The following is a 230,686-nucleotide window of genomic DNA, read 5'->3' as shown; positions in this document are numbered from 1 at the left end:
CGCCGTGCCCACCGCTCGTGCCGCCCTCCTGGTCGCGCTGTGCGCGCCGGTCGTCGGCGTGCTGTCGGCGCTGTACGGCATCCCGCCGTGGGCGCTGTGCGGCGTCCTGATCGCGCTCGTCGCGGCGGCCGTGCTGGCTGACTGGGCGCTGGCCGCCGACCCGCGCCGGATCACCGTCCGGCGCGAGGCGACCGGTGCCGTGGTGCGGCTCGGCGAGGACGTCGATGTCGCGCTGACCGTGGCGAACCGTGCCGGCGCCGACGCCCGGCTGCTGGTGCGCGACGCCTGGGTGCCCTCGGCCGGGGCGCGGCCGTACGCCCACCCGGTGGCCCTGGCCGCGGGCGACGCGGCGACCCTGACCACCACGCTGACCCCCACCCGGCGCGGCGACCGGGCCGCCGAGCAGGTCACCGTACGCAGCCACGGCCCGCTCGGGCTGGCCGTGCGCCAGGCAGATCACCGGCCGCCGTGGACGCTGCGGGTGCTCCCCCGGTTCACGTCCCGCCGGCACCTGCCGGAGAAGCTGGCAAAGCTGCGCACCGTCGAGGGCGCGACCGCGATCCGGGGCCGGGGCCAGGGGACCGAGTTCGACGTGCTCCGCGAGTACGTGCCCGGCGACGACGTGCGCTCGATCGACTGGCGGGCCACCGCCCGGCGGCGTGACGTCATGGTGCGCACCTGGCGGCCCGAGCGCTCGCGGCGCATCGTGTGCGTGCTGGACACCGGCCGCACCAGCGCGGTGCGGGTCGGCGACGAGCCCCGCCTCGACGCCGCCATGGACGCCGCGCTGCTGCTGGCCGCGGTCGCGCAGGAGGCCGGCGATCAGGTCGACCTGATCGCGGCCGACCACCGGGTGCGCGCGGTCGTGGCCGGCTCACACGGCCGCAGCACCCTGCCCCGCCTGATCAACGCGGTGGCCCCGCTGCAGCCCGCGATGGTGGAGACCGACTTCGAGCTGATCACCAGCGAGGTGCTGCGCCGGGAGCGCAAGCGCTCGCTGGTGGTCGTCTTCACCGCGCTGGAGCCGGGCGCGCTCGGCGAGGGCCTGCTGCCGGTGCTGCCGCGGCTGGCCGCCCGGCACCGGGTGCTCATCGCCGCCGTGCACGATCCGGCCCTGGCGGCGCTGGCGGCGACCCCCCTGCACGGCGCGAACGAGGTCTACGCCGCGGCGGCGGGCACCCGCGCGCTGGCCGAACGGGAGAAGCTGAGCGGCGCGCTGGCCCGGTACGGCGTCGAGGTGCTGGACTTCCCGGCCGACACGTTCGCGAGCCAGGTCACCGACGCCTACCTCGCCTTGAAGGCCACCGGCCGGCTCTGACCGCCGACCGCGTCCTGCCCGCCCGCCACCGCGGGTTCCTCCGCGCGCTCGGCCCGGCGGCCCAGCACGAAGACGTACGCCAGGAAGGCGGTCCACACCAGCACGCCGATCGCGTCCCGTACCAGCAACGGCAGGAACGACGGCGTCACGAACGCCTCCAGCAGCCCGGCCACGGCGAGCACGCCGACCAGCCCGACCGCGCCGACCATGCCCTGCCGCGCGGCCACGGCCAGCGACTGCCCGCGGGTCAGCAGCGGCGCCGGCACGACCCACGACCAGCCGACCCGCAGGCCGATGCCGGCCGCCACGAAGATGGCGGTCAGCTCCAGCAGACCGTGCGGGGCGATCAGGCCGAAGAAGACGTCGGCCCGGCCGTGGCCGATCATCAGGCCGCCGGTCAGCCCGATGCTCAGCGCGTTCTCCCACAGGATCAGCGCCACCGGGAGCAGCAGCACCCCGGCGGCCAGGCTCTGCGCCGCGATCCAGGCGTTGTTGGTCCACACCAGCAGGCCGAAGTTGGGCGCGAAATGCTCGCTGTAGTAGTCCTCGAAGTCGTGCTGGACGAGGCTGTCGATCTCCGCGGAGGTCATCCCGAAGGCCCGCGGCAGGGTGGGGTCCTGGATGACCCAGACCGCGATCGCCCCGGCCACCAGCAGGAAGCAGACCGCGGCGCTGATCCACCAGCGGCGTGCCTGGTAGATGGCGAGCGGCAGGTCGTGGACGAGGAAGCGCGGCACCCGGCGCCAGTCCACCGGCTGTGCCCCGGTGATCGCCGCGCGGGCCGACAGCACCAGCCGGGACAGCTCGGCCACCAGCGCCGGATCCGGGGTGCGGCTGCGCACCACGGACAGGTGGGTGGCGACCCGCTGGTAGAGCAGCACCATCTCGTCGGCCTCGGCCGCGGTGGGCTTGCGCCGCCGGCTCAGCGCCTCCAGGCGCCGCCACTCGCCGCGATGCTCGGCCACGTACGCGTCCAGGTCCACCCGTTCGTCCTCTCCCCGGTTGTCCGCCGACCGGCAGCCTAGCGGGGACAGTCGCGGGGCGCGGGCCTGTGATTCACTGTGCCGATGCGGCACGGGCGGGATACGGCGGAGAGCACGGCGGGGCTGGTCAGCGGCGAGGCCGTGCACCTGGAGGTCCGGCTGGCCCGGGCCGGCTCGCGGGTGCCCGCCCTGCTGATCGACATCGTCGCGCAGGTCATGCTGTTCTTCGTGCTGGTGCTGCTCCTGGTGGCGTTCTTCGGCATCACCCGGCTCGGCGACGCGGCCAGCACCCAGGCCTCGTACATCATCGCCCTGGTGCTGACGACCGTGGGCTACCCGACCCTGCTGCTGGTGCTGACCCGGGGCCGGTCGCTGGGCAAGCTCGCGATGGGCCTGCGCGTGGTACGCGACGACGGCGGCCCGATCACCCTGCGCCAGTCGTTCACCCGCGCGCTGGTCGGGGCGACCCTGGAGTGGCCGGGCCTGCTGCTGATCGTCAACTGGGCGGTGAGCCTGATCGTGCTGACCGGCTCGCCACGCGGCAAACGCCTGGCCGACGTGGTCTCGGGCACCATCGTCATCCACGACCGCTCTCCGGAGGGCTGGGGCTGGGTCCCGACGACCCCGCCGCCGCTGGCGCGCTGGGCGTCGACCCTCGACCTGACCGGCCTCGACGACGAGCTGGCGCTGGCGGCACGGCACTTCCTGGCCCGCAGCCGCGGGCTCAGCGAGCCTTACCGCACCCGGCTCGGGCACGCCCTGGCCACCGAGATCGCCGCTTGCGTCACCCCGGCTGCTCCGCCCGACACCCCCGGCTGGGCGTACCTGGCGGGCGTGATCGGCGAGCGGCACCGCCGCGCCTCCCAGCGCCTGGCCCGGGACCGGGCCAGCCACGCCGTGCTCTGGCCGGAGCTCTTCGCGCCCGTGCCCGCCCCGACGCTCGCCGGGCCCGCTGCCGGCCACGCGCCCCCAGCGGCGTTCATTCCCGGCCAGCCCACCGGCCCGGCCGTCGACCCGCGCTCGCTGCGGCCGGCCGCCCCGGCCTGACCGCGCCTTCACCAGGCTCGAAACAGGAAGAAGGGCGCCCGCTCGGGCGCCCTTCTTCCGTTCCGCCGATCCGGTTCAGTACCGGTAGTGGTCCGCCTTGTACGGCCCCTCGACAGCCACGCCGAGGTAGTCGGCCTGCGGCTTGGTGAGCTCGGTCAGCCGGACGCCCAGCGCGTCCAGGTGCAGCCGGGCCACCTTCTCGTCGAGCTGCTTGGACAGCGTGTAGACACCCAGCGGGTACTGGTCGAGCTTGGTGAACAGCTCGATCTGCGCGATGACCTGGTTGGTGAAGCTGTTGCTCATCACGAACGACGGGTGCCCGGTGGCGTTGCCCAGGTTCAGCAGCCGGCCCTCGGACAGCACGATGATCGAGTGGCCGTCGGCGAAGCGCCACTCGTCCACCTGCGGCTTGATGTTGATCCGCTCGACGCCCGGGGTCTTCGCCAGCCCGGCCATGTCGATCTCGTTGTCGAAGTGGCCGATGTTGCCGACGATGGCCTGGTGCTTCATCCGGCTCATCTGCTCGCCGGTGATGACGTCCTTGCAGCCGGTGGCGGTGATGAAGATGTCCGCCGTGGCGACCACGTCCTCCAGGGTGGCGACCTGGTAGCCGTCCATCGCGGCCTGCAGCGCGCAGATCGGGTCGATCTCGGTGACGATCACCCGGGCGCCCTGCCCCCGCAGCGACTCGGCGCAGCCCTTGCCCACGTCGCCGTAGCCGGCCACGACCGCGACCTTGCCGCCGATCAGCACGTCGGTGGCGCGGTTGATGCCGTCGATCAGCGAGTGGCGGCAGCCGTACTTGTTGTCGAACTTGCTCTTGGTGACCGAGTCGTTGACGTTGATCGCCGGGAAGAGCAGCGAGCCGGACTGCTGCATCTCGTAGAGGCGGTGCACGCCGGTGGTGGTCTCCTCGGTCACGCCCTTGATGCCGGCCGCGATGGTGGTCCAGCGCTTGGCGTCCTCCACCAGCGAGCGCTGCAGCACACCGAGGATGATCGCGTACTCCTCGGAGTCGGCGGTCTCGGGCGACGGCACCGCACCGGCCGCTTCGAACTCCACGCCCTTGTGCACGAGCAGGGTGGCGTCACCGCCGTCGTCGAGGATCATGTTCGGGCCCTCGCCGCCGGGCCACTGCAGGATCTGCTCGGTGCACCACCAGTACTCCTCGAGCGTCTCGCCCTTCCAGGCGAAGACCGGCACGCCCGCGGGAGCGTCGGCGGTGCCCTCGCGGCCGACCGCGATCGCGGCGGCGGCGTGGTCCTGCGTGGAGAAGATGTTGCAGCTGGCCCAGCGCACGTCGGCGCCCAGGTCGACCAGCGTCTCGATCAGCACCGCGGTCTGCACGGTCATGTGCAGCGAACCGGCGATGCGCGCCCCCGCCAGCGGCTGGGCGGCGGCGAACTCACGGCGTACCGCCATCAGGCCGGGCATCTCGTGCTCGGCGAGCTGAATCTCCTTGCGGCCGAACGCCGCGAGAGATAGATCGGCGACCTTGAAGTCGCCGGGGGCAAGGGTGCGGGCCATAGATGAACTCCCAATCGGTCGGCTGACCAGTGCGAGGTACAGCCTACTTCTCCGCCCCCAGGGGGCCGGGAACCGCCTCCTCCGGAGGGTCGAGCCCGGGTCATACGTGTGGCCCGGTCCCCGGACGGACCCTCCGCCTCAGGAACCGGGCCACACTCCCCCCGGTTTGGTTCCCCCGCGCGTGGCTCGGACTGAATGATCCCGATAACGCTGCGTGAGTAAAAGGCTACACTCCGCTTTTCCGGTGTCAAGCAGAACCCTCAAGTCGTGCGCCTCGCCGTGTCGCACCGGCCCTCGGATACGCGAAAAGGCCTGTCCGGCTGAGAAATGGGGTTCATTTTCAACCGGGCACGCCCTGCGTCCGTTGTAGAGAAGCGCCGCTCACAGCGACGCCAGATACACCTCTCCGGCACCCGAGAAGATCATCTTGCCGCCGCCGGAGGCACCGAACGCGGCCTCGCCGCCGGACAGCCCCGTCGTCCCCGAGGCGTCGCCGACCGTCACCGACCCCGCCAGGCACAGCGCGGTACGCGGCCCCGCCGGGTCCAGCGCCGCCTCGCCGCCGTCCAGCCGGATGCGGTGCAGCCGGAAGTCGTCCACCGGCACGGACCAGGTGTCCACGCCCGGCGCCACCGGCTCCGGGTCGCGCACCGGATCGCGCAGCGGCTCGAAGCGCAGCACCCGCAGCAGCTCCGGGACGTTCACGTGCTTGGGGGTCAGCCCGCCGCGCAGCACGTTGTCGCTGGCCGCCATGATCTCGACGCCGGCCCCGCGCAGGTAGCCGTGCAGGTTGCCCGCGGGCATCCAGATGCCCTGCCCCGGGGCCAGCACCACGTGGTTGAGCAGCAGCGCGACCAGCACTCCGACGTCGCCCGGGTAGTCGTGCGCCAGCAGCCGCACCAGGCCGCGCGGACCGCCGCCGGCCGGACCGTCCGGCAGGTTCCCGGACGCCGCCACCGCCTGCTCGACCAAATCCACGCGAGTGGCCGCCGGCCAGCTGAGCAGCGCGCGTACGGCCTCCCGCAGGTCGCCCACGGCCAGCGCGCCGACCACCGGCTTGAGCGCCATGATGCCGAGCGCGTCGACCAGTTCGGCCGACTCGGCCACCGGCCGGAACCCGCAGAGCGCCTCGAACTCGGTGTACGCCACCAGCAGCTCGGGTTTGTGGTTGCCGTCGACGTAGCTGCGGTGCGCGGCCCCGCGCGGCACGCCCGCCGCGTCCTCGGCCGCGTAGCCGTCAGCAGCCTGCCGCGCGTCGGGATGCGCCTGCAGCGACAGCGAGCGCTCCGCCGCCAGCAGCTTGAGCAGGTACGGCAGCCGCACGCCGAAGCGGTCGAGCGCGTCGGCGCCGAGCAGGTCGCCCGGCGCCGACGCGATCACGTCGGCCAGTGGAACGTCGCCCACCAGGGAGGAGCAGTCGGGATGTGCGCCGACCCACAGCTCGGCCTCGGGGCCCTCGCTGGGCACGGGCCGACCCTGCACCCGCGCGATCACGTCGCGCGAGCCCCACGCGTAGGGCCGGATGCGGTTGTGGAGGCGGCGCACTCGCTCAGCCCTTCTGGTAGTAGATGTCCGGCTCGAGGTAGATGACCTTGGCGATCGGCACGGCCTCGCGGATCCGTGCCTCGGCGGCGTCGATGCCCCTGGCCACCTCGTCCGCGGTCTCGTCGTGCCGGACTGCGATCTTGGCGGCCACCAGCAGCTCCTCCGGACCGAGGTGCAGGGTGCGCATGTGGATCACGCGCTCCACCTCGGGCCCGTTCGTGATGGCGGCAGCGATCGCCTTGACGTGCTCGTCGGTAGCCGACTCGCCCAGCAGCAGGCTCTTCGTCTCCAGCGCCAGCACCACCGCGATGACCACCAGCAACAAGCCGATCATCATAGTGCCCGCGGCGTCCCAGTAGCCGCTGCCGGTGATCAGCGTCATGCTGACGCCGATCAACGCGAAGACCAGGCCCACCAGCGCACCCAGGTCCTCCAGCAGGATCACCGGAAGCTCCGGCGCCTTGGCCCGCCGGACGAATTCCTTCCAGCTCGCCTTGCCGCGCACCGCGTTCGACTCGATGATCGCGGTGCGGAACGAGAAGGACTCCAGGACGATCGCGACCAGCAGCACCGTTACCGGCAGCCACTCCCACTCCGTAATGCCCGTCGGGTGCTGGAACTTGTGGTACGCCTCATAAAGCGCGAACAGGCCACCCACGCTGAACAGGACGATCGACACGATGAACGCGTAGATGTACCGCTCCCGGCCGAAGCCGAACGGGTGCAGCGGCGTCGCCTCCCGCTGGGCCCGGCGGCCGCCGAACAGCAGCAGCACCTGGTTGCCCGAGTCGGCAACCGAGTGGATCGCCTCCGCCAGCATGGACGACGACCCGGACAGGGCCCACGCGATGAACTTGGTGATCGCAATGCCGACGTTCGCCAGCAGCGCCGCGACGATCGCCTTGGTGCCGCCCGACGCGCTCACGCCGACGCCCCGGTGCACCGGCCGACGGCGAACGCCCCGCCGGGACGCCCGCTCATTCCGCACATGTAGTTGTTGAGCCCGCTTCGCTCGCTCACTTGCGCAACTGCTCCTTCAGCTCCGTGACGGCCGGCACCGCCATCGGATCCAGGCCATGCCCGAGGCCGAGGTAGACCGAGGCGAAGTCAGTCGCCGCGACCAGTGAGGCGAACCGCTCCAGCGCCGATCCGCCTTCGGCGGTGAGCACGTCCACCTCGATCCCGCGCCTCGCCGCGATGTCCTGCACCACCTCGGCTCGCCGGTCCGTCGTCTGCGCCGCACTGTTCTCGTCGGCGAGCCCACCGTCGCACAGCAGCACCACGCGCAGACGAGGGGGGTCGGCCGTCACGTCGTCAAGCTCGGGATCAGCGAAGATGTCCCGCTCCAGCGCGGCGAGCGCGCCGAAGACACCGTCGAGCAGGCCCACCCGGCCACGCCCGGCCTCGCCGAGCGCGTCGGTGACGACCGGGTAGCGGGCGTTCGCGGAGAGCATGTCGCCGTAGCGCACCGCGGCCACCGCGGCCAGCGGCGAGTCGCCCCAGATGACCGGGACCGAGCCGGCCATGTTCAGGGCCAGCGTCTTCGCGCGGTTGACGAACGTCTCCGCGGTGGGCCGACAGCGGTCGGCGTCCTGGTCCAGGCGCACCGCCGTCTCGGCCAGGTCAGCCTCGTTGACCTTGACCAGGCCCAGCGCGCGGGCCGCCATCAGCACCGGCACCGTCAGACCCCAGAGGTTCGCCCGTGCCGCGCCGCGGCGCGGCACCGGGATGAACGGGGCGCGGTAGCGCTCGGCCACCGACTGCAGCGGCGAACCCGGCGCACCGATGCCCACCAGCCGCGCACCCCGCCGGCCCGCCGCCTCGGCCACGGCCAGCGCCTCCGGCGACCGGCCCGACGCCGACACCGCGATCACCACGTCGGCCGCGCCGATCCAGCCCGGCACCTCCACGCTGCGGTGGGTCAGCACCGGCACGAGGCAGCGCGGCCCCGCGATGGTGGCCAGGATGTCACCGGTACGCGCGGCCGTGCCCGCACCGACCACCACGACCGCCCGCGGCCGGCCCTCGTCGGCGAGGTGGCTCAGGTCGGTCTCGGCGGCCAGCGTGGTGGCCTCCCGCACCTGCGCGCCCGCCGACGCGATGGCCCGGAGCATGCCCCCAGGGTCCCGTGCGGCCAGCGCCGGCGCGTTGTCCAGCAGCGCCTCGTCGAAGAACCGGTTGCCGCGCACACCCGCGGCACCCTCGATCGGGCCGGCCATCACTCACCCGCCGGGGCGGTGAGCACCTCGTCGAGCAGCAGCACCGGCAGCCCGTCCCGCACCGGGTAGACCCGGCTGCAGGAGGTGCAGGTCAGCGTCTGCGCCTCGGGGTCGTAGGTCAGCGGCGCATGGTCCTCGGCCGGGCAGGCGAGGACTTCGAGCAGTTGCGGGGCGAGCGACACGTCGGGCTCCTTCAGAAATCGCTGGCTGAGCTCTGAACATGGCTCGTGCCGGCGCGCCGCCGTCGCGGCGCGCCGAGCGACTCCCCACGTTCCGCCAGCAGCCTACCCACGGACCAGCTTCAGCACCTCGTCGCGCAGCTCCGACATCCGCTCCGGCGTCGGTGCCTCGACGTTGAGCCGCAGGAGCGGCTCGGTGTTGGAGGCACGCAGGTTCACCCAGCTGCCGTCGCCGAAGGCCACGGTCAGCCCGTCCAGCTCGTCCTGCTCCTCGCCCGAGAAGTGCGCACGCACCTGCGACAGCTTCGCGCTCTGGTCCGCCACCACCGAGTTGATCTCACCCGAGGAGGTGTACCGCTCGAACTGCGCGCCCAGCACCGACAGCGGGCCGTCCTGCTCGCCCAGCGCCGCCAGCACGTGCATCGCGGCCAGCATGCCGGTGTCGGCGCCCCAGAAGTCGCGGAAGTAGTAGTGCGCCGAGTGCTCGCCGCCGAAGACCGCACCGGTGGTCGCCATCTCCGCCTTGATGAAGGAGTGCCCCACCCGCGTACGGACCGGGACGCCGCCGTGTTCGCGCACGATCTCCGGCACCGCCGCCGAGGTGATCAGGTTGTGGATGATCACGGCCCCGGGGTGCTTGGCCAGCTCCCGCGTCGCGACCAGCGCGGTCACCGCCGACGGGGACACCGGTGCGCCCTCGGCGTCGACCACGAAGCAGCGGTCGGCGTCGCCGTCGAAGGCCAGGCCCAGGTCGGCCCCGTGCTCGCGCACCGCCGCCTGCAGGTCCACCAGGTTCGCCGGCTCCAGCGGGTTGGCCTCGTGGTTCGGGAACGAGCCGTCCAGCTCGAAGTACAGCGGCACGATGTCCAGCGGCAGCGCCGGCAGCACCGCGTCGCCGAGCACCGCGGGCACGGTGTACCCGCCCATGCCGTTGCCCGCGTCGACGACCACCTTCAGCGGCCGGATCCCGCTCAGGTCCACCAGCGTGCGCAGGTGCGCCGCGTAGTCGGCCAGCATCTCGCGGGTCTCGAAGTCACCCGCGGGCGCGGGCATCTCGGCGCGCGTGTCCAGCAGCTCCTGCGCCCGCTCGCGGATCGCGGACAGCCCGCTGGCCTGGCCGACCGGCTTGGCCCCGGCGAAGCAGAGTTTGATGCCGTTGTACTGGGCCGGGTTGTGGCTCGCGGTGAACATCGCGCCGGGCAGGCCGAGGATGCCGGACGCGTAGTACAGCAGGTCGGTCGAGCCGAGACCCGCGTTGATCACGTTGATGCCCTCGGCGCGTACGCCGTCGGTGAAGGCCTTGACCAGCGACGGCCCGGAGTCGCGCATGTCGTGCGCGACCACGATGGTTCCGCGGTCCTCCCCCAGCGCCCGCAGCGTCTGCGCGAACGCCCGGCCCAGCGCACCGGCCACCGGCTCGTTCAGCTGGTCCGGCACGGTGCCGCGAACGTCGTAAGCCTTGACGATCTGGGACAGGTCAGACACAACATCTCCTTAAGCCTCAGCAATCTGCTTCACCCTAACCACCGCAAGTTACGTACCCCGCTCGGGCGGACACCGACCCTTTGGATCTTGTGCAGTTCGTGTCGTCCTGGCAACACGAACTGCACAAGATTCACTCAGCCCACCCGGCGGCGCGGAGCGCGGCCCGTAATTGAGTAACGACGCGAGCGGGATCGGAGCGCAGCAACCAGGCCGGAAACCGCAGCACCCGATCCCCCTGCAGCCAGACCTCGTTCTGCCGCAGCATGTCCGCCGCCCAGTGCCGCTCGTCCATGTGGTGGGCGCCGTCGACCTCGACGTGCAGCCGGAACCGGCGCCAGTACGCGTCCAGGTAGCGGTTGCGCCCCGCCGCGTCCTTGCGGCGCTCCTGCAGATCCGGCACCGGCAGTCCGTGCCGCGCGCACAACTTGACCAGGTCGATCTCGCTCAGCGCCGTCGCCCCACCCGCCGCGAGCCGCGCCGTCTCCAGCACCAGTGCCCGGCGCCGGAAGCGCGGCAGCCGCAGCGCCACCTCGGTGATCTCGTCCGGCAGCACCCGCCGCTGCTGGCAGGCGGCCGCCACCAGTGACCGCGCCTCATCGTCGTCCAGCGCCCACCCGGCCGCATCCACCACCGACCGCGCCATCGAGGTACGCTGCGGCCGACCGGCCTGAACGTCCTGCTCCGGCAGCAGCGTGGTGCGATGCACACGCACCGCGGGCATGTCGATCGGAGCGCCGCGCGACGACGGCGCGGCCGCGCGGCGCTGAGCGGGCACCAGTACATCGGTCACCGCACGCCGGAACCTGCCGCGAAGCCCGCCGCACCGCGCGGAGGCCAACCCCGCCAGCACCGCGCCAGGACCGGCGGCCAGCACCGCCGCCCAGTTGGCCTGTTCTTCGGTTATCCCGGCCGTTCCGGCGACCAGCACCCCACGGCTGATCCGCCGCCACCGGCCCGTGCTCAGCAGATGCCGTACCTTGCCCGGGCTGAGCAGCGCCCGCGCCTGCGCGGTGCTGATCACTCCGCGCTGCTCGAACAGGAGCCACTCGATCTCGCCGGCATCAGGCACCGGAACGGATGCCTGCCGCTCCCACCCACCGGCATCGGACCGCAGAGAAGACATCCGCCGACCCCACCACGGATCTTGTGCGGTTGGTGTCGCTGGAGCGACACCAACCGCACAAGATTCACGACTAAAGCTGGAGGCCGGTCAGGACGAGGACGCGGGGGTCGGTGTAGTCGTCCATGGCGCTGCGCAGGCCCTCGCGGCCGGTGCCGGAGCCCTTCACGCCGCCGTACGGCATCTGGTCGGCGCGGAACGACGGCACGTCACCGACGATCACACCACCGACCTGCAGTGTCGCGTGCGCCGTGAACGCCGTCTGCAGGTTGCTGGTGAACACGCCCGCCTGCAGGCCGAACGCCGAGTCGTTGACCGCTGCGAACGCGGCGGTGTCGGAGTCCACCGTGGAGACGACGAGCACCGGACCGAACACCTCGTCACAGGCGACCTTGGCGTCGGCGGGCACGTCGGCCAGCACGGTCGGGGCGTACGTCGCACCGTCACGCGTACCCCCGACCAGCACTTTCGCGCCGGCCGCGACGGCCTCGTCCACCCAGGCCTGCACCCGCTCCGCGGCCGCCTCGCTGATCATCGGCCCGACCTGCGTGTCGGCCGCGGCCGGGTCGCCGGTCTTGAGACCCCGCACCGCCTCGACGAGCTGGGGAACGAATGCCGGAACCTGGTCGCGGTGCACGATCACCCGCTGCACCGCGATGCAGCTCTGCCCGGCCTGGTAGTTGCCGAACAGGGCGATGCGCTGGGCCGCCCAGGCCAGGTCGGCGTAGTCGCCGCAGACCACCGCGGCGGCGTTGCCGCCCAGTTCCAGGGTCACGTGCTTGTGCGGCACCGCGGCCTGGATCGACGCGCCTACCGGGCCGGACCCGGTGAACGAAACGACCGGCAGCCGCGGGTCGGCGACCAGCGCCGCGGCGCGCTCGTTGGGCACCGGCACCACGGAGAACATGCCCGCGGGCAGCTCGGTCTCGGCCAGCAGCTCGCCGAGCAGCAGCGCGGACAGCGGGGTGGCCGGGGCGGGCTTGACGACGATCGGCGCGCCGACCGCGATCGCCGGGGCGACCTTGTGCGCGACCAGGTTCAGCGGGAAGTTGAACGGGCTGATGCCCAGCACCGGGCCCTTGGGGAAGCGCCGCACCACGGCCATCCGCCCGGCCGCGGCCGGGTCGGTGTCCAGGCGCATCAGCTCGCCGGAGAAACGGCGCGCCTCCTCGGCGGCCCAGCGGAACGTCGACACGGCGCGACCCAGCTCGGCCTTGGCCCACATGAGCGGTTTGCCGTTTTCGGCGCTGATGAGCGCGGCGACCTCGTCGCCCCGCTCGGCGAGCCGCCGGCTCACGTGGTCGAGGGCGGCGGCGCGCGCCGCGGCGGGCAGCCGGGCGGCTTCACCGGCCACCTTCGCGGCGGCTGCTACCGCGTTTTCGACCTGCTCAGGCGTAGCGTTGGCGGTCTGACCGACCACGCGCCCGTCGTAGGGACTGCGAACAACAACGAGATCATCACTGGTCTCCGGGGAACCGGCGATCCAGTACGGGGTCCGATCGGCCATATGCCCACCCTAACGCACGGAAACAGTTGCTCAAGACCCTTGCTCGACACGGATTTCGTCGCGAAGATAGCCGTATGCCACCGATGACAGAGAAATTGGCCAACTTTATCAACGGGAAGTACGTAGCTCCGGTGGACGGCGGCTACGCGGATCTCATCGACCCGTGCACCGGGCAGATTCTCGCCGAGACCCCGGTCTCCGGGAAGCAGGACGTCGAGGACGCCATGGCCGCGGCGGCCGCCGCGTTCGAGGTCTGGCGGGACACCACGCCCAGCGAGCGGCAGAAGGCCCTGCTGAAGATCGCGGACGCGGTCGAGGCCCGCGCCGACGAACTGGTCGCCTTGGAGAGCCGCAACACCGGCAAGCCGCTGCACCTGACCGCGAGTGAGGAGCTGCCGCCCGCGATCGACCAGCTCCGCTTCTTCGCCGGCGCCGCCCGGCTGCTGGAGGGCCGCTCGGCCGGCGAGTACATGGCGAACATGACCAGTTACGTGCGCCGCGAGCCGATCGGCGTCTGCGCGCAGGTCACACCCTGGAACTACCCGCTGATGATGGCCGTGTGGAAGTTCGCGCCGGCGATCGCCGCGGGCAACACCGTGGTGCTCAAGCCGTCGGACACCACGCCGATGTCGACCCTGCTGCTGGCCGAGATCGCCGCGGAGTTCCTGCCGCCGGGCGTGCTCAACGTGGTCTGCGGTGACCGCGACACCGGCCGCGCCCTGGTCGCGCACCCGACGCCCGCGCTGGTCTCCATCACCGGTTCCACCCGGGCCGGTTCCGAGGTCGCCGCGTCGGCCGCGCCCGCACTCAAGCGCACCCACCTGGAGCTGGGCGGCAAGGCCCCGGTGATGGTGTTCGACGACGCCGACATCGACGCGGCCGCCGAAGGCATCGCGATCGCCGGGTTCTTCAACGCCGGGCAGGACTGCACCGCGGCGACCCGGGTGCTGGTCACCGAGGGGGCGTACGACGCGTTCGTGGCGGCCCTCACCGAGCAGGCCCGCAACCTCAAGACCGGCGCGCCCGACGACGAGGACGTGCTCTACGGCCCGCTCAACAACGCCAACCAGCTCGCCAAGGTCACCGGCTTCATCGAGCGGCTGCCCGCGCACGCCCGGGTCACCGCCGGCGGCGAGCGCGTCGGCGATCGGGGCTGGTTCTTCGCGCCGACCGTCGTCGCCGACCTGGTCCAGGGCGACGAGATCGTCACCGACGAGGTGTTCGGCCCGGTCATCACCGTGCAGAAGGTCGCCGACGAGGCCGAGGCGCTGCGCTACGCCAACGACTGCCGCTACGGGCTGGCCTCCAGCGTCTGGACCGCCGACCACGGGCGGGCGATGCGGCTGAGCAAGCGGCTGGACTTCGGCTGCGTGTGGGTGAACACCCACATCCCGCTGGTCGCGGAGATGCCGCACGGCGGTTTCAAGCAGTCCGGGTACGGCAAGGACCTGTCCGCGTACGGCCTGGAGGACTACACCCGGGTCAAGCACGTCATGCACAACATCGGAGAATGATCTTGAGTGCCTCCTCTGAGATCCACGCCCGCCGCGTGGACGCGGTGGCCCGCGGCGTCGGCTCGGTGCTGTCCTCCTACGTGGACCGCGCCGGCGGTGGCACGCTGACCGACGTCGACGGGCGGGAGTGGATCGACTTCGCGGCCGGCATCGCCGTCACCAACGTCGGCAACAGCGCCCCCGCGGTCGTCGCGGCGGTACGCGAGCAGGTCGAGCGCTTCACGCACACCTGCTTCATGGTCACCCCGTACGAGTCGTACGTGTCGGTGTGCGAGCAGCTCAACCAGCTGACGCCGGGCGACTTCGCGAAGCGCTCGGCGCTGTTCAACTCCGGCGCGGAGGCGGTGGAGAACGCGGTGAAGATCGCCCGGTACGCCACCGGGCGGTCCGCGGTGATCGTGTTCGAGCACGGCTACCACGGCAGGACGAACCTGACCATGGCGCTGACCGCGAAGAACATGCCGTACAAGCACGGCTTCGGGCCGTTCGCGCCGGAGGTGTACCGGGCGCCCATGTCCTACCCGCTGCGCGACGGCCTGACCGGCGAGCAGGCCGCGGCCCGCGCCATCGACGTGATCACCACGCAGGTCGGCGCGCAGAACGTGGCCGCGATCGTGATCGAGCCGATCCAGGGCGAGGGCGGCTTCGTGGTGCCCTCGCCCGGCTTCCTCCCCGCACTGGCGTCCTGGGCGTCGGCGAACGGGGCGCTGTTCGTCGCCGACGAGATCCAGACCGGCTTCTGCCGTACCGGCGACTGGTTCGCGTCCGAACACGAGCAGGTGGTGCCCGATCTGATCACGACGGCGAAGGGCATCGCGGGTGGCCTGCCGCTGGCCGCCGTGACGGGCCGGGCTGACGTGATGGACGCGGTGCACGTCGGCGGGCTCGGCGGCACGTACGGCGGCAACCCCCTCGCCTGCGCCGCCGCGCTCGCCTCCATCCAGACCATGCGCGATCTGGACCTGAACGCCGCAGCCCGGCGCATCGGCGCGACACTCACCGACCGGCTCACCACGCTCGCCGACAAGTATCCGCAGATCGCGGAGATCCGCGGCCGCGGCGCGATGATCGCCATCGAGCTCAACAAGCCCGGCACCCCGGACCCGGACCCGATCCTCACCGGAGCCGTGAACAAGGCCTGCCACGCCGCCGGCCTGCTGACCCTGACCTGCGGCACCTGGGGCAACGTCTTCCGCTTCCTCCCACCCCTGGTCATCTCCGACACCGACCTCGACCGCGGCCTCACCATCCTCGACCAAGCCTTCGCCACCACCACCTGACCCAAACAAAGGAAGGGCACCTTCTTAACGCTATGCGTTATAGAAGGTGCCCTTATTAACACTGCCCGCGGCTTGACCAGGGCGAAAGCACCGCACGCGGCCCGCCCTTCACCGTGCCACCCGGCACCGGCCGCGCCTGAGTCAGCCCCGGATGTCCGCCCCCAAAGCCCCAGCTCAGCCCCTATGCCGCGTTAAGAAGGGCACCTTCCTCTACCTATAGCGATGTGAAGGTGCCCTTCCTTCTAAAACGGCCAGGTGGTGGACTCGCCGGATTCGATGAGCGGGATCATCGAGAAGGCGGCGTCGGTGAGACCGCCGAAGGTGTAGCGCTTGCCCGCGACGGGCGTGTGGCCGAGGCGGTAGCCGGCCAGGTTCCAGGTGTAGACCGGGACCCGGGCGGGCACCGCCGCTGCCACGTCGGCGCTGCCGTGCCAGTGCGCCTGCTCGTCGGTGAGGATGACGACCCGGTCGTGGCCCGCGTGGTGCTTGCGGACCGCGTGCTCGGTCGACGTCCCGCCGCCGAAGAACCAGCCGCCGTCCTTGAACCGCTGCACGGCCTTGAGCACCGACTCGCCCGGACGCAGGTCGAAGACCTTCGTGTCGTGGGAGAACGACACGACTGTCGCGTCGGCCGCCCGTGCCGCCAGCGCCAGGCCGAACATCGTCGCGGCATCCCAGCAGCGCAGCGAGCCGTCCCGGCTGAAGGTGCTGTTCATCGACCCCGAGGTGTCGACGAGGATCAGCGTGCGCCCGCCCAGCCGGGGCACGTTGCCCAGCGCGAACTGCAGCGCCTTCTCCAGCGGGTACGCCCAGCGCAGGCTCGGCGCCGCGTTGTACGCCGACAGGAAGCGCATCGGCAGCACCCGCGACCGGTCCACCTCGTCCGGGTCGCACAGCTTCGCCGCCACCGCGGCCGCGACCTCGTCGCTCACCCCGGCCTGGTCGAAGTTGCGCAGGTTGCGCAGCAGCGCCAGGTAACCCATGGACGGGATCACCGCGGACCACGCCGCCGCGTCCAGCGGGCCCTGCCGCCAGCCCGCGAGCGCCTCCCACGTCATGCCCGCCGCGGCCAGCGTCTGCGGGTCGAGCACGGCGGCACGCTGCTCGACCGGCAGCGCCATCAACGCGGCACGGGCACGCAGCACGGACAGCGCCTCCGGAATCGGGTTGTCCCGCTGGTGGCGGCGGTCCAGCGCGTGCCGGAACAGCTCCCCCTGGGCCGCGTCGCGCGGGCTCGGGTGGGTCAGCTCCAGCACGTCCGCGAAACGCAGCGCATGGCTGTCCGAGTCGTACTTGAGCAGGCTGCGCTCGTGGTAGAGGCGCACCGCCGCGTCGGCGACACCGCGCTTGACCGGCTTGGGCAGCGCCCGGCCATACGCGGACAGCCAGTACGCGAGGGCCTCGCCGGGCTCGTCGGCCCGCTGCAGCGCCGCGTCCACGATCGCCCGCGAACCGGGGATACCCGCCGCGACCTGGGCCTTCGCACCCTCCAACGCGGCCACCACCGAGGCGCTGCGCAGGTTGGCCCCGAGCCGCAGCCACGGCACGAAGCGCGCGAACCACGCCGGGTCGACGACGGCGACCTTCGCCACCAGCTCACGGAACCGGTTGTCGCGGGCGTCGGCGCGCTCGTAGAAGGTCTGCTCGCCGACCATGTTGGACACGGACAGCAGGAACAGCTCCAGCTTCGGCTCCCGGGCATATCCGGGCGCGCCCTCGGCGGTCACCCCGGCCGAGCGCTTGATCAGCGTCGACAGGTTGAACTTGGCCATGATGTCCCCTCCCCCGGGGGTTTTCGGGCGCGCGAAACCCATCCGGGAGTACGGGAGGGGAGACGCGCCTCCCGAGATCGGACCGGCGGCGGTCTTGCCGGTTTCGAACCGGCTTCACCCAGAGAAGTAACCGCTGCCAACGCACCGGGAGGTGCGGAGATCAATGTAGGCGCGTGACGCCTTGGCGGGCAACGGGTTTGCCGACGGGCCCGCTCGTGCCATCGTGGTCGCCATGTCGGGCATCCGGATCTGGCTCGCCGCCACGGCGAACATCGCCGACCTGGCCCGTCACGCCGTGGGCGAAGTGCTCGACGCCGACCCTCAGGTGATCGGGATCGGCCGCGAGCCCGCCGGCCGACCGTTCGTGGTCGGCATGCCCGGCCTGCACCTGGCGGTCAGCCACACCCCGAACCTGGCGGCCGTTGCCGTCACCGCACTCGGCCCGGTGGGCGTCGACGTCGAGCCGATCCGCCCGCTCCCCGCTTCCGAGCTGGCCCGGCGCTGGTTCTCCGGGTCGGAGGCCGACTGGGTCGCCCGGCACCCTGCGGACTTCCTGCTGCTGTGGACCCTGAAGGAGGCCGTCGGCAAGGCCCTCGGGGTCGGGCTGCGCGGCGACGGCCTGCGCCGCCCGATGCCGCTGCCCCCGGCCGCAACGTTGACCGCGACGGTGTCGGGGCTGCCGTCGATGGTGGTGGCCGCGCGAATCCACGACGGGTTGGCGCTCGGCCTCGCCTGCGACTCGCGGGCGGCACTCGGCGCCCCGGTCGCGATCTCGGTCGTCGCGCCTTTCAGCCCGTCCTGACCCCTTCGCAGTTCGGCCGCGCACCCGCTCCCGTCGCGGCGCTCACCTCGACCGGAGCAACGACGCCCTGGCTGTGCCGCACTTTCCCCGAAACTGCACGATGAAGCCCGGGCTTTCCCGTACTTTCCCCGAAACTGCAGTTCAGGCAGCGGCGGCAAGCGCGGCGGGAGTCAGCGGAACGCGGCACGCCCGAGATCAAGTCGGTGACGGCGTGGTGGTCCCGTCGCCGGGACCTGGTGCTCTGCCCCTGAGCTACCGCCGTCCTGACGGACGGCGAGCGGGATTCGAACCCGCGACCTCCCCGTTATAAGCGGAGTAGCCGTAACCTGCGCACCGGGCGTGCCGTGTTCGTCTTCCGAGATCTATGTCGGCTGCGGAAATGGCCATTGCTCTGCCATCTGAGCTACCGGACCCGAAGGTCCAGGCGGGGCTCGAACCCGCGCCCTATGGATTAAGAAGTATCCGCTGCCTGCGCACCGGGAGACGCAGGTCCAACCTAGATCCGCCCGCCCGCCGCGGCAACGGAATTCCCGCCGGGTACATATACCGCCGCCGACGCCGCGCGGCCCGAGATCGAGGGGGCGACGGAGTCCCGTCTCCGGGAGCACTTCACAGGCCGCACCAGCGGCCTCCATGGTGTATCCGTCACCGGCGCACCGGGCGCGCCGCGTGGACGCCTCCCGAGATCAGAAGTCGGCGGCGGCACAACCTGCTGCTCTGCCAATTGAGCTACCGGACCCGAAGATCCGCGCGGGACTCGAACCCGCAACCTGCAGGGCCAGAAGTATCCGCTGCCTGCGCACCGGGAGGCGCGATGATCACTCTAGGCCCGCGGCGCGGGTGGAGCAACGAACTTCCGGGGCAGCCGCGTGCTCCCTCGGGCACATCCCGCCTGAGCGCGGACATGCCCGAGGGAGCACCGAACGGCTGTCAGGCGGCGATCTCCTCGCGGGCCGCCTGGGTCACCGCCCGAAAGGGCTGCTGGTCACGCATGCCCCAGGGGGAGCCGTACGCCGTCAGCAGGTCCAGGAACGGCACCGGGTCGAGCGCCTCGGGGCCGAGCACCCCGACACCCTTCCACTCGCCCGCGGCCAGCAGCTCCAGCGCGACGACGGGGTTCACCGCGGTCTGCCACACCACCGCCTGGTGGCCGTACTCGCGCATGGACCACTCGTTGTCGACGACGTGGTAGAGGTACATCTCCCTGGGCCGGCCGTCGAGGCCCCTGCCCTTGACCCAGGTGCCGGCGCAGGTCTTGCCCTTCATCCGGGAGCCCAGCGTGGCGGGGTCGGGCAGCTGCGCGGCGAGCACGTCGCGCGGCGAGACCATGACCGCCGACTTGCCGCCGCCGATGGCGATCGGCCTGGTGGAGTCGAGACCGAGCTTGTGCACGGTCTTCAGGATCTCGATGAACTCGGTGCCGAGGCCGTACTTGAAGGTCACCCGCCTGGCGTCGACCCAGCGCGGGATGAGCAGCACCTCCTCGTGCTCCACGTTGACGCACTCGACCGGGCCGATGCCCTCGGGGAAGTCGAACACCTCGGGCTCGCTGAACGGGGCGGTGGTGAACCAGCCGCGCTCGCGTTCCCAGATGATCGGCGGGTTGAGGCACTCCTCGATGGTGGTCCAGATGGAGAACGACGGGGCGAAGTCGAAGCCCTCGACGGTGATGTTGGACCCGTCCCGTACCCCGATCTCGTCGATCTCGGAGAACAGGTGGTCGGCGGCGTACCGGGCGAAGATGTCGGACAGGCCGGGTTCGACGCCGATGCCGACGAGCGCGAGCCGGTCGGCGGCCTCCCAGGCGACGGCCTTGCCGAACTGCTGCTCGCCGAGCACCACACCGGTCTGGGTGTACGGGTCGGTCGGGTGCGGCCGGGACAGCGACATGGCCATGTCGAGATAGTCCGCACCGGCTAGATAGGCCCCGTCGAAGATCGGCATGACGAAGCGGGGGTCGACCGCGTTGAGCACGTGCGTGATGCCGTGCTCGCGGCACAACCGGGCGACGTCTTCGGCCAGCGAGGCATCGAGCCTCGCCGCGACGAACCGGTCGCCGAGCCCGGAGACGGCCCGTTGGGCGCGCTCCAGGGAGTAGTCGGCCACCACCATGAGCTGGAAGAAGTCACGGCGAGCGGCGATGGCGGCTGCTGCACTGCCGACGCCCCCGGCGCCGACCAGCAGGATACGCATAAAAGTCCCTTCAACACGTGGCAACGGATGCCACGAAACGACTTGATTCAGGTGTGTTGCCGGATCCCCGCAGGCCGGGGACGGCGGAACGGAAGCGTCAGGAGTCGAAACCGAGACCGGCATGGTCGAGCGTGCGCAGCCACAGGTTGCGGCGTCCCTGGTGCTCGTCGGCGCGGGCCAGTGACCAGCGGGTCAGCTGGATGCCGAGCGAGCGCAGCGGTTCCGGCGGCAGCGGCCAGGGCTTGGACCGTACGAAGTCCAGCCTGGTGCGTTCCGTGGACTGCCCCGCCAGGTGGTCGAGCATCACCTGCGCGCCGAAGCGGGTCGCGCCCACGCCCAGTCCGGTGTAGCCGGCCGCATAGGCCAGCCGGCCGCCGAAGGCGGTGCCGAAGAAGGCGCAGAAGCGGGTGCAGGTGTCGATCACCCCGCCCCAGCTGTGCGTGAACCGCAGCCCTTCCAGCTGCGGGAACGTGGTGAAGAAGTGCTCGGCCAGCCGGGTGAAGGTGTCCTGGCGCTGTTCGAGGGTCGGCGCGATCCGGTTGCCGAAGTGGTAGATCGCGTCGTACCCGCCGAACAGGATCCGGTTGTCCGCGGTGAGCCGGTAGTAGTGGAACTGGTTCGCCGAATCGCCCAGCCCCTGTCGGTTGCGCCAGCCCAGGTCACCGAGCTGCGCAGCGGTGAGCGGCTCGGTCATCAGGGCGTAGTCGTACACCGGGATCAGGTAGCGCTTGAGCTTGCGCACCAGCGGTCCGAAAGCACTGGTCGCCAGCGCGGCCCGAGCCGCCCGCACCTCGCCGTGCGGCGTGCGCAGCAGCAGGCCGTCGCGGCCGCTGCTCAGCCCGAGCACCGGGCTGCCCTCGTAGATGCGCACACCCAGGGTCAGGCAGGCCTGTCGCAGGCCCCAGGCCAGCTTCGCCGGGTCGACCATGGCCACCCGGTCGCGGTCCCACCAGCCACCCAGGTAGGTGGGTGAGTCGACCTCGGCCCGCACCTGGTCGCGGTCGAACACCTCGGCGCGGTAACCCATGGCACGGGTCAGCTCCGCCGACTCCTGCAGCCAGTCCAGCTGGTACGCGGAGGTGGCCACCTCCAGCTCACCGGTGCGCTCGAAGTCGCAGTCGATGCCGTACCGGCCCAGCGTGTCCTCGATCTGGTCGAGGTTCTCCCGGCCGAGCCGTTCCAGCTCGGTGATCTCGTCCGGGAAGCGGTCGACTCCGTTGGCGAGCCCGTGTGTGAGGCTCGCGGAGCAGAATCCGCCGTTGCGTCCGGAGGCGGCGTGGCCGCACACCCCCGACTCGAGCAGGACCACGTCGGCCGACGGGTCGCGCTCCTTGGCCAGCAGCGCCGTCCACAGGCCGCTGTAGCCGCCCCCGATGACTGCCAGCTGCGCGGTGGTCGCGCTGGTCAGCGGGGGCACGGGTGCCGGCCGGGAGGGCCGGTCCGTCCAGTACGGCGTCGGCGACGTTTCTGACAGCGCCGACGCCCACAGTTTTGATCCTTTGGCCCGCATGAGCCGATCTCCTCCTTCTACTACCGGGAAGCCTGATTTCAGCTTCTTTTTCCCTGTAAATCCCCAGACAAACGAAATGTCTGGGAATACCAAACGGCCGCCGAGCCGGCTCCCCACGAATCAGGCGTGGGGCCGGTCGGCGGCCGTCAGGAGTTCTAGGACGTCGCGGCGCGGCGGGCGGAGCGGCGACGGGTGCGCAGCTGGCCCGCGATGACGAACGCGAACGAGATCAGGAACATCGCGGTGGCGATGGCGTTGACCTGCGGCGGGATGCCGCGCAGGTTCGAGCCCCAGATGAACATGGGGAACGTGGTGTAGTCGCTGGTGCCGGTGACGAAGTTGGTGATGATGAAGTCGTCGAAGCTCAGCGAGAACGCCAGCAGGGCGGCGGCCACGATGCCGGGCAGCACGAGCGGCAGGATGACCAGACGGAACGCCTGCCACGGCGTCGCGTACAGGTCCATCGCCGCCTCCTGCAGCCTCGGGTCGAGCCCGGCCAGCCGTGCCTTCACGGTGACCACTACAAACGATATGCAGAACATGACATGCGCGATCAGGATCGTCAAGAAGCCCATCGGGATCTGCAGCCCTATGAACAGGGTCAACAGCGAGGTGCCCATGACGATTTCCGGGGTGGCCATCGGCAGGAAGATCAGCGTGTTGGTGCTGCCCCGGCCGATGAAGCGGTAGCGAACCAGGGCAAACGAGATCAAAGTGCCCAGGATGGTGGCGATCACCGTCGCGGACAGGCCCACGTAGATGCTGCGCATCAGCGAGTCGCAGATGCCCGCCGCCCCGCACATGTCGGTCCAGTTGTTCCAGGTGAACTGGAACGTGGCGAAGTCCAGCACGTAGGTCGTGTTGCGGCTGGCCGGCTGGTTGAACGACAGCAGCATGACCACGGCGATCGGCACGAACAGGTAGGCCAGCAGCACGAAGCCGAGCAGCAGCACCCACTTCTCGGCGAGCCAGCGCCAGAACCCGTGCATCAGACCACCTCCTCCGTGCCCGCGGTGCTGACGTAGACCGTCACCAGCACCAGGATCGTCACCATCAGCATCACCGACAGCGCGGACGCGATCGGGTAGTCGTTGACCACCAGGAAGCGCGACTGGATCACGCTGCCGATCATCTGCGTGTTCGGCCCGCCCAGCAGCTGCGCGTTGACGTAGTCGCCGGCCGCCGGGATGAACGTGAGCAGTGTGCCCGCGATGAGACCCGGCATGGACAGCGGCAGCGTCACGCGGAAGAAGCTGCGCACCGGCCCGTGGTAGAGGTCGCGGGCCGCCTCCAGCAGCCGCACGTCCAGCTTGTCGAGGCTGGCGTAGAGCGGCAGCACCATGAACGGCAGGAAGTTGTAGACCAGGCCCGCGATCACCGCGAACTCGGTCGCCAGCAGCCGGCCGTCCGGCGCCAGGAGGTGCGCCCACTTCAGGAAGTCGACCACCGGCCCGCTGTCGGACAGGATCGCCTTCCAGGAGTAGGTGCGCACCAGGTAGCTGGTGAAGAACGGTGCGATCACGCCGACCAGCATCAGGTTCTTCCAGCGCCCGCCCTTGATCGCGATGGCGTAGGCGAGCGGGTAGCCCAGCGCCACGCAGACCACCGTGGTGATCAGCGCGTACCACAGCGAGCGCAGGAACTGGACGTGGAACATCTCCCACGCGTCGGCGTAGTTGGAGAACGCCCAGGCGAACGTGTAGCCGGTCTCGACCGAGCCGCTCGGGTCCCACAGGCTCGCCATGACGAGCTGGAACACCGGATACACGAAGAAGACCGCCAGCCACAGCAGGCCGGGGGCGAGCAGGGCGTACGGGATCCACCGCCGCCGCCGCATCCCGGCCGGCGGTTCGACCGGGATCTCGGTGGCGGCGGCGGGCGTGCCCGACGCCGTGGGCAGCAGGGCGGCCACGTCAGCTCCCCACGAGGAACGAGTGCGCGGGCGACCAGTGCACCGCCACCTCGGCCCCGGGCAGCGCCGGGTGCGCGATGCCGGAGTTGGGCACGAACACCGTCAGCTCGCTGCCCCAGGGGGCGCGCACCAGGTACTGCGTGGAGACGCCGGTGAAGGAGGCGTCGGTGACGACGCCCTGCACCGCCGCGTGGCCCGAGGGCACCGCGGCCAGGCCGTCGGCCAGGTGCAGCTTCTCCGGGCGTACGCCGAGCAGGGCCGTGCCGGAGGTGACCCGGCACCGGGCCGACGGCACCGCCAGCCGGTTGCCGTGCGCGTCGACCGTGACGTGGCCGTCGGCCTGCCCGGTCACCTCCGCTTTGATCAGGTTGGACTGGCCGAGGAAGTTGGCCACGAACGCCGAGGCGGGGAACTCGTACATCTCCGCCGGCGCACCCAGCTGCTCGATCCGCCCCGCCTGCATCACCGCGACCGTGTCGGCCATGGTCATGGCCTCCTCCTGGTCGTGCGTGACGTGCACGAAGGTGATGCCGACCTCGGTCTGGATGCGCTTGAGCTCGATCTGCATCTGGCGCCGCAGCTTCAGGTCGAGCGCGCCGAGCGGCTCGTCGAGCAGCAGCACCTCGGGCTGATTGACCAGGGCCCGGGCCAGCGCCACCCGCTGCTGCTGCCCGCCGGACAGCTGCGCCGGGCGGCGCGTGCCGTACTGCCCCAACTGGACCAGGTCGAGCATCTCGGCGACCTTGCGGCGGGTGTCCGCCCTGTTCTCGCCCTTGCGGCGCAGGCCGAACGCCACGTTGTCCGCGACGTTCATGTGCGGGAACAGCGCGTAGCTCTGGAACACCGTGTTGACCGGCCGCTTGTAAGGGCGCATCCGGGTGATGTCCAGCCCGCCGAGCGTGATCCGCCCGGCGGTCGGCTCCTCCAGACCGGCCACCATGCGCAGCGTGGTGGTCTTGCCGCAGCCCGACGCGCCGAGCAGCGCGAAGAACGAGCCGTCCGGAATGGTCAGGGTGAGATCGTCGACGGCGGTGAAGCCGCCGAACGTCTTGGTGACGTTCTCGATGCAGAGGTCCTGGTCGGTCAACCTGTCACGCCCCGATCGCTGCCTGGAACTTGCCCGCGTACTCCTTCTCCTCCGCCTCGGTCAGCGGCTTGAAGATCTTGATCTTCGCCTGCATCGCGGCGTCGGGGAAGATGAGCGGGTTCTGCGCGAGGTCGGGGTCGATCTTGACCATCTCCTCCTGCGCGCCCGCCACCGGGCAGACGTAGTTCACGAACGCGGCCACCTCGGCGGCCACCTTCGGATCGTAGTAGTAGTCGATCAACGCCATCGCGTTCGCCGCGTGCGGCGAGGTGATCGGGATCATCGCGTTGTCCGACCAGAGCATCATGCCCTCGTCCGGGCTGACCAGCTTGATCTTGTCGTTGTCGAAGCCGAGCTGGATCACGTCACCGGACCACGCGATGCAGGCGGCGATGTCGCCCTTGGCCAGATCCTGCACGTAGTCGTTGCCGGTGAAGCGGCGGATCTGCCCCGAGGCCACGGCGGCCTTCAGCTTCTCCAGCGCCACGTCGAAGTCGGCGGTGGTGAAGTTGCCCGGGTCCTTGCCGTCGGACATCAGCATGAAGCCCATGGTGTCGCGCATCTCGGTGAGGCAGGTGACCTTGCCCTTCAGGTCGGGGCGGGTCAGCAGCTCGTCGACGGTGCGCACCTCCTTGGCCACCGCGGTGTTCACGCCGATGCCGGTGAGGCCCGACTGCCACGGCGCGGCGTACTCCATGTTCGGGTCGAACTGGCGGCTGCGCAGCGCCGGGGACAGGTTCTTCAGGAACGTCGCGACCTTGTCGGGGTTGAACTTGGCCGCGAAGCCGTTGCGGATGAACGTGGCCGCCATCCAGTCGGTGAAGACCACGAGATCCCGGTCGATCGGCTGGCAAGCCGCGAGCTGCGTCCGGATCTTGCCGTAGAACTCGCTGTTGTCGTTGATGTCGGCGGTGTAGGACACGTCGAGGCCGGTCTTGGCTTTGAACGCGACCAGCGTCGGGTGGACCTCGGCGTTCTTCTCGTCCTCGTCCATGTAGCCGAGCCAGTTCGAGAATGCGACCTTGCGCTCGGTCGCCGACACGTCGGCCACGGTGCAGAGCGGGCCGGCGGACGGGCCGGCGGTGTTGCCGTTGGTGCCCTTGGTGCCGCAGGCGGCGAGCGCACCGCCGGCCGCCGCGAACGCCCCACCGGCGAGGGCCCCGCGCAGCACGGTCCGGCGCGACGGCATGGCCGCCAGCACTGCCTGGGCCTGCGGGGAGAGTGGTATACGACGAGCCATCGAACGTTCCTTCACTGCCGGAGGGGTGTACAGGCGCAGATATCACTTACTGACTGAAGACGGTGCGGTGCCACGGCTTCGCGGCGACCGCGGTGGTGTCGTACATGACGTGCTTGATCTGGGTGTACTCGTCGAACGAGTACGTGGACATGTCCTTTCCGAAGCCGGAGCGACGGTAACCCCCGTGTGGCATCTCGCTGATGATCGGGATGTGGTCGTTGACCCACACACATCCGGCGCGCAGCTCGCGCGTGCCCCGCAGCGACCGGTGGACGTCCCGTGTCCACACGCTCGCGGCCAGGCCGTACGGCGTGTCGTTGGCCAGTGCCACACCCTCATCATCGGCGTCGAACGGCAGCACGACCAGCACCGGGCCGAAGACCTCGTGCTGGACGATCTCGCTGTCCTGGGCGGCGTCGACGACCAGCGTGGGCGCGTAGTAGGCGCCGTGCGCCAGGCCCTCGGGCACCCGCCCGCCCGCCACGACCTTGGCGCCCGCCGCGCGGGCCCGGTCGACGAAGCCCGCCACCCGGTCGCGCTGGGCGAGGCTGATCAGCGGGCCGATGTCGGTCGCCGGGTCGCGCGGGTCGCCGGGGCGTACGCCCTCGAACAGCTCGGCGACCCGGGCCACGAACCGGTCGTAGAGCGGCCGCTGCACGTAGGCGCGGGTGGCCGCGGTGCAGTCCTGACCGGAGTTGATCAGTGATCCGGCCACCGCGCCCTGCGCCGCGGCCTCCACGTCCGCGTCGTCGAAGACCAGGAACGGGGCCTTGCCGCCCAGCTCCAGGTGCACGCGCTTGACCGCGCCCGCGGCGGTCGCGCCGATCCCCCGGCCGACTGCGGTGGAGCCGGTGAAGCTGACCATGTCCACGTCGGGGTGCGCGACCAGCGCCGCCCCGGCCGTCGGGCCGCGCCCGGTGACCACGTTGACGACACCCGCCGGGATGCCCGCGTCCAGGCAGGCCTGCGCGAACATCACGCTGGTCAGCGGGGTCAGCTCGGCGGGCTTGAGCACGATGGTGTTGCCCGCCGCGATCGCGGGCAGGATCTTCCAGGCCGCCATCTGCAGCGGGTAGTTCCACGGCGAGATCGAACCGACCACGCCGATCGCCTCGCGGCGCACGTAGCTGGTGTGATCGGAGGAGTACTCCCCTGCCGCCTTGCCCTGCAGGTCACGTGCGGCACCCGCGAAGAAGGCGGTGTTGTCGATCGTGCCCGGCACGTCGAACTCGGTCGCCAGGCGCACCGGCTTGCCGGTCTGCGCCACCTCGGCGGCCACGAAGTCCGCGGCCCGCTCGGACAGCAGCGCGGCCAGCCGGTGCAGCGCCCCGGAGCGCTCGCCCGGCGTCGCGCCGGACCAGCCGGGAAAAGCCGCCCGCGCGGCTGCCACGGCCGCTTCCACATCTTCCTGACCAGCGAGTCCGTACTCCGCCACGGTGCTACCGTCGGCGGGGTCGACCACGGCGAAGCGCTCACCCGACGTACCGTCGGCGACCCGGTCACCGATCACGTTCGGCGAAAAGCCGGCCATATCGCCTCCCACTGTCAGATGTTCAACAACCCGTGGCGCGACGATCCTGACATGACGTGCGCCACATGACAAGGGATTCCGTGGCGAATCTGGAGTGGGACTACGGATTCCGGCACCCAATATCGCGACTTGATGACGTTTCCGTTACAAGGGTGGCCGCCAAGTGCCGGAATCGTCTGCCTCGTAGCGATACGATGCGCGGGCCGGATCATCACCCTGCGATCCCCCTCTGCGTACGCCCCAGGAGGCCTCATTGCCGACGCCCGCCGACTCCGCCGCGCCGCGCGGTGTCATCCGCCGCCGCCACCCTCAACTCAACCACGCCAACCACGCGCTACTCGACGACATCGCGAAGCAGATCATCGAGCAGCTGCAGGAGGACGGCCGCAGACCGTACGCGACCATCGGCCGCGCGGTCGGCTTGAGCGAGGCGGCGGTGCGACAGCGCGTGCAGCGGCTCATCGACGCGGGCGTCATGCAGATCGTGGCCGTCACCGACCCCCTCCAGCTGGGGCTGGGCCGCCAGGCGATGATCGGCGTCAAGACCACGGGCAACCTCGAGGGCATCGCCGACCGGATCTCCGAGATCGAGGAGGTCGACTACGTGGTGATCACCGCAGGCTCGTACGACCTCCTGCTGGAGGCGGTCTGCCGCAACGACGACCACCTGCTGGAGATCCTGCACGAGGTGCGCGCCGTGGACGGCGTGATCGGCGCCGAGGTCTTCGTCTACCTCAAACTCCGCAAGCAGACCTACTCCTGGGGCACCGGCTCCGCCTGACCCGCCCATCGGCCACCGCGCTCGCGCCTCGCAGCCCCGTTTTACATAGACGCTGGCCTATTACGTCGAGTTTGATCTACAAATACTCGATGTAATAGGCCAGCGTCTATGTACGGGTGGGTCGGGCGGGTCGGGTCGGCGGGGTCAGACGCCCATGACGGCGGAGAACTTGGCCTGGTACTCCTTCTCCTCGGCTTCGCCGAGCGGGGCGAACGCCTTCACGCCGGCCAGCATGGCGGCGTCGGGGAAGATCAGCTTGTTCTCGGCCAGCTCTGGGTCGATCTTGACCATCTCGTCCTGCGCGCCTGCCACGGGGCAGACGTAGTTGACCCAGGCGGCCAGCTCGGCGGCGACCTTGGGGTCGTAGTAGTGGTCGAGCAGCGTCATCGCGTTGCCCGCGTGGGTCGCGGTCACCGGGATCACCGCCGCGTCCGACCAGATGAGCAGGCCCTCGTCGGGCGATACAAACTTGATCTTGTCGTCGTTGAGACCCAGCTGGAGTGCGTCGCCCGACCACGCGATCGCCGCGGCCACGTCGCCCTTGGCCAGGTCCTGGACGTACTCGTTGCCGGTGAAGCGGCGGATCTGCCCGGACTCGACGGCCTTGCGCAGCTTCTCCAGCGCGGTGTCGAAGTCCTCGGGCGTGAAGGCGGCCGGGTTCTTGCCGATCGACGCGATGAGCAGGCCCATCGTGTCCGGCATCTCCATCGGCACGCTGACCTTGCCCTTGAGGTCGGGCCGGGTGAGCAGCTCGTCGACGGTGCGCACCTCCTTGGCCACCCGGGTGTTGACCGCGAAACCGGTCAGCCCCGACTGCCACGGCACCGCGTAGCGCAGCTCCTGGTCGTACGGGCGGGCCTTCAGCGAGGGCAGCAGGTTGCGGCGGTAGTTGGGGGTCTTGCCCGGGTCGAGTTCCTGCGCGAAGCCGTTGCGGATGAACTTGTTGACCATCCAGTCGGAGAACACCACGATGTCGCGGTCGATCGGCTGGCAGGCCCCGAGCTGCGCACGGATCTTGCCGTAGTACTCGTTGTTGTCGTTGATGTCCTCGGTGTAGGACACCTCGATGCCGGTCCGCGCCTTGAAGGCGGCCAGCGTGGGGTGGCGCTTCTCGTCGTTCTCGTCCACGTCCAGGTACTGCACCCAGTTGCCGAAGGACACCTTGCGCTCACTGGCGGACAGGTCGGTGGCCGTGCAGGCGGGCCGGGTGGACGCGCCGGCCTGGGGCGACATGCCCTTCGGGCTGCAGGCGGTCAGGGCGGCGCCGGTGGCGGCGAGCGCACCGCCGGCCAGGGCGCCGCGCAGCAGACGCCGCCGCGAGGGGGTCGCCGTGGTGGCCGCGAGCAGGGCGCGGGCCGGGGCCGACAGAGGACGAGCGCGCAATCGAGGCACCTTCCGCTGGGCAGGCTGAGAGCCTGGAGGAGTACAGGGTGACCCGCAATTCTGCCCAAATCACCCCGCTGTCCGCCCGCTGAGGTGCGGCAGCTCACAAACCACCCGGGGCGCGCGTTACCACCCCAACGGTGTCGGCCAGGTTGCCGACGCACTACGAAATCCGTAGCCGTCGTGCGAAAATACCACTGAGAGGGTTGCTGTATCTCGACGACGTATGCGATAACCGTAGGCAACGCCGCAACGTACCGATGAGTGAGGCCTCACGATGGGCAAGGAAACCGACCACCTCTGGATGCACTTCACCCGCATGGGCGCCTACCGCGAGGGCAGCGTGCCGACGATCGTCCGCGGCGAGGGCACCTACGTCTGGGACAGCAACGGCAAGCGGTATCTCGACGGCCTTGCCGGCCTGTTCACCGTCAACGCGGGCCACGGCCGCGCCGAGCTGGCCGACGCGGCCGCCAAGCAGGCGCACGAGCTGGCCTACTTCCCCCTGTGGTCGTACGCCCACCCGAAGGCGATCGAGCTCGCGGACCGCATCGCCGAGCTGACCCCCGGCGACCTCAACCGCGTCTTCTTCACCACCGGCGGCTCCGAGGCCGTGGAGAGCGCGTGGAAGCTCGCCCGCTCCTACTTCAAGAAGGTCGGCCAGCCGCTGCGCCACAAGGTCGTCAGCCGCTACCTCGCCTACCACGGCACCTCGATGGGCGCGCTGTCCATCACCGGCGTCCCGGCGTTCCGCGCCGAGTTCGAGCCGCTGGTGCCCGGCGGCATCAAGGTGCCGAACACGAACTTCTACCGCGCCCCCGAGCACGGCGACGACTACGAGGCGTTCGGCGTGTGGGCGGCCGAGGAGATCGCCCGGGCCATCGAGCGCGAAGGACCCGAGACGGTCGCCGCGGTGTTCCTGGAGCCGGTGCAGAACGCGGGCGGCTGCTTCCCCGCCCCGCCCGGCTACTTCCAGCGGGTACGCGAGATCTGCGACCGCTACGGCGTGCTGCTCGTGTCCGACGAGGTCATCTGCTCCTGGGGGCGGCTCGGCGAGTACTTCGGCGCCCAGTACTACGGCTACCAGCCCGACATCATCACCACCGCCAAGGGCATGACCTCGGGATACTCCCCGCTCGGCGCGATGATCGCCAGCGACCGGCTGATCGAGCCGTTCCTGGCCGACGGGCAGATGTTCGCCCACGGCATCACGTTCGGCGGCCACCCGGTCAGCTGCGCGGTCGGTCTGGCCAACCTGGACCTGTTCGAGCGCGAGGGCCTGATCGGCCACGTGCGTGAGAACGCGCCCGCGTTCCGGGCCACCCTGGAGAAGCTGTACGACCTGCCGATCGTCGGCGACGTACGCGGCGAGGGCTACTTCTACGGCATCGAGCTGGTCAAGGACAGGACCACCCGGGAGACGTTCAACGCCGAGGAGTCCGAGCGGCTGATCCGCGGCTTCCTGTCCGGGGCCCTGTTCGAGGCCGGGCTGTACTGCCGCGCCGACGACCGGGGCGACCCGGTCATCCAGCTCTCCCCCGCGCTGACCGCGACCCAGCAGCAGTTCGACGAGATCGAGCAGATCCTGCGCGACGTGCTGACCCGGGCGTCGTCACTGCTGTGACCTCCCTGTGGTTCGACACCGCGGGCGGAGCCGTCGCGCCCCGCCCGCGCCTGCCTGGCGACCTCGACGTCGACGTGGCGATCGTCGGCGCGGGCTACACCGGCCTGTGGACGGCGTACTACCTGCGCCAGGCCGACCCCAGGCTGCGGATCGCGATCGTCGAGGCCGAGCAGACCGGGTTCGGCGCGTCCGGCCGCAACGGCGGCTGGTGCTCCGGGCTGCTGCCCACCCCGCTGCCGAAGCTGGAGAAGCTGCACGGGCGCGCCGCTGCGGTCGCCTTCCAGCAGGCGATGATCGACACGGTCGACGAGGTCGGCCGGGTCGCCGCCGCCGAGGGCATCGACTGCCACTGGGACAAGGGCGGCACGCTGGGCCTGGCCCGTTCCGAGGCGCAGTGGCGCGGGGCGCGCGCGGAGGCGGAGCGGGCCGCGTCGTACGGGTTCGAACTGCGGCTGCTCGACCGCGCCGCGGCACGGGAGCGCTGCGGCGCGACCGAGGTGCGCGGGGCCACCTGGTCCCCGCACTGCGCGGCGCTGCACCCGCTGCGACTGGTACGCGGGCTGGCCGAGGCCGTCGAGCGGCGCGGCGCCACGATCTACGAGCAGACCCGGGTGCTGGAACTCTCGCCCGGCCACGTGCGCACCGGCCACGGCACCGTACGCGCCGCCGTAGTCGTCCGGGCCACCGAGGGCTACACGCCCGGCCTGCCCGGCCACCGGCGCGCCGTGGTGCCGATCTACTCCCTGATGGTCGCGACCGAGCCGCTGCCGCAGTCCTTCTGGGACACGGCGGGACTGGCCCGGCGGGAGACCTTCACCGACCACCGCCGACTGGTCATCTACGGCCAGCGGACCGCCGACGACCGGTTCGCGTTCGGCGGGCGGGGCGCGCCGTACCACTTCGGCTCGGCGGTGCGCCCGTCCTTCGACAGCGAACCCTCGGTGCACCTGGCCCTCCGGAACACGCTGGTCGAACTCTTCCCCACGCTGGACGACGCGAAGGTCACGCACGCCTGGGGCGGCCCGCTCGGCATCGCCCGGGACTGGCATCCGTCGGTCGGCCTCGACCGGTCCACCGGCCTGGCCTGGGCGGGCGGCTACGTGGGCGACGGCGTCGCCGCTGCCAACCTCGCCGGCCGTACCCTCGCCGATCTCATCACCGGCACCGAGTCCACGCTGACGGTCCTGCCCTGGGTCAACCACCGCTCCCCCCGCTGGGAACCCGAACCCCTGCGCTGGCTCGGCATCAACACCGCCCTCCACGCCGTCGCCACCCTCGACCGCTTGCAAGGAAGGGCACCTTCTTAACGCTCCGCGTTATAGAAGGTGCCCTTATTAACGCTTCCCGGCAGCTGACCTGGGCATACGTCCGCTGCCGGCACCTGACGTGCGCATCCGCCGACAGTAGGCGTCACCCCACGTACGCATCCGCCGACTGTAGGCGTCACCTGACGTGCGCATCCGCCGACGGCTTCGCGCCTCCGCACCGACGGCGCCCGCCAGGTCGCGCAGCCTCTTGCCGACTGCGTTGAGGTCGGCGTCGCTGTCACCAACCAACCGGGCGGAGTTGACGTCGTCCCGGCCGCGTGCCGTGGCCTGGCGTGATGCAGTTTCGGGGAAACTGCGCGAAAGCCACCCCGGATTCCCGCAGTTCCCCGAAACTGCAGAGCGACCACGCGGACGTCCGCCCTGCTGGACGGCCTCGAGATGTTAAGAAGGTGCCCTTCCTCTACGCATAGCGATGGGAAGGTGCCCTTCCTTGCCTCAAGACGGGGGGATGACGCGGAGGTGGCCGCGGCGGCCGGGGGTCGGCGGGCCGGGCGGTTCGGGGGCGGGCTGGCGGGGGGCGGGGCGGGCTGCTTCGCGGACCGCCTCGGCCAGGGCGACCAGGTCGTCGGTGGTGGGGGGCGGGGGTTCGAACTCGCCGTCGTGGCGGACCAGGTCCCAGCCGCGCGGGGCGGTGAGGCTCAGGGCGTGCGGCTCGCACAGGTCGTACGTGTGCGGCTCCTGGTACGCGGCGAGCGGGCCGACCACGGCCGTGGACTCTGCATAGACATAGGTCAGCGTTGCGACCGCCTGCCGGGGGCAGCCGTTACGAGAGCAACGCCGTGGAGACCTCACGGCGTGTGACGTTAGCGCCCCGCCGCGCACCGGCACGCCGGTTGCGCCGCGACACGCCGAGGGAAGGATCACGGCCCCGTACCGCGTCCCGGTGCTGGCGCGCGGGGATACATTTGCCGGGTGACCAGTCCCGCCCGACGCCGCCCCACCGCCGCCCGCCGCCGCCGCGACCGCCACGGGCGGGGTATGCGGGGTCGGCTGGTGCCGGCCAGCGTGCCCCTGGCCAGGACGAAGGCGGAGGTCTTCGACGAGCTGGTGCTGGACACCGTGGAGTCGCTCGAGGCGCGGTTCGCGACCGAGCTGGCCGGGGTGGAGTTCGCGGTCGAGGACGTGCCGCCCGACCTCAACGTCTACGACTCGGACGTGTTGGAGGACGGGCGGGTGCCGCTGGCGCGGCTGCTGCCGGGACGGCCGGGACGGCACGGGGTGCCGCCGCGGATCGTGGTCTACCGGCGTCCGCTGGAGTTCCGGGCCTCGGATCGGGACGACCTGGGCGAGCTGGTGCGTGACGTGATCGTGGAGCAGGTCGCCAACCTGCTGGGCCTCAACCCCGACGACCTCGCGTAGCACAGCTCTCACATGAACGAAGGTGTTGCCGGAACGCTGCCGGACCCGCCCCCACGGGCCCGGCAGCGGCCGAAAGTCTCAGATCGCGCGGCGCTTGAGCTTGCGCCGCTCGCGCTCGGACAGCCCGCCCCAGATGCCGAAGCGCTCGTCATGCGACAGCGCGTACTCCAGGCACTCGGACTTGACCTCGCAGCGCGAGCAGATGCGCTTGGCCTCGCGGGTTGAACCACCCTTCTCAGGGAAGAACGCCTCCGGGTCAGTCTGGGAGCACAGCGCGTGCTCCTGCCACTCGGGCGCGTTGCCCAGCAGATCCGCCACGACGGGGCGACCGTCCATCTCCGCTGCCTCCTTATTGCGCGCCGGCTCACGACCGGCGCAACCCCCCACCTGGAGAGCGTTTGTCCACATAGGCGGTTTTGTGGATGCCGCTACCTCCAGCCCCACGCAAAATTACACGCGTGTCCTACGTGCACCGTCAAGGTAACTCTGGTACACGCTCGGCAGGGCCGTTCGGTTCGGTTTCTCACCGTCCCGCCACTGCCCTATCGATTCAGACCCGAAACCGGTGACGGCATGCCGGGCGTGTCGTGGCGAAATTCTGCTGGCGTGTCGAACTTGACGGCAGGGTGCTGACTACCTTCGGACAGGAGTGAGCTGCTAACGCACGTAACTTGTCGTGCGCTGGCGGGCGGGCCGGCCGGCGGCCTCGGCGATGGCGTGCAGCTGTTCCACCGTACGGGCCGAACCGTGCGCCGATCCGGCCATTCGGGAAATCGTCTCCTCCATGAGAGTGCCCCCGAGGTCGTTGCATCCGCCGTTCAGCATCGCCACGGTGCCCTCATCGCCCAATTTCACCCAGGAGCACTGGATGTTGGGGATGCGCCCGTGCAGCAGCAGCCGGGCCATCGCGTGCACCACGCGGTTCTCGCGCCAGGTCGCCCCCGCGCGCGAGATGCCGGCCAGGTAGATCGGGGCGTTGGTGTGCACGAACGGCAGCGCCACGAACTCGGTGAAGCCGCCGGTGCGGTCCTGCAGCCCGGCCAGCACCCGGAAGTGGCCCAGCCAGTGGCGGGGGTGGTCGACGTGGCCGTACATCATCGTCGAGCTGGACCGGATGCCCAGCCGGTGCGCCGCCTCGACGGTCTCCACCCAGGCCGACGTGGGCAGTTTGCCCTTGGTCAGCACCCAGCGCACCTCGTCGTCGAGGATCTCCGCGGCGGTGCCCGGAATGGTGTCCAGGCCCGCGTCACGCAGCCGGATCAGCCAGTCCTCGACGGACACCCCGGCCTTCGCCGCGGCGGTGACGATCTCCATTGGAGAGAAGGCGTGCACGTGCATGCCCGGCACCCGCGCCTTCACCGCACGGACCAGGTCCGGGTACACCGAGACGGGCAGCTGCGGGTCGATGCCGCCCTGCACGCAGATCTCGGTGGCACCGTCGCGCCAGGCCTCCTCGGCCCGGTCGGCGACCTGCTCCACACTCAGCCGGTATGCGTCGGCGTCGCGCTCACGCTGCGCGAACGCACAGAACCGGCAGCCCACGTAACACACGTTCGAGAAGTTGATGTTCCGATTGACCACATAGGTGACGTCGTCGCCGACGGTGTCCCGGCGTACGTCGTCGGCGATGCGGCACAGCTCGTCCAGCCCCGCGCCGTCGGCGTGCAGCAGCGCGAGGGCCGCCTCCTCGTGCACCGGCTCCAGCAGCGCCGCCGGGTTCTCGCGGGCGATCCGCAGCCCGGCCGCGAACGCCCCCACGCTGACCGCCGGACCCGCACCGCCGACCGCTGCCCCGACGGCCGACCAGTCGCCGTACACCGTGTCGAAGTCCCCACGCCGGTCCTCGGCCCGGCCGTCGGTGTCGATCTCGCGGTGCAGGTCGACTCGTCCGGTGCCGCCCTCGACCTCGGGCTCCTGCCACGGACGGCCCACCACGGGCGCGTCCGCGACGGCCATGCCGGTCTCGTCGGCCAGCGCCCGCACGTGCGGCTGCAGCCGCGGGTCGAGCCAGCGGTCGCCGCCGCGCACGTAGTTCGGATACACCGTGAGCCGCTCACGCAGCTCGAACCCGGCCGCCTTGGTCAACTCCGCCAGCTCGTCCAGGTGCGGCCAGGGCCGCTCCGGGTTCACGTGGTCCGGGGTGAGCGGCGAGACGCCGCCCCAGTCGTCGATCCCGGCCTTGACCAGCAGCTCGAACGACGCGTCGATCAGGTTCGGCGGGGCCTGGATGCGCATGCCCGGCCCCATCAGCAGCCGCGTCACCGCGACCGTGGCGGCCAGGTCGCGCACCGAGGCGTCAGGAGTGGAACGCATCGCCGTGTCCGGCTTGGCCCGGAAGTTCTGGACGATGATCTCCTGGAGGTGGCCGTACTCGCGGGCACTGCGGCGCATCTCGAAGATCGCGTCGATGCGCTCGGCGTGCGTCTCACCGATACCGATCAGGATGCCCGTGGTGAACGGCACACCCACCCGGCCCGCGTCGGCGAGCACCCGCAGCCGCACCGCGGGCTCCTTGTCCGGCGAGCCGTAGTGCGGGCCGCCCGGCTCCGACCACAGCCGCGTCGCGGTCGTCTCCAGCATCATGCCCATGCTCGGCGCCACCGGCCGCAGCCGCTGCAGATCCGCCCAGCTCAGCACGCCCGGGTTCAGGTGCGGCAGCAGGCCGGTCTCCTCCAGCACCGCGATCGCCACCGCGCGCAGGTAGTCGATCGTGGAGCCGTACCCCCGCTCGGTCAGCCACTGCTGCGCCGCCGGCCACCGCTCCTCCGGCCGGTCGCCCAGCGTGAACAGCGCCTCCTTGCAGCCCAGCGCCGCGCCCTGCCGGGCGATCGCCAGCACCTCGTCGCGGTCCAGGTACGCCGCCGGCAGGCGATGCGGCACCGTCGCGAACGTGCAGTAGTGGCATCGGTCACGGCACAGCCGGGTCAGCGGGATGAACACCTTCTTCGAGAACGTGATCACGCCGGGCCGCCCGGCGTCGCGCAAGCCCGCGTCGCGCACCCCGGAAGCCAGCGCAAGCAACTCGTCGAACGCCTCCCCCGAGGCGCTGAGCAGGGCAGTCGCCTCCGCGACGTCGAGCGCCCGTCCGGCCGCGGCACGCTTGAGCGCACGGCCGATCTCCGCGGAACCGACCACCGGCTGGGCAACGACCTCGCTGGACATGCTCGCCAGCCTACGACCCTGGCCTCGGCGTCCGGCCGCGGTGCGGGAGGATGTCGAGATGCGGATCGTGGTGCTGGCAGGTGGCATCGGCGGCGCGCGTTTCCTGGCCGGAGTGCGGGCACACGCCCGCGCCACCGGCGACGAGGTGACCGCCGTCGTCAACGTGGGCGACGACGTGTGGATGCACGGGCTGCGCATCACCCCCGACCTCGACTCGGTCATGTACACCCTGGGCGGCGGCATCGACCCCGAACGCGGCTGGGGCCGCGCCGGCGAGACCTGGACCGTCAAGGAGGAGCTCGCCAAGTACGGCGCCGAGCCCACCTGGTTCGGCCTCGGCGACCGCGACATCGCCACCCACCTGGTGCGCACCCGCATGCTCAACGCCGGCTACCCGCTGTCCGCCGTCGTCGCCGCGCTCTGCGACCGCTGGCAGCCCGGCATCACGATGCTGCCCGCCACCGACGACCGCCTGGAAACCCACGTCGTGGTCGCGACCGAGGACGGCAGCGGCGACCAGGCCATCCACTTCCAGGAATGGTGGGTACGCCACCGCGCCGCGCTGCCCGCCAAACAGTTCCGCTTCGTCGGCGCCGACACCGCCAAACCCGCCGCAGGCGTGCTCGACGCGCTCCAGGCCGCCGACATCGTGCTGCTCGCCCCCAGCAACCCCGTCGTCTCCATCGCGCCCGTACTGGCCGTCAGCGCCCTGCGCGACGCCCTCGTCAGCGGCTCCGCCCCCGTCGTCGGCGTCTCCCCCATCATCGGCGGCAGCCCCGTCCGCGGCATGGCCGACAAATGCCTGTCCGCCGTCGACGTCGAATGCTCCGCCCAGGGCGTCGGCCGCCTCTACGGCAGCCGCGCCGACGGCGGTGTGCTCGACGGCTGGCTCGTCGACGAGACCGCCGACGCCGCCACCGAAGTCCCCGGCGTACGAGTCGCCGCTGTTCCCCTGTGGATGACCGACGACGACGCCACGGCCGCCATGGTCCGCGCCGCCCTGGAACTCGGAGGACGAGCATGATCGACGGTTTCAGCGTGCACGCGGTCCGGGGCATCCCGGACGTGCAGCCCGGCGACGACCTCGCCAAGTTGATCGTCGGCGCGGCCCCGTGGCTCGCCGACGGCGACATCCTCGTCGTCACCAGCAAGATCGTGTCGAAGTCCGAGGGTGCGCTGGCCTCGGTGCCCGTCGGCGGTCCCGAACGGGAAGCCGCCCGGGAGCAGGTGCTCCGCTCGCAGACCGCCCGGCCCGTGGCCACCCGCGGGCACACCCGGATCGTGCAGACCCACCACGGCTTCGTGATGGCCTCCGCGGGTATCGACAACTCCAACGTCGACCGGTCGCAGCTCGTGCTGCTGCCCGTCGACCCCGACGCGTCCGCCCGCGCGCTGCGTGAGGCCCTGCGGGAGCGGTACGGGCTCGACGTCGCCGTCATCGTCAGCGACACCATGGGGCGGCCGTGGCGCAACGGGCTCACCGACGTCGCCCTCGGGTGCGCGGGGATCGAGCCGCTGCGCGACCACCGCGGGGAGACCGACCCGTACGGCAACGAGCTGCAGATCACCCAGATGGCGATCGTGGACGAACTGGCGGCGGCTGCGGAGCTGGTGAAGGGCAAAGTGGATCGGGTGCCGGTCGCGGTCGTACGCGGGCTGCTCACGTCCACGCGGGACAGCAGCGGGGTCGTGCCGATGCTGGTCCGGGACGCGGAGCACGATCTGTTCTCGCTCGGCACCGCGGAAGCGCGGGAGCAGGGGCGGGCGGAGGCCCTCGGCCAGGCGTAATCCACAGGGTGCCGCCGGGTTATCCACAGGCGGCCCGGTAAGGGCTGTGCTCAACGTGGTCGATCCGTTACCCTGCCCGCAGACGTGAACCCGGCGGGTGTGGATCGACTGATGCCGGAACGTCTCCACAGCGCGCTTCTTTGGGGAGGGAAGCATGCCTGAACGACGCACACCGGAACGGCTCACCGTCGACCTGGCCGGGCTACGCGAGGTCCGTGCTGACCTGCGGCACGACACGGAAGCGGGCCTGCGGCCGGGACTGACCGCCGCACAGTACCGACTGGGTTGGGGAGCGCGTTTCTGTCTCGCCCTGCAGTCCGCTGAAGGGCTGGCGGCTCGGGCCTCTGTCAACGACGTCCTTGTGCAGCATCGCCGGAACAGCGAATACCAGTTGCGGATCGCCGAAGGTCTGGTGCTCGCGCTCGAGCGCATCGTGGAGAACTACGCAGACGCCGATTCTCGTGCGGCCGCGCGAATCAGTGAGGTCGAGACCGAACTGAACAGGGCGATCACACAGCTAGAGAAGGCTGCGATGGCTGAGAAGTATCCGCCGACTCCACCGCGTGGGATGCTGCCGTGAGTACCAAGCCGGGCATACTCCGAGATGAGGGCGGCTACGTCGCCAGGGCGCAGGACGCACTCAAGATGTGGCCCACGCAGGGACAGACGAATTGGGTCTCCGTCGACCCGCCGCGCGTGTGGGACATGCTTCGCAACGAGGACGACGCGCGAGGGTGGGAACAGGTCAAGGCACTCCGAGCAATGGCCAGCCTGTTGATGGCACAAGCGGAGAAGTTGGCCAGGCACCGTGAGGCGCTCGCTCACATGTGGCCTGCGGACCACAGCCCAGCGGCTTCCGTGGCACTCAAACGAATCGACAGCCTGATCGCCTGGATGCGCGAGGACGGTGAGGCCGCCATTCAGAATGCACTCGCCATTGACGGCATCATGGCAGCCACAGCCAAGGCTAAACATGAGGTGCACAATGTCGTCGAGGACTGGGAGCTGACCACGGAAGACGGTGGCCCTGAGTGGTGGGATCGCGAAGCCGCCCGGCTCAGCTACCTCACTGAACAGACCATGAATGCAACTGAACGCGCCATTCGCGACCATCGGTCCACGATCGTCATGCCTGCAGTACTGCTATTTCGCGAGCCGATGACCATGCTCGGAGGACCGGAGCCTGGAGACAATCCGCCACCGCCACCGCCACCGCCGGGTGGCGGTCGTCCGCGACCTGCCCGAGTCGTCGCCGGAGACATGGGTGCTCCGGTGGTGCCACCAACGTTGCCGGGATATCCCCCACTGATAACCGACCCATCGGGTGCCCCGTCTCCCGATCTGCAGGGGTCCTTGCCTCCAGTGCTGGCAACACCCGGGCAGCCTGTATCGATGCTTCCCATCGCGCCGGGCAATCCGTATGCCCCCTATGGCGGCGCGTACGTCCTGCCAGGTCCAGGAGTCGGGCCGAACGGTTACGTTGTCGCGCTTCCCCAGCCCGGCTCGGGCGGCGCAGCGACGATCTCGACACCGGCTCGCGGGGCAAACTCTGGTGCGCCTGGGCTGATGCCCATGCCCATGGCGGGACCTGGCGGACAACTCGATCGCGGAGGTGCTGGTTCGGCTGGCCGCCGCAACGGCGATACGCGCTGGGAGGTGGCTGGCGGTGTGCCGCCGATCATCCAACCGGCGAACCCGACCGTGCCCGCAGGATCGTCACCGGAACAGGTCGAGGAAGACTTCAGACAATGGTTTACGCAGACGGCGATGCCCTGGAGGACTGAACCGGAGTCAAGTGCGCAGGCGCCCGTCGTAACAATCCGTCGAGGGACCCCAGCACCATGACGATGACTCTTCGCATCGGCCGGGTGGTCGCAACTCTCCTCCTGATCGCGGGAGTGGCAGGAACCCCCGTCGCTTCATACGGGGCCGACGAGATCTCGGATGGCCAGTGGTTCCATGCATACCTGCACTCCAAGGAAGCACACAAGACCTCCCGTGGAGCCGGTGTCACTGTCGCGGTTCTGGATTCGGGTGTGGATGCGACGCACCCCGACTTGAGTGGTTCCGTGCTCCCCGGCAAGGATCTCGTCAGTACTGACGGTGACGGGCGGGATGATTCTGCCGGGCATGGCACAGCCATGGCTGGCCTAATTGTGGCGCATGGCCGAGTTGCCGGCATCGCACCGGATGCGAAGGTGCTCCCCGTCCGCTTCACTGAGTTCGAGCCAGGCGAATCGACACAGTTGACCAAGGCGATCCGTTGGGCCACAGCACAGCACGTCGATGTCATCTCGGTCTCCATCGGCATGAGCCGAGATGATGCGGAGATGCGAAAAGCCGTGCAGGAAGCCGTCGACGAGGGCATCGTGATCGTCGCTTCAGCTGGCAATACGCCCCTGGCTACGGCGATCGAGTATCCGGCCGCCTACCCCGGGGTCCTCGCCGTCGGATGCGTCGATCGGAAGGGCAATCATGCTCCGATATCCGTTAGAAGTTCTCGGATCGACGTCGCCGCTCCGTGCGTTGATGTCACCAGCACCAACATCAACCATCTCTGGTCTGTAGGAACTGGGACGTCGGGCTCCACTGCGATCGTGGCTGGTGCGGTGGCGCTTGTGCGAGCGGCCCACCCCGACCTATCCGGCCCGGAGATCACTCATCGTGTGACCGCCACCGCGATCGACAAGGGTCCCGATGGACGGGATCCCCAATATGGCTACGGCGTGCTCGATCTTGTAGCTGCCCTTACGGCAAACGTGCCTCCACCCGCTACGCAATCAGCCACCGCCGACCCGGCCGAGCAGCCATCGTCGGATGACTCCAACTGGTGGCCCTGGGCGCTCGTCACGGTCGTGGCGGTCCTTGCCGTACTCGCGCTGATCTTTGCCAGGTCACGACGGCGTGGGTGAGCGGCCCGCGAGCATCGCGTGGCCGAGCGGGGTGAGGGTGTGCAGGACGGTGTTGCGGTCGCGGAGGCTGTGCACCAGACCGGCCTCGCGCAGCACCGCCACGTGCTGGCTGGCGGCGGCCGGGGACACCTCGAGCCGCCGCGCGAGTTCCGTCGTCGTGCTGCCGTCGGACAGCAGCTCGACCACCGCCGCCCGGGTACGCCCGAGCAGCGCCGCGAGCGCCTCCTGGCTGCGTACGACCGCGGCTCGTGCCTCGTGGTGGACCGAGTAGACCAGCACCGGCGGCAGTTCCGGGTCGAACAGGCAGACCGGCTTGCTGGGGGTCTTGAAGTAGGACGGGACGAGCTGCAGCCCGCGTCCTTCGAGGTGCACGTCCCGGTCCGACGGGTATTCGGAGATCTCCAGCACGCTGCCGTCGAAACGTACGGTGGGGTGGAGCGTGTTGAGCAGGCCCTCGGTGCCGGAGTCGAGCATGGTGCGGGCGCGCAGGCCGCGGTCGGCGTCGACGGCGGTGCGTACGCGGTCCCACATGGGTGCGATGGCCGTCTCGTGGTAGCGGCTGATGGCGGTGCCGAGTTCGCCCAAGGCCCGGGTGGCTCCGCCGCCGACGTCGTCGACGTTGGCCGAGAGGGAGCCTTGCGCATCGCCCAGGGCGTTGATCTCTTTGCGGAGCCGGTCCTTGGGGGTGGACAGCACGGCTTCGAGTCCTGGCGCGAGACCGGCGGCGGCTTCGGGCGGGGTGAGGAAGTCGGGGAAGTAGCCGACCGGCGGGTTGAGCGCGAGCAGCAGACCAACCTGGTCGCGAAGGGCACCACCCGGCTTCAGGTCGGTGATCATGCGGTTCTTCCAGCCGCCCAGCAGCGGATCGGTGCCGCGGTATCGCAGCAGGTGGATGCTGAGCGCGAGTTCCCACATCGGGTCCGGCGTCGACGAGATCCGGGTACGGACCAGGTCGGCACTGGTGAAGTGGATGCGCAGCATGGGCTCTCCGGGCTAGGGGTCGGCGCTGACTCTACCGGCCGAGGTGACCTGGGTCTTTAAGTCACAACCGAAAGACGTAGACCCTTCACCGTTCGGTGGATGATCCTTGGCCCAGCCTGGGGAACCGAGGCGGCGCCTCCATGGAGGCGCGAACTCGGCCGTACGGGGGCGTACGGGGCGATGCGGTAGCGGCTGGTCGACTTGCCGGGGGGCAGGCTGACCGGCCGCTCCGTACGTGGGACGAGGCTTGGGAACCCCAGTTCAAAGCCATAATGCGATGCGGTGGTCTTCGTCGGCCACATACACGGGGGCTCCGTCGCGTTCGGAGACGCCTTCGACATGGTGCAGTGGGGCCAGGTCGGCGATCAGCGTCGGGGCGACCAGCGCCGGGCCGGTGCCGGTGGGCAGCTCGAAGCGCAGGTGCCGGCAGGTGGCGTCGCGGGCGTCGGGGTGCTGCTCCAGCAGGATGGAGCCCTTGTCGAGGGCGTCGATCGAGCCGACGACGACGTCGAAGGCTCCGTCCTCGCGGGCCGCGAGCGCTCGTACGCCGAGCGGCCCCTGGCCGATGCCGGTGAGTGCGTAGACCCCGGCGACGCCGAGGGTTTCGGCGCCGTTGAACAGGCCGGGCAGGCCGGTGAGCTCGACCAGGATCGGCTCGCCGGCCGCGGTGACCGGCCAGCGGAGCCCGGCCAGGAGCGTGCCGCGGGCGGTGAACGCGGCGCCCTCGATGTTGACCGGGTGGTCGCCGGGCGCGAGCTGGCTGGTCCAGTGTTTGCCTTTGGCGGTGCCGCGGCGTACGGCCTCGGCGACGAAACCCGCGTGTACGACGTCGCGGACGGGTTCGGGGGCGGCCGGGTGGCCGGTGACCGCCAGCGCGGCCAGGGCGTCGTTGACGGCCCGGTGCAGGGCGAACCGGTGCCTGATGATCTGCAGTTGCGGCGCGGTTGACTCGCGGAAGCGGGCGACGAAGGCCCGTTTGGGCTGCAGCGGGCCGGCTTTGGAGCCGAAGTGGGAGCCCAGCACGTAGACCCAGCCGTCGAGCCGGGCCAGCGCCTCCGCGTCCTCGGTGCGCCCCTCGTGGTCGCCCGCCGTCGCTTTGACGTGCTCGGCCCGCCAGCCGCCGTCGTGCTGCTCGACGAGCAGCGCCAGGCACTGCTCGACCGGCCCTTCGTCGAGGACGGTCCAGTAGGCCCGGCGGGCACCCAGCTCGGCAAGAAGATCTTCGTCGTGTACGGGCAGCAGATCGCTCGCCTCGTTGCCCGCCGCGGACAGCTCCACCAGTCGCATGGAGATCAGCCTAGGCAGTCGAGGCGAACCACGGCCCGGTCAGATCCGGCTGTCGCCGCGCTCCTTGAGCTCGTCGACGAGCTTCTTGACGTCCTGGGCCCGGTCGCGCGGGCAGACCAGCACCGCGTCCGGGGTGTCGACGATGATCACGTCGTGCATGCCGAGCGCGGCGACGAGCCGGCCCGACTGGGGCACCACCACGGTGCCGGTGGAGTCGTGCAGCAGCACCTCGGGCTTGCCTCCGTCGAGCGTGGCGCTGTCGCCCACGATCACGTTGCCGGCGTCGTCGCCGGGCAGCACCTCGCCGAGGGTGTGGAAGTCGCCGACGTCGTTCCAGCCGAAGTCGCCGGGCACGGTCGCGACGAGCCCGGCCGCGGCCGCGCCCTCCATCACCGCGTAGTCGACGGAGATCTTGGGCAGGGTCGGCCAGATCTCGCCGAGCACCCGGTCGCGGTCGTCGGTGTCCCAGGCCGCGGCGATGCGGATCAGCCCGTCGTGCAGCTCGGGCTGCTGGCGGTGCAGCTCTTTGAGGAAGACGTCGACCCGCCACACGAACATGCTGGCGTTCCACAGGTAGCGGCCGGACCGCACGTACTCGGTCGCGACGTCCAGGGAGGGCTTCTCCTTGAACTCGTCGACGGTGCGGACCGGGCCGTCGACGGTCGCGCCGCACTGCAGGTAGCCGTACCCGGTCTCGGGGTGGGTCGGGGTGATGCCGACGGTCATCAGCAGGCCGCGGCGGGCGCCGGCCTCGGCGTCGCGCAGCACCTCGACGAAGCGGGCGCCGTCGCGGACCAGGTGGTCGGCGGCGAACGAGCCCATCACGGCCTCGGGGTCGCGCTGGGCGATGACCGCGGCGGCCAGGCCGATGGCGGCGCAGGAGTCACGTGGGCTGGGCTCGATGAGGATGTTGGAATCGGGCAGATCAGGCAGCTGCCGCGCGATCCCGGGCGCGTGGGCCACGCCGGTCACCACGTACGTGTCCCCGAGAGCCGCCACCGGGGCGAGCCGGGCCACGGTCGCCTGGATGAGGGTCTCAGCGGTGCCGGTCAGCGGGTGCAGGAACTTCGGGTTCGTGGCGCGCGACAGCGGCCAGAGACGGGTTCCACTTCCACCTGCGGGAATTACGGCGTGCAGCATCCGCCCATTCTGCCTGACAGATGCGAACGAACGGCGCACCCCGCCCGTGACGCAAGCCGCATTCGCCTGCTAGTGAGCGGGGTGCGGGCTGCTCAACGCTGATGCCGCAGCGAGCGCTGCCAGGCGGTCACGTGCGCGTCGGCGCTGGAACTCCAGCTGAACTCCTTCGCCCGGGCCAGGCCGGCCGCGCCGAGCGCGGACCGGCGGTCCTCGTCGTCGAGCAGGATGGCAAGGTCCTTGGCGATGTGGTCGGCGTCCTGGCCGGTGTAGGCGACCGCGTCGCCGCCGACCTCGGGCAGCGACAGCCGCGGCGTGGTCAGCACGGGCGCGCCGCAGGCCATCGCCTCCAGGATCGGCAGGCCGAAGCCCTCTCCGTGGCTCGGGTACGCGCACAGCACCGCCCCGCCGAGGAAGCCGGGCAGGTCGGCATACCGCAGATAACCGGGACGCAGCAGCCGCAGGTGCGCGGGCACCTCGGCGGCCACCCGGTCGATCTCGTCGTCGTGGCCCTGACCCCCGGCCAGCACCAGCGCGGGCGGGTCGACCCGGTCGCGCACCGCCGCCATCCAGCCCCGGACCAGGTTCGGCACGTTCTTGCGGGGCTCCTTCGCGCCCAGGAAGGCGATGTACGACTGCTCGCCGAGCCCGAGCCGGGACCGTACCCGTGCCTTCTCCTCGGTGCCGGGCACGTGGAACGCGGTGTGGTCGACCCCGTGGTATGCCACGTCGATGCGGGTCGGGTCGGCGTCGAGCAGCCGGATCAGCTCGTCGCGGGTGGCCTTGCTGGGCACGATGACCCGTTCGGCCCGGCGCATCGAGGTCTTGATCGCGGACCGGAAGAAGGTGCCGCGCGACTTCTCGTAGTGCTCCGGCTCGGTGAAGAACGTGGCGTCGTGCACGGTCACCGTCACCGGGCAGCTGGCCCGCAGCGGGCAGGTGTAGAACGGCGAGTGCAGCACCTGCGCACCTACCTGCTGGGCGAGCAGCGGCAGGCCGGTCTGCTCCCAGGCCAGCCGGGCCGGGCGGTGGGCCACCGCGGCGGGCGCGGCGACGACCTGCGCGTGCGGCAGGGTGCGGGCGTAACGCTCCTGGTCGGTCCGTTGGGAGACCACGACCAGGTCGATCTCGGAATGGTCGGCCAGTGCACCGAGCAGGCCGTCGAGATACCTACCCACGCCGCCGCGGTCAGCGGGAACGCTGGTGGCGTCGACAAGCACCCGGGGAGAGCGAGCGATCGTCACGGTGAACACTCCTTGTGGGGGTGTGCAGCGCAGCCCAGCCGACCGCCGCTCTGCGGTTGTGAGACTGTGCGCTGTTTCACAGCAGTCACGCTTCAGACTACGCCCGACATGCCCCATGGCAAGGTCCACGACGCGGCAGTGTCGGTAGCCTGACCACGTGTCCACTATCGGTCAGCTCTTCGCCGCGACGGTCGCCACCGATCCGGCAAAACCCCTTCTCACCTGGTACGACGACGCGACGGGTGAGCGTACCGAGCTCTCCGGCGCGACTCTGGCCAACTGGGTGTCCAAGACGGCGAACCTGCTCGTCGACGGGTGCGGGCTCGGCCCCGGCAGCGTCGCCTCGATCTCGCTGCCCCCGCACTGGCAGACCGCCTCGATCATGCTGGCCGCCTGGACGGCAGGTCTGGCCGTGTCGCACAGCGCGGACGTGCCCGCCGATGTCGCCTTCATCGAGCCCGAGGGCACCGCGGCCGCGCCCGACACGTACGCCGTGAGCCTGCACCCGTTCGCGCTGCCGCTGCGCGGCCTGCCGCCGGGCGTGTCGGACTGGGTCAGCTCGGCCCGCGCCCACGGCGACTTCTACGGCGGCCCGGCCGCCGACCCCGGCGCGCCCTCGCTGGTCGGGTTGCCCGGCGGCGGTGGTTCGATCACGCACGCCGAACTGGCGGAGCGATCCCTGGCCCGCGCCAAGGAGCTGGAGATCGACAAGGGCGACCGGGTACTGATCGACATCGGCGCGCACCCGCGCCCGCTCGACTGGCTGACCGCCCCGATCGCCGCCGGCGCGTCACTGGTCCTCTCGTACCGCACCGCCCCCGGCATCCTCGACACCCGCGCCGCCACGGAACGAGCCCGCCTCATCCCCTGATCAACCCCAACCCCCGCCGCGGCGATGGCGGGGGCGGCGCACCCCCACTTCAATAGACGTTGGCCTATCTCATCGAAAAAACGTAGATCACTCTCGATGAGATAGGCCAACGTCTATGAAAAACGGGGCGTGGGAGCGGTCAGCGTTGCTTGGCGAGGTGTTCGAAGGCGAGGAGGGAGTCGGGGTTGGCGAGGGCGCCCTTGGCGGCGGCGGACTCGACCGGGGTGCCGGTGAGGATGCGCTTGACGGGGACCTCGAGCTTCTTCCCGGACAGGGTGCGCGGGACGGCCGCGACCTGGTGGATCACGTCGGGGATGTGCCGGGGGGACAGCGCGGTACGCAGCTCGCGGGCGATCTTCGACTTGAGGGCGTCGTCCAGGTCGAGGCCGGGCTGGAGGACCACGAACAGGAGCAGTTCGCCCGCGCCTCCCTCGTCGTCCTCCAGGTGCACCACCACCGAGTCGGCGACCTCGGCCATGCCCTCGACGACCGAGTAGAACTCGGCGGTGCCGAGGCGTACGCCGCCGCGGTTGAGGGTGGCGTCGGAGCGGCCGGTGATGACGCAGGTGCCGCGGTCGGTGACGGTGATCCAGTCGCCGTGCCGCCAGACGCCGGGGAACACGTCGAAGTACGCCTCGCGGTAACGCGAGCCGTCGGTGTCGCCCCAGAACGCGACCGGCATGCTCGGCATCGGCGCGCTGATCACCAGCTCGCCGAGCGCGTTGTCGACGGGGTGGCCGGTCGGGTCGTACGCCTCCACCTTCGCGCCGAGGCAGCGGGCCGCGATCTCACCGGGGTAGACCGGGTTGAGCGGGGTGCCGCCGACGAAGCCCGTGCACACGTCGGTGCCGCCGGACAGCGAGATCAGCAGCAGGTCGGGCTTGACGTTCTCGTACACCCACACGTAGCCCTCGGGCGGCAGCGGCGCCCCGGTCGAACCCAGCCCGCGCAGCTTGGACAGGTCCGCGATCCCCCGCGGCACGATGCCCTCCTTGCGGCAGGCCAGCAGGTACGGCGCGGAGGTGCCGAAGTAGGTCATGCCCGCCTCCTCGGCCAGCCGCCACAGCGCGCCCAGGTCGGGGGCGGCCGGGTTGCCGTCGAACAGCACGATCGCCGCGCCCACGGCCGGGCCGGAGACCAGGTAGTTCCACATCATCCAGCCGGTGGTGGAGAACCAGAAGTAGCGGTCGCCCGGCCCCAGGTCGTGGTGCAGGGCGAGCATCTTCAGGTGCTCCAGCAGGATGCCGCCGTGGCCGTGCACGATCGGCTTGGGCAGGCCGGTGGTGCCGGAGGAGTAGAGGACGTACAGCGGCTGGGCGAACGGGACCGGGGTGAACTCCATCGGCTCGTCGGTGTCGGCGGCCAGCTCCCCGAGGCCGATCCGGCCCTGGGTGTACGGCAGCAGCACGGTGTGCGCCAGCGACGGCAGCGCCGCCTGGATGGCCGCCACCTCGCCCTGCCGGTCGATGAGCTTCTCGCCGTACCGGTAGCCGTCGACGGCGACCAGGACCTTCGGGGAGATCTGCTGCCAGCGGTCGGTGACGCTGCGGGTGCCGAACTCGGGCGCGCAGGACGAGAAGATCGCACCGAGGCTGGCCGTGGCCAGCATCAGCACCACGGTCTCCGGGATGTTCGGCAGGTATGCCGCCACCCGGTCGCCCTCGCCGACCCCGAGGCGGCGCAGCCCGGCCCGCGCCCGGCGGACCTGCTCGCGCAGCTGCGCGGCGGTGAGGATGACCGGTTCGCGGGTCTGCGAGTAGCCCAGCACCACGGGCTCGTCGTCGCCGATGCCCGGCATACGCAGCACGTGCTCGGCGTAGTTCAGCGTCGCGCCGGGAAACCACTCCGCCCCCGGCATGGTGGCGTCGGCCAACACATCCGTGGGCTGGTCATGGGCGATCACCTCGAAGTAGTCCCAGATCGAGGACCAGAAGCCGGCGAGGTCCGTGGTGCTCCAGCGCCACAGCTCGTCGTAGGAGCCGAAGGCCAGCCCGCGCTCGCGCGCCAGCCAGCCCAGGTAATCGCCGATGCGGGAGTGCTGTCTGATGTCGGCCGGTGGGGTCCACAGCGCTTCAGTCATCATGATCCTCTCCCGCGAAACATCGTCGTACTCGCTGTTCGCATCCTGCCGCATGGCGCGAAGGATCATTCTCCGACCTGGCCCGCGGTCCCCGCGCTGGGTCCGGGCACACCGCATCCGGCCCGCCCATGGGCCGCGCCGCCATCAGCGTCCGATCGTCAGGCTCAGCCGGCGCGGTGGCGGTCGATGGCCTGGCGGCGGGCGAGCCGGTGCTCGCGGCGGATCTCGGCCTCGTGGGAGCGGCGTACGTCGTCGGGGCTCTCCGGGAGCACCGGCGGCACCGCACGCGGGTTGCCCTCGGCGTCGACCCCGACGAACACCAGGTATGCCGTGGCCACGTTGACGGGCTCGCGGTCGGCCTCGTTCCAGCGCTCGGCGAGCACCGTCACACCGATCTCCAGCGAGGTCTTACCGGTCCAGTTGACCTGCGCCTTGGCGTGCACCAGGTCGCCGACCTTGACCGGCACCATGAGCGTGATCTCGTCGATGGCGACCGTCACCGCGTTGAACCCGCAGTGCCGGGCCGCGGCGGCGCCCGCCGCGTCGTCCACGAACTTCATGATCACGCCACCGTGCACGGTCCCGTACAGGTTGACGTCCTGGTTCGTCATGATGCGGCTCAACGTGACCCGCGAGAACGCGGTCGGATGGCCGTGCGGCGGAGTGTCGATCACGCCGTTCACCGTACGCCCTCGGCCGAACGGTTGACGCACGGCGGGATTTCAGTAAGGTAGCGCCACATGCGCCATGTATGGAGCCTTCTCGCCGGAATTGTGATCACGCCCCTGGCCTGGTTCGCCGTCGCCTACGGACAGGCCGTCATGTTCGACGCCGCGCAGATCGGCGGTCACCGTCCGCTATGGCTGGGGCTGGTGCTGTTCGCCGCCGTCGGCCTGCTGCTCGGCCTGGTCGGAAGCCTGCGGGTGTCCCCCGTGGGACCGCTGTTCGTGGCGTCGAGCTACGTCGGCGCGACCGCCTTCCTCATCGTCCGGCCCGAAGCGGCCAAGCAGATGCTTCCTGACCTGTTGGAGGTCTCCGGCACCCTCATCGTCCCCCTGAGCCCGGTGTCCAGCGGCGTGCTGGGGTTGATCGGGACGATGCTGCTGATCGCCGTGCTGAGCCTGCAGCGCTGGCGCAGCTGGCCGCGCCCGGCCGCGGCGACCGAGCCGACCTGGCCGGAGATGCTCGCCCCGTCCGCCGCCGACCGCCACGAGAACACGCTGGCAGACCGCGACTCGTTCAACGGCTTCGCGGACTTGCGGACCCCGGCAGAGGCGAGCGGCGTCGATACGCCATCCTGGAGCGCGCCAACCAAGGTCTGACCCCGGAGGCATGGATGCGCCACATTGGATCGTTTCTGCTCGCGCTCGTCTTCGCTCCAGCGATCTTCTTGCTGACCGGCACCGGACTCAGCGCCTTCCAGACCATGTGGGTGTCCGGCGGTGCGCCGTCCGCGGTCCTCGACGCCGCCGTGGCCGCGGGCGCGCTGCTGCTGGCGAGCATCCTCTACGCGATCCTCATCATGGTCCGGCTGTCCCCGGTCGGCCCGTTCCTGGCCGGGCTGGGCATGCTCGGCATGAGCGGGTGGGCCGCGGGCTGGTCGCAGTCCTATGCCGACACGTTCGCGATGCTCGACGTGCACATGGGCGGCGCGGTCGGCCAGTCCGGCCTCGGCCTGGTGCTGGCGGTGCCGCTGCTGGCCACGGTGGTCAGCCCGCGCCGCTGGCGCAAGCACGAGCGGCTGGCCGACGAGACCGTCGCGCTGGCGGCATACCCGCAGCAGGGACGCCCGGCCGTGCCCGCGGACCAGACCCGGGCGTTCACCAGCGTGCCCGGCGAGACCGGGTACACCGGTCTGCCCGATGTGCCGCCGCCGTCGCTGCACTACCCGCGTGCCACGCCGCAGAGCATCCCGACGGTGAACGTGCCCCCGGCACCGGTCGCGCCACCGCAGGCCGCACCGCCGAAGGCGGCCCCGCCGAAAGCCGCGCCCGTCGTGGCTGCTCCGCCCGGCGAGGCCCCGCCGCTGCCGCGCCGCACCCCGGCGACCGAGTCGGCCGTCGCCGCCGCGGCGGCCCAGCCCGCCGCCCAGCCCACGGTCGCCGCACAAGCTGCGACCCAGCCGACTCCTCCGGCGCCGACCGCTGCCCCGGTCGCGCAGTCCCCGGCCACGCCGCCTGCTCCGAGCGCGCCGCCGGCTCCGCAGAGCCCGGTGCCGCCGCCGCTGCCTGAGGAGTCGACGGTCATGCTCACCCCGCCCGCCGACCAGCAGACCATCAAGCTGGAGAGAGACTGACCCACGCGGCCCACGACTTTTGTGATGTGGCCACATCACAAAAGTCGTGGGCCGCTACGTCGTATGTCCGCCGGGCGCGGTCCCTCGACGTCAGGCGGGCACGGTCGCCAGGGCGCGGTAGATGCGCTTGTCGGAGACCGGATACGGCGTGCCGAGCGACTGGGCGAAGTAGCTGACCCGCAACTCCTCGATCATCCAGCGGACCTCGGCCAGGGTGTCCCAGCCGGGTGCGCCGGGCCGGACCGAGGCACGAGCGTCGGCGTACTCCTGCTGGACGTCCTCGATCAGCAGCAGCCGTTCCCGGTCGCGCTGGGGCGCCCCGGGCAGCTTGGCCAGCCGCTGCTCGATCGCGCGCAGGTAACGCACCAGGTCGGGCAGTCTGCGAAGCCCGGTGGCGGCCACGAACCCGGGGTACACCAGCCCGGTGAGCTGAGCCCGGATGTCGGCCACCGACCGCACCAGCAGCACATTGGTGATCGACTTGAGCTGCCGGTCGATGTCGTAGGCGAGCGACAGGATCGGCTCCAGCTGCTGCAGGATCTCGTACATCGTGTCGGGCATGTCGGCCCGCGCCTTGGTGACCAGGGCCGCGAACGCGTCGTTGTCCCAGGCCGGACCGCCCGACTCGATGATCACCTTGTCGACGGCGGTGGTGACCACGTCCTCGAGCAGTTTCGCGACGCTGCCGTGCGGGTTGCGGCTCAGCGACAGCTTCGCCTGGTTGGACAGCCGCCCCTGGAGCGACTTCAGCGGCGGCGGCGCGCCCAGCAGCACCAGCCGCCGGGTGCCGCGCCACATCGCGGTCCACTGCTCGCCGGGGCTGTCGAAGACGCCGACACCGACGCTGTCGCCCTCGTCGACGAGGGCCGGGTAGCCCTTGACGGCGTAGCCGCCTCGTTGCCGCTCCACGATCTTCGCGAGCGGGCCGATGGTCCACGCGCGCAGCCCGTGCTGCTCCATGTCGTCGGCCGCCGCGGCGACCGCGGCCTGCGCTTTGTCCCGCAGCTTTCGCTTGAGTTCGGCCAGATCCTTGCCCTCGGCGAGGGTCCTGCCCTGCTCGTCCTCGACCCGGAAGGTCATCCGCAGGTGGTCGGGCACCTTGTCGGGCTCCCAGGCCTCGCGGGCCACCACCACGCCGGTCATCGCGCGCAGCTGCCGCTCCAGTAGCGCCAGCAGCGGCTGCCCGTCGGGCTTCTGCCCGGCGAGCGCCTCCTTGACGTAGTCGGGCACGGGCACGAAGTTGCGCCGGATCGCCTTGGGCAGCGAGCGCACCAGCGCGACGGACAGCTCCTCGCGTACGCCCGGGATCTGCCAGTCGAATCCGGCCGGGGTGATCTGGTTGAGCAGCGGCAGCGGGATGTGCACGGTGACGCCGTCGGCGTTGGCGCCCGGCTCGAACTGGTAGGTCAGCGGCAGCTCGAACTCGCCCTGCTGCCAGGCGTCCGGGTAGTCGTCCTCGTCGACGCCGCCCGCGGCCTCGTTGACCAGCATCGACTTCTCGAAGCTGAGCAGGTCCGGCGTCTCGTGGCGGGCCTTCTTCCACCAGCTGTCGAAGTGGCGGCCGGAGACGATGTCGGCGGGCAGGCGCTCGTCGTAGAAGTCGAACAGGGTGCCGTCGTCGACCAGGATGTCGCGGCGGCGTACCCGGTGCTCCAGCTCCTCCACCTCGGCCAGCAGGTCGCGGTTGGCGTGGAAGAACTCGTGGTGGGTCTCCCAGTCGCCGTCGACCAGGGCGTGGCGGATGAACAGCTCCCGGGACAGCGCCGGGTCGATGCGGCCGAAGTTGACCTTCCGCTTGGCGACGATGGGGATGCCGTAGAGGGTCACCTTCTCGTACGCCAGCACCGCGGCCTGCTTCTTCTCCCAGTGCGGCTCGCTGTACTGCCGCTTCACCAGGTGCTCGGCCAGGCTCTCGGCCCACTCGGGCTCGATCTTCGCGGCGATGCGGCCCCAGAGGCGCGAGGTCTCGACCAGCTCGGCCGCCATGACCCACTTGGGCGACTTCTTGAACAGCGACGAGCCCGGGAACAGCGAGAACCGCGCGTTGCGGGCGCCGATGAAGTCGCGCTTCTCCGGGTCGTACATGCCGATGTGCGACAGCAGTCCGGCCAGCAGCGCCTGATGCATCCGCTGCGGGTCGGCCGGCACCGTGTTCAGTGTGAAGCCCATGCCCTTGACGACCTGGCGGAGCTGCGACTCCAGGTCCTGCCACTCCCGGATGCGCAGGTAGTGCAGGAAGTCGGTCTTGCACGTGCGCCGGAACTGGTTGGAGGACAGTTCCTGCTGCTGCTCCTTGATCCAGTTCCACAGGTTGAGGAACGCGACGAAGTCGGAGTCCTTGTCGGCGAAGCGGGCGTGCTTCTCACCCGCGGCCTGCTGCTTGTCCGCCAGGCGCTCGCGCGGGTCCTGGATGGACAGCGCCGCCGTGATGATCAGCACCTCGCGCAGGCAGCCGTTGCGGTCGGCCTCCAGGACCATGCGGCCCAGGCGCGGATCGACGGGCAACTGGGCCAGCTTGCGGCCGAGCGGGGTGAGCTTGCCGGGCTCGCCGCGCACCGGGGCCTCCAGCGCACCCAGCTCGTGCAGCAGGTCGAGGCCGTCGGCGATGTTGCGGCGGTCCGGCGGGTCGATGAACGGGAACGCGGCGATGTCGCCGAGCCCCAGCGAGATCATCTGCAGGATGACCGAGGCCAGGTTGGTACGCAGGATCTCCGGCTCGGTGAACTCCGGCCGCCCGATGAAGTCCGCCTCGTCGTACAGGCGGATCGCGATGCCGTCCGACAGGCGCCCGCAGCGGCCCTTGCGCTGGTTGGCCGAGGCCTGCGAGACCGCCTCGATCGGCAGCCGCTGCACCTTGAGCCGGTTGCTGTAGCGGGAGATGCGGGCCGTGCCCGGGTCGACCACGTACTTGATGCCCGGCACGGTCAGCGACGTCTCGGCGACGTTGGTCGCGAGCACGATGCGCCGCCCGGTGTGCTGCTGGAAGACCTTGTGCTGCTCGGCGGTGGACAGCCGGGCGTACAGCGGCAGGATCTCGGTGTGCCGCAGGTTGCGTTTGCGCAGCGCCTCCGCGGTGTCGCGGATCTCCCGCTCACCGCTGAGGAAGACCAGCACGTCCCCTGGCGCTTCCATGGCCAGCTCGTCGACGGCGTCGGAGATGGCCTGGATCTGGTCGCGCTCCTCGTCGCCGTCCTCCTCGTCGCCCTCGACGACGAGCGGCCGGTAGCGGACCTCGACCGGGTACGTCCGGCCGGACACCTCGACGATCGGGGCGGGCTCCGGCTCGCCGCCGACGACGGCCGTCGAGAAGTGCGCGGCGAAGCGCTCCGGGTCGATGGTCGCCGAGGTGATGATCACCTTGAGGTCGGGCCGCTTCGGGAGCAGCTGCCTGAGGTAGCCGAGGATGAAGTCGATGTTGAGGCTGCGCTCGTGCGCCTCGTCGATGATCAGCGTGTCGTACATCGAGAGCATCCGGTCGTGCTGGATCTCTGCCAGCAGGATGCCGTCGGTCATCAGCTTGATCATCGTCTGGTCGCCGACGTGGTCGGTGAACCGCACCTTCCAGCCGACCACGCCGCCGAGCGGGGTCGCCAGCTCCTCGGCGATGCGCTCGGCGACCGTACGCGCGGCCAACCGGCGCGGCTGGGTATGGCCGATCAGCCCGCGCACGCCGCGGCCCAGCTCCAGGCAGATCTTCGGGATCTGGGTGGTCTTGCCGGAGCCCGTCTCGCCCGCGACGATCACGACCTGGTGGCCGCGGATCGCGTCGGCGATGTCGTCGCGCTTCTGGCTGACCGGCAGCTCGGCCGGATAGGTGACCGCGGGCACCCCGGCGACCCGCAGTGCGAGCTTCTCCTCGGCGGTCACCACGGCCGCAGTGATCTGCGCCACGGTGGCGTCCAGCGCCGGTCCGGGCTTGGCCCGGCGTACGCCGTCGAGGCGCCGGCCGAGCCTGCGGCGATCCTGCGCCATCAGCTCGTCGACGCGTTTACGCAGCTCGGTGAGCTGGCTGGGGTTGCGGGGCGGCCTGTTGCGGAGCGGCGCGGACTCGGACTGCGATGTCATGACGGGCCCCAGGATATGTCGCCGACCTCCCCTGCCGACCAGCGGTTTTCACCTGGCGCCCGGTCACAGCCCGGCGAGCAGCGCCACCACCTCGTCGGCACACCCCCAGGACAGCGTCACCCCGCACCCGGAGTGCCCGTAGTTGTGGATCACCGTACGGTCCCCGGAGCGGTCCACCTCGACCCGCACCCCGGAGACGCGGTTGGGGCGCAGACCCACCCGGCCGCCCCGCACGGTGGCCCCCGCCAGCCGGGGCTCGATGGCGGCGCAGCGCTCGATGATCGCCCGTTCCACGTCCGGCTCGCGCCGGAGTTCGACGCGATCGTCCGGGTGGCCGACGGCGATGCCGCCCAGCACCACATGATCACCGTGGGGCAGGAAGTAGGTCAGGTCGCCGTGGTCGGCGGAGTCCTGGAAGAACCAGTCGATCCCGGGGTTGTCGACGACCACCAGCTGGCCCCGGGTGGCCTGCAGGTCGGGATCCTTGGTCAGGTCCCGGGCGCCCAGCCCGGTGCAGTTGATCAGGACGCCGGGCGCCTGCACCTCGGCGAAGCCGAGCAGCGGCCGGGCGAGTTCGGTCACGGTGACCCCGAGCGCCTCCAGCCGGGCGCTGAGGTATCTCAGATAGACCGGCATGTCGATGAGGGGGATGGTGTGCCACCAGCCCACCACGAAGCCCGCGGGCAACTCTGATCTGTCGCAAAGTTGATAGTCACTAAGAGCAGTCGCCCAGTCCGGCGGGTCCACGGGATCGGGCGACGCCTCCATGCCCCGCACGAACCGCACACCGCATCCGCCCTGCGGCGCGATGCGCTCGAACTCACGCAGCGTGGCGCTGCTCCAATCCACCACCCGGTCGTCCTCGACCATGTACGGACCCCAGCTCGCACCGGCGAGAGCCGAGGTGGTCTGCGCCGGCCGCTTCGCTGCGACCACCCGAACCCGCACACCCGCCTCCGCCAGGCGGACGGCCGTGGTGAGACCGGATACGCCCGCCCCGATGACGACCGCTTCTTGCCGTGAAGGAGCCACCATTTGATTAGATTAACTTACATCAAGCAATGTAAGGACTGCCTTTCGTGCAATGAGTGACGCTCCGTGATTGAGATCAGACGCTCGGTCTATTGTGTCCTTCAGGCGTCTTGCCACGCCCAACGAGCATGGAGTGAAATCAGTCGATCACTTTTGTCACGGGGCGGGAGTGCGCATTGGCCACCACCAGGGAGGCGACCACGGTCGTCATCGGCGAGGTACACACCGCACTGCTGCAGCACTCCACCGCGGTCACCCCCGGCACCGGCGCCGAACTGCTCGCCCTGACTGTCGGGGAACGAGTGCGCCGGTCGGAGCGGCCGATCGGATACGCCGTGTCCCCTCCGCAGCTGACCGGGGTCGACTGCGACCTGCCCGCGGTGTCCGGCACCGGCCGGCACTCCGGCGTGACGCGGGTGCGCGCGGTCGGCACGATCACGTCCAGTGCCGTGCTCACCGGCGGGCACGTGTTGCAGGGCTCGGCGTACGCCACGGTCGTGCCGGGCCACGGCCACCGACGCCGGCCGTGGTCGCACTACCTCTCCCGCCCCGGCGTCCTGGAACTGCTCGGCAAGTCCGAGCACCTCGACATCGCCGGCGGCCACCTGCACGGCGGCGGCCGGCACACCGACCTGCTCGACCTGGGGGCGATCGGCAGCCGGGTCATCGACCAGGTCCAGGCGTCGCCGCGGATCGATCGGGCGGCGCCGTTCCGGTCCGCGCGCACCGGCCTGCGCTGGGCCGTCGCCGACGGCGGGGCCGTCGAGTTCCGCCTCGTCGACGGCACCACCCGCACCGCACGGCTGCCCCGCATCGGCACGGACGCGCCGGCCGCCGCCGTCCTGTGTGAAGACATCGCCCTGCACGACTGGCTGCTCACGACACTGTTGTCGCTGGTCGGCCGAACCCCCGCCGGCACGGCGGGGCGGCAGCAGGTGATCGAGCGGCTCGCGCCGGCTCTGGACTACCTGCTGCACCTGTGGATGCCCGCGGCCCGTGTCGACGTCGTGTGGGAGCCGATCTGGCACGGCCTCGAGCAGCGTCCAGGCATGACCCGACAGTGGCAGACGAACGTCGACCGGGTGCGCGACCAGCTGGCGCTGGCCGTGATCGAGGCATCCGCCCGGCGTGCGTGACAGGGGGACCCATGGCCGACCGCAACCCACCCGGCAACCGCACACCGACCAAGATCCTGATCAGCCTCGCCTTCTTCTGCATCACCTTCGTCGCGACCTGGTTGTTCGAGGTGCTCGGCACGCAGCCGATGGTCCTGGTCGGCTTCGGCGCCTCACTCTTCGTCGCCGGCGTGGCCTTCGTGGTGCAGTTCCTCTACGACGTCGAGAAGCGGCTCGACACGATGGAGGAGGAGCTGGAACGGCACTCGAGGGTGAACGAGGCGCGCATCGACGAGGGCTTCCAGAAGATCAACGCGGCGACGAAGCTGTTCGGCCTGGTCGAGGCCTCGGCGCTGAAGACCGACGCCATCACCCAGCTCGTCGGCAACTCGGTGCGCATCAAGCCCAACCCGCAGCTCGTGTTCGACCTCGCGCAGACCGAGATCCAGCGACTGTCGGAGATGCTCAAGACGCTGGGCGACTCGGGCGACCTCACCTACGACGGCGAGGATCGCGACTGGCTGCTCGGCCTCACCAAACACGTCAACCACTCACTCGACGCGATCAGCACGACGCTCGACGTCGGCGGACAGGACTACTTCGACGGGAGCCTGTGGCAGAGCGATCTCGGCCAGCGTTACCTCGAGGCGCAGCGCGACGCCGTACGGCGCAACGTCCGCGTGCGTCGCATCTTCATCCTGGACCGCCCCGAGTTGCGCGAGGACATCAACTTCCGGCGGGTGGTGGGCATGCACGACGACATCAAGATCGAGGTACGCGCGCTCGACCCGACCCTGTTCCCCCGCCAGTTCATCCCGCCGATCTTCGACTTCATCATCTTCGACGGTTCCGTCAGCTACCAGACGTCGCCGTCGGCGCCCGTCACCGAGCCGAGCCGAGCCACGATCGCGAGCACCCAGCTCATCACCAACCAGTCGAAGGTGCAGCGCAACATCGACCGCTTCAACGACCTCTGGAAGATCGCCACACCGATCATCTGAGGGGCGCGGACGCGCCGTTGACGAAGGCGTAGTCGATCCGGTCGAGGATGTCCGCGGACAGCGCCCGGCCCTCGTCCGCCGCGCGTGCGATCGCCAGGCCGTTGACCGCCGGGTCGACCGAGACCTGGTCGAGGATGGCCCGGACCGCTCCCTCGATCGGAAGGAAACGGGTGCTGAGCGCGGAGAAGGTGCGGTAGGCGAAGAACGGGCGTGCGTCCGGCCGCAGCCTGAGCACCGGCGGCAGCTCCTGCCACGTGGCCCCGAGCGGGTCCGAGGGATGCTGCGGCACCGCCACCGCCTGCCCCTCGTGCCGTAGCAGGCCGAGCCGCAGCAGTTGCCACACGGCCGCCAGCATCGGGCACGACCAGCGGCGCTCGCCCCGCGGCGCGTCCCACAACTCCACGTCCATGAAGATCGAATGGTTGTTCGGCAGGTTCTGGCGAGGCGGCCGCCAGGGCTCGACGGCCTCCATCGCCTCGGCGACGAGCGCGTGCGGTGACCGCTCGCCGTTGCTCAGCCAGCCGGTCTCGGTGACGGGCGGGCGGCTGCCGTTCGCCTGCCGCGGCGGTTCGGCCACCAGGCGGCCCTCGACCAGCCGGGCCGGCTCGACGTCACCCGCGCTCGCGCAGGCCGACTCCCGCGCCAGGTAGTCGATGACCAGATTCGACTCCGCCGCCGCCCGCTGGAGCAGCGGCACCAGCTCGGCCGGCGAACCGAACGGTGAGAAGTAGTCGTCCACCAGGAAGCAGGTGCTGATCCGCGCCTTGGGACCCCACTGCGCACGGCACACCTCCTCGGCAGCCTGTGCCCATGGCCTGACCCTGGCGAACAGCTCCACCAGGCGGCGGTATCCCGCCTTGAAGTCCTCCATGTAGAGGTGCCCGAGCTCGATGGAAAGATGCGACAGCGGCACCTCGTCGAGCTTCGGGGTGGCCGCACTCTCCTGGAACACGATCTCCAGGTCGGTCACGCGCCCTCCCAGACAGCGTCGTCGGTGAGCAGCTTCGCAATGCTGTCGAAGGCCTCCACCGTCGCCGTGTTGGCGATCTGCTTGGTCACCGTGTCCGCGTCGGAGATCAGCTGCTCCCGCAACTGGAGCACCGGCTCGAGCGGCACCGAGCCGAGCGTCACCGCGTGGCCCATCCGCTCGGTGCCCGCCAGGCGCTGCAGCTCGCTGTTGTACGCCTCGAACCACTCCATCTGCGCCGGACGCAGCCCGGAGAGCTGCTCCGAACTGGGGTCGACCACCGCGGTGCGGACGAACCTGACGGCTCGGCGCAACCGCTCCGGGTCGTGCCCGCGGGCCGCCCCCATCTCGACGATCCCCCGGTCGCCGTAGACGAGCCCGGACGCGGCGATGATGTGCTGGCGCGTCCACCGGTGGAACACCAGCCAGCGGGTCACCACCCCGCGCAGCTGCGGTGCGGCCAGCGCGGCCAGCACGATGTCGGTGGCGTACGACCGCCCGGAGCTCAGGTCCACCAGGGTGATGTCGAACTCCTCCTCCATCCGCAGCATCAGCCGTACACACCGCTCGACGATCGCCGGGTCGGCGGCGAACTCGGCCCCGCCGCTGTCCCCCGGGATCAGGCAGAGCTGCCCGGCACCGTCCGGCCGGCCGCGCAGGCTCAGCCGGTCCGACTCGCCCCAGACGTCGACCCGCAGCGGCCAGGACACCTTGTTGCGCAGGTAGGAGTGGAGCCCGTTGGCACGGGTGCCGCGCGCCAGATCGGCGATCGCGAAGATCGCTCCGGCGGTCGGCGAGCCGAAGTCGAAGTCCAGGTAGCAGACGTCGCTGCCCTGCAGCGACCGGCGGTAGATGAGGTTGCTGCTGGTCACCGACCTCCCGGTGCCGCCCTTGTCCGAGGTCGCGAAGACGAGCATGGTCAGGACGCTCCCGTCACGTCGCGCCGTGCCTCCGTCAGACTGTCCAGCTCCCGCAAGACGTCGAGCACCAGAGCGACCGTGGTGCCCGGCCGCTCGACCGTGATCTCACGGGCATGCCGCAGCCGGGTGCGCAGCGCCTGCATCGCGTTGCGCATGTTGAGCCCGGTCTCGGCCGAACCGACGAGTTGCTGTTTGTCGAACAGGTGCTCGGCCTCGGCCAGCAGCTCCCCGGCGAAGCCCAGCAGCTCGTCGCTGCGCAGCGGATCGGTGCGGGCGAGATCTGCCGCGAACACCAGGCTCTCCACCACCCGCACCGTGTGGTGCCAGCTCAGTCGGCTGGTATCGACGTCGGAGAGCTCGAGGACGCCCGCTGCTGTCGGGGCGAACGCCCCGGCCGGCTGGTCCCAGAGGCCCCGGCTGCGCCCATGCGGGATGCGACGTTTGAGCAGGTGCTCCCAGATCTCGTCGGCCAGCGTCAGCAGCTGCCCCCGCAGTTGGACGTCGCTGAGGTTCCGCGCGATGCGGATGGTCCGCTTGAGCAGCAGCGGCGCGAAGTCGGCGGCGACCCAGTTCAGCAGCGGCCCCTCCGTCGGCCCGTCCAGCCCGATGGCCACACCGGGATGGTGCAGCGCAAGCGCCGTGTCGGCGGCGATGGGGCGGCGGGTGATCCGGGCCCGGTTGGCGAGTTCGGAGAGGATGCGTCCGAGGCGGCCCAGGTCGGCGTCGCTGTCCCGATCCTCCAGCAGGCCCCGGGTGGCGATCGAGGTCACCAGGAGGCTGAAGTAGTCCGACTCGTCACCGTCGGTGGTGCGCCAGGGCAGGTCCTCCAGTGGCCAGCGGCCGGCGCCGAAACTCGCGATGACCGACCAGTAGTTCTGCGTCAGCTCCCAGCGCAGCTGCAGTGCCGCCGCCAGTCGCAGCTGCTCGTCGTCGAGCAGGCGCAGCAGGCGGGTGCGGGCGGAGAACAGGTCGGCGATGCCGTCGAGCGCCTGCACGGTGAAGTAGAGGTAAGGCGCGTCATAGGCGTATCCCGCCCGCTGGGTGCCGGAGCTGTCGACGAAGTCGACCTGCGGTGCGCCGCGGATGATGCCCCACGACCAACCGCACTCGAACAGCTGGTCGGGCGACTCCAGGTTGTTGAGCTGCTCGATGCCCACGGTCAGGTCGCGCAGACCGGCGATGGTCGGGCGCAGCGCCTCGCGCAGGTCGGTGACCAGCCGATTGTCCGAGAGGTTGGACTGGTTGATCGTCCGGATCAGGTGCTGGCCATGGGTGCCCGCGGCTTCGTAGGTGAACACGGTGAAGCTGCGCAGCAGGCCCACCATCGCCTCGGTGAGGCGCTTGCCCGCCAGGCTCACCAGCTCGTCCAGCTCGTCCTGCTGATGCTGCTGGTAGCTGCCGGGTGCCAGCGAGTTGCGGTAGACGCCGACGAAGCCCAGCGTCGCCAGGGTGAGGGTGATCGACAGGGCGAAGGACTCGACGACGTCCAGCGAGACCTGGTCCTCCGCCAGCTCTTCGGCGGGATCCCGGGCGGCCAGATACGAGCCGCCGGGGAAGATCGGCCGGCCGTCACCGTCGGAATATTTGCGGTGATATTCGATGAGGGCCTTGACCAGCACCTGCGGAATGCGCAGCTTGTTGCCGAACGCCTCCATCGCCTTGGCGACGTCGTCCTCGGTCTGGTCCGGCTGGTCCAGCCGGAAACGCGGGATCTCCGTCGCGGGCAGCATGACGCACAGCAACTGCTCGGCGTCCTTGATCGAATCCCACCGGTTGTCGCCGCCCCACACCCACTCGCCGTCGACGTAGGAGTTGCGGGCCGCGGCCCGCCAGATCTCCAGCAGCTGTTGACGTGGTTGGATCTTCATGGCCGCCCGTCCGCCGTTCCGTCAGCTGAGTGCGACTCCCGTCGCGAGGATCATGCCGCCGTAACCACGGCGCAGCGGTTTCTTCGTCTCCACCAGGTCGATGTCGATGACATCGCACACCACCGATAGACAGTCTTTCACGTCGGTAATGTCCACGGCAACGGCCGGGAACTGAGTCTTGTCCACTTTGTAGCCCTTGGAATCGGCCATGAAAGCGGCCGCGAAAGGAGCACCCGGCTTGAGCGCCCGGCCGAAGCATTCGACGGCCCGCCAGAACTCCCTCGGGTCATAGGTGAGCGACTCCGCGACGAAGAACATGGTGCCCATGTCCCATTCGCGTTCCGGCAATCCGAAGATGCTCATCCGCTCGACCTTCGCGGCCTTGCGCATCGCCTCTCGCGGATTGGTGACGTTCTGGTAGGCGGGCAACGCCCGATAGACGTCCCAGAACTCGTCCCAATAGGTGTCGTACCGGTCGATCTGAGTGTTGAGCCAGCGCACGTTCGAGCGCGAGAACTCCCGGAGGTCGACACCCTCGCAGAACGGCAGCATCGACATCGCGGGATAGAGGTTCGCACCGCTGCCGACGTCCAGGCCGCGCCGCTGTGCGGTGGACGGCTTCAGATGCTGCTGGAAGAACTCGCCGACCCTCGTCATGATCGCGGTGTCGTCGTCACGCAGGCTCAGATAGTTGTGCGCGCAGTACCAGTCGGAGTTGAACCCATCCCAGTCGAAGTCGGCGTTGTAGCGCCGCTTGACGTCGAACGCGGGAGCGGATGTGCGGGTCGCCTTCACGGCCGCCGCCGATTTGTTCATCGTGCCCTTCGCTCCGTGGCCACAGGCGGAAGCGCGGGATGGCCACAGTTCCCGCCCGGCGAAACCCACATGTCAACGAACGTCGAGGCTGACGGTAACGCCCCGGCTCCACACACCCGCCTGAGCAGACAGCACCGAGTGGGCCGTGTCAATGGGTCGTAGGCACGAAATGCATGAATCCGCATCACAACGAACAGAGGGTTCAACGAGATGGGACGCAGGTGGTATCGAATTTCACCCGACCCGGTGGCACACAAGAACCGATCGTGAGCCCTGCTGAGCTGTCGGGACTAGCCCACGGGAACGGCGGGGCGGTGGGGCCGGTGACCCGGACCCGCCGCCCCGCCGCGACCTAGTTCAGGACCGGGCCCAGCGCGCCGATGAGCGCGTTGTCGTCGGAGTCCTGGCTGAGCTCCCACGCCATCGCGCCGCGCAGGCCGAGCAACTTGATGAGCGCAGTGCGCTCGGCCAGCGACTTCGGATCGGTGTAGACGATCGTGGTCGGTGCGGTGACGGTGCCGGTGGCCAGCACGTGCTCCGCCGCCGGGTTCCACAGGTAGGGCTCACCCGCGAGGAGGTTCCACTTGCGGGTCCACCCGTTGGCGCCGGCCCCCGCGGGGGTCAGGATGCCCGACACGTCGACCAGGTCGTGGTACGACGGCTGCGGCTTGGAGTCCCAGATCAGCGAATCGGGGTTCATGCCGGTGTTGTCGAACGCCTTGTAGAGGCCGTCGGGGTTGCGGATGTACTGCACGCCGTAGAACGGCACGCCGACGACGATCTTGCTGGCGGGCACCCCCTGGGCGAGGTAGTAGCCCACCGTGCCGACGGTGTTCCAGGTCCAGTCGTCGGCCTCGGGGTCGCGCGGGTCGCGGGTGAACAGCGTGCTCGGCCCGGCCACGGAACCGCCGGGCACGTTGAAGTCGTAGGTCATGATGTTGACCCAGTCCATCGACTTCGAGAACTCGCGCAGCTCGTAGTACTTGGTCGAGCTCTTCGCCGCGGGCAGCGCCGCGGTCAGCAGGTAGTGCTTGCCGTCGGCGCGGCCCTGTACGTCGAGCTGGCGGCGGAACTCCTGGGCCAGCAGCGTGGCGTTGTGCCGGTCCTCCGGGCCGTAGTCGACGTTGTTGTCGGCCTTGGCCGTCGGGTACTCCCAGTCCAGGTCGATGCCGTCGAAGATGCCCTTCGCGACCCCGATGCCGCCCGCGTCCTCGGGCCAGCCACCGGTCGGCAGGTTGCCCTTGATGAAGGTGTCGATGCAGGCCGCCACGAACGCCTGGCGGCGCTCCGGGGTCTTCGCAACGCTGGAGAACCAGGTCGACTTCGTCCAGCCGCCGAGCGAGATCTCGATCTTCAGGTGCGGGTTGGCCGCCTTGAGCTTGCGCAGCTGGTTGAAGTTGCCGTAGACGTTCTGGCCGGGATACGTGTCGGCGACACCGTCCACGGTGTTCTCCGGACCCCAGTAGACCTGCTGGTAGTCGGCCCAAGGGTCGAGCACGTCGCAACCGACCGCGCCGGTGGCCTGGTTGAACGTCGGCACGCCGAAGGCGTACTGGATGACGTTCAGCTTGTCGGCGGGGATGTCCTTGACGAAGTAACCCCGCCCGTAGACGGACCAGTTGGTGAAGTAGGCGGAGATCACCTTCTTCGGCGCGTCCGGCTTGGGGGCGCTGCCGGCCGCGGTGGCCGGAGCTGCCAGGAAGCCGGCGCCCAGGGCCAGGGCGACCGCCCCGGCGATGCCCGGGCGGAGCAGTGTTCTGAGCATATGCACTCCCATCGTTCGTCCATGCGAACCTTCACGCGGGAGCGGCACTTCAGTCAAGAGACCTAACAGTTAGATTTCCTAAGTGTCCCAAGGCAATCCGGCTCCTGATCGAAAGTGGGCGGACGGATCAGCCTGGTCGGCGCAGTTGCGCGTCGCCGGCGGCCGCCGCCCGGCGGGGGCGCACCGGCTCGTCGCGGAAATCGGGCTCCGGCCTGCCGTCGACCCGCCGGTCGGCCTCGGCGAGCGAGTCCTCGCCCACGAAATACCCCGGCCGGGCCTGGATGCCACGGTAGATCCGGCCCACGTACTCCCCCAGCAGGCCCAGACAGATGAGCTGGCAGGCGCCGAGGAACAACACCACCAGCGAGAGCGAGGTCCAACCCGGCACGACGGCACCCTGGAAGTAGGCCACGAGCACCTTCACCGCGGCGATGACGCAGGCCACGGCCCCGAGCACGCCCAGCCAGATGCCCAGCCGCAGCGGAGCCGCGGTGAAGCTGATGACGCTGTCGACCGTCAGGTTGATCATCTTGGCGAGCGGGTACTTGCTGGTCCCCGCGGCCCGCTTCTCCCGGGTGTAGACGACCTGCCCGCTGGGGAAGCCCAGCCACGGCACCAGCAGGCGGTAGACGGGCGCCTGCTCGGGCAGGCTGCACAACGCGTCCACCATGGCCCGGCTGAGCAGCCGGAAGTCACCGGCGCCCGAGGGCATCCGGTTGCCGACGATGCGGCGCATCAGCCGGTAGTACAGGTCGGCCGTGCCGCGTTTGAAGGCGGTGTCGCTGGCCCGGTCGCCGCGTACGCCGTAGACGATGTCCAGGCTCTGCGCCTCGGCGAGGCCCAGCATCTCGGCGATGACCTCGGGCGGATCCTGCAGGTCGGCGTCGAGGGTGACCACGTGGTCGCCGCGCGAGCGGTGCAGGCCGGCGGTGAGCGCAGCCTGGTGCCCGCTGTTGCGGCGCAGCCGGACCAGCCGCAGCTCGGGCCACTTCGCCCGCATCAGCGTCACCATGGCGGCGGTGGCGTCGCGGCTGCCGTCGTCGACGGCGACCACCTCGTAGGTCCGGCCCAGCCCGTCGAGCACCGGGCGCAGCCGGCTCACGAGCAGGGGCAGGACCGCCTCCTCGTTGTACATCGGGATGACGACGGACAGTCTCGGCACGGCCATGACGAAACGATAACCACCGAAGTGCCGAACGGCTGAGTCCCCGCGGGGCTGTCTCAGATGGAGAAGTCGGGATTGTTCTTGATGATCGAGAAGGTCGCCCCCTGCGGGTCCTTCAGAATGGCGAACCGTCCGGCGAGCGAATCCTCGGGTGGCATGACCTTGGTCGCGCCCAGTTCCAGGGCCTTGGCGTACGCCGCGTCGCAGTCGTCCACCGCGAAGTACACCGACCAGTGCGACGGCATCGGGCCCCAGGCGGCGTCGATCGGCAGCGCGCCCGCCACCGCCCGCCCCTCGGCCTCCAGCAGGGTGTAGGTCATGCCCTCCGCCATCGACACGTCGCGCATGCTCACCCCGAAGACCTCCTGGTAGAACACCTTGGCCGCGTCGATGTCGGAGGTCATCAGCTCGTTCCAGGTGACGCTGCCCGGCTCGTTCGCCAGCTCGAACCCGGAGAACGCCAGCGGCTGCCACGCCGAGAAGAAGGCGCCCTCGGGGTCCTGGAAGACCGCCATCCGACCCTGGCCCATCACGTCCATCGGCGGCACGATCACGGTGCCGCCGTGCTCGGCGACCTTCGCCATGATGTCGTCGGCGTCCATCGCGGCGAAGTACGTGGTCCACGAGCTGCCCCGGCCGGCGTCGGTAGCGGGCCCCAGTCCGGCGACCTGCCGGCCGTCCTTGCGGAACATCCGGTAGCCGCCCGCGTCCGGGCCGAGGTCCTCGTCGGTCCAGCCGAACAGCCGCTCGTAGAAGGCCACCGAGCCGTCGAGGTCCGTAGTGCCCAGATCGACCCAGCTCGGAGTGCCCTGCTCATACTTTGCCGCCATGCCGACATCCTTACTCCGCGCGCGCGGGAAGACCTCGGCATCGCCGAAATTCCGCTCAAAGAGCAAATCAGCCGCGAAAGCGTTCGATCTTCATGTTCCGGCTCCCGGCACGGTGGTACAGCTCGAAGGCAGCGGCGGCGGAGTTCCGCAACCGGCAGCCCGCCCAAGGCCGCTCCTGAAAGACTGGCCACAGTGTGCCGCGTACCCATCGGGGCGGCATTTCTGCTGGTGGTGAGCCTGCGTTCGGCCCTGCCGGCGCGGCCGGAACGAGAGGAACATCGATGCCCACCAAGTCGCCCGCCAAGTCCGCCGCGACCCGCGGCAGCCAGCCCATGCTGCACCAGAACGGGGTGCAGATCCAGGAATTCGGCACCGTACGCCAGCTCCCGGTGGGCCTGTCCCATGACGCCCGGATGTACTCGTGCGAGCGGCTCAACCAGTGCCTCGCCGACTCCCAGATCCTCTACAGCCTTTACAAGAAGCACCACTGGCTGATGCGCGGCCCGACGTTCTACCAACTGCACCTGCTGCTGGACAAGCACGCGGGCGAGCAGCTGGAACTCATCGACACCATCGCCGAGCGGGTGCAGACCCTCGGCGGCGTGGCCATCGGCGACCCGCGCCACGTCGCGGAGATCACCGTCATCAAGCGCCCGCCGGACGGCGTCGAGGAGGTGCCCGCAATGATCTCCCGCCTGCTGGAGGCGCACGAGGCCATCCTGATCGCCGCGCACGACGCCGCCAAGCGCGCGGACGAGATGGGCGACGACGGCACGAACGACCTGCTCGTCTCCGACGTGATCCGCACCGGCGAGCTGCAGACCTGGTTCCTCGCCGAGCACCTGGTGGACACCCCGCTGGTCGAGTCCTGACCCGCACCTTCGGCTCGGTAAGCCGTCGCCCGGCGATCGCCGCGGACCGGCCTCGGCCCGCGGCAGGTCCGCGTCGGCCGAGGCCGGTCCTGGCTGCCCGTTGCTTGCTCGGCGGATCGGGCGGTTCCGGTCAGGCAGCGATGTACGTCGCCGTCGGCCCCAGGTCGGGCTGCTCGCGTAGCTCGACCACCGGCTGGACCGGCTCCCCGTCGAGGTCGAGCACGACGATCTCGTTGTCGCCCTCGCACAGCAGCGGCCACGGCACGTAGAGGGTGACCTGCGGACCCTTCTCCCAGTAACGGCCCAGGTTGAAGCCGTTGACCCAGACGTAGCCCTTGTGCCAGCCGGGCAGCGCGAGGAACGCGTCGCGTACCTCGTCGACGCGCAGCACGCCGCGGTGGAACACCGGCCCGGCCGCGCCGGTCGCCCGCCCCCACGGCAGCACCGAGACGTCGTCCAGCGGCACCGGGTCGATCTCGTACCCGTGCAGGAACTGCTGGCCGTGGAAGACCCCGCCCACGATGCCCTTGCGCTCCCCCACCAGCGGGCCGTAGTTGACCCGGCCCATCGCCTCCACGACGAGTGTCACGTCGGCACCGTCGCCGTCGACCGGCACCGGCAGCCCGACCGGGCCGTTGCGGTCGAGCACCCCGGCGGGCGATCCGTCCACCAGCACCAGCGCCCGGTCGTGCAGCCCTTTGACGCGCAGCTGGTGGCCGGTCCGCGGCCCGGGAATCCGGGTGCGGTAGACGGCCAGCCCGTACGCCTGGCCCAGCTCCTCCAGGGTCTTCGGGACGGCGCTGTGCACGGTGCCGGTGGACAGCACGTCCAGGCAGTCCAGCAGCGACAGGCGCTGGGGCAGCTCGACCCGGCCTGCGGGCAGCGTCGCGGCCTGCTCCGACGGCGGATCGGGCAGTTCCACGCCCCGCCCGAGCACCTCCCGGAACGCCCAGTACTTCGGCGTCAGCGCCCCGTGCTCGCTCAGCGGCGCGTCGTAGTCGTAGGACGTCACGTCGGGCAGGTACACGTCGTCGAGAAACTCGCCGACCGCGTTGGCCCCGGCCAGGAAGCCGAAGTTGGTGCCGCCGTGCGCCATGTAGAGGTTGACCGACGCCCCCGCGTCCACCATCTCGGCCAGCGTCGCCGCCGCCTCCGCCGCGGGCCGCACGTGGTGGTCCTTGCCGTGGTGGTCGAACCAGCCGTTCCAGTACTCCATGCAGAACGACGGCCAGCGCCGCAGCGCGGACATCTCGGCGAAGCGCTCGGCCGGGCGGCTGCCGAAGTTGGCCGTGGCGTAGACGTCGTCGAGCGTGCCCCCGGTGACCATCAGATCGGTCGGGCCGTCGGAGGTGAACAGCGGCACCTCGATGCCCCGGGCGCGCAGACCGTCGGCGAGATGGCGCAGATAGCGGCGGTCCGAGCCGTACGAGCCGTACTCGTTCTCGACCTGGACCATCAGCACGTTGCCGCCCCGCGTCACCTGGTGCTCCACCAGGTGCGGGACGAGCCGGTCGAAGAACCGGTCGACCGGTTCGAGGAACCGGGGGTCGTGGCAGCGCAGCGGGATCTCCTCGGTGGCCCGCAGCCAGGCGGGCAGCCCCCCGTTGTCCCACTCCGCACAGATGTACGGGCCCGGCCGCACGATCGCGTACAGCCCCGCCTCCGCCGCCTCGGCCAGGAAGCGCCCCAGGTCGATCCGGCCGCCGAAGTCGAACTCGCCCGGCCGCGGCTCGTGCAGGTTCCACGGCACGTAGGTCTCGATCGTGTTCAGGCCCATCGCCCGCAGCTTGCGCAGCCGGTCGCCCCACTGCTCGGGCAGCACCCGGAAGTAGTGGATCGCCCCGGAGAGCACCTGGAACGGTTTGCCGTCGAGCTCTAGGGCGTCCGGCGTGACACTGAAGACGGGCATGGTCGCGGAGTCTAGACCAACGGAAAGCGCTTTCACCAGTCCCGACCAGATATCAGTGGAGCTGCTTGTCAGCGATCCAGTAATCGATTACTCCATCAGGGACAAAGCCGGACGGCTCCCGTCCGCACTGCGGCGATCGGGAGCCGTCCGGTCCAGGATGCGCTCGGTCAGGCGCGGCCGGCGATGCCGCCCTCGTCGAGCAGGCGGATCGCCTCGTCTGCGGCCGCGGCGTCGACCAGGATCTGGTAGCGGTCGGCCTGCATCGCCGACACCGAGGAGAAGTCGCGGCGGCCGCCGGTGAGCGCGTGCCCGGCCAGGCCGAACAACCCGCCCGCGACCGCGCCGAACCCGGCGCCGTAGAGGATGAGCAGCAGCAGCGAGATCAGCGGCGTGACCCAGTTGAAGAAGCCGAACAGCCAGGCGAACAGCGCACCGAGCAGGGCTCCGCTCACCGCGCCGTGCGCGGCGGCACGCCACGTCGTCATCCGACCGGTGACCTGCTCGACCAGGCTGAGCCCGCGACCGGCGATCGCGGTGCGCTCGACCGGGAACCCGTTGTCGGACAGGTGGTCGACGGCCCGCTCCGCCTCGGCGTAGGTGTCGTAGGTCGCGACGACGACCTGTCCGGCGGCGCGGCTGTCCGCGACCCATTCGGTCTGTGTCATGGGAGCCTTTCCTCAGTACGGCTGACGTTGCCAGGCGGATACCCGCCGCACGTCCTCGCCAACCGCCTTCGTCCGCACCGGACTTTCGCCGTCAGCGGACAGCGGGCCGGGTGCCGGGGGCGAAGCGGAACTGGATCGTTTCCATCAGCGAGCGGCGGCGGGTGTTGTGGAAGGCGGCGACCCGCCAGCCGTCGGGTTCGCGTACCAGCGTGTAGGTCTGGATCTTCGAGAGCGCGGGGCGGCGTCGTCCTTTGTAGGTGTCGCCGCGGCCGACGACCACCGCGGTGTCCGGGCCGAGGAACGTGGTGGCGATCGTCTCTCCGGCCAGCCGGGTGCCCTTGGTGAACGCCTGGAACAGCGCGCGGTGGCTTTCGGTGATGTCCTCGCGCCCCCGATACACGGTGCCGACGAAGGTCACGTAGCTGGCGTCGGCGGTGAAGGCGCGGCCGAAGGCATCGGCGTCGGCGGCCTCCCAGGCGTGCGCGAGCGACGCCAGTAGCCGCTCGATCGCCACCAGGTCGGCGGTGCGGTCGGGGTGGTTCACATGTTCCTCCCTGGTCGGCCGGGCCTAGCATGGGCTCCGGACACGCAGAAACTGCAGGCGTGCAATATCTGCACTCATGCAGAGATTAGCGCAGAGGGAGCCGCCACGCCATGGCCGACGCCACGCCGCCCGCCGGGATGCCGCAGGGAGCACACGAGACGTTCCGGCGCTACCTCGACGCGATGACCGCGCACGCCCAGGCCGCCGCCGACGCGGCCGGCATGCACCCCACCGACTGGGCCGCGCTGAGCACGCTGAACCTCGCCGGGCGGCTTACCTCCGGCGAGCTGGCCGAGCGCACCGGGCTGACCACAGGCGCGACCACCCGGCTCATCGACCGGCTGGAACGCGCCGGGCACGTACGCCGCATCGCCGACCCCGCCGACCGCCGCCGGGTGCTGGTCGAGCCCGTGCCGAAGCTGGACGTGGACACCATCGTCGGCCCGGCAAGGCAGCGGCTCGGCGAGGTGTTCCAGGGCTACCGGCCCGAGGAACTGGCGGTGCTGTTCGACTACTTCTCGCGTGCCGCAGATGCGCTGCTCACCGCCACCCGCGAGGTCCGCGCCGACACCGCCCGCCGCACGGACCGCCGCTGACCAGCCGACCTCGACCGAAATATCTGGATGTGACAATGCACTGACAGGTGTGACGCCGGAACACTCGGGACACAGGGTGGGACATGAACGTGCGTCGGGTACGGGTCGGTTGCGAGTTCGTCTATCAGTCCGCCGTGGACACCCCGGCCGTGCTGCAGATCGAGCCCAGGGGAACCGGGCCGGTCTCGGTCATCGCCCGCGCCTGGTCGCTGGAGCCACAGCTCAACGTGCGCAGCTACGTCGACCTGTACGACAATCCCTGCACCCGGCTGGTGCTGCCCGCCGGCCGGTGCACGGTGCGCTACGAGGCGACGGCGCTGGTGCCCGACGCCACCGAGGACACCGCAGGCAACGCACCGCAACGCCTGCCCGACGAGCTGCCCGACGACGTGCTGATCTTCACCCTGCCCAGCCGCTTCTGCCTGCCCGACATGCTCGGCGACGAGGCCTGGTCGCGGTTCGGCGCCCTCCCGGCCGACCACATGCGGGTGCAGGCGATCTGCGACTACGTCAACGGACACCTGACGTTCGGGTACGGCACCAGCGACGCGCGTTCGACCGCTGCCGACGTCAACGCCTCGGGTTTCGGGGTGTGCCGCGACTTCACCCACCTGGCCATCTCGTTCTGCCGGGCGCTGAACATCCCGGCCCGCTACGTGTTCGGCTACCTGCCCGACCTCGACGTGCCCCCAGACCCGGCACCGATGGACTTCGCGGCCTGGATGGAAGTGTGGCTCGGCGACCGGTGGTGGACGTTCGATCCGCGCAACAACCGTCCACGCAAGGGCCGGATCCTGATCGGGCGCGGCCGCGACGCCTCCGACGTGGCGATGGTGACCACCTTCGGCGCGCCCATGCTCGAGTCGATGACGGTCACGGCCGCCGAGGACCCGAACGGGTGACGCCCTGGGCCAAGCCCGTGAGCGATCCATCCACGCCGCCAACCTAGGCTTCTTCCGCATCCGCAGCCAGTATTTTCCGCGTTTGCAGCTTTTGAATTCCGCGTTCCAGCAGTGCTGTGTCCGTGTCTGCCGCCGTCGCCCTCGCCGGACTAGATGACGCCCTTGAGCAGTTGGCGGGCCATGACGATGCGCTGGACCTGGTTGGTGCCCTCGTAGATCTGGGTGATCTTGGCGTCGCGCATCATGCGCTCCAGCGGGAAGTCCTTGGTGTAGCCGTAGCCGCCGAGCAGCTGGACCGCGTCGGTGGTGACGGCCATGGCCACGTCGGAGGCGAAGCACTTGGCGGCCGCACCGAAGTAGGTGAGGTCGGCGTCGCCGCGCTCGGAGCGGGCCGCGGCGGCGTAGGTGAGCTCGCGGGCGGCGGTGAGCTTCATGCCCATGTCGGCGAGCATGAACTGCACGCCCTGGAAGTCCGCGATGGGCTTGCCGAACTGGCGGCGCTCCTTGACGTAGTCCAGGGCCGCGTCCAGCGCGCCCTGCGCGATGCCGAGCGCCTGCGCGGCGATGGTGACCCGGGTGTGGTCCAGGGTGCGCATGGCGGTGGCGAAGCCGGTGCCGGGCTCGCCGATCATCCGGTCGGCGGGGATGCGCACGTTGTCGAGGTACACCTCGCGGGTGGGCGAGCCCTTGATGCCGAGCTTCTTCTCGGGCGCGCCGAAGCTGACGCCCGGGTCGGACTTCTCGACCACGAAGGCGGAGATGCCCTTGGCGCCGATGCCGGGCTCGGTGACGGCGAAGACGGTGTAGTACTCGCTGACGCCGGCGTTGGTGATCCAGCGCTTCACGCCGTTGAGAATATAGTGATCTTCGTCACGAACTGCCCGGGTTGTCATGGCCGCCGCGTCGCTGCCGGCCTCGGGCTCGGAGAGGCAGTACGAGAACATGCCCTCACCGGAGGCGACCTTCGGCAGGTAGCGCTGCTTGAGCTCGGCCGAGCCGGCCAGCAGCAGCGGCATGGTGCCCAGCTTGTTCACGGCCGGGATCAGCGAGGACGAGGCGCAGGCGCGGGCGACCTCCTCGATGACGATCGCGGTGGCGAGCGCGTCCGCGCCCGCGCCGCCGTACTCCTCGGGGATGTGCGGGGCGTGGAAGTCCGAGGCTCGCAGCGCATCGAAGCTGGCCTGCGGGAACTCGCTCGTTTCGTCCGCTTCGGCGGCGTTCGGGGCGACCTTGGCGTCGCAGACCTCACGCACCGCGTCGCGGATCGCCACGTGCTCCTCGGAGAGCTGATACAGCGCGAACACCCGAGACCTCCTCTGAACCGGCTTTCATATGGGGCGTACCGGTCGGTAGCTTAACGCTCGATCAGCCGAGCTCGTCCAGCGCCTGCCGGTAAACTTTCTTTGGGGTGGTCTAGGGCGTAGGCTCTTCAACTGCTCAAACCTGATACCCCCACCCCTTGCGGATCAAGGAGACGAGAAGCGTGACGCTCCCGTACGCGAGCCAGCCTGCCCCGGTCACCCCGCCGTCAGGCGCCGCCCGGCCCCGACTGACCTTCATCGGCACCGGTTACCTGGGAGCCACCTACGCCATCTGCTACGCCGAACTCGGTTACGAGGTCATCGGGTTCGACGTGGACGTCGACAAGATCGAGAAGCTGGGCAAGGGCGAGGTGCCCTTCCACGAGCCCGGGCTCGACGAGATGCTGCGCCGCAACCTGGCCGCCGGGCGGCTGCGCTTCACCACGTCGTACCAGGAGACGGCCGACTTCGGTGACGTGCACTTCATCTGCGTGGGCACCCCGCAGCGCGCCAGCGGCCTGGGCGCCGACCTGACCTACGTCGAGGCGTCGGTCAGCAACCTGGCCCAGCACCTCAGCCGCAAGGCCCTGATCGTCGGCAAGTCCACCGTGCCGGTGGGCACCGCCGAGTGGGTCGAGCAGCTGGTCGCCAAGCACGCCCGCCCGGAGCTGGCGGTCGAGGTCGCCTGGAGCCCCGAGTTCCTGCAGGAGGGCTTCGCCGTCGACGACGTCATGCGGCCCAACCGCATCGTCGTGGCCACCAAGACCGAGTGGTCGAACTCACTGCTGCACGCCGCCCACAAGGGCGTCTTCGACCTGGCCGCCACCGAGGACCGCGAGGTGCCGGTGGTCTCCACCGACTTCGCCACCGCCGAGCTGGTCAAGGTCGCCGCGAACTCCTTCCTGGCCACCAAGATCTCCTTCATCAACGCGATGGCCGAGGTCTGCGAGGTCGCCGGCGGTGACATCACCCAGCTGGCCCGCGCACTCGGCTACGACCCGCGCATCGGCAACCGCTTCCTGCAGTCGGGCGTCGGCTTCGGCGGCGGCTGCCTGCCCAAGGACATCCGCGCCTTCCAGGCCCGCGCCCAGGAGCTGGGCGCCGGCGAGGCGCTGCGCTTCCTGCACGAGGTCGACCTGATCAACCTGCGCCGCCGTCAGCGGGTGCTCAACCTCGCCGCCGGCCTGCTCGGCCGCAAGTTCGGCCCGGCCGGCCCGGACCTGTCCGGCGCACGGATCGCCGTGCTCGGCGCGACCTTCAAGCCCAACTCCGACGACGTACGCGACGCGCCGGCGCTCGCCGTGGCGGGCATGCTGTCCCGCGCCGGTGCCGCGGTGCACGTGTACGACCCGCAGGGCATGGAGAACGCGAAGCGGGCGCTGCCCGAGGTCGAGTACGCCAAGTCGATGGTGGACGCCGTCACCGACGCCGACCTGGTCTGCGTGCTCACCGAGTGGGCCGAGTTCCGCAACGCCGACCCGGTGGCGCTGGGCGAGGTCGCCGCCACCAAGCTGGTCGTCGACGGGCGCAACTGCCTCGACGCGACCGCCTGGAAGTCCGCGGGCTGGACGCTGCGCGCGCTGGGCCGCCCGACGGTCTGACCGCACCACGTGAGAAGGGCCCATCCGCATATCGCGGGTGGGCCCTTTCGCATGCGTGACGCGCCGCGCGTCCCGTCGAGCCACTAGCTGACTGAAATGGGGCTTTTCAAAGGTCACTCCTATTAGGCATGCTGCTGCTGAGTGGATCCATACGCCGCGTCGTCTCCGCTAGTGGCTCGTCCCTGCGGTCCGCCTGGACGGCGGACCACCGAGGACTCCCCACCAGCGGCCGGTGACGTGCCGGGAGTCGGAGGTAGCCATGGCTGCGGCCACCAGCACGTGCTCGATGTGTGGCCGGGAACGTGACCCCTCCGTGCGCTGCCCGCACTGCGGCAACACCCCTGAGCAGCTCGCGGCCGAGGTGAACCGGCTCAACAAGGCCATCGCCGACATGAACGCCGAGGACCTGCGCCTGTCCGGCGAGCGCAAGAAGCTGAGCAGCAAGCTCCAGGCGGCGCTGTACCAGCGCGACATCCTCGCCCACGCCGAGGCGCAGCGGCAGAAGAAGGCCGCGCCCAAGCAGCGCCGCTGGCTCCCCCGCCCACCCGGCGCGCAGGCTCCCGGCACACAGAGCTCCCCGCGCCCTCCTGGCGCGCAGGACCCGGGCACACCGACTTCCGGCACCGCCGCTGGCGATCCCGGCGTGCCGCGGCAGGCGCCCACGGTGCCCCGCGACCGCACGACACGACCGGACGGCACCGTGCGGCGGGACGGCGGCCCCCGGGTCGCGCCGCTGCCCGAGCCGCCGCCGGAGGCGTCCGCGCGCTCGGTGCAGAACATCATGCTCGCGCTGGGTTCGCTGCTGCTCGGCATCGCCGCGGTGGTGTTCGCCGCCGTCGCGCTGAGCAACGTCGCCCCCGGCATCCGCCTCACCGTGCTGGCGCTGGCCACCGCCCTGCTGCTCGGCATCGCGCCGAGCCTGGTCCGGGGCGGCCTGTCGGCGACCGCCGAGGCGCTGGCCGCGGTCGGTCTGGCCCTGCTGCCGGTCGACGGATACCTGCTGGCGCAGCTGAGCCTGATCGACACGTCGCTGGCGGTCGTCGCCGGGCTGGTCTTCGCCGCCACCGCCGCGATCGCGTACCTCTACCACCGGGCCACCGGCCTGACCATCCCGCGGTACGGGGTGGTGATCGCCATCCAGCCGGTGTTGCCGCTGCTGGTGTACGACCTGATCAACGGTCCGGCCGGCTGGGCCGTGGTGCTGACCGTGGTCGCCGCGCAGAACGCCGTGCTCGCCCGCGCCGTCGAGCTGGCCAACGCCCCCGCCCGCTCCGGCCCGCCCCCGCGCCTGGCCACCCCGGCTTCCGCGGGCGCGGGCGCGCAGACCACGACGTCAGGTGCACCGACCGCGGCGGCCGATCCCGACGCCTCGGGCGACGGCGCGCCGACCGTGGCCCGGCCCGCGACCGCCCGGACCGCCGGGCTGCCGGAGGGCATCGCCACCTTCATGCGACGGCCCGAGACCGCCGCCACGGCGACCCGGCGCTCCGCGTTCTGGCTGCGCGAACTGGCCTGGGTGCTGCACGGGCTGGCCATCGCCGCCGCCACCGTGTACGCCGTGGCCGCCCTGCTCACCGCCGACACCGTGCCGTCGGTGCTGCGCGCCTCGGCGACGCTGCTGCTGGCGGTCGGGGTGGCGCTGGTCGGTGCGCTGATGCTGCGCCGGGCACCGCTGAACGAACTCGCCGCCGGGGCCATGGTGCTGGCCGTCATCGGCTCCGCGGCCCGGGTCGCCGTGGTCGCCCTGCCCGACCGGGCGCTGCTGGTCATCGCCGCCGCCGTGGCGATCACCGGCCTGGGCGTACGGGCCATCCCGGAGGCGACCCGGCGCGGCCCGCAATTGGCGTCCACCCTCGCGCTGATCGTGATCAGCCTGTTCACCGCGGGCAGCGCGCTGCGCGCGGCGCTCGCTCCGGTCGCCGCGGCGTGGCCGTTCGGCAGCGCCGACGTGACCGGGTTCGCCGCCGAGATCGCGCAGCGGGCCGGGCACCCCGGCTGGCCGCTGGTCGCCACGATCGCCCTGCTCACCATCGCGGCCGCGCTGGCGCTGCCGGTCGCCTGGCGGCACGAGACCGTCGTGGCGGGCGCGGCGCTCACCGCGCTGGCCGCACCGGCCTCACTGGGGCTGGACTGGGTGGCCACCCAGTGGCTGCTGGCCGCCGCCGCGATCGCGATGCTGGCCGCCGGGATCGGCGTCGCTGGGATCGGCTCCGCCGAGGGCGCGCCCTGGGCCGCCGGCACCCCGCGCGCGGCCCGCGCCCACCTGGTCGCCTCGTTCCTGGTCGGCGCCACCGCGGTCGGTGTCGCGCTGGCGCACACCTGGTCCACCGCCGGGCTGATGGTGGCGTACACCCTGGCGGGTGTGCTGCTCGCGGCGGCGCAGCGGGTGCTGCCCGCGCCCCCGGCCACCGGGCTGCTCGGCGACGCCGCGGCCGGGGCTGCCGCGTTCGCCGCGCCGGTCGCGGTCGGCACCGGGGTGCTCACCGTCTTCCCGGCGGCCGGGGAGCAGGTCGCGCTCGCCGCCTCGTTCCTCGCCTGTGCCGCGACCCTGGCCCTGGTCGCGGCCCGCCTGGTCGCGCACCGCCGCATCGGCACCCCGCTCTCGCTCGGCGCCGGCCTGGGCGCGCTGGCCGTGGCCGGGGCGGCGTTCGGCACCGCCGGGGCGGGCGTGCTCGATGCCGGGCTGGGCGCACTGTTGCTGGTCTCAGCGATCCTGCTGGCCCTGGCTCCGTCCATCGACTCAGGCCGCCGGGCCGACCGCGCCCTCGACGGCGCGGACTTCGCCGCCGCGGCGGTCACCACCGCGCTGATCGCCGCCCTGGCCCGGGTGGCGCACCTGGTCGCCCCGTCGTACTGGCTGGTGCTGTCGGCGCTGCTGGTGCTCGCGGTGGGCGTCGCCGTCCGGCTGCTCCCGCAGGAGCTGCGCCGCGGACCCGTCGCCGGCAGCGCGATGGCCGGCGGCATCCTCGTGCTCATCGCGGGCTACCCGGCGCTGGCCGGCGGGATCAAGGCACTCGCCCTGCCCGGCGAGCTGTGGGCCGCCAACCTGGCCCCCGTCGGCGGCGGGGTGGAGTTCGGCTGGCAGGCCCCTGCGGCGCTGGTGGTGCTCGCCGTGGCCGCGGCTGTGGTGCTGCCTCCGCCGCGCAGCCACCAGGCGGCCGCGGTCGCCGCGATCCTCGCCACCGTCGGGGCCCCGGCCGCGCTGGGTTGGCCCTGGTGGGCGCCGATCGTGCTGGGACTGACCATCGCCACCGGGTACGCCCTGGCGGCGGCCGTGGCCGAGGACGCCCGCGCCGGATACACCCGCCTCGCCGTGGCCACCGCGGTCGCGCTGCACGCGCTCGGCGCGAGCCTGGTGCGCCCGTGGACCACCGCTGCGGCGCTCGGCATGATCGCCCTCGTCGGGGCCGCGCTCGTGCTGATGGCCGTGCTGATGACCCAGCAGGCCGAGCAGGCCGGTGCGCGGCCGCCCGCGCACCTGGACGTGCTCGGCGGGGCGGGCGTGCTCGCCGTGCTGCTGGCCGGCCCGGCAGCGCTGGCCGCGTTCGCCGCGAGCGCCGGCAAGGAGCCCGACGTACTGCTCACCGCCGCCCTCGGCGGCACCAGCATCGGGCTGGCGGCGCTGGCCGCGGCGCGCCGGCCCGCCGCGCCCTACCTCGGCTGGGGCACCGTCGGCGTGGCCGTCTCCGGCACGCTGATCGCTCTGCTCGCGCTCGCGAACGGACATCCCGCCGGGGTGTACGCCGCCGCGGCGGTGCTGCTCGTGGTGCTCGCCGAACTACTCCGCACCACCACCCGCGACCAGCTCGGCCTCACCCCCGAACGGGTTGCCGTGCCGATCCCGCGCCGGGTGCCGAAGGAGGGCCCGCAGCGCTGGCGCGTCGGGTTCGACTCCCGCCAGGAGCTGATCGAGCGCAGCCGGCGCTTCCCGTCGTACCCCGGCGCGATGGCGGCCGCCGCAGCCGCCGCACCGGCCTTCATCGCCCTCGCCTCGCTGGCCCCCGCGCTGCATACCGCGCTGGTCCGCCCGTACGACAGCCTGAACGCGATCTGGCAGGGCCCGCCCGCGGCCACCACGGTCGCCGCGGACGTCGCCGCGGTACTGACCGCGGTGCTGCTCACCGTCGCCGCGGGCATCGCCGCGGTCGGCTTCGGCGGCGGCCCCACCCGGGCCGTCTCCGTCGTGGTGCCCGGCGCGGCGGTGACGCTGCTGATCGCCCCAGCCGGCCTCGGGCTGGCCTGGCCGGCGAGCGTACTGGCGGGGCTGGGCGTGTTCACGGTCTGCATGCTCAGCGTCGCGCTCACCGAGCCGCCGTCCGGCGAGGACGTCGACCGCCCGGTCCGCGCCGCCCGCGTCGCGGTGCTGCTGCTGGGCCTCATCGCGGGCGGCGCGGGCCTGGCCGGAGCGCTGGCCACCCCGGGGCTGACCATCTTCACGTTCGGCGGCGCGGTCGCCGTCGGGGCCGTGGCCGCGCTCGGCGGCAAGAGCCAGCGCGCCCGCATCCTGGGCTGGCTCGGCGCGGCGCTGGCCGCGCAGCTGTTCGTGCTGACCGTCAGCCTGCGTATCGGCGCCAAGCCGGAATGGGCGGCGTTCGGCGTGCTGGGCGTCGGCGCGATCCTGATCGTCGGCGCGGCGCTGCACCCGCGATTCACCCGCCCCGAGGCGTTGCGTGAGGCCAGCGCGGTCGAGTGGGCCGGCTACACCGCCGGAGTGATCGCCCTGGCCCTGGCCGTACGTGCTCCATCGCAGGTCGCGGCGCTACTCGTCGGCTGGGGCGCGGTGCTCGGCATCGCGGCGACCCGGGCAGGCCGACCCACCGGGCAGCGCCGGGTGCTGTTCTGGGCCGCCGCGGGCAGCGAGATCGCCGCCTGGTGGCTCATCATGCGCAGCGCCGACATCGCGCTGCCGGAGGCGTACACGCTGCCGTTCGCCCTGCTCGCGCTCGCGGTCGGGCTGCTCGAACTGCGGCAGCGCCCACAGCTGGGCAGCTGGGCCGCGTACGGGCCGGCGCTGATCGCGGGCTTCGGGCCGACCGTGGTGGTCGTGCTGGTCACCGACACCAACCCGATCCGCGAGGTCGGCCTGCTGGTCGCGGCCATCCTCACCCTGGTGATCGGCTCCCGGTACGGCCAGCAGGCCCCCGTGGCGATCGGCGCGACCGTGACCGTCATCGCCGCCCTGCACGCCCTGACCCTGGTCGGCACCACCTGGCTCGGCGTCCTCGTCGGCGGCATCGTCCTGATCGTCCTCGGCGCCAACTCCGAACGCCGCCGCCGCGCCGCCGACCGCTACAAACAATTCCGCTGACCTGGCCCTGCGCTCCACTGCGGCCGCGCGGTCCGGGCTCGCCGTCCGGGCTCGCGGTCCGGGCTCGCCGTCCGGGCTCGCGGTCCGGGCTCGCCGTCCGGGCTCGCGGTCCGGGCGGGCGGGCGGTCCGGGCGCGCGGTGCACCATGATCATCGGACTTGCCAGGCACTTGTGCGTATCAGCGGTCAAGATACGCACAGGTGCCTGGCAAGTTCAGCGATCAACGGCCGCGAGCGGTCCGGCGATCTTGATCGCGCCGGCTTCGGAGGCACCGCCCGGCGAAATGCGCCGATGGCCCCAATCGTCACGCCGGTGCGAGCGGCAGCCGCCGACCCGTCAGGTCATGATCTGTTTTTGTGGACGCTGGGTGCTGTCATAGCGGCGTCCAGCGTCCACAAAAACAGATCATGGGACGGGTGAGCGGTGAACCGCGAGCGATATGGGCGGTTTGCGAAAGGGACCGGTCAGAGGGTGGCCTGGAGGGCGGCGTCCTTCTGGGCGACGAGTTCGGTGAGGCTGTGGGCGTAGTCGGTGAGCTTGGCGCGCAGGGTGGCGTCGTGCGCGCCGAGGATGCGGGCCGCGAGCAGGCCCGCGTTGCGGCCGCCCGCGATCGACACGGTGGCGACCGGGATGCCCGCGGGCATCTGCACGATGGACATCAGCGAGTCCATGCCGTCGAGGTACTTCAGCGGCACCGGCACGCCGATCACCGGCAGCGGTGTCACGCTGGCGACCATGCCGGGCAGGTGAGCCGCGCCGCCCGCGCCCGCGATGATGACCTTGATGCCGCGGTCCGCGGCGGTCTGCCCATAGTCGATCATGAGCTGCGGCGTACGGTGCGCGGACACGACCCGGACCTCATAAGACACGCCGAACTCGGCCAACGCCTCGGCGGCAGGCTTCATCACGGGCCAGTCCGAGTCGGAACCCATGATGATCCCGACCAGTGGCGCGGGAGTCTGCTCGCTCATGCCGAAACTCCGCTTCGCTGTGTCCCGGCGTGGAAGCCGGGCCCCATGATTCGCTCGCTGCGCTCGCTCATGCTTCAAGAGCCTTTCCGTAGGTCAGCCAGTGGCCGGCGCGGGCCGCGCGGGCGCGGCAGTCGGCCAGGTCGTCGCCGAGCGCGGTGACGTGCCCGATCTTGCGGCCGGGCCGGGTCTGCTTGCCGTACAGGTGCACCTTCACGCCCGGCTCGGCGGCCATCAGGTGGTGCAGCCGCTCGTCGATCGACATGCCGCCCTCGGGGCCGCCGAGCACGTTGGCCATGACGACGGCGGGCGCGGCGAGCGACGTGTCGCCCATCGGGTAGTCCAGAACCGCCCGCAGGTGCTGCTCGAACTGGGAGGTGCGCGCGCCCTCGATGGTCCAGTGCCCGGAGTTGTGCGGCCGCATGGCCAGCTCGTTGACGACGAGCCGCGGCGCGTCGCCCGGGACGCGCGGGGCGACCTCGAACAGCTCGACGGCCAGCAGGCCGACCACGCCCAGCTCGTTGGCGATGCGGATGGCCAGCTCCTGAGCCCCGAGCGCGACGTCCTCGGGCAGGTCCGGGGCGGGGGCGAGCACCTCGACGCAGATGCCGTCCTGCTGCACCGTCTCGACCACCGGGTACACCGCGACCTGCCCGTACGGCGAGCGGGCGACCTGCACGGCGAGCTCGCGGCGCAGCTCGACCTTCTCCTCGACGATCAGTTCGGCCCCGCTGGCCAGCAGGTCGATGATCTCCTCGACGTCGTTGACGACGAAAACGCCGCGGCCGTCGTATCCCCCGCGGGCCGTCTTCACGACCGCGGGCAGCCCGAACTCGACCAGTTCCGCGGCCGAGGCGATCGGCGCCCAGCGCGGCACCGGTGCGCCCAGCTCCGACAGCCGGCGGCGCATCAGGTGCTTGTCCTGGGCGAACTGCAGCGCGTCGGCCCCCGGGAAGACCTTGTGGCCCGCCGCGACCAGGGCGCGGATGTGCTCGCCGGGCACATGCTCGTGGTCGAAGGTGACCACGTCGCACGACTTGGCGAAGGTGCGCAGCGCGTCCAGGTCGGTGTGGCTGCCCAGTTGGACGTCGGCCGCGACCAGGGCCGCGGACTCGTCGACGTCGTTGGCCAGCACCCGCAGGGACTGGCCGAGGGCGATCGCCGCCTGGTGGGTCATACGGGCGAGCTGGCCGCCGCCGATCATGCCGACGACGGGGAGGCCGGTGCGAGTGTCCATCGGCAAGGAGTCTAATCAGCGCCGACGTGCCGAAGCCTTCGCGCCCTTACGCCCAGTGGACTGCGCCACGCGGCGCGGCGCGGCGAGCGCCAGCACCAGCGGAGTGCGCTCGTCGCCCTGGCCGAAGGGGTTGCGCTCGCACAGCCGCTCCAGCAGCCCGGCGGGCGGCTCACCGGGCTGTGACCAGCCCAGCAGACGCATGCCGCCGTCTCCCGCGCCGACGACGGCGCAGCCGGCCAGCATGGCGTACACGTCGTCGGGCAGCGTCTTGCGCAGCGCCGCGACGATCTGCTCGGCGACCCGGTCGGCGTCGCGGGGCGGCGGCACCACGGCCAGGTGCGCGGGCGGGCAGGCCTGCTCGCGGGGCGGGCAGACGGAGCGGACCAGCGGCCCGGCGAAACGCTCGGCCCAGGCGCGGCGGCCCAGCCGGGCGCTCAGCACCGCCAGCCCGAGCCGGACCGGGCCGCCGTGGTCGAGCGCCACCTGCATGCTCCACGGGTCGGCCAGCCCGACGGCGGGCCCGGCGAGCCGGACCAGCGCGCGGGCGTACGAGCCGGGCTCGATCTCCCAGATTGCCCGGGACAGGCCCTGGGCCACGGCGACCGGCTTCGCGGCGACGAGCAGGTGCCAGGGGCGGCGCAGCGCCTGTCGGGCGGACTTGTCGGCGCCGTGCGCGAACTCGGCGACGTACCAGGCGAACTTGTCGGCGATGCGGTCACCGGCCGTGATGGGCTCGGTGACCACGGCGTGGGTGGTCCAGTCCTGCCCCGCCGCGGCGATCACGACCGGTCCGGGCGCGGGGCGGGCCACGGGCACGTCGGGGGTGCGTTCGTACGGCGCGAGGACCGTGGTCAGCCAGCGCTCGAGCAGGTAACGACGCCACAACCGGGCCACGTCGGCCTCGTGCGCGGTCGGCAGGTGCTGCATGACGGCGAGCCCGTCGTGGTCGGTCGCGCCGTGGCGCGGATACAGCAGCGCGCTGATCATCTCGGCGCGCAGCCTCAGCAGGATCTCCCGCAGCGGCGGCTCCAGCGACGCGGCGGCGGGGGCGGCCCCGGCGGCCCGCAACGACACCGGCGGCAGGGTGCGCTCGGCGAGCCCGCGCAGCTCGGCCCGCAGCGCCTCGTCGGTGGTCTCCAGGTCCCGGTACGGGAACCGCAGCGCGACGCCGTAGCGGCTGGCGACCCGGTCGGCCAGGCGCGGCAGGTGGCCGACCGGTCCGCTCCAGCCGCCCGCGCCCAGCAGCGCGTCGATCTCGCCCCCGGTCGCCCGCGCCACCGCCCAGGCGAGGTACGAGGACAGGTCGGGCATGGGCTCGCCGACGTCGGCGAGGAACCCGTCGACGTCGATCTCGTCGGCGAAGAACGGCAGCGCCCGGTGCCGCACGCTGGCGTCGGGCAGCGGGCCGAGCAGCGCCGAGGCGTACGCGGACGAGTCCGCCGGCAGCCCCGGGAAGTTCACCGAGTACACGGGCAGCCCGCGGGGCTCGGCGCGCTCGGACAGCGCCGCGCCGAGCACCGCCGCGCCGGGCAGGCCGGGGCCGAGCAGCACGCCGAGCCGCCCTTCGCCGACCGCGCCGAGCAGCGCCATCCGACCGGTGATCGGGTGGCCCCGGTGCCGGACCGGCGGGTGCGCGCGGACCACCCAGCCGTCGGTGTGCCCGGCGGAGATCTCGACGACCTGGTGCGGCAGCACCCGGCGGATGCCGTCGAAGAAGGTGGCCGCGCCCTCGTCGCAGCTGCCGACGGCCAGGAACCGGGCGACGGTCTCCGGGTCGGGCCGGGCGGGCACCCCCGCGGCCAGCAGTGCGGCGGGCTCGCTGGCGACCAGCACCGCGCCGCGGCAGCGGGCGTAGTAGAGCGGCGGGCCGTCGCCGTTGCGGGCCAGCACGAGACCATCCGGATCGGCCATGATCAGCGTGTACGGGTCGGCCCCGCCGACCAGGCCCAGCGGCCCCCGCTCGGCGTACCGGTGGGCCAGGGTGCTCAGCTCGACGATGCCGTCGACGATCAGAGTGGTGACGTCCAGCCGGTGCACGATCGGCATCGCGGCGCGGACCAGGAGTTTCGCGGAGCCGCAGACGCCGCGGGCCTCCTCGGAGCCGCGCGGTGCGAGCGCGCGGGACAGTGCGGTGAGCGTGTCGGTGGATTTGCGATCGGAGCCGAAGCTCAGCAGAGCGGCGAGACCGGCCACGCGACCATCTCCTCAGGGAAGGCTGAGCGACGGTGGCGTCGCACTGCGGAGCAGCGGGCACGCCACGGTCGTCGGGGGAAGCCTCAGCCTAGCCAGGATTGTCCGTTTGGCCGCTCATATCGTGCTATCAGCCGAGAATTGTCGCCAGTTCGACAGTTGTCGTCACCGGACGGTCGCAGACGAACCCCCGGCAGACGTACGCCGTGGGCTGGTCACCGACCATCGTCCGGCCCGCCAGCAGCGGCACTCCCGGCGCGTCCGGGTGACCCGCCACGATCACCGCTCCGGGTGGTGCGTGTTCGATCGCGGTCAGCAGCAGCGGGTCGGTCTCCGGGTCGGTGGTCGCGATCGCGATCTCGTACGGCCCCGACAGCAGCGCCTCCGCCCCCGCGGCGGCGTACCCGGCGAACCGGGGGTGCCGGGCCAGCAGCGGCACGACCGTGGACAGCGCCCGCTCGGCCATCTCCCGCCAGCGCGGCTCGCCGCTCAGCGCCGCGTAGCTCAGCAGCGCGTTGACCAGCGACGACAGCCCCGACGGGGTGGCGTTGTCGGTCGGGTCCGCGGGCCGGATCACCAGCTGCTCCGCGTCGTCGGCGGTGTCGTGGAAGCCGCCCTGCCCGTCCCGGAAGCGCTCGGCCGCCGTGTCGAGCAGCGCACCGGCCGCCTCCAGCCAGCGGCCGTCGCCGGTGACCTGGTGCAGCGCGCAGAACGCCTCGGCCACGCAGCCGTAGTCCTCCAGCACGCCCGCCGGCTGCCCGACCGCCCCATCCCGCGACACCCGCCGCAGCCGCCCTCCGCTGGTGGCCCGTCCCTGCGGCCCGCCTGGACGGCGGACCGCCGAGGACTCCCCACCAGCGTCCACGACGTGCGTGGACAGCAGCAGCTCGCCCGCCTCCAGCGCGATCGCGCGGAAGTCCACGTTCTCCACGTCGGCCAGGTCGCCGACCTCGGTGTAGTTGCGCCAGAACTCGCACAGCGCGGTGACCGCCAGTCCGTTCCAGGCTGCGACCACCTTGTCGTCGCGCATCGGCTGCGGCCGCTCCCGGCGCGCCGCCATCATCAGCCCGCGCACCCGCTCCCAGCGCTGCTGCACGTCCGGCGCGACGTCGTCGATGTCGCGCTTGAGCACCAGCACCGACGTGCCGTGCTCGAACGTGCCGGCCCCGGTCACCCCGAACAGGTCCGCCGCGAACGCGGCGTCGTCGGCGCCCAGCACCTCGGTCAGCTGCGCCGGGGTCCACGAATACGTGGTGCCCTCCACGCCGTCGGTGTCGGCGTCCAGCGCCGAGGCGAACCCGCCCTCGGCCGTCTGCAGGTCGTTGACCAGGAACATCGCCGTCTCGGTCGCGATGCGCTGGGCCAGCGGGTCGGCGGTCAGCCGCCAGATCTCGTTGTAGACGCGCAGCAGCAGCGCGTTGTCGTACAGCATCTTCTCGAAGTGCGGCACGGTCCACGTCGCGTCCACCGCGTACCGGTGGAAACCGCCGCCGAGCTGGTCGTAGATGCCGCCGCGGGCCATCGCCTCGCCGGTGTGCCGCACCAGCTCCAGCGCGTCGGCGTCCTTGGCCCGCTGGTGGTGGCGCAGCAGGAACAGCATCAGCATGTGCGGCGGGAACTTCGGCGCCCCACCGAAGCCGCCCCGCACGCTGTCGTAGTCGGCGCGCAGCCGCTCCACCGCGTGGTCCAGCAGCTCCTTGGTGATCTCGCCGCCGCCCTCGATCGGGTTGCGCGCGATCGCCTCGACCACCGCCTCGCCCTGCTCCAGCACCTGCGTGCGCTGGTCGCGCCAGGCCTCGGTGACCGCCTCGAGCAGCCGCGTGAACTGCACCTTCGGGTAGTAGGTGCCGCACAGGAAGGGCTTGCCGTCGGGTGCGGCGAACACCGTCATCGGCCAGCCGCCCTGCCCGGTCATCGCCTGCGTCGCCGACATGTAGACCGCGTCCACGTCGGGGCGCTCCTCGCGGTCCACCTTGATCGCCACGAAGTTCTCGTTGATGACGTCGCCGACGACCGCGTCCTCGAACGATTCGTGCGCCATCACGTGGCACCAGTGGCACGCGGCGTATCCGACGGAGATCAGCACCGGCACGTCCCGGCGCTTGGCCTCCTCGAACGCCTCGTCACACCACGGCCACCAGTGCACCGGGTTGTCGGCGTGCTGCAGCAGGTATGGCGAGGTCGCGTCCCCGAGTCGGTTCACACGTCCCACCCTCTCACAACGCCCTGCACCGTGCCCCGGTGCCCCTTTTGTCGCCACTGACCACCGCGTCGCGAATCCCGTGCGCCAGTTTCAGGGAAAGTGCACGATCGCCGCCCGCGATAGGCACAGATTCCCCGAAACTGCACCTCACCGACCTTGGTCCGCACCCCGAAGTCCCGGTCGACGGGGGGTCTCGGTGAGGCGGGCGGCGCGCTCGTATACCGCGTTACCGCCGGTGGCGACCGTGTGATGAGGTCGCAGGCATGACTGGGGCGACCTTCCAGGACACGCAGACAGCACTGACCGCCGCGCAGCTGGCTGCGCTCGCGTACCTGACCGATGTCGCGGCACGGCATCGGCACCGCGCCCTGGAACGACTCGGCGAGGTGCCGGACCTGGCCGAACTCCTGGCGGCCGTGGCCGCGCACGGACGGGTCACCCTGAACTTCCATCCCGACCGGCTGCTGGCCGACGGGCGCACGGTCGCCGCGTCGATGGCCGCCGACGGCCGCTACCGGAGCCAGTTCGAGACCGGCGTCTCCAACGGCAGCCGTACCGCCTTCCTGACCGGCGACCGCGACCGCTGGGAGGAGTCGCTGTTCGGCGGGGCGTACCAGGGCCCCAGCGTGCCGCCCGCGGAGCGCCCGCTCTACGGCGGCCTGAACCTGCTCGGCCACCCGGACGGCGCATGCCCCCGCTTCGGCTCCTGCCACGTGCGGCTGCGCCCGTCGGTGAACGCGCGCTGCACGGTCACCGTGGGCGACAGCCACCTCGGCCCCGCCGACGTCGGCACGCTCGCCGCCTTCGAACCCGTGCTGGCCGGGCTCGTCGAGCAGGCCTGCGAGACCGGCGTTACACTCGGCCGCCCCGATGTCGACCCGCTCACCGTGCTGCGCGGACTCACCGAAGCGGCCGCAGCGGATGACCATGGCCGCGCCCTGGACGACTATCTCGAAGTGCAGGTCCACGGCCCGGTGGACCTCGCCGTGGACGCCGAAGCGCTCGTGCTCGACCCCAGCTTCCGCGGCACGCCGTCCGGCGATCTGCTCACCGGTCTCGCCGCCCGGCTCGGCATCGACCTGGAGTGGCACGCCGGGTTCGAGCTGACGGCCGCCGAGGTGGGACCGGACTTCCGCGGCCCGGCGATCCCGCCGCTGGCCGCGGAGGTCTGCGCGCGGTACGCGGGCCCGCGCGGCACGTTCGACGCCGAGCTCGTCGGCCGCGCCGCCGCCGACATGCTCTGCCGCCCGGAGTCCTGGTCCACCTGGGGCACGCCCGACGAGCTTCTGCAGTACGTCAAGCAGCTCTGGCACACCCTCGTCCACGCCGGCCGCCCGTTCACTGGTCGCTGACACCGCACCGCTGACAGCGGTGGGGAGCGTTCGGACACGGACCTCCGGTGGCCGCGATCCTCCCGAGATCGCGACCACCGGAGGGCGGCGACGTGACGTCAGCGGCCGGACTTCATGGCGGCCAGGCGGGACTCGATCTCCTGGTCACGCGACGAGGCGGACAGCTCCTCGAACTGGGCGTCCAGGCTGGAGGCCTGCAACTCCTCGTGCCCCTTGAGCCGGGCCTCCTCGCGGCGCACCATCTCCTCGAAGCGGCTGATCTCGGTGGTCGGATCGAGCGTGTTGATGCTGTTGACCGAGGCCTGCACCCGGCCCCGCGCCTCGGTGACCTTGGCCCGGCCGACCAGCTCGTCGCGCTTGCGGCGCAGCTCGTCGAGCTTGCCCCGCATCTGCGTGACACCCTGCTTGAGCTGGTCGGTGACCTGCGTCTGCTCGGCGATCATCGGGCCGAAGCTCTTCACGTCGTTCTCGTACGCGATCTGCTTGCCGATCGCGATCCGGGCCAGGTTGTCGAACTTGTCCGCGTCGGCGGGATTGGCCGCGCGCACCTTGTCTGCCTTCGCACTGGCCGCCTGCGCCTTGGTCTGCCACTCGGCGGCGTTCTTCGTCGCCTCCGCCGAATCGGCCTCCAGCAGGCGCAGGTTGGCGATGGTCTGCGCCACGGCGTTCTCCGCCTCGCTGATGTTCGCCGTGTAGTCGCGCACCATCTGGTCGAGCATCTGCTGCGGATCCTCCACGTCGTCGAGGATGGCGTGGATGTTGGCGCGGGCCATCTGGGTGATGCGCCCGAGGATCGACTGTGCCGCCATGGTCAATTTCCCCCTGTCATTGCTTCTCTGGTCTCATCCACGTGCTGGGGCCGCCGAACCGGCCCTGGACCGGCGGCGCCCCGGGGGTCGTCGCGCCGCCGTCGGACTGGCCGCCCTCGCTGGTGAGGCCGATGCGGAAGCCGCCCATGCCGCCCCCGCCGAGCACGCTGTCGAGCAGGATGCCGCCGAGGACGGCCCCGCCCATCCCTCCCGCCGCCGCCGTGCCGAAGCCGCCCGGACCGCCGATGATCACGCGGCCGCCGGCGGGCTGACCGCCGTAGCCGGACGGGAACGACCAGCGTTCGATGTCGTCGCGGGCCGAGTCCATGGCCTGCGCGGCGAGGTCGTGCGCGCGCTCCGCGGCGGCCAGCGCGGCGACCGGGTCGCCGCCGCTCTCGGCGCGGTCCAGCAACGCGTGTGCTTCGGACAGCCGGGCGCGGGCGGTCGTGCCGACCGCGCCGCGGCGCGTGGTGAGGTAACCGGTCGCGGAGTCCACCGCCGCGCGGGCCGCGTGCAGCGCCTGGTCGAGCTGGCGGCGGGCCTGCTCGGTGCGGTTGGCCGCGTCGCGTACGCCGCCCATGGCCTCGGCCAGTCCGGACGCGGCGCCCTCCAGCCGGCGCATCATGCCCAGCGGGTCGGTCCGCGGGTTGGCCAGTTGCGTGCGGACGTCCCCGGCGACCTGGTCCGCGCGGGCCACCGCGGCCGCCAGGTTCATCTGGTCCGCGCCGCCCGCCCCGCCCGCGGCCTGCATGGCGGCCTTGCCCGCGGCGACCTCGCCCTGCATCTCGTCCAGCAGCCGGGTCACGTTCTGCCCGGCCGTGTCCAGGTCGGCAGCGGACTTGCCGAGCGCGTCCAGCAGGCTGCCCGCCTGGCCGACCGCCTGCTCGGCGCCGCGCAGCGCGAGCGCCGCCTTGCCCCGGTCGCCCGCGGCGAGCCCGGTGGCGGACTGTCGCAGTTGCTCGTCAGCAAAGTCGAGCCGGGCGACGGCCTCGCTAACGTTGCCGGCCACCGGGATGAGCGCGCCGTCGGTGTAGCGGTCGGTGAGCCGGGTGAGCGTGGCCTGCGCCCCGGGGAGCCGGTCGCGCAGTTCGCCGGCGCGGGCCAGCAGCGACTGGCCGAGCTCCTCGGCGTTGGCACCCATCGCGCGCAGCTTCTCGAACGCGTCCGCCTCGGCGTCCAGCCGCCGGTCCACCGCGCCGCAGCGGTCGACGATCTCTCGCAGCAGTTGCCGCCGGGTCGTGTCGTCCTCCGGGATCTCGTCGTCGAGCTGGTGCCGGATGCGGAACGCCGCAGACAGATCCTCCTTTGCGGAGGCGACCGCGGTGGCGAACGTCGTCACGGCCGCGGCACCGTACTGGGCGGTGGCGAAGCCGAGTTCCTGCTCACTGGTGCGCACCGCGTTGTCCACGGCCACCAGCTGTCCGTTGGCGTACGTGGACAGCTGGGTGGTGCTGTACGCGGCGAACGGATCGACCGGGCCCGCCTGGTGCGGGGCGGCCTTCGCCGTCCCCTGGTCACGCTTCCTCCGCCGCCCGATCATCGTCAGCGCCAGAACCACGCCCAGCACGATGATCGCGAGGCAGCACAGGACCGAGAAGAGATCGACCTCAGTGGTCTGCACCGGCACGTGATCACGATATCGCCCGCAATCCCCCCGAACCCGACGAATAGCCCGCCCTCGATCCTCCGGTCAGGCGGTGTGCGGGCGGGCGCGGAGCGGACGGATGGGGCGGGCGGCCTGGGTGAGGGTGTGCAGGGCTTCGGTGATCTCGTCGGCGGGCAATGGGTGGGAGAAGTGGAAGCCCTGGCCGGCGTCGCAGCCGAGGCGGCGCAGCGCGATCCGCTGGTCGGCCGTCTCCACGCCCTCGGCGACCACCCGCAGGCCGAGCTGGCGACCCAGGTCGACGACCGCCTGCACGATGGCGGCGGCCTGTCGCGAGTCCGCCATCCGGGCGACGAAGGTGCGGTCCACCTTCAGCTCGTCGACCGCGATCCGGGTGAGGAAGGTCAGCGACGAGAAGCCGGTGCCGAAGTCGTCCACGGCGAAACGCACCCCGAGCGCGCGCAGCTCCCGCAGCACCTGGTCGGTGATGGGCAGTGGGCTGAGCACCACCGTCTCGGTGATCTCCAGGACCAGCCGGGAGGCCGGCATGCCGTGCCGGCGCAGCAGTTCGTCCACGTCCGCGGGCAGCTGCGGGTCCAGCAGGCTGCGTGGGGACAGGTTCACGGCGACGGGCACGTCGAGGCCCTGGCGGGTCCACTCGGCTGCCAGCGTCAGAGCCTGGTCGAGCACGTGCCGGGTGAACCTCCCGAGCAGGTCGCTGGCCTCGACGGCGCGGACGAAGTGCTTGGGCAGCAGCAGACCGCGGCGCGGGTGGTGCCAGCGGATGAGCGCCTCCACCCCGGACGGCGCACCCGTGTCCAGGTCGACCGCGGGCTGCATGACCAGGTGGAGCTGGTCGTCGGTGGCGAGCGCGGCGCGGAGCTCGGCGACCAGCGCGAGCCGGTCGGTGCTGGTCCGGTCGCGGTGCGGGTCGTACGCGGCGACCCGCGAACCCGACTCCTTCGCCTGGTAGAGCGCGACGTCGGCGCGGCGCAGCAGCTCGGTGAGGTCGAACTCGCCCGCGGTCGCCACGGCCACGCCGACCGAGACCTCGGCCGACAGGGTCACCCCGGCGACCTCGGTCGGGCTGGCCAGCGCCGCGGTCAGCATGCGTGCGCGGCGCTGGGCGACCAGGTTCGCGGCGCTGAGCCGGTCGACCTCGTCGTGCTCGGCGGACAATCCGGGCAGGTCGGTCACCAGCAGTGCGAACTCGTCGCCGCCGAGGCGGGCCAGCAGCTCGCCGTGGTCGACGTCGGCGGACAGCCGCGAGGCGGCGGTCTGCAGCAGCTCGTCCCCGGCGAGGTGGCCCAGGGTGTCGTTGACCTCTTTGAAGTGGTCCATGTCGAGCAACAGCAGGGCGACCGGGATGCGGGCGTCGAGGCCGCGCAGCACCGCGTCGCCGCGGTCCATCAGCGCGTCGCGGTTGAGCAGCCGGGTCAGCGGGTCGTGATGGGACTCGTACATGGCGCGTTCACGCAGCTCGCGCAGGGCGTTGTGGGTCGCGGCGTCGTGCAGGGCGGCGGCCAGGGCGTCTCCGAACACGGCCAGCCGGTGCTGGTCGTTGGGCCCCCAGGCGCGCTGGCGCAGCAGCCGCAGGGTGAGCACGCCCACCCGACCGCCGGCCACCTCCAGCACCCGGGTCACCGCGGGTGCCCAGCCGGCGTCGGCCGGCGGCACGTCCGACACCGGCTCGACCTGGACCTCGTCGCCGGTACGCAGGCTGCTGCGGTATCTGGTCTGCGAGCCGAGCACGGTGAGCTCCACCGCCCGCACCGGGAACAGCGAACGGGCCGCCTGCAGGCCCTCCTGCGCCACAGCCAGCTCGTCCAAGCGGTGCAGGGAACGGCTCGCCAGCGCGAACGCCCGCCAGGTGCGGCGTTCCTCGTCCTCGTGCACCCGGTGCACGTAGAGCTGGTGCAGCAGCCACAGCAGCGGCGGCAGCACCCACAACCAGCTGCTGCCCCACAGCCGGACCGCGACCAGGCCGAGCGCGACGTTGCCGACGATCATCACGGGGGTGCCGCGCAGCGCCTGCCAGACCACCCCGATCATGTTCTGCCCGTCGCGCACCGCCAGGTGCACGGCGAGCAGGACGGCGCTGCTGAGCAGGTAGATCAGGGCGGCGAGCACGACCACGGCGGCGGCCTGCGCCGACATCGGCACCACCGGCACGCCGCCGGCCCAGACCACCAGGGCGGCGACGGCCGCGGACAGGGTCAACGACGCGGCGGCGCGGACCGTCTCGATCGGACTGGTGCGATTGCCGGAGACCAGCGACACCACCGGCTTGGCCAGCAGCACGCCGATGCCGGCCGCGGCGGGAATCCAGGAGACCGGCACCAGGATGAAGCCGACGATCAGCGCGGCCTCGCCCCAGTCGACGTCGATGGTGGTGGAACCGACCCGCATCCGCAGGCCGAACAGGTGGGCCAGCGTGATCAGTCCGATGAGCAGCCCGAACTGGCCGAGGTCACCATCGCGCACGCCGAGGATCGCGCCGATGCCCGCGACCAGGACCGCGGTGACGACGAGACACGTTATGACAATACGGACACGCGACGTCAGCGAGGAGGCACCGGACCAGCGGTAGAGTCCGTCCGCCGCCCGCGTGAGCCACCTGCCCATCCGTGCCCCCTGTCCGAGCGCACCTGAAGCGGAGGCCCACCGTCTCCGTCTGAAGACGACGTGCTCTCCGCCTGACGCGACAGGCCGTGTCCGACTCCCTCGGTCCGCCTCAGCGAGGGTCCGGCGTGACGGGCGAGTCCGTCCGCGCACCGTCACTCATGCTCGCCGAATCGAACGTCTCGGGCAACCGCTTCAGCCGCTGATTCATGTTGCGAATCAGGAAAACCGTTGCAGCGGCCAGGAGCAGGATCAACAGCAGCGCCATCGGTCCGGCGAGACCGTCGCCGGACCGGGTGTCGCCGAAGTTGTTGTCGGCCAGGAACTCCAGCATGTGCCTCACCTATCCGCTCCCGCCGGCGTGCGTACGCCGGCGAACAGGTCGTCCTCGGGAATCGCGGTCGCCACGGTCGACCTGACCAGCTGATAGTCCTCGGTCGGCCAGGCCGCGCGCTGCACGGTCAGCGGCGCGCGGAACCAGGGCCCGTCCGGGTCGATCTGGGTCGCGTGCGCGCGCAGCGCGTCGTCACGCAGCTCGAAGAACTCGCCGCAGGGCACCCGGGTGGTGATCCGCGGCGACTTGTCGCCCACCCAGTCGTCGTTGAGCCGCTCGCCGTATGGCGATTCCAGCCCCGCCGCCTCCATCGCCTCGTGCAGCGCCGAGAACTTCAGCTTGGTGAAGCTGATGTGGTAGTAGACCTTCGGCACGTCGAACGCCGGGCCGAAGTCCGGGTAACGCTCCGGGTCGGCGGCCGCCTCGACGGCGGCCATGCTGACCAGGTGCGTCTGGATGTGGTCGGGGTGCGGGTAGCCGCCCTCTTCGTCGTAGGTCAGCAGGACCTGCGGCCGGAACTCGCGGATCAGCTTGACCAGCGGCGCCGCCGCCTCCTCGACCGGCACCCGGGCGAAGCAGCCCTCGGGCAGGCCGGACGGGTCGTCGTGGGTGTAGCCCTCGACCCAGCCCGAATCGACGAAGCCGAGCCAGGCCTGGTCCACGCCGAGGATGTCGCGGGCCGCGGCCATCTCCGCGCGGCGGATCTCGGCGATGTTCTCCCAGACGTCCGGGCGGTCCAGTTTCGGGTTGAGCACGTCCCCACGCTCGCCACCGGTACACGTGACGACCAGCACCTCCGCACCCTCGCGGACATACCGCGCCATCGTCGCGGCACCCTTGGACGACTCGTCGTCCGGATGCGCGTGCACCGCCATCAGTCGCAGCCGCTGCGTCACCGTGCTCTCCCCACGTGCGAGAATCGACCCTGACAGTGTTCCTCACGCGTCTGACGCGCCACACGAAGGACCCCCACCGGTGACCGAGACCTCCACCGACACCGCCGCCGGCCCGGTGGCCGAGCACGCGCCGTGGCCGGCCGGGCGTTACGGCCGCCGCCGTGAGCAGCGCCGCGCCTCCCGTTCGACCGTGGCCGTGCTCGCCGTGCTGACCTTCCTGGCCATGACGTTCATCGGGGCCCGCCTCTACCGGGCGTACGGTGACGGAGACTACACAGCGTCGGTGACAGCGTTCGACGAGGTGACCGACGCGCAGGTCGCGGTGACGTTCCTGATCCGGCTGCCGGCCGACGGGACCGCGGTCTGCCTGATTCGCGCCCGGGACAAGACCGGCACCGAGGTCGGCCTGGAAGAGATCACCGTACGGCCGGGTCCCGACCCGGAGCGCACCATGGTGACGCATCGCCTGGTGACGACGGGACGCCCGGTGACCGGCGAGGTTAAGGGCTGCCACCCGGCGTGAGTCGCTGGTAGGTTGGTAACTTCGCCCATCGCGCTCAATGAGGTAGGTAACACTGCCACGCGGGATCGGCGAGGCACCGCCGGAACGATTCCCAGAACCCGCAAGACCTGAGGAGAACGCCCGTGTCCACGACTGATGCCACCTGGCTGTCCCAGGACGCGTACGACAGGCTCCAGTCCGAGCTGAACGAACTCATCGCCGCCCGGCCCGCGATGGCCGCCGAGATCAACGCCCGCCGCGAGGAGGGCGATCTCAAGGAGAACGGCGGTTACCACGCCGCCCGCGAGGAGCAGGGCAAGGCAGAGGGTCGCATCCGCCAGCTCCAGGAGCTGCTGCGGCTCGCCCACGTCGGTGAGGCCCCCCGCGGCGACAGTGTCTCCGTCGGCAACGTCGTCGTCATCTACTTCGACGACGACACCGAGGACACCGAGACCTTCCTGCTGGGCTCGCGCGAGATCGCGGCGACCACGGACCTGACCGTGTACTCCCCGGAGTCGGCCCTCGGCCAGGCCATCCTCGGCGCCCGCAAGGGCCAGACCGTCACCTACACCGCCCCCAGCGGCGTGGACATCAAGGTGACCGTCGTCTCCTTCGAAGCCTTCGGCGGCTGACCCCGCCCCCGAAACCCACCCAGGACCGGCACCCGCCCACGCGGTGCCGGTCCTGACCTTTCCGCCCACCCCGAGATCGCGACGATCTTGCGTGGGCGGTGAGGATGACACACCCGAATCGGGCGTATCCCCAACAGTTCGCGCAAGACCGTCGCGATCTCGGAGGTCAGCCGAAGGCGTTGTCGACGTCTACCGCGTAGCCGGCGGCGCGTAGGGCGCTGACCAGTTGGTCGGAGTGTTCGGCGCCGCGGGTTTCGACGGAGAGTTCGACTTCGACCTCGCCCAGGTGTAGGCGGGGGTCGTGGCGCTGGTGGGCCACGTCGAGCACGTTGGCGCGCTGCTCGGCGATCAGTGTGAGGAGTGCGGCCAGCTGGCCGGGGCGGTCCGCGCAGCGGACGTTGACGTGCAGGTAGCGTCCGGCGGCGCTGAGGCCGTGCTCGATCACCCGGAGCATCAGCAGCGGGTCGATGTTGCCGCCCGACACCACCGCGACGACCGGGGTGCGCACCTGCACACGGCCCGCGAGCAGCGCGGCGACGCCGACCGAGCCGGCCGGCTCGGCGACCATCTTGCCGCGCTCCAGCAGCATCAGCAGGGCCCGGGAGATCTCCTCGTCGGTGACCGTGACGACCTCGTCGACGAGCTTGCTGATGTGCGCGAAGGTCAGGTCGCCGCAGCGGCCGACGGCGATGCCGTCGGCGATCGTGGCGATGCTGGGCAGGCGCACCGGCCGCCCGGCCCGCAGCGCGGGCGGCACCGCGGCCGCGCCGGCCGCCTGCACACCGATGATCGTGATGTCCGGGCGCAGCGCCTTCGCGGCGACGGCGAGCCCGGAGATCAGGCCGCCCCCGCCGATGCCCGTGATGATCGTCTGCACGTCCGGGCGCTGCTCCAGGATCTCCAGCGCGACCGTGCCCTGTCCGGCGATCACGTCCGGGTGGTCGAACGGGTGGATGAAGACCGCGCCGGTACGCTCGGCGAACTCCTGTGCCGCGACCAGCGCCTCGTCGACGGTGTTGCCGGCGAACTCGACGCGCGCGCCGTACCCCTTGGTCGCCGCGACCTTCGGCAGCGGCGCACCCATCGGCATGAACACGGTGGCCTTGGTCCGGCACAGCCCGGCCGCGAGGGCGACGCCCTGCGCATGGTTGCCCGCGCTCGCCGCGACCACACCCCGCGCCCGCTCCTCCTCGCTGAGCCGCGAGATCCGCACGTAGGCGCCGCGCACCTTGTAGGAGCCCGCGCGCTGCAGGTTCTCGCACTTCAGCCAGGTCGGCCCGCCCAGTTTCGCCGACAGCGGCCGGCACGGCTCGATCGGCGTGGTGCGTACGACGGACCGCAGGCGCTCGCGCGCCGCCTCGATGTCGGCCAGGCTGACCAGCTCAGGTGTCACAGGACGATCGTGCCACTCGGCACGGGTGCCACGGAAACGGGGACGTTCGCGGCCCGGCCGCGCCCGATCCGCGCAGCCTGCGCCCTGCTGATCGACAGGATCAGCTTGACCAGGAAGAAGCCCGCGACCACGGTGCCCACGGCCTCGACCATGCCGAAGGTGAACATGTCCTCGAAGTAGGCGACGTGTGCGTCGATCGAGTAGCCGTCGGGCTCCATCCGGCCGGCGATCTGCGCGGTGCCGACGCTCACCACGTACCCGGCCCACCACACTCCGGTGAACAGGCCGATCCGGCGGTGCCGGAGGCTGGCGGCGGCGACCTGGTGCATCACCTGGCACGGGATGACGAAGTTCGCCAACGGGACGAACCACCCGCCGATCGCCCAGCCCGGGGCCAGCCTGGGCACGGCCTCGGGGAACGCGTCGATGTTCACCCGCGCGCGGTACAGCCAGATGATCACCAGCACGGCCGCGACCAGCCAGCCGAGCACGTCGACCCCGGTGATCGCCAGCTCGACCAGGTACGCGTTCTGCAGCAGGTCGGTGTCCCGGTCGGCGCGGGCCTGCTCCGCCATCGCCCCGGGCACCAGTGCGAGCACCGCGCCCAGCACGGTGAGCACGGCGGAGACCCCGACCGCGACGGCCGCGGCCAGGCCGATGCCGCGCACTGCGTACACCTTCGCCTGCGGCCAGATCAGCGGCGCGTTGCGGTCCAGGCCGCAGCTACGGCAGTAGCTGCCGGTCGCCGGGTTGTCGGCGGAGCAATGGGGGCAGGGCACGGCGTTCTCCAGGGTCGAGGGCCCACGGAGGGTAACCGAACGCCGCGCACCTTCGGCAGTCAGGCCTGGTCAGGGTGGGTTAACCGTGGTGACGTCCGTCACGATCCGTGATCACACCGGGCATCCGCCCGCGGCCGGTTCAGTTCGGGCGCGGGAAGCCCGGAGCGTGCCGCCGCCAGGGCGCGGCCAGCTCGATCTGGCCCGCCACCGCGAGCAGCAGCAGCTCCGTGCCCGGCGGGCCGACCAGCTGCACCGCGGCGGGCAGGCCGTCCGGGCGCACCCCGACGGGCAGGGTCATCGCCGGGAAGCCGGTGATGTTCCACGGCGCGGCGAACGGCGCGTTGCGCACGTTGGCCACCACGTTGGCCAGCCAGCCGCGGCGGTGCCAGTCGGCGGCCTTCAGCGGCGGCCCGGCCAGCACGGGCGTGAGCAGCAGGTCCACCCCGTTGTCGACGAAGAAGTCCAGGCACTGCTGGCGGAACTGCTCGCGGTCCTGGTCACGCACGTACCCGCGCCGCCAAGCCCAGCCGCCCATCGAGACGTGCCGCCGGGTGCGCTTCTGCAGCTTCCACCGGTCGATCCCGGCCGCCTCGACGTCGCGGTACGCCGCGGCGAACCAGGTCGCCAGACCGCGCAGCCCGATCGAGGTCGAGTACGCCGGGTCGGCGGTCAGCGTGTCGTGGCCGCACTCGGCCAGCAGCCGGGTGGCGGTGCCCATCGCCGCCCGGTTCGCCTCGTCGGCGCTCGCCCCGGCCACCGGGGAGCGCAGCGACACCGCGATGCGCAGCCGGCCCGGCTGGCTCAGCGGCTGCGGCGTGCGCCCGGCCAGCACCGCGAAGCCCAGCGCCGCGTCGGCGACCGTGGTGGCCAGCATGCCGTGTTCGACCAGGCCGAACCAGTCGTCGGCGCCCAGGTTCACCGGCAGCACGCCCCGGCCCGGCTTGAGCCCGATCAGACCGCAGCAGGCCGCCGGAATGCGGATCGAGCCCAGCCCGTCGTTGGCGTGGGCGATCGGCACCAGGCCCGCGGAGACCGCGGCGGCCGAGCCGCCGGAGGAGCCGCCGGGGGTACGGTCCAGCGCCCACGGGTTACGGGTCACCGCGCTGTCGTCGTCGGTCACGCCCCACAGCCCCAGCTCGGGCATCCGGGTGGTGCCGAGGACCACCGCACCGGCGCCGCGCAGCCTGCGTACCAACTCGTGGTCCTCCTCGGCCACGGCCTGGCGCGCGCCCGCGGATCCGTGCCACGTCGGCAGCCCCGCGACCGGGGTGTTCTCCTTGACCGCGATCGGCACCCCGGCCAGCGGCAGGTTGGCCATCTCGCTCTGGTCGTCGACCTTCTCCGCCTCGGCGGCCGCCTCCGCGGCCCGCACCGTACGGAACGCGGCCACCACCGGGTCGGTGCGGGTCAGGTAGTCGAGGTGATCGGCCACGACCTGCGTCGCCGACGTGTCACCGCGTCGCACGGCTCGCGCGATCTGCTTGGCGGTGGCGCCGACCCAGGTGTCCGCCATCTCATTCCTCCACCACATCGTGACCCACAACCGGTGCTCCAGTATGGAGTGCGGTGACGCGACGTGAGCAACAGGAGCCTTGCCGCAACGGAATTCATTGGCGATGCTGGGCAGATGCAGCCACAACAGCAGGATCGTGATTGGACTGCAGCTATCGCCGTCGGAGCGGTCCTGCTGGTCGTCGTGCTCGTGGTGTGCCTGGGCGGGGCCGCTGCCGCCTACCTGCTGACCCGTCCCGTTCCCGTCGCGCCGCCATCCCCGTCGACCTCGCCGTCGCCGAGTCCGGTCGCGGTGGTGCCGTCGCCGGCACCGATGTCGCCCGCGCGATGCCTGATAGGACAGTGGCGGGAGACCTCCTACACCGCCAGCGCCGACCTGTTCGGCATCACCGTGCAGCTGACCGGCGCGGGCACATTGCTGGACTACCGCGCGGACGGCACGCTGCTCACCGTGGACAGGGTGACCCGCAAGGGCACCCGCAACGGCGACCGCTACGAAGTGATCCACAACGGCACGACACGCCTGAACTACGAGGCCGACGAAGAGACCATCAACTACAGCAACGCCTCAGCCAAGGGCACCACTACGTGGAAGGTCAACGGCAGCGTCCGCGACCGCGAGAACCTGAGCACCACCATCACCCCCGACCAGTACACCTGCAAAGGCGACAAACTCCGCCTCTACGGCGACAACTACTCCATCGAGGCGGACCGCATCCTCCCGCCCGGGCGGCCGGTCTGAACGGGCTCGCCCGCGAAAGCAGAGATCGCTGTTTCGTGTCGGGAACTGCGGTTCTACCCGAGTTCCCGACACGAAACAGCGATCTTGAAGTGGCCGGCGGGCCGGCGCGGGGCGTCAGCCGAGGGCGGTGGAGAGGTCGGCGAGCAGGTCGTCGATGGTCTCGATGCCGACGGAGAGGCGGATGAGGTCGGCGGGGACCTCCAGCTCGGAACCCGCGACGCTGGCGTGCGTCATCTTGCCCGGGTGCTCGATCAGCGATTCGATGCCGCCCAGCGACTCGGCCAGCGTGAACACCTTGGTCGTGTTGCACACCCGCTCGGCTGCCGCGGGGTCGCCCATCCGGAAGCTGATCATGCCGCCGTACCGGCGCATCTGCTTGGTGGCCAGCTCGTGGCCGGGGTGCTCGGGCAGGCCCGGGTAGAGCACCTGCTTGACCTTCGGGTGCCGGGTCAGGAACTCGGCCACCTTCTCGGCGTTGTCGCAGTGCCGCTCCATGCGCACCGCCAGGGTCTTCACCCCGCGCAGCGTCAGCCAGGCGTCGAACGGGCCGTTGACCGCGCCCATCGCGTTCTGGTGGAACTTCAGCGCATCGGCCAGCGCCAGGTCGTTGAGCACCAGCGCGCCGCCGACCACGTCCGAGTGCCCGCCCACGTACTTCGTGGTCGAGTGGACCACCACGTCCGCACCCAGCGCCAGCGGCTGCTGCAGGTACGGGCTCGCGAAGGTGTTGTCGACCACCAGCAGCGCGTGCGCGTCACGGGACACCGCGGCCAACCCGGCGATGTCGGCGATGCCGAGCAGCGGGTTCGTCGGCGTCTCCACCCAGATCATCTTCGTGTGCGGGGTCACCTTCGCCCGCACGTCGTCGACGTCGGAGATCCGGGCCGCGGTCCAGGACAGGCCCCACCGCTCGGCCACCTTCGCGAACAGGCGGAACGTGCCGCCGTACGCGTCATCGGGAATGATCACGTGGTCGCCGGGCTTGCACACCGTGCGGATGAGCGTGTCCTCGGCGGCCAGGCCGCTGGCGAACGCGAGTCCGCGCGAGCCGCCCTCCAGCGCCGCCAGGCACTCCTGGAGGGAGTCCCGGGTCGGGTTGCCGGACCGGGAGTACTCGTAGCCCAGCCGCGGCGAGCCGACCGCGTCCTGCTTGTAGGTCGACGTCTGGAAGATCGGCGGGATCACCGCGCCGGTGCGCTCGTCCGGCTCCTGGCCCGCATGGATGGCGAGCGTTTCAAACCCGTAAGACATTCCCCCAGCGTAGAGGAGCAGACTGGAGACATGTTCCTTCGCCACAAGAAGCTCGATGTCGTCAACGCCACCGAGGCCCTGCCCGGCCGGGACACCCCGATCGAGGCGCCGGCCGGGCACTACGTGCTGGGCACCCCGCTGACCGGACCTTGGCCGGACGGCATGCAGGTGGCCGTCGTGGCCATGGGCTGCTTCTGGGGCGCCGAGCGCCTCTTCTGGAAGCTGGACGGCGTGTACTCGACCTCGGTCGGCTACGCCGGCGGCATCACGCCGAACCCCACCTACCAGGAGGTCTGCTCCGGCTACACCGGGCACACCGAGGCCGTGGAGATCGTCTTCAACCCCGAGGTCATCTCGTACGCCGAGATCCTGCGGGTGTTCTGGGAGAACCACGACCCGACCCAGGGCATGCGCCAGGGCAACGACATCGGCACCCAGTACCGATCGGCGATCTACGCCACCACGCCGGAACAGCTCAAGGAGGCCGAAGCCTCGCGGGACGCGTTCCAGCCGGTGGTGACCGCCGAGGGCTACGGCCAGATCACCACCGAGATCGCGCTGCTCGGCGAGTACTACTTCGCCGAGGACTACCACCAGCAGTACCTGGCCAAGAACCCCGATGGGTACTGCGGCATCGGGCCGAACGGCATGAGCTGCCCGATCGGCGTCGCGAAGACCGACGCCTGACCCGCGCGTGTCCGAGGCGGGCCGAGACAGACCTGTGTCCTGTCCGGCTCGGCCTGCCTCGCCCAAGGCAACGCGCCGACCGGCACCATCACCCGCGAGTTCGAGCCCTCGCGGTGAGTTCGGATGCCATGCGAGGGCGATACGATTCCGTCGGGAGGTGGAGTCCGTGGCCGCAACGTCATCTCGTGCACGAGGGCGATACGCCAAGCCTGTCGTGCTGCCCGATGGACTTGACCTGCTCATGGGGCCGACGTCTGGGATCGTGTCGCTTCCCCGCCACCTGAAGTGGTCGGGCAGTGTGCGATACGACCTCGATGAGCCGGGACGGATCATGGATCTCTACCGAACCGTGATCAATGAAGCGGCAGCACCTGACGACCTGCACCGATACCTCAACGAGGCGGCGCTGAGGTCACTGTGGGAGACGATCTGGCTGCCCGCACCGGTCCGTTCCGCGTGGGAGCGCCAATTTCCGGACCTCGCCACGACCAGGACATCAGTCGACATCGCATAAACTCCGGTCGTGGAAGCCCGCCATCGCGAGATCACCGAGATAGCTCTGGCCTCAGCCGGCAGGTACGGATTCGCCCTGGCCGGTGGCTACGCGGTCCAAGCTCACGGCATGGGAAACCGTCTCAGCAGCGACGTGGACCTCTTCACCGACTCTCGGGAGCGGACGGACTTCACGCGCGCCGTCGACGAGGTGATCGCCGCCTTCGAGGCGAGCGACTACGACGTGGCCAGCGCCATCCGCAATGACGTCTTCGCCCGGCTGTTGTTGACCAAACGCGGCAGCACGGAACCCGACAAGCTCGAGATGGCAGTCGACTGGCGAGCCCATGCCCCGGTGGATTCTCTGGTCGGCCCGGTCCTGCATCCCGATGACGCGGTCGCCAACAAGATGTGCGCGTTGTTCAGCCGTGCCGAGTCCCGCGACTTCCTGGACGTCGAGGCGGCGATCAGCAGCGGCCGATATTCGCGGGAGACCCTGATCGAGCTAGCGCGCCAGGCAGACCCGGGTTCGACGTGGGCGTCTTCGCCACCGCCCTGCGCTCGCTCGAACGGATCACCGACACCGACTTCGCGGAGTACCAGGTCAGCCCGGAACACCTGGCTGCGCTACGCACGGACTTCGCAGACTGGGCGCGCACACTGAGGAACCGATGATCTGAGCAGGACACCCAGGCGGGTCTGGTGAGAGACTCTGGGGCCGGACGTGCGTGGCCGCCGCGCCCGGCGACGACCACCGCGACGGATCACTCGTAGCAGTCCTGGTTGAGCAGCTGGACGGACAGTTGGATGACCTTCCCGGCCCCGACCTCGATCCGGTAGATCGCCTCAGCGTTGCCCGGCACCCTCACGTAGCCGCGGCCATCCTTGTCCCCGCTGACAGACTCCCAGGACGGGTATGCCCGGCGCAGTTCGTCGAATGTGCTGCCCACGGTGATCCCCTCGGGCGTCTTGACGCCCGAGTACGCATATATGGCGGCCAGGCCGAGCGTCTCGGAGAAGAACAGCCGGCCCGCGATGTCATGCTCCCCCGTGGCGGGCGAACCGACGAGGTGGGCGTACCGATAGCAGCCGCTCTGCTTGCCGGCGAGCGGTGTGATCAGCTTGGTGGCCGCAGCCTGGGCCTGTGTCATGCCGAGCCGCAACCTGCCGTATCCGGTGGGCCCGAGCAGGAGCGCGTCGGCGGGCGGCGGGGGCACCGGTGACGCGGACGTCGAAGGCGCGGCGGGCGTCGTCGCTGCGGGCGTGCCGGCCGGGTTCGCCGAGGGGCCGGTTCCCGTTCCGCTGCCGCAGGCGCCTAGCAGGACGGCCGCGAGGACTGCGGCGGCGAGGGCGGCGGCGGGACGCGAAAGGTACATCGACATGATTTCCTCCCCGTGTCGGTGCAGGACGTCTGTCCTGGACTGCCCAGAACACGTTCTCCGGTGGCCGCCGGTTGCACCCGACTTTCGAGGTGACGGCACGGATCAGCAGTCCGGATCGGGGGACGTCTCGTGACGCGGTGGTGTGTGGATGGTGGAGGCGCGGCCGCTCACCCCTCCACATCGGTGAGGGTGACCGCGGAGGTCATCTTCCGCAGGTGGCCGACGACCCGCTCCGGGCCGTGCAGGCGTACCCGCACGGTGTGCCTGATGTCGGCGCTGGACGCGCCGAGCCGCAGCTCCAGGTCGCCGGGCTCGACGATGCGACGCCCGTCGCGGCCGGTGAACGCGGCCAGGTCGGCGGGCACGGTGAACTCCACCCGGCGAGCCGCGCCCGGCTCCAGCGCCACCCGGGCGTACCCGATCAGCCGCTGCACCGGCCGGGTGACCTGGGCGACCGGATCGTGCAGGTAGAGCTGCACGACCTCGGTGCCGGCCCGCTCGCCGGTGTTGCGGACCGTCAGCGCCACCCGCACCGCGCCGTCGGTCGGGCAGGTCGACTCCTGGTCGGCGAGCGGCTCGGGCGCCCAGGCGAAGCTGGTGTACGACAGCCCGTGGCCGAACGGGAACAGCGGCGTCGGGTCGACGGTGCTCACCTCGGTGGCGTGGCCGAGCGGCGGCATGAGGTAGCTCGCGGGCTGCCCGCCCGGGTGCCGCGGCACGCCGACCGGCAACCGCCCCGACGGGTTGACCCGGCCGGCCAGCACGCCGGCCACCGCGGGCCCGCCCTCCTGACCGGGGAAGAACGCCTGCACGACGGCGGCCAACCGGTCGATCCACTCCCCCAGGGCGTACGGGCGGCCCGACAGCAGCACGGCGACGACCGGCCGTCCGGTGTCGAGCAGCGCCTCCAGCAGCCGCTCCTGCACGCCGGGCAGCCGCAGCTCGGTGACGTCGCAGCCCTCGCCGGAGGTGCCCTTGCCGAACAGGCCCGCCCGGTCGCCGAGCACCACGACGCAGATGTCGGCCTGCTCGGCGAGCGCTACGGCGGCCGCCATGTCCGCGGTGTCCGTGCCGTCGACCGCGCAGCCCGCGGCGTGGGTGAGCGTCGCCTTGGGCAGTTCGGCGCGCAGTGACTCGAGCACCGTGGGAATGGACACGCCGAGCGGCAGGTCCGGGTGGTGCAGCCCGACGTGGCGCGGGAAGGTGTAGCAGCCGAGCATGCCGTCGGCGTCGTCGGCCAGCGGCCCGACCACGGCGATCGAGGCGGTCGGCGGCAGCGGCAGCACCCCGCCGTCGGCCAGCAGCGTCACCGACTGCTCGGCGAGCTGCCGGGCCAGGTCACGGGTGGTGGGCGGGTCGAGGTCGACGGTGTCCGGGCGCGGTGGCGTCCAGCCCGGGTCGAGCAGGCCGAGCGCGCACTTCTGCCGCAGCACCCGGCGCACCGCCCGGTCCACCAGCGTCATCGAGATGGCGCCGTCCTGCACGGCGTCGGCCAGCGGCCGCCCGTAGCAGCGCACGATCGGCAACTCGACATCGACGCCGGCGGCCAGCGCGAGCCCGGCGGCGGCGGTGAGGTCGCCCGCGACGCCGTGCAACGAGTGCAGGAAGGTGATGCCGAAGTAGTCGGCGACGACGGTGCCGTCGAAGCCCCAGGCGCCGCGCAGCAGGTCGGTGAGCAGCCTGCGGTCCGCGGCGGCGGGCACGCCGTCGATCTCGGCGTACGAGTGCATGACCGAGCGCGCGCCCCCGTCGCGCACCGCCATCTCGAACGGCGGCAGCATCACGTCGGACAGCTCGCGGGGTCCCATCGCGACGGGGCCGAAGTTGCGCCCGGCCCGCGAGGCGGAGTAGCCCGCGAAGTGCTTGAGCGTGGCCACGATCCCGGCCGACTCCAGGCCCCGCACGTACGCGGTGCCGACCGTGGCGACCAGGTACGGGTCCTCGCCGATGGTCTCCTCGGTGCGCCCCCAGCGGGCGTCGCGGGACACGTCGAGCACCGGGGCGAGGCCCTGGTGCACGCCTACCGCGCGCATGCCCTGGCCGATCGCGGCGGCCATGCGCTCGACCAGGTCGGGGTCGAACGTCGCGCCCCAGGCCAGCGCGGTCGGGAAGATGGTCGCGCCGTGGGTGGTGAACCCGGTCAGGCACTCCTCGTGCACCAGCGCCGGGATGCCGAAGCGTCCGGACGCGACGATCGCCTCCTGCAGTCCGGCCAGCCGGGCCATGCCCTCGGCGGGGGTGACCGGGGCGGTGCCGAACGGGCGGGTCAGCTGCCCGAGCCCGTCGGCGATCAGGGTCTGCCAGTCGAACCCGTCCTCGACCATGTCCTGCTGGTACGGCGCGACGTCGTCGCCGTCCGAGCCCGCGCCGGGCCACACGCTGTAGAGCTGGGCGATCTTCTCGGCCGGGGTCATCCGCCGGATCAGGTCGTCGACCCGCCGCTCGACCGGCACGGTCGGGTCCCGCCAGGGCTGGTCGTCGGGTCCGAGGTCGGTCACGGCCGCGATGGCGGCGTCCTTGTGGGTCGACATCGCCCTGCCTGTCTTCCACCCGGAATGACTGAACTTCCGGTAGTTTCCGGTATTCACACCTCGCCACTGAGGCATCAGCCATCGCACCCTAGCACCCTGATCCCGCTCGGAGACAAGGGTTGTGAGCCACTTTGTCGCCCACACCGTCGAATTCGGAGCCCGCATCCTGGTTCCGAAACTTTCGTAGAACCACGCCCGCGCTTCCGGACCCCGACCCCTCTTCCCGCCCAGGAAGCGCGCTCGCATGATCGTCCGACTTGCCGGGCAGGTGGGCGAAAGACGGGTCAAGATACGCACAGCTGCCGGGCAAGTCGGACGATCATGTGGACGGTCGGCCGGGCCGGGCGGGTGAGAGATGTGCCCGCACCTTCGGGTCGATGTCGGTCGATGCCGCATTCGAGGTCCGCACCCTCTGACGTTTGGTGATCCAGATGACGTCGGCCGGGCCGGACATGGCTTTCACCAGGCAGTAGCGTTCCCGGCATGACGCTGACGATCCGCCGGGGCGGCACGCCCGAGGACGTGGCCGCGATCGGCGAGCTGCACGCCCTGAGCCGCCGGTCGGCGTACCGGGAACTGCTCACGCCGCAGGAGCTGGCGGAGATCACCGTCGCGGTGCAGCAGGACAAGTGGGCGCGGCGGTACGCCGCCGAGGCGGGCACGCACCGCCTGCACCTCGCCGAACGCGGCGGTGCCGTGGTCGGCTTCTGCTACCTGGGTCCCGCCGGGGCCGAGGAACAGGCCCCGGTCGGCACCGGCATGCTCAACGCCATCCACGTCCACCCGGATGCGATCGGTTCGGGCGTGGGGCTGGCGCTGATGAACACCTGCCTGGCCGGGTTCGCCGCCCTCGGCCACCACCAGGCGCTGCTGTACGTCGTCAGCGACAACACCCGGGCCCGGCGCTTCTACGAGCGGGGTGGCTGGGCCGCCGACGGCGTCACCCGCACCACCCCGATCGGCCCCGCGGTCGTGCCGGTCGTGCGATACGCCCGGCCGATCCCCTGACCGCCCGCGAACGGCTCAGCTGCCGTCGGAGTCCGAGTCGGCGGCCAGCACCAGCACCCCGAGGTAGCCGTCACCGTCCTCGGTGACCTTCAGCAGCATGGTGTTCTGGAAGATGCCGTCGCCGTCGTTGAACGTGTCCCGCCCTGTGTGCGACGCGTACGGGGCCGCCGCGAACACCTTCGTGTTGAGCGCCTCGTCGAACATCAGCTGGGTGGTAAGCACCCGGGTACTGCCGACGTGCACCATCGCGTGGATGTGCACGGTGCGGCCGCGATACCAGCCGGGCCAGATCGTGGTGAACTCGACGATCCCGTCGGCGTTGGTGACCTGGGCCCCGCGCAGGTAACGCTGGTCGTCGACCGGCTGCAGGTCGGCCATGCCGTCGTTCGCGCCGCCGCCGTTCGCGCCACCGGGCGCGTTCCCGCCGGGCGGAGTCCCGCCGGGTGCCCCACTGGGTGGCGTCCCGCCGGGGCCACCGCCGGGTGCCCCGCTGGGCGGGGCGCCGCCGGGCTGCCCGCCGCCGCCCGAGGACAGCGACTCAGCGCCGGAGTACAGGCCCGCCGCGTCGCAGTGCCAGATCTCCACGACCGCGTTGGTGAGCGGCTTGCACTGCTCGCTGTCCTGGACCTTCAGCACCACCCGCAGCCGGGTGCCGGCACGGTCCTCCCGGATGTCACTGCGGATCTTGTCCGCGTCGAAGTAGTACGGCCCCTGCGTGGTGGACGGCGCCAGCCGGCACGTGTTGGCGTCGGCGAACAGGCCGGTCAGGTCCGCCGACGTGGTCGCATCCGGCGACACCGCCTCCCCGCTGGTCGTCGTGGCGGGCGTGCCGTCACCACAGGCGGCGAGCAGGCTGCCCAGCCCGATCGAGCTGATCCCCGCGAAGATCGACCGGCGGCTCACCCGCTGGCCCTCGTGATCGTGTCCCATCGCCTCGTCCCCCTACCCCTGATGCCCCTTGTGGCGGGCGATACCCCTGGTGGCCCTGTGCGGGCGTTACCCCTGGTGGCCCTGTGCGGGCGTTACCCCTGGTGGCCCTGTGCGGGCGTTACCCCTGGGCGGCCCTGTGCGGGCGACGTTAGGCACGTGACGTCGGCGTTGCCTCGGCCCTTGCTGGAAGAACGCTGGGCGTGTCCGGCGCACGCGGTACCCTCCCCCGGTGAAGACGATCTCCACGTGGGGGCGTCCGTGAGCCGGGAGTTGATCGTGCTCGGCACGGCGAGCCAGGTGCCCACCCGCCAGCGCGCGCACAACGGCTATCTGCTGCGCTGGGACGACCAGGGTCTGCTGTTCGACCCGGGTGAGGGCGCCCAGCGGCAGCTGCTGCTGGCCGGGGCCGCGGCGAGCGACATCACCCGGATCTGCATCACGCACTTCCACGGCGACCACTGCCTCGGTCTGCCGGGCATCGTGCAGCGGCTGTCGCTGGACCGGGTGCCGCACGAGGTGCCGGTCCACTTCCCCGGCTCCGGCGCGGAGTTCCTGCAGCGGCTGCGCCACGCCAGCCACTTCCACGACCAGGCCCGCCTCGCCGAGTGCCCGGTCGAGGGGGACGGCGTGCTGGCCACCGGACCGTTCGGCACGCTCAGCGCACGCCGGTTGCGACACCCGGTCGAGTCGTACGGCTACCGCCTGGCCGAGCCCGACGGCCGCCGCATGCTGCCGGAGCGGCTGGCCGCGCTCGGTGTGCACGGCCCGGACGTCGGCGTGCTGCAGCGCGTGGGCACGGTGGTGGCCGGCGGTCGGCTGGTGACCCTCGACGAGGTCAGCGAGCCGCGCCCGGGGCAGGTGGTCGCCTTCGTGATGGACACCGGCTGGTGCGACGCCGCGATCCAGCTGGCCGAGGGCGCCGACCTGCTCGTCATCGAGTCGACGTTCCTGGAGTCGGAGGCCGCGCTGGCGGCGGAGGCAGGGCATCTCACGGCCGCGCAGGCGGCCCGGATCGCCACCGAGGCGGGCGTACGGCGGCTCGTGCTCACCCACTTCTCCCAGCGCCACCCGGATGCCGCCGTTTTCGGCCATGAGGCCGCGGCGTACTTCGACGGGGAGATCGTGGTGGCCGAGGAATTGGCCCGGATCGCCGTACCACCTCGCCGGTGACCGCGACGGCCTAAGCTCGTCGCGGCGGCCGCCGCCTGGCCCGCGCTCGTGGCATGCCGCCCGCACCAGCGGCCTCGTCGTCCTGTTCAGCTGGGCCCACCTGACCGGGAAGGACGCCTTCGGCCTGCTGGGCAACCGTGCCGCCGCCGGGCACCATGTCCACATCGCGGCTGAGGGCCATCCCGCCGCGGCCGACGTCCACCTCAAGCGCTCGTCTCCGCGTACTGCGGCGGTTATCTGCTGCTGGTCTGGAAGTTCTCGCCTTAGCCGAGTCGGGGCGAGGGTACGTGACCGGACTGCGGGGAACCGGAGATCACGTACCCTCGCCCACTGACGCACCCGCACGACTGGGGAGAAACGCCTGGCCGGAGGCGCTTGGAGTCGACGGAGGCATGTCGACTCCCGATCAGCCGTACAGATGCACGCGGCACGCCTACGCTGGCGGAGCGCAACGGCGTCGCCGCTGGGACGGGGCCCGATGACCACGTGCCGGGGGACGGCGGGGCATCGGAACACCCTGTGGTTGGCTAGTCGAAGAGGCTCCTGCGGGTGCCGTTTCGCATGATGGAGCCGCCACGCTCGCCAAGGTCGGCGCGCCAGGCGGGCAATGAGCGCATCCCGTTGATGTCGTGCCGCACGGTCCAGGCCTCCCGCCAGTTCCGGCTGGCCGCGGCTTCCGCGCGCTCGGCCAGCTTTCGTGGCGGGCACGGCCAATGCTGACCGCACCAGTTGCAGAGATGGTCGTCGTCAGGTCTGTTGTGCCGCTCCAGCATCTGCTGCGCGTCGCGCCACAGCAGGTGGTCGGTTATGTCGGAGGGTTCGATGTGGCTGGTCTCGGTGGGTGGTGCATGGTCGACGGTGACCACGATCCACTCTCCCCTCGGTAGCACTGCCGCTTCCGTACGCTTAGTCAACACTCGGCACAAGCAGAGCAGTCGCACAGGCTGTGCGACTGCCGCCGAAACGGGCTAACGGAAGCGGCGACGCGCCCGGCTACCAGCGATTACTGCGATAAGCAGGGCCAGCCCCACCAGCATCCCGGCGACCCCGAACCAGGTAACAGGGCGTGACGCCAGCGCCATCAGGCGCTCGGCCACCGGCTTGGCCGACGCCGCCGCGGAGCCGGTTGCGCCCGGCTCCGGAACGCCCGCCCCGGGCGCGAGACTGGGCTCCGCGGGGGCGGACGGGCTGGGCGAGGCCGACGGCGGCGGGGCGCAGTCCAGGCCGTCCGGCAGGACGGGCGCCTCGCGGACCGCATACACCGCCGGCACCCCGACGGGCCGGGCTGCGACCGGCAGCGGCCCCGGCGCGACCAATGGCGCTCCGGCCGGACCGGCGGAGGCCCGGGGTCCGGTCGGTGACGGCGTGGCGGCGGGCGACAGGCTGGGCCCGGCCGACGGGCTGGGCGTGGGGCTCGGCGAGGGCGGCGGGCTCGGTGCGACGAGCATTTCCGCCCGCGGAGCGAAGATCACGCCGGGTGCCGGCGGGCCGGTCAGGAGGATGCGTATCGCGCTGGGGAAGTGCCACACGACACTGTCGACCGGGCCGCCGCCGATGTCGGTGACCCGGGGCACGGCCCAGGCCAGCCGATCGTCGACCAGCCGGGTGTCCACGTTCACCAGCAGCGGCGCGGACTCGGTGGGCGGCGTGGTGAGAATGAGCTCGGCGATCCGGTTGAGCTCGCCCGAGCGGATGGTGAGCACGTTCGTCTGGTCCTGGCGCAGGTACAGCAGCACCCGGGCGCCGCGCGCCAGCGGGCGGGGCAGCGGCAGGCCATCGGGGTCGCGCAGGTCGACGTTGGGCGCACAGGCGGCCAGTGCGGTCGACCGTTCGAGGTCCAGCGGGTCGGGGGCCGGCGCGCCCGCGCGGGCGGGCGCGACAGCGAGCACCAGGGCCAGCGGCAGCGTCAGCAGCACCCCGCGCACGGCTCGTCCCGGCACGCCGCTCATCCGGCGCACCCAGCGGCTCAGCACGTTCGGCCTCCGCATGTCCGGAGGGTAGCCCGCCGCCGCACGTCGATCGTGAAAGTGGCACTTCCGACACACCGGCATGACGGTTCGACCCGGGGCTGCGCCTGCGGGTTCCGGCCATGCCCAGGGGGCGGCCGGGTTCACCCGCGGCCGCTTCGCGTCGCCGAGCGGGCCGGAGAACCGGCCGCCCTCGAAAGCCACGGCCGGGCACCGTGGTGCAGAGCTCCCCACAGGAACTCCGCACCACGGTCGGAATCAGCCCAGCTGGGCCAGCAGGTCCTGGCGGGTGAGCACGCCGCGGGGCTTGCCGTCGATCAGGACCATCGCCGCGTCGGCCTTCTCCAGCAGCGCCACGATCTCGGCCACCGGCTGGCCGCCGCCGATCATCGGCAGCGCCGGGCCGACGTGCCGGTCCAGCGGGTCGTGCAGCGCCGCCGCGCCGGTGAACAGCGCGTCCAGCAGGTCCTTCTCGGCCACCGCGCCGGCCACCTCGCCGGTGACGACCGGCGGCTCGGCCTTCAGCACGGGCAGCTGGGAGACGCCGTACTCGCGCATGATGTCGATGGCGTCACGCACGGTCTCGGTCGGGTGCACGTGGATCAGCTCCGGCAGCGCGCCCTTGGTATGCGACTTGGCGGTCAGGATGTCGGCGACGGTCGCGCCGTGCTCGTCCGTGCGCAGGAAGCCGTAGCGCGCCATCCAGTCGTCGTTGAACAGCTTCGACAGGTAGCCCCGGCCGCCGTCGGGCAGCAGCACCACGACCACGTCGTCCGGCCCGGCCCGCTCGGCGACCTTCAGCGCCGCCACCGCGGCCATGCCGCAGGAGCCGCCGACCAGCAGACCCTCCTCGCGGGCCAGCCGCCGGGTCATCGCGAACGACTCCTTGTCGGTGACCTCGACGATCTCGTCGCAGACGGTCCGGTCGTAGGTCTCCGGCCAGAAGTCCTCGCCGACGCCCTCGACCAGGTACGGCCGGCCGGTGCCGCCGGAGTAGACCGAACCCTCCGGGTCCGCGCCGATGATCTTCACGCGGCCCTGGGAGACCTCCTTGAGGTAGCGCCCGATGCCGCTGATGGTGCCGCCGGTGCCGACACCCGCCACGAAGTGCGTGATCCGGCCGTCGGTCTGCTCCCACAGCTCCGGACCGGTCTGCTCGTAGTGCGAGAGGGGGTTGTTCGGGTTCGAGTACTGGTTCGGCTTCCACGCGCCCGGGATCTCGCGGGCCAGCCGGTCCGAGACGTTGTAGTAGGACCGCGGGTCCTCGGGCGCGACCGCGGTCGGGCAGACCACGACCTCCGCGCCGTACGCCCGCATGACGTTCTGCTTGTCCTCGCTGACCTTGTCGGGGCAGACGAAGACGCACTTGTATCCCTTGAGCTGGGCGACCAGCGCCAGCCCGACCCCGGTGTTGCCGCTCGTCGGCTCGACGATGGTGCCGCCGGGCTTGAGCAGGCCGTCCCGCTCCGCCGCCTCGACCATCCGCAGCGCGATCCGGTCCTTGACCGAGCCGCCCGGGTTCATATATTCGACCTTGGCGAGCACGGTGGGGCCGCCTGGATCGGTGACATTCCGGAGCTTGACCAGCGGGGTGTTACCGATCAGCTCGACGACGTTCTCGTAGTAGCGCACGCGTCAAGCCTAGACCGGTGTTGAATCACCGTTAAGCGACGTCGCCGTCGATGATCGGACCGCCGACGGGCGCTTTGACGCCGTTCTCCCACATCAGGAAGCGGTCGGTTTCGCTGATCAGGGCCCCGGCGATCCAGCTGACGATGATCACGTCATCGGCCAGGCCGAGCACCAGGAGGAACGCCTCGGGGACCATGTCGACCGGGGAGACCACGTACAGCGTGGCCGCGCTGATCGCCATGAGCCGGGCGAGGCCGTCGTACCGTCCGCGAACCGTGGCCAGAACCATGCGCGGCATCGCGCCCAACCGGTCCGCCAGGCTGGCGTTGCTGCCGTTCCCCGTGATGAGTGCCTTCCACAACGCCGTGAACGCTGCGGTACGACGCAATGTGCGTCCCATCTCGCCTCCATCCGCGCGCAACCGAAGAGCGCTACCTTTCTCGCATGAGCGAGCGTTACCAGCTGACGATCCGCTGGGTACGTAGGAGCCTCAGAGAGGATTCCCCGACGGGTCTCCCGAGTGAGGCGGGTTCACTATGAGCGAGCGTACTGCGCTGGGCGCCACGGCGGCACACCGTCGCGGCAGGGATCTGGCCCGGCTGGCCGTCTACGGCGGAGGCGCGCTGACCGCGGTCGGCCTGGCCACGGTCGGCGTGCTGCTCGGCCAGGTGGAGGCGGCCCGGCGCACCATCCCCATCGCGCAGGCCCCGCCACCGCGCTCCGACGGCCTCTACGGCGGCCGGTTCGGCGGCGAGCCGGTGCACATGGCCATGCTCGGCGACTCCTCGGCCGCCGGCTTCGGTGCACTGCGAGCCCGGCAGACCCCGGCCGCGCTGATCGCCACCGGGCTGTCCCGGCGTCTGGAAAGGCCGGTGCGGCTGCACAGCCTGGCCGTGGTCGGCGCGACCTCGGGAATGCTGGTGCACCAGGTGGAAGAAGCCCTCGAACTGCGCCCCGACCTGGCGGTCATCCTGATCGGAGCCAACGACATCACCCACCGGGCAGGCCAGGCCGCCTCCGTGCGCCACCTCGCCGACTCGGTGCGGCGCCTGCGCGAGTCCGGCGCCACCGTCGTCGTGGGCACCTGCCCCGACCTCGGCGCGGTGCAGCCGATCCGGCCACCGCTGCGCTGGCTGGCCCGCACCTGGAGCCGCCAGCTCGCCGCGGCGCAGACCGTCGCCGTGGTGGAGGCCGGGGGCCGCACCGTGTCCCTGGGTGAACTGCTCGGGCCGACGTTCTCCGCCCAGCCGCACCGGCTGTTCGCCCGGGACCGCTTTCACCCGTCCGCGGAGGGCTACGCGCTGGCCGCGTCGGTGCTGCTGCCGACGGTGGTGGCCGCCCTGCGCAGCCCGGCCGGGCCACAGCGGGTGGAAGCGGGCGCACGAACCGCCGTGGACGGGGTACGGTCGCTGCCACAGGCCGCGGTCGAGGCGGCGCGCCACGCCGGCACCGAGGTGAGCGGCGTACGCGTCGACGGCCGTGATCGCGGCCCGGCCGGCCGGTGGGCGCAGCTGCGCCGCCGCATGTGGGAGGTCGTCCGCCAGGGCGAGGCCCCCGCCGGCCTGGCTGACCAGGCGAACGTAGTGGAGCAGGCATGAGTTCCGTGGCACGGAGGATCGGGAAGGCCGCCGCGATCACGCTCATCGCGGGCACGGTGGGCGGCGCGGCGCTGCTGGCGGCCGAGGCGGTGGTGGCGCGCAGCCGCCGGTACGCCAAGCCGGGGCTGGGCCTCGCGCTGCGCACCACTGTGGGCGCGGACAACGCCACCCCGCTGCGGCTGGTCATGCTCGGCGACTCCGCCGCCCTGGGCGTGGGCGTGGACCGGGTTGCCGACACCGTCGGCGGCCAGCTGGCCGCGCTGCTGTCCGGCGGCGAATCCGGCAGGGGCGGGCCGGTGCAGGCCGTCGCGCTGTCGAGCGTCGGCGTCGCCGGGTCCCGCTCGTCGGACCTGGCCACCCAGGTGGCCCGTTGCCTGCTGGGCGACCGGCCGGACGTCGCGGTGATCCTGGTCGGCGGCAATGACGCGATCACGCTGCGCCGCCCGGCGGACGCGGCGGCCTACCTGGGCGCGGCGGTGCGGCGGCTGCGCGAGGCCGGGGTCGAGGTCGTCGTCGGCACCTGCCCTGATCTGGGGGCGGCCCGCGCCATCGCGCCGCCGCTGCGCCAGGTCGTCGGCTTCCTGGGCCGCCGGGTGGCGCGGGCCCAGGTGCGCGCGGTGCACGCCGCCGGAGGTGCCGTGGTGGACCTGGCCGCCGAAACCGGCCCGGTGTTCCGCGCCGACCCGAACACGCTGTCCGTCGACCGCTACCACCCCTCCGCGGACGGGTACCGGGTCTGGGCGTACGCGCTGCTCCCGGCCGTCGCCCACGCCGCCGGAGTCACCCCCCGCCTCCCCTGACCGCCCGCCGCGCGAGCCGCCCAAGATCGTCCGACTTGCCTGGCAGATGGGCGTATCTTGTGCCCTCGTTCGCCCACCTGCCCGGCAAGTCGAGCGATCAGGCCAGCGCGGATGATGACTTTCTCACCCGGTCTGGTGGGGCAAGTTACCGGCGAGTTAACGTTCGTTCATGTCAGATGCTGTCATCGTCGCCACCGCCCGGTCCCCCATCGGCCGGGCCGGCAAGGGCTCCTTGAAAGACCTGCGCGCGGACGACCTCACCGCCACCATCATCCAGGCCGCCCTGGACAAGATCCCAGCCCTGGACCCGGCCGAGATCGACGACCTCTACCTGGGCTGCGGCCTGCCCGGCGGCGAGCAGGGCTTCAACATGGGCAAGGTGGTCTCCACCCTGCTCGGCCTGGACTCGCTGCCCGCCGCCACGGTCACCCGCTACTGCGCGTCCTCGCTGCAGACCAGCCGGATGGCGTTCCACGCGATCAAGGCGGGCGAGGGCGACGTCTTCATCTCGGCGGGCGTCGAGATGGTGTCCCGGTATGCCCGGGGCAACTCGGACTGGCTGCCCCCGGACGCCGCCGCGGCCGTCGGCGGGAGCTGGAACAATCCGCGCTTCGACGCGGCCCAGGCCCGCTCCGCGCAGCGCGCCGGAGCCGGCACCCCGGACTGGACCGACCCGCGCGAGGCCGGCGAACTGCCCGACATCTACCTGACCATGGGTCAGACCGCCGAGAACCTGGCCCAGCTGCACGGGGTCACCCGCGAGGACATGGACTCGTTCGGCGTACGGTCGCAGAACCTCGCCGAGCAGGCGATCCAGAACGGCTTCTGGGCCCGCGAGATCACGCCGGTGACCCTGCCCGACGGCACCGTGGTCAGCCAGGACGACGGCCCCCGCGCGGGAGTGACGCTGGAGGGCACCGCCGGGCTCAAGCCGGTCTTCCGCCCCGACGGGCGGATCACCGCGGGCAACTGCTGCCCGCTCAACGACGGCGCGGCCGCGGTCGTGATCATGAGCGGCAGCCGGGCTCGTGAACTCGGGCTCAACCCGCTGGCGCGGATCATCTCCACGGGCGTCACCGCGATGAGCCCCGAGATCATGGGCATCGGCCCGGTCGAGGCGACCCGGCAGGCGCTCAAGCGGGCCGGCATGACCATCGACGACATCGATCTCGCCGAGATCAACGAGGCGTTCGCGGCCCAGGTCATCCCGTCGTACCGGGAGCTGGGCCTGCCGCTGGAGAAGGTGAACGTGATGGGCGGCGCGATCGCCGTCGGCCACCCGTTCGGCATGACCGGCGCCCGCATCACCGGCACGCTGATCAACAACCTGCAGTGGCACGACAAGAGCATCGGCCTGGAGACCATGTGCGTCGGCGGCGGCCAGGGCATGGCGATGGTCATCGAGCGCCTCAGCTGACCCGCCCATCCCAACCCGCAGCTCACTGCGGGTGAGCCGTTAAGAAGGGCACCTTCTTCTACGTATTCCGTTAAGAAGGTGCCCTTCCTTTGTCAGGTGAGGGTGTGGCGGAGGGCGGCGATCTCTTCGGCGGCGGTGCTGGTGACGTCCGGCGGGGGTGCGGCCGCGACGAGGTCGGCGACGACGACCTTGAGTTGGTCCGGCAGGGCCAGATCGGACAGCCGGGGCACATCGCGGCGCGGCGCGCCGGTGAGGTCCGCGGCCTGGTCGGCGAGGCGCTGCACCAGCTTGTGCAGCTGTTCACCCTGGTCGCGCCAGCGCGCGGGGGTCCAGTGTCCGACCTGGTTGGCCAGGAGGTCGACGGCGCGCGTCAGCTGCTCGATGCTCACGCCCCCGATTGTCCCGGCCCGGAAAACGGACCGCCGCCCCGGGGCAGTCCCCAAGGCGGCGGTCGTCGGTGCGCCCGGTCGGGCGCTCCGGTCAGTCTTCCGAGAAGTAGGAGATCAGGCGCAGGATCTCCAGGTAGAGCCAGACCAGTTCGACGAGGATGCCGAACGCGCCCAGCCAGCCGTACTTGCGCGGCAGACCGGCGGCGATGCCGTCCTCGATCTGCTTGAAGTTGACCACGAACATCAGCGCCGCGACCACGATGCAGATCAGGCTGAACCCGATGGCGATCGGGCTGCCGTCACGCAGCGGGCCGACCGAGTCGGTGAACAGGTAGAGCACGAAGTTGACCAGCATGACGACGCCGAGGCCGGCCGCCGCACCGATGACGATCTTCATGAACTTCGGGGTGGCCCGAATGATCTTCATCTTGTAGAGCGCAGCCATGGCGAGGAACACCGAGAGCGTGGCGATGACCGCCTGCAGCACGATGCCGTCGAAGAGGTACTCGTAGGCCTTGCTGATCAGGCCGAGGAAGATGCCCTCGATCACCGCGTATCCGACGATCACCGCAGCGTTGGTGATCTGGGCGAACGAGATGATCAGACCGACGATCACGCCGAGGAACATCGACGCGTACAGCACCGGCCGCATGACCTCGAACGGCACCACGGTCCAGGTGATCGCCGCGACCACCGCGGTGGTGGCGAGCAGGGTCACGGTCTTGACGACGACGTCGTCGATGGTCATCCGGTCGACGTGTCCGGACTGGACCACCTCCGGGTATCCGCCGCCCGCCGGGTAGCCCGCCGGGGCGCCCTGGCCCGGCACGGTGTACCGGGGCTGCTGCGCCGCCGCACTGATGCGGCTGAGCACCGGGTTGGAACTCTTCACAGCGGGTCTCGCCTCCTCTACAGGGAATGTGCCGACAGAGTAGCGGATCGGCGCACGCCCGGAGATCACAGTTTTCGGGACGCTTCGCAGGCGACGGGCCCTGCCCTGGTGTCGGAGGTCACGTCGGGCGACGACACGGCCGCCCACGTCCACGATCGGCGCGACTGCTCCCCCGCCGACGGCACGCCGATCGCTCCCGGCACCACGTCGATGCGGTTGCGGCCGTGGATGACACCGGGCCCGGGACAATCACCGCGCCCGATCCTTAATGAAACCTTATGAAAAGCCTGCGAATTCACGTCGCAACAGCGCGGCCATCGACCGTTACCACGTCTCGGAGAACTCGGCGCGAAAAGCAGGCGACCAAGGGGTGACAGACCGTCGGGCGCTCGCTATGCTCGTCCACAACGCGCTCCAATCGCCCGCTTCCCCCGTGGCAGGCGATCGGAGCGCGTCACTATTTCTGAAGCTTTTCGCCACGCCATTCGCGCGTTCGGCGACGGGTCCGTGGCAATGCCATTCGGCACACCGGCGCCCAGCACGGCAGACCCTGCTGGTGCCCGGGGCGGGGGTCGAACCCGCACGCCTTTCGGCAGTCGCTTTTAAGGCAACCGTGTCTGCCGTTCCACCACCCGGGCGCGTACCGCACGTAGCTGTGCCCTGCCACGGTAGCGGTTCCCCCCGGCCCGAAGCACGCCCGTTGTCGCTATCCGGAGAACGTGAGCACAGCGGCCGACAGGCCACGGGCGCAACCGAAGCGCTAGGGTCAAGCGCGTGACGAGCACCGCGCCCGCCCTCACCACCACCCCGGAAGACGCCGTACTGCCTGGCCAACGGGGTGGTAAGGACGTGTCCGCGGTGGGGCGGCCCGCCCGGCGGCACGAGTGGACCCGCGACGTCGGCGTCTGCCTGGCCTTCCTGGCCCTCGCCGGCTGGCTCACCCTCGGGCTCTGGCCCGACCCGGACATCCGGACACTCGCCTTGAACCCGCCCGACCAGATCCTCTACGAGTGGTTCCTGGCGCACGACACCATGCTGTGGAGCGGTGACTTCTCCCTCGTCACCGACCGCCTGAACGCGCCGTACGGCGTCAACCTGCTCGCCAACACCACGGTCATCCTGCTCGGCGGCCTGCTCGCCCCGGTCACCGCCGCGTTCGGTGCAGCCACCACGTTCGCCCTGCTGGTCGCGCTCAACCTGGCCGGCACCGCGATCGCCTGGTACCTGCTGCTGCACCGCACGCTCGGCGCGAGCCGGACCGCGGCCGCCGTAGGCGCGGCGTTCTGCGGCTTCGCCCCGGGCATGGTGTCGCAGTCCAACAGCCACCTGCACATGACCGCGCAGTGGCTGATCCCGCCCATGCTGTGGTGCGTCGTGGAGCTGGCCCGGGCGGCCCGCTCCGGCACCGCCCGGCCGCGTCGCTTCATCGGGTGCGGCGTCCTGTTCGGTGTGCTGGTCAGCCTGCAGGTGTTCATCGGCGAGGAGACCCTGTTCCTCACCGCGCTCGCGCTGGTCATCGTGACCGTGACCTACGTGGCGATCACCCGGCCGCCACGGGCGGTGCTGGCCCGCTTCGCCGCCGGGCTGTCCATCGCCGTCGCGGTCGCGATGGCGCTGCTGGCGTATCCGCTCTGGGTCCAGTTCAAGGGCCCGCAGTCGGTCTCCGACGGGGTGTTCAGCCCCTACTACTTCTCCGCCGACCTGGCCGGGTTCACCGCGTTCTCGCCGCTGACGCTGGCCGGCGACGACACGGCCGCGAAGCTGACCACCGGCCCGGCCGAATACAACACGTTCCTGGGCTGGCCGCTGGTGCTGCTGTCGCTCGGGCTGCTGGTGTGGCTGCGCCGCAACGCGCTCGCGGCAGCCTGCGGCGCGGGTGCACTGGCGATGAGCGCGCTGGCGCTCGGCCCGCAGGTCATGCTGCACAACGAGCGCACCCCGCTGCCGGGCCCGTACCGGCTGCTCATGCATCTGCCCGTGGTGGACGGCGCGCTGCCGATGCGCTTCGCCCTGGCCGCGATCCCGCTGCTGGCCGTGCTGCTGGTGGTGGCGCTTCGGCAGGCCGCGCACTCGGACCTGCGCGGCGTACGGGTGGGCGTCCCGGCGCTGGTCGCCGCGGCACTGCTGCCGCTGTTCCCAACCCCGCTGCCGACCACCGAACGGCCCGCGGTGCCCGCGTTCTTCGCCGACGGCCTGTGGCGACAGTGCGCCGGCGACGGCGACGTCATCGTGCCGGTGCCGCTGCCGACCCCGGAACAGCCCCTGCCGATGCGCTACGCGACCTCGGCGCTGACCGCGTTCGCCCTGCCCGAGGGCTTCTTCATCGGCCCGCACGGGCCGCACGGCAAGGCGACCATGGGCATCGAGAAGCGGACGACGTCCTGGGTGCTGTCCGAGGTGGCACGCACCGGGGTGGTCCCCGCGATCAACGACGACCACCGCCTGGACGCCCGCAAGGACCTCACCAAGTGGAACGCCGCGTGCGTCGTCCTCACCCCCGGACACCCCCGCCACGCCGAACTCCAGCGCACCCTGGAAGCCCTCCTCGGCCCCGGCACCCCCTCCGCCGACGTCCTCTACTGGCCCCGCACCTGGTAACCCGCCCCCGCCACCGGGCACCGGGCGCCGGCCACCGGGCACAACTCTTAAAGACTCGCGGCCTCCAGATGTCCTGGAGGCCGCGAGTCTTTAAGAGTTGCGGAGGGGGCCTGGCCTGGCCCCGGGCGGATCTTGGGTCCGCCCGGGTGGGTCAGGGTTGCTGGGTGGGCTGCGTGACCTGGGCAAAGGGGTCCATGGGCTGGTGGAGGGCGCCCAGGGAGACGACTTCGCGCTTGAGGAAGAGGGCCAGGGTCCAGTCGGCGATCACGCGGACCTTGCGGTTCAGCGACGGGATGCGGCTCATGTGGTACGTGCGGTGCATGAACCAGGCGGGCCAGCCCTTGGCCTTGAAGCCGTACACATGGGCCACGCCCTTGTGCAGGCCGAGGCTGGCGACCGAGCCGACGTGCTTGTGCCGGTACTCCCGGATGCCCTTGCCGCGCACGGTGGCGACCAGGTTGTCGGCCAGCAGGCGCGCCTGGCGCACCGCGTGCTGCGCGCTCGGCGAGCACATCTCGCCCGCGGCGGCGGTCAGGTCGGGCACCGCCGCGCAGTCTCCGGAGCTCCATGCCCCCTCGACGACCTGGTCGCCGTCGACGACCCGCAGCGTCGGGTCACAGGTGAGCTTGCCCTGCGCGTTGCGGGGCAGGTCGGTCGCGGCGATCATCGGGTGTGCCTTGACGCCGGCGGTCCACACGATGGTGTCCGCGGCGAACTCGCCGCCGTCCGACAGCTTCACCACGCCGTCGACGCAGGACTCCAGCCGGGTGCCCAGGCGCAGGTCCATGTTGCGCTTGAGCAGCGCCTCGACCGTGTACGCGCCCATCTGCGGCCCGACCTCGGGCAGCACCCGCTGCGTCGCCTCGACCAGCACCCAGTGCATGTCGTCGGCCTTCAGCTCCGGGTAGTAGCGCAGCGCGTCGCGAGCCATGTCCTCCATCTCGCCCAGCGCCTCGACCCCGGCGAAGCCGGCACCGACGACCACGAAGGTCAGCGCCCGCTGCCGCGTCTGCGGGTCGGTGGTGGCGGCCGCGATGTCCAGGCACTCCAGCACGTGGTTGCGCAGCCAGATGGCCTCACCGATGGTCTTGAAGCCGACCGCGTGCTCACGCAGACCCGGGATGGGCAGCGTGCGGGAGACGCTGCCGGGCGCGACGATGATGTGGTCGTAGGGGATCTCCCGGGACGGACCGACCACCGGCTGCACCGTGGCGACCTTGCGGGAGTGCTCGACCTTCGTCACCGCCCCGTGCACGATCTTGCAGTCGCGCAGCTCCCGCCGCAGCGGCACCACAGTGTGCCGGGGGGAGATGTTGCCTGCCGCTGCCTCAGGAAGGAACGGCTGGTAGGTCATGTGCGGCTGCGGGTCGACGACCGTGACCTCAGCCTCGGTCGAGCGCAACTTGCTGGACAGGCGTAGGGCGGCATAGAGGCCGACGTGGCCGGCACCCACCACCAGGATCCGTACAGGCTTCACGCATTCACGCTACCGCTGTGGCATCGCCCTGATCAGCGCCGATGCCTGTGATCCCGGACAGCGACGGCCGTCACGCCGCCCTGATCAGGGCCGCTTGCCCAACCGAGTGAGCAGCGCCACGGCGGCCGCCACCACGGCCAGGCCGACCACCAGCGCCACCGTCGGCGTGGTGATGTACATGCCCGGCAGCACCGTCACCAGCACGATGGTGAGCCCCCCGGCCGCCCCGAGCACCAGCGCCGAGCGCACCGCCCAGCGCAGCAGCACCTGGTTGTCCACGATCGCGTCGTACGGCAGCACGGCCGCCAGCGCCGCCGCGTTGTGCAGCAGGTAGAGCGCCGCCGCGGTGCCCAGTAGCCGCCCCATCGACGGCTCGGCCAGGAACAGCATCGTGTCGGCCAGCCACATCGCGACCGTTGCCAGCATCACCAGGGTCACCGCCACCCCGCCCGGTGCGATCGCGGGCACGGCGGCCAGGGCGAGGAAGCCGAGCATCATCCGCGCGGGCAGCCCGCCCGGCGCGGCCAGCAGCAGGCCGGTGAAGGCCGCCACGAAGACGATCCCGCGCACCAGCAGCGGGCCGCCGGTGATCCGCCCCAGGTCGCGGACCTGCGTCAGCAGCTGTTTCACCGCAGCACCGCCTTCGGCGCGGCGGCCAGCCGCGACACGTCCCGGAGCACGGCGTCCAGGCTGCCCGCGCCCGCCCAGGCGACCACCGGCACCCCGTGCTCGCCCAGCTGACCCATGGTGTTCTCCCGTTCGGCCTTCCACAGCCGGTAGGACACGTCGCTCCAGGTGTTCACGGGCGGCGAGGTCAGATCGGAGGGCAGCGTGTCCACGGCCACCACGAAGCGGCCCGAGCGGGCCAGGCCGGCCAGCATCGACGCCGACCGGGCGTCCAGCAGCGGGGTGAGCACGACGACCAGCGCCGCCGCGGAGATGCCCGCGGCGAGCTGCGCGCCGCCGCGCTCCTGCGCGGTCGGGCTCGGGTGGGCGTCCAGCAGCCACTCCAGCACCGTCAGGTACTGCCGCCGGCCACTGGCCGGGCGCAGCCGGCGGGCCTGCGCGCCGTACTCCAGCACCGAGACGCGGTCGCCGCGGTGCAGGTAGTGCTCGGCGATCGCGGCCGCCGCGCGCACGGAGCGGTCCAGCACCGAGGAGGCACCGCCGATGCCGCCGGAGCGGCCCGCGTCGGCCAGCAGGTCCAGCAGGACCACCACCTCGGCGTCCCGGTCGGACAGCGTCGCCGCCACGTGCAGCCGCTCGGTGCGCAGCGACACCCGCCAGTCGACGCGGCGCAGCCGGTCACCGGGCCCGAACTGGCGTACCCCGGCCAGCTCACCGCCCTCGCCGGGCCGCCGCGAGCGGTGCTGGCCGACCAGGCCGGCCGCCCGGGGCATCGCCTCGTCGGCCTTGAACGGGTCGGTCAGCGGGTACACCTTCACGCCCAGCGCGCCGGTGACCACGGCCCGGCTGACCAGCAGCCCGTCCGCGGCGACCGCGTGCGCCGACGCCGGACCGAGCCAGTGCCGCCCCCAGCGCACCGCCGGTCCGGCCAGCTCGACCGCCGTGGCCACGCCGCGCGGCACCAGGGTCACGTAGGGCCGGTTGCCGCCACGCCCGCGGCGGCCCGCGCCCGGATCCACGGCTCCGCCCTCCAGCCGCAGCCAGGGCGAGTGCTGCAGGTGCACCACCGTCAGGTCGTACCCGGTGACGTCGCGGTTCTCCACCTCGACGGTCGCGCCGAGGTCACCGCCCTCGACCGGGAACGACTCGACCGTGGACAGCCGCAGGCCCGGTAGTGTGCGCGGCCGTTTGGCCAGCGCGAACGCCACGCTCAGCGCCAGCGGCGCGGCGAGGATCACCAGATCGGTGCGGCCCAGCAGCACGGCGGCGACCAGCAGCAGCCCCGCCACCAGCACCGCCCGGCTTAGCGCCCGGGTGGGCGCCCAGTTGTCGCCGGTGTCGGTGGACGCGACGGGCTCCAGGTCGCCCTCGGGGGAGGCTCCCTGGGACACGTCAGCCCCGCAGCCCGGTCGACCGGTACGGCGGGTCCAGCAGCTCGTCCTCTAACTCGCTCAGGCGGCCACGACCGGGGGTCGGCCGCTGACCCGGGGCCGCGGCATGGCTCGGCAGCGCACCGCTGACCGGGGCCGGTGTCGCGGCGAGCACCTCGGCCACCACCGAGACCGGGTCGATGCGCTTGAGCCACATCTCCGGCCGCAGCGTGATCCGGTGCGCCAGCGCGGGCAGCGCGACCCCCTTCACGTCCTCGGGGATGACGTAGTCGCGCCCGGCGAGCGCGGCGCGGGCCCGCGACAGCAGCAGCAGGGCCAGCGAGCCGCGCGGCGACGAGCCGACCAGCACCGCCGGGTGCTCGCGGGTGGCCGCGGCCAGCGAGACCAGGTAGCGGCAGATGGAGTCCTCGACCTCGATCTGCTCCAGGCCCGCCTGCATGCGCAGCAGCGTGGGCGCGTCGACGACCGGCTCGACCTCGGACTCCTCCTGGCGGCGGACCATGCGCCGCCGCAGCACGTTCAGTTCCTCGTCGGCCTCCGGGTAACCGAACGAGACACGCAGCATGAAGCGGTCCAGCTGCGCCTCGGGCAGCGGGTAGGTGCCCTCGTACTCGATCGGGTTGGCGGTGGCGAGCACGTGGAACGGGGCCTCCAGGCGGTAGGTCACGCCCTCGACGGAGACCTGCTTCTCCTGCATCGCCTCCAGCAGCGCCGCCTGCGTCTTCGGCGGCGTGCGGTTGATCTCGTCGGCGAGCAGCAGGTTCGTGAAGACCGGCCCGGCCCGGAAGGTGAAGTCGTGGGTGCGCTGGTCGTACAGGAACGAGCCGGTCACGTCCGCGGGCAGCAGGTCCGGGGTGAACTGCAGGCGGCGGAAGTCCAGGCCCAGCGCCTGGGCGAAGGTGCGCGCGGTCAGCGTCTTGCCCAGTCCGGGCAGATCCTCCAGCAGCACGTGGCCGCCGGCGAGGATGCCCGCCAGCACCAGCTCCAGCGAATCGCGCTTGCCCACCATCACGGTGCCGACCCGGTCGAGCACCTGCTGGGCGAGTTTGCCCACCTCAGCGGCGGGGATCGGTTGCATGCTCACAATTTCTCCAAGGCATTGACGATCACATCGAGTTCGCGGGGGCTGGGCGGACGCTTGGCCGGCACCGTGAGGAGCGTCCAGAGCGGATCACCGAGCAGCCTACGCGCGCGTTCGGGCTCGGTCGCGCGGTTGACCCCGTGGCGCTGGCGCAGCCGTTCGTCGACCACCTCGGCCAGGCGCGGCTGCACGCGGCGCTGGAAGCGGGCGGCGTCGGTGTGGCTCCACTCCAGGATGGTCTCCCAGCGGGCCACGGCCAGCCGCAGCCCGTCGGTGACCTCGGACTGATCGTCCGCGGCGGTCCGGCCCGCGCGGCGCGGCGGCAGCGGCGCCTTGAGCGAGCGGGCCATCCGCCACACCCCGACCACGGTCAGCGCCACCGCGAAGACCAGCGGCAACGGCATGCTCAGGCTGAACACCTGGAGTGTGAGCCAGCCCGCGGCGGTCCAGGCGATGGTGAACCCGGCGAGGCTCAACCAGCGCGTCGCCTTCGGGCGGGGCGGGCGGGCCGCGACCGGCTGCTCCGGACGGCTGAACCCGCCGAGCAGGTCGTGCAGGGTCGCGCCCTCGTCGACGTCGCCGTCCACGAAGTCGTCGTGCTCCCGATGCTGGCTCATGTCGCCTCCGCGCTGCGCTCGTCGAGGACATGTCCGCAGCTCATGATCCGTACGCCGCTCATGCCGTCGCCTCGCTGCGGGTGCCGGCGGTCAGCTCGTCGCGCAGGCGGTGCAGGGAGGCCCTGGCCTGCAGGCGCATGTCGTCGTCGACGCGGTGGGTGGCGTAGCGGGCGCGGCGGTACACGTCGGCGAAGCCGTTGAGCACCCCGGCGTCCAGGTGGCGGCGGTGGAGCATGCGTACGACCAGGTCGGTGGCGGTGTCGTCGGGCAGGCGCGGCACGCCCGCCGCCGCGGCGGCCTGCTCCAGGCGCACCCAGCAGGCGATGACGGCGGTACGCGGATCGGCGGCGTCGTCGTCGAGGTCCAACAGGCCCGCGTCCAGCGCCGCGACGACCTGCTCCTCGTCGGTGAGCTGCGCGAGGCGTACCGGCGGCTTCTCCCGGATGGCCCGGCGGCGGAACTTCGTGGTCGACTTGGCGGCCGCCTTGAGCAGCACGATCAGCACGGCCGCCCCGATGAGCGCCAGCATGCCCAGCCCGACCACGCCCAGCCAGCCGGAGTCGGCGGTGTCCTCGGGCGGCGCCGACGGCGACGGGGACGGCGACCGCGGGGACGGCGACGGCGAGGCGGTCGGGGTGGGGTTCGGCGACGCGGACTGCTCCGGCGCGGCCCGGCCGATCGGCAGCACCGAGACCGAGGCCGTCGCGGCCGCGAGCATCAGCAGCGCGGCCACGGCCAGCAGCGGCCACCAGCGACGCAACGCTCCCATTGTTCCCCGCTCCGAATATCGCTTTCCATCACCGGCGCCAGGTCGGCGGCCCCGACACGTCGAGTCGACTCAGTGAGATCGACTCAGTCGAGGCCGGCGAGGTGCCGGGCCTGGCTCAGCACGTCGTCCAGCATGGCGGGTGTGAGCCGCCCGGTAAAGGTGTTCTGCTGGCTGACGTGGTACGAGCCGAGCAGCGCCGGCCCCCGCTCCGAGCTGCCGGCGCCGCCCTCCGGGAGGAAGACGGCCCCGTGCCCGAATTTGGGACGCGGCACCGGCGGCTTGACGCCGTACACCGTGGACAGCGTAGGCCACCACGCCGCCCACGCGAACGCGCCGAGCGCGATCACCACCCGCAGAGTGGGTCGCAGCAGCGTGACCTCGCGATGCAGCCAGGGGGCGCAGGTGTCGCGCTCGACCGGAGTCGGCTTGTTGTCGGGCGGCGCGCAGCGCACCGCCGCCGCGATGCGCACGTCGGTCAGGTGCAGCCCGTCGTCACGGGACACGCTGGTGGGCTGGTTGGCCAGGCCCGCCCGGTGCAGCGCCGCGAACAGCACGTCGCCGCTGCGGTCGCCGGTGAAGATGCGCCCGGTGCGGTTGCCGCCGTGCGCCGCCGGGGCGAGCCCGAGAATGAGGATGCGGGCGTCGGCCGCGCCGAAGCCGGGGACCGGCCGTCCCCAGTACTCCTCGTCGCGGAACGCGGCCCGCTTGGTCGCGGCGACCTCCTCCCGCCACGCCACCAACCGGGGGCACCTGCGGCAGCAGGAGATCTCCTCGTCGAGCGCGGCCAGCTCGGCGGCGGTCGCGGACAGCCTGCGGGCCGCCCCGGCGGGCCGCCGGGGCGAGCCGTCGGCCGAGGTCACAGCTTGGTGCGCAGCAGCTCCACCGTGCGCGCCCAGGCGCTGGCCGCCGCCGAGGCGTTGTACACCTCGGGCCGGTCGTCGTTGACGAACGCGTGGTGGGTGCCCGGGTAGTCGTGCACGATGCAGGTGCCGCCGGCCTCCTCGATGGCGACGCGGGCGGTCTTGATGCCGGGAGCGGCGGAGGTGCCGTCCTCCTCGCTGCAGTGGATCATCGCGGTCTTGCCCTGGTAGTTCGACCACTGCGGGGCCATGCGCTCCCACGGCAGCGCCGGGTAGAAGCCGACCGCGGCCGTGATCTCGTCACTGACCGTGGCGGACCACAGCGCCAGGCTGCCGCCCATGCAGAAGCCCACCGCGCCCACGCCGCCGGTGGTCTCCGGCCGCCCGGCCAGGTACGACGCGGCGCCCGCGATGTCCTTCGCGGCCTGGTCCATGGCCAGGCCCATCATCAGCTTGCCGGCCTCGTCGGGCTCGGTGGTGTGCGCGCCGTGATACAGGTCGGGCGCGAGTGCCACGAATCCGGCCTCGGCGAATCGGTCGGCCAGCGAGATGATGTGCGGGACCAGCCCCCACCACTCCTGGATCACGATGACCGCAGGTCCGCTGCCGCTCTTGGGCAGCGCGAGGTAGCCCTCACTGGTACCCCCGTTGCTGGGGTAATCCACCATTTCACCCATCGGTCGTCCTCCTGACGGTCAGTCGTCATTGGCTGGTCGCACAGTCGTGGCGTTCCGGGTAGCCAACCACACCGGACGGTACCGGGGAAGACGACGGCGGCGTGGCGAAAGTTACGACTTATGGTCGTAACTCACCACGCCGCCGCGAAGGTGGTATACCGGGCGCGAGCTCAGCTCACGTCACGGTGAACCGGCTCACTTCTTGATGGGCTCCAGGCACCAGCTGTCGCCGCTGCCGCCCTTCTTGCCGATCCACACGATCTGCTCCCACGTGGGGTACGCCGCGCACAGCGTCTGCTGCTTGGCGGTGAAGTCCGACTCCGAAACGCCGTCGATGACACCGACGACCTTGTTGGCGGCGTCGGCGGAGGTGCAGTCCACGACCTTGGCGTCGTCGACGACCTTGAAGTCGTTGACGCAGTCGCCGACCTTGGCGATGGCCAGGTCGCCGGACAGGTACTGCCAGCCCAGATAGCCACCGCCGAGGACCACGAGGCCGACGACGTAGCCGAGGATCTTCTTGCCGGCGCTGGCCGCGGCGGACTTCGCCTTCGACGGCTCCGCAGTCTCCTGGACCGCCGGGGTTACCTGCTCGCTCATGTGGTTCTTTCCTTCCGAGGGGTGCCCTCGTCCGGAACGAGTCGCGGCGGGGGCGTTACGTCTCACGTACGGTCACGGAGACCGCGTCACCTTAGCGTCAGCTGAGAATCTTCGCGACCCCGCAGGTGAGCGCTCTTCGCATGCCATCCGGACGGACAAGAAGGACCGCCGAGTCAGCACCGCGACCTCAGCCGTTCAGCGAACGGCGCGCCACGGCGGGCTCAGCTCTTGTGCGGCGCCAGGCACCACACGTCGCCGTTACCGCCCCTCTTGCCGATCCAGACGACCTGCTCCCACGTCGGGAACGCGTTGCACAGCGCCTGCTCCTTGGCGGTGAACTCCGACTCCGTCACGTCGTCGACGACACCGACGACCTTGTTGGCCGCGTCCGTCGACGCGCAATCGACGATCCGGGCGTCCTCCACCTTCGCGAAGTCGTTGACGCAGTCGCCGACCTCCGCGTTGGCCACATCGCTGTTCACGGCGTCCACGATGTCCTTGGCGAAGCCGCCCAGGGCGTCCGGCCTGAGTGCCACGAAAAGACCGCCACCGCAGCAGCACAGCAGGAGCACCGCCGCCACGACGATAGCGACGATCCGGCCGGTCTTGCGCGGCGGCGGCCCCGGAACCGCGTAGGGAGCGGGGGGCACCTGCGGACCTGGCTGCTCATACATGAATGGGCCTTCACGATCGAGGGGTGGCGGTGCGGCCATTGTGCCGTAGCCGCTCACCCCTCGCTGACCCTCACCGACTCAACGGGTGGGAGCCGGTCCCGCGGACGCACTCGGGGACGGTGACGGCAACACCGCGCCCGAAGGCGAAGGCGACGGTGCCGGCGCGACGGACGGCGACGGCGTTTCCCAGGGCAGGGGTGCCGGCGACACGGCCACCCACGGCAGCTGCGGTGCGCTGAGGTCGGGACAGGACGGGTACACGACCCGCCACTCCCAGCCCCGGCCGCCCCCGCCGGGGCCCTCCCAGCCGAAACGCTGTGCACAGTAGCCGAGCACGACCGGGCTGCCGTCCTGGTCGACCAGCCGCGCGCCCTGGATGATCTGCCCGTCCGGACCCAGCACGAAGATGTCGTTGACCTGGTTGTACGGGTCGGACACCCAGGACGTCGGCGTCGACTCCTGCCAGAACGACCCCATCAGCCGGTCATCCGCCGCCACCCACAGCCCCAGTCCGAACACCACGACGACGGCCGTCGCCGCGCCCAGCGCCACCCGAGTCCGGCGGCGGGCCGGCGGGGCCGCCGTGGTGCGCCGACCGAGCCAGATCGAGCCGACCACGAAGGCGATGAGCACCAGCAGGCCGAGCACGGTGCTGCCCTCGAAGCGCGGCAGCAGGCCCAGCCCGTCGCCGTCGCGCCACAGCTGCGCCACCAGCATCGCGACCAGCCAGCCGCGCACCACCCACCAGGCCGGGCGCAGCAGCGCCAGGAACTCGCCGAGACGCTCGTATCCGATGACCGGACCGAGCCGGCGGTCCAGCCTTCCCCAGCGTGCCCGCACCCGCGACACCGCCCGCCCCGCCCAGGCGGCCGGCCGGCTGGGACCCCCCGTGTGGCCCAGCGTGGCGCGCAGCTCGGCGGCGTACGCGCTGGGCGGCCCGAGCCGCTCCGTCAGCGTCGCACCGCCGCCCTCGGCCTCGATCTCCGCCGCCACCTCGGCCAGATGCGCCGGCAGGTCCTCCAGCAGGTCGTTACGGGCCTGCTCCGGCAGGTCGGACAGGGCCGCGCCGACCTGCGCCGCATACTGTGCGATCTCGACGTTCATGCCCTCTCCTCGCTGCGCTCGTCGACGACATGTCCAGAGCTCATGATTCGCTCGCGGTGCTCGCTCATGCCCTCTCCTCGCGGCGCTCGCCGGCGGCATCGCCGACGTTCATGATTCGCTCGCGGTGCTCGTTCATGCCGACTCCCTCAACAGGGTGTTCATGGTGGAGGCGAACCCGCGCCAGACATCGCCGCCCTGCTTGAGCTGGGTGCGGCCGGCCGGGTTGAGCGCGTAGTACTTGCGGTGCGGGCCCTCCTCGGAGGGCACCACGTAGGTGGTGAGATAGCCGGCCGCGAACAGCCGGCGCAGGGTGCCGTAGACCGAGGCGTCACCGATCTCGGTCAGCCCGGCGGTGCGCAGCCGGCGGAGGATGTCGTACCCGTAGCCGTCGTCGTCGCGCAGCACGGCGAGCACGGCCAGGTCGAGCACCCCCTTGAGCAGTTGGGTGGTATCCACGCTGAGCACAGTAGTGTGCGATGCGCAGTACCACAAGCAGCGCACTACCTTCGACAAGGAAAGTACTGCTCAGTGGTGGATGGAGGCGGCGATGCCGTCGAGGATGTCGTGTTCCGAGACGACGATCTCACTGAAGCCGGTCTGCCGCATGATCTCGCGCAGGATCAGCGCGCCCGCGATGATCACGTCCACCCGGCCCGGGTGCATCACCGGGATCGCCGCCCGCGTGGCGTGGTCCATCGCGGACAGCTCCGCGGCGAGCTGCTCGACCGCCGCGGCTGGCAGCACCGAGTGGTGGATCCGAGCGGGGTCGTAGTGGTCCAGGCCCAGCGCGATGCCGGCCAGCGTGGTGACCGTGCCCGCCACCCCGACCAGGGTGGCCGGCGCGGTGCCGACGTGCCCCAGGGCGTGCGACACGGCAGCGTCGATGTCGGCGACCGCGGCGTCGAGCTGCGCGGCCGTCGGCGGGTCGGCGGGCAGGTGGCGTTCGGTCATGCGTACGCAGCCGATGTCCATGCTGATCGAGCTGTCCACCGTCCGGCGCCCCCGGACGAACTCGGTCGAGCCGCCGCCGATGTCCACCACCAGGTAGGGACCGCTGCCGTCCAGCCCGGTCACGGCGCCGCCGAAGGAGAGCGCTGCCTCCTCGGTGCCGGTGATGACCTCGGCGGGCTGCCCCAGCGTGACCCGCACCATGTCGTGGAAGTCAGCCGCGTTGGCCGCGTCGCGGGTGGCGCTGGTGGCGACCATACGGATGTGGCTCACGCCGTGCGACTCGATCAGCGCGCGGTATTCCACCAGCGCGACCCGGGTGCGCTCGATCGCCGCCGGGTCGAGGCGGCCGGTGCGGTCCACCCCCGCGCCAAGGCGCACGATGCGCATCAGGCGCTCGACATCCCGGCCATCGGCGGTGATCAGCAGGCGGATCGAGTTGGTGCCACAGTCGATCGCGGCGACGGCATCTCCCACGTCACCACCCTACAGGCGTTAAGAAGGTGCCCTTCCTCTACGCATAGCGATGTGCAGGTGCCCTTCCTTCTACAAATGCAGGAGCATGCGGGTGTTGCCGAGGGTGTTGGGTTTGACGCGTTCCAGGCCGAGGAATTCGGCCACGCCCTCGTCGTAGGAGCGCAGGAGCTGCTCGTAGACGGGAGGCGGGACGGGGGCGCCGTCGATCTCGGTGAAGCCGAAGGAGGCGAAGAAGCGGGTCTCGAAGGTGAGCACGAAGACGCGGCGTACGCCCAGCTCGCGGGCGTCGTCGAGGAGGGCTTCGACGATCTGGTGGCCGACGCGGCGGCCGCGCCAGGTCGCGTCCACGGCGACGGTGCGGATCTCGGCGAGGTCCTCCCACAGCACGTGCAGCGCGCCGCAGCCGACCACCAAGCCGTCGTCGTCGACGGCCACCCGGAACTCGGGGACGTCCTCGTATATCGCGACGGTGGCCTTGCTGAGCAGGCGGCGCTCGCCGCTGTAGGTGTCGATCAGGCGGCGGATACCCCGCACGTCGGCGGTGCGCGCCTTGCGTACGGTCAGCTCACTCAACGCAGGGACCCGCCGTCCACCAGGGCTCGATCAGCGCGATGACCTCGTCGCCGAACGGGTTGACGCCGGGGCCCGCGGCCAGCGCGTGGCCGAGGTGCACGTGCAGGCACTTCACCCGGTCCGGCATGCCGCCCGCGGAGACGTTCTCGATCTCCGCCACGTGCCCGATCGCCTCGCGGCGGGTCAGGTAGTCCTCGTGCGCCTTCAGGTACGCCGCGCGCAGCTCCGGGTCCTCGCGCAGCTGCTCGTTCATCTCCTTCATCAGCCCGGCCGACTCCAGCCGGCTGCACTCCGCGGTCGCCCGCGGGCAGGTGAGGTAGAACAGCGTCGGGAAGGGAGTGCCGTCGGGCAGCCGGGGCACCGTCTCCACCACGTCGGGCTTGCCGCACGGGCAGCGGTGCGCCACCGCCCGGGTGCCGCGCGTGGGCCGGCCGAGCTGTGCCCGGACCGCGGCGAGATCGGACTCGGTCGCCTCCTGCCGCGTCGGCGCGGGCACGAGGTCGCGATCCATCGGGGCTCCTAGTTCTTCTGTTCCGGCTCCGGGTCCAAACGGGTCCAGAGCTTGCCGTACCAGCTGTCGGGCTCGGCGGGCGGCGGCGGTTTCGGGGTCTGGTCCTGGTCGGTCTTGCCGTCCGGGTCCCAGATCGGCATCAGCGGGGTCTGCCCCGGGTAGACCCAGAAGAAGCGGCGGCGGACCTGAGCCTTGATGTACTCGTCGTCCTTCCACTTCTCGGCCTGCCGCTCCAGCCCCGCGATGCGCTCCTGCTGCTCCAGCTGCGACTGCCGCATCGCGTCGATCTCGCCGAGCTGGGTGAGGTAGACGCGCACCGGGTAGGCGTAGCCCAGCGCCAGCGCCGCGAGGATCACCAGCAGCGCGGTGGCCCGGCCGGTGAGGCCGTGCGGGTTCGGGGCGCTGGTGCGTTTGGCGGCGCCCGCGGCGGCGGCGCGGCGGGCGGCGGCGGGGCGGCTCAGCGAACGCTCGCCCTCACGGGTGCGGACGGCGGCGGTGCCGCGTGCGCGTCCCGACCCGTCCCGGGGGCGACGCACCGGCCCCTGCCCTCCAGGCTGTCGCCGCTGCATCACCCCTCCCCCCTGCGCGATGATCGAAGCCCCTTCCACGCCGTACGTGTCGCATGAAAGGAGCTTCGATCACATGCTAGGCCCTGCGACGTGACACCGTCACGAACCCGCGCAGTCGCTTGAAATCCGGCTGTTGCTTACTTTCCCGCGGTGAACCGCGGGAATGCCGCCGCACCGGCGTAGCGGGCCGCGTCGGCCAGCTCCTCCTCGATACGCAGCAGCTGGTTGTACTTGGCGACGCGGTCCGAACGGGCCGGTGCGCCGGTCTTGATCTGGCCGCAGCCCATCGCGACCGCGAGGTCGGCGATGGTGGTGTCCTCGGTCTCGCCCGAGCGGTGGCTCATCATGGTGCGGAAACCGCTGCGGTGGGCCAGTTCGACGGCGTCGAACGTCTCGGTCAGCGAACCGATCTGGTTCACCTTGACCAGCACCGCGTTGGCCGCGCTCTCCGCGATGCCGCGGGCGATGCGGGTCGGGTTGGTGACGAACAGGTCGTCGCCGACGATCTGCAGCTTGCCGCCGAGCTGGGCGGTCATCGCGCTCCAGCCGGCCCAGTCGTCCTCGGCCAGCGGGTCCTCGATCGACACGATCGGGTACGACTCGGCCAGCTTGGCGTAGTACGCGATCATCTCCTCGCGCGACTTCGCGACACCCTCGAAGGTGTACACGTCGTTGTCGAAGAACTCGGTCGCGGCCACGTCCAGCGCCAGCACGATGTCGCTGCCCAGGGTGTAGCCGGCGGCCTGCACGGCCTCCGCGATCAGGTCCAGCGCCGCGGCGTTGGTCGGCAGGTTCGGCGCGAAGCCGCCCTCGTCGCCCAGGCCGGTGGACAGGCCCTTCTTCTTCAGCACGCTCTTGAGCGCGTGGTACACCTCGGCACCGGAACGCAGTGCCTCGCGGAAGTTCGGCGCGCCGATCGGCGCGATCATGAACTCCTGGATGTCCACGTTGGAGTCCGCGTGCGCGCCGCCGTTCATGATGTTCATCATCGGCACCGGCAGCAGGTGCGCGTTCGGGCCGCCGAGGTAGCGGAACAGGCTCAGCTCCGCGCTCTTCGCGGCCGCCTTCGCGATCGCGAGCGAGACGCCCAGGATCGCGTTGGCGCCCAGCACGGACTTGTCGGGAGTGCCGTCCAGCTCCAGCATCTTCTGGTCGATGAGGCGCTGCTCGCTCGCCTCGTACCCGATGAGCTGGTCGATGATCTGGTCTTCGATGTTGGCGACGGCCTTCTCGACGCCCTTGCCCAGGTAGCGGCTCTTGTCGCCGTCGCGCAGCTCCAGTGCCTCGTAGGCGCCGGTGGAGGCGCCGGAGGGCACCGCGGCGCGGGCGATGGTGCCGTCGTCGAGACCGACCTCGACCTCGACGGTCGGATTACCGCGGGAGTCGAGGATCTCCCGGGCTACGAAGCCTTCAATGGTGGCCACGTGTGCTCCCTCGTTCGTGTGCGCTCACTGGCATGGTCGTCGGCAATGACATCCCCTGGCCGGAGCGGCCGGTGCGTACAAAGGCAGCCTATCGACCCGTCACGGTGCCGGGCTCTTCGGCCGGTGGTCCACCACCCGCGCCCCCTCGGGCAGCTCGAAGACCTCCGCCGGGGGCGACGCCGTGACCCGGGTCAGTGCCTGGTCGACGACCACCCCGCCGACGACGCCCGCGAAACTGGCCAGCACACCCGCGGCCGTGACGCACACGCTGAACCCGCCCGCCTCGGCGTCGGACAGACCGGACACCTCCAGGCAGGTCGCCTGCTGGCCGGCCAGGGTGACGTCGTGCGCCTCCACCTCGGCCTGCGACTGCAGCTGCGCCGCCTGCAGCAGATCGGTGACGATCGGCGCGGTGACCAGGCCGTGCCGGGTCACCTCGCTGTAGCCGGTGTGCGCGGCCGGGCCGGGGCCGGGCAGCGGCCGGATCTGGCAGCGCGCCGGGCGGACCGCGGTGACGCAGGAGGTCTGCCCGTCCGGGTCGATCACCAGCCGCCCACCGGGGTAGGCGTACACCGCGCGCGCCGGCCCGGTCTGCTGCGAGATCTCGCCCCGCGTCCCCCCGGCCAGCAGATACTCCGCGTGGTACGGCCGCTGCGAGGCGCGCTGCAGCTGCGCCGCCATGTCACCGAGCAGCCGGGCGCGGTCGGGCGCGACGCCGTCGTCGGTGATGGCCTGGCAGCCGGTGAGCACGAGCAGCGCGCCGAGCAGCGGGGCGAGCACGGCGTGTCGAAATACGGAGGGTCGCGTGGCACGCGGCGTGCCGGGACGAGCCGTATTTCGCATGGGCGACAGCCTCCCCCATCTCCCCGGTGCCGCGCAAACCCTCACAGGCCGAGCAGTGTGCGCAGGTGGCGGGGTGCGGGCGAGCCGTACGACAGCATGCGGTCGTGCCATTCACGCGGGGTGACCCCGGCCGGTCGCAACCGCGCGATCTCGGCCACCTCGGCCCAGCCCACGAAGTACGTCGACAGCTGCGCCGAGGACAGCAGCGCGCGCCGCCACTTGCCGGCCGCCTCGCCCTCCTCCTGGAAGCCGCGTTCCAGCATGAGCGCCATGCCGTCTGCCTCGCTCAGATCCTCGCAGTGCACCAGCTGGTCGAGGATGGCGTTGATGCTCGACCGCAGCTGCATCTTCAGCTGGGTGGCGCGCACCGGCAGGCCGCCGTACCCGCGCTCGACCATCGCCTGCTCGGCGTAGACGGCCCAGCCCTCGATGAACGTGCCGGAGCGGCCCAGCGCCCGCACCCGGGTGCTGCCCCGGTACCGGCGGGCGTGCGCCAGCTGCAGGAAGTGCCCCGGCATGGCCTCGTGCACGGTGAGGTTGCGGATGGCGTGGTCGTTGTACTCGCGGTAGAACGACTCGACCCGCTGCGCGGGCCAGCCCGCCGGGGTCGGCGCGATGCAGTAGAAGGTGGGCACCACCGCGGTCTCCAGCGCGCCCGGCGGGTCGCAGTAGGCCACCGCCACACCCCGCGAGAACTCCGGCATCTCCTCGATGACCAGCGGATCGTCGATGAGGGTGAGCAGGTCGTGCTCGCGTACGAACGCGGTCGTCTCCTCGACCGCGTGGTAGGCCAGCCCCACGATCGAGGTGTTGTCCGGGTGCTCGGCGGCGATCAGGTCCAGCGCCCGGCGCACCGTCTCGTCGTCGGCCTTGCCGCCGACCAGCTCGACGGCGACCTCGCGCAGCTCGGCGGTGACCCGCTCGACGTTCTCCTGTGCCCGCTTCAGCACCTCCGCGGCGCCCAGCTCGGTGTCCAGGGTGTGCCACAGTTTGGCCTCCCAGAGCCGGCGGCCCAGCCGCGGATCGCGGCCCACGCCCTGCTCGGCCTGGGTGGTGCACCAGGCGGCGAAGTCGTCGAGCGCCAGCACCGCGTTCGCCGCGACCAGCTGCATCTGTTCGGCCAGCCCCGGCTCCTGCAGCAGCAGCCGCGGCAGCTCCTCGCGCACCAGTGCGGCGGTGCCGGCGAACTGCCCGGCCGCGGTCTCCAGGTGGATTCGGGGCGCGTCGCGCAGCACCGTCCGTGCCGTGGCCAGCGCGTCGGGCACCTGGGTGAGCCGGCCCGCGAGCGCGTACAGGCGCTGCTCCACCGGTGCGAACGGGCGTGCCATCAGCGCGTGCAGCAGCGCGCCCGGGTTGTGCCGCAGCGGATTCCACTGGTGCGAGCGCACCTCGGTCAGCTCGAACAGCTGCCGGTCGACCAGCGAGCTGAGGATGGCGTGGTCGACCCGCTCCTCGTCGTCCAGCAGGTCGGCGTCCACCTGGGACAGCGCGGCGGCCGCGTCGCGCAGCATGGCGACGTCGGCGGTGGTGCCGTCGGGCGACAGGTCCGGCAGGCGGTCGTCGAAGCGATGATCGCCGGCCGAGGCGGCCAGCTCGGGTGACGACTCCAGCAGTGCGTCGGCGATGTGCTCCGCCAGCGGGGCGAACTCCAGCGTCATCGGCTCAACGTACCTGCCGCCCCCTCGATCGCTCGACTTGCCAGGCACCTGTGCGTATGTTGACCGGCCTTTCGCCCACTCGCCGGGCGAGTCGAACGATCGCGGCGCGCGGCGCGCAGCGTGTGAGCGCGGCGGGGCCGCTCAGGATTCGTCGGCGACGGAGTCGGCGTAGCGGTGCAGTTCCTCGCGCAGGGCGGCCTCGGCGTCGGCGTCCTCGCCGGCCCCGACGACCAGTGCCAGCAGGCGGCCGCCGAGGGACTCGGACGGCGCGGGCTCGGGCAGGCCGTGCCGGCGGGCGCGGGTGAGCAGCTTGGCCGCGAGCGTCAGCGCGGGCAGGGACCAGGTCACCCCGTCGAGCGGCGCGCGTGTGCCGCCCTTCTCCTCGGTTTTGATGCGCTCCCAGTTGGCGATGATCTCGTCGACGTCCTCGGCCGGAGTGTCCGCGAAGACGTGCGGGTTGCGGCGCACCATCTTCGCCACGAAGTCCCCGGCCACGTCGTCCACGTTCCAGCGTTCGTCCTCGGGCAGCTCCTGGGCCAGCTGGGCGTGGAACAGCACCTGCAGCAGCACGTCGCCCATCTCGTCGCGCACCGCCGCGTGGTCTCCGGCGACGATCGCGTCGTAGGCCTCGTACGCCTCCTCCAGCAGATACTTCGCCAGGGTGCGGTGGGTCTGCTCGCGGCGCCACGGGTCGCTGCTCTGCAGCCGGTCGGTGACCGCCACCGCGTCGAGCAGGCGCGCGCCGGGCGGATCCCAGGACCCGTACATCAGCTCCAGCTCGGCCAGGCCGGGTTCACGGGCCAGCCGCAGGCCGAGCTCACGGGCGAGGAACTCGTCCCCGCCCGGCCCGGCCAGCCACACGGCCACCGGCTGCGCGGCGTCGAGCAGGGTCGTCGCGGTCGCCGCCGGGACGACGGTGACCGCCGCGCCCGCGGCGCGCAGCGCGGTGGTCTGCTCGTTCTCGGCTCCGGCCAGCACGGGATGTGCCCGCACCACGTCCCACGCGGCTGCCGTGAGCAGCCCTGCGGGCATCCGGGGCGAGGTGACGAGAAGAACGATCCGGCGGGTCTCCGTCACTGCTGGGGCTGGGGCGTGGCCGGCGTGTCCGCCGCAGGCTGAGCCGCCTGGACGGCGTCGGCGGGCTGGCCGAGGCCGACGCTGAGCGCAGGGCCCTGGTTGAAGCTCAGCAGGGCGAAGTTCATCGGACGGTAGCGCGGGTTGACCGAGATGTCCCCGGCAGCCGCTGCGTCGGCCAGCAGCTTGCGCTGGGCCAGCGCGTTGCCCAGCTCACCGCTCTGGGCAAGCTGCGGGGCGACCTTGTCGAAGCTGTTCGCCGGGTCGTCGCCGTTGATCGCGCCCACCGCCACGCCGTTGTCGTAGACCTCGCGCAGCTCCTCAGGGGTCGGCTGCACCGCCTTGACCGGCAGGTTCTCGCGGCAGTTCTGCAGGCTCTGCTGCAGGCCGGCCAGCTCGGGCTGACCCGCCTGGGTCTGCACGGGCGGCAGCGTCGCCTTCAGGTCGGCGGCCGCGCGCTTGCAGACCGACTCGAGCACGAGCAGCTGCACGACCTGGAAGCGGTCCGGCACATTCTGCGGGTCGATGTTCGGGACGGCCTTGACCTGGTCGATCAGCTGCGTCACCCGGTCCTCGGTGAACGTGGTGTCCCCCACGTACGCGGCGACGCTCGGATTCGACCGGCAGGCGGTCAGGGCCAGCATGGCGACGGCGATGCCGGCCGCGGCGGTCAGACGGCGCACGGAATCCTCCAGTGACAGGCGCTTACGCCGCCACTCTCTCACGAACGGCGACTCGGGGAGATCTCAGGGTGGATTCAGGTGTTCGGAGGGCGCGTAGACCCCCTCCGACACGGCAGAATTCCGCCCGTGACGACGCAGACGCTTCCTCGTACCACCTCGGGCTGGGTGGGCCTGGCCCGCAGCGGGCCCGACGCAGCTCAGGGCCCCGCGGTGGTCGCCGCCGTCTACCGGCTCTGGCTGGTCGCCTTCGCGCTGAAGATGCTGGGCTCGACCTGGGACATGTCGTGGCACTTCAAGTGGCTGCGCGACGACCTGGCCCCGCCGCACCTGCTGAACACCGCGGGCACGGTCATCGTGGTGGCGCTGGTGCTGTTCCAGGCCTACCACGACGTGGGCGTGGACAGGCTCGCGAAGCGCCTGATGGTGGGCGGCACGGCGACGTTCCTGGTGGCCATCCCGATCGACATCCTGAACCACAAGATCAACGGACTGGACATCACCGCCTGGAGCGCCAGCCACGCCCTGCTGTACATCGGCACCGCGTTCATGCTGCTCGGCGTCGCCCGCGGCTACTGGATCTCCACCCCGCCGAGCCGGACCCGCACCGTGATCAGCGCCTTCATCTGGGGCTTCTTCCTGGAGAACGTCCTGTTCCCCAGCCAGCACCAGGAGTACGGCGTGCTCTCACTGGAGTCGTGGAAGGCCGGCGCACCGACCGCCGAACCGATCCTGCTGAAGTTCGCCGCCGACCAGATCGGCCGCCCCGTCGACGAGCTCGCCGTGACCGGCTTCGCGCTGCCCGTCGACTCCTGGGTCTACCCGGCCTGGATCACCGGCGCGGCACTGCTCACCCTGGTCGCCGCCCGCGCCTTCGTCGGTGCCCGCTTCACCGCCACCGCCATCACCGCCACCTACCTGGCATACCGCGTGGTCGTCTGGGGGCTGCTGGCCGGCACCGGCTTCCCGAAGTCCATCCCGCCGCTGCTGCTGCTGGCCGGCGCGATCGCGATCGACCTGGTCTTCCTCGCCTTCGCCGGGTCCCGCGGGGGGAAGGGCCTGATCCCGAAGCAGGCCGGCCCGGAGCGCGTCACCGCCGCGAAGGCCCCGACCGGACTCGCCCTCGCCCTGGTCGCCGCCGTCTTCGGCGCGGCCGTCGCCACCGCAGCCACCGCCGGCGCGACCTGGGTCCAGGACTTCTTCATCGGCGCTCCACCGATCGATTACCCGGCCTTCGGCTACGGCTTCGCCGTGCTCGCCCTCGGCTGGGCCGCCATCGCCGCCGTCACCCACCGCAAGCGGGCCTGACCCGCCCGAGCCCCGCACGCCGAAGGGGTGGCCGCATCCGCGGCCGCCCGCCCCCATGATCATCCGACTTGCCTGGCACCTGTGCGTATCTTGGACGCGCTTTCGCCCATGTGCCGGGCAAGTCGAGCGATCATGAGGACGGGCGATCGGCCGGAGGCCGCAGGCGGGTCAGGCGAGCCAGTCGTGTTCCATGCGGACGCGGGCTTCGAGTTCGAGGAGTTGGCGTTTGCGGGGCAGGCCGCCGCCGAAGCCGACGAGTTTGCCGCCCGCGCCGACCACCCGGTGGCACGGGACCACCACGGCCACCGGGTTGCGGTTGCAGGCCATCCCGACGGCGCGGGCCGCGTCCGGCTCGCCGACCGCGCGGGCCACCTCGCCGTACGTGTGGGTCTCGCCGTACGGGATGCGGGACAGCTCCGCCCAGACCGCCCGCTCGAAGTCGCTGCCGCGGCGGATCGACACGGGCAGGGTGAACTCCACCAGCTCGCCCGTGAAATAGGCGCGCAGCTGCTCAGCGATGTCGTCGAGCAGCGGGTCGACGTCCTGCACCACGTCGAGCGCGCCGAACTGCACCGTACACAGCCCGATGTCGTCGATCGCACAGCTCAGCGGCCCGATGGGCGTGTCCACGACCGTCCACCGCGGGCCCATCAGCCCAGCACGTCCTTCAGCAGCTGGGCGCACCAGTCGAGCAGCGCCTGGTCGCGCAGCGGCTCGCCGCCGACCCGTCGGGTCATCGGCGTCGGCACACTGACCTGCGAGTTCGCCGTCTTGTAGACCGAGTCGGGGTGGTAGCGCTTGAGCCGCAGCTGCTTGGAGTCGGCCAGCTCCAGCGGGCCGAACCGCACGTGCTTGCCCTGCAGCGATATCTCGGTCAGGCCGTACGCCCGGGCGGTCATCCGCAGTTTGGCGACCGCGACCAGGTTGGCCACCGGTGCGGGCGGCTCGCCGTAGCGGTCGGTCAGCTCCGCCACCACCTCCTGCAGCGCGACCTCATCACGGGCCGAGGCGAGCTTGCGATAGATCTCCAGGCGCAGCCGCTCGGAGTCGATGTAGTCGTGCGGCAGGTGCGCGTCGATCGGCAGGTCGATCTTGACCTCGGGCGCCTCCTCCTGGGCCACGCCGCCGCCCTTGAACTGCGCCACCGCCTCGCCGACCATGCGCACGTACAGGTCGAAGCCGACGCCCTCGATGTGGCCGGACTGCTCGCCGCCGAGCAGGTTGCCCGCGCCGCGGATCTCCAGGTCCTTCATCGCCACGTACATGCCCGCGCCCAGCTCGGTGTGCTGGGCGATGGTGGCCAGCCGCTCGTGCGCGTGCTCGGTGAGCGGCTTCTCCGGTGGGTAGAGGAAGTAGGCGTACGCGCGCTCGCGCCCGCGGCCCACCCGGCCCCGGATCTGGTGCAGCTGGGCCAGGCCGAGCAGATCGGCCCGCTCCAGGATGAGGGTGTTCGCGTTCGGGATGTCGATGCCGGACTCGATGATGGTGGTGGCGACCAGGACGTCGAACTCCTTCTCCCAGAAGCCGACCATCACCTTCTCCAGCGCGTCCTCGCCCATCTGGCCGTGCGCGGCGACGACCCGCGCCTCGGGCACCAGTTCCCGGATGCGGCGCACCGCCTTGTCGATGGTCTCCACCCGGTTGTGCAGGTAGAACACCTGACCGTCGCGCAGCAGCTCACGATGGATGGCCGCGGCGACCTGCTTGTCGTCGTACGCCCCGACGTAGGTGAGCACCGGGTGGCGCTCCTCCGGCGGCGTGGTGATCTGGGACATCTCCCGGATGCCGGTGATCGACATCTCCAGGGTGCGCGGGATCGGCGTCGCGGACATGGTCAGCATGTCCACGTTGGTGCGCATCTCCTTGAGCCGCTCCTTGTGCTCGACGCCGAAGCGCTGCTCCTCGTCGACGATGACCAGGCCGAGCTTGTTGAACCGGGTGCTCTTCTGGATCAGCCGGTGGGTGCCGATGATGATGTCGGCGCGGCCCTCGGCGGCCATGTTGAGCGTCTCCTCGGCCTCCTTCGGCGTGGCGAAACGCGACAGCTGCCGCAGCACCACCGGGAACTGCGCCATCCGGTCGGAGAACGTGTTGAAGTGCTGCTGCGCCAGCAGCGTCGTCGGCACCAGCACGGCGACCTGCTTGCCGTCCTGCACCGCCTTGAACGCCGCCCGCACCGCGATCTCGGTCTTGCCATAGCCGACGTCGCCCGCGATCAGCCGGTCCATCGGGACCGGCTTCTCCATGTCGTACTTGACCTCCTCGATCGCGGACAGCTGGTCGGGCGTCTCCTGGTAGGGGAACGCGTCCTCCAGCTCGCGCTGCCAGGGGGTGTCCGGGCCGAAGGCGTGGCCCGGCGCGGCCTGCCGGGCGGCGTAGAGCTGGATCAGCTGCGCGGCGATCTCGCGGACCGCCTTGCGGGCGCGCGCCTTGGCCTTCTGCCAGTCCGCGCCGCCCATCTTGTGCAGCGTGGGCTGCTCGCCGCCGACGTAGCGGGAGAGCTGGTCGAGGGCGTCGGTCGGCACGAACAGACGGTCGCCGGGCTGGCCGCGCTTGCTGGCGGCGTACTCGATGACCAGGTACTCCCGGTCCGCGCCGTTGACCTTGCGCTGGACCAGCTCGACGTACTTGCCGATGCCGTGCGCCTCGTGCACGACGAAGTCGCCGGCCCGCAACTCCAGCGGGTCGATGGTGTTGCGCCGCCGGGACGGCATCCGCCCCAGCTCGCGGTTGCCCGTGCCGCGCCCGCCGGAGATCTCCGCCCCGGTCAGCACGGCGAGCTTCGCGGCCTCGTCGACCAGGCCCAGCCGCAGCCGGCCGCAGCTCACCACTACCTGCCCCGGCTCGGGCAGCTCGGCGATCTGCTCGGCCAGCACCGCGCCGACACCCGCGTCGCGCAGCACCTCGACCGAACGCTGCGCCGGGCCGTGGCCCTCGAAGATCAGCGCCACCCGCCAGCCGTCGGCCAGCCAGCCCTTCACGTCGGCGATCACCTTCGCGGTGTCCCCGTGGTACACCGGCGGCTGGGTCGCGGACCAGGTCAGCACCGCCCCGGTGTCCGGCGCGACGTGCACGTCGGGGGTGTCCAGCCACGGCTCGTCGACCGGTTTCTCGGTGGCGACCAGCCCGAACGGGGACACCGTCCACCAGTGCATGTTCAACTGCGCGGCGTGCTGTCGTACCTCGGCCAGGGTCTTGAAGGTCGCCGCGCCGAGATCGATGGGGGCCTTGACCCCGGCCACCTCGGCGGCGGCCGCCCAACTGGCCTCGAGGAACTCCTCCGAGGTGCGGAACAGGTCGTGGGCGCGGGTGCGAATGCGCTCGGGGTCGGCCAGCAGCACCAGCGAGTCGCCCGGCACGCAGTCCAGCAGCAGCTGCATCGAGTCCCGGCCCTGGTGCAGCGCCGGGGACAGCGACTCCATGCCCTCGACCGGGATGCCCTCGGCCAGCTTGGTCAGCATCTCTTCCAGGCCGGGGTGCTCGGCGGCGAGCTGGCCGGCCCGCTCCCGCACGTCCGGGGTGAGCAGCAGCTCCCGGCAGGGCGGCGCCCACAGCCGGTCGACCTTGGCGATGGTGCGCTGGTCGGCCACGGCGAAGGTGCGGATCTCCTCCACCTCGTCGCCCCAGAACTCGACCCGCGACGGGTGCTCGTCGGTCGGCGGGAAGATGTCGAGGATGCCGCCGCGCACCGCGAACTCGCCGCGCTTGGTGACGAGATCCACCCGGGCGTACGCGAGATCGTGCAGGGTGTGCGTCAGCTCGTCCAGCGGCGCGACCGTGCCCTGCCGCAGGTCGATCGGTTCCAGGTCGCCGAGGCCCTTGAGCTGGGGTTGCAGCATGCTGCGCACCGGCGCGACGACCACCCGCAGCGGGCGGCCCTCGGGGTGCGCGAGCTGGCGCAGCACGGCCAGCCGCCGGCCGACGGTGTCCGAGCGCGGCGACAGGCGCTCATGCGGCAGCGTCTCCCAGGCCGGGTACACCGCCACGATGGCCGGATCGAGGAACTCGGCGAGCGCCTCGGCCAGGTCCTCGGCCTCCCGGCTGGTCGCGGTCACCACGAGCACCGGCCGCTGCCGGGCCGCGCTCGCCACCAGGAACGGGCGGGCCGACGTGGGGGCGGTCAGGTCGAGCTGGGGTTCGGTGCGGGCCAGTTCGGTGGCCCGGGCCAGCGCGGGATCGGCCGAAGCCGCTTGGAGGAGTCCGGTGAGGTTCACGGGTAAGCGCCTTCCCGCCCGGTGCGCACGGGCCATGGCAAACCACGGCGAAAGCCCCGCAACCAGGCAGGTACGGGGTTTCGTCGTCGAGCCTACTCCTGACCCCCGACCCGTTTACGCCCCTGACGCGGTCGCGGCCGGCCGGGCGGGTCGTGCCGGACTCGGCAGCTGGCACCGGGCCGGATCACCAGACGCGAACCGCGCCCGTCCTGGTGCGGACGGGCGCGGTTCGCGGGCGGAACGCGGAGCCTGCCGTCAGGCGCAGTACTTGTCCAGCTTCTCGCCGGCGGCGGTCACGGCGGCGCCGTCCATGACCTTGTCGGCGTCGTCCACGACCTTGATTTTGTTCACCTCGGCCTTGAGCGCGCCGGCGAAGCCCTTGATGTCGGCCTCGAGCTGCGGGTCCTCGGCCTTCGCCGCCTCCGCCTCGATGTCCGTCGCCCAGTCGGTGAAGACGCCCTTCATGACGGCGATCGAGGCCTTCTCGATCTCGGCCTCGGTCTTCTTGCCCTTGATCGCCTTGGCCAGCGCGTCGGTGGTGTCCTTCTCCAGCGTCCGGCCGGAGAGCACGTCCTCCAGCGCGGTGCAGACGGTCTTGGTGTTGGCCGAGTAGTCGGGGGCCGCGGCCTCCGGGGCTGCCTCGGTGCCACAGGCGGCGGTGGCGAGCAGCGCACCGCTCAGGAATACGGCCGCGAGCGCACGACGCATGGGGGTTCCTCTTTCCTTGGGGAGATACCGCCCGGCAAACCCGTCTGCGCAGGTGGCGACCGTTCGGGGCGGCTGACGACGACGATCGTGCGGGATCGCGCTGCCGGACGACCGCGCACCCGCTGCCGAACCCTGCCGGATCTCTGCCGCACACGCCGCCGGCTGCACAAACGCCTCACACGATCGAGGCCGCACCCGGCAGCGCCGTCCTACCGCCAAGCTTCCCGCCGGCGGCGACAAACAGCATTGCCCCGCACCTTCGATGCCCCTAAGGTTCCTTCGATGACAAACGATCTTGCATATCGACCCGTCGCGCTGGTCACCGGCGTGGGGCGCAGTGTCAACATCGGTGCGGCGGTGGCCCGGCGGCTGGTGGCCGACGGGTATCGCGTCATGATCACCGGTTATCCGTCGTACGACAGCGAGCAGGGACTGTCGGGCGGCGACCCGGCCGACCTCGCCGCCGGACTCGGACCCGACGTGCACTGGCAGCCGTTCGACCTGACCGCGCCCGGCGGGCCGGAGGCGCTGGTCGCAGCCGCGGTGGAGCGGTTCGGCGCGATCGACACGCTGGTCTCCTGCCATACCTACTCGACGTCGACGCCGCTGGGCGAGCTGGCCGCGGCCGAGATCGACCGGCACCTGACCGTCAACGTGCGAGCCAACATGCTGCTGGTGCAGGCGTACGCCGCGGCGCACGACGACGCCCGACCGGGCCGGATCGTGCTGTTCACCTCCGGCCAGCGGCTCGGCCCGATGACCGGCGAGCTGGCGTACGCCGCGAGCAAGGCCGCGATCGAGTACCTGACCCGCGACTTCTCCGTGCTGCTGGCAGGGCGCGGCATCACCGTGAACGCGGTCAACCCCGGCCCCAACGACACCGGCTGGGCCGACCCGGAGACCCACGCCTGGGTGCGCGACCGCTTCCCCACGAAGCGCTGGGGCACCCCGGCCGACACCGCCAAACTCGTCGGCTGGCTCTGCTCCCCCGAAGCCGAGTGGATCACCGGCCAGATCGTCGACTCCGCCGGCGGCTGGGGCACCCACGTCGCCTGACCCTCCGCGAGCGCCCATGATCGCTCGACTTGCCCGGCACATGGGCGAATGCGCGTTGAAGATACGCACAAGTGCCAGGCAAATCGGGCGATCATGGAGTGGGACGGCGAGTGGGGCGGAGATGATCGCGAATAATGGGATGGCCCGCGTCACACCGCCGCATAGGCCACCAGGGCAGTAGCATCCACCGCAGGACAGCGCCGTCCTTCGTACCCACGGAAGGAACAGCGCGGTGAGCGAGCTGACCTATCACCCCGACGTCGACGGCGCCTCGGGCGACCCGGACGGCGCCGACGCCGCGCTGCGGGCGGACATCCGCCGCCTCGGCGGCCTGCTCGGCCAGACCCTGGCCCGCCAGGAGGGCCGCGGCCTGCTCGACCTGGTCGAGGAGGTACGGGCGCTGGTACGCAGCGACGCCGACACCGCCGCCGTGAAGCTCGGCGGCCTCGACGTGTCCACGGCGACCCTGCTGGCCCGGGCCTTCTCCACCTACTTCCATCTGGCCAACATCACCGAGCAGGTGCACCGGGCGCGCGAGCTGCGCCGGCGCCGCGCCGTGCACGGCGGCTGGCTGGACTCGACCGCCAAGCTGATCGCCGAGCGCAACGTGCCGGCCAGCGAGATCGCGGCGGCCGCCCGGCGGCTGGCGATCCGGCCGGTGTTCACCGCGCACCCGACCGAGGCGGCCCGCCGCTCGATCCTGACCAAGCTGCGCGGCGTCGCCGACCAGCTCGACGGCGAGTTCGCCGCGTCCGCCCTGTACGGCGAGACCGCGCTCAACGACCGCCGCCTGTCGGAGCTGCTGGACCTGCTGTGGCAGACCGACGAGCTGCGGCTGGACCGGCCCGATCCGACCGACGAGGCCCGCAACGCCGTCTACTACCTGCGCGACCTCTACGACGACGCGGCCCCGCAGGTGCTCGACGACCTCGCCGAGACGCTCAAGCGCCTCGGGGTGGACACCGCGCCGACCACCCGCCCGCTGACGTTCGGCACCTGGATCGGCGGCGACCGCGACGGCAACCCGTACGTCACCCCGACGGTCACCCGCGACGTGCTGCTGCTGCAGCACGAGCACGGCATCCGGGCGGTGGAGAACGCGCTGGAGCACCTGATCAACGAGGTCTCGGTGTCGCGCCGGCTGCGCGGGGTGTCCCTGGACCTGTCCGCCAGCCTGGCCAAGGACCTGGACGCGCTGGGCGAGGTCAACGAGCGCTTCCGCCGCGTCAACGCGGAGGAGCCGTACCGGCTCAAGGCCCGCTGCATCCGGGCGAAGCTCGCCAACACCCGGGCCCGGCTGGCGCACGGCACCGAGCACGTGCCCGGCCGCGACTACCGCGGCACCCGCGACCTGGTCGCCGACCTGGAGCTGATGCGGGCCTCGCTGGCCCGCAACGCCGGGCAGCTCACCGCGGTGGGCCGGCTCGCCTCGGTGATCCGCACGGTCAGCGCGTTCGGCCTGCACCTGGCGACGATGGACGTGCGCGAGCACGCCGACGCGCACCACGCGGTGCTGGCGCAGCTCTTCACGCAGGTCGGCGAGGTCACCAACTACGCCTCGCTGAGCCGGGCGGAGCGCATCGCGCTGCTGGCCAAGGAGCTCACCGGGCGGCGGCCGCTGTCGAGCGCGGACAGCCCGCTGACCGACTCGGCCCGCAAGACCTACGACGTGTTCGGCACCATCCGCACCGCGCAGGAGCGCTTCGGCGAGGACGTCGTCGAGTCGTACATCGTCTCGATGACCCGCGGGGTGGACGACGTGCTGGCCGCGGCGGTGCTGGCACGCGAGGCGGGCCTGGTCGACCCCCATGCGCCCCGGGCCTCGATCGGCTTCGTGCCGCTGCTGGAGACGGTGGCCGAGCTGCGGGCCGGTGGCCAGATCCTCGACGAGCTGCTCAGCCTGGCCCCGTACCGGGCGCTGGTGCGGGCGCGCGGCGACGTGCAGGAGGTGATGCTGGGCTACTCCGACTCCAACAAGGAGGCCGGCATCACCACCAGCCAGTGGGCCATCCACAAGGCGCAGCGCTCGCTGCGCGACGTCGCCGCCAAGCACGGCGTACGGCTGCGGCTGTTCCACGGCCGGGGCGGCACGGTCGGCCGCGGCGGCGGCCCCACCCACGAGGCGATCCTGGCCCAGCCGTACGGCACGCTCGACGGCGCGATCAAGGTCACCGAGCAGGGTGAGGTCATCAGCGACAAGTACACGCTGCCCGCGCTGGCCCGGGAGAACCTGGAACTGACCGTGGCCGCGGTGCTGCAGGCGACGCTGCTGCACACCACGCCCCGCCAGCCCGACGAGGCGCTGGCCAAGTGGGACAGCTCGATGACCGTGGTCTCCGACGCCGCCTTCGTGAAGTATCGCGAGCTGGTGGAGAACCCTCAGCTGCCGGAGTACTTCTGGGCGGCGACGCCGACGGAGCTGCTGGGCGCGCTGAACATCGGTTCCCGCCCGGCCAAGCGGCCCGACTCCGGCGCGGGCCTGGGCGGCCTGCGCGCCATCCCGTGGGTGTTCGGCTGGACCCAGTCCCGCCAGATCGTGCCGGGCTGGTTCGGCGTCGGCACCGGCCTGCGCGCCGCCCGCGAGGCGGGCCTGGGCGACGACCTGCGGGAGATGTTCGAACGCTGGCACTTCTTCGGGACGTTCCTGTCCAACGTGGAGATGATGCTGGCCAAGACCGACCTCACCATCGCTCGGGGCTACGTGCAGGCGCTGGTGCCGGACCCGCTGCTGCCCATCTTCGACAGCATCGCCGACGAGTACGAGCGCAGCGTGGCCGAGGTCCTCGCGATCACGGGCGAGTCCGCGCTGCTGGAGTCGCAGCCGGTGCTGAACCGTACGCTCGGGGTGCGCGACTCCTACCTGGAGCCGCTGCACCACCTGCAGGTCGCGCTGCTGCGCCAGTATCGCGACGCCGGGCTGGCCGGCCGGGCGGGGGTCACCGCGCCGGGCAGCCGCCGCGCCCCCACCACCGATCCGACGCTGGAGCGGGCACTGCTCACCACCGTCAACGGCATCGCCGCCGGGATGCGAAACACAGGCTGAATGGACCGAATGTTTCGGCGAAGTTGCACCTACCGGACATATCGGCAGGTGTTACTTCGCCGAAACCGCGGCACGATCTCATCATGGGCGTGATGCACTCGACCGCGGTGCGCGCTGCTGCCACACTTGTCACCTGTCGGTCATGGGCGACAGCGGAGCGTCGCGATTGCGGTGCCGGCGCTGGGGAGGCAGGAGCAGACGTGAGCGAGCGGAGCGAACGGGTGATCGGCGACGAGGCGCTGCGTGGTGCCCCCACGTGGACCCCCAACCCGACCGAGCTGTCCGACCTCGAGTTGCTGCTGGCCGGGGCATATGCGCCGCTCGGTGGTTTCCTGGGCCGGGACGACCTGCGGTCGGTGGCCGCCACCTCCCGGCTCGTCGACGGTCGCCCCTGGCCGCTGCAGGTGAAGCTGGAGGTGCCGGCCGGGATGCTGGACGGCATCGACGTCGCCGACGCCCCGCCGCTGGTGCTGACCGACGCCGAGGGCGCGCCCATCGCGCGGCTCGACGTCGCCGAGGTGTGGCCGACCCGCGAGGGCTGGTGCGGCGTCGCCGGGCCGGTCACCGCGTACGGCGACGGCGGGCGGGCCCCGTTCGACCGGCTGCGGCTGCCCACCGACCACGTCCGGGCACTGCTCACCGCGCAGCGCGTGCTCGGCTACTTCGCCGACCGGCCGCTGCACCGCCCGCAGCTCGCCCAGCTCAACCATGCCGCCCGCCAGCTCAACGCGGAGCTCGTGGTGCTGGTGCCGGTCGGCCACCCCGGCCCTGACGGGCTCACCTCCGAGTCGCTGGTGCGCTGCGTGCTGGCCGCGCGCGACCGGATGAACGAGCCCGTGATCGTGGCCATCCCGCTGACCGGCCGCGGCAACGAGGTCACCGACGCCCTGATCCGGGCCCGGGTCGCCGCCGCGTACGGCGTCACCCACCTGCTCGGCACGGCCACCACCATGTCCGGCGGCGGGCCGCGCGTGCTGGTCCCGCGCGAGCTCGTCTACGACAGCCGCGACGGCCAGTGGCGCGACCGCGACGAGGTCCCCGAGCGGTTCGAGCGCATCGCGCTCACCGACGAGGAGATCTCCGGGCTGCTCGACGACGGCCTGCCGCTGCCCGAGTGGCACACCCCGCCCGCCGTGGCCCGCGAGCTGTCCAAGGCCCGCCCGCCCCGCCGCCAGCGCGGCGTGGTGCTGTTCTTCACCGGTCTCAGCGGATCCGGCAAGTCCACGGTGGCCCGCGGCGTGGCCGACGCGCTGCTGGAGACCGGCGAGCGCAGCCTGACCGTGCTCGACGGCGACGTCGTACGCCGCGAGCTGAGCGCCGGGCTCGGCTTCAGCAAGGCCGACCGCGACCTCAACATCCGCCGCATCGGCTGGGTCGCCGCGGAGACGGCCCGCCACGGGGGCATGGCCATCTGCTGCCCGATCGCGCCGTATGCCAGCGCCCGCGCCAACGCCCGCGCCATGGCCACCGCTGCGGGGGCCGACTTCGTGCTGGTGCACGTGGCGACCCCGATCGAGGTCTGCGAGCAGCGCGACCGCAAGGGCCTCTACGCCCGCGCCCGGGCCGGTCAGATCACCGGGATGACCGGCATCGACGACCCGTACGAGGTGCCGAAAGACGCCGAGCTGGTGCTCGACACGTCGGAGGGCACCATCGACGACGCCGTCGACAGCGTCCTGGTCTACCTGGGCGAAGAAGGCTGGATCAACCCTCGCAGCTGAACAGCGTGACGGCCCGCCACCAGGGCGGGCCGTCACGATCGGGGTCAGTAGCCGACGGGTCCGGTCGTGATGTCGAACGCCGGATGCTTGCTGAACTGCTGGAACGACGCCAGCCCGGTCGAGGTCATGTCGATCATCGAGCTGCGGCCCTCCTCGGCGCTGGGCGACTCGAAGTAGACCAGCGCCTTCAGCCGTGGGAAAAGCTCCAGCTGCAGCCGGGCCGAGTCGAAGAACCGCGCCTGGTGCTGCGGGTTGGACCGGGAGTGCCACACCCCCCACTCGCCCAGCATCAGCGGCTTGTCCGGGAAGGACGTCGCGGCCCAGTTGTAGAAGCCCGGCCAGTCCTTGCGGCTGCCCGACTTGCGGTTCATCATCTCCGCGAAGTCGCCGTAGCCGTAGCCCGGGTCGCTGTAGGCGTAGGTGTCCCAGGCGACCCAGTCCACCACGTCGTCACCGGGATACAGGTCCTCGAACCAGTCCTTGACGTTCCACGGCACGAACGCCATGTAGCACATCACCGAGACCAGGTTGTTCACGCCGCGGGCCCGCAGCCCGGTGACGACGTGCCGGAAGGCCGCCGCGTAGTCCTGCGCGGTCATCCCGGAGCCCGGCCGCGGGTTGACGTCGTTCTCCGGCTCGTGGTTCATCGTGAAGAAGAACTGGTCCTGCAGCGAGCCGCGGATGTGTACGGCCAGCCGGTCCAGGTACGCCTCGGTGCGCCCGTCGCCCCGGGCGATGCCGGCCCAGCTGACGCCCTGCGGCTTCCAGTTGAGGAACAGCACCCGCTTGTGCAGCGCGTCCTTGGTGATGGACAGCTCCTCCGGGGTCGGGAACAGCGAGGTGCCGCGGTGGTACGCGTGGTACACGACCTGTCGGCGGTTGGTGCGCCGCTCGAACTCGTACAGCGCCTGGATGCGGTTCTGCGAGGTGTGCGCGCCCGGCGCGACGCCCCAGAGCGCCCCGCAGGTGGGCACCAGGGCCTGCCCGATAACGCAGTCCACCGGCAGATTCGGGTCCGTCGACGGGGAGGGCGAGGCCGGCGGCACGGTCGGGCTCGCGCTCGGGTCCGGCACCGGCGGCGCGCTCGGGTCGGTGCTGGGCGGCGCGCTCGGGTCCGTGCCCGGCGGCGCGCTCGGGTCCGTGCCCGGCGGCGCGCTCGGGTCCGTGCCCGGCGGCGTGCTCGGGTCCGTGCCCGGAGGGACGGTCGGGTCGGTGACCGGCGGCAGGCTCGGGTCAGTCACGGGCGGCTCGGTCGGGTCCGTGACCGGCGGTTCGGTCGGGTCAGTCACGGGCGGCTCGGTCGGGTCCGTGACCGGCGGCTCGGTCGGGTCGGTCACGGGCGGCTCGGTCGGGTCCGTGACCGGCGGCTCGGTCGGGTCAGTCACGGGCGGCTCGGTCGGGTCCGTGACCGGCGGCTCGGTCGGGTCGGTCACGGGCGGCTCGGTCGGGTCGGTCACCGGCGGGAAGCCGGGGCTCGGCTCTGGGCCCGGCTCGGTGCCGGGATCGGGCTGGCCGGGGTCGGGGCCCGGGCCAGGGCCAGGGCCGGGCGCAGGGCCGGGTTCGGTGCCGGGGCCCGGGTCGGGGCCTGGCGGGGTGCCCGGGTCGGGGCCCGCGCTGGGCTCGGTGCCGGGTCCCGGTTCCGTGCCCGGGTCACCGGGTTGCGTGCCCGGATCGGGGCTCGGCTCGGTGGCCGGGTCCGGGCTGGGCTGCTGGCCGGGCTCGGTGCTGGGGACCGGTTCGGTGCCGGGCTCGGGACCGGTCGACGGGCCGGGATCGCCGGGCTGGCCCGGGTCGGTCGGCGCGGCGCTCGGGTCCGGCAGGCTCGGCTCGGGTTCGTAGACCGGGTCGGTGGCGTAGGTGCCGGTCGGCACCGGGCTCGGGTCGGTCACCGGGTCGGCCGGGATCGACGGTTCGGGCGCGGTGGACGGCATGGGCGTCGCGCTCGGGTCGAACGTCGTGCCCGGCCACGGCGTCACGGTGGGCTCCGGCTCGGGCGTCCCGGACGGGCTCGGCGCGATCGTGGGCTGGTCGACCAGCGGCGGCAGAGTCGGCGAGGCGGGCGCCTGCCACTCGAAGGTGATGGTCGGCGGGCCGGTGGTGGTGCTCTCGGCACCGGCTTCACCCGCCACGAACTGGGCGATCTCGGTGCTGCTCGGCGCGGTGACCGCGAAGGCGTACCGGCCGGAACGGCGGATGACGCGGGTGACGTCGAAGGCGACTGCCCGGTCGAACCGGCCGGGCGCGACGCTGCCCACCACGCTGCCCAGCCGCGGCGCGGTGGCGGCGGTGAGGGTGCCCTCCCGCCAGCGGGTGTCGGGGACGCTGGTCAGCTCGACCAGCCGGGGCAGCGGGCCGCTGTGCCGGCCGAGCCACAGCCAGACCTTCTTCGGCTGGCGGCCGGTCGGCAGCTTGACGTCGAACTTGAGGTAGCTGACCGCCGCACCGCCGCCCACCCCACCCGCGGTGAGGTAGAGCCGGCCGCCGGCGGTGACGCCGGGCTGGGTACTCATCGTGTACGAGTCCTCGGACACGGTGACCCGCGTCGGTGGCGCGGACAACCGCCCCGCCACCAGACCCAGCAGCACGGCCGAGGCCAGCGTGGACATGGTGACGGTGACCGCGATGCCGAAACGCGTCCTGTTCATCAGGTCGCCCCTTCCCCCGAAAGCAGGCACTCAGATTTCTGTCCGATTCTGCGTACCCTCAGGGGCATCATAACCGTTGTGTCTTGTTTGCGAGCTTTTCGCCGAAGAACGCGCTTACTGACGCTTAGTTACCGACAGGCCCTCTCACCTGCACCAACAGTAGTTCGCGGTGTATCGGCCGATATGCCGAGTTACGTCGTTACCGCCGGACCGTTGACCTCACCGGACGCAACAACGCCGGAGAAGGGCCACACGCCGTGGACGCGACATACGCCGGGCCACCCCCCTCGTCGTACGACATGAGCGACTACCTGGGTTTGATCGCCCGTCACTGGTGGATCGCCGTACTGCTGACACTGGCAGGCACCGCCGCGGGTGCGGCGTACAACGAATCGCTGCCGCGCGAGTACGTCTCCACGGCGTCGGTGCTGGTGCGACCGGCCGGCCTGGACGCCAACGTCGCCGGCGGGCGCACCCGCGACGAGATCAACCTGGACACCGAGGCGCAGCTGATGCGCTCCACCGCGGTCGTCGCCGGGGCCGCCAAGGTGCTCCAGCGCGAGGACGTCGACGTGCTCGCGGGCGCGGTCTCGGTCGAGGTGCCGCCGAACACCGCCGTGCTCCAGATCAATTACGCGGCGGGGGCGCCCGAGGAGGCGCAGGCCGGGGCCAAGGCGTTCGCGCAGTCCTACCTGGCCAACCGGGAGGGCAACGCCAAGGCGGAGCTGGAACGCCAGGCCGCGGCGCTGCGCGACAAGATCAAGGACCTCACCGAGGACCTCACCAAGATCAACGGCAAGCTCTCCGACGCGAGCCCGAAGAGCTCGAACTACGCCACCCTGGACAGCCAGCGCGACACCACGGTGACCCAGATCAACCAGCTCAACAACAAGGTGAACCAGCTGGCCACCGAGACCGTCAGCGCCGGCACCGTGATCCGCGAGGCCCGCGTGCCGAGCCGCCCGGTGAAGCCGACCGCGGCGGTCAACTACGCCGCGGGCGCGCTGCTCGGGCTGCTGGCCGGCCTGGGCGTGGCGGCCCTGCGCGAGCGGCTCGACCGGCGCGTACGGGCCGGGCGTGACCTGGTCCGCAGCGGCGTGGCCGTGCTCGGCGCGGTGCCCGGCAAGGGCACCGGCTGCACCGAGATCTTCACCCCGTTCAGCCCCGGCGGGCGGGCCTTCAACCGGCTGCGCAACGAGGTCGTCGCCGCGTTCCGCCCCGGCGAGCAGGTCGTCGTGGTCACCGGCGCCAGCCGCGGCCCGGCCGCGACCCTGGTCGCCGCCAACCTCGCCGCGGCGCTGTCGCGCACCGGCGCGGAGGTCGTGCTCATCGGCGCGCAGCTGCCCGACTCGCTGACCGAGGCCGCGCCGCTGGCCCGGCTCGTCGGCGTCGCGCCGACCCCGGGGCTGTCCGAGGTGCTGGCCGGCCGGGTCAGCCTGGCCGAGTCGACGCAGCGCGCGGCGCGTACCCCCTCGTTGCATGTCATCACCACCGGCGGCACCGCCACTGCGGCAGGCATGCTGCAGTCGCACGCCCTGCGCGACATCATCACCACGCTGCGTGCCCACGCCGACTACCTGGTGGTCGAAGCCCCCTCCACCTCCGCCAGCGCCGACGCGCAGAGCCTGGCCAGCCTCGCCGACGCCGCGATCCTCGCGGTGGAGACCCGGCGCACCAGCCGTCCCGAGGTCGCCGACGCCGCCGAGCAGCTGCGCCGGGTCGGCACGCCGCTGCTGGGTGGCGTGATGATGCCGCGGCTGCCGCACCGGGCCCGCCGCACCACGTCCGCCGCCGCCGGCGAGACCACGCCCATCGAGCCGGCCGGCCGCCCGCTGCTCGGCGGCGAAGAGGAGCCCGTCGAGGCGGTCGCGAACGGCCACAAGCCGCACGCCGACGAGCAGACCATCATGCTGGCCCCGCTGGACGCCTCGGCCCTGACCGAGCTGGACGAGGCCCACCGGCAATGAGCCTCGCCCTCCGGGCCGGCGTTTCGGACGGCGTCGCCACGCCGGCCGCCGCGACGGCCCGCCCCCGGCTGCTGTTCGGGCCTGCCTGGCCGCTGACCTCGCTGCTGGCGCTCTATCCGCTGTGGTGGGCGCTGGGTCTCGGCGTGCTGATCTTCCCGCTCATGGCGGTGCCGATGGCCTGGCAGCTCTACCGGCGGCACACGCAGGGCCTGCCGGTCCGGCTGCCGCCCGCGTTCTGGCTGTGGCTGGCCTTCTGCACGGTCACCGTGGTCGGGTTCGGCGTGCTCGACGTGGACCCCGAGGGCACGCTCACGGCGACCTTCGCGGACCGCATCACCGCACCCGTCTACAAGCTGGTCCAGCACCTCGCCCTGACGGTGCTGCTGGTGTACGCCGGCAACCTGTCCGCGGCCGTGCTGCCGCAGCGGCGGCTGGTGAACCTGCTCGGCTGGATGTTCGCGGTCACCGTGGCAGGCGGGCTGCTGGGCACGTTCGCCGGGCACTTCGAGTTCACCTCGCCGGTGGAGCTGCTGCTGCCCGACGGCGTCCGCGGCAAGGGCTTCGTCAAGTCGCTGGTCCACCCGTACGCCGCGCAGATCATGGACCTGGTCGGCGACCCGCTGCCGCGCCCGGCCGCGCCCTGGGGCTACACCAACACCTGGGGCAACAACTTCTGCCTGCTCGTGGTGTGGTTCGTGGCCGCCGTGTTCGCCTACCCGAGCCGGCCGCGCACCCGGCTGCTGGCCGTCGGCCTGCTCGCCGTCTCGGTGGTGCCGGTGGTGCACTCGCTGAACCGGGGATTGTGGATCGGCCTGGGGGCGACGGCGGTCTTCATCGCGGTGCGTCAGGCACTCGCGGGACGGCTGCGGGCACTCGTCGCCCTGGGCGTGGTGCTGGCCGGGCTGGCCGTCGCCCTGGCCACCACCCCGCTCGGCGGGGTCATCGAGCGCCGCCTCGACAACGGCAAGTCCAACGGGGTGCGCATGTTCCTCACCGAGCGGGCCGTGTCCGGTGCGGCCGAGTCACCGGTGCTCGGCTTCGGATCGACCCGCAGCACCCAGGGCGGTCGGCAGTCGATCGCGGTCGGCGAGTCGGCGGCCTGCGAGCGCTGCGGCAACTTCACCGTCGGCGGCAACGGCCAGCTGTGGCAGTTGCTGTACGCACACGGCCTGGCCGGCACGCTGACCTACTTCGGCTTCTTCGGATACGCACTGTGGCGCTTCCGCCGTGACCGCTCCGCGCTCGGGCTGGCCGCCTCGGCCGCCATCGCGGGTTCCTTCATCGCCGCGCTCTGGTACAACTCGCTCGTCACGCCGCTGGCGTTCACGTTCCTCGGATATGTGGTGCTGTGGCGCAACTCCCGCTTCCAGATCGCGTCCAGCTCCGTTGAGTCCGTGGGACATAACGGACACCAGCGGAGGAGCTGACGTGCGAAGCAGCGAAGACGGGCACACCCCGTGACGGCGATCGGCACCGCCGCGGGGCAGGTCGACACCGGTGACGCGCAGCTGCGCGGGCAGTACCTGCGCGAGGTGCTGGAACTGCTCTACCCGGGCTGCTCCACCGCCGCCGAGGGCCGCCGCGTGGTCGAGTACCTCGCGATCCCCGACGCCCGGCGGTGCAAGCTGCTGGTGCCCGCCGGCTCACGCCGGGTCGCCGCCGCCGCGGTGCGCCGCTTCAGCGAGCCGCAGGGCCGGCTGGGCCGGCTCAAGCGCGACGCCGTCGCCATGGCGCTGCGCTCGGGCGCGTGGTCCACGCTGATCCGCGACCGGGTCCGGCTGACCTCCCCGGACGGCGGGACGGACACCGTCGACCACTTCCTGTCCGCGGCGCTGGGCACCCCGCTGCAGGTCAGCATCCATATCGGACCCGTCCGGGCCAACCGCAAGCCGGTGCTGCAGCTGCTCGACCCGCGGGGCGGCACCATCGGCTTCGCCAAGTTCGGGGTCGGGCCGCTCACCCGGCGGCTGGTACGCGCCGAGACCGCGGCCCTGTCCGCGCTCTCCCACGTGCAGCTGCCCGACATCGTGGTGCCGAGCATCCTGCACGCCGGCCAGTGGCGGGGCATGCAGGTGCTGGTGCAGTCCGCGCTGCCGGTATGGGAGCCGCGGGTGCCGCTGTCCGGCGCCCGCCTGCAGCGCGCGATGGCGGAGGTCGCCGGCGCCTGCGGACTCACCCAGGGCTGGCTGGCCACCAGCCCGTACTGGGCGGACCTGCGCAACCGGCTGTGCCAGCTCGTCGCCGACACCCCGGAGGGCTCGGGCCGGGCCGCGACCGAGGTGTCGCAGCTGTTCGAGGCCGCGCGCACGCTGGTCGAGCACGCCGCCGAGCTGAACCTGCGCTACGGCGCGTGGCACGGCGACTGGGCCCCGTGGAACATGGCCAACGTCGCCGGGGCGCTGCTGATCTGGGACTGGGAACGGTTCACCCCCGGCGTCCCGCTCGGTTTCGACGCCGTGCACTTCGAGCTGCAGCGGCAGATCCAGGACGGGGTCGACGCGCAGACCGCGGTCGAGTCCACGGTGCGGCAGGCTGCGGCGCTGCTCGCGCCGTTCGACGTGGCACCCGGCAGCGCCGAGATCGTCGCGCTGCTGTACCTGGTGGACCTCGCCACCCGATACCTCAGCGACCGCCAGGCCGAGGCCGGCGCCCGCCTCGGCGTGACCGGCACCTGGCTGCTGCCGGTCCTGATCCGCAAGGTCCGGTCCCTCTAGATGATCCCCGCTCCGGATCCTGTGCGGTCGATGTCGCCCTGGCGGCGCCGACTGCGCAAGATCCGGAGCAGGACCCGCGCCAACCCGCCCATGGAGAGCCAGTGAAGACGTCGAACGTGCCCGAGTCGGTCAAGCGGGTGGTCCACATCGGCTCCCGTTCGGTCGGCTGGATGACCTCGGGTGCGCGCATGCTGCCGTCGTTCCTGATCTGCGGTGGTCAGCGGTGCGGCACCACCTCGCTGTACCGGGCGCTCGCCGCGCACCCCGCCGTGCTCAAGGCGGTGCTGCACAAGGGCGTGCACTACTTCGACACCAGCTACCACCGCGGCCGGGCCTGGTATCAGGGGCACTTCCCGCTCCGCCGCACCGCCGCCCGCGTCGAGCGGGAACTGGGCGTGCCGCCGCAGACCTTCGAGTCCAGCCCGTACTACCTCTACCACCCGCACGCGGGCGCGCGCATCGCCCGCGACCTGCCCGACGTCAAACTGATCGTGCTGGTCCGCGACCCGGTGGAGCGGGCCTACTCCCAGCACGCGCACGAGGTCGCGCGGGGCTTCGAGACGGTCACCGACTTCGCGCAGGCCCTCGACCTGGAACCGGCCCGGCTGCGCGGCCAGCGCGAGCGGCTGCTGGCCGACCACCACGCCTACTCCTTCTCGCACCAGCACCACGGCTACCGCTCACGCGGCGAGTACGCCGTCTACCTGCGGCGACTGTCCGAGCAGGTGGGGCGCGACCGGATCCTGGTGGTGGAGAGCGAGCGCTTCTTCGCCGACCCGCGGCCGACCTACGACGAGGTGCTCGCGTTCCTCGGCCTGCCGCAGCTGAGCTACCCCGAGTTCGAGCAGCACAACGCCCGGCCCCGCAGCGCGCCGATGCCGGCCCGGCTGCGCGCCGAGCTGACCGCGCACTACGCGCCGCACGACGCCGAGCTCGCCGGCTGGCTGGGCCACAAGCCGAGCTGGCGCGCATGATCGTCAGCAGCCGGACGTGCCCGAACGTCCGCGAACGCGGCGAGGTGCGCCCGTGACCGGCCGGCTGAGCACACCGCCTGCCGCACCGGTGGGGCCGCCGCACCAGGCCGCGCCCACGCGGACCCAGACGGGCGGGAACCCGCCGGACGACCCGAGCGGCATCTCCGGGTTCGCCCGGGGCGGGGTGGCCAACCTCGCGGGCGCGGCGCTGGCCGCGGTGGCCGGGGTCGGCGTCACCTGGCTGGTCGCCCGCGGGCTGGGCCCGTCGGCGGCGGGCTCCTTCTTCGCCGCCACCGCGGCGTTCGTACTGGTCGGCGGCGTCGCCCGGCTGGGCACGACGACGGCGCTGGTCTACTGGCCGGCTCGGCTGCGGGCCCAGGGGCGGCCCGAGCTGATCGGACCGTGCCTGCGCAGCGGGCTGGTTCCGGTCGCGGTGCTCGGCCTGGCCCTGGGCATCGCGGTATGGCTCACCGCCGCGCACTTCGTGCCCGAGTACGCCGCCCCGCTCACCATGCTCGCCCTGTTCCTGCCGGTCGCGGCGCTGTCGGAGGCGCTGCTCGCGGCGACCCGCGGTTACCGCATGATGCGCCCCACGGTGCTGCTCGAGAAGATCATGCGGCCCGCCACCCAGCTGCTGTGCGTGGGCTCGCTGGCCGTGCTGGCCCTGTCCGACATCGTCTCGCCGCCGTCCACCTGGGCGCTGGCCTGGGTGCTGCCGTACGTGCCGGGGGCCGCGATCGCCGGCTTCCTGGTGTGGCGGCGCTGGCACTCCGAGCCGACGCTGACCCGCCGCGACCGGGCCGCCGCGCGGATCGAGGGGCGCACCGTGGGCCGCGCGTTCTGGCGCTACACCGCCCCCCGCGCGCTGGCCAACGCCGCGCAGACCGCGTTGCAGCGGGTCGACGTGCTCATGGTCGCCGGGCTGGCCGGACTCGCCCCGGCTGCCGCGTACGCCGTGGCCGGTCGTTTCGTCGTGCTCGGACAGCTCGCCAACGGCTCCATCGCGCAGGTGGTGCAGCCCCGGCTCGCCGAGACCCTCGCCGTCGGCGACCGGGAGGGTGCGCTGCGGCTCTACCAGACGGCCACCGCCTGGCTCGTGATGATCAGCTGGCCGCTGCACCTCATCGTGGCCTGCTACGCCGACCTGTACCTGGGGCTGTTCGGCCCGTCCTACACCTCGGCCGCCCCCGCGGTGCGGGTGCTGGCCGCGGCGATGCTGATCAGCACCGGCTGCGGAATGGTCGACATGGTGCTGTCCATGGCCGGGCGCACCACCTGGAACCTGATGAACGTACTGCTGGCCCTGGTCACCATGGTCGCCATCGACCTGGTCGCGATCCCCCGGCTCGGCGTGGTCGGCGCCGCGATCGGCCTGGCCGCCGCGGTCGCGGTGAACAACCTGCTACCGCTGGCCCAGCTCGCCACCTCGCTGCGGCTGCACCCGTTCGGACCCGGCACGCGCACCGCGATGGCGCTGGCCGCCGGCAGTTTCGGCGTGCTGCCCTGGCTGGCGCGCCTGGTCATGCCGAGCCAGCCGCTGGGCGCGGGCGCCGCCCTGGTGCTGGCCGCCGGGGTCTACTTCGGCGGGCTGCGCCGCTTCCAGGACCGGCTGGCACTCCCGGCACTGCTCGCCGCGGCCCGTCCCGGTCGCCGCAACAACATCAAGGCCGCTCCGTAGGGGTAGCGGAGCTAGAGCACCGACAGCACCACTCAGAGAAGAAAAGGAACACGAACCGCATGCGCGCCGACTACACCGAGATCTTCCAGGACGAGGCGACGGTCGAGAAATACGAGCACGTCGTATACGCCCCGGACAGCTACGCCTCGGCGATAAATCGGCGCCAACGCGCCTACCTGCGCCGGCTCGCCAAACGGGCGTTCCCCTACCGCCGCCCCGTGCAGCACGACTTCGCCTGCGGCACGGGCCGGGCCATCCGGATCCTGCACGGCCTGGTCCGCGGCGCGCACGGCTACGACACGTCGGCGGCGATGCTGGCCAAGGCCGAGGAGGTGGGCGCGTACGCCGAACTGCACCACGTCGCCGCCGAGGGGGAGGTGCCCGACCCCGTGCCGACCGAGGTCCCCGCCCTGGTCACCATCTTCCGGCTGCTGCTCAACGTCGACAACGACGTACGCGAGCGGGCCATCGCGTTCGCCGCGAAGGTGCTGCCCAACTACGACGCGGGCCTGCTCGTGGTGGAGAACCACGGCAACCGGCACTCGCTGCGCCACCTGCGCCACGCCCGGCACACCGGCTCGCCCTGGTTCGCCGAGCTCGACCACACCGAGGTCGCCGAACTGCTCGACCGGCACGGCTTCACCATCGTCGAGCAGCGCGGCTTCGCGCTGTTCACGCAGGGCTGGTACGGGCGGCGCGGGCTGCGCACCCTGGCCAAGCTCGTCGACGACTTCGTCGCCCGCACCGGCTGGGGCGGCACCTGGGCCGTGAACGTGCTGTACGTCGCCCGCCGCACCCGGACCGTCGACTGACATGGCCCGCCTGCTGCGGATCCTGACCGGGGTGGCCGCCGTCGCCACGCTGGCCACGTGCGGCTCCCCTCCCCCGGTGGACCGCGGCATCGCGGTGTCCCCGCCGCCCGGCTCCCCCGTCGCGCCCGCCGCGGCGGGCGGGCCGGTCGCCGCCCCCGCGACCGGCGCGCTGCTGGGCGCGTGGGTCCGCCCCGAGAGCCTCACCCAGGCCGGCCGGGTCACCGGCGTCGCCGAGTTCGAGCAGGAGCTGGGCCGCCGGCTCGACGTCGTCAACACGTACCGCCGCCTGCGCGAGGAGTTCGGCACCAGCTCCGACCGGACCTTCCTGAAGTCCGGGACGACGCTGATGTTCAGCTGGACCGGCGGGCCTAGCGCCGAGGTGGTCCTCGGCGACCACGACGACGAGATCCGCGAGCACGCCCGCCAGGCGCGCGAGCTGGACGTGCCCGTGCTGCTGCGGCTGCGCTGGGAGATGGACCGGCCCAACCTGGTCGCCGAGGTCGGCTCGCCGGACGAGTACGTCGCCGCCTGGCGGCACACCCGCGCCCTGTTCGCTGCCGAGGGCGCCGACAACGTGTCCTGGGTATGGTGCCCGACCGAGGAGGGCTTCGCCTCCGGCCGCGCCCAGGACTTCTACCCCGGCGACGACCAGGTCGACTGGACCTGCGTCGACGTGTACGCCGGCTCCGAACTGGTCCCTTTGGGCAAGCTGCTGGAACCGTTCCTGCGCTGGGCCGCCGCCCGCCCCCACCCCATCATGATCGGCGAGTACGGCGTCTCCCGCGCCTGGACCGCGACCCAGCGCGCCGCCTGGCTCCGCGATGCGACCACCGTCTTCCGCCGCAACACCCAGATCAAGGCGGTCCTCTACTTCGAGTCCAACCCCGACAACCGCACCCCCGCCGGCGAATTCGCCCTCCGCCCCGACCCCGCCCCCCTGGCCGCCTTCCGCACCACCGCCCGGGACCCCCACTTCACCCGCCCCACACCCGGGCGCTGACGCTGACCTCCGGCCGCAACTCTTAAAGACATACGGCCTCAACCACTCGCGGACGCCGCGACTCTTCAAGAGTTGGCGACGGGGGCGTGGCGGCAGGCGGCGGGGCGACGGGGCGACGAGGGGGCGTGGTTACCGGCGGCGGAGGGCGGCGGTGGCCAGGAGTTTGGCGGCGTAGGGGAGGTCGTGGACGAGGTACCGGCCGGCGAGGCGGCCGGGTTCCTGGGCCAGGCGGTGGGCCCATTCGAGGCCGCTGCGCTGCATCCAGATCGGGGCACGGTGCAGTTCCCCGGCGACGAAGCCGATCGCGGCGCCGCAGCCGATGAACCAGGTGAAGGGCAGCTCGGCGCGCAGGTCGGAGATGACGCGCTCCTGCTTGGGAAAGCCCAGTCCGACGAAGACGAAGTCGGGTTTGGCTTCGATGACGTCGGTGTACACCTGCGCGCAGGCGTCCGGGTCGAGGTCGAAGCCGAACGGCGGGGCGACCTGACCGGCGATGCGCAGCCCGGGGCAGCCGGCGGCGAGCACGGCCGCGGCCTTGACCGCGCCGTCGGTGCCGGTCTCGTCGGGAGGTGTGCCGCCGAGCAGGTAGACGGAGCGGCGGGCGCGGCCGAGGGCGGCGGACAGGCTCCAGATGAGACCGGAGCCGGTCACCCGTTCGGGTAGCGGGGTGCGGGACAGCTTGCTGGCCCAGACCAGCGGCATGCCGTCGGCGACGACCATGGTCGCGTCCTCGAGGAAGCCGCGGACCTCGGCGGCGCGCACGCCGCGACCGGAGGCCAGCCGCATGATGTCGACGTTCGGGGTGAGGATGCGGCCCCCGTCGCCGCGTTCCAGGGCGGCGATCACTCTTTCGGCTACGGCCTCCTCGGTGACGGCGTCGAACCAGGTGCCGGCGAGGTGGACCTTTCGCCCATAAATTGTCCCCGTAAAAGCCACGAATTCAGACAATACAGACCAATAACTCTGTTCGGTCGTTATACCGCACGAGGCGCGTCGCGGACCGGCATGCCGCAGTGGGGGATGTATGACGACCAGGGTTCTTTTCGTCGGTGGGCTCGGCCGCAGCGGCACGACCCTGATCGAGCGCGTGCTCGGCGAGCTGCCCGGCGTGTGCGCCCTGGGCGAGATCGTCCACCTGTGGCAGCGGGACCTGCGCGACGACGAGCGCTGCGGCTGCGGTGAGCGGTTCAGCGGCTGCGACTTCTGGCAGCGGGTCGGCATCGCCGCCTTCGGCGGCTGGCACCGGGTGGACGTGCACCGCATCCTGGCGCTGCGCGACCTGGTCGAGCGCACCCGGCACATCCCCCGACTGGCGGGGTCGAGCCGGCTCGCCAAGGACTTCACCGCACTGGTCACCGAGTACGCCGACTACTACGCGCGCATCTACGCCGCGGCAGCCGAGGTCTCCGGGGCGAGCGTGGTGATCGACTCCTCCAAGCACAGCGCGCTGGCGCACTGCCTGCGCTGGTCGGACGCGGTGGACCTGCGGGTGCTGCACGTGGTCCGCGACGCCCGCGGGGTGGCGTACTCGTGGACCAAGACGGTGGCGCGGCCGGAGACCGACGGCGCCGAGGACATGACGCGATACGCCCCGACCCGCAGCGCGCTGCTGTGGAACGCGCACAACGCCGCCTTCGGGCTGCTGCGCCGGCGCGGCGTCGCCGTGCGCCGGGTGCGCTACGAGGAGTTCCTGGCCCGGCCCCGCAACAGTGTGCAACGCATCGCCGCGTTCATGGGGCTGGACCCGTCCGTGATGGACCTGGGCTTCGTCTCCGACGACGCCGTCGAGCTGTCCCTCGGCCACAGCGCCGCGGGCAACCCGATGCGGTTCACGGTCGGGCGCATCGGATTGCGCCGTGACGACGCCTGGCGCCGGCAGCTGCCGCCGCGCCAGCGCGCCCTGGTCGGGGCCGTGTGCGCGCCGCTGCTGCGGGCGTACGGCTACCCGCTGAGCAGTACCGCTGAGATCGTGGGAGCGCACCGATGAAGATCAAAGTCAACACCGGCCGGTTCGACGGCACTCGCGGCGCCCGCCCCGCCGCCGCCTCCCCGGCAGGCAGCATGACGGCCGGAAGTGGCCGGGCCGGTGGATCGGCGGCAGGCGGCACGGCCCCGGACACCGCGCCGGCGGGACGCGGCGACTGGCCCGCGGTCGGTGTGGTCATCCCCACCCGCAATCGTCCGGAGCTGCTGCGCAAGGCCCTCGACGCGGTACGCGCACAGGACTATCCCGGCCCCGTGCGGGTCATCGTGGTCTTCGACCAGGCCGAGCCCGACCTGGAGCTGGCCTGCACCGACCACCGGCCGGTGCTGGTGCTGGCCAACTGGCGGCAGATGGGACTGGCCGGGGCCCGCAACACGGGCATCGCCGCGCTGGACACCGAGCTGGTGGCGTTCTGCGACGACGACGACGTATGGCACCCGAGCAAGCTGCGCCGCCAGGTCGGCGCCCTGGTGCGCACGCCGGACGCGGAGTTCGCGACGTGTGCGATCGAGGTGGAGTTCGAGGGGGTCGCCCACCCGCGGCTGGCCGGCACCGACGTGGTCACCGTCGACCACCTGGCCCGCTCCCGGATGTCGATGCTGCACTCATCGGGTTTCCTGGCCCGGCGCGAGGCGCTGCTGGAGTCCGGCGTCATCGGCCCGGTCTCCGAGGACGCCCCGGGCAGCCAGAACGAGGACTGGGACCTGCTGCTACGGGCCGCCCGCCGGCACCCGATCGTGCACGTCGACGAGCCGCTGGTGCGGGTGCTCTGGGGCCGCAGCAGCTTCTACGCGTACGAGTACAGCACCAAGATCTCTTCGCTGCGCTGGATGATGGCCCGCCACCCGGAGATCTCCGGCTGCCGGCCCGGCGCGGCCCGGGTCTACGGCCAGCTGGCCTGCTGGTCGGCGGCGGCCGGAGACAAGCGGCAGGCCTGGCGCTGGACCCGCGAGACGGTGCGCAACAACTGGCGCGAGCCGCGGGCCGCGATCGCACTTGCAGCGCTCAGCGGGGCGGTCAAGGTCGAGACCGTGCTGACCGCGCTGCACCGGCGCGGGCACGGCATCTGACCGCGTTCCCACAGCACACCTGCACCGATCCTCAGGTTCCACCGTTGCCCGTGCGCGTCCGCGTACGATACGGTGTTGAACCTTGTTGGATTTCGGTGACTTAGGCTCCTCGGAGCCACAGGTGAGGAGACGGGATGCTCGCCCCGCAGCGCCAGCAGGCGATCCTCGCCCAGGTACGCCGCTCCGGCGGGGTGCGGGTGGCCGACCTCGTCGCCGAACTCGGCGTCTCCGACATGACCATCCGGCGCGACCTCGAGGTGCTCGCCGAGCGCGGCCTCGTCGTCAAGGTGCACGGCGGGGCGACGGCACCCCCGTCCGGCGTGGCCGACGAGCCGGGCTTCGCCGCCAAGGCCGAACGCCAGCGCACGGAGAAGGCGAAGCTCGCCGAGGCCGCCGCCGCCCACGTCGCCCCCGGCAGCGCGATCGCGCTCTCCGCGGGCACCACCACCGTGCGGCTGGCCCAGCGCCTGGTCGAGATCCCCGGGCTGACCGTGGTGACCAACTCCATCCCGGTCGCCGACGTCTTCTACCGCTCGGGCCGCCCCGACCAGACCGTGGTGCTCACCGGCGGCACCCGCACCCCGTCCGACGCGCTGGTCGGCCCGATCGCCGTCGCCTCGCTGCGCGACCTGCACGTCGACCAGCTGTTCCTCGGGGTGCACGGGCTCAGTGTGGAGGCCGGGCTGACCACCCCGAACCTGCTGGAAGCCGAGACCAACCGGGCCCTGATCGCGGCCACCCGCCGCCTGGTCGTGCTCGCCGACCACACCAAGTGGGAGACGCTCGGCATCGCGTCGATCGTCCCGCTCAGCGCCGTCGACCTGCTGATAACCGACGTCGAACCGCCCGTGGACGTCAGCGAGTTCACCGTTGTGGAGATGACCGGATGAAGCGCACCAGCATCACGATGGCCGACGGCCGCGAACTGATCTACTTCGACGAGCACGACGACGCCGTACGCGCCATGGTGGACAGCCGCGAGCTGCCCCCGCCGCCTCCACCCGCGCAGCTGCGCTTCGACCCGCTGACCGAGGAGTGGGTCGCGGTCGCCGCGCACCGGCAGACCCGCATCTTCCTGCCACCGACCGAGGAGTGCCCGCTCTGCCCGACGACGGGCGCGTTCCTCAGCGAGGTGCCCGCCGACGACTACGACGTGGTGGTGTTCGAGAACCGCTTCCCCTCGTTCTCCGGTGACGCCGGGCGCTGCGAGGTCGTCGTCTTCTCGCCGCAGCACGACGCGTCGTTCAAGGATCTGCCCGTGTCGCGGGTGCGCACCGTGCTGCGCGCGATGGCCGACCGCACCACCGAACTGTCCGCCCAGCCCGGCGTCGAGCAGGTGTTCTGCTTCGAGAACCGGGGCGTCGAGATCGGCGTGACGCTGCACCACCCGCACGGGCAGATCTACGCGTACCCGTACGTCACCCCGGTCACCCGCCGCTACCTGGAGGCGGCTCGCCGGTTCCGGGACGAGCACGGCGGCAACCTGTACGCCGACCTGCTGGCCCGCGAGCGCGAGGACGGCGCGCGGATCGTCGCGTCGAACGAGCTGTGGACGGCGTTCGTGCCGTACGCGGCCCGCTGGCCGTACGAGATCCACCTCGCCCCGCACCGGCAGGTCCCCGACCTGGCCGCGCTCACCGAGGCGGAGCTGGACGCGTGCGCGCCGCTCTGGTCGGAGATCACCCGGCGGCTCGACGGGCTGTTCGGCCTGGCCATGCCGTACATCGCCGGCTGGCACCAGGCGCCCGTGCACGCCGACCGCGACCTCGGCTACCTGCACCTGCGCCTGATCAGCTCCCGGCGCGCGCCGGGCAAGCTGAAGTACCTGGCCGGGTCGGAGTCCGCGATGGGCGCGTGGGTCAACGACATCGCGCCGGAGCAGGCGGCTGCTGCGCTCAGGGCGGTTTCCCTCTAAGTTCGTACATGTGAACGATACCGAGGTCCACGAAGTCGAAGTCGAACCCGGCGTCCGGCTGCGCCTGCGCCACCGTGCCGCGGCCAGGCCCGGCGCGATGGACGCGGTCTCAGCCGACCAGGGCGCGAGCAGGCCCGGCACGACGGACCCGGTCTCAGCCGACCAGGGCGCGAGCGGGCCAGGCACGACGGAACCGGTCGATGACGGCGCAGCCGGACCCGGCGCCCGGCCGGCAGAGCCGACGCCGTTTCTGCTGGTCCACGGGCTGTCGTCGAACGCCCGGCTGTGGGACGAGGTGGCCGAGGCGCTCGCCGACGCCGGTCATCCGTGCTGGTCGGTGGACCTGCGCGGGCACGGCGAGTCGGATGCGCCGGAGTCCGGCTACGACACCGGCACCGCCGCCGCCGACCTGGCCGCTGTCATCACCGCGCTGGGCCTGCGCCGCCCGGTGGTGGTGGGCCAGTCCTGGGGCGGCAACGTGGTGGTCCGGCTGGCCGCCAAGCGTCCGGAACTGCCCGGCGCGCTCGGGCTGGTCGACGGCGGCTGGATCGACCTGCACGCCGCCTTCCCCGACTGGGAGTCCTGCGAGCGCACACTGCGCCCGCAGGACATCGACGGCCGGCCCGCCGCCACGATGCGGCAGTGGCTGGACTCGGCACACCCCGACTGGTCGGACACGGCCCGGGAGGCGACGCTGGCGAACATGCGGATCCGCGCCGACGGCACCATGGAGCGGCGGCTGGCCATCCCGCACCACCTGGAAATCCTGCGCTCGATGTGGGACGACCCGCCCGGCCCCGACCTGCCGCTGGTCGCCGTGCCCACGTTGCTGCTGCCCGCGCTAGGGCCCCAGGACGAACGCGCCGAGACGGTGCGGCGCGCCGCCGCGGCCCTACCCGACGCGAGCGTGCGCTGGTATCCCGGCGGCGACCACGACCTGCACGCCCAGCACCCGGACATGATCACCACTGACCTGCGCACCCTGGTCACGCCCCGCCCCGGCCGCGGCGGCCGACGGAAGGAGACGGCGTGACGAAGCTGCTGGTGATCATGGGATCCGGCGAGACCACCCCCACCATGATCAAGCCGCATCGGCTGTTCTTCGCCGCACTGCGCGACGGAGCCCGGGCGGCCCTGCTGGACACGCCGTACGGGTTCCAGCTCAACGCGGACGAGATCAGTGCGCGGGCCGTCGGCTACTTCGCGCAGAGTGTCGGACGCGATGTGGACGTGGTCTCCTGGCGCCGCAGTCCCGCCCCCGGCCTGGACCGCGAACGCGCGCTGGCCGTCCTGCGCGGCGCGAGCTGGATCTTCGCGGGGCCGGGCTCGCCGACGTACGCCCTGCGCCAGTGGCGCGACACCGAGCTGCCGTCGCTGCTCGTCCAGGCCGACGTGCTCGTCTTCGCCAGCGCCGCCGCGCTCACCCTCGGCTCGCACACCATCCCCGTGTACGAGATCTACAAGGCCGGCGCCGAGCCGCACTGGGAGCCCGGCCTGAACCTGTTCGAGCAGCTCACCGGCGTGCCTGCGGTGGTCATCCCGCACTACGACAACGCCGAGGGCGGCCACCACGACACCCGCTTCTGCTACCTCGGCGAACCCCGGCTGGCCCACCTCGAACGCGAGCTCCCCGACGACACCGTGATCATCGGCGTCGACGAGCACACCGCCCTGGTCTGCGACCTCGACGCCCGCACCGCCACCGTCCTCGGCAACGGCACCGTCACCCTCCGCCGCCACGGCCGCAGCACCACCTACCCCACCGGCACCGTCCTCCCCCTCCCCACCGAAGAAAGGAAGGGCACCTTCTTAACGGAATACGTAGAGGAAGGGCACCTTCTTAACGCCGACGGCACGCTCGGCGCGGTCGGCCCGGAGGGCGGCGGGCGGGCGGGGATCGTGGTGAGGAGCGGCGGAGCGCCGGGTGTGGCGGCGACGCTGCGGGAAGCGGCGGACGAGGCCGAGGCACGTTTCTCCACGGCGCTGGCCGGACGCGACGCGGACGGCTGCGTCGCGGCGGTGCTGGAACTGGAGCAGGCGATCACCGACTGGGGTGCGGACACGCTCACCTCGGACTCCGGCGAGCACGCGCACGGCCTGCTCCGAGGCATGATCGTGCGGCTCGGCGCGCTCGCCGGCACCGCCGACCCGACCCCGTTGCTCACGCCGCTGGTGGAGGCGCTGATCGGGCTCCGGGAGAAGGCCCGCGAGCAGCGCGACTGGGCCGCAGCGGACCGGGTACGCGCCGCGCTGACCGCAGCCTCCGTCGAACTTCGCGACACCCCCGACGGCCCCGTCTGGCTCCATACCCCCTGACCCACGCCCAGCGCGGCGGGGAGGCACGCATGATCGCCGCTTCGTGTCGGAACGTGCAGTCCGGCCTCACTTTTCGACACGAGACAGCGATCAAGCCGAGGCCGTGAGCGCAAAACAGTGCCGACCCGCGGACTGCGGGTCGGCACTGTTTGGGAAGGGACTTTCAGGCGGGATTTTTCTGCTGTTTCACCTGGTCAAACGATCGCAGGCGGGTCAGGAGACGGCTCCCGCCGGAACCGCCGGAGAATCAGGCGGCGAGGCGGCGGGCCAGGTTGGTGTCGAGGGTGTTCATGAACTCCTCGGTGGTCTGCCACGGCGCGTCGCGCGAGATCAGCAGCGCGAGGTCCTTGGTCATCGCACCGCCCTCGACGGTCTCGATGATGACCTGCTCCAGCGTGTCCGCGAACGCGGTCACCTCCGGAGTGCCGTCCAGCTTGCCGCGGTGCGCGAGGCCCCGGGTCCAGGCGAAGATCGACGCGATCGGGTTGGTCGACGTCTTCTCACCCTTCTGCCACTGGCGGTAGTGCCGGGTGACGGTGCCGTGCGCCGCCTCGGCCTCGACGGTCTTGCCGTCGGGCGTCATCAGCACGGAGGTCATCAGGCCGAGCGAGCCGAAGCCCTGCGCCACGGTGTCGGACTGCACGTCACCGTCGTAGTTCTTGCAGGCCCAGACGAACCCGCCCTCCCACTTCATGGCCGCGGCGACCATGTCGTCGATGAGGCGGTGCTCGTAGGAGATGCCCGCGGCCTCGAAGTCGGCCTTGAACTCGGTCTCGAAGACCTCGGCGAAGATGTCCTTGAAGCGGCCGTCGTACGCCTTGAGGATGGTGTTCTTGGTCGACAGGTAGACCGGGTAGTTGCGGGCCAGGCCGTAACGCAGCGAGGCACGCGCGAAGTCGCGGATCGACTCGTCGAAGTTGTACATGCCCATGGCGACGCCGCCGTCGGGGAAGTCCGCGACGGTCAGCTCCATCGGCGCCGAGCCGTCGGCCGGCTGGTACGTGATGGTGACCTTGCCCGGGCCGGGGACCACGAAGTCGGTGGCCTTGTACTGGTCGCCGTGGGCGTGACGGCCGATGACGATCGGCTTGGTCCAGCCCGGCACCAGGCGCGGCACGTTGCTCATGATGATCGGCTCGCGGAACACGACGCCGCCGAGGATGTTGCGGATGGTGCCGTTCGGCGACTTCCACATCTTCTTCAGGCCGAACTCGGCGACGCGGGCCTCGTCCGGGGTGATGGTGGCGCACTTGACGCCCACGCCGTGCCGCTTGATGGCGTTGGCGGCGTCGATCGTCACCTGGTCGTCGGTGGCGTCGCGGTGCTCCATGCCCAGGTCGTAGTACTCCAGCTCCACGTCGAGGTAGGGCAGGATCAGCTGCTCCCGGATCTGCTTCCAGATGATCCGGGTCATCTCGTCGCCGTCGAGCTCGACGACCGGGTTGTTTACCTTGATCTTCGCCATCGCGCAGGCGCTCCTCTAACCTCTGGCGTCCGGCTGCAGAGGGCCGGGCGGCGGTCACGTTTAGCAGTACGAGCGTACTGCAGGATCGACCTGCCGCAACTGCCAGGGTCGGTGCCCCACGTCACGGAACCGCGCGAGTTGTACCGCACCATTACGCTGCCCGCCGTGACGACCGACAACCGGCACCCACTTCCGCCGGTGTCCTGCTCGCGACCGCGCAAATGGCCGTTCGCGGTGGCGCTGCTCCTGCACTGACCTGCCGCGCCGCGGCGCCCGGAGACCGGCCTCGCCGCGGCGCGGGAAGTCGTCAGCTCCAGTTGATCTCGCCGCGGCCGGCATCCTGCAGCGCGGCCCTGATCTGCGAGAACGGCTTGCTGCCCAGGAAACCCTTCGGGTTCATCGGGCTCGGGTGGCCGGCCTCCAGCACGACGTGCTGCGGGTTGCGCACCAGCGCGGCCTTCTTGCGGGCGTAGGACCCCCACAGTACGAAGACCACCCGGTAAGGCGAGTCGTTCACAGCCTTGATCGCGGCGTCGGTGAACGCCTCCCAGCCCTGGTTGGCGTGGCTGCCCGGTTTGACGCCCACCGTCAGCACGGCGTTGAGCATCAGCACGCCCTGGCTCGCCCAGCCGGTCAGGTCGCCGTTGCGCGGCGGCTCGACGCCCAGATCGTCCTTGAGCTCCTTGTACACATTGCGCAGGCTGGGCGGCACGGTCACGCCGGGACGCACGCTGAAGCTGAGGCCGTGCGCCTGGCCCGGCTTGAAGTACGGGTCCTGGCCGAGGACGAGCACCCGGGTGTGTGCGGGAGAGGTCAGCCGGAACGCCGTGAACAGGTCCTCGCGCGGCGGGTACACCGTCTCCGTGGCGTAGGCGTTCTCCACGAAGGAGGACAGCCGCGCCGTGGCGTCGAGGTCCAGGTGCGGCTTCATCACGTCGCGCCACTCAGCGGGCAGCAGGTCGAGCAGGTCCAATGCCATGCCGGACACCATAGTGCCCGTGTCCGACAACCGCGCGGCTCCGCCCCACCCCGGCGGTTTGCCCCGCCTGACCTGCGGGTATCCATCGTCGTGCAGACGTTCCTGCCCTATCCGGACTTCGCCGCCAGCGCCGCGGCGCTCGACCCGCTCCGGTTGGGCAAGCAGCGGGTGGAGACCATCCAGGTGTTACGCGGGCTCACCATGCCCGGGTACGGCTGGCGGCACCATCCCGCGGTGAAGATGTGGGCCGGGTACGAGGAGGCCCTGGTCCGCTACGGCCTGGAGACCTGCGCTGTCTGGTGCGCGGCGGGCCGGTCGGACACCTGCGCGGCGACGCTGGCCGCGGACCTGACCGCCGCCTGCGGGCTTTCGGCGGTACGCGACCAGAGCACGCTCGCCGCCACCGGCGACCTGCCCCCATGGCTCGGCGACGAGGCGTTCCATCTCAGTCATCGATCGGCGCTGCTGCGCAAGGACGACGTCTTCTACCGGCCGCTCTTCGGCGACGTCCCAGCCGACCTGCCCTATGTGTGGCCGACGTCCGATCGCCCGGCGACCTGCCTACCGTCGTGACGGATCGCTCCCCGCGCCTCAAAACCGACCGTTCCCGCAGGTCAGCGCCTGTCAGGTGTTAAGAAGGGCACCTTCTACAACGCATGGCGATGTGAAGGTGCCCTTCCTTTCGTCAGAGGCCGGCTACGTCGGACTGCTTGGCGCGGACGGCTGCGGCGGCCTCGTTGAGGCCGGCGAGCTCCGACTCGGTGAGGTCGGTGATGACGATCTTGCGGGCGCCGGTGGCACCGATCTCGGCCTCGACGCCCAGGTAGACGCCGGAGATGCCGTACTCGCCGTCGACCCAGGCGCAGACCGGCATGACCTCGCCGGAGTCCTCCGCCACGGCCTTGGCCATGCGGGCGGCGGCGGCCGACGGGGCGTAGTACGCCGAGCCGGTCTTCAGCAGCGCCACGACCTCGGCGCCGCCGTTGCGGGTGCGGGTGACCAGCTCCTCGATCTTGTCAGCGGGCAGCAGCTCGGACAGCGGCTTGCCGTCGACGGTGCAGCGCGAGGGCACCGGCACCATGGTGTCGCCGTGCGAGCCCAGGGTCAGCGTCTTCACCGAGCCGACCGGGACGTTCAGCTCCTCGGCGACGAAGTGCGTGAAACGGGCGGTGTCCAGCATGCCGGCCTGGCCGATGACCCGGTTCTTCGGGAACTGGGTGGCGATCTGGGCCAGCGCGGTCATCTCGTCGAGCGGGTTGGACACCACGATGACGACGGCGTTGGGCGCGTGCTTGGCGACCTGCTCGGCCACCCCACGGACGATCTTGGCGTTGACGCCGAGCAGGTCCATGCGGCTCATACCCGGCTTGCGCGGCAGGCCGGCGGTGATCACGACGATGTCGGAGCCGGCGATGGCCTCGTAGCCCGAGCCGTCGACACCCGTGGTGGCGCCGACGACCTTGGTCTCGAAGCCCTCGATGGAGCGGGACTGGTTGAGGTCCAGGGCGAGACCCTCGGGCTTGCCCTCGATGATGTCGGTCAGCACGACGGTCTCGAAGACGTCGTACTCGGCGAGCCGCTGCGCGGTGGTCGAGCCGTAGAAACCGGCGCCGACGACGGTGACCTTCTTGCCCATTGGCACATACTCCCTGCTGGCGGATGTCTGGTGGTGACCAGCACAGTCCTGTGACGAAGGTGTAACGATCCGCACCATAGTCCGCACCGTCTATCGACGGCCGGTCGGGTGCGGCGAGTGTGGGCTAGAGCGCCGACTCGGCCTTCTCGACCACGTTGGTGAGCAGCATGGCCCGGGTCATCGGCCCCACCCCGCCGGGGTTCGGCGATACGAACCCGGCCACGTCGAGGACGTCCGCGTGCACGTCTCCGACGATGTGCTTCTTGCCGTCCGGGCCCTCCATCCGCGACACGCCGACGTCGAGCACGGCCGCGCCGGGACGGACCAGGTCCGCGGTGATGATGCCGGGCACCCCCGCCGCGGCCACGACGATGTCGGCCCGGCGGGTGTGCGCGGCCAGATCCTTGGTGCCGGTATGGCAGAGGGTCACCGTGGCGTTCTCGGTGCGCCGGGTGAGCAGCAGTCCCAGCGGGCGGCCCACGGTGACGCCGCGGCCGACGACGCAGACCTCGGCGCCCGAGATCGGCACGTGGTAGCGGCGCAGCAGTTCGACGATGCCGCGCGGGGTGCACGGCAGCGGCGCGTGCACGCCCAGCACCAGCCGGCCGAGGTTGACCGGGTGCAGCCCGTCGGCGTCCTTGTCCGGATCGATCAGTTCCAGCACCCGCTGCTCGTTCAGGCCCTTGGGCAGCGGCAACTGGACGATGTAGCCGGTGCACGCCGGGTCGGCGTTGAGCTCGGCGACGGCGCGCTCCACATCGGCCTGGGTCGCGTCGGCGGGCAGGTCGCGGCGCAGCGAGGCGATGCCGACCTCGGCGCAGTCGCGGTGCTTGCCGTTGACGTACCACTGCGAGCCGGGGTCGTCGCCGACCAGCACCGTGCCCAGGCCAGGCGTGATGCCACGGGCGTGCAGGGCGGCCACCCGCGTTCGCAGATCCGCCTTGATCGCCGCCGCGGTCTCGGTGCCGTTGAGGATCGTCGCCGTCATGTCGTCGATCCTGCCATCACCACTTCGAACGTCTGAAACCAGGACATCCCGCGCCAAGGATCCGTCAGGAACCCGGCGAGCGTCCCCCATGATCGACCGACTTGCCGGGCGATGGGGCGTTTGCGCCGCGGCGATACGCCCGTTTGCCAGGCAAATCCGAGGATCATGGTGCGCTGGGGGCTAGCGACTGCGATGACCGCCGTCGATCATTTAGCCCTTTAGCTGCGGAACTAACTGTGGGTAACAGTGGGATAGATCACCACGTGGTCCTGGTTGCAGGATCTTCCAGCATCCGGGACGCCATATGGGATCAAACCGGGCGCTCGTGAGTCTCACTATGTGACCGGCGGCTATTGCCTCGGTCACGCTTCGAATCGGGCATACTGGCGTAGTTCCGCCCATATGGCAGGCGGCACTCTAATACCAGAGTAGGGACAGGATCCGCAAGCACTCTCCCCGTAGACTGTTGCGAATCTGCAACCCATGGGTTTGGTGCCGGGCCGAGCTTCGTCCTACCTTTGCCGGACGTTGCACTGCGTGACAACGGCTGGTCAGCCTGCCGTTGTGAGGTGCGACGTAGGAGATGAGGAGGCTCAATGCAGGTCCGTAGGCTCGCAGCCTGGGCTGCTCTCCCGCTCGCTGTCACTCTCGGCCTGTCGGCCTGTGGCAAGAGCGGTGGCAGCGACTCGGGTAGCGCCAACCCCAATGGTGTGGTTTCCATCGGCATCGCCGAACCACAGTTCCTTTCCCCCTCCAACACCTCGGAGACCAGTGGCTCCCAGGTGCTGGCCGCGCTGTTCGCGCCGCTGGTGGACTTCGACGAGGCCAACAAGCCGTTCGAGGTCGCCGCGCAGGAGATCAGCACCACCGACAACAAGACCTGGACGATCAAGCTGAAGGACGGCTGGACGTTCCACAACGGCGAGCCGGTCACCGCCGACAGCTACATCAACGCCTGGAACTACGCGGCGTACAGCCCGAACAAGCAGAACAACGCCTACTTCTTCGACAAGGTCGAGGGGTTCAAGGACGTCACCGCCGAGAACGCCGCCACCCCGAAGGCGACCACGCTGAGCGGTCTGAAGAAGGTCGACGAGAAGACCTTCACGGTGACCCTGGCCGCGCCGTTCAGCGAGTTCAAGTCGATGCTGGGCTACACGGCGTTCTACCCGCTGCCGAACGCGGCGTTCGAGGACCCCGCCGCCTCGCCGCTCGTGGTGAAGAAGGACTTCCAGGACGCCCCGATCGGCAACGGCGCGTTCAAGATCAAGGGCGCCTGGCAGCACGACGCCCAGGTCGAGGTCGAGAAGTACGACGCCTTCGCCGGCACCAAGCCGACCATCGGCGGCGCCGTCTTCAAGATCTACCAGAACAGCCAGGCCGAGTACGCCGACCTCCAGGCCAACAACCTGGACGTGGTGAAGCAGATCCCGACCGAGAGCCTGTCCACGGCCCCCGGCGACCTGGGTGACCGCTACCAGACCAGCCCGGCGTCGACCCTGCAGGTGCTGGCCTTCCCGACCTTCGACAAGCGTTTCGAGAAGCCCGAGGTCCGCAAGGCGATCTCCATGGCGATCGACCGCGAGGAGATCGCGAACAAGGTCTTCCAGGGTTCGCAGAAGGCTGCCTACTCCTTCGTCTCCCCGGTCGTCGCGGGCTACCGCGACAAGACCTGTGGCGCGGCGTGCGAGTTCAACCCGACCGAGGCCAAGAAGCAGTACGAGGCCAACGACGGGCCGAAGACGATCAACATCACGTACAACACCGACGGTGGCCACCAGCAGTGGGTCGACGCGACCTGCAACCAGCTGAAGGCCAACCTGGGCGTGGAGTGCGTCGGCACCCCCGAGCCGAAGTTCGCGGACCTGCTGACCAAGGCCAAGGCCAAGAAGGAAATCGGCATGTTCCGCATGGGCTGGGTCATGGACTACCCGTCCATGGAGAACTACCTCGGCCCGCTGTACTCGACCGGTGGTTCCTCGAACTACTACGGCTACAGCAAGCCCGAGTTCGACAACCTCCTGAAGGAGGGCTCGGCCGCGGCGACGCAGGACGAGGCGATCAAGAAGTACCAGGAGGCCGAGGACATCCTCGCGCAGGACATGCCGGTGCTTCCGCTGCGCTTCGGCCAGAACGTCTTCGGTCACTCGACCAACGTCAAGGACGTGCAGATGGACCTGTTCAACCGGGTCGACCTGAACAAGATCCAGATGGTCAGCTGACGCTGACGGTCGACTGACGGTGGTGGTGCCGGTCCCCTCGGGCCGGCACCACCACTTCGCCCAGACCCCCTCGCCGCCCGAGCCCCGGCTCGACACCGGCGCACCGCCACCACGTCGACCGCAGCGCCATGGTACGAAGAACACGGATATTTCGTACCAATCGGGCTGCCTGGTGAGAGAAGAATTCGACGATGTTCCGCTACCTAGTGCGGCGCTTCCTCCAGATGATCATGGTGTTCTTCGCCACCACGTTCATCGTCTACGCCCTGATGTACTGGACCGGAGGCGACCCCATCCAGGCACTGGCCGGCGAGAAGCCGGTCAACGACGTCCTGCGCGCACAGCTGACCAAGGAGTACGGGCTCGACCAGCCCTTCCTCGTCCGCTACTGGAACTACATAACCGATCTGCTACACGGTGACCTCGGCAACACGCTGGTCGGCCGCCCCATCAAGGACGTCCTGGCCGACGCCTGGCCCATCACGATCCAGCTCGCCGTCATCGCGATCGTCGTCACGATCCTCTTCGGCGTCACCGCCGGTGTGATCGCCGGCATCCGGCGCGGCAGCATCTTCGACAACACCACGCTGGTGCTGACCCTGATCGTGATCGGCATCCCCTCGGTGGTGCTGGCCCCGCTGGCGCAGTACCTCTTCACCATCCAGTGGAAGATCTTCCCGACCACCGCGGGCGGCGACGCCTCCCTGTGGGATCTGCTGCTGCCCGGCATCGTGCTCGGCTCGCTGTCGGTGGCCACCGCGATGCGGCTCACCCGTGCCTCGGTCAGCGAGAACCTGCGCGCCGACTTCGTGCGCACCGCCCGCTCCAAGGGCATGCCGGGCCGCCGCGTCATCGGCATCCACGTGCTGCGCAACTCCCTGATCCCGATCGTCACCTTCCTCGGTGTCGAGCTGGGCAGCCTGATGGCCGGCGCGATCGTCACCGAGGGCGTCTTCAACATCCCGGGCGTCGGTTACCAGCTCTCCAAGGCGCTGACGACCGAGGACACCCCTCTGATCATCGGCATCGTCAGCGTGCTGGTGGTCATCTTCCTGGTGGCCAACCTGATCGTCGACCTGCTCTACGCGGTGCTCGACCCGCGGATCCGGTACGAGTAAGAGGTTCCCTGACAATGAGTGACTTCGAATCCGTGGCCGCGACCGAGCTGCACACGGCCACCCCCGGACCGGCCGGCGATCCGAACGCGCCCGGCCAGCCGCACACCCTCGAGGTGTCCAAGCCACGCAGCGCCGGCGCGGACGCCTGGCGCGAGCTGCGCCGCCGGCCCCTGTTCTGGGTCGCACTGGTGATCACCGCGGTGGTGGCCCTGATGGCCGCCTGGCCGTCGCTGTTCACCTCCGGCGACCCGACCGCCTGCTCGCTGAGCAACCGGATGGGGCCGCCGTCCGGCACCGCCATCTTCGGCTACGACGTGCAGGGCTGCGACGTCTTCGCCAAGTCCGTGTACGGCACGAAGAACTCGCTGCTGGTCGGCCTCGGCGCGGCGCTGGTGGCGGGCCTGCTGGGCATGCTGTTCGGTGTCACCGGCGGTTACTTCGGCCGCTGGTGGGACGTGCTCGTCTCCCGCGTCATCGACATCGTGCTGGGCCTGCCGCTGCTGCTGGCCGCCATCGTGTTCATGAAGCGCGTCAGCAACGCCGGTGGCGGCCCGAACGTCCGCCTGATCGCTCTGATCGCGGTGCTCGGCCTGCTGGGCTGGACCACCGCGGCCCGGGTCATCCGGTCTTCGGTGATCACGGCGAAGCAGCAGGACTACGTGCACGCCGCGAGGATGCTGGGCGCGGGCAGCGGCCGGATCATGTGGCGGCACATCCTGCCGAACGCGCTCGCGCCGTTCATCGTGATCATCACGATGGCGCTGGGCTCGTTCATCGCCGCCGAGGCGACGCTGTCCTTCCTGGGCGTCGGCCTGCAGCCGCCGAGCCAGTCGTGGGGCATCGACATCTCCCACGCGCGCCTGTACATGCGGGAGAACTTCATCCCGCTGGCCGTGCCCTCGACGTTCCTCGCGCTGACCGTGCTCGCCTTCATCATCCTGGGCGACACGATCCGCGAAGCCTTCGACCCGAAGCTGCGGTGACCTCATGACCGACATCCACGTCAGCTCCCCTCCCACCGTCGGCGGCGGTCGCCACCTGCTCGAGGTGAAGGACCTGTTCGTCGAGTTCCACACCCGCGACGGCGTCGCCCGCGTGATCAACGGCGTGTCGTACCACCTCGACCCGGGCGAGACCCTGGCCGTGCTGGGCGAGTCCGGCTCCGGCAAGTCGGTGACCGCGCAGGCGATCATGGGCATCCTGGACATGCCGCCGGCGAAGATCCCCAGCGGCCAGATCCTCTACAAGGGCGAGAACCTGCTCGCCATGCCCGAGGAGAAGCGCCGGCAGGTGCGCGGCAAGGAGATCTCCATGATCTTCCAGGACGCGCTCTCCGCCCTCAACCCGGTCTTCCCGGTGGGCTGGCAGATCTCCGAGACGCTGCGCACCCGCGCCGGCATGTCGAAGAAGGACGCGCTCAACCGGGCGGTCGAGCTGATGGACCTGGTCAAGATCCCGGCCGCCAGGGCCCGGATCAGGGACTACCCCCACCAGTTCTCCGGCGGTATGCGCCAGCGCGTCATGATCGCGATGGCGCTGGCCATGGACCCCAAGGTCCTCATCGCGGACGAGCCGACCACCGCGCTCGACGTGACCGTGCAGGCCCAGATCATGGACCTGCTCGGTGACCTGCGCCGCGACCTCAACATGGGCCTGATCCTGATCACGCACGACCTGGGCGTGGTCGCCGACGTCGCGGACCGCATCGCGGTCATGTACGCGGGCCGCATCGTCGAGCACGCGGACGTGCGCAACGTCTACAAGCACCCGGCGCACCCCTACACCGAGGGCCTGCTCGACTCGATCCCGCGGCTCGACTCCAAGGGCACCGAGCTGGCCACCATCAAGGGCCTGCCGCCGAACCTGATGCGCCCGCCGACGGGCTGCGCGTTCCACCCGCGCTGCAAGTACGCCAAGGCGGTCTGCACCACCGAAACACCCCTCTCGCTGGACCTCGGCCACGGCCGGACCAGCGCGTGCCACTTCGCGAAGGAGATGCTCGATGGCACACTCCGCTGAGAACGTCGCGGGCGTGCGCCCGGCCGGCGAGCCGCTGCTGCGGGTCGAGAACCTGGTCAAGCACTTCCCGATCACCCAGGGCATCCTCTTCAAGAAGAAGGTCGGCGCGGTCAAGGCGGTCGACGGGGTCAGCTTCGAGCTGCACCGCGGCGAGACACTGGGCATCGTCGGCGAGTCCGGCTGCGGCAAGTCGACGCTGGCCAAGCTGCTGATGCGGCTGGAGACGCCGACCGCGGGCCGGGCCATGCTCAAGGGCAAGGACATCTTCAAGGTGTCCGGCTCCGAGCTGCGCCGCATGCGCCGCAACATCCAGATGGTGATGCAGGACCCGTACACCTCGCTGAACCCGCGGATGACCGTCGGCGACATCATCGGCGAGCCGTACGAGATCCACACCGAGGTGGCGCCGAAGGGCGACCGCCAGCGCCGGGTGCAGGAGCTGCTGGAGCTCGTGGGCCTCAACCCCGAGCACATCAACCGCTACCCGCACCAGTTCTCCGGCGGCCAGCGCCAGCGCATCGGCATCGCCCGCGCGCTGGCCCTCAAGCCCGAGATCATCGTCTGCGACGAGCCGGTGTCCGCGCTGGACGTGTCGATCCAGGCCCAGGTCATCAACCTGCTGGAGAAGCTGCAGGGCGAGCTGAACCTGTCCTACATCTTCATCGCGCACGACCTGTCCGTGGTGCGGCACATCTCCGACCGGGTCGGCGTGATGTACCTCGGCAAGATGGTCGAGGTCGGCACCGACGCGGAGATCTACGAGCGGCCGACGCACCCGTACACCCAGGCGCTGCTGTCCGCGGTGCCGGTGCCGGACCCGGACGCCCGCGCGCACCGCGACGTCATCCGGCTCGTCGGCGACGTGCCGTCCCCGGCCAACCCGCCGTCGGGCTGCCGGTTCCGCACCCGGTGCTGGAAGGCGCAGGAGCGCTGCTCGGTGGAGGAGCCGCTGCTCATCCGCCGCGGCGTCGACCCGCACCCGAGCGCGTGCCACTTCGCCGAGCTGCGCCAGGTAGTCGGCTGACGCCAGCCCACCCCCGCAAGGGCTAAAGCGAAGGAAGGGCACCTTCTTAACGGACGTCCGTTAAGAAGGTGCCCTTCCTTCGTCTTTGTCAGTGGGCGAAGTGGCGGGACCCCGTGAGGTAGAGGGTGATCCCGGCGGCCTTCGCCGCGGCGATGACCTCCTCGTCGCGGATCGAGCCGCCCGGCTGCACCACCGCGGTCACCCCCGCGTCCAGCAGGATCTGCAGCCCGTCGGCGAACGGGAAGAACGCGTCCGAGGCGGCCACCGAGCCGCGGGCCCGGTCACCGGCCCGGGAGACCGCCAGGCGGCACGAGTCGACCCGGTTGACCTGGCCCATGCCCACGCCCACGCTTGCCCCGTCCTTGGCCAGCAGGATCGCGTTGGACTTGACGGCCCGGATCGCACCCCAGGCGAACTCCAGGTCGTCGAGCTGCTCCGCCGAAGCGGGCTCGCCCGTGGCCAGCCGCCAGTTGGCCGCGTCGTCGCCGGGCGCGCCGAAGTCGTCGCGGGTCTGCACCAGCATGCCGCCGGACACCTGCCGCAGTTCGACCTTGTTCGGCCGGAACGGCGGGGCGAGCAGCACGCGCAGGTTCTTCTTCGCGGTCAGGATCTCCACGGCCTCGTCCGCGTACGCGGGAGCCACCACGACCTCGGTGAAGATCTCCGCGATCTGCTTGGCCAGCTCCGCGGTCACCTCACTGTTGACCGCGATGATGCCGCCGTACGCCGAGACCGGGTCGCACGCGTGGGCCTTGGCGTGCGCGTCGGCGGCCGACACCGCGGACACCGCGATGCCGCACGGGTTGGCGTGCTTGATCACCGCGACGGCGTGCACGCCCTCGAAGTCGTGCACGGTGCGCCAGGCGGCGTCGGCGTCGATGTAGTTGTTGTAGGACATCTCCTTGCCGCCGAGCTGCTGCGCGCGGGCCAGGCCGGGCGCGGCGGCGGGGTCGATGTACAGCGCCGCCGCCTGGTGCGGGTTCTCGCCGTAGCGCAGCACGTTGGTGCGCCACACGCCGAGACCGGCGTACTCGGGCCAGTGGAACGCGTCGGCCGCGGCCGGCTCGGCGGGCGCCAGCTCCTGGGCGCACCAGTTCGCCACCGCGATGTCGTAGTCGGCGATGTCGGCGAAGGCGCGGGCCGCCAGCGCCCGGCGCTCGGCCGGCGAGAAACCGCCGGACTCCAGCGCCGCGGCGATCAGGTGGTAGTCGGCCGGCGAGGTGACCACCGCGACGTTGGCGTGGTTCTTGGCCGCCGCGCGCACCATGGCCGGGCCACCGATGTCGATCTTCTCGATGCACTCGTCCATGGACGCGCCGGAGGCCACCGTCTCGGTGAACGGGTACAGGTTGGACACCAGCAGGTCGAACGGCTCGATGTCGAGCTCGGTGAGCTGCGCACGGTGCGTGTCGAGGCGTACGTCGGCCAGCAGGCCCGCGTGCACCCGCGGGTGCAGCGTCTTGACCCGCCCGTCCAGGGTCTCCGGGAAGCCGGTGAGCTCCTCGACCCGGGTGACCGGCGAGCCGCTGGTCTCGATCTGCTGCGCCGTGCTGCCGGTCGAGACGATCTCGACACCGTGCCGCCGCAGCGTCGCGGCGAGGGCCTCCAGCCCGGTCTTGTCCCACACGCTGATCAGCGCGCGTCGAATGGGCTTGCGCTCACCCGTGGTCATGCCTTCTCCTCGCTCCGCTCGTCGAAGGCATGGGCCACCAGCCTGATGATTCGCTCGCCAGGCTCGCTCATGCCTTCTCCTCGCTACGTTCAGGGCCGGCCTGAGCCGCCGACCCCGTGGTCCGCTCGCCGCACGCTGTCGCGTTCCATTCCCCGCCGATCCCGGCACGGGAACAGGGCCGTTCAGCCGACGATCACTTTCCTGCCGTTGACGGTCCAGCCGTGGCGCGCCATCCGGCCGATGTACTCGACCAGCTGCCCGCGCTCGGCGTCCTTGATGCGCTCGGAGAGGGTGTCCTCGGTGTCGTCGTCGAGCACCGGCACCGCGACCTGCGCGATGATCGGCCCGGTGTCCACGCCGCCGTCCACGAAGTGCAGCGTCGCCCCGGCCAGTTTCACGCCGTACTCGACGGCGTCGCGCGGGCCGTGCATGCCCGGGAAGGCCGGCAGCAGCGCGTTGTGGGTGTTGACATAACGTCCGCCGAACCGGTCCAGGAACGCCTTGCCCACCAGCTTGAGGAAGCCCGCGCCGATCACGAGGTCGGGCTGGTGCGCCGCGGTCAGGTCGGTGAACGTTTCGTCCCACTCCTGGCGGGTGGCGAAGTCCGGGACCCGGGCGACGAAGGTGGGCACTCCCGCAGCCTGCGCGCGGGTCAGGCCCGCGATGCCGGCGCGGTCCGCGCCGACGCCGACGACGGCCGCCCCGTACGCGGGGTCGGCGCAGGCATCGAGCAGGGCTTGGAGATTGGTACCGGAACCGGAGACCAGGACGACGAGGCGAGCGGTCACCTCTGCACCCTATCGGGCAGCCGAGGCGCTGCTCGCGTCGGGTGTGGGGCGCACTTACGGCGTTTTGCCCGACAAACCCGCAAATAAAGTAGATATTGGGCGAAGAACTGCATTCCAGAACGTGTCGACCCCGCCCGGCCAGCCGGGCGCCGTCACCCCGCACGCTCTGCCGAACGCGAGGAGCCGATCTTGACGCAACCGCCGAAGCCACCGGAGACGCCGGAGGAGCCGCCGTCCTGGCCGCCGCAGCCGCCGCGCGAGGACCAGCCGCCTGCCCCGCCCTCGCCGGATGTGCCGCCGCCACCGAGCGAGCCGGTTCCCGCACCCCCCGAGGGCGCCACGTGGCGTCCCGAACCGGTCTCCCCGGCCGCCGGGCCGGAGCCGCCGTCCGCGAGCCCGGCGTCCGCACCGGAGCCGCCGTCCGCGCCGGAGCCCGCCGCGCCGACGACGGGCTCCCCCGGCACCGCCGGGGGCGTCTGGCCGGAGCCGCCGGGCAGCGTGGACAACCCGTTCAACCCGCCGCCCGCGCCGGAGTTCGGGCCGCCGGCCGCCATGAGCGACCCGACCGCGCCGACACCGCCGACGCCACCCACGCCGCCGACGCCGCCCACCCCGCCGGGACCGCCGCCACCGATGCCGCCGGTGCCGCCACCGCCGTCGATCGGGGCGAGCACGCCCACGCCGCCGGGCTGGCCCGAGCCCGCAGAGCAGCCGTTCCCGGCGCCCACCCCGCCTCCCCCGGTGGCCGATCCCTACGGCTCGGGCGGCGGAACGGTGTACAGCTCAGGGGGCACCCCGCTGCCGCCGCCACCGCCGCCACCGCCACCGCCCTCGATCGGAGGGCCGCCGCCACCACCACCGCCACTGGGTCCCGCCCAGGGCACCGTCTATCAGAAGGCGGGCGGGCAGAACAACCTGTTCGGTTGGATCGCGCTGGCCTGCGGCATCATCGGCACCGGGTGCTGCTGCTGCCCCTGGATCAACGGTGCCCCGTTCATCGGCGGCATTCCGGCGGTCATTCTCGGCGCCATGCACCTCAACAAGGTGAAGAAGGGCGCGGCCTCGATGTCGTGGCTCGGCTGGGTCGCCATCGCGCTCGGCGTCATCGCCATGATCGCCGCGATCTGCGGTATCGCGACCGGATGGCAGGACCGCATCTACGACCAGTACCAGCAGTTCAACTGATCACTTGTGTCGACTGGTGGGACAGCTGATATCAGCTGTCCCACCAGTCACATCCGTCACAGCTTGCCATTAGACTCCGCACGTTTGGCAACGGCTCACTCCGAGCCACCACCCCGACACCCCTGGAGTCTCCATGACCTACGGTTCCCAGCAGCCGCAGCCGCAGATCGACAACAATCTGACGATGTCGATCGTCTCGATCTTCCTGTTCTGGCCGCTGGCCATCCCGGCCATCATCAACGCCAACAAGGTCAACCCGCTGCTGCAGGCGGGCGACTACGCGGGCGCCCAGGCTGCCGCGGCCGAGTCCAAGAAGTGGTCGAAGCTCGCCCTCATCATCGGCGGCATCGGCTGGGCCCTCGGCTGCATCTGCTGCGGCCTGCAGGTCTTCGTGCTCAGCGCCAACGGCGCTGCGGGCATGTGATCAGCCGTCACTGCACCAGCTGACGGGCGGTCCGCACGGCGGGCCGCCCGTCGGTCTCTTTCCGCAGACCGCGCACCGCCCAGAACCCGGCGACCCCGAGCAGGCCGCCCAGCGCCACCACCAGCGCCGCCATCGCCGCGACCTGCCAGACCACCGGTCCGGTGCGCACCGGGCCGGCCACCGGCAGCACCCCGCCCGATGCGTACGCGGCCGCGGCCAGCAGCGCTCCGGCCACCACTCCGGCGGTCAGCGCCGAGCCGCACATCCGCAGCCATCGCGGCTGGGGCGTGAGCACGTCGCCGAGGCGGGAGCGGCGCGGCCGCAGCCGCCGCCGCGCCATCAGCACCGCCGCGGCCACGCCGCCGAGCAGCGGCAGCACCGTGAGCAGCCACCCCAGGCCCCGTAGCGGGCCGGTCGGCACCCCGGCGAACACCGGCAGGTGGGTCAGCGGCAGGGTGCCCGCGGCGAACCCCGGGCCCAGCAGGTAGGACGCCGCCCAGACGGCGAAGTTCGGCCCGTACACGAGGCTCAGCAGGGTGAGCCCGGCCTGGCCGAGCACCCCGGTGGAGAACCCGGCGAGGTCGTGGGTGGCCTGCGCGCCGTTCATCGCCACCGCGAGGCCCACCGCGCCCGCGCCGACCGCCAGCACCAGCAGCGCGGCGACCACGCCGGCCCGTACGCCGTCGCGCAGCAGCACCGGCGTCTGCCGGGCCAGCCGGCGCAGCACCCCGCCGCTGCGCAGCACCCCGATGGCGCCCGCCACCGCGCCCAGCACCACGAAGTGCAGTCCGGCCCGCCACGGGGTCACGAACAGTCCCGGCCCGTCGGCCAGCGCCGCGGCGAGCACACCGAAGCAGCCGTACACCGCGGCCACCGCCAGTGTGCCCAGCACCGCGTGCCGGATCGACCCGCTGCCCTGGGCTCCCATCGCCCGGGTCGTGTGCACCCCGGCCCGGTTGACCCGCCACAGCGCGAACGCGGTGAGCGCGAGCGGCGCCAGTTCCATCGTGCCCAGCTGCCCATTGACCGGCACGGTGATCGGCACGCCGTGGCCGAGCAGCCAAGCGGCCAGCACCAGGCGCAGCGAGAGCCCCCAGTCCACGGCTCCCTCGGCGGCCCGCGCGGCCACTGTCAGCAGCATCAGCGGCCCGAGCACCAGCAGCGCCGCCCAGCCCGTGTTGACCAGCGCCGCCACCGGCAGCGGCGCGCCCCGCGGGCGCAGCATGCCCGCCGGGCGGCCGCGCGGCAGCAGCACGGTCTCCATGGTGGCGATCTCGTCGTCCAGCGGCTCCCGTGGCACAGGGCGGCCGACGTCGATTTTGACCGTCTCCCGCGCCGCCAGCTGCGCCAGATCGATCTTGACGGTGTCCCGGGTGGCCAGCGCCCCGTCGTCAGCGAACCCGCCGGTGTCCGGTTCGGCCTCGACGGAGGCGGCGGCACGGTCCGGATCGGGTTCGACGGCGGGAGGGGGCCCGTCCGGTGCGGTGGTGTCGACGCCGGGGCTCGCGCCGGTGTCCGGTTCGGCCGCGCCGCCGGGCGTGTCGCCGCGCGCCGCCGCCGGTGCGGCGGCATCGCGTTCGGACGGGTTCGAGCCGGGTTCGCGGGTGTCCGGTACAGCGGGACGCGGACCGTCCGAGGGCGACCGCGAGTATGCGTCCAAACTCTCGCCGGGCGCAGCGCGCCGCAGCTCAGGCTGCACGCCGAGGGACTCACCTTGCTCCGTCATCAGGCGCTACCTAACCACAAACGAGCCGGGTTGACTATGAACCCTACCCCGTGGCCATTTCGACCCGATATGCGAGTTAGGAGGGATACGCTGCGAACAAGGTCGTTCATCGAGGAGGCTTGTCGTGACCTACACACCGCCACCGCCGTCAGTGCCGCCGCCGCCTCCACCGCCGCCGGTGCCGCCACCGCCACCGGGCCCGCCGCCTTACGGGACGCCGTCGGGCATGCCGTCGAAGGGCGGCGACCGGGTGACCCTGTACGGCGTGCTCGGCATCGTGCTCGGCCTGTGCTGCTGCGGCATCATCGGCCTGGTCCTGGGCTGGCTGTCGGTGCAGGAGGCGAAGAAGGTCGGCAAGAAACCGACGCTGGGTTACATCGCGATGGCCGTCGGTGTCATCGGCATCATCTGGAACATCATCTACGGCATCCGCTACTCCAGCGGCGGGATGAAGTTCAACTGAACTAGTCGGGATAGGGGAAACCCATGACGAACGACCCGCTGCCGCCATATGAGCCGCCGCCACCGGTGACCCCTCCACCGGCGCCACCGCCGCTCAACCCGCCGCCACCGCCGCCGCCGGTGCCGCCACCACCACCGCCGTACGGCGCGACGCCGCCGCCGGGCGGCGGCAAGGACATGCCGCTGATCTACGGCATCATCGGCATCGTCACCGCCGTGTTCTGCTGCGCGCCGCTGGGCATCCTGTTCGGCTGGCTGTCCATGAAGGAGGCCCGGGAGCGGGGCGTGGACCAGACGCTGGGCAAGGTCGCCTTCTGGCTCGGCATCGCGTTCACCGCACTGGCGGTGATCGGCGTGATCCTGGCCTGCGTCGCGGGCGCGTTCAGCGGGAGCATGTCCAACCACCGCGGCTACTGACCGAAAAGCACGGTGGGCGTCCTCCCCGATCGGGAGGACGCCCACCGTTTCACGTGCGTACGGCGTCAGCGGCCGGACATGACCTCACGCATCAGGCGCGCGGTCTCCGACGGCGTCTTGCCGACCTTGACCCCGGCCGCCTCCAGTGCCGCCTTCTTGGCGTCGGCGGTGCCGGACGAGCCCGAGATGATCGCGCCCGCGTGGCCCATGGTCTTGCCGGGCGGGGCGGTGAAGCCGGCGATGTAACCGACGACCGGCTTGGTCACGTGCGCCTTGATGAACTCGGCCGCCCGCTCCTCGGCGTCGCCGCCGATCTCACCGATCATGACGATGGCCTCGGTCTCCGGGTCGTCCTGGAAGGCCGCGAGCGCGTCGATGTGGGTGGTGCCGATGATCGGGTCGCCGCCGATGCCCACCGCGGTCGAGAAGCCGATGTCCCGCAGCTCGTACATGAGCTGGTAGGTCAGCGTGCCGGACTTCGACACCAGGCCGATGCGGCCGGAGCCGGAGATGTCGGCCGGGATGATGCCCGCGTTGCTGGCGCCCGGGGACGCGACGCCGGGGCAGTTCGGGCCGATGATCCGGGTCTTGTTGCCGGTCTCGACCGCGTGCGCCCAGAAGGCGGCGGTGTCGTGCACCGGCACGCCCTCGGTGATCACGACGGCCAGGCCGATGCCCGCGTCGATCGCCTCGACGACGGCGTCCTTGGTGAACGCCGGCGGCACGAAGATGACGGTGACGTCCGCGCCGGTCTCCTTCATGGCGTCGGCGACCGAGCCGAACACCGGCACCGCGGTGCCGTCGAAGTCGACCGAGGTGCCCGCCTTGCGGGGGTTCACGCCACCCACGATCTGGGTGCCCGCGGCCAGCATGCGACGGGTGTGCTTGGAGCCCTCGGAACCGGTCATGCCCTGGACGATGACCTTGGAGTCCTTGGTGAGCCAGATAGCCATGTCAGTTCACTTCCCCGCTGCGGCGAGCTCGGCGGCACGCTTGGCCGCGCCGTCCATGGTGTCCACCCGCTGCACGAGCGGGTTGTTCGCGCTGTCGAGGATCGCGCGACCGGCCTCGGCGTTGTTGCCGTCGAGGCGTACGACCAGCGGCTTCGTCACGGTCTCGCCGCGGCTCTCCAGCATGGCCAGCGCCTGCACGATGCCGTTGGCGACCGCGTCGCACGCGGTGATGCCGCCGAAGACGTTGACGAACACGCTCTTGACCGCGGGGTCCGACAGCACGATCTCCAGACCGTTCGCCATGACCTCCGCGGACGCGCCGCCGCCGATGTCGAGGAAGTTCGCGGGCTTGACCCCGCCGAACTCCTCACCGGCGTACGCGACCACGTCGAGCGTGGACATGACCAGGCCCGCGCCGTTGCCGATGATGCCGACCTCGCCGTCGAGCTTGACGTAGTTGAGGTCCTTGGCCTTGGCGGCCTGCTCCAGCGGGTCGACCGCGGCCTTGTCCTCCAGCGCCTCGTGATCGGCGTGGCGGAAGCCGGCGTTCTCGTCCAGCGTCACCTTCGCGTCCAGGCACAGCACCTTGCCGGAGCTGATCTTGGCGAGCGGGTTGACCTCGACCAGGGTCGCGTCCTCGGCCCGGAAGGTCTGCCACAGCTTGATCGCGATGTCCACGACCTGGTCGGCAACCTCGGCCGGGAAGTGGCCGGCGGTGACGATCTCACGCGCCAGCGCCTCGTCGACACCGCGGTTGGCGTCGATCGCGATCTTCGCGACCTTCTCCGGGGCCTCCTCGGCGACGGTCTCGATCTCCATGCCGCCGGCGACGCTGGCGATGCACAGGAAGGTGCGGTTCGCCCGGTCCAGCAGGTAGGAGAAGTAGTACTCCTCGACGATGTCGGCGGTCTCGGCCAGCATCACCTTGTGGACCGTGTGGCCCTTGATGTCCATGCCAAGGATGTCGTTCGCGCGGTCGTACGCCTCGGTCGCGTCGGCGGCAAGCTTCACGCCACCGGCCTTGCCGCGGCCACCGACCTTCACCTGCGCCTTGACGACGACCCGGCCGCCCAGGCGCTCGGCGATGGCGCGGGCCTCCTCAGGGGTCTCGGCGACGCCACCGGCGAGCACGGGCAGGCCGTGCTTCTCGAAGACATCGCGCCCCTGGTACTCGTACAGGTCCACCGATACCTCTTCGTTGTCCAGCCCATGGCGTCGCGGGCTGGACGCCCGCTGCGACGCGTAGGGACCATTGCCCATCCTCCGCTGGCTGGGCCTTCCGCGCAGCCTAACGGTCGGTCAGCACAACGTATCGGCACGACCGCCCGGTGTGCCCAACTGCACACCGGGCGAGCGTGCCCGGACTCAGGCGGACATCTCCACCGGCACCCGGCCGCCGGCCTGGTACCGCAGCGCCGCCAGGAGTTCGGCCGGGGTGCCGGGAGCCGCGGCGATCGGCACGTGGATGTTGGTCCCCAGCTTCTTCATCCTGCGCTTCTGCGCGACGGCGGCACCGGCCCGGTTGCCCGCGTCGCCCCGCTGGTTGAGGTTGAACTGCGGCTCGATACGGGTGTCACGGGGCTTCACACAGAGCTGCGGGCCGTGCCACTGGCGGACGTAGATCGACTCGACGTCCGCCCACGGCAGGTGCAGCACCCGCGCCTTGTCCAGGAACGGCCGGACGTACACGCCGTGCGCGTCGGCCGCGAGCTGCAGCTGGCGCTGCTGCCGGAGCACGGAGACGGGCAGTGCCACCGCGAGGCCCACGGCGAGCAGCAGCGCACCCGCGCCCAGCAGTCCGCCGTTCATGTCGCCGTACCGGTTGCTGTGCACGGTCTCGCCGGGGTTCATCAGCAGGTAGCCGGCGGCGGGCAGGAGCATCAGCGCCACCAGCACGACCAGCACCACCTCCCCGCGGCGGTGGGTGAACACGTGCCGGCTGACGCCGGAGAGCCGCACCGTGACCGGCAGGTCTGTCGGAACGATCTGCCGCAGTGTCGGGACGGTGGCGGGGACGGGCGTGCCCGCCAGGTTGTCAGGGCTGGTCATGGCGCGTGAACCTAGCAGCCCGTCACTCTTCTCGGTGACCCCGCGAAAGGCCGTAACCCCGGCCGCGGGCCATCGTTGAGTCTGATGTCAGAGAGCTGAGGCCGGAACGGCTGAGGCAGGATGACACAAACGGCCGATGCCCTGTCGGTCGAGGGGTGGCGGCGGGGCATCGTGCATAGAGGAGCCGGACGTGTGAGGGGTGCGTCCGGCTCCTCCCTTTTTGCGTTTCCGTGAGTCGTCCGGAGCGCGCACGCACCCCCGGGCCGGTCCGGCGCGGGGGTGCGGGATGTTCCCAAAGAATATGAGGTCAGGCAGGCTGCGCGGTCGCCACGTTGGCCCGCACCCAGTCCACGATGGCATGGGTGGTCGCCCCGGGCGTGAACACCTTGGCCACACCCAGCCGCTCCAGCTCGGGGATGTCCGCGTCGGGGATGATGCCGCCGCCGAACACCACCATGTCGCCGGCGCCGCGCTCGCGCAGCAGTTCGACCACGCGCGGGAAGAGGGTCATGTGTGCGCCGGACAGCACGGACAGGCCGACCGCGTCGGCGTCCTCCTGGATCGCGGTTTCCACGATCTGCTCCGCGGTCTGGTGCAGGCCGGTGTAGATGACCTCCATACCCGCGTCGCGCAGGGCTCTGGCCACCACCTTCGCGCCACGGTCGTGCCCGTCGAGCCCAGGCTTGGCGACGACCACGCGAATACGAGTGCCCATCAGTGCTCACCTCTCCGCCGTACTGACCTTAACGAACGGTAACCCACTCGCCGGCGGTCACCGCCAGCGGTCCAGCGGTCTCTGTACGCGACACCTATATATACGCGCTGCCCCGCGCGTCGCTACTCTCCGTAGGTATCGCATTTACGGACAAATAATGGCGCTATCGGGCAACTCGGGCCGGACAGTCGCACTCATAGCGAGAAGATGGCGGACAGGAGCTTGTGCCTACCCCTACGGGTTGGTTAAGTTGTGCCGCAGTGCCAACCAGAAACACCGGTTGCCAACCAAAGAGTGCCATCCAAAAGTGGGTGACAGAGCGTCGCAGTTCCGGCGGCGCCACCGATGACGGAGGCTGTACGTGCAATACAGGCCAACACTGTTACGGGAGGGCGACCGCTACCGCGGCCGCCGACGGGCTCCCGCCCCGCCCCGCAGCAGATACCTAGCTGTAGTCACGACCGCTTTCGTAGGCGCAGGGGTTGTCGCCTTCGGCGCCGGAGCCGGCATCCAGGACGCGAAGACCGACGCACTCGTCGGGGACACTTCCGCCTCAGAACTCAGCAGCGCCCGCCTCGAGGCCGCCGAACGCGCAGGCCGTGGCGAGGACCGCTCGCTCAGCACCTCGATCGCCCAGTCCCCGAACGCCTGGGTGCTGCCGGCCCACGACTACCGCCTGACCTCCCTGTTCGGTCAGCGCTGGGGCAAGGCGCACAAGGGCGTCGACATCGCCGTGGACGAGGGCACCCCCGTCGCCGCGATGCACGAGGGCATCATCGTGCTGGCCGGCTGGAACGGCGGCTACGGCAACCAGGTGATCATCGACCACGGCAACGGCCTGAAGACCACATACGGCCACAACAGCAGCGTCCGGGTCAAGGCAGGCCAGCGGGTCAAGGCGGGCGACATCATCGCCATCTCCGGCAGCACCGGCCACTCCACCGGCCCGCACATCCACCTCGAGATCCACGTGAACGACGTGGCGGTGAACCCCCTCGCGTGGTTCAAGTCGCACGGTGTCGACCTCGAGTTGGAGATCGAACAGGCCTACGACGGCTCGGTGAGCTGATTTTCCTCCACAAAGCCGCCCGGTATCGCAAGATCCGGGCGGCTTTGTCGTGTTCAGCCACCCCAGGAGGTGGCCCCGGTCACCGAAATCCAGTGGCGCGGATCACTCGACCCTGACGGGACTCAGGGTAGGCCCGGGTACGTAAAGAGGACATAACTCCCGCGTGCTACCTGCCGGAGTGTCCGATTCGCCCGATGACCGGGCTAGCCAAAGCGGGTCTGACCAGGCAACATAGCTCGAGCCCGTGTCAACGTAGACCCGGAGGTTCCCACCTCATGCAAGGCAGCAGTACCGAACTCCTCAAGGCAGCCCGCGCCAAGTACGACGTGGTCAGTGACAAGATCCGAAGCGGCCTCAGCGGCCGCTCGCGTCATGTCGTGGCCATCGCGGCACTGGCCGGCATCGCGTCTGTAGGCCTGGTCGCAGCCAACATCGACAACGGACCCACCGAGGTCACCCCCGTGGCGGCGACGTCCACGGTCAGCCGTGAGGCCGCGGCCGAACGCGCCGACCGCGCGGCGCGCACCACGGCGAAGACTCAGGTCGCCGCGCCCAAGGCGGCGCCGAAGGCCGCGCCCAAGGCGGTCACACCCAAGGCGGCCCAGCCCGCCGAGAGCAAGGCGAAGGCCGGCACCTCGGTGCCCAAGGCCAAGGCCGCCGCTCCGGTCGAGGCCCGCCCCACCTGGGGCAGCCCCATGCCGGGCGCTCAGGTCACCTCCTGCTTCGGTCAGCGCTGGGGCGTCCTGCACGCCGGCGTCGACCTCGCCGAGCCCGCCGGCACGCCGATCCGCGCGGTCGGTCCCGGCACCGTGTTCAGCAACGGCTGGGCCTTCAGCGGCTACGGCATCTCCGTGGTCGTCGACCACGGCGACGGCTACTTCACCCACTACGCCCACATGAGCCGCGACGCGGTGCAGGTCGGCCAGAAGGTGAAGGCCGGCGACCTGCTCGGCTACGAGGGCTCCACCGGCGACTCCACCGGCCCCCACCTGCACTTCGAGGTGCACAAGGGCATGTGGAACCAGATCGAGCCGAGCGCGTGGCTGAAGGCCCGCGGCGTGCCGATCAGCTGCTGAGCCCGCTCCCCTCAGGTCACCCATCCCGGACGCCGGTGTGCGCCACCCGCGCACACCGCGTCCCCCAGCGAAAACCCCTTCCCCCCGAATACGTGTGGCCCGGATCTCACGATCCGGGCCACACGTGTCTCCGCGCTCAGGCGGACGAAGGATGCATGATCGCTGTTTCGGGTCCAGAAGTGCAGTCCCACCCCACGATCTGACCAGAAACAGCGATCTTCGCCCCGCCCGACGGCGCGGCTTCAGATCTTCTCGAGCGGGGCGTGGCGCAGCACCAGCCAGAGCACCTGGTCGCCGAAGTCGACCTGCACCTGGGCCCGCGCTCCCGCGCCCTGCACCGCGAGCACCCGGCCCAGGCCGTAGCGCTGGTGGTTGACCCGGTCACCGGCCGACAGCGACGGCGCCGCGGCCAGGTCGCTCGCGGTGGCCAGCTTGCTCGGATCGATGCCGATCCTGCTGGCGAGCGCCGCCGCGCGCGCAGTGCCGCCCACGAAGGTGCCGCTCCCCCGCTCCTGCGCCCGCTCCCGGCCGCCGATGCCGCCGCCCCGAGAGCCCCAGGAGGTGTACGCCCCCTCGGTGCGCTTCCAGTCGAGCAGCTCGGGCGGCAGTTCCTCGAGGAAGCGCGACGCCGGGTTGTACTGCGGCTGCCCCCACGCCGAGCGGGTCACCGCCCGGGACAGGTAGAGCCGGCGGCGGGCGCGGGTGATGCCGACATAGGCCAGCCGCCGCTCCTCCTCCAGCTCCTTGACCTCGCCCAGCGACCGCAGGTGCGGGAAGACCCCGTCCTCCAGGCCGGTGAGGAAGACCACGGGGAACTCCAGGCCCTTGGCGGTGTGCAGGGTCATCAGCGTGACCACGCCCAGGTGCTCCGGATCGTCCGAGGGCACCTGGTCGGCGTCGGCCACCAGCGCGACCTGCTCCAGGAAGCCGGCCAGGGTGGGCGTCTCGTCGGCCGCGGCGGTGCGCTCGGCGTACTCCCGGGCCACGCTGACGAGTTCCTGCAGGTTCTCGACCCTGCCCTCGTCCTGCGGGTCCAGGCTCTCCTCCAGCTCCGACAGCAGGCCGGACTCGGTCAGCAGCAGCTCCAGCACCTGCTCCGGCGGAGCGGTGCGGGCCAGCTCACGCGCGGAGTCCATCATCGCCAGGAACTCGCCGATCGAGTTGACCGCCCGGGTCGAGATGCCCGGCGCCTCGGCGGCCCGGCGCAGCGCGGCGCCGAAGGAGACCCGATCGCGCGCCGCCAGCGCCTCCACCACGGCCTCGGCACGGTCGCCGAGACCCCGCTTGGGGGTGTTGATGATGCGGCGCATGCTGACCGTGTCGTCTTCGTTGGACACCGCCCGCAGGTAGGCCAGCGCGTCGCGGACCTCCTTGCGCTCGTAGAAGCGCACCCCGCCGACGACCTTGTAGGGCAGGCCGAGCCGGATGAAGATGTCCTCGAAGACGCGGGACTGCGCGTTGGTGCGGTAGAACACCGCGACGTCGCCGGGCCGGGCCGACTCGGCGTCGGTGAGCCGGTCGATCTCGCGGGCCACCCAGTCGGCCTCGGCATGCTCGTTGTCCGCGACGTAGCCGACGATCTGCTCACCCGCGCCCTGGTCGCTCCAGAGCCGCTTGGGCTTGCGGTCGCTGTTGCGGTCGATGACCGCGTTCGCGGCGGACAGGATGGTCTGCGTGGACCGGTAGTTCTGCTCCAGCAGGATGGTGCGCGCCTGCGGGTAGTCCCGCTCGAACTCCAGGATGTTGCGGATGGTCGCGCCGCGGAACGCGTAGATCGACTGATCCGCGTCACCCACCACGCACAGCTCGCCGGTATCGCCCACCAGCTCCTTGACCAGCGTGTACTGGGCGTGGTTGGTGTCCTGGTACTCGTCGACCAGCACGTGGCGGAAGCGCCGCCGGTATTTCTCCGTCACCTCGGGCTTGGCCTGCAGCAGGTGCACGGTGCGCATGATGATGTCGTCGAAGTCGAGCGCGTGGGCCTGCTGCAGCCGCTGCTGGTAGAGCGTGTAGGCCTCGGCGAGCACCCGCTCGGCGGGCCCGTGCGGACTGAACGCCTCGGGGTCGATCAGCTCGTTCTTGAGGTTCGACACCTGCGCGGCCAGGCTGCGCGGCGGGTAGCGTTTGGGGTCGAGGTCCAGCTCGCGCGCGACCAGCTGCATCAGCCGGCGCGAGTCGTCCGCGTCGTAGATCGAGAAGGTCGACTTGAGGCCGGCGTGCTCGTGCTCCGCGCGCAGGATGCGCAGGCAGGCCGAGTGGAAGGTGGACACCCACATCATCCGGGCCCGGCCGCCGACCTGAGCCGCGACCCGTTCCCGCAGCTCGCCCGCGGCTTTGTTGGTGAACGTGATGGCCAGGATCTCGCCGGGGTGCACCCCGCGGGCGGCCAGCAGGTAGGCGATGCGCTGGGTCAGCACCCGGGTCTTGCCGGAGCCCGCGCCCGCGACGATCAGCAGCGGCGTGCCCTCGTGGGTCACCGCCGCCCGCTGGGGTTCGTTGAGGCCCTCCAGGAGCGCCGCGACGCGCGGCGCGGACTCGGTGGGGGCCCGGTCACCCTGGGACGGCCAGGAGCCGCCGGAGGCCTTCTCGGCGGGCGGTTTCACGGCGGAGGGCGTCCCCCCGGGCGGCGTCATCTCGGGGAGATCGAAGAGCGATTGCATCGTCTGGAGAGTCTATGCGCCCCCACCGACATCGACCCAGCCCGCCGCCGGTGAGCGCGAAACCGGCCGGTAGCGAGACGGTCGTGCAGGTGTCACCGATGGGCGGTGGCGCGGCGGAAACGCATACGCAAGGATGCCTTCATAAATCATCGCGCACCCCCGCGCGATGCCTACTCTGGAGGCCCCCCATGAATCACCCCCGTTCTCGGGGCTGGGCAGGCACTATGCGGCACCTGGCGCTACCGGCGCTGGCGTTGGCCGTTGTCGCGACGATCCCGCTGAGCAGCGGGTCCAGCGCTTCCTCGACTCCGGCGTGGAACCAGCTCACGCCCGTGTCCGTGAACATGGCCGCGGCGGCTCCGGCCGACCACGCGGCGTACGGCAACCTGCTCGCGTTCAACGACTTCCACGGTGCGATCGACCCGCCGTCCGGCAGCGGCGCGGCGGTGCTGGGCACCCCCGCGGGCGGTGTCGAATACCTGGCCCACTGGGTCAAGCAGCTGCGCGCCGAGGGCGAGGCGGCCGGCCAGGAGGTCGTCACCGTCGGCGCGGGAGACATGATCGGCGCCACCCCGCTGGTCAGCGCGGCGTTCCACGACGAGCCCAGCATCGAGCTGCTCAGCGAGCTCGGCCTGGACGTCAGCTCGGTGGGCAACCACGAGTTCGACGAGGGCGTCACCGAGCTCAAGCGTATGCAGCACGGCGGTTGCCACCCGGTCGACGGCTGCTTCGCCGGGGACGGCTTCGACGGCGCGGAGTTCCAGTACCTCGCCGCGAACGTCACCGACAAGCGCACCAAGCTGCCGATCCTCCCGCCGGTCGATGTGAAGATCATCGACGGCGTGCCGGTCGGCTTCATCGGCATGACGCTCGAGGGCACCCCCGGCATCGTGAACCCGGCCGGCATCACCACGGTCGACTTCCGGGACGAGGTCGAGACCGCGAACCTGTGGAGCGGCCTGCTGCGCCTGCTCGGCGTCAAGGCGCAGGTGCTGCTGCTGCACGAGGGCGGCCAGCAGGGCGCCACCGGCAACGTCTCCACCTGTGACGGCTTCACCGGCGTGATCTCGCCGATCGTGGCCGGCCTGCGCGACGAGATCGGCGTCGTGGTCTCCGGCCACACGCACCGCTTCTACTCGTGCCAGCTGCCCAACAAGTCGGGCAAGCCCGTGGTCGTCACCAGCGCCGGCACCAACGGCCAGCTGGTCACCGACATCACGCTGAACATGGACCGGCGCAGCCGCACCTTCACCTCGATCGAGGCGCACAACGTCGTCGTCGAGAACGGTGTCCGCAACGCCGACGGCACCTGGCAGACCACCGCGCCGGGCGTGTTCGTGCGCAACCCCGCGCTGGTCGACCCGGCCGCCAAGACGATCGCGGACAAGTACCGCACCGCCGTGGCGCCGCTGGCCAACCGGGTCGTCGGCAGCATCTCCGCGGACATCGTGCGCGACGTCGCGCCCAGCGGGGAGAGCCCGCTCGGCGACGTCATCGCGGACGCCCAGCTTGCCTGGACCGCCTCCGCCGGGGCACAGCTCGCGCTGATGAACCCGGGCGGCATCCGGGCGCCGCTCACCTTCTCAAACTCGCCCGGTGGCGAGACCGCGGGCCAGGTGACCTACGGCGAGGCGTTCTCCGTCCAGCCGTTCAACAACCTGGTGGTGACCCAGTCGCTGACCGGGGCGCAGCTCGACGCGGTGCTGGAGCAGCAGTTCGCCGGCCAGGCCGGCCAGAACACCACCAAGATCCTCCAGATCTCGGCGGGCTTCACCTACTCGTACAACAGCACCCTGCCGCTGGGCAGCCGGGTCTCCGACCTGGTGCTCAACGGCACCCCGATCGATCCGGCGGCGACCTACCAGGTGACGACGAACGACTTCCTGGCCAACGGCGGCGACAACTTCACGGCGCTGACCGCGGGCACGGGCCGGGTCTACGCGCCCGGGTTCGACGTCGACGCGCTGGTGGCGCACCTGGCCACGGGCCCGGTCACCCCGGGGCCGGCCAACCGCATCACCAAGCTCGGCTGAGCGCCGCGCGGATAGATCGAGGTCTCACATGATGGTCGACGTGCTTGCGCAGCCAGGTATCCATGGCATACTTGGCAACGTGATCAACCAGGCATTCTACTTTACCTATGGCACCGGGAACCCGGCAGTCGTAGGTCGCGCCTGAGCACACAGACCTCACGAAAAGCCCCGGGCTCCCAGAGCCCGGGGCTTTTCGCCTTGTCCCGGCCACTGGTGAGCGACAATCCCACTGAGGAGTCCCACATGAGCGCCATCGCCAACGAGACCGGCACCACCGCGCCGGAGGCGGCCACGGAGATCACGTCGATGCGTGAGCGCATCGACCAGATCGACGCCGCCCTGATCGCGCTGTGGAAGGAACGTGCCGCGATCTCGCAGCAGGTCGGCAAGACCCGCGTCGCCTCGGGCGGCACCCGCCTGGTGCTCAGCCGCGAACGCGAGATCATGGACCGCTTCCGCGCCGAACTAGGCCCCGACGGCACCCAGCTCGCCCTGCTCATCCTCCGCGCCGGCCGCGGCCCCCTCTGACCCGGGCCGCCCCATCAGCCCCACCACTCAGGCCGCCCGCCCGCTTTTTAATAGACGCTGGCCTATCACATCGAGTTTGATCTACGAATACTCGATGTGATAGGCCAGCGTCTATGTAAAGCGCGAGCCGCAAGCGGTGAGCTGCGGCTGGGCCCGTATGCACAGGGCACCGCCCGCTACGCGGACGGTGCCCTGCTCTATGTTGACCCGGTGGCGGGCGGTCCGGCCGGAGGCTCAAACCCAACCTGACCGCTCGCCACCGGGAGACACTCCTACCCTGCGTGCACCACGTCCTTCTCCTGCGCGAAGTGGCATGCGCTCGGGTGCCCCGAGGTGGGGCGGATCTGCAGCAGCGGCGGCTCCGTCGCGCAGATCTCCTGTGCCTTCCAGCACCGGGTACGGAAGCGGCAGCCCGACGGCGGGTTGGCCGGCGACGGGACGTCGCCCTCCAACCGGATGACCGCCTTGCGCTGACGCGCCGTGGGGTCCGGCACCGGCACCGCGGACAGCAGAGCCTGCGTGTACGGGTGCGTCGGCCGGATGTAGATGTCGTCGTCGGTGCCGACCTCGACCATCTTGCCGAGGTACATCACGCCGACGCGGTCGGCGATGTGGCGCACCACCGACAGGTCGTGGGCGATGAAGATGTACGACAGGTTGAACTCGTTCTGCAGCTGGTCCAGCAGGTTCATCACCTGAGCCTGGATCGACACGTCGAGTGCCGACACGGGCTCGTCGCAGACGATGACCTCGGGCTTGAGAGCCAGCGCGCGGGCGATGCCGATGCGCTGGCGCTGGCCGCCGGAGAACTGGTGCGGGTAGCGGTTGATGTGCTCGGGGTTGAGGCCGACCACGTCGAGCAGTTCCTGCACCTTGCGGCGCCGCTCACCCTTGGGCGCGACGTCGGGGTGGATCTCGTAAGGCTCCCCGACGATGTCGCCCACGGTCATCCGCGGGTTGAGCGAGGTGTACGGGTCCTGCATGACCAGCTGGATGTTGCGGCGCAGCCGGCGCTGATCGGCCGGGTTGAGCCGCAGCACGTCCCGCCCCTGGTAGCGCACCTCGCCCGAGGTCGGCTTCTCCAGGTTCATCAGCAGCTTGGCCAGCGTCGACTTGCCGCAGCCCGACTCGCCGACGATGCCCAGGGTCTCACCCTTGTGCAGGTCGAGCGAGACGCCGTCCACTGCCTTGATCTGCCCGATGGTCCGCTTGAAGAGGATGCCCTGGCGGATCGGGAAGTGCTTGACCAGATCGCGTACTTCGAGGATCACTTCACTCACGGCCGTACAGCTCCTCTGCGAAGTGACAGGCGCTGGACCGGACACCGCCGAGCTCGACGAGCGCCGGGCGCTCGGCCGAGCAGATGTCGCGCGCCATCCTGCACCGCGGGTGGAAGGCGCAGCCCGAGGGAATGCGCAGCAGGTTGGGCGGCAGGCCCTTGATGGTGTTGAGCTCCTGGCCCTTGAGGTCCAGGCGCGGCAGCGAGTCCAGCAGGGCCAGCGTGTACGGGTGGCAGGGCTTGCCGTACAGCGCGTGCACGTCGGCCTGCTCCACGATCCGGCCCGCGTACATGACCGCGATCCGGTCCGCGACGTCGGCGACCACGCCGAGGTCGTGGGTGATCAGGATCATGCCCATGTTCCGGTCGCGGCGGATCTCCGCCAGCAGGTCCATGATCTGGGCCTGCACCGTCACGTCGAGCGCCGTGGTGGGCTCGTCCGCGATCAGCACCTCGGGGTCCAGCGCCAGCGCCATGGCGATCATGACGCGCTGGCGCATGCCGCCGGAGAACTGGTGCGGGAAGTCCCGCAGGCGCGCACTCGCCGCCGGGATCTTGACCAGGTCCAGCAGCTCCGCGGCACGCTTGTAGCCGTCGGCGCGGCTCATGCCCCGCCGCTTGCGGAACAGCTCGGCGATCTGGAACCCGACCGTGAAGACCGGGTTCAGCGCCGACAGCGCATCCTGGAACACCATCGCGATGCCCTCGCCGCGGACCAGCCGGCGCTCGTCCTTGCCCATGGTGAGCAGGTCCTTGCCGCGGAAGCGGATGGCGCCGTCCGTGACGAAGCCCGGCGGGGTGTCGAGGATGCCCATGATGGTCTGCGCCGTGACGCTCTTGCCGGACCCGGACTCACCGAGCACCGCCAGCGTCTCACCGGCGTCCACGTGGTACGACACGCCGTTGATGACCTTGGCGATGCCGTCCCGGGTGCGGAACTCCACGTGCAGGTTGTCGATCTCGAGCAGATGGCCGGCGGAGCGGCCGTCGACGCCCAGCACCGGCGCCGTTTTCACCTTGATGTCGCTCACGTCGCCTCCTAACGCAGCTTCGGGTCGAGGGCGTCGCGCACGGCATCGCCGAGCATGACGAAACTGAGCACCGCGATGGCGAGGAAAGCGGCCGGGAAGGCCATCATGTACGGCGCGGCCTCCATGAGCTGCCGGGCCTCGCCGATCATGATGCCCCACGAGACGACCGGCTCACGCAGGCCGACACCGAGGAAGGACAGGGTCGCCTCGGCGCCGATGTAGGCGCCCAGCGTGATCGTGCCGACCACGACCATCGGCGCGACGGCGTTGGGCAGCACGTGCCGGAGGATGATCCGGCCCGGTCGGGCGCCCAGCGCCTGGGCGGCGTGCACGAAGTCCAGCTGCTTGGTGGACAGCACCGCGGCCCGCATGATGCGGGCGAACGAGGGCCAGCCCAGCGTGATGAACGTGACGATCACCAGGCTGGTGATCCGGAACGCGCTCGGGCTGCTCTGCACCGGGGCGAAGGTCGACAGGATGACCAGCGCGCCCAGCACGAAGGGCAGGCCCAGGAAGATGTCGCCGAACCGCGCCAGCAGCGCGTCCGTCCAGCCGCCCAGGTAGCCGCTCAGGATGCCGAAGAAGCCGCCCAGCAGCATGTTGCCGATCACCGCGGACAGGCCCACCACGATCGAGGCGCGGGCGCCGTAGATCGTCCGGGCGTAGACGTCCGCGCCCTGCAGGTCGTATCCGAACTGCCCGCCCTTGCCGAACTGGAACCACGCGCCGAAGTCGGGCGGCGTCAGGCTCCGGTTCAGGTCGGCCTCGGTCGGGCTGACAGAGGTGAACAGCCATGGGAACGCGGCCATCAGCACGAAGATCGTGATCATGATCGCGGAGATCACGAACAGCGGCTTGCGCCGCAGCTCGTACCACGCGTCCGTCCACAGGCTGCGGGGCTTGTCCTTGCGTGGGGGCTCGGCGGGCGCCGGGGTCACCGGCGCCACGGCGGCCTCGGCGGTGGCGGTCGCCACTTCCGGGCTACTCATAGCGGATCCTCGGGTCCAGGACCCCGTACAGAAGGTCGACTAGCAGGTTGACGATGAGGTAGACGAGCACCAGGATCGCCACGATCGAGACGACGATGCCCGACTCCCGCCGGCTGATGGCGCCGAAGAGCAGGCCGCCGATGCCGCGGATGTTGAAGATGCCCTCGGTGACGATCGCACCGCCCATGAGGGCACCGAGGTCGAGGCCGAGCCAGGTGACCACGGGGATCATCGAGTTGCGCAGCAGGTGCACGCCGGTGACACGACCGGGCGACAGGCCCTTGGCGACCGCGGTGCGCACGTAGTCGGCACGGCGGTTCTCCACGATGTTCACCCGGGTCAACCGGGTGATGTAGGCCAGCGAGCCGCTGCCCAGGATGAGTCCCGGAATGATCAGCTCGTGCCACGGCGCCTCCGGCGACACCGAGGCGAGGCCGAACGCATAGCGCGCGACGATACCGATCACGAAGATCGGCAGGGCGATGAGGACCAGGGTCGACACCAGCACCAGGTTGTCGAGGAAGCTGCCCCGGCGCAGGCCGGTGAGCACGCCGGCGGTGATGCCGATCAGCGCCTCGGCCGCGACGGCGACCAGCGCCAGCTTGATCGAGATGGGGAAGGCCTGCGCGAGCAGCTCGCCGATCTCGATGCCGTTGAACGTCTGGCCGAAGTTCCCGGTGGCCAGGTTCTTCAGGTAGTTCAGGTACTGCACCGGAAGCGGGTCGTCGAGCCCGAACTTTTCCGTCATGTAGTTGACGTACGCCGCGGGACACTGCTTCTCGCCGCAGCGGCCTGCGAAGGGGTCACCTGGTAGTCCCCACACCAGGAACCAGATGAGAAAGGTGGTGCCGATGAACACAGGGATCGCCTGCAGCAACCGGCGGAGGGCATATCGCCCCATGACTACTCCTCACTGAGCCTCGCCGAGATAGGGCCGACCCCGCACGCCGCGACGTCGCCGCCACGGCATGGGGGTCGGACCGCCGGCGTGCCGCGCCCGCGAGGGCCCGGCACGCCGGTTCATATCCGGTGCCTAGCTCACTTGACCGTGACGGTGGCCAGGTCCAGCTCGCCGAAGGTGTTGATGGTGACGGTCGCGAGCTTCGCGGACCACACGGTCTGCTGCGACGTGTGCCACAGCGGGATGGTCGGCATCAGCGCCGGCAGCATCGCCTCGGCGTCCTGGTACAGCTTCGTGGCGGCCGGGAGGTCGGCGGTGCCGTCGGCCTCCTTCAGCTTGGCGTCGAAGGCCGCGTCCGAGAACTTGCCGTCGTTGGACGAGGCACCCGTCTTGAGCAGCGGGTTCAGCCAGTTCTCGATGTGCGGGTAGTCAGCCTGCCAGGCGGCGCGGGACATGCCCGTCATCTTCTGGGTGGTGACCAGGGTGCGGAACTCACCGAAGGTCGGGAACGGCTTGCCCACGCACGGCACGCCCAGCGCGGTCTGGATGCTGTTGCAGACGGCGTCGACCCACGGCTTGTGCGAGGCGTCACCGTTGTAGGCCAGGGAGATCTCCGTCGGCTTGGTGGTCGCCGAGTCGAACAGGGTCTTGGCCTTGGCGGCGTCGAAGGTGCAGAACTCGCCACACGAGCCGTCCTTGTAGCCCTCCATGTTCGGGTTGACCCACCCGTTCATCGGGATGCGCGTGTTGTTGAAGATCTTCTCGACGATCAGCTTGCGGTCGATCGCCATCGAGAGGGCCTGGCGGACCTTCGGGTCGTTGTAGCCCGGCAGCCAGCTCGGGAACGCGATGAAGGACGACACCGAGATCGCCTTGTTGCTGCTGGCCGACGGGAAGTCCGCCTTGTACAGGTCGCCGATGATCTTCGCCTGCGGGACCTGCTGCTGGAAGTCGATGGTGCCGTTCTTGACGTCCTCGTAAGCCGCGGCGTCGTCGGTGTAGACGCGGAACGTCACGTCCTTGACCTTCGGCTTGTCCGCGCCCTGGTAGTCGTCGAAACGGGTGACCTTGAGCTCGGTGTTCTTGGTCCAGCCGTTCATCTTGAACGGGCCGTTGCCGATCGGGTTCGCGCCGAAGGCGGCCGGGTCCTTGAAGAACGCGTCGGGCAGCGGCATGAACGCCGTGTAACCGACCTTGATCGGCCACAGGTTCGACGGGCCGCCCAGGGTCACCTCGAACGTGGTCTCGTCGATGACCTTCAGGCCGTCCATCTTGTCCTTGGCCGGCTTCGGGGCCGGCTTCGGCCCGTCGTCGTCCGGGTCCACGCTGGTGACGTCGGCGTAGCCCTTGATGTCGGCGAAGAAGGTGCCGTTGACCATGCCGTTCGGCGTGTAGGCGGCGTGGTTCCACGCGTCCACGTAGTTCTTCGCGGTGACCTGGGTGCCGTCGTGCCACTTCCAGCCCGACTTGAGCTTGACGGTCCAGGTGGTGCCGCCGTCGGTCGACTTGATCGATTCGGCGTTGGCCATCTCGGTCTTCGCGTCGGCCGCAGCGTAGTTCGTCAGACCCGTGAACAGGGCGTCGATGATGGTACCGCCGCCGGTCTCCGACGTTCCGGACGGGACCAGCGGGTTCTGCGGCTCGGTCCAGCTCATGATGAACGAACCGTCAGCGGGGGGCGGCGTCGTGCCAGGCTCGTTGGTGCAGCCGGCCGCGGCCAGGGCGACAGCGGTCAGACCGACTGCCACCTTCCATGGGGTAATCCCACGCATGCGTGTGCCTCCTCAGGCGTCTCACGAGGGGGTGTGAGGTGGCCACACTTTCGCACCCCGCGAGCACGCGCCGGAAGGGCCTGATACCAACCCGTTACCGATACGGGACGACGCCGATATCCCGTCAAGAAAATTTTCACATCTCGACCTAGCTTTTTGACCAGCGGATATAGCGCCTGTTGATCATGAAGTCGATCGAGGAACGAAACACTTTGGTAACTGGCATCCCAGCCTGTGGGCGATACCGAGAGTTACACGAGGCGTCGATCTGCGGCCCAACGCGACAATTCATACCTGTTGGACATCTGCAGCTTTCGGAGCACATTGGAGACATGGGTCTCCACCGTTTTGATGGAGATGAACAGCTCCTTGGCGATCTCCTTGTACGCGTACCCCCGCGCCAGCAGCCGCAGCACCTCGCGCTCCCGGTTGGTCAGCTGATCCAGCTCCGGGTCGGCCACGGGCGCATCCGGGCGCGCGGCGAAGGCGTCCAGCACGAACCCGGCCAGCCGGGGCGAGAAGACCGCATCGCCGTCGGCCACCCGCCGGATCGCGTCCACCAGGTCGTCCGGGGAGATCGTCTTGGTGACGTAGCCGCGCGCGCCCGCCCGGATCAGGCCGATCACGTCCTCGGCGGCGTCGGAGACCGACAGCGCCAGGAAACGCACCTGCGGTTGGGTCTTGCGCACCGCGTCGAGCACCGCGCGGCCCCCGCCGTCCGGCATGTGCACGTCCAGCAGCACCACGTCCGGGACCACGGAGCCGATCATCGACACGGCCTGGGCCACCGTCGCCGCCTCGCCGACCACGTCGACGTGCGCCCCGAGCTCGGCCCGCACGCCCGCCCGGAACATCCCGTGGTCGTCGACCAGGAACACCCGCAACCGCTGCCCGCTCATGTCCGCTGCCTCGCTGCGCTCGCTCATGCCCGCTCCTCGCTGCGCTCGTCACATGCCTGAGCCAACCCGTGCCACACGATTCCCTCGCTGCGCTCACTCATGCCCGCTCCTCGCTGCGCTCGTCACATGCCTGAGCCAACCCGTGCCACACGATTCCCTCGCTGCGCTCGCTCATGCCTGCTCCTCGCTGCGCTCGTCACATGCCTGAGCCAACCCGTGCCACACGATTGCCTCGCTGCGCTCGCTCATGACCGCTCCTCGCTGCGCTCGCCCATGCCCGATGCCTGTCGTGCCTGCCGCCGCCCGCTCATGCCGGCGTCTCCTTCGGCTCCTTCGGCGAGGTGACCGCCATGGTCAGCCTGACCTCGGTGCCCTCGCCGACCTCGCTGCGGATCTCCGCCTGGCCGCCGTGCCGCGACATGCGCCCGATGATCGAACCACGGACGCCGTGCCGCCGCTCCTCGACGCCGTTGAGGTCGAACCCGGTGCCGCGGTCGCGGACGAACACGCTCAGCATGGTCGGCTCCGCCTCGGCGTACAACGACACGGTCTTGACCTTGGCGTGGCGGGCCGCGTTGACCAGGGCCTCGCGCGCCGCGGCCACGATCGCGGAAACCTTGTCGTCCACCATGCGGTCACCCACCACCACCGCCTCCACCGCGATGCCGTAGGTGTCCTCCACCTCCGCGGCCGCCTGCTGGAGCGCCGCGGCGAAGTGCTCGGTCGGCGAACCGGTTGGCTGGTAGAGCCAGTTGCGCAGGCTGCGCTCCTGGCCGCGGGCGATGCGCTGCACCGCCGCCGGGTCGCCCGCGTTGCGCTGGATCAGCGCGAGCGTGTGCAGCACCTGGTCGTGCACCATCGCGGCCAGTTCCGCGCGTTCCTGCTCGCGGATGCGGCCCTCGCGCTCGGCACGCAGCGCGGTCAGCGTGCGCCACAGCACGGGCGCCGCCACCAGGCCCACCCCGGCGAGCGCCACCAGCGCGAACGCGATCGCCCGCCACATGTCCGCCCAGGAGACGTTGGCGACCGGGGAGTAGAGGAAGACCAGCCCGAGGATGCCCACCGCGACCAGCACCCCGCCGGCCAGGAAACGCAGCAGGTAGATCCTGCGGTCCCCGTCGGAGAGGGCGGCCAGCCAGGGCGCCGACGGCGACTCGTCGGACCAGCGCTGGCGGCGGTCCGGGTCGCTCTGGTGCCAGATGATGCCCGCGCCGACCGCGACCAGGGCGACCAGCCAGCCGACGGTCATCCCGATGCCGCCGTTGTGGTTGATCAGCGTGCTGATCGTCATCAGCGCCAGCCCGGCCAGCACGAAGGGGGCCAGCCGCAGCAGCGAGCGGGGCCGGGTCTCCCCCGGCCCGGCGGGCAGCACGGCCCAGAAGGCGGCGTACAGCAGCGCGCCCAGGCCGTTGATCGGCAGCAGCAGCACGAAGGCGATCCGGATCAGCGTGGGTGACAGCCGTACGTTCGCGGCGATGCCCCCGGCCACCCCGGCGACCAGGCGGTCGGAACGGGAGCGGGTCAGGCGGGGGAAGTCGGGCACGGAGGGCTGCACAGGGTCGATGGTTTCACGAGGTGGATGCCATCGCCCACGGGTGAGGCCCCGGAGATGGGCCGCCACACATTCTCAGGGTCCGCTCAGGGTCGCCGCCTGAGGCAGGTCAGGCCAGCTCAGCGGGACTATCGACAGCATGAGCGATGAGACCCCGACGCCCCCCGGCGCGGCGCCCTCCGCGGAGGCTCCGCCCGCGGCGCAGGCTCCACCCCCTCCCCCGGGCGAATCCTCCCCCTATGTCTCCTGGGCGGCGCCGTACGGCCTGATCCGGCCGCGGCACGGCCGGTACCTGGCCGGCGTGTGCGGCGCGCTGGGCCGCGCCACCAAGACCGACCCGCTGCTGTGGCGGGTACTGATCGGCGTGCTCGCCGTGTTCGGTGTGGGCATCGTCATCTACCTGGCGGCCTGGCTGCTCACCCCGGCTGAGGGCGACTCCTCGTCGCCGGTCGAGGCGCTGTTCGGCCGCGGCTACTCGGGCACCTCGTCCACGCTGACGCTGGTGATCGGCGTACTCACGGTGATCATGATCGGCGCGGTCACCGACAGCTTCGAGGTTGCCGTCATCGCCGCGATCGGGCTGGTCATCGCTGCGCTCGTGGTGAGCCGCAACACGACCGGCGGCCAGCCGCCGCGCAGCCGGCCCGGCGCGACCTACCTGCCCCCGGACTACGCGGCGGCACCGGTCACCGTGCCGGCCGCCGCACCCGTGCCCTCCGCGGTGACCGTGCCCGTGCCGCCGGGGGAGCCCACCGGTTACCGGCCCCCGTTCGCCCCGCACGGGCCGTACGCACCCGCCGCGCCGCCGCCCCCGCCGCCCCCGCTCAAACCGCTCAAGGTGAAGCGGGAGCCGTCCCGGCTCGGCCGGCTGATCTTCGGGCTGGCCATGGTCACGCTCGGCGGCCTGGCCATGGTCGACATGACCGGCCGCTCCGTGCCGGGCAGCATCTACGTGGCGACCGCGCTGGCCGTGGTGGGTCTCGGACTGGTCATCGGCGCCTGGTTCGGCCGGGCCCGCGGCTACATCCTGATCGGCATCGTGCTCGCCCTGGTGCTGCCGATGGTCGCCGCGGGCAGCGACTGGAGCCGCGAGCGCACCCAGGCCGGCAGCGTCACCTGGATGCCCACCACGATGGACGAGCTGCACGACCGGTACGAGCACCGCTTCGGCGAAGCCACCCTCGACCTGACCGGGCTCGACCTGACCGGCAAGGACGTGCAGGTGACCGCGCAGATCACCGGTGGCGGCCTGAAGGTCATCCTGCCGCCGGACGTCGACGTCACCGTCGTCACCAAGGTCAACCTCGCCGACGCCGACGTCTTCGGCCGCAGCATCAGCGGGGCCGGGCAGCGCGACACCCAGACCAGCCTCGGCGACGACGGCAAGCCGGGCCCCGGCAAGCTGCACCTCGAACTCGACGTCAACCTCGGTCACGCGGAGGTGATCCGGTGAAGAACCACCGCACCGATTCGGTCTCGCTGTTCTTCGGCCTCATCTTCCTGCTCGTGGCAGGCGCCTTCCTGGTCGGTGAGCTGACCACCGTGAAACTGCCCTCGCTGGGCTGGTTCATCGCCGGCGGCCTGATCATCCTGGGCGTGCTGGCCGTGCTCGGGGCGCTGTCGCCCCGGCGCCCCACCGAACCGGCCGCGGTCGAGCCGGCACCGGAGGCGGCCGAGACCCCCGCCGTTGAGCCGGAGCCTGAGCGCGCCGACTGAGCACCACCTCACCAAGCGCCCCTCACCGCGCGAGCCCGCGGTGGGGGGCGCTCTATGCTGACCGGTGAACCACCGGTCGACGACGACGAGGAGCAACCTCAGATGAGCCAACACCCGACCGATCGTCCCGGCACCCCGGCGCTGGGCCCGCTCGGCAAGATCCGCATCGGCGACCGGGCCGCTCGCACCCTGACCACCGAGCTGGCCCGCCACGCCGGCCCCAAGACCGCCCTGCTGGTCGGCGCGTCCGCGGACTCGCTGGTGCTGGCCGAGGCGCTGGACGCGCTGCTGCCGGGCGACAAGCTCACCGTGGTCGCGGCCGACACGAGTGTCGCGGGACACCTGGCGACCCTGGGCAGCTTCCTGGCCGAGCGGGTCAAGGTCGTCGACGACCTCACCGCGGCCGAGGCCGCCGACCTGGTCATCGTCGCCGAGCCGGTGGTCGGCTCCGGCGAGGAGGCGCGCAACACCGTCGAGCAGCTCAGCAAGTACGTCGCCGAGGGCGGTCTGCTGATCATCGCCGCGGTGGCGCTGCCCGGCCTGTCCGGCGGGGCGACCGACGAGCTCGACCGCATCGCCGCCCGCCAGGGCATCGGCTCCGACCTGGTGCTGCGCAACACCCCGCCGGTGCGCGTGCACCGCCTGCGCTTCACCGACGTCGACCCGGCCGTGGCCGCCAAGCTCGGCCCGGCCTTCCGCCCGTCGAGCGTGCCGCTGTTCGGCACCATGAACATCGACTCCAACGGCGTCGCGGCGGCCGGCATCGCGCTGGGCGCGGCCGCGTTCCTGAAGGCCACCCGGCCGAAGTCGAAGGCGTGGGTGCTGCCCGCGCTGCTCGCCGCCCCCGTGGCCGCCTTCTTCCGCGACCCCGAGCGCGACGTGCCCGCCGACCCGAGCGCGGTCGTCGCCTCGGCCGACGGCAGGGTCCTCAGCGTGGAGCACATCTACGACGAGCGCTTCGCCGACGAGGAGTTCCTGCGCATCGCGGTGTTCCTGTCCGTGCTCGACGTGCACGTCAACCGGGCCCCGGTGGCCGGCAAGGTCGTCGACTACTTCGTCGAGGACGGCGGGTACGCCAACGCGATGAAGCCGGAGGCGGAGCACAACGTGGCCGCGTACACCGTGCTGGAGACGCCGGATCGCAGCCGGGTCGTGGTCGCCCAGCGCACCGGCCTGATCGCCCGCCGCATCGTGCAGCGGGCCCCGATCGGCGCGCTGCTGGCCAAGGGCGAGCGGTTCGGCCTGATCCGGTTCGGCTCCCGCACAGACGTCTACCTGCCCGCGGACAAGGCCGAGGCCCTGGTCGCCCCCGGCGACCGCGTCTCCGGCGGCTCCACGGTCATCGCCCGCCTGCGCTGACCTTCGCTGCTTCCCTGGACCGGGGCCTAGCCGCACGCTGCGGCGCGGCCCCGGTCCGCTTTTTGCATAGACGTTGGCCTATCACATCGACCGTACGTAGATCAAAGTCGATGTGATAGGCCAACGTCGATCGAAAGCGCGCGACGCGACGCGACGGAGGCGGTGCCGGGCCGCCCGCCCCGGGCACGTGGCCCCGCCCAGCGCGGAGCACGAACAGAGCGCCGCCCCGGTCCAGTGGACCGGGGCGGCGCCGTGTGGATCTGTGATCAGGCGATGCGGGCGGTGGCCTTGCGCTGGCGGGCCCAGATGATCGGGCCGCTCAGCAGGTAGACCAGCACCAGCAGGCCGAAGGTGACCTGCGTGTTCCAGACCAGGCCGACCAGCGGCAGCAGGAACAGCGTCGGCGGCAGCTTGACCACCTTCGCGAGCTTGGCATACGGGAAGCTGGAGACCATCGCGATGGCCAGCAGCACCACCCCGAACACCATCGCCCCGGCCGGCAGCGCGCTGCCCATCGTGGTCTTCAGCAGCACGGTCACCGCCAGCACGGTCGCCGCCATGGTGGTCGGCACGCCGCAGAAGAAGCGGCCGTCCTTCGGCGAGACGTTGAACCGGGCCAGCCGGACCGCCGCGCAGCAGGCGACCATGGCGCAGGCCGCGATGAGCACCGGCGTGGGCACGGTGCCCTGGAGCGTGGCGAACACGACGACGGGTGCGGCGACGCCGAACGACGTCATGTCGCCCAGCGAGTCCATCTGCACGCCGAACGGGCTGGCCACGCCGAACTTGCGGGCCAGGGCGCCGTCGAGGCCGTCAAAGGTGATGCAGGCGAGCAGGCAGAGCGCGCCGTACATCGGGTTGTTCCGGGTGACCGCCAGGAAGATCGCGGTCATGCCGAGCAGCAGGCTGCTCAGCGTGCAGGCCTGTACGAGGGCGAACTTGATGCGGCGGTCGAGCGTGCGCTCGCCCGGCAGCAGCGGGATCGTGGTCGGGGTCGGCTGCTCCACCGGCTCGGCCGTGGCGGCCTGTTCGATGGCGCGCAGTTCGACCGGGTCAAGGCCAGGCAGCGCGGTGCTCGTCGCAACGGAGTGATCAGCCTTGCGCAGGCGGCCCACCGGCACCAGCAGCATCTGCCGGGCGAAGGAGCCACCGGCACGCAAGCGGCCGGTCCACTGGCGGCCCGCGGGTCGCGGGCTGTCCGTCAAGCGACGCCGACGCCATAAGGCTCTCGGCACGTGTCGTCCCTCCATACCGGTTTCGGTTCCTTTCCGCCGCCTCAGCGGACCGACCGGCTTTTGCGGCCTACACCATCGCACACGTCCGTGTGCCTTGGCGATACCCGGCGCGATCTTCATGCGCCGTCCCTGCTGACGGGGGCAATACGCCCGCGGAGGGCACAAGCGCTCCGGGGGCTGTTCGTCTTGTCAGCATCCGAGTCTACCCGACAGCGGCAATCAGGAAATATGTCGCAATTCTCGGTGAGCCGACTCCGTCAGCGGAATATCGGCCAGTTCAGCGGGGGTGAACCAGCGGGCCTGCGCGGTGGAACCGCCGGCCGCCTCGGTGACGGACGGCACTGTGGGCTCCGGCACCACGACCCGGTACACGGCGCGCACGACGTACCAGTCGTAGGGCTCGCCCTCGGGGCCCATCGCGGCGGGGTTGTGCGTCGAGTTCACCCGGATCAGCTCGGTCACCTCGCCGACCTGCGCCGACTCCTCGAAGACCTCGCGGACCAGGCCGATCGCCGGGGTCTCGCCGAAGTCGGTGCCACCGCCGGGCAGGTGCCACTTGCCCGCGCCCGGGTAGTTCTCCGCGATCAGCGACAGCAGCACCCGGCCCGCCGGGTCGGTGACCACGCCGTACGCCCCGAAGCGGGCGACCTTGCGGGCACCGCCCAGGTCGCGGCCGTCGGGGCCGGTCTCCCCTGCCTCGTCGGGCCGGGCGGGCCGCTGCCCGGTGGCGGTGCCGTCGGTCTCCAGGCCGAGCGTGCGGGAGGCGAAGGGAATGAGGTCCAGCGAGCCGAGCCGGGAGGGCTCGATCCAGGCCGGCAGGTCGGAGGTGCCGTCGGTCTCCACCGTCAGCTCGCCGCCGGTGACCGCCATGTCGTAGATGATCCGGTCGTGGTGCAGCAGCACCCCGCGCCACGGGAACTCGACGAGATCCGAGGTCACCTCGCGCAGGCCCGCGATCCGGGCGGTCAGCCCGGTCTCCTCCCGGAACTCGCGGACGACGGCCGCCGCCGGGTCCTCGCCGTGCTCCAGGCCGCCGCCGGGCAGGAACCAGACGCCCGGGAAGTTGGACCTGGCCGACGAGCGGACCAGCAACAGCCGGCCCCGCTCGTCGTGCGCTATGCCGTAGGCCCCGATGCGCCGCCGTTTCTCCATGCCTTCTCCTCGCTGACGCTCGTCGGCGGCATGACCGAGCATCATGAACCGCCTTCTCCTCGCTGACGCTCGTCGGCGGCATGACCGAGCATCATGATCCGCTCGCTGCGCCCGCTCACCACGACAGGCTATCGGGCGCCCACGACACGGCCGGTCAGCCCACCTGGTGGTCCAGCGAGGCCGCCTTCAGCGCTTCGGCGGTGACCTCGGTGACGTCCTCCGGGCCGAGTTCTCCCAGCTCGTCCTTGGTGACCCAGCGGGCCTCGGCGGTCGAGCCGCCGACGTCGTACACCTTGGGCTTGGTGGCCCGGTCGACGCGGACCCGGTAGAAGGCCCGCACGCCGTGCCAGTCGATGGGGTAGCCCTCCGGACCCAGCGAGGCCGGGTCGCGGTGGCTGGCCACCCCGAGCAGCTCGCCGAGCCGGCCGCGCTGGCCCGTCTCCTCGACCAGCTCGCGGATCAGGGCGACGCCGGGCTGCTCGCCGTAGTCGGTGCCGCCGCCGGGCAGGTGCCACTTGCCCGCACCCGGGTAGTTGGCCGCGATCCGGGTCAGCAGCACCCGCTGCATACGGTCGGTGACCACGGCGTACGCCGCGAAGCGCTGCGCGCGGTGCAGCCCGTCCGGGCCCGGTGCGGCGAAGAAGGACGGGAAGTCGGGCACCTCGTCGGGCAGCAGGTCGATCGCCGCCTCGGTGACGCCCAGCGCGCCCGCCGTGAACGGCCGCAGCGGCAGCAGGGCCGCCTCCTCGGGGCTGAGCCAGCGCACCAGGTCGGTGGGCTGGTCGACGCGCTCCCGCAGCGCGCCGCCGCGAACCCGGGCCGCGTAGATGACGCGGTCGGTGTGGATGGTGACGCCGCGGTGCGGCAGCGCCCGGATGTCGGCCAGGACGTCACGCAGCCCGGTCACGGCCACGCTCAACCCGGTCTCGGCGGCGGTCTCCCTGACGACGGTGTCATTGGGATGCTCGCCGTGGTCCACTGCCCCGCCAGGCAGGGACCACACGCCCGGCGTACCGGACTGCATGGAGGCCCGGACCAGGAGTACCTGGCCGGTCTCGTTGGTGATGACGGCGTAGGCGGCGATCCGCCGCAACGGCTCCAGCGCGGTGGTCACGAGAAACCATTCTCCCCCGGCGAGAAGATCACGACAAGATGTCCGATTTTACGATCATGTTTCCACCGTTATGAAATGATTTGCACCGGCCGTTCGGCCTACCCCAGAAGTGATCAAAGGCCCCACCCGGTAAGGGTGAGGCCTCGATCAGCAGAAAGCGGGATTCACTCCCATTCGATGGTGCCCGGCGGCTTGCTCGTCACGTCCAGCGTCACCCGGTTGATCTCCCGCACCTCGTTGGTGATCCGGGTCGAGATCCGGGCGATGAGGTCGTACGGCAGACGCGACCAGTCGGCGGTCATCGCGTCCTCGCTGGAGACCGGGCGCAGCACCACCGGGTGGCCGTAGGTGCGGCCGTCGCCCTGCACGCCGACCGAGCGCACGTCGGCCAGCAGCACCACCGGGAACTGCCACACGTCGCGGTCCAGCCCCGACGCGGTGAGCTCCTGGCGGGCGATCAGGTCGGCCGCGCGCAGGATGTCGAGGTTGTGCCGGTTGACCTCGCCGATGATCCGGATGGCCAGGCCCGGCCCCGGGAACGGGTGCCGCCAGACCATCTCCTCCGGCAGGCCCAGGCTCGCGCCCAGCGCCCGCACCTCGTCCTTGAACAGCATGCGCAGCGGCTCGACCAGGTCGAACTTGAGGTCGTCGGGCAGGCCGCCCACGTTGTGGTGGCTCTTGATGTTGGCGGTGCCGGTGCCGCCGCCGGACTCCACCACGTCGGGGTAGAGCGTGCCCTGGACCAGGAAGCGCACGTCGCCCGCGGTGGCGATCTCGCGGGCCGCCGCCTCGAAGACCCGGATGAACTCCCGGCCGATGATCTTGCGCTTGGCCTCCGGGTCGGTGACCCCGGCCAGCGCGCCGAGGAAACGCTCGGTCGCGTCGACCACCTTGAGCTTGATGCCGGTCGCGGCGACGTAGTCGCGCTCGACCTGCTCGGCCTCACCCGCGCGCAGCAGGCCGTGGTCGACGAAGACACAGGTCAACTGGTCGCCGACGGCCTTGTGCACGAGCGCCGCGGCCACCGCCGAGTCGACACCGCCGGACAGGCCGCAGATCACCTCGGCGTCGCCGACCTGGGCGCGGATCGCGGCCACCTGGTCGTCGATGACGTTGCCCATGGTCCAGGTCGGCTCGATGCCGGCCACGTCGTGCAGGAACTTCTCCAGCAGGCGCTGGCCGTACGGGGTGTGCGCGACCTCGGGGTGGAACTGCACCCCGGCGAAACCGCGGCTGACGTCCTCGAACGCGGCGACCGGTGCGCCGGGCGAGGCAGCGGTGACGGTGAAGCCGGCCGGGGCGGCACTGACGCAGTCGCCGTGGCTCATCCACACGTCCTGGCGCGCGGGCAGCCCGGCGAAGAGCACGCCCGCCTCGGGCTGCGCGTCGACCACGGTGCCGCCGAACTCCCGCAGGCCGGTGTGGCTGACCGTGCCGCCCAGCGCCGCGGCCATCGCCTGGAAGCCGTAGCAGATGCCGAACACCGGCACGCCCTGGTCGAACAGACCCGCGTCGACCTGCGGGGCGCCCTGCTCGTACACGCTGGACGGGCCGCCGGAAAGGATGATCGCGGCCGGGTTCTTGCGCATCATCTCCTCGACCGGCATCGAGTGCGGCACGATCTCGGAGTAGACCCGCGCCTCCCGCACCCGACGGGCGATGAGCTGGGCGTACTGGGCACCGTAGTCAACCACCAGGACGGGGCGAGGCGTCGTCATGCAGTCAATCTTAGGGTGCGACGCAGGTCACCCCACGTAGTGGACCCCGTCCGGGTACGGGTACGGGTTGGGCTTGCAGCCCTGCAGCGACTTGGTCTGCTGCTGCATCACCGGCGCGAGCTTGCCCTTGCCGGGGCAGTTGACGTGGCCCTTGCCCAGGAAGTGGCCCACCTCGTGGTTGATGACCATGTGCCGGTACACGTCCATGTCGGTGAACCCGTCCGCGCCGTTGGTCCAGCGCCGCAGGTTGATCACCACATTGTCGCCGTACCGGCAGGAGAAGATGCCGTTGGTCTGCAGTCCGGCCTTGGCGCAGAGCCGGTCGGTGGTGCCGGGCGTGGACAGCATGATGCGGAAGTTCGCGCTCGCGCCCGCGGTGACCCGCTGGAAGCGCCACTTCTTCGAGGCGATCCAGCTGTGCTCGTCGGCCAGCACCTCATCCACCACGGCCGCGAAGCCGTCCGGGTCGAACGCGGTGATGCCCTCCTCCACCTGCACCTGATACCGGCGCAGGGTGCCGGCGTCGCCGACGACCGGCGAGCTGCCCGCGGCGGTGGTGAAGGTGCCCTCGCCGCGCTCCAGCACGGCGGCGTTCTTGGCCGGCTTCGGCGACCGTTTGGCCGACGGGGACGGCGACGGCTCGTCGGCCGACGGCTCCACCGACGGCATCGGCTGCGGCGACGCGGCCGGCTGGAACTCGGGCCGCGCGGCCGTGCCGCACCCGGCCAGCGCCAGCGCCAGCACGGCGACCGTCGTCATACGAGCGGTGAAGATCCTCCCCATGGCGATCACCTTATGCGGGCGGACCGTTCCTGTGGAGGTGGTCCCGCGCCCAAACCTGATCCACTCCTTCCGCGAACGGGCCGTCGGCGGGTCAGCCCAGCCTCCGGTACGGCTCGCCCAGCGGCGGCCGCCGATCCGGCTCCCCCTTCGCCGGCCACGCCGCGAACGCCCGCTCGGCCTGCGCGGTGATGGTCAGTGACGGGTTCACGCCCAGGTTCGCGGCGACCGCGGCGCCGTCGGCGACGTGCAGCCCAGGATGCCCGAAGACCCGCTGGTACGGGTCCACGACGCCGTGTTCGGCGTCCGCCCCGATGACGGCCCCGCCGAGGATGTGCGCGGTGAGCGGAATGTCGAGCACCTCCGGCAGCGCCCCGCCGGGCAGCCCGCCGATCTCCTCGGCCAGCAGGCGCACCGCCTCGTTGCCCGCCGGGATCCACGTCGGGTTCGGCGCGCCGTGGCCCTGCGTCGAGCGCAGGCCTCCGCGCCGCAGCCGCACCGTCAGCGAGTTGTCCGCCGACTGCATGACCAGCGCGATGATGGTGCGGTTGGACCAGTCGCGCACCGACATTGCCCGCAGGTAGGCGAACGGCCACCGGAACATCGCAGCCGCCCAGCGCCGCCCGCGACCCGGCCCGCCGTCGGTCAGCGCCGATTGCAGCAGCCCCATCGAGTTGGAGCCCTTGCCGTAGCGCACCGGCTCGATGTGCGTCCGCTCGTCCGGATGGAACGAACTCGTGATCGCCACACCCTCGGTGTACTTCAGCCCCCGCTTGCGGGCCTGGCCCGGCAGCACGGTCGCGCCGACCAGCGACTCGGAGTTGGTCCGGGTCAGCGCGCCCAGCCGGTCCGACAGTTTCGGCAGGTCACCTGAGGCCTTCATGCTGTGCAGCAGCCGCTGCGTGCCCAGCGCGCCCGCCGCGAACACCACCTGCCCGGCCTCGAGCACGCCGCCGCCGGCCGCCCGACGACGACGGCCGAACCGCGCCCCGGTCCTGGCCAGCTCGACCCGGTAGCCGCCCCCCTCGAGCGGCTTCACGGCAGTGACCGTAGACATCGGGAAGATCTGCGCACCGGCCTGCTCGGCCAGCCACAGGTAGTTCTTGACCAGCGTGTTCTTCGCGTTGTGGCGACAGCCGGTCATGCACTCGCCGCAGTGCAGGCAGCCTGCCCGCGCCGGCCCCTTGCCGTCGAAGTACGGGTCCGGCACGGACTGGCCCGGCATACCGAGGAAGACGCCGACCGGGGTGGGATGGAACGTCCCACCGACGCCCATGCGCTCGGCGACCTTGCGCATCGCCTCGTCGGCCGGAGTGGTCCGGTCGTAGACGGTCACCCCGAGCATCCGCTCCGCGGTGTCGTAGTGCGGGGCCAGCTCGGCCTGCCAGTCGGTGATGTCGCGCCACTGCGGGTCCTGATAGAACGCGTCCAGCGGCCGGTACAGCGTGTTGGCGTAGACGAGCGAGCCGCCGCCGACGCCCGCGCCTGACAGGACGAGCACACCCGCACCGTCGTGTCCCTTGTCCGGACGCAGCAAAGTGATCCGCTGGATGCCGTAGCAGCCCAATGCAGGGGCCCACAGGAAACGCCGCAGCCGCCAGCTGGTCTTCGGGAAGTCCTGGTCGGCGAAGCGCCGACCCGCCTCCAGGACGGCCACCGAGTAACCCTTCTCGGCCAGCCGCAGCGCCGCCACGCTCCCGCCGAACCCGGAGCCGATCACCACCACGTCGTAGCGCATGGCGAGATTATTACCGGCCAGTTAACTAAGCGGAAGAGGTCACCTTCGGTCCGCACTTCTCGGCGCGGCGGTGGCAGCAGGCATAGACGCGGCTCCGGCTCCCGGCGTGTATGCCGGTGCGGCGTGCTCGTTTCGGGACGCTTCAGCGTCCCGAAACGAGCACTCGCCGTCGGAATACACATACCCTTGCCCGCTGGTGCGGCCCACGCCCGCGCCGGGCGCAGAGCCCGGGGGTCACTGGGCCGGGCGGCCGGTTTCGAAGAGCCACTTCTGGAAGAAGTCGCCCAGGTGCTGGCCGCTGATGCGCTCGGCGAGGGTGATGAACTCGCTGGTGTTGGCGTTGCCGTCGCGCTGCTCGGCGGCCCAGGTCTTCAGGATCTCGAAGAACTTGTCGTCGCCGACGAGCTTGCGCAGCGCGTGCAGGGTCATCCCGCCCCGGTCGTAGACGCTGCCGGAGAAGATGTTGTCGGCGCCGGGCGAGCCGGGGGCGATGTCCCAGATCCGGCTGCCGGGGTCGTCGTACCGGGAGTCGAACTCCTCCTGGATCGTGGACACGCCGATCTTCTCGCCCCACATCCACTGGGCGTACGTCGCGAAACCCTCGTTGAGCCAGATGTGCTCCCAGCGGTCCACCGACACGCTGTCGCCGAACCACTGGTGGGCCAGCTCGTGGGCGACCACGATGGTGTTCTGTCCACGGCTCCAGAACGCGTTCGAGTAGACCGGCCGGGTCTGCGTCTCCAGCGCGTAGCGCACCCGCTCGTCGTCGATGACGATGCCGCCGTAGGCGTCGAACGGGTAGGGCCCGAAGTACTGCTCCAGGAAGTCGGTGATCTCGGTGGTCTGCGCCATCGCCTCGTCGATGTTTCCCTTGGGCAGCGACTCGGCGATCGCGGTCAGCACCGGCTTGCCCTTGTGCGTGCCCTCGACCGTGCGGTAGTCGCCGATCACGAAGGTGGCCAGGTAGGGCGCCATCGGCGAGGTGACCCGCCAGCGCCAGCTGGTCCAGCCGTCCTTGGTGGACTTGCCTTCGAGCAGACCGTTGCTGATGGCGTCGAGGTCGCCGGGCACGGTCAGCTCGATGGCGTACAGCGCCTTGTCCTTGGGGTGGTCGTTGACCGGGAACCAGGTGGTCGCCGACTCGGGCTCGCCGAGGGTGAACGCGCCGTCGGGAGTGGTCAGGAAGCCGGTGATGCCGAGGTCGGGCGCGGTGATCGCCTTGGGCACGCCGCCGTAGGTGACGACGGTGACGAACTGCTTGCCGGTCCCGACCGGGGCGGCCGGGGTGATGACCAGCTCGTCGCCCTGCCGGGTCGAGGTCGCCGCCGCGCCGTCCACAGTGATCTTGTCGACGACGAGGCCGTGCAGGTCGAGGTGGAACTTCGACAGCTCGGTGGTGGCGGTGGCGGTCACCGTGGCGACGCCGGCCAGCTTGTCCGTCTGCGGTTCATACTTGATCTTCAGGTCGTACGCCGAGACGTCGTAGCCGCCGTTGCCGTAGCCGGGAAAGTAGGGGTCGCCGGCGCCGGCCAGGTTGACCGGCACGGAGACCGGGTCGGGGAAGGGCTGCTCTTCGACGAACAGGGGCCGGGTCGGACCCGAGCACCCACCCAGCAGCGCGGCCGTGACCGCCGCCGCCACGACCCACGTACGCCTGACCATGCGACCTCCCGCCGTAGAGCATCCACCCTAACCGCCGCCGCCGACGCCGTACGGCGACTCGGCGCTCAACCTGCACGAAGCCCCGCCGGGCTGCGCGAACGGCAGCGGCGGGGCTTCGGTCGAACAGATGCCGGGCTCAGTTGTCGAGCAGCAGGCCGACCTTCTGGAACTCCTTCAGGTCGCGGTAGCCGCACTTGGCCATCGCCCGCTTGAGGCCGCCGAACAGGTTCAGCAGGCCGTCGGGGTCGGTCGCCGGGCCGTAGAGCAGCTGCTCCAGCGAGCCGAGCGGCTCGGGGGTCAGCCCGATCGAGCCGCGCGGCAGCTTCGGGTGGCTGGCCGACGGGTGCCACCACAGGCCGTTGCCGGGCATGCCCTCGGCCAGCGACAGCGGCGCGCCGAGCATGACCGCGTCCGCGCCGCAGCCCAGCGCCTTGGCGATGTCGCCGGAGGTGTGCAGGTCGCCGTCGGCGATCAGGTGCACGTACCGGCCGCCGGTCTCGTCCAGGTAGTCGCGGCGCGCCGCCGCCGCGTCGGCGATCGCGCTGGCCATCGGCACCCGGATGCCGAGCACGGCCTCGCTGGTGGTCAGGTGGTCCGCGCCGATGCCGACGATGACGCCCGCCGCGCCGGTGCGCATCAGGTGCAGCGCCGTCTGGTAATTGGTGCAGCCGCCGACGATGACCGGCAGGTCCAGGTCGGCGATGAACTCCTTGAGGTTCAGCGGCTCGTCCACCGTGGAGACGTGCTCCGCCGACACGATGGTGCCCTGGATGACCAGCAGGTCCACGCCCGAGTCGAGGATGACCGGGGCGAGCGCCAGGGTGTGCTGCGGGGACACCCGCACCGCCACGGTGACGTTGCCGTCGCCCGCGAGCGCGCGCATCTCACGCACCCGCTCCGCGATCAGCTCCGGCTTGATCGGCTCGGCGGCGTAGAGCTGCTGCAGCCGGGCGGTCAGGTTCTCCTCGTCGCCGGCCTCGGCCAGCGCTTCGAGCTGCTTGCGCGGGTCCTCGTACCGGGTCCACAGGCCCTCGACGTTGAGCACGCCCAGCCCGCCCAGCCGGCCCAGCGCGACCGCGCTGGCCGGGCTCATGATCGCGTCGGACGGGTGCGCCACGCACGGGATGCCGAACTTGTACGCGTCGAGCTGCCAGTTCGTCGAGACGTCGTCCACATCGCGGGTACGGCGGCTCGGCACGATCGCGATGTCATCCAGGTGGTAGCCGCGCTGGGCGGTCTTCCCCATGCCGATCTCGACGATGTCACGCACAGTGGATCCTCTCCGCGGTTCTCTTCAGCTTCGCAGACGCTACCGCGAGTGGTAGTTCGGCGCTTCCACGGTCATCTGGATGTCGTGCGGGTGGGACTCCTTGAGCCCCGCCGCGGTGATGCGCACCAGCTGGCCGCGCTCACGCAGCTGCCCGATGTCGGCCGCGCCGCAGTAGAACTGGGCCTGGCGCAGGCCGCCGACGAGCTGATGGGCGACCGTGGCCAGGGTGCCGCGGTAGGGCACCTGGCCCTCGACGCCCTCGGGGATGAGCTTGTCGGCCTGGGTGACGTCGGCCTGGAAGTAGCGGTCCTTGGAGTAGGACTGCGCGGCCGGGCCGCGGGCCATCATCGCGCCGAGGGAGCCCATGCCGCGATACGCCTTGAACTGCTTGCCGTTCATGAAGACCAGGTCGCCGGGGCTCTCCTCGCAGCCGGCCAGCGCCTGCCCGAGCATGACGGTCTCCGCACCGGCCACGATCGCCTTGGCGATGTCGCCGGAGTACTGGATGCCGCCGTCGCCGATCACCGGCACGCCCGCGGGGCCGCAGGCCCGGGCCGCCTCCATGATGGCCGTGATCTGCGGCACGCCCACGCCCGCCACGATCCGGGTGGTGCAGATGGCGCCCGGCCCGACACCCACCTTGACCGCGTCCGCGCCCGCCTCGACCAGCGCTTTGGCGCCGGCGTAGGTGGCCACGTTGCCGCCGACGATGTCGACCTCGCCGGCCTCCTTCTTGAGCAGCGCGACCAGCTCCGGCACCGCCCGGTTGTGGCCGTGCGCGGTGTCCACCATGATCACGTCCACGCCGGCCTCGATCAGCGCGCGTGCCCGCTTGTAGCCGTCCTCGCCGACGCCCACGGCGGCGGCGACCCGAAGGCGGCCCGCGCCGTCCTTGGTGGCCAGCGGGAACTGTTCGGTCTTCACGAAGTCCTTGACGGTGATGAGCCCGCGCAGCCGGCCGGTCTCGTCGACCAGCGGCAGCTTCTCCACCTTGTGCTCGCGCAGCAGCGCCAGCGCCTGCTCCTTGGACGCCCCCACCGGCGCGGTGACCAGCGGCATGGGGGTCATCACCTCGCGCACCTTCACCGACATGTCGGTGACGAAGCGCATGTCGCGGTTGGTGACGATGCCGACCAGCGTGCCGTCGGCGTTGGTGACCGGCAGGCCGGAGATGCGGTAGCGCGCGCACATGGCGTCCACGTCGCGCAGCGTGTCGTCGGGCGAGCAGGTCACCGGATTGGTGATCATGCCGGACTCGGACCGCTTCACCAGGTCGACCTGAGCGGCCTGGTCCTCCACCGAGAGGTTGCGGTGCAGCACGCCGATGCCGCCCTGGCGGGCCATCGCGATCGCCATCCGGGCCTCGGTGACCGTGTCCATGGCGCTCGACACCAGCGGGATCTGCAAGGTGACGTTCCTGGTCAGCCGGGTCTGAGTGGTCACCTGGCTGGGGATCAGATCCGATTCGCCGGGCACCAGCAGGACGTCGTCGAAGGTGAGGCCGAGTGGAATCTCGCGGGCGGCATCCATCTTTTTGTCCCCCTGGGTCCGGAGCGCGGGCATGTGGGTGTGATCGGGCTCCAATGAATCGTACCCAGCGTGCGACCTGGCCCGAATTCGCCCACACCCGAGGTGGCCCACCTCATGGAGATCTGTCGCTGACGCGCGGGGGACTCATGCCCCCGCTCCCGCGCTCAGGGGTCTAACGTGAAGGGGTGCAGCACGACGAGCCCATTGATCCCTTCCACGGGGACCCGACCGACCCCACGGCCGGCCTGGACGACCCCGAGGGCGACGCGTACGGCGAGCTCTCGACCCAGGAGCGCGCCGACCTGCTCGCCGACCTCGCCGAGCTCGAGGTCTACCAGGTGCTGCTCTCCCCGAAGGGCATCCGCGGCCTCGTTGTCGACTGCGAGGACTGCCGGGAGCCGCACTACTTCGACTGGGACCTGCTCCGGGGCAACCTGCGCCACCTGCTCGACTCCGGGCGCCCCCGGGTGCACGAGCCCGCCTACGACCCCGACCCGGACCACTACGTGACCTGGGAGTACGCCCGCGGCTACGCCGACGCCGTGGACGACATGGTCGAGGAGTAGCCCTCCCGAACGTCGATCAGGCCGTGTCGCGGTGTGCGACACGGCCTGATGCGTGTCCCGGGCCGGGTGCCTCGGCGGCCGGGCTCGTCGGTGCTCCGGGGACGGCCTGTGCACGGCGGGTCCCGGCGCGGGAGGGGGTCCGCGCCGGGACTCGCTGCGCTGCGGTCAGAAGACCAGGCCGGCTCGGAAGCCCGCGGCCACCGCGTGGGCCCGGTCCCGCGCGCCGAGCTTGCGGAACAGCCGCCGGGCGTGGGTCTTGACGGTGTCCTCGGAGACGAACAGGTCGCGGCCGATCTCGGCGTTGCTCTGGCCGTCGGCCATCCCGCGGAGCACCTGCAGCTCGCGCTCGGTCAGGGTGACCGAGCGGGCCGGGCGCACCGCGCCGCCGGGCGGAGCCTCTCCCGGCAGGTCGCCGCGCTGGGCGGGCACCACCGCGGAGGAGACGGTGCCGGAACCGCGGTTGGCGTACGGCACCGACATGCCCGGACCCGCCGGAGGCATGGCCCGGCCGGCTCCGGCGGGCGCACGGGAGGCACCGGCCATCACCCCGCTGACCGCGGGCCGGATGGCGTCGGCGGTGCGCGTGGCGGGCCTACTGACCAGCAGCAGCGCCTTGGCGGCGGTGCTCACCGGATCAGGGTCGGTCCCGCCGATCAGCCCTCTGGCACCGGCCCGGATGGCGGCCTGCGCGGCGGCGGGCTCCTCCGGGCCGAACAGCACCAGCTGGGCGTGCGGCACCGCGGTCATCACCTTTCGGGTGAATCCCACGGTATCGGGCCGGGTGAGCGCGGTGTCGGCCAGCACGATCCCGGCCGGGAACGCGGCAAGCTGCGCAATCGCTTCGGCGGCGCTGGTCACGGTACGCACTCCCGCGGCCACCCCCAGCCGCTCGGCACACGAGGCGATGGTCGCGGCCGCCGCGGCGGTGCGGACGCATACGAGAACGGTCTGCACGGTGATCCCCCTCTCTCCTGCGAAGAAGACCACGAGACACCCAGATCATTACGCACTTTCCGGGGATTCCGTCGAAATCTCGGTCCAGCACTACCTGATCATCCACTGGATGGCGACAAGTGGACGTACGCGGAGTAACGTGCTGACGTTGCCTAAATCTCTTCGCTTGGACACAAGCCTCCCATCCCCTAGGAGGTCAGATGGCTCACTTCCGCAGACTTCCCGGTCCGATAGCCGACGTTTGGGACTGGCAGCATCACGGCGCGTGCAAAGGCCGTGACAGCCTGCAGTTCTTTCACCCCGATGGTGAAAGAGGCTCATCTCGGGGCCGCCGCGAAAGCGCGGCGAAACAGGTATGCAATCGCTGCCCGGTCCGCTCTGAATGCGCCGCGCATGCGTTGACCACCCGCGAGCCATACGGCGTATGGGGTGGCTTCACCGAGCACGAGCGGCACCAGTTGTTGCAACTGGGCTGGCGCGAATGCGCCGACCGACGCGGTGAGCGCGTCGACGTGCAGCGGCTCGAGGCCCGTCTCTCCGAGGACGTCAGCGCACCTGCACGCTGACCGTGTGCCAGCCTGACGCCCCGTCCGGGAACGGATCGGCACGGGCTTCCGTCTGCACCTGCCCACTGGTGTCCGCCGCGCGCACGGCGAGCGTGTGCTCGCCCGGCGCGGCGTCCCAGCGGAAGGTCCACTGCCGCCAGGTGTCCGGCGACACGGTGCCGGCCAGATCGGCGGGTTGCCACGGCCCGTCGTCGACGCGCACCTCCACCGCGGTGACCCCGCGGTGCTGGGCCCACGCGACCCCGGCGACCACGACCGTGCCCGCGGTGACCGCGCCGCCCTCGCGCGGGGTGTCGATCCGGGACTCGGTCTTGATCGGCCCCTGCGCGGCCCAGCCCTTGCGCACCCAGTACGCGTCGAAGTCGGCGAAGGAGCTCAGCTCCAGCTCGGTGACCCATTTGGTGGCGCTGACGTAGCCGTAGAGGCCCGGCACCACCATGCGCACCGGGAAGCCGTGGTCGACCGGCAGCGGCTCGCCGTTCATCGCCACCGCCAGCATCGCGTCGCGGCCGTCACGCAGCGCCGCGGTGGGCGTGCCGCAGGTCCAGCCGTCCACCGACCGGCTGACCACCTGGTCGGCGCCGTCCAGCGGGCCGGCCTCGTCCAGCAGGTCCTTCAGCGGCACGCCGAGCCAGCGGGCGTTGCCGATGAGATCGCCGCCGACCTCGTTGGAGACGCAGGCCAGCGTGATGTACCGCTCGATCATGGGACGGGCCAGCAGCTGCTCGAAGCTCAGCGTCATCGGCCGGGCCACCCGGCCGTGGATGCGCAGCTGCCAGGCGGCCGGATCCACCTGCGGCACGATCAGCGCCGTGTCGATGCGGTAGAACACATCGTTGCCGGTCACGTAATCGGACAGGCCCGACGCCGGCGGGTCGACCGTGCTGGGCAGGGCGGGCGCGGGCGTGGCCGGCGGCGGCAGGGTGATCGCCGCACGGGCCTGCTGCACGTCCTTGCGGGCGGCCAGCGCCCGCCCGACGTAGCCGGAGACCAGCGCCACGCCGAACCCGGCGATGCTCAACCGCAGGAACCGCCGCCGCCCGTCCACAGGCCTGGTCGCGGTGACCGGGCCGTCAGGCAGCCCGGCAGCCGGGCCCTCGACGCCCTCGGCGTGTGCGGCCGAGACGAGCAGCATGCGCAGCACCCCCACCGCGGCGGCCGCGCCGAGCAGCGACGGCAGCACCGCGGCGGCCCCCGCGTTCGGACGCGTCAGCGCGGCCACGGCGCCGATCACGCCGAACAGCGCGATCCCGGCCACGCCCCAGCGGAAGTCCCGCCGCGCGGCCAGGCCCACCAGCGCGGCGAAGCCCGCCAGCAGCAGCGATGTGCCGACCAGCAGGGCGACCTTGTCGTACACCCCGAAGACGCTGATCGCTGCGCCCTTGACCGGCTCCGGCACCGCGTCGATCACCGTGCCGCCGACCGCGATCAGCGGCGCGCTGCGCGGGCCTGTCCACACCGCGACCAGCTCGCCCAGCCCCACCGCCACCGCGGCCGAGGCCACGCCCGCGATCATCGCCCTGCTCCGACTCACCACGGGTGCCAGTCTGCTCCGAACCCGCCCCGAACGACATCGCCCGACGCCTTACCGATGCCTTACCGTTCGCCATCGCCGCCATCGCCGCCCCCGCCGCCGCGGATCTCCGGTCGCGCTGCAGTTTCGGGGAAACTGCAGCCTTGCCTCGACGCGAACCCGCAGTTTCCCCGAAACTGCAGGCCGAGCCGAGCGAGCGAGCGTCGGGCTACTGGAGCGGGATGTCGACGGCGATGTTGGGCGGGGCGTCGAAGCTGCCGTGGATGACGCTGAAGGACAAGCGCACGGAGTCGGTGTCCGCGCCGAGCACGCCGTCGAACACGATCACGCCGGTCGCCTCGCCGCCCGCGGGCACGGTCTCCGGCCAGGTGCTCGCGCCCGGGTCCGGCAGCAGCGTCTCACCGGCGGCCGTGAGCTGGGCCCGGCCGAACGTGGGCAGCGTCAGCGCATCCCCGCCGGTGTTCTCACCCCGGATCTTGACCTTGGTGGCCTGGCTGGTGACCTCGACGCTCAGCACGGTGATGGTCAGCGGGCCACCGGTCTTGGACACCTCTGCGGCGAGCCGTTCCTGCCCCTGCTCGTTCCGCTTGTTGATCCACGGCGGGGTCGCGAACTCGCTCAGCTTCTGCACCCCGGCCTGCACCGCCGTGGTGGCCAGATAGCCGCCGCCTGCGCACAGGCCGAGCAGCAGGAGCGCGCTCAGCACCAGCCCGACACCGCCGCGCCGCCGAGCCGGAGCCGTTGCGGCGCCTGCCGGAGCCGAGGCGCCTGCCGGAAAAGTGCCGCCGTAACCGCCGGGATAGCTCGCGCCGGGGCCGTCCACCGGGTATCGGCCGGCCGGTGTCGGGATCGTGTAGCCGCCGGGCGGCGGGACCCTGCCCGCCGGTATCCCGGGCGGATCCATGGCCACGGCCCGGGAGCTGCCGCTCTTGGCCAGGTCGATCATGCCCAGCAGCAGCGCCACGACCAGGCCCACGCTGCCGGAGATGACCAGCGCCTTGGTCCGGCTCACCTCGGCCGCGGTCAGGTAGTCGGTCAGGCCGGTGCCCAGCGTCGCGACCAGGTAGGCCAGGCCCACCAGGCCGAAGTATCGCAGCATCCCGCGCCCTGTCATGCCAGGGACCCTATCGACCAACGTGCATGCCACAAAGGACGGAAAGGCGACAGCGGGCCCCGGCCGAAGCCGGGACCCGCTGTCGAGGTCAGCTGCTCAGGCTCAGAAGCCCGGGCCGTGCGAGTGGCCGTGGCCGTGGCCGCCGTGGCCGTTGCCCGCGGGCTCCGCCTTGGCCGGCTTCTCGACGATCAGGGACTCGGTGGTGAGCAGCAGGCCGGCGATCGACGCGGCGTTGATGGCCGCGTTGCGGGTCACCTTCACCGGGTCGACGATGCCGGACTTGACCAGGTCGACGAACTCGCCCTTGGCCGCGTCGAGGCCGGTGCCCCACTCGCTGGCCTGGACCTTCTGCACGATGACGTAGCCGTCGTGACCGGCGTTCTGCGCGATCCAGCGCAGCGGCTCGACCAGCGCCTTGCGCACGATCGAGACACCGACCTTCTCCTCGCCGGTGAAGCCCAGGTCGTCGTCGAGCACGCTGACGATCTGAGCGAGCGCGGCGCCGCCACCGGGGACGATGCCCTCCTCGACGGCCGCACGGGTGGCCGCGATGGCGTCCTCGATGCGGTGCTTGCGCTCCTTCATCTCGACCTCGGTCGCGGCGCCGACCTTGATGACGGCGATGCCGCCGGACAGCTTGGCCAGGCGCTCGCCCAGCTTCTCCTTGTCCCAGTCGGAGTCCGAGGCCTCGATCTCCTTGCGGATCTGCGAGACGCGCGAGTCGACCTCGTCCTGCGAGCCGCCACCGTCCACGATCGTGGTGGTGTCCTTGGTGATGACGGCGCGGCGCGCCGAGCCGAGCTGCTCCAGGGTGACACCGTCGAGCTTGTAGCCCAGCTCGGGAGCGATCAGCTCACCGCCGGTGAGCACGGCGAGGTCCTGCAGCATCGCCTTGCGGCGGTCGCCGAAGCCGGGGGCCTTCACCGCGGCGACCTTGACGGTCTTGCGGATCGAGTTCACCACCAGCGTGCTCAGCGCCTGGCCGTCGACGTCCTCGGCCACGATCAGCAGCGGCTTGCTGGTCTGGAGAACCTTCTCCAGCAGCGGCAGCAGCTCCTCGATCGAGGAGATCTTGCTGGTGGTGATGAGGATGTACGGGTCGTCCAGCACCGCCTCGCCCGACTCGGGGTCGGTGACGAAGTGCGGCGAGATGAAGCCCTTGTCGAACTGCATGCCCTCGGTGATGTCGAGCTCGGTGGTCATGGTCGAGCCCTCTTCGACGGTGATGACACCGTCCCGGCCGACCTTGTCCATCGCCTCGGCGATCAGCTCACCGATGGTGGAGTCCTGCGCGGAGATCGTCGCGACCTGCGCGATGTCCGACTTGTCGGCCACCGGGGTGGCCTTGGCCAGCAGCGCGTCGCTGATCTTGGTGACGGCCGCGTCGATGCCGCGCTTGATGCCCGCCGGGTTGGTGCCCGCGGTCACGTTGCGCAGGCCCTCGCGGACCATCGCCTGGGCCAGCACGGTGGCCGTGGTGGTGCCGTCACCGGCGACGTCGTTGGTCTTGGTCGCCACCTCCTT

193 protein-coding genes, 1 tRNA gene and 1 pseudogene (1 of these 195 only partly in view) are annotated in these 230,686 nt (G+C 71.2%); 73 read left to right on the top strand and 122 right to left on the bottom strand.

Annotation, left to right across the window (positions count from 1 at the left end):
• Window positions 1–4: 4 nt before the first annotated feature.
• Window positions 5–1,318 (top strand): DUF58 domain-containing protein, encoded by a 1,314-nt coding sequence (locus FLL47_RS19680; RefSeq protein WP_144121973.1) that lies wholly within the window; start codon window positions 5–7, stop codon window positions 1,316–1,318.
• Here FLL47_RS19680 and FLL47_RS19675 read toward each other — a convergent pair.
• On the bottom strand, window positions 1,285–2,301 hold the full coding sequence (locus FLL47_RS19675) for a stage II sporulation protein M (RefSeq protein WP_144121972.1): 1,017 nt from the start codon (window positions 2,299–2,301) through the stop codon (window positions 1,285–1,287). The genes FLL47_RS19680 and FLL47_RS19675 overlap by 34 nt on opposite strands.
• Window positions 2,302–2,385: 84 nt before the next feature.
• Between FLL47_RS19675 and FLL47_RS19670 the strand changes: the two genes are divergently transcribed.
• Window positions 2,386–3,348: an RDD family protein gene (locus FLL47_RS19670; protein WP_144121971.1), complete on the top strand. Its 963-nt coding sequence runs from the start codon at window positions 2,386–2,388 to the stop codon at window positions 3,346–3,348.
• Window positions 3,349–3,423: 75 nt separating this feature from the next.
• Here the strand turns inward: FLL47_RS19670 and ahcY are convergent, their stop codons facing one another.
• From ahcY to FLL47_RS19630, 8 genes are all read right to left on the bottom strand, one after another.
• Window positions 3,424–4,875 carry an adenosylhomocysteinase gene (gene ahcY / locus FLL47_RS19665; RefSeq protein WP_144121970.1) on the bottom strand — a complete coding sequence of 484 codons (1,452 nt, stop codon included), beginning with the start codon at window positions 4,873–4,875 and terminating at the stop codon, window positions 3,424–3,426.
• Window positions 4,876–5,256: 381 nt separating this feature from the next.
• Window positions 5,257–6,420, bottom strand: coding sequence for a mannose-6-phosphate isomerase, class I (gene manA, locus FLL47_RS19660; protein ID WP_144121969.1), 1,164 nt, complete (start codon window positions 6,418–6,420; stop codon window positions 5,257–5,259).
• 4 nt (window positions 6,421–6,424) lie between these two features.
• Window positions 6,425–7,345 (bottom strand): cation diffusion facilitator family transporter, encoded by a 921-nt coding sequence (locus FLL47_RS19655; protein WP_144121968.1) that lies wholly within the window; start codon window positions 7,343–7,345, stop codon window positions 6,425–6,427.
• Between the two features lie 91 nt (window positions 7,346–7,436).
• Window positions 7,437–8,639: an SIS domain-containing protein gene (locus FLL47_RS19650; RefSeq protein WP_144121967.1), complete on the bottom strand. Its 1,203-nt coding sequence runs from the start codon at window positions 8,637–8,639 to the stop codon at window positions 7,437–7,439.
• On the bottom strand, window positions 8,639–8,821 hold the full coding sequence (locus tag FLL47_RS19645) for a Trm112 family protein (protein WP_144121966.1): 183 nt from the start codon (window positions 8,819–8,821) through the stop codon (window positions 8,639–8,641). The genes FLL47_RS19650 and FLL47_RS19645 overlap by 1 nt, the downstream gene beginning before the upstream one ends.
• 102 nt (window positions 8,822–8,923) lie before the next feature.
• The gene (locus FLL47_RS19640) at window positions 8,924–10,303 is read right to left on the bottom strand and encodes a phosphomannomutase/phosphoglucomutase (RefSeq protein ID WP_144121965.1); all 1,380 of its coding nucleotides are present in this window, start codon (window positions 10,301–10,303) and stop codon (window positions 8,924–8,926) included.
• Between the two features lie 130 nt (window positions 10,304–10,433).
• Window positions 10,434–11,372, bottom strand: coding sequence for a DUF559 domain-containing protein (locus FLL47_RS19635; RefSeq protein WP_246158244.1), 939 nt, complete (start codon window positions 11,370–11,372; stop codon window positions 10,434–10,436).
• 124 nt (window positions 11,373–11,496) lie between these two features.
• Complete coding sequence (locus FLL47_RS19630) at window positions 11,497–12,930, bottom strand: aldehyde dehydrogenase family protein (protein ID WP_144121963.1); 1,434 nt, start codon at window positions 12,928–12,930, stop codon at window positions 11,497–11,499.
• Window positions 12,931–13,013: 83 nt separating this feature from the next.
• Here FLL47_RS19630 and FLL47_RS19625 point away from each other — a divergent pair, with 83 nt between their 5' ends.
• Together FLL47_RS19625 and gabT are read left to right on the top strand one after the other, a co-directional pair.
• Complete coding sequence (locus tag FLL47_RS19625) at window positions 13,014–14,444, top strand: gamma-aminobutyraldehyde dehydrogenase (RefSeq protein ID WP_144121962.1); 1,431 nt, start codon at window positions 13,014–13,016, stop codon at window positions 14,442–14,444.
• The gene (gene gabT / locus FLL47_RS19620; RefSeq protein WP_425457726.1) at window positions 14,441–15,724 is read left to right on the top strand and encodes a 4-aminobutyrate--2-oxoglutarate transaminase; all 1,284 of its coding nucleotides are present in this window, start codon (window positions 14,441–14,443) and stop codon (window positions 15,722–15,724) included. Before FLL47_RS19625 ends, gabT begins: the two co-directional genes overlap by 4 nt.
• Before the next feature lie 242 nt (window positions 15,725–15,966).
• Here the strand turns inward: gabT and FLL47_RS19615 are convergent, their stop codons facing one another.
• Window positions 15,967–17,496 (bottom strand): TROVE domain-containing protein, encoded by a 1,530-nt coding sequence (locus FLL47_RS19615; RefSeq protein ID WP_144121960.1) that lies wholly within the window; start codon window positions 17,494–17,496, stop codon window positions 15,967–15,969.
• Window positions 17,497–17,728: 232 nt separating this feature from the next.
• Between FLL47_RS19615 and FLL47_RS19610 the strand changes: the two genes are divergently transcribed.
• The gene (locus FLL47_RS19610) at window positions 17,729–18,298 is read left to right on the top strand and encodes a 4'-phosphopantetheinyl transferase family protein (protein ID WP_144121959.1); all 570 of its coding nucleotides are present in this window, start codon (window positions 17,729–17,731) and stop codon (window positions 18,296–18,298) included.
• 930 nt (window positions 18,299–19,228) lie between these two features.
• On the opposite strand, the gene FLL47_RS19605 is transcribed toward FLL47_RS19610, so the two are convergent.
• From FLL47_RS19605 to FLL47_RS19575, 7 genes are all read right to left on the bottom strand, one after another.
• Window positions 19,229–20,491, bottom strand: a complete 1,263-nt coding sequence (locus tag FLL47_RS19605; protein ID WP_144121958.1) for a saccharopine dehydrogenase family protein — start codon at window positions 20,489–20,491, stop codon at window positions 19,229–19,231.
• Between the two features lie 97 nt (window positions 20,492–20,588).
• Complete coding sequence (locus tag FLL47_RS19600; protein WP_144121957.1) at window positions 20,589–22,001, bottom strand: NAD(P)/FAD-dependent oxidoreductase; 1,413 nt, start codon at window positions 21,999–22,001, stop codon at window positions 20,589–20,591.
• Between the two features lie 155 nt (window positions 22,002–22,156).
• The gene (locus FLL47_RS19595) at window positions 22,157–22,990 is read right to left on the bottom strand and encodes an ABC transporter permease (protein ID WP_144121956.1); all 834 of its coding nucleotides are present in this window, start codon (window positions 22,988–22,990) and stop codon (window positions 22,157–22,159) included.
• On the bottom strand, window positions 22,990–23,913 hold the full coding sequence (locus FLL47_RS19590; RefSeq protein WP_342780336.1) for an ABC transporter permease: 924 nt from the start codon (window positions 23,911–23,913) through the stop codon (window positions 22,990–22,992). The genes FLL47_RS19595 and FLL47_RS19590 overlap by 1 nt, the downstream gene beginning before the upstream one ends.
• A 1-nt stretch (window position 23,914) precedes the next feature.
• Entirely contained in the window at window positions 23,915–25,000 is a 1,086-nt protein-coding gene (locus tag FLL47_RS19585) for an ABC transporter ATP-binding protein (protein WP_144121955.1), read from the bottom strand.
• Window positions 25,001–25,004: 4 nt separating this feature from the next.
• Window positions 25,005–26,240 (bottom strand): polyamine ABC transporter substrate-binding protein, encoded by a 1,236-nt coding sequence (locus tag FLL47_RS19580; RefSeq protein ID WP_144121954.1) that lies wholly within the window; start codon window positions 26,238–26,240, stop codon window positions 25,005–25,007.
• Between the two features lie 46 nt (window positions 26,241–26,286).
• Entirely contained in the window at window positions 26,287–27,771 is a 1,485-nt protein-coding gene (locus FLL47_RS19575; protein ID WP_144121953.1) for a gamma-aminobutyraldehyde dehydrogenase, read from the bottom strand.
• Window positions 27,772–28,063: 292 nt separating this feature from the next.
• Between FLL47_RS19575 and FLL47_RS19570 the strand changes: the two genes are divergently transcribed.
• Window positions 28,064–28,552 carry an Lrp/AsnC family transcriptional regulator gene (locus tag FLL47_RS19570; RefSeq protein ID WP_144122069.1) on the top strand — a complete coding sequence of 163 codons (489 nt, stop codon included), beginning with the start codon at window positions 28,064–28,066 and terminating at the stop codon, window positions 28,550–28,552.
• 144 nt (window positions 28,553–28,696) lie between these two features.
• On the opposite strand, the gene FLL47_RS19565 is transcribed toward FLL47_RS19570, so the two are convergent.
• Window positions 28,697–29,935, bottom strand: a complete 1,239-nt coding sequence (locus FLL47_RS19565) for an ABC transporter substrate-binding protein (protein WP_246158240.1) — start codon at window positions 29,933–29,935, stop codon at window positions 28,697–28,699.
• Between the two features lie 277 nt (window positions 29,936–30,212).
• Here FLL47_RS19565 and FLL47_RS19560 point away from each other — a divergent pair, with 277 nt between their 5' ends.
• Together FLL47_RS19560 and FLL47_RS19555 are read left to right on the top strand one after the other, a co-directional pair.
• Entirely contained in the window at window positions 30,213–31,559 is a 1,347-nt protein-coding gene (locus FLL47_RS19560; protein ID WP_144121952.1) for an aspartate aminotransferase family protein, read from the top strand.
• Entirely contained in the window at window positions 31,556–32,866 is a 1,311-nt protein-coding gene (locus tag FLL47_RS19555; RefSeq protein WP_144121951.1) for an NAD(P)/FAD-dependent oxidoreductase, read from the top strand. The genes FLL47_RS19560 and FLL47_RS19555 overlap by 4 nt, the downstream gene beginning before the upstream one ends.
• Window positions 32,867–33,322: 456 nt before the next feature.
• On the opposite strand, the gene FLL47_RS19550 is transcribed toward FLL47_RS19555, so the two are convergent.
• Window positions 33,323–33,679 carry a DUF3499 domain-containing protein gene (locus tag FLL47_RS19550; protein ID WP_144121950.1) on the bottom strand — a complete coding sequence of 119 codons (357 nt, stop codon included), beginning with the start codon at window positions 33,677–33,679 and terminating at the stop codon, window positions 33,323–33,325.
• A gap of 120 nt (window positions 33,680–33,799) precedes the next feature.
• Between FLL47_RS19550 and FLL47_RS19545 the strand changes: the two genes are divergently transcribed.
• Complete coding sequence (locus FLL47_RS19545; RefSeq protein WP_120316910.1) at window positions 33,800–34,246, top strand: metallopeptidase family protein; 447 nt, start codon at window positions 33,800–33,802, stop codon at window positions 34,244–34,246.
• A 78-nt stretch (window positions 34,247–34,324) separates the two neighbouring features.
• On the opposite strand, the gene FLL47_RS19540 is transcribed toward FLL47_RS19545, so the two are convergent.
• Both FLL47_RS19540 and FLL47_RS19535 read right to left on the bottom strand, forming a co-directional pair.
• Window positions 34,325–34,582, bottom strand: a complete 258-nt coding sequence (locus FLL47_RS19540) for a WhiB family transcriptional regulator (protein ID WP_120316911.1) — start codon at window positions 34,580–34,582, stop codon at window positions 34,325–34,327.
• Between the two features lie 321 nt (window positions 34,583–34,903).
• Window positions 34,904–37,408 carry a bifunctional FO biosynthesis protein CofGH gene (locus tag FLL47_RS19535; RefSeq protein WP_144121949.1) on the bottom strand — a complete coding sequence of 835 codons (2,505 nt, stop codon included), beginning with the start codon at window positions 37,406–37,408 and terminating at the stop codon, window positions 34,904–34,906.
• 58 nt (window positions 37,409–37,466) lie between these two features.
• Here FLL47_RS19535 and cofD point away from each other — a divergent pair, with 58 nt between their 5' ends.
• From cofD to FLL47_RS19510, 5 genes and pseudogenes are all read left to right on the top strand, one after another.
• A complete protein-coding gene (gene cofD, locus FLL47_RS19530; RefSeq protein WP_144121948.1) occupies window positions 37,467–38,432 on the top strand; it encodes a 2-phospho-L-lactate transferase in 966 nt (321 codons plus the stop codon).
• A pseudogene (locus FLL47_RS19525) lies at window positions 38,429–39,181 on the top strand (coenzyme F420-0:L-glutamate ligase); the annotation flags it as partial. The gene cofD and the pseudogene FLL47_RS19525, both read left to right, overlap by 4 nt.
• 169 nt (window positions 39,182–39,350) lie before the next feature.
• Window positions 39,351–39,776 (top strand): hypothetical protein, encoded by a 426-nt coding sequence (locus tag FLL47_RS19520; protein ID WP_144121946.1) that lies wholly within the window; start codon window positions 39,351–39,353, stop codon window positions 39,774–39,776.
• Window positions 39,773–41,041, top strand: coding sequence for a hypothetical protein (locus tag FLL47_RS19515; protein WP_144121945.1), 1,269 nt, complete (start codon window positions 39,773–39,775; stop codon window positions 41,039–41,041). Before FLL47_RS19520 ends, FLL47_RS19515 begins: the two co-directional genes overlap by 4 nt.
• A complete protein-coding gene (locus FLL47_RS19510; protein WP_246158237.1) occupies window positions 41,038–42,108 on the top strand; it encodes a S8 family serine peptidase in 1,071 nt (356 codons plus the stop codon). The genes FLL47_RS19515 and FLL47_RS19510 overlap by 4 nt, the downstream gene beginning before the upstream one ends.
• Here the strand turns inward: FLL47_RS19510 and FLL47_RS19505 are convergent.
• From FLL47_RS19505 to FLL47_RS19490, 4 genes are all read right to left on the bottom strand, one after another.
• A complete protein-coding gene (locus FLL47_RS19505; protein WP_144121944.1) occupies window positions 42,091–43,089 on the bottom strand; it encodes an ArsR/SmtB family transcription factor in 999 nt (332 codons plus the stop codon). The genes FLL47_RS19510 and FLL47_RS19505 overlap by 18 nt on opposite strands.
• Before the next feature lie 261 nt (window positions 43,090–43,350).
• Window positions 43,351–44,382, bottom strand: coding sequence for a hypothetical protein (locus FLL47_RS19500; RefSeq protein WP_144121943.1), 1,032 nt, complete (start codon window positions 44,380–44,382; stop codon window positions 43,351–43,353).
• A gap of 33 nt (window positions 44,383–44,415) precedes the next feature.
• A complete protein-coding gene (locus FLL47_RS19495; protein ID WP_144121942.1) occupies window positions 44,416–45,516 on the bottom strand; it encodes a mannose-1-phosphate guanylyltransferase in 1,101 nt (366 codons plus the stop codon).
• 92 nt (window positions 45,517–45,608) lie between these two features.
• The gene (locus FLL47_RS19490; protein WP_144121941.1) at window positions 45,609–46,757 is read right to left on the bottom strand and encodes a glycosyltransferase family 4 protein; all 1,149 of its coding nucleotides are present in this window, start codon (window positions 46,755–46,757) and stop codon (window positions 45,609–45,611) included.
• Window positions 46,758–46,914: 157 nt separating this feature from the next.
• On the opposite strand from FLL47_RS19490, the gene FLL47_RS19485 reads away from it, so the two are divergent.
• Complete coding sequence (locus FLL47_RS19485; protein ID WP_144121940.1) at window positions 46,915–47,628, top strand: TIGR03089 family protein; 714 nt, start codon at window positions 46,915–46,917, stop codon at window positions 47,626–47,628.
• Between the two features lie 139 nt (window positions 47,629–47,767).
• Here FLL47_RS19485 and FLL47_RS19480 read toward each other — a convergent pair whose 3' ends face one another.
• Together FLL47_RS19480 and FLL47_RS19475 are read right to left on the bottom strand one after the other, a co-directional pair.
• Window positions 47,768–49,708: an acetoacetate--CoA ligase gene (locus FLL47_RS19480; protein ID WP_144122066.1), complete on the bottom strand. Its 1,941-nt coding sequence runs from the start codon at window positions 49,706–49,708 to the stop codon at window positions 47,768–47,770.
• 164 nt (window positions 49,709–49,872) lie between these two features.
• Window positions 49,873–50,319 carry an acyl-CoA thioesterase gene (locus FLL47_RS19475; protein ID WP_144122065.1) on the bottom strand — a complete coding sequence of 149 codons (447 nt, stop codon included), beginning with the start codon at window positions 50,317–50,319 and terminating at the stop codon, window positions 49,873–49,875.
• A gap of 129 nt (window positions 50,320–50,448) precedes the next feature.
• On the opposite strand from FLL47_RS19475, the gene FLL47_RS19470 reads away from it, so the two are divergent.
• Both FLL47_RS19470 and FLL47_RS19465 read left to right on the top strand, forming a co-directional pair.
• Window positions 50,449–51,030 (top strand): hypothetical protein, encoded by a 582-nt coding sequence (locus FLL47_RS19470; protein ID WP_144121939.1) that lies wholly within the window; start codon window positions 50,449–50,451, stop codon window positions 51,028–51,030.
• 14 nt (window positions 51,031–51,044) lie between these two features.
• Window positions 51,045–52,004, top strand: a complete 960-nt coding sequence (locus FLL47_RS19465; protein ID WP_144121938.1) for a hypothetical protein — start codon at window positions 51,045–51,047, stop codon at window positions 52,002–52,004.
• Between the two features lie 90 nt (window positions 52,005–52,094).
• On the opposite strand, the gene hrpA is transcribed toward FLL47_RS19465, so the two are convergent.
• Both hrpA and FLL47_RS19455 read right to left on the bottom strand, forming a co-directional pair.
• Window positions 52,095–56,069, bottom strand: a complete 3,975-nt coding sequence (gene hrpA / locus FLL47_RS19460; RefSeq protein WP_144121937.1) for an ATP-dependent RNA helicase HrpA — start codon at window positions 56,067–56,069, stop codon at window positions 52,095–52,097.
• Between the two features lie 63 nt (window positions 56,070–56,132).
• Window positions 56,133–57,104, bottom strand: coding sequence for an FAD-dependent oxidoreductase (locus FLL47_RS19455; RefSeq protein WP_144121936.1), 972 nt, complete (start codon window positions 57,102–57,104; stop codon window positions 56,133–56,135).
• Between the two features lie 173 nt (window positions 57,105–57,277).
• On the opposite strand from FLL47_RS19455, the gene FLL47_RS19450 reads away from it, so the two are divergent.
• Both FLL47_RS19450 and FLL47_RS19445 read left to right on the top strand, forming a co-directional pair.
• Window positions 57,278–58,237, top strand: a complete 960-nt coding sequence (locus FLL47_RS19450; RefSeq protein ID WP_144121935.1) for an SCO2521 family protein — start codon at window positions 57,278–57,280, stop codon at window positions 58,235–58,237.
• Between the two features lie 11 nt (window positions 58,238–58,248).
• Entirely contained in the window at window positions 58,249–59,217 is a 969-nt protein-coding gene (locus FLL47_RS19445) for a phosphatidylserine/phosphatidylglycerophosphate/cardiolipin synthase family protein (protein ID WP_144121934.1), read from the top strand.
• Here the strand turns inward: FLL47_RS19445 and FLL47_RS19440 are convergent.
• The 7 genes from FLL47_RS19440 to FLL47_RS19410 form a co-directional block, all read right to left on the bottom strand.
• Window positions 59,210–60,187 carry an SCO2522 family protein gene (locus FLL47_RS19440; RefSeq protein WP_144121933.1) on the bottom strand — a complete coding sequence of 326 codons (978 nt, stop codon included), beginning with the start codon at window positions 60,185–60,187 and terminating at the stop codon, window positions 59,210–59,212. The two genes, FLL47_RS19445 and FLL47_RS19440, sit on opposite strands and share 8 nt — an antisense overlap.
• Complete coding sequence (locus FLL47_RS19435) at window positions 60,184–61,101, bottom strand: SCO2523 family variant P-loop protein (protein WP_144121932.1); 918 nt, start codon at window positions 61,099–61,101, stop codon at window positions 60,184–60,186. Before FLL47_RS19435 ends, FLL47_RS19440 begins: the two co-directional genes overlap by 4 nt.
• Window positions 61,102–61,103: 2 nt before the next feature.
• Window positions 61,104–62,972, bottom strand: a complete 1,869-nt coding sequence (locus FLL47_RS19430; protein ID WP_144121931.1) for an SCO2524 family protein — start codon at window positions 62,970–62,972, stop codon at window positions 61,104–61,106.
• Window positions 62,973–62,993: 21 nt separating this feature from the next.
• The gene (locus FLL47_RS19425; RefSeq protein ID WP_144121930.1) at window positions 62,994–63,788 is read right to left on the bottom strand and encodes an SCO2525 family SAM-dependent methyltransferase; all 795 of its coding nucleotides are present in this window, start codon (window positions 63,786–63,788) and stop codon (window positions 62,994–62,996) included.
• A gap of 352 nt (window positions 63,789–64,140) precedes the next feature.
• Complete coding sequence (locus FLL47_RS19420; protein ID WP_186315797.1) at window positions 64,141–65,553, bottom strand: glycoside hydrolase family 18 protein; 1,413 nt, start codon at window positions 65,551–65,553, stop codon at window positions 64,141–64,143.
• Between the two features lie 127 nt (window positions 65,554–65,680).
• Window positions 65,681–66,721 (bottom strand): glycosyltransferase family 2 protein, encoded by a 1,041-nt coding sequence (locus FLL47_RS19415; RefSeq protein WP_144121928.1) that lies wholly within the window; start codon window positions 66,719–66,721, stop codon window positions 65,681–65,683.
• Window positions 66,722–66,774: 53 nt separating this feature from the next.
• Window positions 66,775–67,548 (bottom strand): VOC family protein, encoded by a 774-nt coding sequence (locus tag FLL47_RS19410; protein WP_144121927.1) that lies wholly within the window; start codon window positions 67,546–67,548, stop codon window positions 66,775–66,777.
• A 281-nt stretch (window positions 67,549–67,829) separates the two neighbouring features.
• Here FLL47_RS19410 and FLL47_RS19405 point away from each other — a divergent pair, with 281 nt between their 5' ends.
• A complete protein-coding gene (locus FLL47_RS19405; protein WP_144121926.1) occupies window positions 67,830–68,420 on the top strand; it encodes a Dps family protein in 591 nt (196 codons plus the stop codon).
• A 130-nt stretch (window positions 68,421–68,550) separates the two neighbouring features.
• Here the strand turns inward: FLL47_RS19405 and FLL47_RS19400 are convergent, their stop codons facing one another.
• The 3 genes from FLL47_RS19400 to FLL47_RS19390 all read right to left on the bottom strand — a co-directional run bounded on the left by FLL47_RS19400 (window position 68,551) and on the right by FLL47_RS19390 (window position 71,538).
• Window positions 68,551–70,329, bottom strand: a complete 1,779-nt coding sequence (locus FLL47_RS19400) for a glycoside hydrolase family 35 protein (RefSeq protein ID WP_144121925.1) — start codon at window positions 70,327–70,329, stop codon at window positions 68,551–68,553.
• A 167-nt stretch (window positions 70,330–70,496) separates the two neighbouring features.
• Window positions 70,497–70,994 (bottom strand): YflT domain-containing protein, encoded by a 498-nt coding sequence (locus FLL47_RS19395; RefSeq protein ID WP_144121924.1) that lies wholly within the window; start codon window positions 70,992–70,994, stop codon window positions 70,497–70,499.
• 91 nt (window positions 70,995–71,085) lie between these two features.
• The gene (locus FLL47_RS19390) at window positions 71,086–71,538 is read right to left on the bottom strand and encodes an SgcJ/EcaC family oxidoreductase (RefSeq protein WP_144121923.1); all 453 of its coding nucleotides are present in this window, start codon (window positions 71,536–71,538) and stop codon (window positions 71,086–71,088) included.
• 110 nt (window positions 71,539–71,648) lie between these two features.
• Here FLL47_RS19390 and FLL47_RS19385 point away from each other — a divergent pair, with 110 nt between their 5' ends.
• The gene (locus FLL47_RS19385) at window positions 71,649–72,134 is read left to right on the top strand and encodes a MarR family winged helix-turn-helix transcriptional regulator (RefSeq protein WP_246158232.1); all 486 of its coding nucleotides are present in this window, start codon (window positions 71,649–71,651) and stop codon (window positions 72,132–72,134) included.
• Window positions 72,135–72,217: 83 nt separating this feature from the next.
• Window positions 72,218–73,036, top strand: coding sequence for a transglutaminase-like domain-containing protein (locus FLL47_RS19380; protein WP_144121922.1), 819 nt, complete (start codon window positions 72,218–72,220; stop codon window positions 73,034–73,036).
• Between the two features lie 149 nt (window positions 73,037–73,185).
• Here the strand turns inward: FLL47_RS19380 and FLL47_RS19375 are convergent, their stop codons facing one another.
• The gene (locus tag FLL47_RS19375) at window positions 73,186–74,340 is read right to left on the bottom strand and encodes an acyl-CoA dehydrogenase family protein (RefSeq protein ID WP_144121921.1); all 1,155 of its coding nucleotides are present in this window, start codon (window positions 74,338–74,340) and stop codon (window positions 73,186–73,188) included.
• Window positions 74,341–74,585: 245 nt separating this feature from the next.
• On the opposite strand from FLL47_RS19375, the gene FLL47_RS19370 reads away from it, so the two are divergent.
• Window positions 74,586–75,938 (top strand): UDP-glucose dehydrogenase family protein, encoded by a 1,353-nt coding sequence (locus FLL47_RS19370; RefSeq protein ID WP_425457731.1) that lies wholly within the window; start codon window positions 74,586–74,588, stop codon window positions 75,936–75,938.
• A gap of 259 nt (window positions 75,939–76,197) precedes the next feature.
• A complete protein-coding gene (locus FLL47_RS19365) occupies window positions 76,198–81,246 on the top strand; it encodes an SCO7613 C-terminal domain-containing membrane protein (protein ID WP_144121919.1) in 5,049 nt (1,682 codons plus the stop codon).
• A 464-nt stretch (window positions 81,247–81,710) separates the two neighbouring features.
• Here FLL47_RS19365 and purE read toward each other — a convergent pair whose 3' ends face one another.
• From purE to FLL47_RS19345, 4 genes are all read right to left on the bottom strand, one after another.
• A complete protein-coding gene (gene purE, locus FLL47_RS19360) occupies window positions 81,711–82,217 on the bottom strand; it encodes a 5-(carboxyamino)imidazole ribonucleotide mutase (RefSeq protein ID WP_144121918.1) in 507 nt (168 codons plus the stop codon).
• A gap of 67 nt (window positions 82,218–82,284) precedes the next feature.
• Window positions 82,285–83,451: a 5-(carboxyamino)imidazole ribonucleotide synthase gene (locus tag FLL47_RS19355; protein WP_144121917.1), complete on the bottom strand. Its 1,167-nt coding sequence runs from the start codon at window positions 83,449–83,451 to the stop codon at window positions 82,285–82,287.
• Between the two features lie 15 nt (window positions 83,452–83,466).
• On the bottom strand, window positions 83,467–85,644 hold the full coding sequence (locus FLL47_RS19350; protein ID WP_144121916.1) for a hypothetical protein: 2,178 nt from the start codon (window positions 85,642–85,644) through the stop codon (window positions 83,467–83,469).
• A 127-nt stretch (window positions 85,645–85,771) separates the two neighbouring features.
• A complete protein-coding gene (locus FLL47_RS19345; RefSeq protein WP_144121915.1) occupies window positions 85,772–87,844 on the bottom strand; it encodes a thioredoxin domain-containing protein in 2,073 nt (690 codons plus the stop codon).
• A 263-nt stretch (window positions 87,845–88,107) separates the two neighbouring features.
• Here FLL47_RS19345 and FLL47_RS19340 point away from each other — a divergent pair, with 263 nt between their 5' ends.
• Window positions 88,108–89,196 (top strand): DUF3626 domain-containing protein, encoded by a 1,089-nt coding sequence (locus FLL47_RS19340; protein WP_144121914.1) that lies wholly within the window; start codon window positions 88,108–88,110, stop codon window positions 89,194–89,196.
• Between the two features lie 98 nt (window positions 89,197–89,294).
• On the opposite strand, the gene FLL47_RS19335 is transcribed toward FLL47_RS19340, so the two are convergent.
• The 5 genes from FLL47_RS19335 to mca all read right to left on the bottom strand — a co-directional run bounded on the left by FLL47_RS19335 (window position 89,295) and on the right by mca (window position 95,460).
• The gene (locus FLL47_RS19335; RefSeq protein WP_144121913.1) at window positions 89,295–90,005 is read right to left on the bottom strand and encodes a PspA/IM30 family protein; all 711 of its coding nucleotides are present in this window, start codon (window positions 90,003–90,005) and stop codon (window positions 89,295–89,297) included.
• A gap of 16 nt (window positions 90,006–90,021) precedes the next feature.
• The gene (locus tag FLL47_RS19330; protein ID WP_144121912.1) at window positions 90,022–91,632 is read right to left on the bottom strand and encodes a TPM domain-containing protein; all 1,611 of its coding nucleotides are present in this window, start codon (window positions 91,630–91,632) and stop codon (window positions 90,022–90,024) included.
• Window positions 91,633–91,695: 63 nt separating this feature from the next.
• A complete protein-coding gene (locus FLL47_RS19325) occupies window positions 91,696–94,233 on the bottom strand; it encodes a putative bifunctional diguanylate cyclase/phosphodiesterase (RefSeq protein ID WP_144121911.1) in 2,538 nt (845 codons plus the stop codon).
• Window positions 94,234–94,342: 109 nt separating this feature from the next.
• Window positions 94,343–94,564 (bottom strand): hypothetical protein, encoded by a 222-nt coding sequence (locus FLL47_RS19320; RefSeq protein WP_120321494.1) that lies wholly within the window; start codon window positions 94,562–94,564, stop codon window positions 94,343–94,345.
• Window positions 94,565–94,569: 5 nt separating this feature from the next.
• The gene (gene mca, locus FLL47_RS19315; protein ID WP_144121910.1) at window positions 94,570–95,460 is read right to left on the bottom strand and encodes a mycothiol conjugate amidase Mca; all 891 of its coding nucleotides are present in this window, start codon (window positions 95,458–95,460) and stop codon (window positions 94,570–94,572) included.
• 79 nt (window positions 95,461–95,539) lie between these two features.
• Here mca and FLL47_RS19310 point away from each other — a divergent pair, with 79 nt between their 5' ends.
• Both FLL47_RS19310 and greA read left to right on the top strand, forming a co-directional pair.
• Complete coding sequence (locus tag FLL47_RS19310; protein ID WP_144121909.1) at window positions 95,540–95,983, top strand: DUF4307 domain-containing protein; 444 nt, start codon at window positions 95,540–95,542, stop codon at window positions 95,981–95,983.
• Window positions 95,984–96,105: 122 nt separating this feature from the next.
• Entirely contained in the window at window positions 96,106–96,594 is a 489-nt protein-coding gene (gene greA, locus FLL47_RS19305; RefSeq protein ID WP_144121908.1) for a transcription elongation factor GreA, read from the top strand.
• Window positions 96,595–96,760: 166 nt separating this feature from the next.
• Here the strand turns inward: greA and ilvA are convergent, their stop codons facing one another.
• The 3 genes from ilvA to FLL47_RS19290 form a co-directional block, all read right to left on the bottom strand.
• A complete protein-coding gene (ilvA, locus tag FLL47_RS19300; protein WP_144121907.1) occupies window positions 96,761–97,987 on the bottom strand; it encodes a threonine ammonia-lyase in 1,227 nt (408 codons plus the stop codon).
• Window positions 97,984–98,766: a DUF4328 domain-containing protein gene (locus FLL47_RS19295; RefSeq protein WP_144121906.1), complete on the bottom strand. Its 783-nt coding sequence runs from the start codon at window positions 98,764–98,766 to the stop codon at window positions 97,984–97,986. The genes ilvA and FLL47_RS19295 overlap by 4 nt, the downstream gene beginning before the upstream one ends.
• Before the next feature lie 139 nt (window positions 98,767–98,905).
• Window positions 98,906–100,297: an amidase gene (locus tag FLL47_RS19290; protein WP_246158229.1), complete on the bottom strand. Its 1,392-nt coding sequence runs from the start codon at window positions 100,295–100,297 to the stop codon at window positions 98,906–98,908.
• Window positions 100,298–100,393: 96 nt separating this feature from the next.
• On the opposite strand from FLL47_RS19290, the gene FLL47_RS19285 reads away from it, so the two are divergent.
• Window positions 100,394–101,020: a hypothetical protein gene (locus FLL47_RS19285; RefSeq protein WP_144121904.1), complete on the top strand. Its 627-nt coding sequence runs from the start codon at window positions 100,394–100,396 to the stop codon at window positions 101,018–101,020.
• Window positions 101,021–101,134: 114 nt separating this feature from the next.
• Here the strand turns inward: FLL47_RS19285 and FLL47_RS19280 are convergent, their stop codons facing one another.
• Entirely contained in the window at window positions 101,135–102,271 is a 1,137-nt protein-coding gene (locus tag FLL47_RS19280) for a cystathionine gamma-synthase (RefSeq protein WP_144121903.1), read from the bottom strand.
• Between the two features lie 30 nt (window positions 102,272–102,301).
• Here FLL47_RS19280 and msrA point away from each other — a divergent pair, with 30 nt between their 5' ends.
• The 3 genes from msrA (at window position 102,302) to FLL47_RS19265 (ending at window position 104,114) form a co-directional block, all read left to right on the top strand.
• Window positions 102,302–102,958: a peptide-methionine (S)-S-oxide reductase MsrA gene (gene msrA / locus FLL47_RS19275; protein WP_144121902.1), complete on the top strand. Its 657-nt coding sequence runs from the start codon at window positions 102,302–102,304 to the stop codon at window positions 102,956–102,958.
• Window positions 102,959–103,124: 166 nt separating this feature from the next.
• Complete coding sequence (locus FLL47_RS19270) at window positions 103,125–103,472, top strand: hypothetical protein (protein ID WP_144121901.1); 348 nt, start codon at window positions 103,125–103,127, stop codon at window positions 103,470–103,472.
• A 9-nt stretch (window positions 103,473–103,481) separates the two neighbouring features.
• Window positions 103,482–104,114 carry a nucleotidyl transferase AbiEii/AbiGii toxin family protein gene (locus tag FLL47_RS19265; protein ID WP_246158226.1) on the top strand — a complete coding sequence of 211 codons (633 nt, stop codon included), beginning with the start codon at window positions 103,482–103,484 and terminating at the stop codon, window positions 104,112–104,114.
• Between the two features lie 100 nt (window positions 104,115–104,214).
• On the opposite strand, the gene FLL47_RS19260 is transcribed toward FLL47_RS19265, so the two are convergent.
• The gene (locus tag FLL47_RS19260) at window positions 104,215–104,832 is read right to left on the bottom strand and encodes a hypothetical protein (protein WP_144121900.1); all 618 of its coding nucleotides are present in this window, start codon (window positions 104,830–104,832) and stop codon (window positions 104,215–104,217) included.
• A 167-nt stretch (window positions 104,833–104,999) separates the two neighbouring features.
• The gene (locus tag FLL47_RS19255; protein WP_144121899.1) at window positions 105,000–107,363 is read right to left on the bottom strand and encodes a beta-xylosidase/alpha-l-arabinosidase; all 2,364 of its coding nucleotides are present in this window, start codon (window positions 107,361–107,363) and stop codon (window positions 105,000–105,002) included.
• Between the two features lie 483 nt (window positions 107,364–107,846).
• On the opposite strand from FLL47_RS19255, the gene FLL47_RS19250 reads away from it, so the two are divergent.
• Window positions 107,847–108,371, top strand: coding sequence for a GNAT family N-acetyltransferase (locus FLL47_RS19250; RefSeq protein ID WP_144121898.1), 525 nt, complete (start codon window positions 107,847–107,849; stop codon window positions 108,369–108,371).
• 15 nt (window positions 108,372–108,386) lie between these two features.
• On the opposite strand, the gene FLL47_RS19245 is transcribed toward FLL47_RS19250, so the two are convergent.
• The gene (locus FLL47_RS19245) at window positions 108,387–109,301 is read right to left on the bottom strand and encodes a peptidase associated/transthyretin-like domain-containing protein (protein ID WP_144121897.1); all 915 of its coding nucleotides are present in this window, start codon (window positions 109,299–109,301) and stop codon (window positions 108,387–108,389) included.
• Between the two features lie 246 nt (window positions 109,302–109,547).
• Here FLL47_RS19245 and FLL47_RS19240 point away from each other — a divergent pair, with 246 nt between their 5' ends.
• Window positions 109,548–110,471: a ribonuclease Z gene (locus tag FLL47_RS19240; RefSeq protein WP_246158222.1), complete on the top strand. Its 924-nt coding sequence runs from the start codon at window positions 109,548–109,550 to the stop codon at window positions 110,469–110,471.
• Window positions 110,472–110,998: 527 nt separating this feature from the next.
• Here FLL47_RS19240 and FLL47_RS19235 read toward each other — a convergent pair.
• The 4 genes from FLL47_RS19235 to FLL47_RS19220 form a co-directional block, all read right to left on the bottom strand.
• Entirely contained in the window at window positions 110,999–111,337 is a 339-nt protein-coding gene (locus tag FLL47_RS19235) for a hypothetical protein (protein ID WP_246158218.1), read from the bottom strand.
• Window positions 111,338–111,439: 102 nt separating this feature from the next.
• Window positions 111,440–112,459, bottom strand: coding sequence for a choice-of-anchor A family protein (locus tag FLL47_RS19230; RefSeq protein WP_186315796.1), 1,020 nt, complete (start codon window positions 112,457–112,459; stop codon window positions 111,440–111,442).
• Window positions 112,460–112,696: 237 nt separating this feature from the next.
• Complete coding sequence (locus FLL47_RS19225) at window positions 112,697–114,070, bottom strand: cystathionine beta-synthase (protein WP_144121894.1); 1,374 nt, start codon at window positions 114,068–114,070, stop codon at window positions 112,697–112,699.
• Window positions 114,071–114,101: 31 nt separating this feature from the next.
• Complete coding sequence (locus FLL47_RS19220) at window positions 114,102–114,470, bottom strand: YkvA family protein (RefSeq protein ID WP_144121893.1); 369 nt, start codon at window positions 114,468–114,470, stop codon at window positions 114,102–114,104.
• Between the two features lie 136 nt (window positions 114,471–114,606).
• On the opposite strand from FLL47_RS19220, the gene FLL47_RS19215 reads away from it, so the two are divergent.
• The 3 genes from FLL47_RS19215 (at window position 114,607) to FLL47_RS19205 (ending at window position 117,885) form a co-directional block, all read left to right on the top strand.
• Complete coding sequence (locus tag FLL47_RS19215) at window positions 114,607–115,668, top strand: SGNH/GDSL hydrolase family protein (RefSeq protein ID WP_144121892.1); 1,062 nt, start codon at window positions 114,607–114,609, stop codon at window positions 115,666–115,668.
• On the top strand, window positions 115,665–116,468 hold the full coding sequence (locus FLL47_RS19210; RefSeq protein WP_144121891.1) for an SGNH/GDSL hydrolase family protein: 804 nt from the start codon (window positions 115,665–115,667) through the stop codon (window positions 116,466–116,468). Before FLL47_RS19215 ends, FLL47_RS19210 begins: the two co-directional genes overlap by 4 nt.
• A gap of 169 nt (window positions 116,469–116,637) precedes the next feature.
• Window positions 116,638–117,885: an acetyl-CoA C-acetyltransferase gene (locus FLL47_RS19205; RefSeq protein WP_144121890.1), complete on the top strand. Its 1,248-nt coding sequence runs from the start codon at window positions 116,638–116,640 to the stop codon at window positions 117,883–117,885.
• Window positions 117,886–117,977: 92 nt separating this feature from the next.
• Here the strand turns inward: FLL47_RS19205 and FLL47_RS19200 are convergent, their stop codons facing one another.
• The 3 genes from FLL47_RS19200 to FLL47_RS19190 form a co-directional block, all read right to left on the bottom strand.
• Window positions 117,978–118,274: a hypothetical protein gene (locus FLL47_RS19200; RefSeq protein ID WP_144121889.1), complete on the bottom strand. Its 297-nt coding sequence runs from the start codon at window positions 118,272–118,274 to the stop codon at window positions 117,978–117,980.
• Window positions 118,275–118,365: 91 nt separating this feature from the next.
• Window positions 118,366–119,166 (bottom strand): Bax inhibitor-1/YccA family protein, encoded by an 801-nt coding sequence (locus FLL47_RS19195; protein WP_144121888.1) that lies wholly within the window; start codon window positions 119,164–119,166, stop codon window positions 118,366–118,368.
• Between the two features lie 554 nt (window positions 119,167–119,720).
• Window positions 119,721–119,804, bottom strand: a tRNA-Leu gene (locus FLL47_RS19190).
• A gap of 136 nt (window positions 119,805–119,940) precedes the next feature.
• Here FLL47_RS19190 and FLL47_RS19185 point away from each other — a divergent pair.
• Window positions 119,941–121,764, top strand: a complete 1,824-nt coding sequence (locus tag FLL47_RS19185) for a hypothetical protein (protein ID WP_222106113.1) — start codon at window positions 119,941–119,943, stop codon at window positions 121,762–121,764.
• 151 nt (window positions 121,765–121,915) lie between these two features.
• Here the strand turns inward: FLL47_RS19185 and FLL47_RS19180 are convergent, their stop codons facing one another.
• From FLL47_RS19180 to FLL47_RS19080, 21 genes are all read right to left on the bottom strand, one after another.
• Window positions 121,916–123,241: an NAD(P)/FAD-dependent oxidoreductase gene (locus FLL47_RS19180; protein ID WP_144121887.1), complete on the bottom strand. Its 1,326-nt coding sequence runs from the start codon at window positions 123,239–123,241 to the stop codon at window positions 121,916–121,918.
• Between the two features lie 84 nt (window positions 123,242–123,325).
• Window positions 123,326–123,871: a hypothetical protein gene (locus tag FLL47_RS19175; protein WP_144121886.1), complete on the bottom strand. Its 546-nt coding sequence runs from the start codon at window positions 123,869–123,871 to the stop codon at window positions 123,326–123,328.
• Complete coding sequence (locus tag FLL47_RS19170; protein ID WP_425457725.1) at window positions 123,868–125,259, bottom strand: DUF58 domain-containing protein; 1,392 nt, start codon at window positions 125,257–125,259, stop codon at window positions 123,868–123,870. Before FLL47_RS19170 ends, FLL47_RS19175 begins: the two co-directional genes overlap by 4 nt.
• Window position 125,260: 1 nt before the next feature.
• The gene (locus FLL47_RS19165; RefSeq protein ID WP_144121885.1) at window positions 125,261–126,337 is read right to left on the bottom strand and encodes an AAA family ATPase; all 1,077 of its coding nucleotides are present in this window, start codon (window positions 126,335–126,337) and stop codon (window positions 125,261–125,263) included.
• Window positions 126,338–126,339: 2 nt separating this feature from the next.
• Window positions 126,340–126,957, bottom strand: a complete 618-nt coding sequence (locus tag FLL47_RS19160; RefSeq protein ID WP_144121884.1) for a hypothetical protein — start codon at window positions 126,955–126,957, stop codon at window positions 126,340–126,342.
• 58 nt (window positions 126,958–127,015) lie between these two features.
• Window positions 127,016–127,726, bottom strand: coding sequence for a DUF4129 domain-containing protein (locus tag FLL47_RS19155; RefSeq protein WP_144121883.1), 711 nt, complete (start codon window positions 127,724–127,726; stop codon window positions 127,016–127,018).
• A gap of 83 nt (window positions 127,727–127,809) precedes the next feature.
• Window positions 127,810–128,535, bottom strand: coding sequence for a uracil-DNA glycosylase (locus FLL47_RS19150; RefSeq protein ID WP_144122060.1), 726 nt, complete (start codon window positions 128,533–128,535; stop codon window positions 127,810–127,812).
• A gap of 47 nt (window positions 128,536–128,582) precedes the next feature.
• A complete protein-coding gene (locus tag FLL47_RS19145; RefSeq protein ID WP_144121882.1) occupies window positions 128,583–129,263 on the bottom strand; it encodes a dienelactone hydrolase family protein in 681 nt (226 codons plus the stop codon).
• 195 nt (window positions 129,264–129,458) lie between these two features.
• Complete coding sequence (locus FLL47_RS19140; protein WP_144121881.1) at window positions 129,459–129,863, bottom strand: LppU/SCO3897 family protein; 405 nt, start codon at window positions 129,861–129,863, stop codon at window positions 129,459–129,461.
• Window positions 129,864–130,084: 221 nt separating this feature from the next.
• The gene (locus tag FLL47_RS19135) at window positions 130,085–130,594 is read right to left on the bottom strand and encodes an LppU/SCO3897 family protein (RefSeq protein ID WP_144121880.1); all 510 of its coding nucleotides are present in this window, start codon (window positions 130,592–130,594) and stop codon (window positions 130,085–130,087) included.
• Window positions 130,595–130,615: 21 nt separating this feature from the next.
• Window positions 130,616–131,641: an HAAS signaling domain-containing protein gene (locus FLL47_RS19130; protein ID WP_144121879.1), complete on the bottom strand. Its 1,026-nt coding sequence runs from the start codon at window positions 131,639–131,641 to the stop codon at window positions 130,616–130,618.
• Between the two features lie 132 nt (window positions 131,642–131,773).
• The gene (locus FLL47_RS19125) at window positions 131,774–132,097 is read right to left on the bottom strand and encodes a PadR family transcriptional regulator (protein WP_144121878.1); all 324 of its coding nucleotides are present in this window, start codon (window positions 132,095–132,097) and stop codon (window positions 131,774–131,776) included.
• Between the two features lie 69 nt (window positions 132,098–132,166).
• A complete protein-coding gene (locus FLL47_RS19120; protein WP_246158215.1) occupies window positions 132,167–133,066 on the bottom strand; it encodes a Ppx/GppA phosphatase family protein in 900 nt (299 codons plus the stop codon).
• Window positions 133,067–133,135: 69 nt separating this feature from the next.
• Window positions 133,136–133,639 (bottom strand): amino-acid N-acetyltransferase, encoded by a 504-nt coding sequence (locus FLL47_RS19115; RefSeq protein WP_144121877.1) that lies wholly within the window; start codon window positions 133,637–133,639, stop codon window positions 133,136–133,138.
• A complete protein-coding gene (locus FLL47_RS19110; RefSeq protein ID WP_144121876.1) occupies window positions 133,632–134,150 on the bottom strand; it encodes a DUF501 domain-containing protein in 519 nt (172 codons plus the stop codon). Before FLL47_RS19110 ends, FLL47_RS19115 begins: the two co-directional genes overlap by 8 nt.
• Before the next feature lie 8 nt (window positions 134,151–134,158).
• Window positions 134,159–134,686: an FtsB family cell division protein gene (locus FLL47_RS19105; protein ID WP_246158212.1), complete on the bottom strand. Its 528-nt coding sequence runs from the start codon at window positions 134,684–134,686 to the stop codon at window positions 134,159–134,161.
• A 170-nt stretch (window positions 134,687–134,856) separates the two neighbouring features.
• Window positions 134,857–136,143 (bottom strand): phosphopyruvate hydratase, encoded by a 1,287-nt coding sequence (eno, locus tag FLL47_RS19100; RefSeq protein WP_144121874.1) that lies wholly within the window; start codon window positions 136,141–136,143, stop codon window positions 134,857–134,859.
• A 99-nt stretch (window positions 136,144–136,242) separates the two neighbouring features.
• A complete protein-coding gene (locus FLL47_RS19095) occupies window positions 136,243–136,923 on the bottom strand; it encodes a hypothetical protein (protein ID WP_144121873.1) in 681 nt (226 codons plus the stop codon).
• A 104-nt stretch (window positions 136,924–137,027) separates the two neighbouring features.
• Entirely contained in the window at window positions 137,028–138,644 is a 1,617-nt protein-coding gene (locus tag FLL47_RS19090; protein WP_144121872.1) for a DUF885 domain-containing protein, read from the bottom strand.
• Between the two features lie 141 nt (window positions 138,645–138,785).
• Window positions 138,786–139,676: a nucleoside triphosphate pyrophosphohydrolase gene (locus FLL47_RS19085; protein WP_144122058.1), complete on the bottom strand. Its 891-nt coding sequence runs from the start codon at window positions 139,674–139,676 to the stop codon at window positions 138,786–138,788.
• A 41-nt stretch (window positions 139,677–139,717) separates the two neighbouring features.
• The gene (locus tag FLL47_RS19080; protein WP_144121871.1) at window positions 139,718–140,401 is read right to left on the bottom strand and encodes a hypothetical protein; all 684 of its coding nucleotides are present in this window, start codon (window positions 140,399–140,401) and stop codon (window positions 139,718–139,720) included.
• 126 nt (window positions 140,402–140,527) lie between these two features.
• Here FLL47_RS19080 and FLL47_RS44770 point away from each other — a divergent pair, with 126 nt between their 5' ends.
• The gene (locus tag FLL47_RS44770; RefSeq protein WP_144121870.1) at window positions 140,528–141,706 is read left to right on the top strand and encodes a hypothetical protein; all 1,179 of its coding nucleotides are present in this window, start codon (window positions 140,528–140,530) and stop codon (window positions 141,704–141,706) included.
• Between the two features lie 168 nt (window positions 141,707–141,874).
• On the opposite strand, the gene FLL47_RS19070 is transcribed toward FLL47_RS44770, so the two are convergent.
• From FLL47_RS19070 to FLL47_RS19060, 3 genes are all read right to left on the bottom strand, one after another.
• Complete coding sequence (locus FLL47_RS19070) at window positions 141,875–142,336, bottom strand: methylated-DNA--[protein]-cysteine S-methyltransferase (RefSeq protein ID WP_425457724.1); 462 nt, start codon at window positions 142,334–142,336, stop codon at window positions 141,875–141,877.
• Window positions 142,337–142,356: 20 nt separating this feature from the next.
• Window positions 142,357–145,956 (bottom strand): transcription-repair coupling factor, encoded by a 3,600-nt coding sequence (gene mfd, locus FLL47_RS19065; RefSeq protein ID WP_144121868.1) that lies wholly within the window; start codon window positions 145,954–145,956, stop codon window positions 142,357–142,359.
• Between the two features lie 219 nt (window positions 145,957–146,175).
• On the bottom strand, window positions 146,176–146,628 hold the full coding sequence (locus FLL47_RS19060; protein WP_144121867.1) for a hypothetical protein: 453 nt from the start codon (window positions 146,626–146,628) through the stop codon (window positions 146,176–146,178).
• A gap of 282 nt (window positions 146,629–146,910) precedes the next feature.
• Here FLL47_RS19060 and FLL47_RS19055 point away from each other — a divergent pair, with 282 nt between their 5' ends.
• The 3 genes from FLL47_RS19055 to cysC all read left to right on the top strand — a co-directional run bounded on the left by FLL47_RS19055 (window position 146,911) and on the right by cysC (window position 152,448).
• Complete coding sequence (locus FLL47_RS19055) at window positions 146,911–147,684, top strand: SDR family oxidoreductase (protein ID WP_144121866.1); 774 nt, start codon at window positions 146,911–146,913, stop codon at window positions 147,682–147,684.
• A 232-nt stretch (window positions 147,685–147,916) separates the two neighbouring features.
• Window positions 147,917–150,727: a phosphoenolpyruvate carboxylase gene (gene ppc, locus FLL47_RS19050; protein WP_425457723.1), complete on the top strand. Its 2,811-nt coding sequence runs from the start codon at window positions 147,917–147,919 to the stop codon at window positions 150,725–150,727.
• Between the two features lie 200 nt (window positions 150,728–150,927).
• A complete protein-coding gene (cysC, locus tag FLL47_RS19045; protein WP_246158209.1) occupies window positions 150,928–152,448 on the top strand; it encodes an adenylyl-sulfate kinase in 1,521 nt (506 codons plus the stop codon).
• Window positions 152,449–152,492: 44 nt separating this feature from the next.
• On the opposite strand, the gene FLL47_RS44765 is transcribed toward cysC, so the two are convergent.
• Complete coding sequence (locus tag FLL47_RS44765) at window positions 152,493–155,093, bottom strand: glycoside hydrolase family 26 protein (RefSeq protein WP_144121865.1); 2,601 nt, start codon at window positions 155,091–155,093, stop codon at window positions 152,493–152,495.
• Between the two features lie 257 nt (window positions 155,094–155,350).
• Between FLL47_RS44765 and FLL47_RS19035 the strand changes: the two genes are divergently transcribed.
• From FLL47_RS19035 to FLL47_RS19005, 7 genes are all read left to right on the top strand, one after another.
• Window positions 155,351–157,060, top strand: coding sequence for a lipopolysaccharide biosynthesis protein (locus FLL47_RS19035; RefSeq protein WP_246158207.1), 1,710 nt, complete (start codon window positions 155,351–155,353; stop codon window positions 157,058–157,060).
• A complete protein-coding gene (locus FLL47_RS19030; protein WP_186315794.1) occupies window positions 157,057–158,487 on the top strand; it encodes an O-antigen ligase family protein in 1,431 nt (476 codons plus the stop codon). Before FLL47_RS19035 ends, FLL47_RS19030 begins: the two co-directional genes overlap by 4 nt.
• A gap of 30 nt (window positions 158,488–158,517) precedes the next feature.
• On the top strand, window positions 158,518–159,774 hold the full coding sequence (locus FLL47_RS19025) for a hypothetical protein (RefSeq protein WP_144121864.1): 1,257 nt from the start codon (window positions 158,518–158,520) through the stop codon (window positions 159,772–159,774).
• Between the two features lie 101 nt (window positions 159,775–159,875).
• Complete coding sequence (locus tag FLL47_RS19020; protein ID WP_246158204.1) at window positions 159,876–160,748, top strand: sulfotransferase family protein; 873 nt, start codon at window positions 159,876–159,878, stop codon at window positions 160,746–160,748.
• A 52-nt stretch (window positions 160,749–160,800) separates the two neighbouring features.
• Window positions 160,801–162,426, top strand: coding sequence for a lipopolysaccharide biosynthesis protein (locus FLL47_RS19015; RefSeq protein WP_246158201.1), 1,626 nt, complete (start codon window positions 160,801–160,803; stop codon window positions 162,424–162,426).
• A gap of 59 nt (window positions 162,427–162,485) precedes the next feature.
• A complete protein-coding gene (locus FLL47_RS19010) occupies window positions 162,486–163,238 on the top strand; it encodes a class I SAM-dependent methyltransferase (RefSeq protein ID WP_144121863.1) in 753 nt (250 codons plus the stop codon).
• A gap of 1 nt (window position 163,239) precedes the next feature.
• Window positions 163,240–164,238: a glycoside hydrolase family 26 protein gene (locus tag FLL47_RS19005; RefSeq protein WP_144121862.1), complete on the top strand. Its 999-nt coding sequence runs from the start codon at window positions 163,240–163,242 to the stop codon at window positions 164,236–164,238.
• Window positions 164,239–164,367: 129 nt separating this feature from the next.
• On the opposite strand, the gene FLL47_RS19000 is transcribed toward FLL47_RS19005, so the two are convergent.
• A complete protein-coding gene (locus FLL47_RS19000; RefSeq protein WP_246158198.1) occupies window positions 164,368–165,174 on the bottom strand; it encodes a WecB/TagA/CpsF family glycosyltransferase in 807 nt (268 codons plus the stop codon).
• 88 nt (window positions 165,175–165,262) lie between these two features.
• On the opposite strand from FLL47_RS19000, the gene FLL47_RS18995 reads away from it, so the two are divergent.
• The 6 genes from FLL47_RS18995 to FLL47_RS18970 all read left to right on the top strand — a co-directional run bounded on the left by FLL47_RS18995 (window position 165,263) and on the right by FLL47_RS18970 (window position 171,523).
• Window positions 165,263–166,225 carry a sulfotransferase domain-containing protein gene (locus tag FLL47_RS18995; protein WP_144121861.1) on the top strand — a complete coding sequence of 321 codons (963 nt, stop codon included), beginning with the start codon at window positions 165,263–165,265 and terminating at the stop codon, window positions 166,223–166,225.
• Window positions 166,222–167,292, top strand: a complete 1,071-nt coding sequence (locus FLL47_RS18990; protein ID WP_246158195.1) for a glycosyltransferase family A protein — start codon at window positions 166,222–166,224, stop codon at window positions 167,290–167,292. The genes FLL47_RS18995 and FLL47_RS18990 overlap by 4 nt, the downstream gene beginning before the upstream one ends.
• 134 nt (window positions 167,293–167,426) lie before the next feature.
• Window positions 167,427–168,182 (top strand): DeoR/GlpR family DNA-binding transcription regulator, encoded by a 756-nt coding sequence (locus tag FLL47_RS18985; RefSeq protein WP_144121860.1) that lies wholly within the window; start codon window positions 167,427–167,429, stop codon window positions 168,180–168,182.
• The gene (gene galT / locus FLL47_RS18980) at window positions 168,179–169,207 is read left to right on the top strand and encodes a galactose-1-phosphate uridylyltransferase (RefSeq protein ID WP_144121859.1); all 1,029 of its coding nucleotides are present in this window, start codon (window positions 168,179–168,181) and stop codon (window positions 169,205–169,207) included. Before FLL47_RS18985 ends, galT begins: the two co-directional genes overlap by 4 nt.
• 10 nt (window positions 169,208–169,217) lie before the next feature.
• Window positions 169,218–170,240, top strand: a complete 1,023-nt coding sequence (locus tag FLL47_RS18975; RefSeq protein ID WP_144121858.1) for an alpha/beta fold hydrolase — start codon at window positions 169,218–169,220, stop codon at window positions 170,238–170,240.
• The gene (locus FLL47_RS18970) at window positions 170,237–171,523 is read left to right on the top strand and encodes a hypothetical protein (protein WP_144121857.1); all 1,287 of its coding nucleotides are present in this window, start codon (window positions 170,237–170,239) and stop codon (window positions 171,521–171,523) included. The genes FLL47_RS18975 and FLL47_RS18970 overlap by 4 nt, the downstream gene beginning before the upstream one ends.
• A gap of 247 nt (window positions 171,524–171,770) precedes the next feature.
• Here FLL47_RS18970 and FLL47_RS18965 read toward each other — a convergent pair whose 3' ends face one another.
• Window positions 171,771–172,988, bottom strand: coding sequence for an NADP-dependent isocitrate dehydrogenase (locus tag FLL47_RS18965; RefSeq protein WP_144121856.1), 1,218 nt, complete (start codon window positions 172,986–172,988; stop codon window positions 171,771–171,773).
• Between the two features lie 307 nt (window positions 172,989–173,295).
• A complete protein-coding gene (locus FLL47_RS18960) occupies window positions 173,296–173,967 on the bottom strand; it encodes a uracil-DNA glycosylase (RefSeq protein WP_246158192.1) in 672 nt (223 codons plus the stop codon).
• Window positions 173,968–174,057: 90 nt separating this feature from the next.
• On the opposite strand from FLL47_RS18960, the gene FLL47_RS18955 reads away from it, so the two are divergent.
• On the top strand, window positions 174,058–174,540 hold the full coding sequence (locus tag FLL47_RS18955; RefSeq protein WP_144121854.1) for an MSMEG_6728 family protein: 483 nt from the start codon (window positions 174,058–174,060) through the stop codon (window positions 174,538–174,540).
• Window positions 174,541–174,652: 112 nt separating this feature from the next.
• Here the strand turns inward: FLL47_RS18955 and mdh are convergent, their stop codons facing one another.
• Window positions 174,653–175,603, bottom strand: a complete 951-nt coding sequence (gene mdh, locus FLL47_RS18950; protein WP_144121853.1) for a malate dehydrogenase — start codon at window positions 175,601–175,603, stop codon at window positions 174,653–174,655.
• Window positions 175,604–175,727: 124 nt separating this feature from the next.
• Window positions 175,728–176,591 carry a bifunctional methylenetetrahydrofolate dehydrogenase/methenyltetrahydrofolate cyclohydrolase gene (locus FLL47_RS18945; protein WP_144121852.1) on the bottom strand — a complete coding sequence of 288 codons (864 nt, stop codon included), beginning with the start codon at window positions 176,589–176,591 and terminating at the stop codon, window positions 175,728–175,730.
• A gap of 596 nt (window positions 176,592–177,187) precedes the next feature.
• Here FLL47_RS18945 and FLL47_RS18940 point away from each other — a divergent pair.
• The 5 genes from FLL47_RS18940 (at window position 177,188) to FLL47_RS18920 (ending at window position 182,974) form a co-directional block, all read left to right on the top strand.
• A complete protein-coding gene (locus tag FLL47_RS18940) occupies window positions 177,188–178,813 on the top strand; it encodes a peptide ABC transporter substrate-binding protein (protein WP_144121851.1) in 1,626 nt (541 codons plus the stop codon).
• A 191-nt stretch (window positions 178,814–179,004) separates the two neighbouring features.
• On the top strand, window positions 179,005–179,931 hold the full coding sequence (locus FLL47_RS18935; RefSeq protein WP_144121850.1) for an ABC transporter permease: 927 nt from the start codon (window positions 179,005–179,007) through the stop codon (window positions 179,929–179,931).
• Window positions 179,932–179,945: 14 nt separating this feature from the next.
• Window positions 179,946–180,914 carry an ABC transporter permease gene (locus FLL47_RS18930; RefSeq protein WP_144121849.1) on the top strand — a complete coding sequence of 323 codons (969 nt, stop codon included), beginning with the start codon at window positions 179,946–179,948 and terminating at the stop codon, window positions 180,912–180,914.
• A gap of 4 nt (window positions 180,915–180,918) precedes the next feature.
• Window positions 180,919–181,950, top strand: a complete 1,032-nt coding sequence (locus FLL47_RS18925) for an ABC transporter ATP-binding protein (protein ID WP_144121848.1) — start codon at window positions 180,919–180,921, stop codon at window positions 181,948–181,950.
• Window positions 181,934–182,974: an ABC transporter ATP-binding protein gene (locus FLL47_RS18920; RefSeq protein WP_144121847.1), complete on the top strand. Its 1,041-nt coding sequence runs from the start codon at window positions 181,934–181,936 to the stop codon at window positions 182,972–182,974. The genes FLL47_RS18925 and FLL47_RS18920 overlap by 17 nt, the downstream gene beginning before the upstream one ends.
• A gap of 88 nt (window positions 182,975–183,062) precedes the next feature.
• Here FLL47_RS18920 and purH read toward each other — a convergent pair whose 3' ends face one another.
• The 3 genes from purH to FLL47_RS44115 all read right to left on the bottom strand — a co-directional run bounded on the left by purH (window position 183,063) and on the right by FLL47_RS44115 (window position 186,162).
• Window positions 183,063–184,646 (bottom strand): bifunctional phosphoribosylaminoimidazolecarboxamide formyltransferase/IMP cyclohydrolase, encoded by a 1,584-nt coding sequence (gene purH, locus FLL47_RS18915; RefSeq protein WP_144121846.1) that lies wholly within the window; start codon window positions 184,644–184,646, stop codon window positions 183,063–183,065.
• Between the two features lie 182 nt (window positions 184,647–184,828).
• A complete protein-coding gene (purN, locus tag FLL47_RS18910) occupies window positions 184,829–185,434 on the bottom strand; it encodes a phosphoribosylglycinamide formyltransferase (RefSeq protein ID WP_144121845.1) in 606 nt (201 codons plus the stop codon).
• A 152-nt stretch (window positions 185,435–185,586) separates the two neighbouring features.
• The gene (locus FLL47_RS44115; RefSeq protein WP_144121844.1) at window positions 185,587–186,162 is read right to left on the bottom strand and encodes a hypothetical protein; all 576 of its coding nucleotides are present in this window, start codon (window positions 186,160–186,162) and stop codon (window positions 185,587–185,589) included.
• 13 nt (window positions 186,163–186,175) lie between these two features.
• Here FLL47_RS44115 and FLL47_RS43000 point away from each other — a divergent pair, with 13 nt between their 5' ends.
• A complete protein-coding gene (locus tag FLL47_RS43000; RefSeq protein WP_186315793.1) occupies window positions 186,176–186,619 on the top strand; it encodes a hypothetical protein in 444 nt (147 codons plus the stop codon).
• 133 nt (window positions 186,620–186,752) lie between these two features.
• Window positions 186,753–187,043 carry a CD225/dispanin family protein gene (locus FLL47_RS18900; RefSeq protein WP_144121843.1) on the top strand — a complete coding sequence of 97 codons (291 nt, stop codon included), beginning with the start codon at window positions 186,753–186,755 and terminating at the stop codon, window positions 187,041–187,043.
• 7 nt (window positions 187,044–187,050) lie between these two features.
• Here the strand turns inward: FLL47_RS18900 and FLL47_RS18895 are convergent, their stop codons facing one another.
• Entirely contained in the window at window positions 187,051–188,769 is a 1,719-nt protein-coding gene (locus tag FLL47_RS18895; protein ID WP_144121842.1) for a cell division protein PerM, read from the bottom strand.
• A gap of 124 nt (window positions 188,770–188,893) precedes the next feature.
• On the opposite strand from FLL47_RS18895, the gene FLL47_RS18890 reads away from it, so the two are divergent.
• Window positions 188,894–189,232, top strand: a complete 339-nt coding sequence (locus tag FLL47_RS18890; protein WP_281286732.1) for a DUF4190 domain-containing protein — start codon at window positions 188,894–188,896, stop codon at window positions 189,230–189,232.
• 23 nt (window positions 189,233–189,255) lie between these two features.
• The gene (locus FLL47_RS44760; protein ID WP_186315805.1) at window positions 189,256–189,648 is read left to right on the top strand and encodes a hypothetical protein; all 393 of its coding nucleotides are present in this window, start codon (window positions 189,256–189,258) and stop codon (window positions 189,646–189,648) included.
• 65 nt (window positions 189,649–189,713) lie between these two features.
• On the opposite strand, the gene sucD is transcribed toward FLL47_RS44760, so the two are convergent.
• From sucD to icmB, 4 genes are all read right to left on the bottom strand, one after another.
• Window positions 189,714–190,601, bottom strand: coding sequence for a succinate--CoA ligase subunit alpha (gene sucD / locus FLL47_RS18880; RefSeq protein WP_144121841.1), 888 nt, complete (start codon window positions 190,599–190,601; stop codon window positions 189,714–189,716).
• A 6-nt stretch (window positions 190,602–190,607) separates the two neighbouring features.
• The gene (gene sucC, locus FLL47_RS18875) at window positions 190,608–191,786 is read right to left on the bottom strand and encodes an ADP-forming succinate--CoA ligase subunit beta (protein WP_144121840.1); all 1,179 of its coding nucleotides are present in this window, start codon (window positions 191,784–191,786) and stop codon (window positions 190,608–190,610) included.
• Between the two features lie 180 nt (window positions 191,787–191,966).
• Window positions 191,967–192,650, bottom strand: a complete 684-nt coding sequence (locus tag FLL47_RS18870) for a hypothetical protein (RefSeq protein ID WP_144121839.1) — start codon at window positions 192,648–192,650, stop codon at window positions 191,967–191,969.
• 307 nt (window positions 192,651–192,957) lie between these two features.
• Window positions 192,958–193,365 (bottom strand): coenzyme B12-dependent isobutyryl CoA mutase small subunit, encoded by a 408-nt coding sequence (gene icmB, locus FLL47_RS18865; protein WP_120317046.1) that lies wholly within the window; start codon window positions 193,363–193,365, stop codon window positions 192,958–192,960.
• A gap of 361 nt (window positions 193,366–193,726) precedes the next feature.
• On the opposite strand from icmB, the gene FLL47_RS18860 reads away from it, so the two are divergent.
• Together FLL47_RS18860 and FLL47_RS18855 are read left to right on the top strand one after the other, a co-directional pair.
• Entirely contained in the window at window positions 193,727–194,434 is a 708-nt protein-coding gene (locus FLL47_RS18860) for a M23 family metallopeptidase (RefSeq protein ID WP_246158189.1), read from the top strand.
• A 275-nt stretch (window positions 194,435–194,709) separates the two neighbouring features.
• Window positions 194,710–195,510 (top strand): M23 family metallopeptidase, encoded by an 801-nt coding sequence (locus FLL47_RS18855; RefSeq protein ID WP_144121838.1) that lies wholly within the window; start codon window positions 194,710–194,712, stop codon window positions 195,508–195,510.
• Window positions 195,511–195,752: 242 nt separating this feature from the next.
• Here FLL47_RS18855 and pcrA read toward each other — a convergent pair whose 3' ends face one another.
• On the bottom strand, window positions 195,753–198,170 hold the full coding sequence (pcrA, locus tag FLL47_RS18850) for a DNA helicase PcrA (protein ID WP_186315792.1): 2,418 nt from the start codon (window positions 198,168–198,170) through the stop codon (window positions 195,753–195,755).
• A 224-nt stretch (window positions 198,171–198,394) separates the two neighbouring features.
• Here pcrA and FLL47_RS18845 point away from each other — a divergent pair, with 224 nt between their 5' ends.
• Both FLL47_RS18845 and FLL47_RS18840 read left to right on the top strand, forming a co-directional pair.
• Window positions 198,395–200,203 carry a bifunctional metallophosphatase/5'-nucleotidase gene (locus tag FLL47_RS18845; RefSeq protein WP_246158186.1) on the top strand — a complete coding sequence of 603 codons (1,809 nt, stop codon included), beginning with the start codon at window positions 198,395–198,397 and terminating at the stop codon, window positions 200,201–200,203.
• Window positions 200,204–200,413: 210 nt separating this feature from the next.
• Window positions 200,414–200,731: a chorismate mutase gene (locus FLL47_RS18840; protein WP_281286734.1), complete on the top strand. Its 318-nt coding sequence runs from the start codon at window positions 200,414–200,416 to the stop codon at window positions 200,729–200,731.
• A 272-nt stretch (window positions 200,732–201,003) separates the two neighbouring features.
• Here FLL47_RS18840 and FLL47_RS18835 read toward each other — a convergent pair whose 3' ends face one another.
• The 7 genes from FLL47_RS18835 to FLL47_RS18805 form a co-directional block, all read right to left on the bottom strand.
• Window positions 201,004–202,011, bottom strand: a complete 1,008-nt coding sequence (locus tag FLL47_RS18835; RefSeq protein WP_144121835.1) for an ABC transporter ATP-binding protein — start codon at window positions 202,009–202,011, stop codon at window positions 201,004–201,006.
• Window positions 202,004–203,041: an ABC transporter ATP-binding protein gene (locus tag FLL47_RS18830; protein WP_144121834.1), complete on the bottom strand. Its 1,038-nt coding sequence runs from the start codon at window positions 203,039–203,041 to the stop codon at window positions 202,004–202,006. The genes FLL47_RS18835 and FLL47_RS18830 overlap by 8 nt, the downstream gene beginning before the upstream one ends.
• Before the next feature lie 8 nt (window positions 203,042–203,049).
• Window positions 203,050–204,030, bottom strand: coding sequence for an ABC transporter permease (locus tag FLL47_RS18825; RefSeq protein WP_144121833.1), 981 nt, complete (start codon window positions 204,028–204,030; stop codon window positions 203,050–203,052).
• A complete protein-coding gene (locus tag FLL47_RS18820) occupies window positions 204,023–204,931 on the bottom strand; it encodes an ABC transporter permease (protein WP_144121832.1) in 909 nt (302 codons plus the stop codon). The genes FLL47_RS18825 and FLL47_RS18820 overlap by 8 nt, the downstream gene beginning before the upstream one ends.
• 137 nt (window positions 204,932–205,068) lie before the next feature.
• Window positions 205,069–206,703: a peptide ABC transporter substrate-binding protein gene (locus tag FLL47_RS18815; RefSeq protein ID WP_144121831.1), complete on the bottom strand. Its 1,635-nt coding sequence runs from the start codon at window positions 206,701–206,703 to the stop codon at window positions 205,069–205,071.
• A gap of 251 nt (window positions 206,704–206,954) precedes the next feature.
• Window positions 206,955–207,629, bottom strand: a complete 675-nt coding sequence (locus FLL47_RS18810; protein ID WP_144121830.1) for a response regulator — start codon at window positions 207,627–207,629, stop codon at window positions 206,955–206,957.
• Window positions 207,630–207,909: 280 nt separating this feature from the next.
• Window positions 207,910–209,145, bottom strand: coding sequence for an ATP-binding protein (locus FLL47_RS18805; RefSeq protein ID WP_144122047.1), 1,236 nt, complete (start codon window positions 209,143–209,145; stop codon window positions 207,910–207,912).
• A gap of 148 nt (window positions 209,146–209,293) precedes the next feature.
• Here FLL47_RS18805 and FLL47_RS18800 point away from each other — a divergent pair, with 148 nt between their 5' ends.
• From FLL47_RS18800 to FLL47_RS18790, 3 genes are all read left to right on the top strand, one after another.
• Window positions 209,294–210,607 (top strand): PspC domain-containing protein, encoded by a 1,314-nt coding sequence (locus FLL47_RS18800; protein WP_144121829.1) that lies wholly within the window; start codon window positions 209,294–209,296, stop codon window positions 210,605–210,607.
• Window positions 210,604–210,870 carry a hypothetical protein gene (locus tag FLL47_RS18795; protein WP_144121828.1) on the top strand — a complete coding sequence of 89 codons (267 nt, stop codon included), beginning with the start codon at window positions 210,604–210,606 and terminating at the stop codon, window positions 210,868–210,870. Before FLL47_RS18800 ends, FLL47_RS18795 begins: the two co-directional genes overlap by 4 nt.
• A 102-nt stretch (window positions 210,871–210,972) precedes the next feature.
• Window positions 210,973–212,229 (top strand): phosphatidylserine decarboxylase, encoded by a 1,257-nt coding sequence (locus FLL47_RS18790; protein WP_144121827.1) that lies wholly within the window; start codon window positions 210,973–210,975, stop codon window positions 212,227–212,229.
• 266 nt (window positions 212,230–212,495) lie between these two features.
• Here the strand turns inward: FLL47_RS18790 and FLL47_RS18785 are convergent, their stop codons facing one another.
• From FLL47_RS18785 to guaB, 9 genes are all read right to left on the bottom strand, one after another.
• Window positions 212,496–213,389: a CDP-alcohol phosphatidyltransferase family protein gene (locus tag FLL47_RS18785; RefSeq protein ID WP_222106119.1), complete on the bottom strand. Its 894-nt coding sequence runs from the start codon at window positions 213,387–213,389 to the stop codon at window positions 212,496–212,498.
• Between the two features lie 294 nt (window positions 213,390–213,683).
• Window positions 213,684–214,616: an NUDIX domain-containing protein gene (locus FLL47_RS18780; protein ID WP_144121826.1), complete on the bottom strand. Its 933-nt coding sequence runs from the start codon at window positions 214,614–214,616 to the stop codon at window positions 213,684–213,686.
• Between the two features lie 154 nt (window positions 214,617–214,770).
• The gene (locus FLL47_RS18775; protein ID WP_144121825.1) at window positions 214,771–215,730 is read right to left on the bottom strand and encodes an NUDIX hydrolase; all 960 of its coding nucleotides are present in this window, start codon (window positions 215,728–215,730) and stop codon (window positions 214,771–214,773) included.
• A gap of 164 nt (window positions 215,731–215,894) precedes the next feature.
• A complete protein-coding gene (gene guaA, locus FLL47_RS18770; protein ID WP_144121824.1) occupies window positions 215,895–217,448 on the bottom strand; it encodes a glutamine-hydrolyzing GMP synthase in 1,554 nt (517 codons plus the stop codon).
• 27 nt (window positions 217,449–217,475) lie between these two features.
• On the bottom strand, window positions 217,476–218,231 hold the full coding sequence (locus FLL47_RS18765; protein ID WP_144121823.1) for a DUF3152 domain-containing protein: 756 nt from the start codon (window positions 218,229–218,231) through the stop codon (window positions 217,476–217,478).
• Window positions 218,232–218,322: 91 nt separating this feature from the next.
• Window positions 218,323–219,966 (bottom strand): FAD-dependent oxidoreductase, encoded by a 1,644-nt coding sequence (locus FLL47_RS18760; protein ID WP_144121822.1) that lies wholly within the window; start codon window positions 219,964–219,966, stop codon window positions 218,323–218,325.
• A 234-nt stretch (window positions 219,967–220,200) separates the two neighbouring features.
• Window positions 220,201–221,628: a M1 family metallopeptidase gene (locus FLL47_RS18755; protein ID WP_144121821.1), complete on the bottom strand. Its 1,428-nt coding sequence runs from the start codon at window positions 221,626–221,628 to the stop codon at window positions 220,201–220,203.
• Window positions 221,629–221,764: 136 nt separating this feature from the next.
• The gene (locus FLL47_RS18750; RefSeq protein ID WP_144121820.1) at window positions 221,765–222,898 is read right to left on the bottom strand and encodes a GuaB3 family IMP dehydrogenase-related protein; all 1,134 of its coding nucleotides are present in this window, start codon (window positions 222,896–222,898) and stop codon (window positions 221,765–221,767) included.
• A 39-nt stretch (window positions 222,899–222,937) separates the two neighbouring features.
• Entirely contained in the window at window positions 222,938–224,428 is a 1,491-nt protein-coding gene (gene guaB, locus FLL47_RS18745) for an IMP dehydrogenase (RefSeq protein WP_186315791.1), read from the bottom strand.
• 185 nt (window positions 224,429–224,613) lie between these two features.
• On the opposite strand from guaB, the gene FLL47_RS18740 reads away from it, so the two are divergent.
• On the top strand, window positions 224,614–224,994 hold the full coding sequence (locus FLL47_RS18740; RefSeq protein WP_120317068.1) for a DUF5319 domain-containing protein: 381 nt from the start codon (window positions 224,614–224,616) through the stop codon (window positions 224,992–224,994).
• Between the two features lie 165 nt (window positions 224,995–225,159).
• Here the strand turns inward: FLL47_RS18740 and FLL47_RS18735 are convergent, their stop codons facing one another.
• Window positions 225,160–225,948, bottom strand: coding sequence for a response regulator transcription factor (locus tag FLL47_RS18735; RefSeq protein ID WP_144121818.1), 789 nt, complete (start codon window positions 225,946–225,948; stop codon window positions 225,160–225,162).
• A 200-nt stretch (window positions 225,949–226,148) separates the two neighbouring features.
• Between FLL47_RS18735 and FLL47_RS18730 the strand changes: the two genes are divergently transcribed.
• A complete protein-coding gene (locus FLL47_RS18730) occupies window positions 226,149–226,514 on the top strand; it encodes a WhiB family transcriptional regulator (RefSeq protein ID WP_144121817.1) in 366 nt (121 codons plus the stop codon).
• Here the strand turns inward: FLL47_RS18730 and FLL47_RS18725 are convergent.
• From FLL47_RS18725 to groL, 3 genes are all read right to left on the bottom strand, one after another.
• Window positions 226,495–228,030, bottom strand: a complete 1,536-nt coding sequence (locus FLL47_RS18725; protein ID WP_144122045.1) for a molybdopterin-dependent oxidoreductase — start codon at window positions 228,028–228,030, stop codon at window positions 226,495–226,497. The genes FLL47_RS18730 and FLL47_RS18725 overlap by 20 nt on opposite strands.
• Window positions 228,031–228,256: 226 nt before the next feature.
• Entirely contained in the window at window positions 228,257–229,162 is a 906-nt protein-coding gene (locus FLL47_RS18720) for a hypothetical protein (RefSeq protein WP_144121816.1), read from the bottom strand.
• A gap of 102 nt (window positions 229,163–229,264) precedes the next feature.
• A protein-coding gene (gene groL, locus FLL47_RS18715; protein WP_144121815.1) for a chaperonin GroEL crosses the window boundary here: on the bottom strand, window positions 229,265–230,686 show its 3' portion. The gene runs 219 nt beyond the window's last position; only the last 1,422 of its 1,641 coding nucleotides appear in the window; the start codon falls outside the window, past its right edge — the gene reads right to left on this strand; the stop codon is at window positions 229,265–229,267.

It is taken from the genome of Catellatospora sichuanensis (assembly GCF_007483665.1).
Lineage (GTDB): Bacteria > Actinomycetota > Actinomycetes > Mycobacteriales > Micromonosporaceae > Catellatospora > Catellatospora sichuanensis.
This window is presented reverse-complemented; position numbering and strand designations above follow the sequence as displayed.

Coding starts and splice junctions, on each gene's coding strand:
- msrA (WP_144121902.1), top strand. CDS start 102,302: ATGTTCCTTCGCCACAAGAAGCTCGATGTCGTCAACGCCACCGAGGCC.
- FLL47_RS18725 (WP_144122045.1), bottom strand. CDS start 228,030: ATGATCGCGGGCGTGGCCTCGGCCGCGGTGGCGGTGGGGCTGGGCGAG.
- FLL47_RS19405 (WP_144121926.1), top strand. CDS start 67,830: ATGCCCACCAAGTCGCCCGCCAAGTCCGCCGCGACCCGCGGCAGCCAG.
- FLL47_RS18810 (WP_144121830.1), bottom strand. CDS start 207,629: ATGAGCGAGCGCAGCGAGGCAGCGGACATGAGCGGGCAGCGGTTGCGG.
- mfd (WP_144121868.1), bottom strand. CDS start 145,956: ATGGCCCGTGCGCACCGGGCGGGAAGGCGCTTACCCGTGAACCTCACC.
- FLL47_RS18995 (WP_144121861.1), top strand. CDS start 165,263: ATGACGACCAGGGTTCTTTTCGTCGGTGGGCTCGGCCGCAGCGGCACG.
- FLL47_RS19580 (WP_144121954.1), bottom strand. CDS start 26,240: ATGGCTCGTCGTATACCACTCTCCCCGCAGGCCCAGGCAGTGCTGGCG.
- FLL47_RS19160 (WP_144121884.1), bottom strand. CDS start 126,957: ATGAGCCAGCATCGGGAGCACGACGACTTCGTGGACGGCGACGTCGAC.
- FLL47_RS19010 (WP_144121863.1), top strand. CDS start 162,486: ATGCGCGCCGACTACACCGAGATCTTCCAGGACGAGGCGACGGTCGAG.
- FLL47_RS19030 (WP_186315794.1), top strand. CDS start 157,057: ATGAGCCTCGCCCTCCGGGCCGGCGTTTCGGACGGCGTCGCCACGCCG.
- FLL47_RS19470 (WP_144121939.1), top strand. CDS start 50,449: ATGCGCCATGTATGGAGCCTTCTCGCCGGAATTGTGATCACGCCCCTG.
- cofD (WP_144121948.1), top strand. CDS start 37,467: ATGCGGATCGTGGTGCTGGCAGGTGGCATCGGCGGCGCGCGTTTCCTG.
- FLL47_RS19130 (WP_144121879.1), bottom strand. CDS start 131,641: ATGAACGTCGAGATCGCACAGTATGCGGCGCAGGTCGGCGCGGCCCTG.
- FLL47_RS18945 (WP_144121852.1), bottom strand. CDS start 176,591: ATGACGGCGACGATCCTCAACGGCACCGAGACCGCGGCGGCGATCAAG.
- FLL47_RS18790 (WP_144121827.1), top strand. CDS start 210,973: ATGAGCCAACACCCGACCGATCGTCCCGGCACCCCGGCGCTGGGCCCG.
- FLL47_RS19380 (WP_144121922.1), top strand. CDS start 72,218: ATGAACGTGCGTCGGGTACGGGTCGGTTGCGAGTTCGTCTATCAGTCC.
- FLL47_RS19385 (WP_246158232.1), top strand. CDS start 71,649: ATGGCCGACGCCACGCCGCCCGCCGGGATGCCGCAGGGAGCACACGAG.
- FLL47_RS19280 (WP_144121903.1), bottom strand. CDS start 102,271: ATGTCTTACGGGTTTGAAACGCTCGCCATCCATGCGGGCCAGGAGCCG.
- FLL47_RS18895 (WP_144121842.1), bottom strand. CDS start 188,769: ATGACGGAGCAAGGTGAGTCCCTCGGCGTGCAGCCTGAGCTGCGGCGC.
- FLL47_RS19400 (WP_144121925.1), bottom strand. CDS start 70,329: ATGCCCGTCTTCAGTGTCACGCCGGACGCCCTAGAGCTCGACGGCAAA.
- FLL47_RS19535 (WP_144121949.1), bottom strand. CDS start 37,408: ATGTCCAGCGAGGTCGTTGCCCAGCCGGTGGTCGGTTCCGCGGAGATC.
- FLL47_RS18855 (WP_144121838.1), top strand. CDS start 194,710: ATGCAAGGCAGCAGTACCGAACTCCTCAAGGCAGCCCGCGCCAAGTAC.
- FLL47_RS19220 (WP_144121893.1), bottom strand. CDS start 114,470: ATGGGACGCACATTGCGTCGTACCGCAGCGTTCACGGCGTTGTGGAAG.
- FLL47_RS19395 (WP_144121924.1), bottom strand. CDS start 70,994: ATGACACAGACCGAATGGGTCGCGGACAGCCGCGCCGCCGGACAGGTC.
- FLL47_RS19520 (WP_144121946.1), top strand. CDS start 39,351: ATGCCTGAACGACGCACACCGGAACGGCTCACCGTCGACCTGGCCGGG.
- FLL47_RS19110 (WP_144121876.1), bottom strand. CDS start 134,150: ATGGATCGCGACCTCGTGCCCGCGCCGACGCGGCAGGAGGCGACCGAG.
- FLL47_RS18820 (WP_144121832.1), bottom strand. CDS start 204,931: ATGGGGCGATATGCCCTCCGCCGGTTGCTGCAGGCGATCCCTGTGTTC.
- FLL47_RS19575 (WP_144121953.1), bottom strand. CDS start 27,771: ATGGCCGGCTTTTCGCCGAACGTGATCGGTGACCGGGTCGCCGACGGT.
- FLL47_RS18720 (WP_144121816.1), bottom strand. CDS start 229,162: ATGACAGGGCGCGGGATGCTGCGATACTTCGGCCTGGTGGGCCTGGCC.
- FLL47_RS19230 (WP_186315796.1), bottom strand. CDS start 112,459: ATGCGGAGGCCGAACGTGCTGAGCCGCTGGGTGCGCCGGATGAGCGGC.
- FLL47_RS19260 (WP_144121900.1), bottom strand. CDS start 104,832: ATGTCGATGTACCTTTCGCGTCCCGCCGCCGCCCTCGCCGCCGCAGTC.
- galT (WP_144121859.1), top strand. CDS start 168,179: ATGAAGCGCACCAGCATCACGATGGCCGACGGCCGCGAACTGATCTAC.
- FLL47_RS19320 (WP_120321494.1), bottom strand. CDS start 94,564: ATGCTGGAGTTCCTGGCCGACAACAACTTCGGCGACACCCGGTCCGGC.
- FLL47_RS18845 (WP_246158186.1), top strand. CDS start 198,395: ATGCGGCACCTGGCGCTACCGGCGCTGGCGTTGGCCGTTGTCGCGACG.
- ahcY (WP_144121970.1), bottom strand. CDS start 4,875: ATGGCCCGCACCCTTGCCCCCGGCGACTTCAAGGTCGCCGATCTATCT.
- FLL47_RS18990 (WP_246158195.1), top strand. CDS start 166,222: ATGAAGATCAAAGTCAACACCGGCCGGTTCGACGGCACTCGCGGCGCC.
- FLL47_RS19140 (WP_144121881.1), bottom strand. CDS start 129,863: ATGAGCGAGCAGGTAACCCCGGCGGTCCAGGAGACTGCGGAGCCGTCG.
- FLL47_RS19670 (WP_144121971.1), top strand. CDS start 2,386: ATGCGGCACGGGCGGGATACGGCGGAGAGCACGGCGGGGCTGGTCAGC.
- guaA (WP_144121824.1), bottom strand. CDS start 217,448: ATGACGACGCCTCGCCCCGTCCTGGTGGTTGACTACGGTGCCCAGTAC.
- FLL47_RS19215 (WP_144121892.1), top strand. CDS start 114,607: ATGAGCGAGCGTACTGCGCTGGGCGCCACGGCGGCACACCGTCGCGGC.
- hrpA (WP_144121937.1), bottom strand. CDS start 56,069: ATGACATCGCAGTCCGAGTCCGCGCCGCTCCGCAACAGGCCGCCCCGC.
- FLL47_RS19475 (WP_144122065.1), bottom strand. CDS start 50,319: ATGACGAACCAGGACGTCAACCTGTACGGGACCGTGCACGGTGGCGTG.
- FLL47_RS18780 (WP_144121826.1), bottom strand. CDS start 214,616: ATGGAGAAACGGCGGCGCATCGGGGCCTACGGCATAGCGCACGACGAG.
- FLL47_RS18920 (WP_144121847.1), top strand. CDS start 181,934: ATGGCACACTCCGCTGAGAACGTCGCGGGCGTGCGCCCGGCCGGCGAG.
- FLL47_RS18935 (WP_144121850.1), top strand. CDS start 179,005: ATGTTCCGCTACCTAGTGCGGCGCTTCCTCCAGATGATCATGGTGTTC.
- FLL47_RS19245 (WP_144121897.1), bottom strand. CDS start 109,301: ATGGGACACGATCACGAGGGCCAGCGGGTGAGCCGCCGGTCGATCTTC.
- FLL47_RS18925 (WP_144121848.1), top strand. CDS start 180,919: ATGACCGACATCCACGTCAGCTCCCCTCCCACCGTCGGCGGCGGTCGC.
- FLL47_RS19480 (WP_144122066.1), bottom strand. CDS start 49,708: ATGACTGAAGCGCTGTGGACCCCACCGGCCGACATCAGACAGCACTCC.
- FLL47_RS18815 (WP_144121831.1), bottom strand. CDS start 206,703: ATGCGTGGGATTACCCCATGGAAGGTGGCAGTCGGTCTGACCGCTGTC.
- FLL47_RS19420 (WP_186315797.1), bottom strand. CDS start 65,553: ATGCTCAGAACACTGCTCCGCCCGGGCATCGCCGGGGCGGTCGCCCTG.
- FLL47_RS19435 (WP_144121932.1), bottom strand. CDS start 61,101: ATGCTCGTCTTCGCGACCTCGGACAAGGGCGGCACCGGGAGGTCGGTG.
- FLL47_RS18800 (WP_144121829.1), top strand. CDS start 209,294: ATGAGCGATGAGACCCCGACGCCCCCCGGCGCGGCGCCCTCCGCGGAG.
- FLL47_RS19205 (WP_144121890.1), top strand. CDS start 116,638: ATGTCAGATGCTGTCATCGTCGCCACCGCCCGGTCCCCCATCGGCCGG.
- FLL47_RS19325 (WP_144121911.1), bottom strand. CDS start 94,233: ATGGGCAGGTGGCTCACGCGGGCGGCGGACGGACTCTACCGCTGGTCC.
- FLL47_RS19465 (WP_144121938.1), top strand. CDS start 51,045: ATGCGCCACATTGGATCGTTTCTGCTCGCGCTCGTCTTCGCTCCAGCG.
- FLL47_RS19355 (WP_144121917.1), bottom strand. CDS start 83,451: ATGGACACTCGCACCGGCCTCCCCGTCGTCGGCATGATCGGCGGCGGC.
- FLL47_RS44760 (WP_186315805.1), top strand. CDS start 189,256: ATGACGAACGACCCGCTGCCGCCATATGAGCCGCCGCCACCGGTGACC.
- FLL47_RS19340 (WP_144121914.1), top strand. CDS start 88,108: ATGACTGGGGCGACCTTCCAGGACACGCAGACAGCACTGACCGCCGCG.
- FLL47_RS19410 (WP_144121927.1), bottom strand. CDS start 67,548: ATGGCGGCAAAGTATGAGCAGGGCACTCCGAGCTGGGTCGATCTGGGC.
- FLL47_RS19210 (WP_144121891.1), top strand. CDS start 115,665: ATGAGTTCCGTGGCACGGAGGATCGGGAAGGCCGCCGCGATCACGCTC.
- FLL47_RS19610 (WP_144121959.1), top strand. CDS start 17,729: ATGTCGGGCATCCGGATCTGGCTCGCCGCCACGGCGAACATCGCCGAC.
- FLL47_RS19625 (WP_144121962.1), top strand. CDS start 13,014: ATGACAGAGAAATTGGCCAACTTTATCAACGGGAAGTACGTAGCTCCG.
- pcrA (WP_186315792.1), bottom strand. CDS start 198,170: ATGCAATCGCTCTTCGATCTCCCCGAGATGACGCCGCCCGGGGGGACG.
- FLL47_RS19255 (WP_144121899.1), bottom strand. CDS start 107,363: ATGTCGACCCACAAGGACGCCGCCATCGCGGCCGTGACCGACCTCGGA.
- FLL47_RS19560 (WP_144121952.1), top strand. CDS start 30,213: ATGGGCAAGGAAACCGACCACCTCTGGATGCACTTCACCCGCATGGGC.
- FLL47_RS18930 (WP_144121849.1), top strand. CDS start 179,946: ATGAGTGACTTCGAATCCGTGGCCGCGACCGAGCTGCACACGGCCACC.
- FLL47_RS18760 (WP_144121822.1), bottom strand. CDS start 219,966: ATGCGCTACGACGTGGTGGTGATCGGCTCCGGGTTCGGCGGGAGCGTG.
- FLL47_RS19495 (WP_144121942.1), bottom strand. CDS start 45,516: ATGCTGCACGCCGTAATTCCCGCAGGTGGAAGTGGAACCCGTCTCTGG.
- FLL47_RS19455 (WP_144121936.1), bottom strand. CDS start 57,104: ATGGTGGCTCCTTCACGGCAAGAAGCGGTCGTCATCGGGGCGGGCGTA.
- FLL47_RS19510 (WP_246158237.1), top strand. CDS start 41,038: ATGACGATGACTCTTCGCATCGGCCGGGTGGTCGCAACTCTCCTCCTG.
- FLL47_RS18900 (WP_144121843.1), top strand. CDS start 186,753: ATGACCTACGGTTCCCAGCAGCCGCAGCCGCAGATCGACAACAATCTG.
- sucD (WP_144121841.1), bottom strand. CDS start 190,601: ATGGCTATCTGGCTCACCAAGGACTCCAAGGTCATCGTCCAGGGCATG.
- FLL47_RS19085 (WP_144122058.1), bottom strand. CDS start 139,676: ATGCCCGCAGGGCTGCTCACGGCAGCCGCGTGGGACGTGGTGCGGGCA.
- FLL47_RS19650 (WP_144121967.1), bottom strand. CDS start 8,639: ATGGCCGGCCCGATCGAGGGTGCCGCGGGTGTGCGCGGCAACCGGTTC.
- FLL47_RS18940 (WP_144121851.1), top strand. CDS start 177,188: ATGCAGGTCCGTAGGCTCGCAGCCTGGGCTGCTCTCCCGCTCGCTGTC.
- FLL47_RS44765 (WP_144121865.1), bottom strand. CDS start 155,093: ATGAACAGGACGCGTTTCGGCATCGCGGTCACCGTCACCATGTCCACG.
- purE (WP_144121918.1), bottom strand. CDS start 82,217: ATGAGCGAGCAGACTCCCGCGCCACTGGTCGGGATCATCATGGGTTCC.
- FLL47_RS19595 (WP_144121956.1), bottom strand. CDS start 22,990: ATGCACGGGTTCTGGCGCTGGCTCGCCGAGAAGTGGGTGCTGCTGCTC.
- FLL47_RS18825 (WP_144121833.1), bottom strand. CDS start 204,030: ATGAGTAGCCCGGAAGTGGCGACCGCCACCGCCGAGGCCGCCGTGGCG.
- FLL47_RS19145 (WP_144121882.1), bottom strand. CDS start 129,263: ATGGGTGAAATGGTGGATTACCCCAGCAACGGGGGTACCAGTGAGGGC.
- FLL47_RS18965 (WP_144121856.1), bottom strand. CDS start 172,988: ATGGCGAAGATCAAGGTAAACAACCCGGTCGTCGAGCTCGACGGCGAC.
- FLL47_RS19540 (WP_120316911.1), bottom strand. CDS start 34,582: ATGGACGGTCGCCCCGTCGTGGCGGATCTGCTGGGCAACGCGCCCGAG.
- FLL47_RS19445 (WP_144121934.1), top strand. CDS start 58,249: ATGGCCGACCGCAACCCACCCGGCAACCGCACACCGACCAAGATCCTG.
- FLL47_RS19605 (WP_144121958.1), bottom strand. CDS start 20,491: ATGCGTATCCTGCTGGTCGGCGCCGGGGGCGTCGGCAGTGCAGCAGCC.
- FLL47_RS18755 (WP_144121821.1), bottom strand. CDS start 221,628: ATGGTCAGGCGTACGTGGGTCGTGGCGGCGGCGGTCACGGCCGCGCTG.
- mdh (WP_144121853.1), bottom strand. CDS start 175,603: ATGGGCAAGAAGGTCACCGTCGTCGGCGCCGGTTTCTACGGCTCGACC.
- FLL47_RS18960 (WP_246158192.1), bottom strand. CDS start 173,967: ATGGCATTGGACCTGCTCGACCTGCTGCCCGCTGAGTGGCGCGACGTG.
- FLL47_RS19165 (WP_144121885.1), bottom strand. CDS start 126,337: ATGCAACCGATCCCCGCCGCTGAGGTGGGCAAACTCGCCCAGCAGGTG.
- FLL47_RS19365 (WP_144121919.1), top strand. CDS start 76,198: ATGGCTGCGGCCACCAGCACGTGCTCGATGTGTGGCCGGGAACGTGAC.
- FLL47_RS19615 (WP_144121960.1), bottom strand. CDS start 17,496: ATGGCCAAGTTCAACCTGTCGACGCTGATCAAGCGCTCGGCCGGGGTG.
- FLL47_RS19335 (WP_144121913.1), bottom strand. CDS start 90,005: ATGGCGGCACAGTCGATCCTCGGGCGCATCACCCAGATGGCCCGCGCC.
- FLL47_RS19090 (WP_144121872.1), bottom strand. CDS start 138,644: ATGACGCTGGAGTTCGCCCCGCTGGCGGAGCACATCGCCGACGCACTG.
- FLL47_RS19055 (WP_144121866.1), top strand. CDS start 146,911: ATGACAAACGATCTTGCATATCGACCCGTCGCGCTGGTCACCGGCGTG.
- FLL47_RS19600 (WP_144121957.1), bottom strand. CDS start 22,001: ATGCGGGCCAAAGGATCAAAACTGTGGGCGTCGGCGCTGTCAGAAACG.
- gabT (WP_425457726.1), top strand. CDS start 14,441: ATGATCTTGAGTGCCTCCTCTGAGATCCACGCCCGCCGCGTGGACGCG.
- FLL47_RS19155 (WP_144121883.1), bottom strand. CDS start 127,726: ATGGGAGCGTTGCGTCGCTGGTGGCCGCTGCTGGCCGTGGCCGCGCTG.
- FLL47_RS19250 (WP_144121898.1), top strand. CDS start 107,847: ATGACGCTGACGATCCGCCGGGGCGGCACGCCCGAGGACGTGGCCGCG.
- FLL47_RS19505 (WP_144121944.1), bottom strand. CDS start 43,089: ATGCTGCGCATCCACTTCACCAGTGCCGACCTGGTCCGTACCCGGATC.
- FLL47_RS18730 (WP_144121817.1), top strand. CDS start 226,149: ATGGCTCACTTCCGCAGACTTCCCGGTCCGATAGCCGACGTTTGGGAC.
- FLL47_RS19060 (WP_144121867.1), bottom strand. CDS start 146,628: ATGCGTCGTGCGCTCGCGGCCGTATTCCTGAGCGGTGCGCTGCTCGCC.
- FLL47_RS19415 (WP_144121928.1), bottom strand. CDS start 66,721: ATGGCCGTGCCGAGACTGTCCGTCGTCATCCCGATGTACAACGAGGAG.
- FLL47_RS18870 (WP_144121839.1), bottom strand. CDS start 192,650: ATGACCAGCCCTGACAACCTGGCGGGCACGCCCGTCCCCGCCACCGTC.
- FLL47_RS19430 (WP_144121931.1), bottom strand. CDS start 62,972: ATGAAGATCCAACCACGTCAACAGCTGCTGGAGATCTGGCGGGCCGCG.
- FLL47_RS18985 (WP_144121860.1), top strand. CDS start 167,427: ATGCTCGCCCCGCAGCGCCAGCAGGCGATCCTCGCCCAGGTACGCCGC.
- FLL47_RS19630 (WP_144121963.1), bottom strand. CDS start 12,930: ATGGCCGATCGGACCCCGTACTGGATCGCCGGTTCCCCGGAGACCAGT.
- FLL47_RS19285 (WP_144121904.1), top strand. CDS start 100,394: ATGCAGCCACAACAGCAGGATCGTGATTGGACTGCAGCTATCGCCGTC.
- FLL47_RS19005 (WP_144121862.1), top strand. CDS start 163,240: ATGGCCCGCCTGCTGCGGATCCTGACCGGGGTGGCCGCCGTCGCCACG.
- FLL47_RS18765 (WP_144121823.1), bottom strand. CDS start 218,231: ATGGGGAGGATCTTCACCGCTCGTATGACGACGGTCGCCGTGCTGGCG.
- icmB (WP_120317046.1), bottom strand. CDS start 193,365: ATGGGCACTCGTATTCGCGTGGTCGTCGCCAAGCCTGGGCTCGACGGG.
- guaB (WP_186315791.1), bottom strand. CDS start 224,428: ATGGATGCCGCCCGCGAGATTCCACTCGGCCTCACCTTCGACGACGTC.
- FLL47_RS19425 (WP_144121930.1), bottom strand. CDS start 63,788: ATGAACAAATCGGCGGCGGCCGTGAAGGCGACCCGCACATCCGCTCCC.
- FLL47_RS19290 (WP_246158229.1), bottom strand. CDS start 100,297: ATGTGGTGGAGGAATGAGATGGCGGACACCTGGGTCGGCGCCACCGCC.
- purH (WP_144121846.1), bottom strand. CDS start 184,646: ATGACCACGGGTGAGCGCAAGCCCATTCGACGCGCGCTGATCAGCGTG.